212 protein-coding genes, 1 tRNA gene and 1 other RNA gene (1 of these 214 cut by a window edge) are annotated in these 224,996 nt (G+C 56.3%); 105 read left to right on the top strand and 109 right to left on the bottom strand.

Annotation, left to right across the window (positions count from 1 at the left end):
* The first annotated feature begins 275 nt into the window (after positions 1-275).
* Entirely contained in the window at positions 276-419 is a 144-nt protein-coding gene (locus tag DSD30_RS21515) for a hypothetical protein (RefSeq protein WP_157967636.1), read from the top strand.
* Between the two features lie 123 nt (positions 420-542).
* Here the strand turns inward: DSD30_RS21515 and DSD30_RS09790 are convergent, their stop codons facing one another.
* The 4 genes from DSD30_RS09790 to DSD30_RS09775 form a co-directional block, all read right to left on the bottom strand.
* A complete protein-coding gene (locus DSD30_RS09790) occupies positions 543-1,415 on the bottom strand; it encodes a 50S ribosomal protein L11 methyltransferase (protein WP_114009433.1) in 873 nt (290 codons plus the stop codon).
* Positions 1,416-1,583: 168 nt separating this feature from the next.
* Positions 1,584-3,941 (bottom strand): ATP-dependent helicase, encoded by a 2,358-nt coding sequence (locus tag DSD30_RS09785; RefSeq protein WP_245418442.1) that lies wholly within the window; start codon positions 3,939-3,941, stop codon positions 1,584-1,586.
* A 194-nt stretch (positions 3,942-4,135) separates the two neighbouring features.
* Positions 4,136-5,764 carry a chloride channel protein gene (locus tag DSD30_RS09780; protein WP_114009431.1) on the bottom strand — a complete coding sequence of 543 codons (1,629 nt, stop codon included), beginning with the start codon at positions 5,762-5,764 and terminating at the stop codon, positions 4,136-4,138.
* Positions 5,752-6,147 (bottom strand): hypothetical protein, encoded by a 396-nt coding sequence (locus DSD30_RS09775; protein WP_157967635.1) that lies wholly within the window; start codon positions 6,145-6,147, stop codon positions 5,752-5,754. The genes DSD30_RS09780 and DSD30_RS09775 overlap by 13 nt, the downstream gene beginning before the upstream one ends.
* Here DSD30_RS09775 and DSD30_RS09770 point away from each other — a divergent pair.
* Together DSD30_RS09770 and DSD30_RS09765 are read left to right on the top strand one after the other, a co-directional pair.
* Positions 6,140-7,555, top strand: coding sequence for an FAD-binding oxidoreductase (locus tag DSD30_RS09770; protein WP_114009429.1), 1,416 nt, complete (start codon positions 6,140-6,142; stop codon positions 7,553-7,555). The genes DSD30_RS09775 and DSD30_RS09770 overlap by 8 nt on opposite strands.
* A gap of 247 nt (positions 7,556-7,802) precedes the next feature.
* Positions 7,803-12,002 (top strand): AsmA family protein, encoded by a 4,200-nt coding sequence (locus DSD30_RS09765; protein ID WP_114009428.1) that lies wholly within the window; start codon positions 7,803-7,805, stop codon positions 12,000-12,002.
* Here the strand turns inward: DSD30_RS09765 and DSD30_RS09760 are convergent.
* The 4 genes from DSD30_RS09760 to ssrA all read right to left on the bottom strand — a co-directional run bounded on the left by DSD30_RS09760 (position 11,986) and on the right by ssrA (position 13,647).
* Complete coding sequence (locus DSD30_RS09760) at positions 11,986-12,246, bottom strand: ribbon-helix-helix domain-containing protein (RefSeq protein WP_114009427.1); 261 nt, start codon at positions 12,244-12,246, stop codon at positions 11,986-11,988. The two genes, DSD30_RS09765 and DSD30_RS09760, sit on opposite strands and share 17 nt — an antisense overlap.
* On the bottom strand, positions 12,243-12,467 hold the full coding sequence (locus DSD30_RS09755) for a DUF4169 family protein (RefSeq protein WP_114009426.1): 225 nt from the start codon (positions 12,465-12,467) through the stop codon (positions 12,243-12,245). The genes DSD30_RS09760 and DSD30_RS09755 overlap by 4 nt, the downstream gene beginning before the upstream one ends.
* Positions 12,468-12,515: 48 nt before the next feature.
* Entirely contained in the window at positions 12,516-13,103 is a 588-nt protein-coding gene (locus DSD30_RS09750; protein ID WP_114009425.1) for an SspB family protein, read from the bottom strand.
* Positions 13,104-13,278: 175 nt separating this feature from the next.
* Positions 13,279-13,647: a transfer-messenger RNA gene (gene ssrA / locus DSD30_RS09745) on the bottom strand.
* A 138-nt stretch (positions 13,648-13,785) separates the two neighbouring features.
* Between ssrA and DSD30_RS09740 the strand changes: the two genes are divergently transcribed.
* Together DSD30_RS09740 and DSD30_RS09735 are read left to right on the top strand one after the other, a co-directional pair.
* Positions 13,786-14,580 (top strand): thymidylate synthase, encoded by a 795-nt coding sequence (locus DSD30_RS09740; protein ID WP_114009424.1) that lies wholly within the window; start codon positions 13,786-13,788, stop codon positions 14,578-14,580.
* Between the two features lie 16 nt (positions 14,581-14,596).
* Positions 14,597-15,121 carry a dihydrofolate reductase gene (locus DSD30_RS09735; RefSeq protein WP_114009423.1) on the top strand — a complete coding sequence of 175 codons (525 nt, stop codon included), beginning with the start codon at positions 14,597-14,599 and terminating at the stop codon, positions 15,119-15,121.
* An 11-nt stretch (positions 15,122-15,132) separates the two neighbouring features.
* Here DSD30_RS09735 and DSD30_RS09730 read toward each other — a convergent pair whose 3' ends face one another.
* Positions 15,133-15,402, bottom strand: coding sequence for a TfoX/Sxy family protein (locus DSD30_RS09730; protein ID WP_114009422.1), 270 nt, complete (start codon positions 15,400-15,402; stop codon positions 15,133-15,135).
* A gap of 324 nt (positions 15,403-15,726) precedes the next feature.
* Between DSD30_RS09730 and hflK the strand changes: the two genes are divergently transcribed.
* From hflK to DSD30_RS09710, 4 genes are all read left to right on the top strand, one after another.
* Complete coding sequence (gene hflK / locus DSD30_RS09725) at positions 15,727-16,866, top strand: FtsH protease activity modulator HflK (protein WP_114009421.1); 1,140 nt, start codon at positions 15,727-15,729, stop codon at positions 16,864-16,866.
* Between the two features lie 2 nt (positions 16,867-16,868).
* Complete coding sequence (gene hflC / locus DSD30_RS09720) at positions 16,869-17,747, top strand: protease modulator HflC (protein ID WP_114009420.1); 879 nt, start codon at positions 16,869-16,871, stop codon at positions 17,745-17,747.
* A 92-nt stretch (positions 17,748-17,839) separates the two neighbouring features.
* Positions 17,840-18,025 (top strand): DUF2065 domain-containing protein, encoded by a 186-nt coding sequence (locus tag DSD30_RS09715; RefSeq protein WP_114009419.1) that lies wholly within the window; start codon positions 17,840-17,842, stop codon positions 18,023-18,025.
* A gap of 146 nt (positions 18,026-18,171) precedes the next feature.
* Positions 18,172-19,662 carry a Do family serine endopeptidase gene (locus DSD30_RS09710; protein ID WP_114009418.1) on the top strand — a complete coding sequence of 497 codons (1,491 nt, stop codon included), beginning with the start codon at positions 18,172-18,174 and terminating at the stop codon, positions 19,660-19,662.
* 12 nt (positions 19,663-19,674) lie between these two features.
* Here the strand turns inward: DSD30_RS09710 and DSD30_RS09705 are convergent, their stop codons facing one another.
* Positions 19,675-20,280 (bottom strand): LysE family translocator, encoded by a 606-nt coding sequence (locus tag DSD30_RS09705; protein ID WP_114009417.1) that lies wholly within the window; start codon positions 20,278-20,280, stop codon positions 19,675-19,677.
* A gap of 82 nt (positions 20,281-20,362) precedes the next feature.
* Between DSD30_RS09705 and DSD30_RS09700 the strand changes: the two genes are divergently transcribed.
* A complete protein-coding gene (locus DSD30_RS09700) occupies positions 20,363-20,806 on the top strand; it encodes an Lrp/AsnC family transcriptional regulator (RefSeq protein ID WP_114009416.1) in 444 nt (147 codons plus the stop codon).
* Between the two features lie 16 nt (positions 20,807-20,822).
* Here the strand turns inward: DSD30_RS09700 and serB are convergent, their stop codons facing one another.
* Positions 20,823-21,716, bottom strand: coding sequence for a phosphoserine phosphatase SerB (gene serB, locus DSD30_RS09695; RefSeq protein WP_114009415.1), 894 nt, complete (start codon positions 21,714-21,716; stop codon positions 20,823-20,825).
* 57 nt (positions 21,717-21,773) lie between these two features.
* On the opposite strand from serB, the gene miaA reads away from it, so the two are divergent.
* The 7 genes from miaA (at position 21,774) to DSD30_RS09660 (ending at position 29,218) form a co-directional block, all read left to right on the top strand.
* On the top strand, positions 21,774-22,742 hold the full coding sequence (gene miaA, locus DSD30_RS09690; protein ID WP_114009414.1) for a tRNA (adenosine(37)-N6)-dimethylallyltransferase MiaA: 969 nt from the start codon (positions 21,774-21,776) through the stop codon (positions 22,740-22,742).
* A 296-nt stretch (positions 22,743-23,038) separates the two neighbouring features.
* The gene (locus tag DSD30_RS09685) at positions 23,039-24,808 is read left to right on the top strand and encodes an acetolactate synthase 3 large subunit (RefSeq protein WP_245418414.1); all 1,770 of its coding nucleotides are present in this window, start codon (positions 23,039-23,041) and stop codon (positions 24,806-24,808) included.
* A 44-nt stretch (positions 24,809-24,852) separates the two neighbouring features.
* Positions 24,853-25,395 (top strand): acetolactate synthase small subunit, encoded by a 543-nt coding sequence (ilvN, locus tag DSD30_RS09680; protein WP_114009413.1) that lies wholly within the window; start codon positions 24,853-24,855, stop codon positions 25,393-25,395.
* Positions 25,396-25,436: 41 nt separating this feature from the next.
* Positions 25,437-26,180 (top strand): pyridoxine 5'-phosphate synthase, encoded by a 744-nt coding sequence (locus DSD30_RS09675; protein WP_198662889.1) that lies wholly within the window; start codon positions 25,437-25,439, stop codon positions 26,178-26,180.
* Between the two features lie 200 nt (positions 26,181-26,380).
* Positions 26,381-27,400 carry a ketol-acid reductoisomerase gene (gene ilvC, locus DSD30_RS09670; protein ID WP_114009411.1) on the top strand — a complete coding sequence of 340 codons (1,020 nt, stop codon included), beginning with the start codon at positions 26,381-26,383 and terminating at the stop codon, positions 27,398-27,400.
* A 198-nt stretch (positions 27,401-27,598) separates the two neighbouring features.
* Positions 27,599-28,522, top strand: coding sequence for a PhzF family phenazine biosynthesis protein (locus DSD30_RS09665; protein WP_114009410.1), 924 nt, complete (start codon positions 27,599-27,601; stop codon positions 28,520-28,522).
* An 18-nt stretch (positions 28,523-28,540) separates the two neighbouring features.
* Complete coding sequence (locus DSD30_RS09660) at positions 28,541-29,218, top strand: Asp/Glu racemase (protein WP_114009409.1); 678 nt, start codon at positions 28,541-28,543, stop codon at positions 29,216-29,218.
* 92 nt (positions 29,219-29,310) lie between these two features.
* Here DSD30_RS09660 and DSD30_RS09655 read toward each other — a convergent pair whose 3' ends face one another.
* Positions 29,311-31,023, bottom strand: a complete 1,713-nt coding sequence (locus DSD30_RS09655) for a methyl-accepting chemotaxis protein (protein ID WP_114009408.1) — start codon at positions 31,021-31,023, stop codon at positions 29,311-29,313.
* A 671-nt stretch (positions 31,024-31,694) separates the two neighbouring features.
* On the opposite strand from DSD30_RS09655, the gene DSD30_RS09650 reads away from it, so the two are divergent.
* Positions 31,695-33,239: a 2-isopropylmalate synthase gene (locus tag DSD30_RS09650; protein WP_114009407.1), complete on the top strand. Its 1,545-nt coding sequence runs from the start codon at positions 31,695-31,697 to the stop codon at positions 33,237-33,239.
* Between the two features lie 86 nt (positions 33,240-33,325).
* Positions 33,326-33,877, top strand: coding sequence for an MOSC domain-containing protein (locus tag DSD30_RS09645; protein WP_114009406.1), 552 nt, complete (start codon positions 33,326-33,328; stop codon positions 33,875-33,877).
* Between the two features lie 6 nt (positions 33,878-33,883).
* Here the strand turns inward: DSD30_RS09645 and DSD30_RS09640 are convergent, their stop codons facing one another.
* A complete protein-coding gene (locus DSD30_RS09640) occupies positions 33,884-34,306 on the bottom strand; it encodes a GIY-YIG nuclease family protein (RefSeq protein ID WP_198662888.1) in 423 nt (140 codons plus the stop codon).
* Positions 34,307-34,483: 177 nt separating this feature from the next.
* Here DSD30_RS09640 and DSD30_RS09635 point away from each other — a divergent pair, with 177 nt between their 5' ends.
* Entirely contained in the window at positions 34,484-34,720 is a 237-nt protein-coding gene (locus tag DSD30_RS09635) for an HP1242/YdcH family protein (RefSeq protein ID WP_114009405.1), read from the top strand.
* 240 nt (positions 34,721-34,960) lie between these two features.
* On the opposite strand, the gene DSD30_RS09630 is transcribed toward DSD30_RS09635, so the two are convergent.
* Positions 34,961-35,833 (bottom strand): DMT family transporter, encoded by an 873-nt coding sequence (locus tag DSD30_RS09630; RefSeq protein WP_171021910.1) that lies wholly within the window; start codon positions 35,831-35,833, stop codon positions 34,961-34,963.
* A 442-nt stretch (positions 35,834-36,275) separates the two neighbouring features.
* Here DSD30_RS09630 and DSD30_RS09620 point away from each other — a divergent pair, with 442 nt between their 5' ends.
* The 5 genes from DSD30_RS09620 (at position 36,276) to DSD30_RS09600 (ending at position 42,155) form a co-directional block, all read left to right on the top strand.
* Positions 36,276-37,181, top strand: a complete 906-nt coding sequence (locus tag DSD30_RS09620) for a DMT family transporter (RefSeq protein ID WP_114009402.1) — start codon at positions 36,276-36,278, stop codon at positions 37,179-37,181.
* A gap of 441 nt (positions 37,182-37,622) precedes the next feature.
* The gene (locus tag DSD30_RS09615) at positions 37,623-38,924 is read left to right on the top strand and encodes an OmpP1/FadL family transporter (RefSeq protein WP_157967634.1); all 1,302 of its coding nucleotides are present in this window, start codon (positions 37,623-37,625) and stop codon (positions 38,922-38,924) included.
* A gap of 169 nt (positions 38,925-39,093) precedes the next feature.
* Entirely contained in the window at positions 39,094-39,903 is an 810-nt protein-coding gene (locus DSD30_RS09610) for a UDP-2,3-diacylglucosamine diphosphatase (RefSeq protein WP_245418413.1), read from the top strand.
* A gap of 42 nt (positions 39,904-39,945) precedes the next feature.
* The gene (locus DSD30_RS09605) at positions 39,946-40,965 is read left to right on the top strand and encodes a glycosyltransferase family 4 protein (RefSeq protein WP_114009400.1); all 1,020 of its coding nucleotides are present in this window, start codon (positions 39,946-39,948) and stop codon (positions 40,963-40,965) included.
* Entirely contained in the window at positions 40,962-42,155 is a 1,194-nt protein-coding gene (locus DSD30_RS09600; protein ID WP_157967633.1) for a glycosyltransferase, read from the top strand. Before DSD30_RS09605 ends, DSD30_RS09600 begins: the two co-directional genes overlap by 4 nt.
* A gap of 62 nt (positions 42,156-42,217) precedes the next feature.
* On the opposite strand, the gene DSD30_RS09595 is transcribed toward DSD30_RS09600, so the two are convergent.
* The 5 genes from DSD30_RS09595 to DSD30_RS09575 all read right to left on the bottom strand — a co-directional run bounded on the left by DSD30_RS09595 (position 42,218) and on the right by DSD30_RS09575 (position 47,796).
* The gene (locus DSD30_RS09595; RefSeq protein WP_157967632.1) at positions 42,218-42,820 is read right to left on the bottom strand and encodes an ABC-type transport auxiliary lipoprotein family protein; all 603 of its coding nucleotides are present in this window, start codon (positions 42,818-42,820) and stop codon (positions 42,218-42,220) included.
* A gap of 221 nt (positions 42,821-43,041) precedes the next feature.
* Positions 43,042-44,439, bottom strand: a complete 1,398-nt coding sequence (locus tag DSD30_RS09590; protein WP_114009397.1) for an MlaD family protein — start codon at positions 44,437-44,439, stop codon at positions 43,042-43,044.
* A 3-nt stretch (positions 44,440-44,442) separates the two neighbouring features.
* A complete protein-coding gene (locus DSD30_RS09585; RefSeq protein ID WP_114009396.1) occupies positions 44,443-45,246 on the bottom strand; it encodes an ABC transporter ATP-binding protein in 804 nt (267 codons plus the stop codon).
* Between the two features lie 15 nt (positions 45,247-45,261).
* Complete coding sequence (locus DSD30_RS09580; RefSeq protein ID WP_245418412.1) at positions 45,262-46,410, bottom strand: MlaE family ABC transporter permease; 1,149 nt, start codon at positions 46,408-46,410, stop codon at positions 45,262-45,264.
* A 168-nt stretch (positions 46,411-46,578) separates the two neighbouring features.
* The gene (locus DSD30_RS09575; RefSeq protein ID WP_114009395.1) at positions 46,579-47,796 is read right to left on the bottom strand and encodes an MFS transporter; all 1,218 of its coding nucleotides are present in this window, start codon (positions 47,794-47,796) and stop codon (positions 46,579-46,581) included.
* A gap of 131 nt (positions 47,797-47,927) precedes the next feature.
* Here DSD30_RS09575 and DSD30_RS09570 point away from each other — a divergent pair, with 131 nt between their 5' ends.
* Positions 47,928-49,334 (top strand): protein phosphatase CheZ, encoded by a 1,407-nt coding sequence (locus tag DSD30_RS09570; protein WP_157967631.1) that lies wholly within the window; start codon positions 47,928-47,930, stop codon positions 49,332-49,334.
* Positions 49,335-49,461: 127 nt separating this feature from the next.
* Here the strand turns inward: DSD30_RS09570 and DSD30_RS09565 are convergent, their stop codons facing one another.
* Positions 49,462-54,687 carry an apolipoprotein A-IV repeat region-like domain-containing protein gene (locus DSD30_RS09565; protein ID WP_114009393.1) on the bottom strand — a complete coding sequence of 1,742 codons (5,226 nt, stop codon included), beginning with the start codon at positions 54,685-54,687 and terminating at the stop codon, positions 49,462-49,464.
* 575 nt (positions 54,688-55,262) lie between these two features.
* On the opposite strand from DSD30_RS09565, the gene DSD30_RS09560 reads away from it, so the two are divergent.
* From DSD30_RS09560 to DSD30_RS09545, 4 genes are all read left to right on the top strand, one after another.
* Positions 55,263-55,571: an Hpt domain-containing protein gene (locus tag DSD30_RS09560; protein WP_114009392.1), complete on the top strand. Its 309-nt coding sequence runs from the start codon at positions 55,263-55,265 to the stop codon at positions 55,569-55,571.
* A 178-nt stretch (positions 55,572-55,749) separates the two neighbouring features.
* Complete coding sequence (locus DSD30_RS09555) at positions 55,750-56,070, top strand: 2Fe-2S iron-sulfur cluster-binding protein (protein WP_114009391.1); 321 nt, start codon at positions 55,750-55,752, stop codon at positions 56,068-56,070.
* A 15-nt stretch (positions 56,071-56,085) separates the two neighbouring features.
* Positions 56,086-56,571, top strand: a complete 486-nt coding sequence (locus tag DSD30_RS09550) for an ASCH domain-containing protein (RefSeq protein WP_114009390.1) — start codon at positions 56,086-56,088, stop codon at positions 56,569-56,571.
* A 158-nt stretch (positions 56,572-56,729) separates the two neighbouring features.
* Complete coding sequence (locus DSD30_RS09545) at positions 56,730-57,326, top strand: class I SAM-dependent methyltransferase (protein ID WP_157967630.1); 597 nt, start codon at positions 56,730-56,732, stop codon at positions 57,324-57,326.
* Position 57,327: 1 nt separating this feature from the next.
* On the opposite strand, the gene DSD30_RS09540 is transcribed toward DSD30_RS09545, so the two are convergent.
* The 5 genes from DSD30_RS09540 to DSD30_RS09520 all read right to left on the bottom strand — a co-directional run bounded on the left by DSD30_RS09540 (position 57,328) and on the right by DSD30_RS09520 (position 63,347).
* Entirely contained in the window at positions 57,328-58,560 is a 1,233-nt protein-coding gene (locus tag DSD30_RS09540; RefSeq protein WP_198662887.1) for an MFS transporter, read from the bottom strand.
* Positions 58,561-58,681: 121 nt separating this feature from the next.
* Positions 58,682-59,860, bottom strand: a complete 1,179-nt coding sequence (locus DSD30_RS09535; RefSeq protein ID WP_114009388.1) for a vWA domain-containing protein — start codon at positions 59,858-59,860, stop codon at positions 58,682-58,684.
* A 124-nt stretch (positions 59,861-59,984) separates the two neighbouring features.
* Positions 59,985-61,118: a YcjF family protein gene (locus DSD30_RS09530; protein ID WP_114009387.1), complete on the bottom strand. Its 1,134-nt coding sequence runs from the start codon at positions 61,116-61,118 to the stop codon at positions 59,985-59,987.
* Positions 61,115-62,650, bottom strand: coding sequence for a YcjX family GTP-binding protein (locus DSD30_RS09525; protein WP_114009386.1), 1,536 nt, complete (start codon positions 62,648-62,650; stop codon positions 61,115-61,117). The genes DSD30_RS09530 and DSD30_RS09525 overlap by 4 nt, the downstream gene beginning before the upstream one ends.
* Positions 62,651-62,765: 115 nt before the next feature.
* Positions 62,766-63,347, bottom strand: coding sequence for a SixA phosphatase family protein (locus DSD30_RS09520; RefSeq protein ID WP_114009385.1), 582 nt, complete (start codon positions 63,345-63,347; stop codon positions 62,766-62,768).
* A gap of 256 nt (positions 63,348-63,603) precedes the next feature.
* On the opposite strand from DSD30_RS09520, the gene DSD30_RS09515 reads away from it, so the two are divergent.
* A complete protein-coding gene (locus DSD30_RS09515) occupies positions 63,604-64,896 on the top strand; it encodes an NAD(P)/FAD-dependent oxidoreductase (RefSeq protein ID WP_114009384.1) in 1,293 nt (430 codons plus the stop codon).
* A 45-nt stretch (positions 64,897-64,941) separates the two neighbouring features.
* On the opposite strand, the gene DSD30_RS09510 is transcribed toward DSD30_RS09515, so the two are convergent.
* Positions 64,942-65,784 carry an AAA family ATPase gene (locus tag DSD30_RS09510; RefSeq protein ID WP_114009383.1) on the bottom strand — a complete coding sequence of 281 codons (843 nt, stop codon included), beginning with the start codon at positions 65,782-65,784 and terminating at the stop codon, positions 64,942-64,944.
* 353 nt (positions 65,785-66,137) lie between these two features.
* On the opposite strand from DSD30_RS09510, the gene DSD30_RS09505 reads away from it, so the two are divergent.
* From DSD30_RS09505 to DSD30_RS09495, 3 genes are all read left to right on the top strand, one after another.
* Entirely contained in the window at positions 66,138-67,490 is a 1,353-nt protein-coding gene (locus DSD30_RS09505; protein WP_114009382.1) for a flagellar hook protein FlgE, read from the top strand.
* 72 nt (positions 67,491-67,562) lie between these two features.
* Entirely contained in the window at positions 67,563-69,419 is a 1,857-nt protein-coding gene (flgK, locus tag DSD30_RS09500) for a flagellar hook-associated protein FlgK (RefSeq protein ID WP_114009381.1), read from the top strand.
* Between the two features lie 16 nt (positions 69,420-69,435).
* Complete coding sequence (locus DSD30_RS09495) at positions 69,436-70,935, top strand: hypothetical protein (RefSeq protein ID WP_114009380.1); 1,500 nt, start codon at positions 69,436-69,438, stop codon at positions 70,933-70,935.
* A 228-nt stretch (positions 70,936-71,163) separates the two neighbouring features.
* On the opposite strand, the gene flaF is transcribed toward DSD30_RS09495, so the two are convergent.
* From flaF to DSD30_RS09385, 22 genes are all read right to left on the bottom strand, one after another.
* A complete protein-coding gene (flaF, locus tag DSD30_RS09490; protein WP_114009379.1) occupies positions 71,164-71,532 on the bottom strand; it encodes a flagellar biosynthesis regulator FlaF in 369 nt (122 codons plus the stop codon).
* Complete coding sequence (flbT, locus tag DSD30_RS09485) at positions 71,477-71,908, bottom strand: flagellar biosynthesis repressor FlbT (RefSeq protein ID WP_114009378.1); 432 nt, start codon at positions 71,906-71,908, stop codon at positions 71,477-71,479. Before flbT ends, flaF begins: the two co-directional genes overlap by 56 nt.
* A gap of 170 nt (positions 71,909-72,078) precedes the next feature.
* On the bottom strand, positions 72,079-73,500 hold the full coding sequence (locus DSD30_RS09480) for a flagellin N-terminal helical domain-containing protein (protein WP_114009377.1): 1,422 nt from the start codon (positions 73,498-73,500) through the stop codon (positions 72,079-72,081).
* A 198-nt stretch (positions 73,501-73,698) separates the two neighbouring features.
* The gene (locus DSD30_RS09475; protein ID WP_280955307.1) at positions 73,699-75,120 is read right to left on the bottom strand and encodes a flagellin N-terminal helical domain-containing protein; all 1,422 of its coding nucleotides are present in this window, start codon (positions 75,118-75,120) and stop codon (positions 73,699-73,701) included.
* 427 nt (positions 75,121-75,547) lie between these two features.
* Positions 75,548-75,943 carry a hypothetical protein gene (locus DSD30_RS09470; RefSeq protein WP_114009375.1) on the bottom strand — a complete coding sequence of 132 codons (396 nt, stop codon included), beginning with the start codon at positions 75,941-75,943 and terminating at the stop codon, positions 75,548-75,550.
* 200 nt (positions 75,944-76,143) lie between these two features.
* A complete protein-coding gene (locus DSD30_RS09465) occupies positions 76,144-78,060 on the bottom strand; it encodes a tetratricopeptide repeat protein (RefSeq protein WP_114009374.1) in 1,917 nt (638 codons plus the stop codon).
* Positions 78,061-78,196: 136 nt separating this feature from the next.
* On the bottom strand, positions 78,197-79,030 hold the full coding sequence (locus tag DSD30_RS09460) for an SDR family oxidoreductase (protein WP_114009373.1): 834 nt from the start codon (positions 79,028-79,030) through the stop codon (positions 78,197-78,199).
* A gap of 22 nt (positions 79,031-79,052) precedes the next feature.
* Complete coding sequence (locus DSD30_RS09455) at positions 79,053-79,811, bottom strand: SDR family NAD(P)-dependent oxidoreductase (protein WP_114009372.1); 759 nt, start codon at positions 79,809-79,811, stop codon at positions 79,053-79,055.
* A complete protein-coding gene (locus tag DSD30_RS09450; RefSeq protein ID WP_114009371.1) occupies positions 79,804-80,646 on the bottom strand; it encodes a sugar phosphate isomerase/epimerase family protein in 843 nt (280 codons plus the stop codon). The genes DSD30_RS09455 and DSD30_RS09450 overlap by 8 nt, the downstream gene beginning before the upstream one ends.
* On the bottom strand, positions 80,643-81,617 hold the full coding sequence (locus DSD30_RS09445; RefSeq protein ID WP_114009370.1) for a class I SAM-dependent methyltransferase: 975 nt from the start codon (positions 81,615-81,617) through the stop codon (positions 80,643-80,645). The genes DSD30_RS09450 and DSD30_RS09445 overlap by 4 nt, the downstream gene beginning before the upstream one ends.
* A complete protein-coding gene (locus DSD30_RS09440) occupies positions 81,617-82,279 on the bottom strand; it encodes a class I SAM-dependent methyltransferase (RefSeq protein ID WP_114009369.1) in 663 nt (220 codons plus the stop codon). Before DSD30_RS09440 ends, DSD30_RS09445 begins: the two co-directional genes overlap by 1 nt.
* The gene (locus DSD30_RS09435) at positions 82,276-82,713 is read right to left on the bottom strand and encodes a VOC family protein (protein WP_114009368.1); all 438 of its coding nucleotides are present in this window, start codon (positions 82,711-82,713) and stop codon (positions 82,276-82,278) included. The genes DSD30_RS09440 and DSD30_RS09435 overlap by 4 nt, the downstream gene beginning before the upstream one ends.
* Positions 82,710-84,089, bottom strand: a complete 1,380-nt coding sequence (locus DSD30_RS09430; RefSeq protein WP_114009367.1) for an aspartate aminotransferase family protein — start codon at positions 84,087-84,089, stop codon at positions 82,710-82,712. The genes DSD30_RS09435 and DSD30_RS09430 overlap by 4 nt, the downstream gene beginning before the upstream one ends.
* A complete protein-coding gene (locus DSD30_RS09425) occupies positions 84,089-84,823 on the bottom strand; it encodes an acylneuraminate cytidylyltransferase family protein (protein ID WP_114009366.1) in 735 nt (244 codons plus the stop codon). Before DSD30_RS09425 ends, DSD30_RS09430 begins: the two co-directional genes overlap by 1 nt.
* Positions 84,820-85,419, bottom strand: coding sequence for a D-sedoheptulose-7-phosphate isomerase (locus DSD30_RS09420; RefSeq protein ID WP_114009365.1), 600 nt, complete (start codon positions 85,417-85,419; stop codon positions 84,820-84,822). Before DSD30_RS09420 ends, DSD30_RS09425 begins: the two co-directional genes overlap by 4 nt.
* 125 nt (positions 85,420-85,544) lie before the next feature.
* Entirely contained in the window at positions 85,545-87,437 is a 1,893-nt protein-coding gene (locus DSD30_RS09415) for an N-acetylneuraminate synthase family protein (protein WP_114009364.1), read from the bottom strand.
* 14 nt (positions 87,438-87,451) lie between these two features.
* A complete protein-coding gene (locus tag DSD30_RS09410) occupies positions 87,452-88,831 on the bottom strand; it encodes a GHMP family kinase ATP-binding protein (protein WP_114009363.1) in 1,380 nt (459 codons plus the stop codon).
* Between the two features lie 2 nt (positions 88,832-88,833).
* Positions 88,834-89,541, bottom strand: coding sequence for a sugar phosphate nucleotidyltransferase (locus tag DSD30_RS09405; protein WP_114009362.1), 708 nt, complete (start codon positions 89,539-89,541; stop codon positions 88,834-88,836).
* Positions 89,538-90,125 carry a D-glycero-alpha-D-manno-heptose-1,7-bisphosphate 7-phosphatase gene (locus tag DSD30_RS09400; RefSeq protein WP_114009361.1) on the bottom strand — a complete coding sequence of 196 codons (588 nt, stop codon included), beginning with the start codon at positions 90,123-90,125 and terminating at the stop codon, positions 89,538-89,540. Before DSD30_RS09400 ends, DSD30_RS09405 begins: the two co-directional genes overlap by 4 nt.
* Positions 90,126-90,162: 37 nt before the next feature.
* Complete coding sequence (locus DSD30_RS09395; RefSeq protein ID WP_114009360.1) at positions 90,163-90,669, bottom strand: hypothetical protein; 507 nt, start codon at positions 90,667-90,669, stop codon at positions 90,163-90,165.
* Position 90,670: 1 nt separating this feature from the next.
* Positions 90,671-90,976, bottom strand: coding sequence for a rod-binding protein (locus DSD30_RS09390; protein ID WP_114009359.1), 306 nt, complete (start codon positions 90,974-90,976; stop codon positions 90,671-90,673).
* Complete coding sequence (locus tag DSD30_RS09385) at positions 90,976-92,085, bottom strand: flagellar basal body P-ring protein FlgI (RefSeq protein WP_114009358.1); 1,110 nt, start codon at positions 92,083-92,085, stop codon at positions 90,976-90,978. The genes DSD30_RS09390 and DSD30_RS09385 overlap by 1 nt, the downstream gene beginning before the upstream one ends.
* A gap of 309 nt (positions 92,086-92,394) precedes the next feature.
* Here DSD30_RS09385 and DSD30_RS09380 point away from each other — a divergent pair, with 309 nt between their 5' ends.
* The gene (locus DSD30_RS09380) at positions 92,395-92,823 is read left to right on the top strand and encodes a flagellar assembly protein FliX (RefSeq protein ID WP_114009357.1); all 429 of its coding nucleotides are present in this window, start codon (positions 92,395-92,397) and stop codon (positions 92,821-92,823) included.
* 162 nt (positions 92,824-92,985) lie between these two features.
* The gene (gene dksA / locus DSD30_RS09375) at positions 92,986-93,402 is read left to right on the top strand and encodes an RNA polymerase-binding protein DksA (protein ID WP_114009356.1); all 417 of its coding nucleotides are present in this window, start codon (positions 92,986-92,988) and stop codon (positions 93,400-93,402) included.
* Between the two features lie 292 nt (positions 93,403-93,694).
* Here dksA and flgH read toward each other — a convergent pair whose 3' ends face one another.
* From flgH to DSD30_RS09355, 4 genes are read right to left on the bottom strand one after another with little or no spacing between them, the layout of a single operon-like run.
* Positions 93,695-94,444, bottom strand: a complete 750-nt coding sequence (gene flgH, locus DSD30_RS09370) for a flagellar basal body L-ring protein FlgH (protein ID WP_114009355.1) — start codon at positions 94,442-94,444, stop codon at positions 93,695-93,697.
* On the bottom strand, positions 94,444-95,493 hold the full coding sequence (flgA, locus tag DSD30_RS09365) for a flagellar basal body P-ring formation chaperone FlgA (RefSeq protein WP_114009354.1): 1,050 nt from the start codon (positions 95,491-95,493) through the stop codon (positions 94,444-94,446). Before flgA ends, flgH begins: the two co-directional genes overlap by 1 nt.
* Positions 95,494-95,502: 9 nt before the next feature.
* The gene (gene flgG, locus DSD30_RS09360; protein ID WP_114009353.1) at positions 95,503-96,288 is read right to left on the bottom strand and encodes a flagellar basal-body rod protein FlgG; all 786 of its coding nucleotides are present in this window, start codon (positions 96,286-96,288) and stop codon (positions 95,503-95,505) included.
* A 26-nt stretch (positions 96,289-96,314) separates the two neighbouring features.
* The gene (locus tag DSD30_RS09355; protein WP_114009352.1) at positions 96,315-97,055 is read right to left on the bottom strand and encodes a flagellar hook-basal body complex protein; all 741 of its coding nucleotides are present in this window, start codon (positions 97,053-97,055) and stop codon (positions 96,315-96,317) included.
* Positions 97,056-97,335: 280 nt separating this feature from the next.
* On the opposite strand from DSD30_RS09355, the gene DSD30_RS09350 reads away from it, so the two are divergent.
* From DSD30_RS09350 to DSD30_RS09330, 5 genes are all read left to right on the top strand, one after another.
* The gene (locus DSD30_RS09350) at positions 97,336-97,836 is read left to right on the top strand and encodes a flagellar basal body-associated FliL family protein (protein WP_114009351.1); all 501 of its coding nucleotides are present in this window, start codon (positions 97,336-97,338) and stop codon (positions 97,834-97,836) included.
* An 8-nt stretch (positions 97,837-97,844) separates the two neighbouring features.
* Positions 97,845-99,011: a flagellar motor switch protein FliM gene (gene fliM, locus DSD30_RS09345; protein ID WP_114009350.1), complete on the top strand. Its 1,167-nt coding sequence runs from the start codon at positions 97,845-97,847 to the stop codon at positions 99,009-99,011.
* Positions 99,012-99,539 (top strand): DUF6468 domain-containing protein, encoded by a 528-nt coding sequence (locus tag DSD30_RS09340; RefSeq protein WP_114009349.1) that lies wholly within the window; start codon positions 99,012-99,014, stop codon positions 99,537-99,539.
* Positions 99,536-100,243, top strand: coding sequence for a MotE family protein (locus tag DSD30_RS09335; RefSeq protein WP_114009348.1), 708 nt, complete (start codon positions 99,536-99,538; stop codon positions 100,241-100,243). The genes DSD30_RS09340 and DSD30_RS09335 overlap by 4 nt, the downstream gene beginning before the upstream one ends.
* 284 nt (positions 100,244-100,527) lie before the next feature.
* Positions 100,528-104,496: a tetratricopeptide repeat protein gene (locus DSD30_RS09330; RefSeq protein WP_114009347.1), complete on the top strand. Its 3,969-nt coding sequence runs from the start codon at positions 100,528-100,530 to the stop codon at positions 104,494-104,496.
* Between the two features lie 100 nt (positions 104,497-104,596).
* Here DSD30_RS09330 and fliP read toward each other — a convergent pair whose 3' ends face one another.
* Together fliP and DSD30_RS21970 are read right to left on the bottom strand one after the other, a co-directional pair.
* Entirely contained in the window at positions 104,597-105,307 is a 711-nt protein-coding gene (fliP, locus tag DSD30_RS09325) for a flagellar type III secretion system pore protein FliP (RefSeq protein ID WP_171021968.1), read from the bottom strand.
* 119 nt (positions 105,308-105,426) lie between these two features.
* Positions 105,427-106,710 (bottom strand): flagellar biosynthetic protein FliO, encoded by a 1,284-nt coding sequence (locus DSD30_RS21970; RefSeq protein ID WP_198662885.1) that lies wholly within the window; start codon positions 106,708-106,710, stop codon positions 105,427-105,429.
* 412 nt (positions 106,711-107,122) lie between these two features.
* On the opposite strand from DSD30_RS21970, the gene flgB reads away from it, so the two are divergent.
* The 7 genes from flgB (at position 107,123) to cckA (ending at position 113,456) form a co-directional block, all read left to right on the top strand.
* Positions 107,123-107,530, top strand: a complete 408-nt coding sequence (flgB, locus tag DSD30_RS09315) for a flagellar basal body rod protein FlgB (protein WP_114009699.1) — start codon at positions 107,123-107,125, stop codon at positions 107,528-107,530.
* A gap of 51 nt (positions 107,531-107,581) precedes the next feature.
* Positions 107,582-107,992, top strand: coding sequence for a flagellar basal body rod protein FlgC (gene flgC / locus DSD30_RS09310; RefSeq protein ID WP_114009344.1), 411 nt, complete (start codon positions 107,582-107,584; stop codon positions 107,990-107,992).
* Between the two features lie 73 nt (positions 107,993-108,065).
* Entirely contained in the window at positions 108,066-108,386 is a 321-nt protein-coding gene (fliE, locus tag DSD30_RS09305; protein WP_114009343.1) for a flagellar hook-basal body complex protein FliE, read from the top strand.
* A 99-nt stretch (positions 108,387-108,485) separates the two neighbouring features.
* Positions 108,486-108,749: a flagellar biosynthesis protein FliQ gene (gene fliQ, locus DSD30_RS09300; RefSeq protein WP_114009342.1), complete on the top strand. Its 264-nt coding sequence runs from the start codon at positions 108,486-108,488 to the stop codon at positions 108,747-108,749.
* A 46-nt stretch (positions 108,750-108,795) separates the two neighbouring features.
* Positions 108,796-109,557 (top strand): flagellar biosynthetic protein FliR, encoded by a 762-nt coding sequence (gene fliR / locus DSD30_RS09295; protein ID WP_114009341.1) that lies wholly within the window; start codon positions 108,796-108,798, stop codon positions 109,555-109,557.
* 48 nt (positions 109,558-109,605) lie between these two features.
* Positions 109,606-110,691, top strand: coding sequence for a flagellar biosynthesis protein FlhB (gene flhB, locus DSD30_RS09290; RefSeq protein WP_114009340.1), 1,086 nt, complete (start codon positions 109,606-109,608; stop codon positions 110,689-110,691).
* A gap of 128 nt (positions 110,692-110,819) precedes the next feature.
* The gene (gene cckA, locus DSD30_RS09285) at positions 110,820-113,456 is read left to right on the top strand and encodes a cell cycle histidine kinase CckA (protein ID WP_245418411.1); all 2,637 of its coding nucleotides are present in this window, start codon (positions 110,820-110,822) and stop codon (positions 113,454-113,456) included.
* Between the two features lie 92 nt (positions 113,457-113,548).
* Here the strand turns inward: cckA and DSD30_RS09280 are convergent, their stop codons facing one another.
* The 3 genes from DSD30_RS09280 to DSD30_RS09270 form a co-directional block, all read right to left on the bottom strand.
* On the bottom strand, positions 113,549-114,460 hold the full coding sequence (locus DSD30_RS09280) for a pseudouridine-5'-phosphate glycosidase (protein ID WP_114009339.1): 912 nt from the start codon (positions 114,458-114,460) through the stop codon (positions 113,549-113,551).
* Between the two features lie 32 nt (positions 114,461-114,492).
* Positions 114,493-115,446 (bottom strand): carbohydrate kinase family protein, encoded by a 954-nt coding sequence (locus DSD30_RS09275; RefSeq protein ID WP_114009338.1) that lies wholly within the window; start codon positions 115,444-115,446, stop codon positions 114,493-114,495.
* 246 nt (positions 115,447-115,692) lie between these two features.
* Positions 115,693-117,195, bottom strand: a complete 1,503-nt coding sequence (locus tag DSD30_RS09270; RefSeq protein ID WP_114009337.1) for a CoA-acylating methylmalonate-semialdehyde dehydrogenase — start codon at positions 117,193-117,195, stop codon at positions 115,693-115,695.
* 191 nt (positions 117,196-117,386) lie between these two features.
* On the opposite strand from DSD30_RS09270, the gene DSD30_RS09265 reads away from it, so the two are divergent.
* The 4 genes from DSD30_RS09265 (at position 117,387) to DSD30_RS09250 (ending at position 120,370) form a co-directional block, all read left to right on the top strand.
* A complete protein-coding gene (locus DSD30_RS09265; protein WP_114009336.1) occupies positions 117,387-118,268 on the top strand; it encodes a LysR family transcriptional regulator in 882 nt (293 codons plus the stop codon).
* Positions 118,269-118,497: 229 nt separating this feature from the next.
* Positions 118,498-119,031, top strand: a complete 534-nt coding sequence (locus DSD30_RS09260) for a CBS domain-containing protein (RefSeq protein ID WP_171021917.1) — start codon at positions 118,498-118,500, stop codon at positions 119,029-119,031.
* A 119-nt stretch (positions 119,032-119,150) separates the two neighbouring features.
* On the top strand, positions 119,151-119,927 hold the full coding sequence (locus DSD30_RS09255) for an SDR family NAD(P)-dependent oxidoreductase (protein ID WP_114009334.1): 777 nt from the start codon (positions 119,151-119,153) through the stop codon (positions 119,925-119,927).
* A complete protein-coding gene (locus DSD30_RS09250; RefSeq protein WP_157967628.1) occupies positions 119,924-120,370 on the top strand; it encodes a nuclear transport factor 2 family protein in 447 nt (148 codons plus the stop codon). The genes DSD30_RS09255 and DSD30_RS09250 overlap by 4 nt, the downstream gene beginning before the upstream one ends.
* Before the next feature lie 58 nt (positions 120,371-120,428).
* Here DSD30_RS09250 and DSD30_RS09245 read toward each other — a convergent pair whose 3' ends face one another.
* Genes DSD30_RS09245 through DSD30_RS09235 form a run of 3 tightly spaced genes read right to left on the bottom strand, consistent with a single transcriptional unit; the run spans position 120,429 to position 123,909 of the window.
* The gene (locus tag DSD30_RS09245) at positions 120,429-121,685 is read right to left on the bottom strand and encodes an SAM-dependent methyltransferase (protein ID WP_114009332.1); all 1,257 of its coding nucleotides are present in this window, start codon (positions 121,683-121,685) and stop codon (positions 120,429-120,431) included.
* On the bottom strand, positions 121,682-122,533 hold the full coding sequence (locus DSD30_RS09240) for a DUF1365 domain-containing protein (RefSeq protein WP_114009331.1): 852 nt from the start codon (positions 122,531-122,533) through the stop codon (positions 121,682-121,684). The genes DSD30_RS09245 and DSD30_RS09240 overlap by 4 nt, the downstream gene beginning before the upstream one ends.
* Positions 122,530-123,909: an NAD(P)/FAD-dependent oxidoreductase gene (locus DSD30_RS09235; protein ID WP_114009697.1), complete on the bottom strand. Its 1,380-nt coding sequence runs from the start codon at positions 123,907-123,909 to the stop codon at positions 122,530-122,532. Before DSD30_RS09235 ends, DSD30_RS09240 begins: the two co-directional genes overlap by 4 nt.
* 227 nt (positions 123,910-124,136) lie before the next feature.
* Here DSD30_RS09235 and DSD30_RS09230 point away from each other — a divergent pair, with 227 nt between their 5' ends.
* From DSD30_RS09230 to DSD30_RS09210, 5 genes are all read left to right on the top strand, one after another.
* Complete coding sequence (locus tag DSD30_RS09230) at positions 124,137-124,691, top strand: sigma-70 family RNA polymerase sigma factor (RefSeq protein ID WP_114009330.1); 555 nt, start codon at positions 124,137-124,139, stop codon at positions 124,689-124,691.
* Entirely contained in the window at positions 124,688-125,395 is a 708-nt protein-coding gene (locus tag DSD30_RS09225; protein ID WP_114009329.1) for a ChrR family anti-sigma-E factor, read from the top strand. Before DSD30_RS09230 ends, DSD30_RS09225 begins: the two co-directional genes overlap by 4 nt.
* A 7-nt stretch (positions 125,396-125,402) precedes the next feature.
* Positions 125,403-126,137, top strand: coding sequence for an SDR family NAD(P)-dependent oxidoreductase (locus DSD30_RS09220; protein WP_114009328.1), 735 nt, complete (start codon positions 125,403-125,405; stop codon positions 126,135-126,137).
* Positions 126,134-127,594: a cryptochrome/photolyase family protein gene (locus DSD30_RS09215; RefSeq protein WP_114009327.1), complete on the top strand. Its 1,461-nt coding sequence runs from the start codon at positions 126,134-126,136 to the stop codon at positions 127,592-127,594. The genes DSD30_RS09220 and DSD30_RS09215 overlap by 4 nt, the downstream gene beginning before the upstream one ends.
* Before the next feature lie 69 nt (positions 127,595-127,663).
* Positions 127,664-129,352, top strand: a complete 1,689-nt coding sequence (locus DSD30_RS09210) for an AMP-binding protein (protein ID WP_114009326.1) — start codon at positions 127,664-127,666, stop codon at positions 129,350-129,352.
* Positions 129,353-129,413: 61 nt separating this feature from the next.
* On the opposite strand, the gene DSD30_RS09205 is transcribed toward DSD30_RS09210, so the two are convergent.
* A complete protein-coding gene (locus tag DSD30_RS09205) occupies positions 129,414-130,475 on the bottom strand; it encodes an ABC transporter ATP-binding protein (protein ID WP_114009325.1) in 1,062 nt (353 codons plus the stop codon).
* A gap of 79 nt (positions 130,476-130,554) precedes the next feature.
* Positions 130,555-131,364 (bottom strand): IclR family transcriptional regulator, encoded by an 810-nt coding sequence (locus DSD30_RS09200; RefSeq protein WP_198662884.1) that lies wholly within the window; start codon positions 131,362-131,364, stop codon positions 130,555-130,557.
* 216 nt (positions 131,365-131,580) lie between these two features.
* Between DSD30_RS09200 and DSD30_RS09195 the strand changes: the two genes are divergently transcribed.
* The 10 genes from DSD30_RS09195 (at position 131,581) to DSD30_RS09150 (ending at position 143,880) form a co-directional block, all read left to right on the top strand.
* On the top strand, positions 131,581-132,828 hold the full coding sequence (locus DSD30_RS09195) for an ABC transporter substrate-binding protein (protein WP_114009324.1): 1,248 nt from the start codon (positions 131,581-131,583) through the stop codon (positions 132,826-132,828).
* Between the two features lie 217 nt (positions 132,829-133,045).
* Positions 133,046-133,966 carry a carbohydrate ABC transporter permease gene (locus tag DSD30_RS09190; protein ID WP_114009323.1) on the top strand — a complete coding sequence of 307 codons (921 nt, stop codon included), beginning with the start codon at positions 133,046-133,048 and terminating at the stop codon, positions 133,964-133,966.
* On the top strand, positions 133,966-134,814 hold the full coding sequence (locus DSD30_RS09185; protein WP_114009322.1) for a carbohydrate ABC transporter permease: 849 nt from the start codon (positions 133,966-133,968) through the stop codon (positions 134,812-134,814). The genes DSD30_RS09190 and DSD30_RS09185 overlap by 1 nt, the downstream gene beginning before the upstream one ends.
* A 71-nt stretch (positions 134,815-134,885) precedes the next feature.
* Positions 134,886-136,973, top strand: coding sequence for an alpha-galactosidase (locus DSD30_RS09180; RefSeq protein WP_114009321.1), 2,088 nt, complete (start codon positions 134,886-134,888; stop codon positions 136,971-136,973).
* Positions 136,970-138,700: an IlvD/Edd family dehydratase gene (locus DSD30_RS09175; RefSeq protein WP_114009320.1), complete on the top strand. Its 1,731-nt coding sequence runs from the start codon at positions 136,970-136,972 to the stop codon at positions 138,698-138,700. Before DSD30_RS09180 ends, DSD30_RS09175 begins: the two co-directional genes overlap by 4 nt.
* Positions 138,701-138,785: 85 nt before the next feature.
* A complete protein-coding gene (locus tag DSD30_RS09170) occupies positions 138,786-139,550 on the top strand; it encodes an SDR family NAD(P)-dependent oxidoreductase (protein WP_114009319.1) in 765 nt (254 codons plus the stop codon).
* Complete coding sequence (locus DSD30_RS09165; RefSeq protein ID WP_114009318.1) at positions 139,547-140,458, top strand: 2-dehydro-3-deoxygalactonokinase; 912 nt, start codon at positions 139,547-139,549, stop codon at positions 140,456-140,458. The genes DSD30_RS09170 and DSD30_RS09165 overlap by 4 nt, the downstream gene beginning before the upstream one ends.
* Entirely contained in the window at positions 140,455-141,060 is a 606-nt protein-coding gene (locus tag DSD30_RS09160) for a 2-dehydro-3-deoxy-6-phosphogalactonate aldolase (protein ID WP_114009317.1), read from the top strand. The genes DSD30_RS09165 and DSD30_RS09160 overlap by 4 nt, the downstream gene beginning before the upstream one ends.
* A gap of 31 nt (positions 141,061-141,091) precedes the next feature.
* Complete coding sequence (locus tag DSD30_RS09155) at positions 141,092-141,952, top strand: SMP-30/gluconolactonase/LRE family protein (protein WP_114009316.1); 861 nt, start codon at positions 141,092-141,094, stop codon at positions 141,950-141,952.
* Positions 141,949-143,880: a beta-galactosidase gene (locus DSD30_RS09150; RefSeq protein WP_114009315.1), complete on the top strand. Its 1,932-nt coding sequence runs from the start codon at positions 141,949-141,951 to the stop codon at positions 143,878-143,880. Before DSD30_RS09155 ends, DSD30_RS09150 begins: the two co-directional genes overlap by 4 nt.
* 20 nt (positions 143,881-143,900) lie before the next feature.
* On the opposite strand, the gene DSD30_RS09145 is transcribed toward DSD30_RS09150, so the two are convergent.
* Positions 143,901-144,359, bottom strand: a complete 459-nt coding sequence (locus DSD30_RS09145; protein ID WP_114009314.1) for a DUF411 domain-containing protein — start codon at positions 144,357-144,359, stop codon at positions 143,901-143,903.
* Positions 144,360-144,460: 101 nt separating this feature from the next.
* Positions 144,461-144,829 carry a hypothetical protein gene (locus DSD30_RS09140; RefSeq protein WP_198662883.1) on the bottom strand — a complete coding sequence of 123 codons (369 nt, stop codon included), beginning with the start codon at positions 144,827-144,829 and terminating at the stop codon, positions 144,461-144,463.
* A 160-nt stretch (positions 144,830-144,989) separates the two neighbouring features.
* On the opposite strand from DSD30_RS09140, the gene DSD30_RS09135 reads away from it, so the two are divergent.
* The 5 genes from DSD30_RS09135 to xdhC all read left to right on the top strand — a co-directional run bounded on the left by DSD30_RS09135 (position 144,990) and on the right by xdhC (position 151,734).
* Complete coding sequence (locus DSD30_RS09135; protein ID WP_114009312.1) at positions 144,990-145,835, top strand: fumarylacetoacetate hydrolase family protein; 846 nt, start codon at positions 144,990-144,992, stop codon at positions 145,833-145,835.
* A 207-nt stretch (positions 145,836-146,042) separates the two neighbouring features.
* Positions 146,043-146,864, top strand: coding sequence for a bifunctional allantoicase/(S)-ureidoglycine aminohydrolase (locus DSD30_RS09130; protein WP_114009311.1), 822 nt, complete (start codon positions 146,043-146,045; stop codon positions 146,862-146,864).
* 229 nt (positions 146,865-147,093) lie between these two features.
* Positions 147,094-148,554 carry a xanthine dehydrogenase small subunit gene (gene xdhA / locus DSD30_RS09125; protein ID WP_114009310.1) on the top strand — a complete coding sequence of 487 codons (1,461 nt, stop codon included), beginning with the start codon at positions 147,094-147,096 and terminating at the stop codon, positions 148,552-148,554.
* Complete coding sequence (gene xdhB / locus DSD30_RS09120) at positions 148,551-150,908, top strand: xanthine dehydrogenase molybdopterin binding subunit (protein WP_114009309.1); 2,358 nt, start codon at positions 148,551-148,553, stop codon at positions 150,906-150,908. The genes xdhA and xdhB overlap by 4 nt, the downstream gene beginning before the upstream one ends.
* Positions 150,901-151,734 carry a xanthine dehydrogenase accessory protein XdhC gene (gene xdhC, locus DSD30_RS09115; RefSeq protein ID WP_114009308.1) on the top strand — a complete coding sequence of 278 codons (834 nt, stop codon included), beginning with the start codon at positions 150,901-150,903 and terminating at the stop codon, positions 151,732-151,734. The genes xdhB and xdhC overlap by 8 nt, the downstream gene beginning before the upstream one ends.
* Positions 151,735-151,798: 64 nt before the next feature.
* Here xdhC and DSD30_RS09110 read toward each other — a convergent pair whose 3' ends face one another.
* The 3 genes from DSD30_RS09110 to puuE all read right to left on the bottom strand — a co-directional run bounded on the left by DSD30_RS09110 (position 151,799) and on the right by puuE (position 155,249).
* Positions 151,799-153,226 carry a uracil-xanthine permease family protein gene (locus DSD30_RS09110; RefSeq protein ID WP_114009307.1) on the bottom strand — a complete coding sequence of 476 codons (1,428 nt, stop codon included), beginning with the start codon at positions 153,224-153,226 and terminating at the stop codon, positions 151,799-151,801.
* A gap of 101 nt (positions 153,227-153,327) precedes the next feature.
* Positions 153,328-153,834 carry an ureidoglycolate lyase gene (locus DSD30_RS09105; protein WP_114009306.1) on the bottom strand — a complete coding sequence of 169 codons (507 nt, stop codon included), beginning with the start codon at positions 153,832-153,834 and terminating at the stop codon, positions 153,328-153,330.
* Positions 153,831-155,249, bottom strand: a complete 1,419-nt coding sequence (puuE, locus tag DSD30_RS09100; protein ID WP_198662903.1) for an allantoinase PuuE — start codon at positions 155,247-155,249, stop codon at positions 153,831-153,833. Before puuE ends, DSD30_RS09105 begins: the two co-directional genes overlap by 4 nt.
* Before the next feature lie 200 nt (positions 155,250-155,449).
* Here puuE and uraH point away from each other — a divergent pair, with 200 nt between their 5' ends.
* The gene (gene uraH / locus DSD30_RS09095) at positions 155,450-155,803 is read left to right on the top strand and encodes a hydroxyisourate hydrolase (RefSeq protein WP_114009304.1); all 354 of its coding nucleotides are present in this window, start codon (positions 155,450-155,452) and stop codon (positions 155,801-155,803) included.
* Here uraH and DSD30_RS09090 read toward each other — a convergent pair.
* The gene (locus DSD30_RS09090; RefSeq protein WP_114009303.1) at positions 155,800-156,738 is read right to left on the bottom strand and encodes a LysR family transcriptional regulator; all 939 of its coding nucleotides are present in this window, start codon (positions 156,736-156,738) and stop codon (positions 155,800-155,802) included. The two genes, uraH and DSD30_RS09090, sit on opposite strands and share 4 nt — an antisense overlap.
* A 162-nt stretch (positions 156,739-156,900) precedes the next feature.
* On the opposite strand from DSD30_RS09090, the gene DSD30_RS09085 reads away from it, so the two are divergent.
* From DSD30_RS09085 to alaS, 3 genes are all read left to right on the top strand, one after another.
* Entirely contained in the window at positions 156,901-158,148 is a 1,248-nt protein-coding gene (locus DSD30_RS09085) for a urate hydroxylase PuuD (protein WP_280955309.1), read from the top strand.
* Positions 158,149-158,409: 261 nt separating this feature from the next.
* Entirely contained in the window at positions 158,410-159,474 is a 1,065-nt protein-coding gene (recA, locus tag DSD30_RS09080) for a recombinase RecA (RefSeq protein ID WP_114009302.1), read from the top strand.
* 465 nt (positions 159,475-159,939) lie between these two features.
* A complete protein-coding gene (gene alaS / locus DSD30_RS09075) occupies positions 159,940-162,600 on the top strand; it encodes an alanine--tRNA ligase (RefSeq protein ID WP_114009301.1) in 2,661 nt (886 codons plus the stop codon).
* A gap of 709 nt (positions 162,601-163,309) precedes the next feature.
* On the opposite strand, the gene DSD30_RS09070 is transcribed toward alaS, so the two are convergent.
* Complete coding sequence (locus DSD30_RS09070; RefSeq protein ID WP_114009300.1) at positions 163,310-164,521, bottom strand: NADP-dependent isocitrate dehydrogenase; 1,212 nt, start codon at positions 164,519-164,521, stop codon at positions 163,310-163,312.
* A 305-nt stretch (positions 164,522-164,826) separates the two neighbouring features.
* Between DSD30_RS09070 and DSD30_RS09065 the strand changes: the two genes are divergently transcribed.
* The 4 genes from DSD30_RS09065 (at position 164,827) to ttcA (ending at position 168,424) form a co-directional block, all read left to right on the top strand.
* Positions 164,827-165,564 (top strand): RNA methyltransferase, encoded by a 738-nt coding sequence (locus tag DSD30_RS09065; protein WP_114009299.1) that lies wholly within the window; start codon positions 164,827-164,829, stop codon positions 165,562-165,564.
* Between the two features lie 44 nt (positions 165,565-165,608).
* Positions 165,609-166,427: a glutamate racemase gene (murI, locus tag DSD30_RS09060; protein ID WP_114009298.1), complete on the top strand. Its 819-nt coding sequence runs from the start codon at positions 165,609-165,611 to the stop codon at positions 166,425-166,427.
* A gap of 270 nt (positions 166,428-166,697) precedes the next feature.
* Positions 166,698-167,315, top strand: a complete 618-nt coding sequence (rpsD, locus tag DSD30_RS09055) for a 30S ribosomal protein S4 (RefSeq protein ID WP_114009297.1) — start codon at positions 166,698-166,700, stop codon at positions 167,313-167,315.
* A 152-nt stretch (positions 167,316-167,467) separates the two neighbouring features.
* Positions 167,468-168,424, top strand: coding sequence for a tRNA 2-thiocytidine(32) synthetase TtcA (gene ttcA, locus DSD30_RS09050; protein WP_114009296.1), 957 nt, complete (start codon positions 167,468-167,470; stop codon positions 168,422-168,424).
* Between the two features lie 331 nt (positions 168,425-168,755).
* Here ttcA and grxD read toward each other — a convergent pair whose 3' ends face one another.
* The 7 genes from grxD to purC all read right to left on the bottom strand — a co-directional run bounded on the left by grxD (position 168,756) and on the right by purC (position 173,980).
* Positions 168,756-169,076, bottom strand: a complete 321-nt coding sequence (gene grxD / locus DSD30_RS09045; RefSeq protein WP_114009295.1) for a Grx4 family monothiol glutaredoxin — start codon at positions 169,074-169,076, stop codon at positions 168,756-168,758.
* A gap of 98 nt (positions 169,077-169,174) precedes the next feature.
* Positions 169,175-169,408, bottom strand: a complete 234-nt coding sequence (locus tag DSD30_RS09040; RefSeq protein WP_114009694.1) for a BolA family protein — start codon at positions 169,406-169,408, stop codon at positions 169,175-169,177.
* Positions 169,409-169,689: 281 nt separating this feature from the next.
* Complete coding sequence (gene purL / locus DSD30_RS09035; protein WP_114009294.1) at positions 169,690-171,894, bottom strand: phosphoribosylformylglycinamidine synthase subunit PurL; 2,205 nt, start codon at positions 171,892-171,894, stop codon at positions 169,690-169,692.
* A complete protein-coding gene (gene purQ, locus DSD30_RS09030; protein WP_114009293.1) occupies positions 171,891-172,580 on the bottom strand; it encodes a phosphoribosylformylglycinamidine synthase subunit PurQ in 690 nt (229 codons plus the stop codon). Before purQ ends, purL begins: the two co-directional genes overlap by 4 nt.
* 41 nt (positions 172,581-172,621) lie before the next feature.
* Positions 172,622-172,810: a phosphoribosylformylglycinamidine synthase-associated small membrane protein gene (locus tag DSD30_RS09025; protein WP_114009292.1), complete on the bottom strand. Its 189-nt coding sequence runs from the start codon at positions 172,808-172,810 to the stop codon at positions 172,622-172,624.
* A gap of 54 nt (positions 172,811-172,864) precedes the next feature.
* Complete coding sequence (purS, locus tag DSD30_RS09020; RefSeq protein WP_114009693.1) at positions 172,865-173,107, bottom strand: phosphoribosylformylglycinamidine synthase subunit PurS; 243 nt, start codon at positions 173,105-173,107, stop codon at positions 172,865-172,867.
* A 105-nt stretch (positions 173,108-173,212) separates the two neighbouring features.
* On the bottom strand, positions 173,213-173,980 hold the full coding sequence (purC, locus tag DSD30_RS09015) for a phosphoribosylaminoimidazolesuccinocarboxamide synthase (protein WP_114009291.1): 768 nt from the start codon (positions 173,978-173,980) through the stop codon (positions 173,213-173,215).
* Between the two features lie 608 nt (positions 173,981-174,588).
* On the opposite strand from purC, the gene DSD30_RS09010 reads away from it, so the two are divergent.
* The 3 genes from DSD30_RS09010 to DSD30_RS09000 all read left to right on the top strand — a co-directional run bounded on the left by DSD30_RS09010 (position 174,589) and on the right by DSD30_RS09000 (position 176,298).
* Positions 174,589-174,912 (top strand): DUF1476 domain-containing protein, encoded by a 324-nt coding sequence (locus DSD30_RS09010; protein ID WP_114009290.1) that lies wholly within the window; start codon positions 174,589-174,591, stop codon positions 174,910-174,912.
* Positions 174,913-175,119: 207 nt separating this feature from the next.
* On the top strand, positions 175,120-175,911 hold the full coding sequence (locus DSD30_RS09005; RefSeq protein ID WP_114009289.1) for an HpcH/HpaI aldolase family protein: 792 nt from the start codon (positions 175,120-175,122) through the stop codon (positions 175,909-175,911).
* A 165-nt stretch (positions 175,912-176,076) separates the two neighbouring features.
* On the top strand, positions 176,077-176,298 hold the full coding sequence (locus tag DSD30_RS09000; RefSeq protein ID WP_114009288.1) for a hypothetical protein: 222 nt from the start codon (positions 176,077-176,079) through the stop codon (positions 176,296-176,298).
* A 70-nt stretch (positions 176,299-176,368) separates the two neighbouring features.
* Here the strand turns inward: DSD30_RS09000 and DSD30_RS08995 are convergent, their stop codons facing one another.
* The 3 genes from DSD30_RS08995 to rpe all read right to left on the bottom strand — a co-directional run bounded on the left by DSD30_RS08995 (position 176,369) and on the right by rpe (position 179,134).
* Complete coding sequence (locus DSD30_RS08995; protein ID WP_114009287.1) at positions 176,369-176,926, bottom strand: RBBP9/YdeN family alpha/beta hydrolase; 558 nt, start codon at positions 176,924-176,926, stop codon at positions 176,369-176,371.
* A gap of 125 nt (positions 176,927-177,051) precedes the next feature.
* Positions 177,052-178,383, bottom strand: a complete 1,332-nt coding sequence (purB, locus tag DSD30_RS08990; RefSeq protein WP_114009286.1) for an adenylosuccinate lyase — start codon at positions 178,381-178,383, stop codon at positions 177,052-177,054.
* Positions 178,384-178,456: 73 nt separating this feature from the next.
* Positions 178,457-179,134 carry a ribulose-phosphate 3-epimerase gene (gene rpe, locus DSD30_RS08985; RefSeq protein ID WP_114009285.1) on the bottom strand — a complete coding sequence of 226 codons (678 nt, stop codon included), beginning with the start codon at positions 179,132-179,134 and terminating at the stop codon, positions 178,457-178,459.
* 371 nt (positions 179,135-179,505) lie between these two features.
* Between rpe and DSD30_RS08980 the strand changes: the two genes are divergently transcribed.
* The gene (locus DSD30_RS08980) at positions 179,506-180,759 is read left to right on the top strand and encodes an NAD(P)/FAD-dependent oxidoreductase (RefSeq protein WP_157967627.1); all 1,254 of its coding nucleotides are present in this window, start codon (positions 179,506-179,508) and stop codon (positions 180,757-180,759) included.
* 21 nt (positions 180,760-180,780) lie between these two features.
* On the opposite strand, the gene DSD30_RS08975 is transcribed toward DSD30_RS08980, so the two are convergent.
* The 12 genes from DSD30_RS08975 to sfsA all read right to left on the bottom strand — a co-directional run bounded on the left by DSD30_RS08975 (position 180,781) and on the right by sfsA (position 191,896).
* The gene (locus tag DSD30_RS08975; RefSeq protein WP_114009283.1) at positions 180,781-181,254 is read right to left on the bottom strand and encodes an Lrp/AsnC family transcriptional regulator; all 474 of its coding nucleotides are present in this window, start codon (positions 181,252-181,254) and stop codon (positions 180,781-180,783) included.
* 239 nt (positions 181,255-181,493) lie between these two features.
* Positions 181,494-182,534 (bottom strand): P1 family peptidase, encoded by a 1,041-nt coding sequence (locus tag DSD30_RS08970; RefSeq protein ID WP_114009282.1) that lies wholly within the window; start codon positions 182,532-182,534, stop codon positions 181,494-181,496.
* A gap of 4 nt (positions 182,535-182,538) precedes the next feature.
* Positions 182,539-183,462 (bottom strand): DMT family transporter, encoded by a 924-nt coding sequence (locus DSD30_RS08965; protein ID WP_114009281.1) that lies wholly within the window; start codon positions 183,460-183,462, stop codon positions 182,539-182,541.
* A gap of 136 nt (positions 183,463-183,598) precedes the next feature.
* A complete protein-coding gene (locus DSD30_RS08960) occupies positions 183,599-184,705 on the bottom strand; it encodes a branched-chain amino acid ABC transporter substrate-binding protein (protein WP_114009692.1) in 1,107 nt (368 codons plus the stop codon).
* A gap of 225 nt (positions 184,706-184,930) precedes the next feature.
* A complete protein-coding gene (locus DSD30_RS08955) occupies positions 184,931-185,275 on the bottom strand; it encodes a DUF6867 family protein (RefSeq protein WP_114009280.1) in 345 nt (114 codons plus the stop codon).
* A gap of 17 nt (positions 185,276-185,292) precedes the next feature.
* Positions 185,293-186,018: an ABC transporter ATP-binding protein gene (locus DSD30_RS08950; RefSeq protein WP_114009279.1), complete on the bottom strand. Its 726-nt coding sequence runs from the start codon at positions 186,016-186,018 to the stop codon at positions 185,293-185,295.
* On the bottom strand, positions 186,015-186,884 hold the full coding sequence (locus DSD30_RS08945; protein ID WP_114009278.1) for an ABC transporter ATP-binding protein: 870 nt from the start codon (positions 186,882-186,884) through the stop codon (positions 186,015-186,017). Before DSD30_RS08945 ends, DSD30_RS08950 begins: the two co-directional genes overlap by 4 nt.
* Complete coding sequence (gene livM, locus DSD30_RS08940) at positions 186,881-188,173, bottom strand: high-affinity branched-chain amino acid ABC transporter permease LivM (RefSeq protein WP_114009277.1); 1,293 nt, start codon at positions 188,171-188,173, stop codon at positions 186,881-186,883. Before livM ends, DSD30_RS08945 begins: the two co-directional genes overlap by 4 nt.
* Position 188,174: 1 nt before the next feature.
* Complete coding sequence (locus DSD30_RS08935) at positions 188,175-189,089, bottom strand: ABC transporter permease subunit (RefSeq protein WP_114009276.1); 915 nt, start codon at positions 189,087-189,089, stop codon at positions 188,175-188,177.
* A gap of 462 nt (positions 189,090-189,551) precedes the next feature.
* On the bottom strand, positions 189,552-190,250 hold the full coding sequence (gene radC, locus DSD30_RS08930) for a RadC family protein (protein ID WP_114009275.1): 699 nt from the start codon (positions 190,248-190,250) through the stop codon (positions 189,552-189,554).
* Between the two features lie 9 nt (positions 190,251-190,259).
* Positions 190,260-191,096, bottom strand: coding sequence for a type I methionyl aminopeptidase (gene map, locus DSD30_RS08925; protein ID WP_114009274.1), 837 nt, complete (start codon positions 191,094-191,096; stop codon positions 190,260-190,262).
* Positions 191,097-191,194: 98 nt separating this feature from the next.
* Complete coding sequence (sfsA, locus tag DSD30_RS08920) at positions 191,195-191,896, bottom strand: DNA/RNA nuclease SfsA (RefSeq protein WP_114009273.1); 702 nt, start codon at positions 191,894-191,896, stop codon at positions 191,195-191,197.
* A gap of 267 nt (positions 191,897-192,163) precedes the next feature.
* On the opposite strand from sfsA, the gene DSD30_RS08910 reads away from it, so the two are divergent.
* From DSD30_RS08910 to DSD30_RS08895, 4 genes are all read left to right on the top strand, one after another.
* A complete protein-coding gene (locus tag DSD30_RS08910; protein WP_198662882.1) occupies positions 192,164-192,928 on the top strand; it encodes a competence/damage-inducible protein A in 765 nt (254 codons plus the stop codon).
* A gap of 72 nt (positions 192,929-193,000) precedes the next feature.
* Positions 193,001-193,507, top strand: coding sequence for a xanthine phosphoribosyltransferase (gpt, locus tag DSD30_RS08905; RefSeq protein WP_114009271.1), 507 nt, complete (start codon positions 193,001-193,003; stop codon positions 193,505-193,507).
* Positions 193,508-193,712: 205 nt separating this feature from the next.
* Positions 193,713-193,798, top strand: a tRNA-Leu gene (locus tag DSD30_RS08900).
* 241 nt (positions 193,799-194,039) lie between these two features.
* Complete coding sequence (locus DSD30_RS08895; RefSeq protein WP_114009270.1) at positions 194,040-195,896, top strand: SLC13 family permease; 1,857 nt, start codon at positions 194,040-194,042, stop codon at positions 195,894-195,896.
* A 120-nt stretch (positions 195,897-196,016) separates the two neighbouring features.
* Here the strand turns inward: DSD30_RS08895 and DSD30_RS08890 are convergent, their stop codons facing one another.
* The 5 genes from DSD30_RS08890 to DSD30_RS08870 form a co-directional block, all read right to left on the bottom strand.
* Positions 196,017-196,295: a hypothetical protein gene (locus tag DSD30_RS08890; protein ID WP_157967626.1), complete on the bottom strand. Its 279-nt coding sequence runs from the start codon at positions 196,293-196,295 to the stop codon at positions 196,017-196,019.
* A gap of 214 nt (positions 196,296-196,509) precedes the next feature.
* Positions 196,510-196,917 (bottom strand): BA14K family protein, encoded by a 408-nt coding sequence (locus DSD30_RS08885; RefSeq protein ID WP_114009268.1) that lies wholly within the window; start codon positions 196,915-196,917, stop codon positions 196,510-196,512.
* A gap of 187 nt (positions 196,918-197,104) precedes the next feature.
* The gene (locus tag DSD30_RS08880) at positions 197,105-197,464 is read right to left on the bottom strand and encodes a BA14K family protein (protein WP_114009267.1); all 360 of its coding nucleotides are present in this window, start codon (positions 197,462-197,464) and stop codon (positions 197,105-197,107) included.
* 114 nt (positions 197,465-197,578) lie between these two features.
* Positions 197,579-197,803, bottom strand: a complete 225-nt coding sequence (locus tag DSD30_RS08875; RefSeq protein WP_114009266.1) for a hypothetical protein — start codon at positions 197,801-197,803, stop codon at positions 197,579-197,581.
* Positions 197,804-198,018: 215 nt separating this feature from the next.
* Positions 198,019-198,351 carry a BA14K family protein gene (locus DSD30_RS08870; RefSeq protein WP_114009265.1) on the bottom strand — a complete coding sequence of 111 codons (333 nt, stop codon included), beginning with the start codon at positions 198,349-198,351 and terminating at the stop codon, positions 198,019-198,021.
* A gap of 493 nt (positions 198,352-198,844) precedes the next feature.
* Here DSD30_RS08870 and DSD30_RS08865 point away from each other — a divergent pair, with 493 nt between their 5' ends.
* The 5 genes from DSD30_RS08865 to DSD30_RS08845 all read left to right on the top strand — a co-directional run bounded on the left by DSD30_RS08865 (position 198,845) and on the right by DSD30_RS08845 (position 203,222).
* Positions 198,845-199,414, top strand: coding sequence for a sigma-70 family RNA polymerase sigma factor (locus tag DSD30_RS08865; protein WP_114009264.1), 570 nt, complete (start codon positions 198,845-198,847; stop codon positions 199,412-199,414).
* Between the two features lie 17 nt (positions 199,415-199,431).
* Positions 199,432-200,151 (top strand): hypothetical protein, encoded by a 720-nt coding sequence (locus DSD30_RS08860; RefSeq protein ID WP_114009263.1) that lies wholly within the window; start codon positions 199,432-199,434, stop codon positions 200,149-200,151.
* Positions 200,152-200,315: 164 nt separating this feature from the next.
* Positions 200,316-201,875 carry a S8 family peptidase gene (locus DSD30_RS08855; RefSeq protein ID WP_114009262.1) on the top strand — a complete coding sequence of 520 codons (1,560 nt, stop codon included), beginning with the start codon at positions 200,316-200,318 and terminating at the stop codon, positions 201,873-201,875.
* A gap of 183 nt (positions 201,876-202,058) precedes the next feature.
* Positions 202,059-202,448 carry a VOC family protein gene (locus DSD30_RS08850; RefSeq protein ID WP_114009261.1) on the top strand — a complete coding sequence of 130 codons (390 nt, stop codon included), beginning with the start codon at positions 202,059-202,061 and terminating at the stop codon, positions 202,446-202,448.
* 57 nt (positions 202,449-202,505) lie between these two features.
* Positions 202,506-203,222, top strand: coding sequence for a helix-turn-helix transcriptional regulator (locus DSD30_RS08845; RefSeq protein WP_114009260.1), 717 nt, complete (start codon positions 202,506-202,508; stop codon positions 203,220-203,222).
* Positions 203,223-203,249: 27 nt separating this feature from the next.
* Here the strand turns inward: DSD30_RS08845 and DSD30_RS08840 are convergent, their stop codons facing one another.
* Positions 203,250-204,455, bottom strand: a complete 1,206-nt coding sequence (locus DSD30_RS08840) for an FAD-dependent monooxygenase (RefSeq protein WP_157967625.1) — start codon at positions 204,453-204,455, stop codon at positions 203,250-203,252.
* A gap of 126 nt (positions 204,456-204,581) precedes the next feature.
* Complete coding sequence (locus tag DSD30_RS08835; RefSeq protein WP_114009690.1) at positions 204,582-204,815, bottom strand: zinc-finger domain-containing protein; 234 nt, start codon at positions 204,813-204,815, stop codon at positions 204,582-204,584.
* Between the two features lie 243 nt (positions 204,816-205,058).
* Here DSD30_RS08835 and DSD30_RS08830 point away from each other — a divergent pair, with 243 nt between their 5' ends.
* Positions 205,059-205,808 carry an alpha/beta fold hydrolase gene (locus DSD30_RS08830; RefSeq protein WP_114009258.1) on the top strand — a complete coding sequence of 250 codons (750 nt, stop codon included), beginning with the start codon at positions 205,059-205,061 and terminating at the stop codon, positions 205,806-205,808.
* A gap of 45 nt (positions 205,809-205,853) precedes the next feature.
* On the opposite strand, the gene DSD30_RS08825 is transcribed toward DSD30_RS08830, so the two are convergent.
* The gene (locus tag DSD30_RS08825) at positions 205,854-206,654 is read right to left on the bottom strand and encodes an enoyl-CoA hydratase (RefSeq protein ID WP_114009257.1); all 801 of its coding nucleotides are present in this window, start codon (positions 206,652-206,654) and stop codon (positions 205,854-205,856) included.
* Between the two features lie 161 nt (positions 206,655-206,815).
* Here DSD30_RS08825 and cysE point away from each other — a divergent pair, with 161 nt between their 5' ends.
* Both cysE and DSD30_RS08815 read left to right on the top strand, forming a co-directional pair.
* Positions 206,816-207,640, top strand: a complete 825-nt coding sequence (gene cysE / locus DSD30_RS08820; RefSeq protein ID WP_114009256.1) for a serine O-acetyltransferase — start codon at positions 206,816-206,818, stop codon at positions 207,638-207,640.
* A gap of 212 nt (positions 207,641-207,852) precedes the next feature.
* On the top strand, positions 207,853-208,068 hold the full coding sequence (locus tag DSD30_RS08815) for a DUF3126 family protein (RefSeq protein WP_114009255.1): 216 nt from the start codon (positions 207,853-207,855) through the stop codon (positions 208,066-208,068).
* Positions 208,069-208,145: 77 nt separating this feature from the next.
* On the opposite strand, the gene DSD30_RS08810 is transcribed toward DSD30_RS08815, so the two are convergent.
* On the bottom strand, positions 208,146-208,847 hold the full coding sequence (locus DSD30_RS08810) for a hypothetical protein (protein ID WP_114009254.1): 702 nt from the start codon (positions 208,845-208,847) through the stop codon (positions 208,146-208,148).
* 313 nt (positions 208,848-209,160) lie between these two features.
* On the opposite strand from DSD30_RS08810, the gene DSD30_RS08805 reads away from it, so the two are divergent.
* Positions 209,161-209,502, top strand: a complete 342-nt coding sequence (locus DSD30_RS08805; RefSeq protein ID WP_114009253.1) for a DUF6949 family protein — start codon at positions 209,161-209,163, stop codon at positions 209,500-209,502.
* A gap of 131 nt (positions 209,503-209,633) precedes the next feature.
* Positions 209,634-210,161 carry a gamma carbonic anhydrase family protein gene (locus DSD30_RS08800; protein ID WP_114009252.1) on the top strand — a complete coding sequence of 176 codons (528 nt, stop codon included), beginning with the start codon at positions 209,634-209,636 and terminating at the stop codon, positions 210,159-210,161.
* Between the two features lie 185 nt (positions 210,162-210,346).
* Here the strand turns inward: DSD30_RS08800 and DSD30_RS08795 are convergent, their stop codons facing one another.
* The 3 genes from DSD30_RS08795 to DSD30_RS08785 all read right to left on the bottom strand — a co-directional run bounded on the left by DSD30_RS08795 (position 210,347) and on the right by DSD30_RS08785 (position 213,062).
* Positions 210,347-210,928 carry a transglutaminase-like cysteine peptidase gene (locus tag DSD30_RS08795; protein WP_245418410.1) on the bottom strand — a complete coding sequence of 194 codons (582 nt, stop codon included), beginning with the start codon at positions 210,926-210,928 and terminating at the stop codon, positions 210,347-210,349.
* A 630-nt stretch (positions 210,929-211,558) separates the two neighbouring features.
* The gene (locus tag DSD30_RS08790; protein ID WP_114009688.1) at positions 211,559-212,167 is read right to left on the bottom strand and encodes a PilZ domain-containing protein; all 609 of its coding nucleotides are present in this window, start codon (positions 212,165-212,167) and stop codon (positions 211,559-211,561) included.
* A 208-nt stretch (positions 212,168-212,375) separates the two neighbouring features.
* A complete protein-coding gene (locus DSD30_RS08785; protein ID WP_114009251.1) occupies positions 212,376-213,062 on the bottom strand; it encodes a PAS domain-containing protein in 687 nt (228 codons plus the stop codon).
* A 511-nt stretch (positions 213,063-213,573) separates the two neighbouring features.
* Between DSD30_RS08785 and DSD30_RS08775 the strand changes: the two genes are divergently transcribed.
* Together DSD30_RS08775 and DSD30_RS08770 are read left to right on the top strand one after the other, a co-directional pair.
* The gene (locus tag DSD30_RS08775; RefSeq protein ID WP_114009249.1) at positions 213,574-214,371 is read left to right on the top strand and encodes a rhomboid family intramembrane serine protease; all 798 of its coding nucleotides are present in this window, start codon (positions 213,574-213,576) and stop codon (positions 214,369-214,371) included.
* A gap of 214 nt (positions 214,372-214,585) precedes the next feature.
* Positions 214,586-215,014, top strand: a complete 429-nt coding sequence (locus tag DSD30_RS08770) for a CBS domain-containing protein (RefSeq protein WP_114009248.1) — start codon at positions 214,586-214,588, stop codon at positions 215,012-215,014.
* A 138-nt stretch (positions 215,015-215,152) separates the two neighbouring features.
* On the opposite strand, the gene DSD30_RS08765 is transcribed toward DSD30_RS08770, so the two are convergent.
* From DSD30_RS08765 to folE, 3 genes are all read right to left on the bottom strand, one after another.
* Positions 215,153-216,151, bottom strand: coding sequence for a patatin-like phospholipase family protein (locus tag DSD30_RS08765; RefSeq protein ID WP_114009247.1), 999 nt, complete (start codon positions 216,149-216,151; stop codon positions 215,153-215,155).
* Positions 216,152-216,278: 127 nt separating this feature from the next.
* On the bottom strand, positions 216,279-216,728 hold the full coding sequence (hisI, locus tag DSD30_RS08760) for a phosphoribosyl-AMP cyclohydrolase (protein WP_114009246.1): 450 nt from the start codon (positions 216,726-216,728) through the stop codon (positions 216,279-216,281).
* A 134-nt stretch (positions 216,729-216,862) separates the two neighbouring features.
* Positions 216,863-217,570, bottom strand: a complete 708-nt coding sequence (gene folE / locus DSD30_RS08755; protein WP_245418409.1) for a GTP cyclohydrolase I FolE — start codon at positions 217,568-217,570, stop codon at positions 216,863-216,865.
* 288 nt (positions 217,571-217,858) lie between these two features.
* On the opposite strand from folE, the gene DSD30_RS08750 reads away from it, so the two are divergent.
* From DSD30_RS08750 to thrS, 3 genes are all read left to right on the top strand, one after another.
* On the top strand, positions 217,859-218,299 hold the full coding sequence (locus tag DSD30_RS08750) for an iron-sulfur cluster assembly scaffold protein (RefSeq protein WP_114009245.1): 441 nt from the start codon (positions 217,859-217,861) through the stop codon (positions 218,297-218,299).
* 28 nt (positions 218,300-218,327) lie between these two features.
* Complete coding sequence (gene yidD, locus DSD30_RS08745) at positions 218,328-218,636, top strand: membrane protein insertion efficiency factor YidD (protein WP_114009244.1); 309 nt, start codon at positions 218,328-218,330, stop codon at positions 218,634-218,636.
* 113 nt (positions 218,637-218,749) lie between these two features.
* Positions 218,750-220,705, top strand: a complete 1,956-nt coding sequence (thrS, locus tag DSD30_RS08740) for a threonine--tRNA ligase (RefSeq protein ID WP_114009243.1) — start codon at positions 218,750-218,752, stop codon at positions 220,703-220,705.
* A 164-nt stretch (positions 220,706-220,869) separates the two neighbouring features.
* Here the strand turns inward: thrS and DSD30_RS21510 are convergent, their stop codons facing one another.
* Together DSD30_RS21510 and DSD30_RS08730 are read right to left on the bottom strand one after the other, a co-directional pair.
* Positions 220,870-221,355, bottom strand: a complete 486-nt coding sequence (locus DSD30_RS21510) for a hypothetical protein (RefSeq protein WP_157967624.1) — start codon at positions 221,353-221,355, stop codon at positions 220,870-220,872.
* Complete coding sequence (locus DSD30_RS08730) at positions 221,352-222,572, bottom strand: hypothetical protein (protein WP_114009241.1); 1,221 nt, start codon at positions 222,570-222,572, stop codon at positions 221,352-221,354. Before DSD30_RS08730 ends, DSD30_RS21510 begins: the two co-directional genes overlap by 4 nt.
* 330 nt (positions 222,573-222,902) lie before the next feature.
* On the opposite strand from DSD30_RS08730, the gene DSD30_RS08720 reads away from it, so the two are divergent.
* Positions 222,903-223,475 carry a nitroreductase family protein gene (locus DSD30_RS08720; protein ID WP_114009239.1) on the top strand — a complete coding sequence of 191 codons (573 nt, stop codon included), beginning with the start codon at positions 222,903-222,905 and terminating at the stop codon, positions 223,473-223,475.
* Entirely contained in the window at positions 223,475-224,077 is a 603-nt protein-coding gene (locus tag DSD30_RS08715) for a flavin reductase family protein (protein ID WP_114009238.1), read from the top strand. Before DSD30_RS08720 ends, DSD30_RS08715 begins: the two co-directional genes overlap by 1 nt.
* 170 nt (positions 224,078-224,247) lie before the next feature.
* Here DSD30_RS08715 and DSD30_RS08710 read toward each other — a convergent pair whose 3' ends face one another.
* Positions 224,248-224,996, bottom strand: partial view of an HpcH/HpaI aldolase/citrate lyase family protein gene (locus tag DSD30_RS08710; protein ID WP_114009237.1) — the 3' portion only. It continues 127 nt past the right edge of the window; the window shows 749 of its 876 coding nt (coding positions 128-876); its start codon lies off the right edge, out of view — the gene reads right to left on this strand; its stop codon occupies positions 224,248-224,250.

Below are 224,996 nucleotides of genomic sequence, written 5' to 3'. Positions count from 1 at the left end.
ATAAGTCCTGACCCATCTGTAATGCTCAGAGCCTCTCGTCCCCCGGTGAGAGGCTTTGTCATTTTTGTCAGAAAGGAAAGGCAACTGAGCACCGGTGAGCGGTGACAGGAATGTTGCGTAAAATGCAAGTCTCATTTATTTGATATGCGTTTATGGAATGACTGTGTTGCTCAACTGTCTATTTTCATTTCTATTGCGCCGCACCATATTACGGATGTCTACTTATTAGGCTCCGATTTGATCCGAGAGCCTCTGTGTTAAGGATAGGAACGAATATGTCTGCATTTAGCCGCATTTTTGATCGCATGGTTGCTGGTCGTCTGATGGAAGCGCGTCGTCACGTCGCTGAATATGATCATCTTATCGACGCTGATATGGCCGATTTCCGTATCGACCGGAACAAAGACCTGCCATTCTAAGATGTCAGGTCCCCCCATGGTGGACCGGATTGAACGAATGGAACAAAGCGCATCGGACTTTGCCCGATGACACAAAAAAAGCGGGCTACGGCCCGCTTCTTTTTTATCTGCCTTTGGGGGATATTATCCTTCGAAGACCAGCACCAGCCAGCCATCTTCCTCGATTGTTCTGAGCAGTTTTATGCCTTGCTGGCGATAGGCCGCGATGACGCGAGCGCGTTGGTGCGGCAACAGGCCAGACAAAATGATACGGCCACCAAGGCTGGTATGTAGCGCCAGTTCGGGCGCCATGCTGCAAAGCGGGCCCGCCAGAATATTGGCAACGATCAGGTCGAACGGACCTTTTTCCGCAAAAATCGGATGTTTGAAGCCGGGGGCAACCGCCAGTTTGACAAAGGGATGGACCTTGTTGATGCGGATATTGTCCTTTGCCGTTTCAATCGAGATTGGATCGATGTCGGTTGCAATGACTTCCTGTTTCAGCAATTTGGCAAGGCCGATGGCGAGAACCGCCGAGCCTGTGCCCAAGTCGAGCACGCGCATAGGCTTGAAGCTGCGCAACTCTTCGCTGATGACCTTCAGGCAGCCGGCGGTGGTGCCATGATGGCCGGTGCCAAAGGCCTGACCTGCATTGATCTGCACCGGGATATGACCGCGCATGTCAAGGTCTGCATCGTGCGAGCCATGGATGATGAAGCGACCCGCTTCCACCGTTGATAAGCCTTCGAGTGATTTGGTGACCCAGTCGACGTCATCCAGTTTTTGTTCGGTCAAATCCAGACTGACCGACAGGTTGGCAAGCTCTGATTTGGCGCGGGCATGGACGTCTGCCAGATCTTCCTCCTGCGGATAAAGCGAGAGGGCCCAGACGCCCTTGTCTTCGTCGATTTCGAAGTAGGAGATGGCAAAGCCGTCTTCGTCAAATACCAGTTCGAGATGTTGGGCAGCCTTCTTGATGTCGGCGACTGTGCCTTCGGCATAGAGATAATGGGACATGGTCGGTCTCTTTTGTGCCTGTCTGCAGGCAGACTGCTTCGGTCTGGATTGTATCTGCACGGCCAATGATAGTGTGAACTGTTCGATAGCGCGGCTGGTGTCAGAAGGCAAGAGCAGGGCGCATGCGCCCCGGTCTTTGATTGGTTGCCCGTCTTGCCAAGCTGCAGGTCAGTGCTTCTCGACAAAGGAATCCAGCACGCGTTTCTGGCCAGTCTGGAACAGGATGGTCAGCTTGTTGCCGTCAACAGACTTGATGTCGCCATAGCCAAACTTGATATGGAAGACCCGCTCGCCGACCTTGTATTTGGACGGGCTGTCAGATACCGACTTGGCGACCAGCTCGCCCTCGATTGTCGGCCCGAGGCGCTTGCCCTGATCGTAGCTTTTGGCTTTTCCGCCCTTGGTTCCGCCTTTCCCGCCTTGGGCGGTTTTCATGCGCTTCCAGCCGGGGGTCTCATAATTGCTCTCATAGGGGTCCGAGTTGTCAAAGCGGCTCTTGCCATAGACCGAGCCGCCAACACCGGATGCGCCATAGCCGCCATAGGTTGATTTGCTCACTTCTACAGTTACATGTTTAGTAGGTAGTTCATCAAGGAAACGAGATTGTGCAGATTGTTGCCATTGGCCATGAATGAGACGGTTTTGGGCTAAGTAAATTTTTGCGCGTTTCTTGGCGCGTGTGATGCCGACATAGGCAAGGCGGCGTTCTTCTTCCAACCCCTTTGTGCCCGATTCATCCAGCGCCCGCTGATTGGGGAAGACACCCTCTTCCCAGCCGGGCAGAAAGACCGTGTCAAATTCCAGCCCCTTGGCGGAGTGGAGTGTCATGATGGACACCGCTTCATTGCCCTCACTGGCGTCCCGATCCATGACCAGTGCAATATGCTCAAGGAAGCCCGCGAGCGAATCGAATTCTTCCATCGAGCGGATCAGTTCCTTGAGGTTGTCGAGGCGTCCGGCAGCGTCTGGGGACTTGTCCTTCTGCCACATTTCCGTATAGCCGGATTCATCCAAGATCATCTCGGCCAATTCGGTATGCTTCATATTGGGCAGCAGGGTGCGCCAGTGGTTGAACTGTCCCAGCAGGGTTTTCAGTGCATTGCGTGGGCGCAGCTTGAGGTCATCGGTGCCGACAATCTCCGTTGCCGCTTCCATCAGGGGGATTTCCTGATCGCGGGCAAGGTCGTGGACCTTCTTGATGGTGGCGTCGCCCAAGCCGCGCCGTGGGGTGTTGACGATGCGCTCAAAGGCAAGGTCGTCGGCTGGTTGCAGCATGGCGCGGAAATAGGCCAGTGCGTCGCGGATTTCGGCGCGCTCATAGAAGCGTGGACCACCAACGACCCGATAATTCAGTCCCATGGTGATGAAGCGATCCTCAAAGGACCGCATCTGGAAGGAGGCGCGCACGAGAATGGCGATTTCGTTGAGATTATGCCCCTGCCTTTGCAGGGTTTCGATCCGGTCACCGATGGTGCGGGCCTCTTCTTTTGAGTCCCAGACCTCTTCTACGCTGACCTTTTCGGCCTCCGGGTCATTGATTTGCGGATGCAGGGTCTTGCCCAGACGGTCCTGATTGTAGGCGATCAGGTGGGAGGCGGCGGCGAGAATGTGGGCCGTGGAGCGATAATTGCGCTCAAGGCGGATGACGGTCGCGCCGGGGAAATCTTCCTCAAAGCGCAGGATATTGTCGACCTCGGCCCCGCGCCAGCCATAAATCGACTGGTCATCATCGCCGACGCAGCAAACATTGTGGCTGGCCTGCGCCAACAGGCGCAGCCAGAGATATTGGGCAACGTTGGTATCCTGATACTCGTCGACGAGAATATAGCGGAAGCGGTCGTGATAGATTTTGAGGACATCAGGGTTCTCGCGGAACAGCCGCAAACATTCGAGCAGCAGATCGCCAAAGTCGCAGGCATTGAGGATCTTCATCCGCTTCTGATAGGCGGCATAGAGCCGTATGCCATGGCCTTGGGCGAAGAGATCGGCTTCACCAAGCGGCACCTGATCAGGGGACAGGCAACGATTTTTCCAGCTGTCGATCAGGTTGGCCAACTGGCGGGCGGGCCAGCGCTTGTCGTCCAGACCATCAGCCTGAATGAGCTGTTTCATCAGGCGGATCTGGTCGTCGGTGTCAAGGATGGTGAAGTTGGATTTGAGGCCAACCAGTTCGGCATGGCGGCGCAGGATCTTGACGCAGATGGAGTGGAAGGTGCCGAGCCACTGCATGCCCTCGACCGATCCACCAATCAAGCCGCCAATGCGTTCTTTCATTTCGCGGGCGGCCTTGTTGGTAAAGGTCACGGCCAGAATCTGCCAAGGCGCGGCCCTGCGGGTGGCCAGAATATGGCCGATGCGGGTGGTCAGCACGCGCGTCTTGCCGGTGCCAGCACCTGCCAGAACCAACAAAGGACCGTCGCAATTTTCGACCGCATGGCGTTGTTCTGGATTGAGGCCGTCAAGATAAGGCGTTGGCTTCATCCGGGCCAATTGGGCGCGAATGCTGTCTTCTTCTCCGTCATTCATCTCTTGGCGCGGCTGTGGGACGGGGGGCGTGGCAAAAAGATCAGACATGGAGGCAAACGGGTCCGGTTGTTCGTGTGGGGTAGATCGACAAGCTCACGGGGTGGTCGAATCCAATTGAAGAACATTATAGCAACAAATGTGGCTTGTCATGTGAATATCTGGAGCAAAAATGCCACATGGATGTCGAAAGTACCCTAGCGATGCTCTTCGGCGTGAGTGTCGATCAGCTGTTTGTTGAAATAGCGAAGGGCATTGACCTGTTTGGCATAGCCAACAATGCGCTTGGGGTCTGCCGGGTCGATGACGGCAAGGTCCGCCCCACCTGATGCATCGAAGGCTTTGAGTGCCTTTTCCAGTGTGTCCATCAACTGAATGGTTGGCGTGTTGTCTTTGAGAATCCGGTCTTCGTCGGGCACATCGGTGCGCAAGGGCGTGAAGAAGCTGCCGACCTTGACCGTCGTGACGAGGAATTTATGGGCACCCTTTTGCAGGAAAATGCCGCGCATTTCCAGCTGCCAGTGGAAATAGGAGCGGCCATGCAGGGCCAGCGTCAGGCCGGTGGCAATCGAGACGGTCAGCAACAGGGCAATGGAGAGGGCATAGCCGCCGGTCAACTCAAAGACAATCATGGTGGTGGAGACCGGCGCGCCGAGGACGGCTGCGGCTACGGCGCCCATGCCCAGAATGGCATAAAGGCCGTGGCTGGAGGCCAGCTCGGGGAAGATTTGCGCTGCGATCAGGCCGAAGGTGCCGCCGGTCATCGCTCCGATATAAAGTGAGGGGGAAAAGATACCGCCGCCAAAGCGTGAGGCCAATGTGATGGCGGTGGCGGCTGTCTTGGCGACAATCAGGCTGGCCATCAGGGCGATTGGCAATTGCTGATGCAGGGCCTTGTCGGTCGCTTCATAGCCGACGCCGAGAATTTCGGGGAAAACCAGAGCCATGCAGCCAATGATGAAGCCGCCAATGACCGGGCGGACGATGAGCGGCATTTTGATATGGCGGGCAATCCAGTCAGTGCTCATCAAGGAAAACTGGAAGCAGACCGCGACAATGGCACAGGTGATGCCAAGCAGCGCAAAGGCTGGCATTTCCCAATAGGAGGTGATCTGATAGGCCGGAATTTCGAAAGCAGCAATGTTGCCGAAATAAAGCCGCGATAAAAGCGTGCCCATGGCCGAGGCGAGCACGATGGGCACAAAGGCGGTCATCGCATAATGGCCGAGAATGACCTCGTGGGCAAACAGGACACCCGCTATGGGGGCGTTAAAGGAGGCCGATACGGCACTGGCAACGCCGCAGGCCAGAAGGGTTTTCTTGGAGGCCGGTGTCAGCGAGAAGATGGCGCAAACAATGTTGGCAAGACTGGCACCGAGATGGACAATTGGTCCCTCGCGGCCACCGCTGCCGCCTGATCCGAGCGAGACGATGGTGACCGCAGCGCTGTCTAGCCCTTGCCAGAATTTCAGTCCCTTGCCGGAATGGGCCCGGGCTTCGATGACGTCCGCCACTCCTTCGGCCCGCTTGATCGGATGGATTTTGTCAAGGAAGATGCCGACAAACAGGCCACCAATGGTCGGGGCCAACACAACAATCCAGAAGGGAGTCGCCGCGACCTTGTCGATGATGATTTCCCCCGATGTGCCAAGCCAGAGCCATTGCACAGCGCCGATGCCAAGCCGGAACAGAATGGCGGCCAATGACACCAGCAGGCCGATAATCATTGACAGGAACCAGATTTTCGGCTGTTGGGTGCCAAGATAGGTGCGCCAGTTGGGTTCGATCCAGCTTTTCGAGATCTGTATTGGATTTAACCAGCGCATGCCTTCTGACCGCTTTCGTTGAATGGGCTGTTCCTGACCGTGGCGATGTCAGCCCTCTTGAGGGGGCGCGACATTTTGGCCCTTTTCTCAGCCCACAGTAAATAAAGATTCGCCGCGATCCCACCCGCCTTTCCCTTGTCAGCGCCATGATACACAAAGATACACAAGGCTTTGTCGGTTTTTTTGCCCGGAAACAGGCTAAGGGACCGGGATTGGCTTAGGTATGTGGCGTTCGGGGTCTTGGCGCCGGTTCGCTTGTTGCCGCCTCCGGCAATACAAAGGAAGCACTTTTTGTTTGCTTCAGTCTGCGCATTCGGTTTATTTGGCACGCTGTCAGCAAGATCAAGGACAGCAGGTTCAAGGGAGACAAGATCAATGGCCATTCAACCGCAATTTGCACGCACCAAGGATGACGCAGCGGTGAAGCGCGTTTGTGATGCACTGGCCGACCGGTTTGGTGATCGGTTCACCACAGGGCAGGCTCTGCGCGAACAACATGGCCATACCACGACCTCGATGAAGAACCAGATCCCTGACGGGGTGGTTTTTGCTCAAAGCTCTGAAGATGTGTCCGAGGTGGTCAAACTGTGCCACAGCCATGATGTGCCGGTGATCCCGTTCGGCACCGGATCGTCGCTGGAAGGGCATCTGAATGCCCCCTATGGTGGCATCTCGATCGATCTGGCGCGGATGAATGCCATTGTCGATGTGCAGGCCGAGGATTTAACCTGTACGGTGCAAGCGGGGGTGACGAGGGAAATGCTCAATTCCTATTTGCGCGATACCGGCCTGTTCTTTCCGATTGACCCCGGTGCGGATGCCTCGATTGGCGGCATGGCGGCAACGCGGGCATCGGGCACCAATGCGGTGCGCTATGGCACAATGAAGGACAATGTGGTGTGTCTGAAGGCAGTTATGCCCGACGGGCAGATCATCACCACCGCCAGCCGGGCCAAGAAAAGCTCTGCCGGCTATGATCTGACGCGCCTGCTGGTTGGCTCGGAAGGCACGCTAGGCATCATCACCGAAGTGACGCTGAAATTGTCCGGTATTCCGCAGAGCGTGACGGGCGGGATTTGCAATTTTCCGGATCTGGAAAGCGCCTGCAATGCGGTGATCCTGACCATCCAGTGCGGCATTCCGGTTGCCCGGATCGAGCTGCTGGATGAGTTGCAGGTCAAGGCTTGCAATGGCTATTCCAAGCTCGATCTGGCCGAGCGCCCGACTTTGCTGGTTGAATTCCACGGCACCGAAGGCAGCGTTGCCGAACAGGTGGAGCTGTTTTCCGACATCGTGAATGATTGCGGTGGGTCTGATTTCCGTTGGGCCTCAAAGGCTGAAGAGCGCAACAAGCTTTGGACCGCGCGGCATAATGCCTATTGGGCTGCGCATGAATTGCGGCCGGGTGCCAAGGGGCTGTCGACGGATGCTTGCGTGCCGATTTCTCGGCTGGCGGAATGTGTGGCTGAAACCCAGAAGGATATTGAGGAAACCGGCTTTATCGCCCCGGTGGTTGGCCATGTGGGCGACGGCAATTTTCATGTCCTGTTGCTGCTTGACCCGGACAGCGCGGAAGAACAGGCAAAAGCCGAAACCTTCCTTGGGCGACTCGCCCATCGCGCCATCGCAATGGGCGGCACCTGTACCGGTGAACATGGCATCGGGCAGGGCAAAATGAAGTATATGGTTGAAGAATATGGTCCAGCCCTGACCTACATGGCCGCGATCAAACAGGCTATCGACCCGAAAAACATCATGAATCCGGGGAAAATCCTTCCAAGTGTTGACTAATCCTTAACGGGCATTTGCCGCTTAGGGCTGAAATTTGCTAGCTTCTTGGTCATAAAATAGCCGGTTCTTTCTGGAATGGTTTCAATAACCTGCGTCAGACAAGAGCCGGTTTGGGGCGTGGGTGTCTGTTTGCCATTGGGGTGAGCGTGGCAACCCGTCGATGTCTGCTGGCTTGGTTGGTAGTGCGTCAAGGCCATAGGGGGACTGGGTTCTGAATAGTCTGTATTTCACCGTCGGTGGCGCAATCTTGCTGGCGCTGATCGTGGCGCTGGTCGGACCTCTCTTTGTTGACTGGACTTCCTATCGCGCCGCCTTCGAGCGCGAAGCCACGTTGGCGTTGGGGCAACCGGTGCGGGTGCTCGGCGATGCGGACATGCAAATCCTGCCTTTGCCGCATTTGCATTTTGAAAGCATCCATGTCGGGCCGGACGATCAGGCGCCTATCCTCGTCGTTGATGAGTTCGACATGCGCATCGAGCTGATGCCACTGTTGCAAAAGAAGATTGAAGTGGTCGACATGACCCTCAGGTCACCGGTTCTCAAGATTCGGCTTGATCAGGAGGGGAAATTTGCCTGGCGTCGGGACACGGGCAAGCTTTGGGATCTGGATCTGGAGAAAATCCGCCTCAATGACGTGCGAATTGCCGATGGTCGGATCGAATTTGACGATGAAAGCACTGGCCGACACAAAGAGGTTTCCAATCTCAATGGCACCCTTGAAGCCCGCAGTCTGATTGGTCCCTACAAGATCGAAACCTCCTTTCTGATGGAAGGGGAGCCCTATTCGCTGATGCTGTCAACTGGTTCGGCGAGTGAAGCGGGCATGCGGCTGAAAAGCCTTTTGACGCCAGCCAACCATCCGGTGACCCTGTCGATTGACGGTGAAGTCAAGGAAGGATCCGATGAGCGCTTCCATTATATGGGTGTGCTGAAGCTGACCAATGCCATCGAGGGGTTGGAGCAGCAGGTGACACCTTGGGAATTGACCGGTGAGAGCAACCTGACAGCGACTTCTCTGGTCATGCCGAAATTTGACTTCTCCCATGGCGATGTTGAACAGGCCTATCGCTTGAGCGGCGCCGGGACGGTGAATTTCGGAGCCAAGCCGCAGTTTGACATCGTGGTCTCGTCGCGCCAGCTGGATCTCGATCGCGCGCTAGGCGAAGGGCCAAATGCGCCGATTGACCTCAAAGTTGGGGTTAGCAAGCTGGCCTCGGCCCTGACCAAAATGCCATTGCCGCCAATGCCCGGGCATGTGGGCTTTGATGTGCCGGGGATCATTCTGGGCGGCGGCATTGTGCGCAATGTCCAGCTGGATGCCATGCTGGTGGATCAGGGCTGGCAGATCGAGACGCTGGAAGCAGATCTGCCGGGGCAGACCCGCTTTGCCATGGCCGGGATGTTTGCCCGTCGTTTCGACGCCGGCAGTTTGGAACATGCCTTTGAGGGTGAAGCGCGGATGCGGTCCGAGCAACCTTCAGTCTTTGCCAAATGGTGGCTGAAGGATGCGCCTGCCAATGGGCAATTGCAGCCGTTTGACTTGAGTGGTCAGGTGCTGGCCAAGGCAGACCGGTTGCAGGTCTCCTCCCTTGATCTCGACATGAATGGAGATCGGGCAACGGGACGGATCGACTGGTATATCGGTGATGACGCCAAAAAGACGGATGGATCTTTGACCATCAAACTGGATGCTGACCGGATCGATCTCGACGCGGTGCGTGGCATTGGCTCGCTGCTGCTTGCCAACACCAATGGGGCGGCGTCGCCGCTGGGTAGCATTGATGTGGATGTTAAAACCGACCGGCTGTCGCTTGGCGAGTTCGAGGGCCAGAGCCTTGCTGCCAAGATCCGTCTGATGGATGGGGATCTGGCGATTGACAGCTTCAAGGTGGATGATTTTGCCGGAGCGTCGATTGAGGCGACCGGGTCCTTGCGTGATTTGGCCGGGCGACCGAGCGGAACCCTGTCCGGGCGGATCAAGGCGAAGCATCTGGATGGTTTGGCGTCGGCGGCGCAATGGTTGTTGCCCGATCAGCCGGTTGCTGACTGGTTCCAGAGCGCCAAAGGGGCGTTGGCTCCGGCAGATGTTGCCTTTTCGCTGGAGGGCAATCCCGATGGCAATGGTCTGTCGGCCAAGCTGAAGGGGCAGATGAGTGGTGGTGCTGTTGCCCTTGACGCGGCGATGGAAGGCTCACTGGTCACATGGCGCGAGAAGCCTCTGGCGCTTGATCTGGCGATTGACAATCCCGATGGCGCAAAACTGCTTGGTCTTGTGGGGCTAGGGGGCGACATGATCGGCCTGCCACCATTGGCGGCCAAAGTGAATTTGCAGGGAACGCCGCGTGAGACAGCGCAATTGTCCGTCTCGCTTGATGCCGACGATGGGGCGTTGAGCTATCAAGGCACACTGGCGCTCGATAACCGGGATCGTCTGGTTGCTGATGGCGCGTTGGCGCTCCGCTCGCAGGATCTGGCGCCTTATCTGATGGCATCTGGCATATCTTTATCCAATCCCGGCCTTGCTCTTCCGGTCGCTCTGACAGCGCATTTGGCCCATATGGATGAGGCGAGCAATCTGTCCGACCTCAAAGGCACATGGGATGACCAGCCGGTGGTTGGGACCTTGCGTCTTGAGCGGACGGTGACGGACCGTGTGGTGTCTGGTTCTCTGGAACTTGGCGATCTCGATGGTCTATGGTTGGGGGAGAGCATTGTCGGGCCGGGACGCCTGACGGCCACCAGTCGCGCCTGGCCGGATCTGCCGTTCCAGCAACCGCTCGAGAAAGGCGAAACCCTGCCGGTCAAACTGGCGCTTGATGTCAAGGCGCGCAGCCTTGAGCTGATAGCCCCTACCATTTTCCAGCAACCGCGTTTTTCGATGATCTGGCGCGACGACAGTCTGGTGATCAGTAACTTTAAGGCCTTGTTGCAAGGGGGTAAGGTTACGGGTGGTCTGCAGTTCGAGAATGTGGCTGGCGAAGGGGTTGTGAAATCTCACTTGCGGGCCGATGGCATGGCGCTTGAACCATTCATTTGGGAGCGGGATGGCCGCTCGGTTGCCACGGGGCTGATGGATCTCAATGTAACGCTTGAGAGCCAGGGGCGCTCCTATGCGGGGCTGGTGTCCGGGCTGACTGGTGATGGCACATTCGCGCTCAGGGATGCGGAGTTGAAATATGTCAATCCATTGGCTTTCGAGCAGGTCGTGCGCGCGGTTGATGCGGGGTTGGACCTGAAGGAAGCGGATATCAAAAGAACCTTCATTGCCCATATGGACGCTGGCTCAACGCGTGTCAAAAGCCTGTCGGGGGCCTTCCAGATTGCAGGTGGAGCGCTCAGGGCCAACAATATCAATGCGGAAGCCGACATTTTGCAGTCGCGCGGCTCTTTGATGCTGGATCTGTCCGCCCAGACCCTGAAAGGGGACTGGTCGATCAAGGTCGAGCCGAATGAGGAAGATGCGGTGACGGGTGCGCAGCCTGAGGTCGGGCTGGTCTTTTCCGGTGATCTGGAGGCACCAAAACGTGTTGTTGATGTGGCGCCTTTCACCGGTTATCTGAGTATTCGCGCCTTTGAACGCGAGGTGGATCGGGTCGAACGCTTGCAGGCCGATATTCTGGAAAAGGAACGGATGCGCCGACTGTTGCGGCTCTATCGTGAGCAGGCGCGGCATCGTGAGGCGGAGGCGCTGGCCGCTGAACAGGAAGCAGAGCGGTTAAAGCTGCAGGCCGTTGAAGATGCCAAAAAGGCAGCGAAGCGCAAGGCCGAGGAAGAAAAGGCTCGTCTGGAAGCTGAAGCGGCGCGCAAAGCGGCAGAGGCCGAAGCCAAGCGCAAGGCGGAAAAGGCCCGTAAGGCTGCTGAGAAGGCAAGGCCGGAGGCCGAGGCGGCCCGCAAGGCAGAAGAAAAGAGACTGGCTGAGCAAAAGCGTTTGGCCGAGGAAGCCCGCAAAGCCGCCGCCGAAAAGGCCCGTCTGGCAGCCGAAGCCCAAGCCCGTGCCGATGAAGAAGCCCGCAAGGTGGAAGCCGCCCGCAAGGAAGCCGAGCGTCTGGCAGCAGAGGCCCGTGCAGCCGAAGAAGCCGCTCGGCAGCTGGAACAAAGCCAGCAGCCTGCCAGCGTTATTGCGCCGTTGCCAAACCAGAGCAATGGACAGATCGAAGTGCGTCCGCTTGGCGATCTTGTGCCCAATGAGACGAATGCCACGGGCAATGGCAGCGAGGATCTGGCAACCGAATCCGGTTTGCTCAGTGGTGCAGCAGCAGGTCCCGAAAGCCTCGCATCGCAACCCTTGCCGGACAATCTGTCGGTGTTGCCACGCATTCGGGTCGCGCCTGCCATTGGCGAGAAACAGGCGCCAGCGTCTGAGCCAGCCAATGACAATCGGCCAACCTTCAATGAATTGATGGAAGAGTTCCGCAATTCTCCGGATCGGATCATTCAGCTCGAATAGAGCGGTGCAAGTCGATGTCCTTGCCTTGGTCTGTCGTGGGGATCCGGGATTTGTAGTGATCGAGCACAGCGATCCGAATGGCCGAGGAGAGATTGTGATTGCCGCGGTCTTTGTCGATCTGGCGGATGATATCGGCCAGTGCCTTGCTGCGGTGGTCAGCAATCTCTTTCAGGCCAGTCCAGAACTCATCTTCCAGCGAAATGGAGGTGCGGTGGCCGGAAATGGTGACAGAGTGTTTCTTCATGTCGCCGCTTCAGACCCATCTTCGGGGTCCTTATCGGGTCTGGTCAGCGTGGTCAGCTTGTGACCATCCAAATGACGATTGAGCTTGTCCGCTTCTGCCTTGTCTTTGGCTTTCTGACCCTTGGTGCGGCCAAACAGGGCGCGGTTGGCTTCGGCCTGCTTTTCCTTTTCCTGCCGATTGCGGGCTTTTCTCGCCTGACGCAGATTGATGATTTCGGTCATGTACGCCCCATTGCTGGCTGTGTCTGCCGCAGGCTGACTGCTCCCCGACTATTTCTTGCGGAAGGAATCAAGGGAGACGACTTCTGCTCCTTCGGGTTTGGCCGGCTTGCTGTCGTCTTCGCTCTCGTTGGCAGCTTTCTCGTCGATGTCTGTTCCATCTGACGTTTCAAGATCACCGGTTTCCTCGCTGGGTGCAATGACCGCAATGACGCCATCGTCATTCTCATCGATCGGTATCAGCATCTCGCCGTCAAAGTCCTCATCATCCTCATCCATCTCGCCGGTTACTTCGAACTGCAGCGAGAAATGCACCGACGGGTCGATGAAGGTGATGATCGCGGTGTAGGGAATGTAAAGCTTTTCCGGGATGCCATCAAAAGACAGGCCGATTTCGATTGCCTGCTCGTTGGCCTGCAGGTCCCAGAATTGATGCTGGAGGACAATGGTCATGTCATCTGGATATTTCTCCAGAAGCCGTGGGGAAATGCGAACGCCCTGTGCCTGGGTGTTGAAGGTGATGTAGAAATGATGCTCGCCGGGCAAGCCAGTGCGCGCTACCTCGGTGAGTACGGTTTTCACCACACCTCTGAGTGCATCCTGTGCGAGAATGTCGTACCGGATCAGGTCTTCGCTCATAGGGCCTCCGAGAATTGTCCTGTATTCTGCCACTGTGTCAGTGGCTTGGGCTTGGAGTCAAGCAAGCCAAATCGTGAATAGCTGAATGCGTTGGAGATATCAACCATTGCCGGGATTGGGAAGCCGTCATTGCCTTGGCCGACGATCCATTTTTATTGTGCCGGGAAGGCTGTAAGGCGAGGGCTTCTGTTGCCAGGTGCCCCCAGGACCCCGCCTAACCGAGCATACCGGCTAGGGCTTTAAGTGGCTTGTCGCACTGCTTAGGCAGCAGCGAGACGGGAGCCTGCATAGTTGTCGTTTGCAACTACTAAATTAGCCCGATAACGGTGGTACAATGCCGAGCAAAAACACAATCTTTACACCCTCGTCGATCCTGTTTCGCCCCCATCAAAAACACCGCTGTCAAATGAACTCAACGGTGCTTGTGGTGGAGGCGCCGGGTACCGCCCCCGGGTCCGATAGGCTTATTACAAAGGCCATTTATTGCCATAGTTGCCGAAGCAACAGCCTGAATATAAGGATCAAGTGCGTGAATTTAAAGAGGGAAGAGCGGTTTCGCACCATCCTGTGCATGGTTTGTTTTTAACGCAATGCAAAGGCGGCGAAAACAAGGGCTTCGCTCTATGTGTCAGAATCGGATAACACCCTTTTTTAAAGACACATCTCCCGGGAGCCCTTTGCCATGCAGTCCTATCTCGATCTCTTGCAGCATATTCTTGACACTGGCGTCGACAAGGGCGACCGGACCGGCACTGGTACGCGCTCGGTCTTTGGCTATCAAATGCGCTTTGATCTCTCGGAAGGCTTTCCGCTGCTGACCACCAAGAAGCTGCATCTGCGCTCGATCATCCATGAGTTGTTGTGGTTCCTGTCGGGGGATACCAATATCGGCTATTTGAAGGACAACAAGGTTCGAATCTGGGATGACTGGGCCGATGAGAATGGCGATCTGGGGCCGGTCTACGGCCATCAGTGGTGCTCCTGGCCGGCGCGGGACGGGGGCACGATCGATCAGATCAGCCAGTTGATTGACCAGATCAAGACCAACCCGGACAGCCGCCGCCTGATGGTCACCGCGTGGAACCCTGCCGATGTGGAGCGGATGGCGTTGCCTCCCTGCCACTGTCTGTTCCAGTTCTATGTGGCCAATGGCCGCCTGTCCTGCCAGCTCTATCAGCGTTCAGCGGATGTGTTTCTCGGCGTGCCGTTCAACATCGCCTCCTATGCGCTGTTGACCATGATGGTGGCGCAGGTCTGTGATCTGGAGCCGGGTGACTTTGTCCATTCCTTTGGCGATACTCATCTCTATTCGAACCATTTCGAGCAGGCCCGCGCGCAAATGACCCGTGCGCCACGGGCTTTGCCCAAGATGCGAATCAATCCGGATCGGAAAGACATTTTCAGCTTCACATTCGAAGATTTCGAACTGGTTGATTATGATCCCCATGCACATATTGCAGCGCCTGTGGCGGTGTAAACAGAAAGGTTGGGCTATGGTGGAGCCAAAGGCAGCGAAGCTGGTCTTTCATTATGCGGTTGCCAGCAATGGGGTGATTGGCAAAGACAATGACATGCCTTGGCATGTCTCAAGCGATTTGAAGCGCTTCAAGGCGATGACGATGGGCAAGCCATTGATCATGGGCCGCAAGACCTTTGCCTCGATCGGGCGACCTTTGCCTGGACGGACCAACATCGTGGTGACGCGAGATCCAACCTTTGCCGCCGAAGGCATCCGGGTCGCAAGGGATATCGAAGAAGCCCTTGCCATGGCCCAGACCATCGCGTCTGACGATCAGGTCGATGAAATTGCGGTGATTGGCGGTGGAACGATCTATAACGCGCTCTGGGGGCGGGCGGATCGCCTCTATGTGACCCATATCGAGGCCGAACCGGACGGGGATACCTTCCTGCCGTTGATTGATGCAGCGGTGTGGCGTCAGGTGAGCATCGAAGATCCGGTGCAGGGGGAGAAGGACAGTGCGCCGATGCGGTTTGCGATCTATGAGCGCCGGGCCTGATTTCTTGTCAGTCAGGTGTGGTTTATCAGATCCTGTTTCAGTGCTGCCTTGATCTCATCAGGCAAATGCAGGCAATTGATATCCATCAGTGCGCCTTGCAAGGCCCAGAGCATCATCAGGTTGACGATACGCGGATTGCGGGCCTTCACCTCGATATAGGCGTCGATGATGCCGCGTTGGCGCAAGTCCCGCTCCGTATGGATGCCGATTTCCGCCAGCCAGACGCTGGTTTTCGGCCCCATATTTTTCAGCTCGGCAATGGGGCGGTCCGTTTTGTTCATGGATGCAGCTTCCGAAGGTGGCGTGTGACAGGGGTGGTCTGACTGTCCTGACAGACCGTAACAAAGGGCAAAGAAGTGTGCGCTACTTTTGCCCGTTTTGGCGATGGTAAGGGAAATTAAACCGGCTTTCCTCACTTAATTCGGTCCAAGGGCTGAAAATCGCGAGTTAAGCCTTGATTTTACGGCAGTTGCTTCCCAATTTGTCACCAAAGTCGAGTTTGAAGAGTTGCGTAATTCTCCCCATATGTTGTCAAAGTCCGGGAGGGCTTGGATGATCAACTGGGCGAAGTTTCGCTCAATCGGTTCCTAGAATAAGGATAGACTATGCCTTGGAGCAATCAGAATGGTGGTGGCGGCAGCGGTGGCCCTTGGGGCAACGGCGGCGGCGGACGGAATGGCGGACCATGGGGGCAAGGCCCTCAGAAACCGGGATCCAATCCGCCTGATCTGGAAGACATGATCCGCAAAGGCCAGGAACGTCTCCGGCAAGCCTTCCCCGGTGGTGGCGGTTCGGGCGGCGGTTCTCTCGGCGCCAAAGGTATTGGCCTCCTCGGGCTTGGTGCCATTGCTGTGTGGATGCTGACCGGTTTCTACTCGGTCAAAGAGGGTGAGCTCGGTGTTGAACTGATGCTCGGTCAGACGTCGGCAGTGTCCGGCTCCGGTCTGAACTACAATTTCCCTTATCCCGTCGGTCGCACGGAAATCGTCAATGTGGAACAGATCCGCGAAATCAATGTCGGTGCTCGGCAGTTTTCGTCTTCGCGCGGTACCCGCGTGCAGGACGTGCCTGAAGAAAGCCTGATGCTGACCGGGGATGAGAATATCATCGACGTGGATTTCAAGGTTCAGTGGAATATCAGCGATCCTGCGCAATATCTGTTTAATGTGGCAGAGCCAGAAGTCGCGGTGAAGCAGGTCGTCGAAAGCGCGATGCGCGAAATCGTTGGCCGCAATACCATGGATGAGATCCAGACCGGTAACCGTACCGCGGTTGAGCTGGCCGTTCAGGAATTGTCCCAGAAGATGCTGAATGATTACAAGACCGGCGTGACCATCGTCGAGATTCAGCTTGAGGGTGTCGAGCCTCCGCAAGAGGTGGTGGCCGCGTTCCGTGACGTGCAGGCGGCGAAGGCCGATAATGTGCGTTTGCAGAACGAAGCACAGGCCTATGCCAACAAGGTCGTGCCACAGGCACAGGGTCAGGCTGCCCAGATTCTGGAAGCTGCCAATGCCTATCGTGAACAGACGGTGGCCGAAGCACGCGGTCAGGCCGATCGCTTCTCCAAAGTTCTTGGGGAATATGAAAAGGCGCCGGAAATCACCCGCAAGCGTCTTTATCTTGAAACCATGGAAAAGGTCATGGGCCAGTCCGAGAAGATCATTCTCGACAATGGCGGCAAGGATGGCTCCGGCGTCGTGCCGTACCTGCCCTTGAATGAATTGACCAAGAAAGCGGGGAACTAATCATGTCTGTAAAAGCAATTTTTTCCCTCATTCTGACCGCAATTGTGGCCGTTGTGCTGTTTCTGTCGGTCTATTTCGTCTATCCGCACGAGCAGGCTGTGGTGACGCAGTTTGGCCGGATCGTCAATGCCGAGCGTGAGCCTGGTGTCTATTTCAAGATCCCGTTCATCCAGAATGTGGAATATCTTGACAAGCGCGCCCGATATCTCGAGCTGTCCGAACGTGAGGTCATCGCGTCCGACAAGAAACGTCTGATCATCGATTCCTTCACCCGTTACCGGATCATCGAGCCGCTGCGCTTCAAACAGCGTGCGAAGGTGATGTCCAACTTCGAAAACCAGTTGCGCACCTTCATGGATTCGTCCCTGCGTGCAGCTGCTGCCAACTTCGATTTTCAGGACATTGTGCGTGACAAGCGTGAGGATCTGATCGAGGCAATCCGCAAGGATATCGACGGAAAGACCAAGAATTTCGGCGTCGAAGTGGTTGATTTCCGGGTTCGTCGTGCAGACCTTCCAAAGGAAAACTCTGAAGCGGTCTATCGTCAGATGCAGACCGAGCGTCAGCAGGAAGCCAATGGTATTCGTGCCGACGGTGATCGTGCCGCCTTGCAGATCCGCTCTATCGCTGACCGTAATGCCACCGTTATCATCGCCAATGCCCGGCGTGATTCCGAGGTCATTCGCGGTGAGGGCGATGCTCAGCGAAACAATATCTTTGCGGAAGCCTATGGCAAGAATGCCAGCTTCTTCGAATTCTATCGTACGATGCAGGCCTATGAGCGCAGCCTTGCAAAAGGCGACACCCGCCTGGTGCTGACCCCGGATGGGGAATTCTTCAGCTACTTTGGTGGTGCTGACGGTGCTGCCAAGCCTCAGTAATAATAATGATCAAGTCTGCGGCCCTCAAAAGGGGCCGCAGCTGCATTCAGGGTCTTTTCAGATCCGAAGAATAAAGACTATGAAGGACCTCCATGTCTGACTTTTTCGTCGCAATTGGCCTTGTTCTGGTTCTTGAGGGGCTGGTCTATGCGGCTTTCCCCGATCTGATGAAGCGCATGATCTTTGAGGTTCTGACCCTGCCCAGCAACAGTTTGCGCTCGGGCGGCCTGATGGCCATGCTGATTGGTGTGGTGATCATCTATCTTATCCGCGGCTAAGTCGCGACTTTTCTAACGCATTGAATCTGGTAAGCTTAGCTCTGACAAGGCTGGGGCTGGCTTTGGTTGAGGCTCTGTGGGATGCAGGCCGGGGCGTTTTTTGCTTTGGGTTGATGCGATCAACCGGTTTGGCGAGGGGGACTGGGATGATTTTTCGCGCGTTTGTCAGCGAGGGACTGAGGCCGGTTGCCCGCCAAATTCCTTCGCTATCGGTGGTTCTGCTGGCTGCTTTGGTCTCGCTTGCTTGTGCAGATCTGGCCAAGGCCGGGCACAAGACAGCGACCGGCCCGCGTTCCGTGGCCGATCTGGCAGACCGTTTGATGCCGGCGGTGGTCAATATATCGACCCGTTCGGTGGTGGATGCCAAATCGAGCATTCCCATTCCACGGGTCCCTGATGGCTCTCCCTTTCAGGAATTTTTCGAGGATTTCTTCGAACAGAATGGTGAGGGGGGCAGCCGCAAGCAAAGTGTGCAGTCGCTCGGATCTGGCTTTGTCATCGACGCTTCAGGGTTGATTGTCACCAACCATCATGTGATTTCCGAAGCCGATGAGATCACCATCAAGTTGGCCGACGGATCGCGGCACGAGGCGCGGCTTGTCGGACGCGATACCAAAACCGATCTGGCGCTTCTGAAGATCGAAGTGACCGAACCACTGGCAGTCGTTTCCTTTGCGACTGATGAAGATGTGCGGGTTGGTGACTGGGTGATGGCGATTGGCAATCCGTTCGGTCTTGGCAGCTCGGTGTCTGTCGGCATTGTCTCGGCCCGCAATCGGGACATCAATACCGGACCTTATGACAGCTTCATCCAGACCGACGCCGCAATCAACCGGGGCAATTCCGGCGGTCCCCTGTTCGACATGTATGGCAATGTGGTCGGGGTCAATACGGCGATCATCTCGCCGACCGGTTCCTCTATCGGCCTTGGTTTTGCCATTCCGGCAGACATTGCACGCCGGGTGGTGGATCAGCTCAAATCCTTCGGCGAAACACGCCGTGGCTGGCTCGGGATTCGCATTCAGCAGATTTCACAAGATCTGGCCGAGGGGCTTGGCCTGTCGCAGGATAGTGGCGTTCTGGTCTCCTGGGTCAATCAGGACGGCCCGGCACAAAAAGCCGGCCTGAAGCCCGGCGACGTCATTCTTTCCTATGATGGCAAGGCCATCCATGAAGTGCGCGATCTGACCCGGCTGGTGGCTGAAAGCGCTATTGGCGATCAGGTGAAGGTGCGTCTGGTGCGCAAAGGGCACACAATGGTGTTGCCGATTGTGGTGGGACATTTGGAAGCAAACCAGACGTCTCTGCCCAGACTGAAGCAAGCACCGGCAATGCAGGCCTCTCTGTTCGGTATGGCGCTGACGGACCTCACGGAAGCTGAACGCAAGAGGCACAATCTGGGGGATCAGGTGGAAGGCGTGGTTGTGCATCAGGTCGCGCCTGACAGCCTTGCAGCCCAGAAGGGCATTGTGCCGGGGATGGTGATTGTCGAGATCAATCAGGAAATTGTCTCGACGCCCGAAGGGGTGATCGAGCGGGTCGAGGCGCTGAAGGCCGAGGGCAAGACCACCATCGTGTTGCTGCTGGCGCGGCCCGATGGCGGTGAGTTGGTCTTTGTGCCGCTCAAGCTGGAGTAGGGCGAGAGCCTATCAGGTGCCCAGACTGAGCAGCAAAGGCACCATTGATAGCACCAGAAGGCTGGCCATTGCGGCATTGAACAATCGCAGGGTTGCGGGGCGCTGCAGAACTCTGCGCAGGCTTTGACCAAGCAGAATCCAAACGCTGCAAGAGGGCGCATTGATCAGCCCGAATATGCTTGCCGCCAACAAGATCGACCAGACGGACTGCTGCTGGGTATAGGCGGTGATGGTGGTCAGTGCCATGGCTATGGCCTTGGGATTGAGCCACTGGAAGGCAGCGGCCTCGTGAAAGGCCAGCGGTCGGGCGCGTTTGCTGTGCTCTGGATCTGGGGCGGAAGAGGTGAGAATGCGCCATGCCAGATAAAGCACAAAGCCAAAGCAGATCACTTTCAGCCATTGAAGAATGGCGGGATGGGCTGCCAGCACATCCATCAAGGCGACGCCGATTACCACCGTCATCAAGGTGAAGCCGAATGAAATTCCTGCCAGATGGGGCAGGGTTCGGGTCAGGCCAAAATTGGCCCCTGACGACATAAGCATCAGATTGTTGGGACCGGGGGTGATGGAGGTTGAGAAGGCGTAAAGCACCAGCGGAAAGAGCGTTTCATATGTCATGGCGCAAGATTAGCGGCGATTTGATGGAGAATTTCTGCAAAATTACGTGCAGCTGGATCGTAAATCGCATAGTTTGTGATCTATGGACCATTTTGACGAAAAAATCTTGCGTGCGTTAAGCCGCGATGGCCGGATGACGCATACCGAACTGGGCAAGCGGGTCGGGCTGTCAGCCTCGGCTGTTTTGCGCCGGGTGCAGGATCTGGAGCAGAAGGGGGTGATCACAGGCTATCGGGCGGTGATTGACCCGGCCAAGATTGGCAACAGCTTTGTGGCGCTGATCGGGGTGGGGCTGAAGGATCACACCAAGGCATCACAGCTGGCGTTTGAGCGGTCCATTCTGGCGGCGCGGGAGGTCAAGGAATGCCACAATGTCACCGGCACGATTGAATATATGCTGCGGGTCGAGGTTGCTGATCTGGCGGCCTACAAACGGTTTCACACAGATGTGCTGGGGGCGCTGCCTCAGGTGACGTCCATCACTAGCTATGCGGTGATGTCGTCTCCCAAGGATGAACGCGGATAGGCAGCGGCTTTGTCTCTCAGGTGGTGATGAAGTCCGAGGCCTTATAGCCTTGCAGGAAGAGAAGCGCGGTCAGGTCGCCATGGTCGATGACAAACTCGGCCTGCGCGGCGACATTCGGCTTGGCATGCAAAGCCACGCCCATGCCCGCATCCTGGATCATGGCCAGATCATTGGCACCATCGCCAACCGCGAGGCTGTCGGCTGCGGTGATGTTCAGCTCGGCGATCAATTCATGAAGGCGCTGCTTTTTGGCATCCTTGCCAAGGATCGGTATGCCGACCTCGCCGGTCAATTTGCCTCCTGCTTCGAGCAGGATGTTGGCGCGGTCTTCGTCAAAGCCGAGGCTTTCGCGGACCTTGGCGGTGAAATGGGTAAAACCACCAGAGACCAAAGCGCAATAGGCGCCATTGGCCTTCATGGTCTGGATCAGGCTTTTGCCGCCGGGGGTGAAGGTGATGCGCTTGGCAAATAGCTGATCGACGACAGCAAGGTCCAGCCCCTTGAGCAGGGCAACGCGTTCCTTCAGCGCGGGATCAAAGTCAATCTCGCCGCGCATGGCGCGTGCCGTAATGGCGGAGACCTTGTCTTTCAGGCCCACTTCGTCGGCCAGCTCGTCGATGCATTCCTGCTGGATCATGGTGGAATCCATGTCGGCCAGCAGCAGCTTTTTCTTGCGGCCTTCGCTGGGCTGCAGGGCCATGTCGACGCCCGCATTGCTGAGGGCAACACGCAGTTCGGCCCGCAAATTGGCATAATCAGGGTGGGCCGGGATGACAAAATCGCATGCAACCCCTTCCATAAGCCATGTAAAGTCTGTATCGACCCTGATGACAGAGCGGATCTTGGCCACGAGGTCGGTGGTGACGGCAGGCTTTGCCGGTGCGCTGATGACGGTCAGAGTGAAAGACATGGATCCCCCAGCAAGGATTGGTGCCTCCCTATTTGAGGAGGCGGCAATGATCGGACGATGACAGACGGAACAAAATTCTCTTCTGCGCCTTCTGCGGTGTTGATAGCTGGGCCAACGGCAAGCGGCAAGTCTTCTCTTGCGGTGCGTCTGGCGGAAATGGTGGACGGGGTGATTATCAACGCCGATTCCATGCAGATTTACGACGAAATGCTGATCCTGTCCGCCCGTCCGACAGCCGATGAAATGGGGGGCATCGAGCATCGGCTCTATGGCTATGTGCATCCATCCGAGCGTTATTCGGTGGGACGCTGGCTGGATGACGCGGTGGCGGCGATCAAGGATGTGCGCGCGAGCGGCCGCTGCCCGATCCTTGTTGGCGGCACGGGGCTCTATTACAAGGCGTTGCTTGAGGGATTGAATGCCATTCCCGAGGTGTCCGATGCAGTGCGGGCCCATTGGGCGGGAGAGCTTCACCGCCTCGGTAGCCCGGAGGCACTGCATGCCATTCTTGCCGACCGTGATCCAGCGATGGCAGCGACCCTGAAGGCGGCCGACGGGCAGCGAATCCTGCGGGCACTGGAAATTCTTGAGGAGACTGGCAAATCCCTGCTCGACTGGCAGGCGGAGGATGCCATGCGTCATGACACCTCCATCGTGGAGGATGCGATGCGGATGGTGCTGCTGCCACCGCGCGAACTGGTCTATGGCAAGATCGAGAAGCGCTTTGACCAAATGGTGGAGCTGGGCGGCATTGAGGAGGCGCGACATCTGGCCTCTTTGGGGATCGACCCGGACCTGCCCGCCATGAAGGCCATCGGGGTGGCGCATCTCAATGCCTTTGCAGACGGTCGCATCTCGTATGACGAAGCGATCGCCCTTTGCAAACGGGACACACGTCGCTATGCCAAACGGCAAATGACATGGATCCGCAATCAGATGGACAAATGGCCGCATTTTGAGACTGCCGAGGCTGCCATTGCGCATTTTTTGATAGAATTGAAAAGCAAAGGCGAGGAAAGAGTGTAGAAAATTACCCTAAGAATTAAGAATCCTGTTTAAAGCGGGTTGACCTAATGGAGGGGAGGGACTAACGTGCCACGCGAAACGAACGAAAAGACTGAGCTTATTATGCGAAATATTCTTGTGATTCTAGTGGGAAGGCGCGCCGCTGCGATGGTTGATTGACCGTTGCAAATGGTGGTGCGCATCTGGGGCCTTTGAGGGCCCTTTTTTATTGCCCGCAGGAAACACAAGACTGTTATGTGTGTTCAAGCAAAGTCGAAGTGTTCGGCAGGACCAAAGTCAGTTTAAGGAATGGATAAATGACACGTCAGATGACTGGTGCTGAAATGGTTATCCAAGCTCTGAGAGATCAGGGCGTTGACCATATCTTTGGCTATCCCGGGGGAGCGGTTCTCCCGATTTATGACGAGATTTTTCAGCAGGAAGACATTGAGCATATTCTGGTGCGCCATGAACAGGGTGCAGGCCATGCGGCCGAAGGCTATGCTCGCTCCACCGGCAAAGTTGGCGTGCTATTGGTAACCTCCGGTCCGGGTGCCACCAATGCCGTGACCCCGTTGGCCGATGCGCTGATGGACTCCATTCCACTGGTCTGCATCACCGGGCAGGTGCCCACTGCACTGATCGGCAGCGATGCCTTTCAGGAATGCGATACGTCCGGTGTCACTCGTCCCTGCACCAAGCACAATTATCTGGTCCGTCATATCGAGGATCTGCCGCGCATTCTGCATGAAGCCTTCTATGTTGCCCGTTCGGGGCGTCCGGGGCCGGTTGTTGTCGATATTCCAAAGGATGTTCAGTTCGCGACCGGCACCTATCATGGTCCGTCCAACATCAGCCACAAGACCTACCATCCGCAGGTCAAGGGGGACTTGGAAAGCGTTCGCAAAGCCGTTGATATGTTGCTGAGCGCCAAGAGACCCGTCATCTATTCCGGCGGCGGCGTCATCAATTCTGGTACTGAAGCCTGTCAGATGCTGCGGGAGCTGATTTCCCTGACCGGTTATCCGATCACCTCGACCCTGATGGGGCTGGGGGCTTATCCGGCCTCTGGTGACGAATGGCTCGGGATGTTGGGGATGCACGGCACGTATGAAGCCAATATGGCCATGCATGAATGTGACGTCATGCTGTGTATCGGGGCACGGTTCGATGACCGCATCACCGGGCGTCTTGATGCCTTCTCGCCCAATTCGAAAAAGATCCATATCGATATCGACCCCTCCTCGATCAACAAGATCGTCCGGGTGGATCTGGCGATTGTCGGCGATGTCGGTCATGTGCTCGAAGACATGGTCCGCATCTGGCGGGCCAGTGGCAAGAAACCGGCCAAGTCGGAAACCGCCGACTGGTGGGAGCAGATCAAGATCTGGCGCAAGCGCAACTGCCTTGCCTATCGCCCGAATGACGATGTGATCATGCCGCAATATGCGTTGCAGCGTCTGAATGAAAAGATCAAGGGCAAGGATACCTATATCACCACCGAGGTGGGCCAGCACCAGATGTGGGCAGCGCAGTTCCTCGGCTTTGAAGAGCCGCATCGCTGGATGACCTCCGGTGGGCTTGGCACCATGGGCTATGGCTTCCCGGCGGCAATGGGCGTGCAGACCGCACATCGCGACAGTCTGGTGATTGACATTGCCGGGGATGCGTCGATCCAGATGACCATTCAGGAACTGTCCTGCTGTGTGCAGTATAACCTGCCGGTCAAGGTGATGATCCTCAATAACGAATATATGGGCATGGTGCGCCAGTGGCAGCAGCTGCTGCATGGCAACCGGATGTCGAACTCCTATGTTGAGGCTATGCCGGATTTCGTCAAGCTGGCGGACGCCTATGGTGCCCATGGCATCATGTGTGATCATCCCGATGATCTGGATGCAGCCATCGATGAAATGATTGCCTATGATGGGCCGGTTCTGTTCGATTGCCGTGTGGCCAAGCTTGCCAACTGCTTCCCGATGATCCCGTCGGGTCGGGCGCATAATGACATGCTGCTGTCTGACGAAGCAGAGGATGCAGAGAAAATCGCAACCGCAATCGGAGACGCTGGCAAGAAGCTGGTCTGATCGCTGTATCACCGACATTTGAATTCAAGAGAAGGAACGGCAAGATGCAACAAGGATCTGCCTATTTCATCGAAGAAGTCTCGACTGTGGAAGAAACTCACACTTTGTCGGTGCTCGTTGATAACGAGCCCGGCGTGCTGGCGCGTGTTATTGGCCTTTTCTCCGGACGGGGCTATAACATTGACTCGTTGACTGTTTCGGAAACCTCACACGAGGAGCATATCTCCCGTATCACCATCGTGACCACCGCAACGCCTCAGGTCCTGCAACAGATCCGCTCCCAGCTGGGACGGCTCATTCCAGTTCACGAGGTGGCTGATCTGTCGTTGAGTGAAATCAAGCCGTTGGAGCGCGAACTGGCTCTGGTCAAGGTGACCGGCCTTGGCGAACAGCGGGTGGAAGCCCTGCGTCTGGCAGATGCCTTCCGCGCTTCGGTAATCGATGCGACACAGGAGCATTTCGTCTTCGAGCTGACCGGACGGACACAGAAGATTGAGCAATTCATCACCATCATGGAACCGCTCGGCCTTGTCGAGGTGTGCCGGACCGGGGTGATTGCTCTAAGGCGCGGACGGGACAAGACCTGATCCGGGTCGCCGATGAAGCTTTGATCATGGAATGAATGCCAATGAAAACGCGACTGAGTGTCAATGTGAATGCGGTTGCCATGCTGCGCAACCGACGCGACCTGCCATGGCCAAGTGTGACGGGGCTGTCCCGGCTGGCGCTGGAGGCGGGAGCCAAGGGCATCACGGTGCATCCTCGCCCCGATGAGCGCCATATTCGCCGACAGGATGTGCGGGATCTGGCAGAGATGATTAGAGGCGATTTTCCTGCCAAGGAACTGTGTCTTGAAGGCTATCCGGACGAGCGCTTTCTTGCCCTGTGCGAGGAAGCCAAGCCCGATCAGGTGTTGTTCGTGCCCGATGATCCGGTGCAGACGACCTCGGACCATGGCTGGGATTTCGAAGCCAATGACGCTTTGTTGCGTGCTTGTGTTATGCGGATGAAAAAGGCCGGGATGCGGGTGTCGCTGTTTGTTGACCCGGATCCGGCCCAGCCTGCCAAGGCGGCTGCTGTCGGGGCGGATCGGATCGAGATCTATACCGGTCCTTACGGGGCCTGCTATGACGATCAGGCGGCAGAAAAGGCCTGCCTTGATGTGTTGGTGGAAACCGCCGAGGCCGCGCGTGCGGCTGGACTGCTGGTTAATGCGGGGCATGACCTGACACCGGACAATCTGCCTGCTCTGATCGAACGGGTGCCCTATATCGAGGAAGTCTCGATCGGTCATGGTTTTGTGGCGGATGCGCTGATTTACGGCTTTGCCGAAAGCGTCAAACGCTTTCAGGTCTCTATGGGAGAGAGTTAGGCTCTCATTTCTGCGGCGAAGGCTGATGGCCGAGCCGCAAACACAAAATTCGCGACGCCTTTCGGTGTCGTCTCACATGGTTTGGACTTGACGTGGGCTAACACTTATTTTAGGCCGTGGTTCAAATCTTTCTGTTTCGACCAATTCAGAGGCTGTTCGGGAAACTTTCGAAGCCGACAGCGAGGGAAAAGGAAAATATAATGCGCGTATATTATGATCGCGATGCGGATATCAATCTGATCAAGGGCAAGAATGTTGCCATCGTTGGTTATGGCTCCCAGGGCCACGCCCACGCTCTGAACCTGCGTGACTCCGGCGTTGCCAATCTCGCTATCGCTCTGCGTGAAGGATCTTCCACGCGCAAGAAAGCTGAAGCCGAAGGTCTGAAATGCATGACCGTTGCTGAAGCATCCGCTTGGGCCGACGTTGTCATGATGCTGACCCCGGATGAGCTGCAGGCTGACATCTATTATGCAGACATGCACAACAACATGAAGGAAGGCGCTCTGCTGCTCTTCGCTCATGGTCTGAATGTTCACTTCAATCTGATCGAGCCACGCGCTGACATCGACGTTGCCATGGTGGCTCCAAAGGGCCCAGGTCATACGGTTCGTGGTGAATATCTGCGCGGCGCTGGTGTGCCGACCCTGATCGCCATTGCTCAGAACGCAACCGGCAATGCCCATGATCTGGCTCTGTCCTATGCATCCGCCAATGGCGGTGGCCGTGCAGGTGTTATCGAAACCACCTTTAAGGAAGAGTGCGAGACCGACCTCTTCGGTGAACAGGCTGTTCTGTGTGGCGGTGCTGTCGAGCTGATGCGTGCCGGTTTTGAAACGCTTGTCGAAGCTGGCTATGCTCCGGAAATGGCCTATTTCGAATGCGTGCACGAAATGAAGCTGATTGTTGACCTGATCTATGAAGGCGGCATCGCGAACATGAACTACTCCATCTCCAACACCGCTGAATATGGCGAATATGTCACCGGCCCACGGGTGATCACGTCGGACACCAAGGCAGAGATGAAGAAAGTTCTGACCGACATTCAGGATGGCACCTTCGTGCGCAACTGGATGCTGGAAAACAAGGTCAACCAGACCTCCTTCAAGGCTGTGCGTGCCCGCAATGATGCCCATCAGGTCGAGGAAGTCGGCGCCAAGTTGCGTGAGATGATGCCTTGGATCAAGGAAAAAGCCATGGTGGACAAGTCGAAAAACTAAGCTTTTTCTGCTGAGACACTTTTGGAAAATCCCGGTCCACGTGGCCGGGATTTTTGATTTGTGCCTTGTTAAGGATTGATTCAAACTAGCTTGATTTGATGGGCTGAAATAAGCCAAGCAAGGGGCTGAGCGCTGGTACAAGAGCGCCTTTGCGCCTAAGCTGTAAATTCCCCGTTTTCATGATTGCAGGATCTTGCCATGTCCAAATCTGCACGACGCTATTCTATCCTTGATGTCTTCACTGATGAGGCGTTGGCGGGCAATCCGCTGGCGGTGGTTCTGGACAGCGAAGGCCTGTCGGATGAGCAGATGCTGAAAATCGCCAAAGAGTTCAATCTCTCTGAAACAGTGTTTGTCTGCGCTCCCAGCAATCCGGCGCACAATGCGTCCTTGCGTATCTTCACGCCTCAGCTTGAGTTACCTTTTGCCGGGCATCCCACGGTGGGCACGGCAGTGCTTCTGGGGCTGGAAAAATGCGCCGAAGTGAAAAAGGAAATGGATTGCATGGTGGTGCTCGAGGAGAAAATCGGGCTGGTGCGCTGTGCTGTCAAAATCGATCCTGATGGCTGCGGGGAGGCGGTGTTTGAACTGCCCAAGGAGGCTGAACCGGTGGCCATGGCGCTTGGTTCGAAAGACGAGATTGCGGCCGCTCTGGGGCTGCATATCGAGGATATCGGCTTCGAAAATCACGTGCCGACGGTTTATTCCGCCGGTGTTCCTTTTGCCATGGTGCCGCTGAAAAACCTTGATGCGGTTCAGCGGGCCAAGCCGGTGATACCGAGTTGGAACACCGCCTTTGGGTCTCATGCCCATAATGATGCCTTTGTCTACAGCCGGGAGACCGTCAAACACACCTCGAATTTTCATACGCGGATGTTTGCGCCCGGTATGGGGATTGTCGAGGATCCTGCCACCGGGTCGGCTGTTGCGGCCTTCAGCGGCGTCATTCGGAAATTTGACAGACCGATGAAAGGGTCCAACGCCTACATCATCGAGCAGGGCTTCGAGATGGAGCGGCCATCGATCATCCATCTTGAACTGGATGTGGAAGGGGAAGCCATCAAGGCAGCGCGGATCGGCGGCAAGGCCGTGCGGGTTGCATCCGGCGCACTTTATATCTGACCTCAGGGGAGGGATTTGATGGTTGACCGTTTGGCTTTTCTGCATACGGTGGAGAGCAATGTTGCGCCTTTTGATGCGGCAGCTGTGGCTGCTGGCTTTGATGTTTCCTGTCATCAGGTGCGCCCGGATTTGTTGGCACGTGCAACGGACGAGGGTGGCGTCAGCCCTGCGCTTGAAGACGATGTTGCTGCTGCCTTGAATGAGGGGCTGGCTGAGGCGGATCTGGTGTTGCTGACCTGCTCGAGCATTGGTGCGGTGGCAGACAAGATGCATTCGTCCGGTCAGGCCGTGTTGCGTACCGATCAGATTCTGGCTGACGCGGTTCTGGCTGATGCGATTGCTTTGTCCAAAGCGACTTCAGTGGCGGTTTTGGTGGTTGCTCCGAGCAGTGTTGACCCGACAACGGCTTTGTTCAAGGCGCGTCAAGGCGCGATGAAGGCTGACAATGTGCCGCTTGACGTCATTCTGGTGCCTAAGGTTTGGGATCATTTTCTGGCGGGCGATATGGATCGATATCTGGCGCGTCTGAATGAGGCTATTGCCTCTTTCCGATCAGACAATCCTACCTATAGCCATATTGCACTGGCACAGGCCTCGATGGCCAAAGCTGCGGACGGTGTCGACTCCGGGCAGGCATCTCTATGGACCATTCCGTCCGCTACAGCGGCCTATCTCTCCAGTCTGACGCAAGATTGATCCGGCTCGGGATGAAGCCATGAAAAAGCCCCGCTCTTCAAGGGAAGCGGGGCCTTTGTTTGTCTGATTGCTTTCCGTTTCCAACTGTTGGATCAGGCTGCCTGAATGTCTTTCAGGAAGGCCTCTATGCGTTGATTGAGCAGGGCTGTCTGTTCTGCCGACGAGCGAGACGCGTTCAGAACGCTGGTGGCGGACTGGTGGGTCTCGGTGACTGACCCATTGACCGAGGCAATCCGTTCGGTCACCAATTGCGTGCCCTGTGAAGCCTGCTGAACATTGCTCGAAATCTCGGAGGTTGCCGAACTCTGTTGCTCGACGGCAACGGCGATGGAATTGGTATATTCATTGACCTGATCCATCGTCGTGGCAATCTTGGCAATCGCAGAGACGGCTTCCTTCGAGGAATTCTGAATGCCGCTGATCTGAGACGAGATTTCCTCGGTTGCCTTGGAGGTCTGGTTGGCCAACTCCTTGACTTCCGCTGCCACAACCGCAAAGCCCTTGCCCATCTCTCCGGCGCGGGCCGCTTCGATGGTGGCGTTGAGCGCCAGCAGGTTGGTCTGTTCGGCAATATCCTGAATGAGGCTGACCACGACGCCGATTTTCTGGGCTGCGGCATCAAGGCTTGAAACCTTGTCGTTGGTCATACGGGCTTCTTCGGTGGTCTGGTTGACCACGATCTGGGTCTGACCCAGCTGACGGGTGATTTCCTCGATCGATGCAGCCATCTCTTCAGCGGCAGATGCCACGGCCTGCACATTGCTGGCAGCCTCATGGGAAATGCTGGACGCTTCGTTGGTCTGACTGGACGTGCTTTCCGCGATGGATGACAACCGCTCTGCGGTGCCTTCCATGGTTTGGGTGTTTTCGCGGGTCACTTTCAGTGCTGACTGAATGTTGGCGTCGAAATCACCGATCATACGCAGGATGGACTGCTCGCGCTCTGCGCGCGCCTTCTCGTCCTTGCTCTTCTCGGCTTCGAGGGAATGGCGGTGGATGTTGTGCTGGTTGAGCACTTCGATGGCGGCGGCCATATCACCGATTTCGTCCTTGCGATCGCGGAACGGAATATGCGAGGCCTCTTCATCGCGCGCCAGACCAACCAGAATGCCAGTCAGCTTTGGCAATGGTTTCATCATGCGGCTGACGACGACGAAGGCGAAGGCAAGAATGACGGCAGCAACAATCAGGGAGCCAATCAGCAGAGCTGTGGTGATGTCATAGAGCACAGCGTCGACGTTGGCCCGTTCGATGCCGACATAAAGAATACCGATGGCTTTGCCACTGTTATCGAAAATGGGTTGATAGAGCGTGTAGTAGGCTTTGCCCAAAATGATGGCTTCGCCATTGAAGGCCTTGCCGGCCATGATCACCGGATAGACAGCACCCTTCTGACCCAGTGGTGTGCCCACGGCGCGCGCCCCTCCATCTTTCTTAATGTTGGTGGTCTTGCGCCAGAAATCGCGACTTTCTTCATCCCATGCAAAGACCGTCGCGGTTTCACCAGTGACCGAGCCAACCAAATCGATCATGTCATGATTTTCAAAGGTCGGAAGGGCGTCCATGGAAATTCGCGTGATGTCGCCTTTGCTATCACGAGAAATCGATGCGCCGGAAACGTTGGATTCGAAAATCTGGGCGGCAGCGCGAATGCTGGCAGCTTGCCGTTCCACAACATCGGATCGGACCTTTCCGTCGATGATAACCCAAGTGACAGTCGCGAGGGAGATCATGGAAACCAGAACGGCTGCCGTGATCATGAAGGTGACCTTTTGGGTCATCCTGAGATTTGCAAGGAGCTGCATGATTGGTGGTCCTTGTGGTCATTGGCTGGTTTGTATTGTCTTCTGGTCGTCAGTGCCCAATTTTTTTGAGCAAATTTGTTTTTATTTTCGAATTATCGTACTAACTAAGAGTTAAGGGAAACTTGCGGGAGAATATTGCCAAGCACTTATAATCAAACATTTTTGCAGAATGCTTGTTGAGAGGTTAATGCGGTTGTTGCACGCGTCCGGGAGGCCTACTTGTGGTTACGGAGGGATTGGATCGCAGTGCGCTTGATTGCCATAACCCTCGTTGCCTTTTTGTATTGATTGCAGCCCCATATCGCTTTTGGCAGCATTTTCTATTGGAATATTTCAAAATTCATGCTTGTGGTGTTGTTATTGTTCGGTTAGAACTTTGCCATCAGACTATGAATGACCACGATTGGTGGTCGACAGACCGTGAGAGACAATATGACCGCTCAGATGAGCAAAATTGGTCAGACTGCCTTGGTTGAGCTGCAGGCTCCCAGCGCTCTCGCACGTCTTCAGTCCGGTCTCCTCCTAATCTGCCCCTGAACATCGACAGGCGCCGAAACGATCGGCGGCGGATCTTCAGGGGATGACTTTTCAAGCAGCCAGATACTTTCTCGCCGCGTGACCAGTTTTCAGATCTGCATTTCCACTGGGGCGGCCAAATCAGGACGAATTCGATGACTGACAATATTATCATTTTTGACACCACCTTGCGCGATGGCGAACAATCTCCCGGCGCGTCCATGACGCTGGAAGAAAAGTTGCAGGTGGCGCGCATCCTCGACGAGATGGGTGTCGATGTGATCGAGGCGGGTTTTCCAATCGCTTCCAATGGTGATTTTGAAGCCGTATCCGAAATTGCCAAAGCGGTGAAAAATGCCGTGGTCTGCGGCTTGGCGCGTGCCGGGGCCAAGGATATTGATCGAGCAGGGGAGGCGATCAAGCATGCCAAGCGCGGTCGCATTCACACCTTCATTTCCACCAGCCCGCTGCATATGAAATACAAGCTGCAGATGGAGCCGGACCGGGTCTATGAAAAGGTGATCGAATCTGTCACCCGTGCCCGCAACTGGACTGATGACGTGGAATGGTCCTGTGAGGACGGTACCCGGACGGAATTCGATTTCATGTGCCGTTGTGTGGAAGCCGCGATCAATGCGGGCGCTACCACCATCAACATTCCCGACACTGTCGGTTACACCACGCCGGACGAGATCCGGTCGCTGTTCTCGCGGGTGATCGAGACGGTGCCAAATTCCGACAAGGCGGTCTTCTCGACCCATAACCACAATGATCTGGGCATGGCTGTGGCCAACTCTCTGGCTGCGGTCAAGGGTGGGGCGCGTCAGATCGAGTGCACCATCAACGGGTTGGGCGAGCGGGCCGGCAATGCGGCATTGGAAGAGATCGTGATGGCGATCCGTACCCGCAATGACGAATATCCATATGCCAACAATATCAAACCGAAATTCCTGACGCGTGCTTCAAAGCTGGTGTCGGCGGTCTCTGCCTTCCCGGTGCAGTATAACAAGGCGATTGTCGGCAAGAATGCCTTTGCCCATGAGTCCGGCATCCATCAGGACGGCATGCTGAAGAATGCCGAAACCTACGAGATCATGAAGCCGGAAGATGTGGGTGTTGTTGGCACTGATTTGGTGATGGGCAAACATTCCGGCCGCCATGCCTTCAAGAAGAAGCTGGAAGAATTGGGCTATGAGTTGGGCGAGAATGCCTTGCAGGATGCCTTCAATCGCTTCAAGGATCTGGCAGACAAGAAGAAGCATGTTTTCGACGAGGATATCGAGGCTCTGGTCGATACCGAAGTGGCCGGGGCATCCGAGAAGATCAAGGTGATCGCTTTGACCGTTATTGCTGGCACGGGTGGCGTGCAGAAGGCGATTGTGACGCTGGATATCGACGGCAGCCATGTAACCAAGGAAGCAACGGGCGATGGTCCGGTGGATGCCATCTTCAATGCCATCAAACAGATGATCGATCATGAAGGACGGCTGGAATTGTATCAGGTCAGTGCGGTGACTGAAGGAACCGATGCACAGGCTGAAGTGGCGTGCCGTCTGAATGAGAATGGCAATCGCGTGACTGGACGCTCGGCCGATACCGACACGATGGTGTCTTCTGCCAAGGCGTATGTGTCGGCCTTGAACAAGCTGATGACCCGCCGCGAAAAGCAGATTCAGAATGCACAAACAAGTTTGAATTGATCAACAGATCAATCCCATGCGAAAAAGGGCGGGAGACATCCCGCCCTTTTTCTTTCCCGTCAGTTTTTTCATTGGAGACGTGCCTCATGCCCCGCCCCAACGGAACCATTCTTGCCGTCGCTTCCAGTGATCATCATGGTTTTTCCAAAGCCCTCCAAACCGAGATCCGACTGCTTGAGGGATTGGGGGTGGAAGGAGATGCTCACATGGGGGAGACGGTGAAGCATCGCTCGCGGGTGCGGGTTGATCCCACGCAGCCTAACCTCAGGCAGGTGCACCTGATCCATAGCGAGCTGTTTGATGAGGCCGCAGGGAAGGGATTTAGCGTCGAGGCCGGGGATTTGGGGGAGAATATCACCACGTCCGGCATTGACCTTTTGTCTCTGCCGACAGGCACCTTGTTGCGGATTGGTGCGACGGCCGAGGTGACATTGACTGGCTTGCGCAATCCCTGCCAGCAGATCAATGACTGGCAGCCGGGACTGCTGTCGGTGATGCTGGTCAAGGGGGACGAGGGAGGCCTTATTCGCAAGGCCGGGGTGATGGGCATTGTCCGTGCGGGTGGTGTGGTCAAGCCCGGTGACAGGATCAGTTTTATCCTGCCGCCCGAACCGCACAAACCGCTTGAACGGGTCTGATGACGATCAGAGGATGATCCTGAGCAGGTGCGAGGGGCAGCTGCGGCAATCCGAGCTGCCAAAGACCGGCAATGGGTAGGTGATGTTGCCACCTGCCGCCAGAGCAGCCTGCAATTCGCACTCCTTACCATCCGTCCAGCCAATGGCATATTTTGTTTCAGCTCTGGTGGTGATCTGGTCAATGTGCCAGCGCAGGGGCTTGTTGGGTCGCAAATGACGGGCCAGACGGGATCGCAGGCCACCCGGCCCATAAGCGCTGCCGACATAGACATACAGTCCCGGCTCCAGCTCTGCCAAACGCGGCCGGGTGATCGTCAAAGGTTGCTCCAATCGTGCCAGCAGGACATAGATCCCGCCGTCTGTCGGGCAGTTTGCCATATCGCCCAAACCACCGGAAAAGGCTGGGGTTTGTTGTTTTTTGCAGGGCATTTTTCAAGCTATCAGGAATGTGCATGGCTAACTGGTCTTTTGGACAGATAGAACCCAAAAACAGACTGGGATATATACTTTAGTTTTTTTGAAATTTCCCCTCATATTGATCTGCTTCAAAGTCCGTCCGGTAGGGGGGGCGCACACTCAAAGGGCAGCAATAGGGAGAAGAAGACAATGTTTCACGAAACGCACAAGCTTCGGGAAGAGTTTCCCGAGGATGTTGAGAAATTGCAAGCCCTTCTGGTCGAGGACGACGATTTCTTGAGGCTTGCAGCTGAATATTCGAAAGTGAATGACGCGATTATTAGAATCGAGCATGAGGAAAAACATGCTTCTGACTTCCACTTGGAGGACTTGAAAAAAACACGCCTTACGCTTCTGGATCAGGTTTCTGCGCGATTGCAACAATAATAGAATGCGAAAAGGGAGGCCTCGCGTGGGAGGACGGTTTGTCGTTGAGCCGCTCGGACCGATTTACTGCAAAACAGGCGCGATGGCCCCCTGACTTTTCGATGTGAATGCCAACCCTGAGAGGAAGCTCGGGGCGGGGGAGTTTGACCTTGTTTTGCAGGTTGCCTCTTGTTCGGTTTGGATGGATCGTGCAAGCCGGACAATGTCCGGCATTTTTGTGTCAGCTGGGACTTTCATCTTTCATTTCAGGCTGACAGGTTCGGGGCGCTTTCGTTTCAGGCTGGCTTCCCGGCGCATGATGTAGAAGGTGGAGAGGAAGATGATGGCCGCACCCAGCCATGTGTAGGAATCTGGCCATTCATTGAAAACCAGCCAACCGATCAGGGCGGACAGGATCAGCCGGAAATAGTCAAAGGGGGCAAGGAACGTGGCCTCGGTCAGCTTGAACGCATTGACCATCGTCCATTGGGCAAAGCTGGTCAGGATTCCAACCATGATCAGGATGCCCCATTCTGCCCATGTCGGGGTCACCCAGTTCCAATAGGCGATCGGAGCCATGGCAAGACCGATCAGAATGGCCTGCCAGGTCACCATCAGAACCGGTGAGTCTGCGCGGGCCTGAATGCGGACAATGATCTGGCCAATGCCAATGCCTGCCGCCGAAATGACTGCCAGCAGGATATTGACGTCGATGCCTGAAAGGCCCTGGCTGACCAGATCCAGCGGGCGGGCAATGATCAGAATACCCAGAAAGCCGATCAGCAGAGCGCCGATCCGGCGCGGACCGACTGTTTCCTTGAGGATCAGAACGGCAAAGACGGTGATGAAGAAGGTACGGCTGAAGCTCAGGGTCGTTGCGGTGGCAAGCGGCAGGTTGATGATTGCTGTGAAGCCGCACAGGATCGAGAAAAAGGCAATCGAACTGCGCAGCATTAGCAAGCCCGGCCGATGGAGCATCCAGCTGTGAAGGCGGGCCTGTCGGACCGCAGGCACCAGCGCCAGCACCATGAAGATTTGTCTCAGGGCAATAATCTCAGCAACATGCATCCGCTGACCGAGTTGCTTGATCATCGCAACGCAGATGGCGAAGCATATCATGGAAACAAATAGCATCAGCAGAGCTCTGACCGGGTCCGAGCTGGCGTTGAAACGCCGGATCATATCTTGCGTATGGGGCATAGGGGGCCGAGTTTTTGCGTTGATGACGCGCGCCTGACTCACGACTTTGTCAGAAGTCTGAGAAGGATATCAAATGCGGGGGATCGTCGGTGTCGGTTGCGCGCCGAACTGGGAATGGCTTCAAACTATCAGGTCCGGAATGGAAAAGCAAAAGGCTATAGGGATTTGTCTTTACCGATACCGTGGGACAAGGCGTGGGTAAGGCCTGAATGGATGGCCGATTTTTTGCCTTGATTTCCGCATGCAAAAGCGAGAGGTTGTATGTCCCTTCATTGGCGATGGTGTTGATACGGCATTCCATTGCGTCTTGACCATTTCATAAACCGGCCTTTGTGAACCAACAGGATCGCTTTGCGCGTGTTGGTAGGATGTATTCATGACTTCGCTTGTTGGTATCGGATTAAAGCTCTTGGCGACAATGTTGTTCGCGGTGATGATCGCCATTGTCAAACATGCTGCGACGGTGGTTCCCACCGGAGAGATCGTCTTTGCCAGAAGCTTTTTTGCATTGATCCCTCTGGCGGTGATGGCGGTTATGCAGGGGGATTGGCGTGATTGTATTCGCACCGCCAATCCGTGGATGCATGTGCGCCGGTCGGTGATCGGTGCCTCGGCGATGTTCACCTGGTTCACAGCTATCAGCATGTTGCCACTGCCCGAAGCCACGGCGATATCCTTTCTGACGCCATTGATGATTGTGGCGCTGGCGGCGATTGTCCTGAAGGAAGATGTCGGGATCTATCGCTGGAGTGCGGTGGGTGTCGGGTTTGTCGGGGTGCTGGTTATTCTGTATCCGCGGCTGGGGCAACCGATTGGTGAGACCGGCATGCTGGGAGCAATGCTGGCGGCGATATCCACGGTCTTCATGGCCTTTGCCGCGATCCTCGTGCGCAAGATGACAAAGACCGAGAAGAATGCGGCGATCATGTTCTATTTCTTCGTCACCGCCTCGGCCTTTTCGCTGATCAGTCTCTATTGGGGATGGGTCTTGCCGGATTGGCAGACCATTCTCCTGCTCGTCTTTGCAGGGTTGCTGGGCGGTGTGGCGCAAATCCTGACCACGCAGGCGTTCCGTTTGACGGAAGCCTCGCTGTTGGCGTCGTTCGACTATATCAACATGGTCTGGGCGGTTCTGATGGGCATTTTGCTGTTTGATGAATATCCCTCAAACACCGTTCTGCTTGGCGGTACCATCGTGATTTTGGCCGGTTTGTTCGTGGTTGAACGCGAGAGGCGACTGGGCGTCGCCCGCAAGGCCGAAAATCGCAGCAAGGCGCTTTAGTAGACCGGGCGGATCGGTATCAGGCTATCGGGAAGAATCTAGACTTACGTAAAGGTAAGACTTTGTTTCTGGTGAAACAGATGTGACGATTTTGGTCGCTTGGTAAAGTTATCCCCGATTTTTCACAAAAAGTTAAGCTTTTCAGTGACGTAAGGGTATCTCCTTAGGGAAGGAGGTTCCGCACAGGGCATTGGATGCAACTTGGCGCTTTGTAAGTGCATGATAGTTTTCATGAAATTTCAGCTCATTTTTGGACAGTGCTGTCACTCAAAGAACGGGTGTTAGTTTTTTGCCGGATCGGAATGTCCATTTCCCTGACAATTTGCCGCATTCCGCCGCGCAGGGCCTTTCGAGGGGCTTGATTTGGGGAATTTGCCTGTGTGACATTTCACCAAAATGCCACAATTGGCACAAGAACACATATGGGTGATGGAGGAATTCGTGTCTCAGCAAAAGTATAAAAAGCTTCTCAGAAGCACTGTTGCGTCTGTTGCGCTGGTTGGCGCAGTTGCTTCTGTATCGACAACCAGCGCTGAAGCCGGCGGCTTCGCTCTGCGCGAGCAGAGTGCTATCGGGCAAGGGGCGTCCTTCGCCGGTATCGCGGCGGGTGGCGGCCTGTCTTCGATGTTCTGGAACCCGGCCACCCTGACGCAGGTTGGCGGCATAAGCACCGAAAGCGTTGCCAGCTTCGTCATCCCACGCACCGACGTGAATTTGACCTCCGGCTCTTTTGGTACTGCTGATCCCGGCGATGTCGGTCTGGATGCGCTTGTGCCTGCTTCCTATATGGGTGCGCAGTTGACCGATGATTTGTTTGTCGGTCTGAGTGTGAACGCGCCTTATGGCATGGCCACCAAAGCCCGGAACCCATCAGGATCTTCCTTCCATGCCGCGACGTCCAAGATCTTCACCATGGACGCCAAGGTGAATATTGCTTACCGCATCAACGATGCTTTCAGCGTCGGTGTTGGCGTCGGTGCCATGTATACTGATGTGCGTATGACTGCGGCTCAGCCTGGCGTTCTGGCACAAGAGCTTAAAGGGGATGACTGGGCTCCAACCCTCAGTGCCGGTATCACCATCACGCCACGCAAAGGCACCACCATCGGTATCGGCTATCGGCACGAAACCAAGTTCAATCTGGCGGGCACCCAATATCTGAACACCGCTGCTCCATTGCCAGCTGCTACCTTCACTGCACCAATTACTGCCAATCTGACGTTGCCGACATCGGTCACCGTTGGCTTGCGTCAGGAAATCTCGGATCGCTTTGCTTTCCTCGCTGGCTTTGAATATACCCGCTGGAGCGAGCTCAAGGACCCGATTCCGATCAACGGCAGCCCTGCAGGGACTTCACTGCATTTCGGCTATAAGGATGGCTGGTATGCGTCTGTTGGCGGCGAATATAAGCATAATGAAAATCTGACGCTGCGTGGTGGTCTTGGTTGGGAGAAATCTCCTATTCCAGACAATCACCGCAACCTGCGTCTGCCGGATGCGGATCGTCTGTGGGCCAGCCTTGGTGCGTCCTACAATGTCAGCGACAAATTCTCGGTTGATGTCGGCTATAGCCATCTCTTCATCAAGGATGACGTCAAAGTTTCCGGTGCGATCGGTGGTGGCGCAATCAGCTATGCCGGCACCGCGGATTCCGCTGCCGATATCGTCAGTGTCGCCATGCGGTACAAGTGGAAACCGGACCCACTGTTCGCCAATGACGATCCAATCGATCGTAAATACTGATCTTTGCTTTCATGCGATTTTGACTGTGTAGAGGAGGGCCATTCGGCCCTCCTTTTGTTTATGTCTGCAAGCGTATGGGTGGCTTTTTCCCTCATTGTCACAAAAGTGAGACAGGCTGTTCTTAAAAGGTGGCGCATCTCTTAACGCGACAGTGAATCAGAGCAGACCCATGACGCAGTCGAACGATGAAGGACAATACAAACACCGGACCATGTTCCTCTCCGATGTTCATTTGGGCTCCCGCGGCTGTCAGGCAGACATGTTGCTGGACTTCCTCAAATATCACGATGCGGACACGATCTATCTGGTCGGGGATATCGTGGATGGCTGGCGTCTGCAAAGCCGCTGGTATTGGCCGCAGGCGCACAATGATGTGGTGCAGAAGCTGTTGCGCAAGGCGCGCAAGGGTGCTCGGATCATTTATGTTCCCGGCAATCACGATGAGTTTCTGCGCAGCTATTACGGCGCCCATTTCGGTGGTGTCGAAGTGCTTGAACATGACATTCACGAGACCGCTGATGGCAAGCGCATGCTGGTGATCCACGGCGATCAATATGACATGGTGGTCCGTCATGCCAAATGGCTCGCCCATTTCGGTGACTGGGCCTATTCCTTCGCACTGGCGCTCAATACCGTCTTCAATTTTGTGCGTCGCAAGCTGGGCTTTCGCTATTGGTCCTTGTCGGCCTGGGCGAAGATGAAAGTGAAAAATGCGGTCAACTTCATTGGCACCTTTGAGGAGACCCTCTGTCAGGAAGCCAGAAAGTTCGACGTGGACGGCGTCATTTGCGGTCACATCCACCATGCGGAGATGCACGATAAGTTCGGCATCACCTACTACAATACCGGGGACTGGGTGGAGAGCTGCACGGCAATCGTCGAGCATGAGGATGGTCGGTTCGAGCTGATCCGCTGGAGTGAGGAAAGCGGCGTTGCGCCGGTTTCCGTGACGGTCCAACCATCGCAGGCGATGGCCTGACATTTCACCACGCATATCAGAACAACCGGGACAGGTGTTTCGATGAAGGTTCTTGTCGCAACCGATGCATGGCATCCGCAGGTCAACGGGGTCGTCCGCACCCTGAGCACAGTCGGTGCCTTGGCCGCCGAGCGTGGCATTGTGTTTGATTTTGTCAGCCCAAACGACTTTCGAACAATTCCGCTGCCGAGCTATCCCGAAATACCCCTTGCCCTACCGAGCAAACGGATCATCCGTGACAGGATCGCTGCCTTCAAGCCCGATGCGATCCATGTTGCGACGGAGGGCAGTATCGGCTTTTTCGCCCGCTCGGTCTGCATTGAGCAGGGGCTGCCCTTCACCACCAGCTATACCACCAAATTTCCCGAATATATCGCCAAGCGTTTCCGTGTTCCGGTCTCTTGGAGTTATTCTGTGCTGCGGCGCTTTCACAATCGCGGGGAACGGGTGATGGTGGCGACCAAGTCGCTGGAGTTGGAGTTGCAGACCCGAGGGTTCGAGAATCTGGTTCGTTGGGGGCGCGGTGTCGATACCGAGTTGTTCACGCCAGAGGATCCGGTGGCGCTCGATTTGCCAAGGCCGATTTTTATGAGCATGGGCCGGGTTGCGATCGAGAAGAATCTCGAGGCATTTCTGTCGCTCGATCTGCCCGGTAGCAAGGTCGTGATTGGCAAGGGGCCGGACAAGGCGTTTTTGGAAAAGAAGTATCCCGACGCGCATTTTCTGGGCGAGAAGGTTGGCAAGGAGTTGGCACGCCATCTGGCTGCTGCTGACGTGTTCGTCTTCCCAAGCAAGACCGACACATTCGGCAACACCCAGCAAGAGGCGCTTGCCTGCGGTGTTCCGGTTGCTGCCTTTCCCGTCACAGGACCGCTTGACCTGTTGGAGGATAGTGGCGTTGGGGCTCTTCATGAGGATTTGCAGCAGGCCTGTCTTGCGGCTCTGGAAATCGACAAGTCTGGCTGTCGCGCCTTTGCGCTTGAGCGGACATGGGACAAGAGCCTGAATCAGTTCCTCGACAATCTGGCACCGCTGGCCAAGTTTGTTGGCAGACCTTCATGACGCAATCGAGGATGACCATGCGTGCAAGTGTCGAGGCTGATCGTGCCTCCCTGTTCAAAAGCGAAAATGCCATCAAGGTTTGCCTGTTCGTGATCGACGCGGGCGCCGGGCATCGAGCGACGGCGAATGCCATACGGGAATATCTGCCGGAGGATCAAGATGTCGAGCTGGTCTTCGCCAATCCCTACAAGGATGTTCTGTCCCGTGGCAGCTGGTTTGAGCGCATTGTCGCGAACCATAGTGAAGCGCACTATAATTTTCTTTTGAAGCATTCGCGCCTGCCGCAATTTGCCTGGCGTGTCATGTCGTGGTTGCCTCTGGTTTTCCGCACCATTCGTGGCAAGGCAATCTCCCGACTGTTTCAGGCTTTTTATGCGGAAGCCAAACCGGATCTGGTGATCTGTGTGTTGCCTTTCATCGGCATCGATGTGATCGAGGAAGCAGAGCGGGCTGGATTGCCCAACATGATGGTGGTGACAGATCATTCCGAGACCTATCGCAACAGCTGGATTCCGGCCTCAGGTACGCATCTGGTGGCTTTTTCTGAGCGTGGCTATCATCAGGGCAGGGATAGGGCCATCACCCATGTGACGCGGATCAGTGGCCCGGTTTTGCGGCGCGCCTTTTTCCGTCGGTCGCCGGACCATGCCGCAGCCTTGAAGCGGCGGTTGGGCTTGTTCCCCGATGCCAAAACGGTTCTGGTTTTCTACGGTGGCAACGGGTCTCCGAAAATGATCAGGATTGCGCAGGCGCTGGAGCAGCTTTCAGAGCCGTTGAATGTCATTTTCGTCTGTGGTCACAACAAGGCTTTGAAGCAGGAGCTGGCTGCGGTTGAAATGGGCTATCAGAAGCGTGTCTTCGGCTTTGTGCGCAACATAGGTTTGCTGATGGAGCTGTCCGACGTGATGATCGGCAAGCCGGGGCCAGGATCGGCTTTTGAGGCTGTGGCAAAGGGTGTGCGCACGGTCTTGGAAGTCAATGCCGGAACCATGCCGCATGAGCTCGACAATGCCCGAATGATTGCCGAGGCATTTGATGGTGCGTCTTTTTGCAAGGAAGCGGATATGCTTTCGGCCATCGATGCTGCCCCGCGCCGCCAGCAACATGAAGCCGGGATCGAGCCTCCATTTCGCAGCGATCTGGAATTTTCCAAGGTCTTCAACAAATTTCTGGATGAGGCCAAGGGCTGACAGCAACGGTTAAGTTGGCCGGAACAGTTCTGGTTGGATGCCGGTTTCAGAGGTTCGTGGGGTCAGATGACACGGACGACCCAGGAGAGCACGTCTTTTAGCACGGCCTGAGAGGCAGCATCAATGCCCGCAACGCCCTTGGCGGAGCTTGACAGGTTGGCGGGTGCCGTGGCGCTGAACTGGCGGCTTGCACGGACGCGTCCGTTGCGATCATTGATGATCTTGACCGACAGGGCAACGCGTGCCTGAGCCCCATTGGCATCAATCAGCTCAAAGGCCCGAATGGTGGTGACGACCTTGTAGTCGACGACAACGCCGTCACCGGGTTTGGCAACCGATCGGATGCGTCCGGAATTCTCAAAGGTCTGGATCAGTTTTTCCTGCACAACGCGGCTCAGCCGGTCGCTCCATTGCGCATCACCAAAATAAGTGATTTCGGAAGCGTTGGGACGCACGACAATCATTTCACTGTCAAGAGACTTGAGCGCGGTCGGGGCTGCGACAAGGACCTGCGCATTGCTGCGTCCGGATATGTCATCAAAGTTGGTCGGAGCGCTGAGATCATAGGTGGTCAGCTGCTTGCCGCCCACCACTGAGCAAGCCGCGAGTGTCAGACACAAGCCAGCCAACGCAAAAACCCGCTTTACGGACGATGATCGCAACAAATTCGTACCCCAGTTCCCAAATCTACCGATTTGGCCATACTCTAATCGAGTGGCTGACCATGCCAACCAGTTTTTGGCACTTTGCGCAGTTTTTTGGCCTCTTTGTGCCAATTTGTCACAAATCATGGAGCTCCGAGGGACAAAATCGGCCTCGCTCTGAGAGATTACAAAGCTTGTGACTGGCGGGGCCATGACATCAGATCGATCAGAAAAGGGGCTGACTAGTAGCGGCGATTGTAGGTCTTCACCTTGTTGCCGCCAAAGATCAGGCTGGATGGGTTGTCCTCAAGCTTGCCCACGGCGCTTTCCAGACGGCGCAACGTGTTGCGGGCTTCCGAAACCATGCCTTCGACATCACGCAGGCCTTTGCCGGAGAAACGGGCAAGGCCGTTGGAAATCTCGTCTGCCCGGGCTTCAAACCGCTCGGAGACCTTGCGGATCGAGCGGGCCGCTGCCGTAGCTTCCTCGATCAGGCCCTTGCCGCCCTCTTCGTTGGAGAGGATGCCGTCCACCTTGCCCATGATCTTGTCGACACGTTTGGAGGCTTCATTCAGGCGTGAGGCAATATTCTTTGCGTCGGTGATGATCTGATTGAAGTCTTCGGTCCGCGTGGACATGGTCTGGGAGAATTTGTTGATGTTGCCTGCAGCGGCCTTGGCCTCATTGATAATGCCGGCAATGTCGTCCGAATTGTCATCGAGGGACTTGGCAAAGCTCGTCAGGGACGAGATTGCGCCGCGCACGGCGTCCGGATCCACACTGGCAATCAGCGTGTCAACCTTGGTCAAAGACGTGCTCAGGCTGGCTGAGAACTCGTTGATGCCCTTGGCTGCCTGCGATGCATCATCGACGACGACATCAAACTTGTCAGAGGCTTTGGCAAGGTCCTGGCTGAACTTCTCGACATTGGCGACGCTATTCTTGACGCTTTGCGGGTCAACTGCGCCAATCAGGCTTTCGGCTTTGGTGCTGAGTGTTTCGAGTTTGGCAGAGAGTGAGGTCAGACCCTTGGCCGCACTGGACGCATCGGCAAGAAAGGTGTCGATGTTGCCGGAATTGTTTTTGAGCGCATCGGTGAAGGTCTCGACATTGGCAACAGAGTTGGAAATGCTGGCTTCATTGGTGTCAACCAGCTTTTCCACCTTCAAAAGGACATTGTCAACGCGTGACATGATACGGCGGGCACCGGTCATCAGGTCCTGAAGGGCAGAATTGCTCGCGGTCAAGACCGGGACATCCTCTTGATCCAGCAAGTCGGGCAGCTTGGGATCTCCGCCCGTGATCTCGACATTGCCGACGCCGGTCAGACCCTTGTAGGCGAGCTCCACCCGGCTGTCCTTTTTCAGCGGAATGTCGGAAAAGACGGTCAAATGGGCTTTGACGTAGCGGGGATTTTTCGGATCGTAATTCAGGCGCGAAACCTCGCCGACCTTGATGCCGTTGAACTGAACCTGTCCGCCCTTGTAAAGTCCGGCCACGGAGCCTTCAAAGCGCACGATCATCTCACGGGTTGGTCGGACGTCATCATAGCGGGCAATCCAGTAGATGAAGCCGAAGCCGACAGCGGTGAGGATCAGCGTGAACAGGCCGATTGCAACAAAATTGGCTTTGGTTTCCATTTGTCAGTTCCTGTTCCCTTGGCGCATGGCGCGTTTGCCGGTGAAATATTGCTTCACCCAAGGATGGTCGTTTGATCGCATTTGCTCAATGGTACCAGATACGAGAACCCGCCGCTCTGCCAAAACGGCAATCCGGTCACAGGCGTCATTCAGGCTGTCCAAGTCATGGGTTACCATAAAAACGGTCAGTCCCAAAGTTGTTCTGAGCGTCGAAATCAAGTCGTCGAATTCTTCCGCACTGATCGGGTCGAGGCCGGACGTTGGCTCGTCCAGAAGGACGATCTCCGGATCGAGAGCCAGAGCGCGGGCCATGGCGGCGCGTTTGATCATGCCGCCGGACAATTCGGACGGATATTTGTGGGCTGCGTCGGGGGGCAGGCCGACCAGTTCGATCTTGGAAATGGCCAGCTCATCCATCAGCCGCTGGGGCAGGGAATAATATTCGCGCATCGGCACCTGAATATTCTGCATCACCGTGAGGGACGAGAAGAGCGCTCCATGCTGGAACAGCACGCCGACCTTGCGCTCGATGCGCTTCTGCTCGGCACGGGACATCTTTTCCATGTCATTGCCGAAAATGATGAAGGCACCTGCGCGTTTGGGAATGAGACCAAGGATGCTGCGCAGCAGGACGGACTTGCCGGTGCCGGATGCGCCAACAATGCCGAGAATTTCGCCGCGCATGACATCGAGATCGAGATTTTCGATGATGGTGCGCTCGCCAAAGCCGACGGTCAGGCCGCGCACAGACAAAAGGGGCGGTTCGTCAGAATGGATGATAGGCGACGTGATGGTGTGATCTGACATAACCAATCGTGCCCCCTAATATCCGATTGCAGCGAAGAAAATGGCGAAAATACCGTCAATCAGCACCATCAGGAAGATGGATTTGACGACCGCTGCCGTCGTGCGTTTGCCCAAAGATTCGGCGCTGCCCCCTACCTGCAACCCTTCGGCACAGGAAATGAGGGCGATGATCAGCGCCATGAAGGGGGCCTTGATGACGCCAACCATGAAGGTATTGACTGCCACAGCATCGCGCAGCCAGTTGATATAGGCCGCAGGCGTGATGTCGGAATAGACCCAGAGCAGCATGCCGCCGCCAATCAGGGCCGAGACGTTTGCCACCATGCCCAGCAGGGGCAGGGCAATGACCAAAGCAATGACACGAGGCGCAATCAGCACCTGAATGACATTGAGGCCCATCACCGTCATGGCGTCAACCTCTTCACGCATCTTCATCGAACCGATTTCAGCGGTGAAGGCGCTACCGGATCGACCCGCCACCAGAATGGCGGTTAGCAAAATACCCACTTCGCGCAGGACAAGAATGCCGACAAGGTCAATGACGAACGGTTCCGCCCCGAACTGGCGCAACTGGAATGCGCCCTGCTGGGCAACAATGGCCCCGACGAGGAAAGACATCAGGGCAACAATCGGCACGGCCTTGAGGCCCGTTTGCTCCAGATGATGGGCAATCGCCGTGAAGCGCAGTTTCTTTGGACTGAGAAGGCTCTCCAGCAGGCTCGAAATCACGCCCCCCATCAGATGAGCGAGGATCTTGGTGTCGTTATAGACTTCGACGACGTCGCGTCCCGTCTGTTCGGCTGCCTGCAGGAAAGTCCCGGGTTGCGGGGTAAGCTCAGGTTTGTGCAGATTGGTTTCGCAGACGGCTTCAAACAGGGTTTGATGGTCCGGATCGGTCATTTCAACCACGTTCTGGTCCAGTTGGAACCCGCGGATCAGGCGGATGATGGTCCAGGCTCCGGATGTATCAAACGAGCACACGCGGGTGAGGTCCAGGCCATCGGGGCGCTTGCCTGCTTCGATCAGGGCCGTCACCAGTCGGTCCGCATCACGGATGGTGTCGATGGTCCAATCGCCGTCCGCGACCAGTATGTTCCGGCTCTGATCCAGCGTCAGCGCCGGAGCCACCGTCATTTGGGTCAGTTGCGCGTGCGATTGGGTCATCGTCCAGTCATCTGCTTTGGTCCGCTGGTCGGTTGCGCTGCCGCGAGGGCAGGGATGCATTGCCGGCTTGCGTGACGTCAGTCTCCATCCGTTTGCCTAAATGGCCTTATTTGACCATTATGCACAAGGGTTAATCCCGGATTTCAAGGAGAAAAGCGCCTGCTTGTGTCATTTTGGTTGTTCGTTTTGTGCTTCGCTCGCTCTGTCACTGGCGATATAGCCAACAGGGAACAGGTGACTGGTGGCGAGCAGGAACAGAGCGGTGGTGGAAATGCCTGCCATAATGACAAAGCCATTGCCGCCCAGATCACCATAAAGAATGCCCGATGCGTAGGTGGCGATTGCCATCAACAGTCCGGTGAGCATTGTATAGAGGCCCTGTGCTGTGCCCGAGAGGTCATCGTCGACCATCGCTGCAATGAAGAACATGGTGCCCAGATGGGAGCAGGCAAAGCTGCCTGCATGGAGCAATTGAAGGAGCAGGTAGCCCGCTTCTGGCATGTCGAATGGCATCAAGGCCCAGCGCAAGGTGGCCAGCAGGCCGCTGATAAAGATCAGTGCCTTCCAGTCAGCGCGACCGGAAATGCGTTTTGAGAAACTGAAGACCAAGACTTCGGCAAAGACAGAGACGGACCAGAAAATGCCGGTCATGCTGGCGGCGACGCCGCGCTGTTCCCAATAGATGGTGCCGAAGGTGTAGAGCAGCGCGTGGGAGGCCTGAATGAGACTGATGCTGGCCAAGACGATCCAGAAGCCGGTCTGGCCGAACTGTTTGAGCTGGGTCCAGTCAAGTTTGTTGCCCTTGCTCATGCGCTGGTGGTCGATCAGGCGAGGGTCCTTGGGCAGAGTGAGGGAGAAGACGATCTGCAGCAGATTGCCTCCAATCATCAGCCAGATGATCTTGTTGGCGCCCAACAGATCAAGGCAAAATCCACCAGCCAAGTTGGCGACAACAAAGGCCAGCGAACCCCAGCGGCGCATCCGGCCATAGTCGAGATCATAGCGACGGGTGCCTGCCATGGCGAGAGAATCGGCAATCGGTACGATGGCCCCTTGGGTGATGTGGGAGATGGCCATCACCGCCAAAATCCAGCCCAGGCTATCATCAATGGTTATGAAGGCGAAGGTTAACGCGAAGAGGGTGCAATAGATCTGAAGGGTTAACCGCCGATCTCCGATCTTGTCGGCCATCGCTGCCATTACCGGGGTGAAAACGACGCGGGCAATCAGCGGCACCATCAGCACGATGCCGATGGATTCCGGGCTCAGACCCAAGCTTTTTAGCCATATCCCGGCAAAAGGGATGTAAATGCCATAGGGAAAGAAGAATGCCCCAAAGAAAAGGGATATGCGGGTTGCATAGTGTGGAGGAGGGGCAGAATACATAAGAAATGGCCTTGAATAGAGTAAACAACCGTTAAGATTTCGGCTGTAGCATAGGAAGGGAATATCTACGTATTTTGGCACTGATTCGCGCCATGCAGGATAGGGACCCGGTCTGACCGATGAGCAACGCTATGCCTCCGACGCCCCTGAGACAAGAAGACTATCTGGCCATCGAAGCCGCTGTTATGGAAACAGCCAGAGGACGGTGGTTTCTGTCTGAATATGCACGCAGAAACCGGAACTCCGATACAGATACTCTATTGGCGGCGATAGATAAACTGGAAAAAACCGTTGTCCGTGAGCGGGCACCGGCAACCGTTATGGACCGGGTCAAGGTGGATTTGGCCGACATGGCCGGCGCCATTGAACGGACCAAACGGGAAATCGCCCAAATCAAGCATGAAAATAATGATGGTTCAGAACGGTTTGAGCGGGCTTCGCTCGAGCTGGATGCCATTGTGTCCCAGACCGAATCTGCGACGGGCGAAATCCTTGGCGCAGCAGAGAAAATCCAGGAATATGCCTGGACCCTGCGGGAAATGGGCGCTGATGAAGACAAGTGCAATGAACTGGATATGGAAGCAACCAATATTTACATGTCTTGCTCCTTCCAGGATCTGACCGGTCAGCGGATCAAGAAAATTGTCGATGCGATGCGCTATGTAGAAAGCCGCATCAATTCGATGATCGATATCTGGGGATTTGAATCCCACACGGTCGAAGTGGATGCTAACCACCACCGGTCGCATGACGAGCGCCCGGATGCGCATTTGCTCAATGGTCCGCAATTTGCAGGCGAAGGCGTCGAACAGAGCGATGTCGATCTTCTGCTGAATAATGCCGATCATGGCCCTGCCGATCAGGGTGATATCGATGCGATGTTTGATGCAGCACCTGAAGAGGCCGATCAGGGTGACATCGACGCGATGTTTGATGCGGCACCTGAAGAGGCCGATCAGGATGACATCGATGCGATGTTTGATGCGGCACCTGAAGAATCCGATCAGGGTGATATCGATGCGATGTTTGATGCGGCACCTGAAGAGGCCGATCAGGATGACATCGACGCAATGTTTGATGCGGCGCCTGCCGAGGCAGTTGATGATGTTGCCGTCCCCGGTGCACCGGACCTGTCTGCCGAAGCCGGGCAGGACGACATCGATGCCATGATGGCAGACAGCGCAATTGCTCCGAACGATGACATTGTGGCAGCCAAAGGCAATATCGGTGCCGATGTTCTGGATATGGAAGATCTCGACTGGGCCGATGCCAAGGTCGATGCAGCTGGTGCGGATGATGCAACCGAGATGGTTGATGAAGGGGATGCTGACGTTTTCGCATCTGCAGATCTGGACAATGGGGATGACGACAGCGATGAAACGGTCTCGCCTGCTGCAAAGGCCGACGTCTTCGCCGGTGTGACCATCGACAATGTTGAAGCAGATATCTTTGCGGCGGCGCCTGAAGATGAAGAGGATCTGGAAGCATTGGAAGGCAGCATTGCCGATCTGAGAGACCGGGTTGCTGATTTCAGCTGATCCTGACGGTTGTTAGCTGGAAGGATCTCAAGATCAAGGTGTCTCACAGCGCATAACAGATACAACAAAAAAAAGGGTGCCCAGTCGGCACCCTTTTTTGTTTGCTTGTGATGGCTCGATGGGCCGTTTAGCCCAATCGACCACTGGCATGGGCCAGCATGGTATAGACCTTGCCGGTTTCCGAAGTGAGGTAGTTCATGGTGTTGGTGCCATCGCGATCCTTGCGGGAAATATCGTCAAGGATGCGCTCATAATCGGCGACATAGCGGTTGACCGTGGTGCGGAAATCATTGTCGCGCTGATAGCGCATCCGCACATCTTCAAAGATCTGCTGGCCTTTCAGGGTGTAGAGACGACGGGTGAAGCTGCCACCTTCGCCGCGGCGATAGCTTTCCCATGCCTGTTCCTGATTTTGCCCGTCGATGCCGCGGACGATTTCCTTGGACAGAGGCGCCAGCGCTGCGGCGTCGCCCGGTTGCGGGAAGCCGTCGTCAGACTGGGACGCACGGCGCAGCAGATCGGAGACCCAGCCGCCGGAGCGGCTATCGTCGTCATCACGCTGTGCTGGCGCATAGTCGTTTCTGGACTCTTGGCGCGGTTCCTGGCGTGGTTCTTGGCGTGGTTCCGGGGCCCGCGCCGGTGGCTGCTCTGGCTGACGCATGGTCTGCGGAGCCGGAGGGGTTGGACGCGGTGCCGGAGCGGATGGCTGGCTTGAACGGCCTGCGGGCAGGCTGTCAAAGCTGTTGCCATGGCGTTGGACAACACGGGACAGTTCCTTCAGAGCATCGATCTGCTCGGAGACAACGCGGCGCATGGCACCGGTGGCTTCGCGGGTTTCTTCAGGCAGTTCTGCCAGACCGTTGCGCAACTCGGCACGGGTGGTATCCAGATCACGGCGGATATCCTGTGTGATGGTGCGGATGTCCTGTGTGGCTTTCTCAAACCGGCTGTTGGCATCGGCCATGGATTGCAGCATTTCCTCGTTGAGGTCCTGCTGGGCAGCCCGAATGCTTTCCGCGGCGCGGCGACCTTCGGACGCGGTGTTGATGCGCAGCTGCTCGAGCTGATCCATGACTTCCTTGGATACGCCTTCCGTGCTCTGACTGAGCAGCATGCCGACATCGCGCGCCCGGGCCTCGGCTGTGTTGAGCGTGTTGGCAATGACATTGGTAAAGCTGTTCAGCACACCTTCTATGGCATCGGTGCGTTGGCTGAGATCATCTGTCATGGCAGCGAGGGCCGCACGACGTTCATCGACATTGCCTTCCAGACGCTGATTGGCCGATTCCATCATCTGGGTGGTGTTGATCAAGGCACCGGCCTGTTCCTCGAACTTGTTGGTCAGGGTGGCGACCTGTTCGAGAATGTTGCCCGATACGGAGCGCAGATCAGAGACCTGACCGGTCAGCTGCTGGGCAGAGGCACCAGCCTGATTGACAACCGTGTCGACCACATCGCGGAACTGGTTGGTCTGGGCCGAAAGGCTGGTCTCGATGGTGGACAGGCTGTGTCCAGCATTGAGCAACAGTTCGGACAGGGTGTCGTTGGCGTTTTTCAGGCGCTCAACGATTTCGGTTCCGTCATTGCGCAAGAGCTCGTTGGTGCTGTTGAGCGACGAGGTTGCTTCCTCTGTGGAGGCGCGAACCGCTTCCACCAGACGCTTGTTGGAATTGTCGAGATTGACAATCGCATCGTGGCTGCTCTGGGCGATCGAACGCACGAGGTTGCTGGATGAAGCTTCCAAAGCGGCACGAGCCTGTTCCGAGCTGACGGTGAGGGCTTCGACGGCGCGTTTGGAATTGTCTTCCATTGCTGCCAGAGTTTCGTTGGCACTGGAGGAGAGGGTTTCCGATGCTTTCTGCGCGCTTTCTGCCAGCACCTGTGCGGTCCGCTCGGTGTTGCTGTTCAGAGTGCCAACGGTGCGCTGGGTCGAGCCTTCCATGGCTTCGACGGCACGCTGAGCATTCTCGGACAGGGACTGGGCAGCCAGTTCGGTGCTGCTGCTGACTGCGTTGACCGTGCGATCCGAGCTTTCGTTGATTGCCTGAACCGCGCGATTGGCGCTCAGATCAAGACTTTCGGTCGCCCGGCTGCTATTCTCGGTGATGGCAGCCACCAGACCGTCGCCGGTTTCAGCCAAGGACTGGGATGCACGAGCGCTTTCCATTGCCACGGCCTTGGCGATTTCGCCGCCACGGCTCGACAGGCTCTGAATGATGCTCTCACCGGCCTTCTGGAAGGTGGAGGTGATGTTTTCAGACCGGCTGTCGAGAGCCTGAATGACCGCATTGCCTTTTTCATCGAGGATCGAGGACAGCTCTGCGGAGCGGGAGCCCAGAACCGCATTGAAATTCTCGGTCTTCTCGGTGATGGCCGAACTTGCTTCGGTCAGGGTCGATGCGAGGGAATCGCGTGCTTTGGCACTCTCGGTTGCGAAGTTGGTCGAGATCGCATTCATCCGGTCATTGAGGATGGCCTCGATCTGGGCCGAGCGGCTGTCGAGCGTTTCTGCCACTTCGAACACTTTGCTGCCAAGGGAGACATTGATCTCGGCAACGCGATCCGACAGGGTTTCGGTGAGGTCATGGGCCTGACGGGACAGGGTCTCGCCAACCATGGTGAGGCGGTTGTCCATGCTCTCGTTGATATCCTGCTGACCCTTGGAGTAGGCCGCTGCGATATCACGGGTGCGATCCAGCAGGGTGTCGTTGATCTGACGGGCACGGACATCGAGCGCGTCGTCGAGCTTGCTGGTGCGCTCGTCGAGGGTGGTGTTGAGCGTATCGGCCTTGCTGGCGAAATTCATCGTCAGGCTGGAGATATTCTGCTCGAACCCATCGAGGCGGGTGGAAATGTCCTTCTCGAAGTTGGACGTGCGTTCAACCAGCGTGTCGGTGACCTGCTGAGCCTTGGTGGCGACGCTGACGGAGAAGCCATCAAGGCGGGAATCGAGCACGGTTTCGATTTCACCAGCACGGGCAAACAGGGTCTGGTCGAGCGCATTGATCCGCTGATCCATCGACTGGGTGAGGCTGTCGAGGCGGTCGCCAAGATGGCTGACCAGATTGGTGCCCTGCACGCCGATGACTTCGTCGAACGCCTTGACGCGTTCTTCCATCGCCAGACGGATGCTTTCGCTCTGGCCTTCGAGGGCTGCGGTCAACTCGCCACCCGTTGTCTCGAACAGTTCCTTGACCTTGGAACCGCGCTGGGCAATGACCTTGGCGATTTCGGAGCCAACCATTGCGAGCCGTTCGGTGACTTCCATCGAGCGGCTGTTGAGGGCTTCGCTGGCTTTGCCTGCGGCCTGATCAAGCTGCTCGGTGATGGCAACGGACTGACCTTCGAGCAGGGTCCCCATATTCAGGGTGCGTTCGTCGAGCATGGACCCAAGAGACCGGGCATGTTCGTTGAGCTGCTTGTCGAGTTCTCCGCCTTTGACGGCAACGGTTTCGTGGATCCGCTCTGCGGTCTGATCCAGCTTGCTGGTCAGCTCGTCGCCGCGGCTGGTCAGGGTTTCGACAATCCGACCACCGGTCTCGTTCATGTTGGAGGTCAGGCCTGCGCCTGCCTGCGAGATGGAATGAGCAATGTTGGAGCCGGTTTCGTCGAGTTTTTCGTTGATTTCTGTGCCACGCAGCGACAGGTCAACCAGCAACGCGTCGCCAGTGCCTTTCAGCGCTTCGGAAACTTCAGAGGAGCGTTCGGTGATGGCGGTGACGATCTGGGTGCCCTGATCGCGAATATTTTCGGCCACCGTAGACCCGGTCTGTGACATGGTCTGGGTCATGTTGGCGCTGATTTCGGTCAGGCTGCCGGTGACATTCTGGCTGATGGCATTGAGCTCGGTGGTGAGTGCACCGCCGGTGGTTGCCAGATTTTCGGTGACTTCGGAGCCGATGGTGCGCAGTTCGTTGGTCAGCGTGCCGCCCGTATTGGCGAGATTTTCGGTGACCTCGGAGCCAATGGTGCGCAACTCGCCGGTCAGGCTCTGGCCGGTATTGGCCAGATTCGCGGTGACTTCCGTGCCGATCGATTTCAATTCGCCGGTCAGGTTGTTGCCGGTGACGCTGAGATTGTTGGTCACTTCAGAGCCGATGGCCTGCAAGTTGGCGTTCATGTTTTCGCCGACCTGCGAAATGTTGGTTGTCACGTCATTGCCGGTCTGCGACAGGGTAGAGGTGAGTTCCTGACCTGCATTGATGAAGCGATCGGTGACTTCATGGCCGATGCTGGCCAACTGACCGGTCAGATCGGAGCCGGTAACTTCCAGTTTTTGGGAAATCTCGGTGCCGGACATATTGAGCTGGTCCGTGATGGACTGACCTGCCGTGGACAGGGACGAGGTCACATCGGCACCCGTCGAGGACAGGCGGTCGACCAGATCGGAGCCGCGGTTGGAGAGGACATTGACCATGGTCTCGCCAGCATTGGCCAAAGCAATGGTGATCTGCTCGCCTTTTTCTGCCAGAGACAGGGTGACGCGGGAACCCGCGTCGGACACGCTCTTGGAAATGGACTCGCTCGTGGTCGTCAATTCATCAGAGAGGGACGTGTGAGCGCCGGAAATAGAGGCCCGTACACGCTCGGAGTTGGATACGATGGCTTCGCGCTGGGTGATCAGTTCCTCGATCAGTGAGCGGATGCGCAATTCATTCTCAGAGTAGGCGCGCTCCAGCGAGGAAACCTCGTTATGCACCATGACTTCCAGCTCGGACGCGCGGGCGAGAGCGCGTTCGATGCCATCGCTCATGGAAGCGACTTCGCGGCGGATGGCCTGTCCGACATTGACGACGGATTCCTTGGCGACGCTTTCCGGCTCGACCAGACGCATGGCCACTTCGGTCATGGTGTGGGAGACCTGGCGCATTTCGTGGGAGCGTACGATCATATAGGCCATCATGAAGAACAGCACGACCGGCAGCACGATGGCCGCCATGGCACCGAGCGCCATCGGGCTTTGCAGGATGGCAGGCGCTCCGCCAGCGGTGATCAGCTCTTGGCCAAAGGCAATATAGAAAGCGCTGCCAGCCATACCTGCCCAGATCACGGCAAGCAGGGTGGCAAACCAGTAGGGAGCAGAGCTTGCGGGTCTTTGCAGGCTGTGCAGCAAATGACCGACCGATTGCTGGTCGTCGTTGGCGGGGCGTGGTCGGCCAGAAGAGGGACGCATGTCCGACTTGCTCTCAACCTCGCTTGGGGCAAGATCACTGGCCGTTGCCTTGGCCATGTCCTGTTTGCCGCCGTCGCTCTTTGCCTCTTCCGTGCCGTCGAAATCGAGTTTCAACGCGTCTTCAACCGCCGACAGAGCCGCTTCTGTCGGATCCTGAATCTTTGGAGACTTATTGACCATGTCTATACCAGCCTTGTCTTACTCTATACTCGCCACTTCATTGGTCGCCCCGAACCGACTACAATGCCGGTCTTGCCTCGTGGGCACCAATGCCTCCCCTTTTGCGAAAGGGGTCTTGCAATATCTTGATCTCGCCGCATCCGCTTGACCCGAAATTACGGCTGTCTCATGGCCTTGTGGCAAGGCAATGGGAAGCGCTATTTGGGGTCAAAGTTAGTCTGTCGCTATCAATCGATATATCGGGATAGCATCGTACAGGCAGAGCAAAGGCAAAGGAACAAGAAATTTCCGACCCTTGGCTGCATTTGTTCAACAATCGATGCCACGGGAGAGGGGACGTCACACAGTAGGGATAGCCTGTTAAGGTTAAGAGATTGGAAAAATGGAATTTTTGTCGACAAACCAAGCGTTCAGCCAATGTCGCAATGGAGATGGGGACCACAGGAATTAAATTTTGTATTCCAGGGTCAAATTCGGCAATTATGGTTAACAGAAAATATCAAAAGTGACTGTCGGGCGAATCCTGATCCCGGTGGTTTCAAATGGTCGACAATGTATAAAAAGGGGGGCGTTCCATGGCGCGACTGGACCTCGAGCATCTTGCTCGCCAGACAATGAATGATGCGAATTTGCAGCGTGAGGTGTTGCGAATCTTCGAGCAACAGATGAACGACAAAATGGCTGATCTGGCGTGTGCTCAAGGATCGGTGAAAGAGCTGGCCCACAGCATCAAGGGCTCGGCCCGCGGGGTCGGGGCGGTTGATGTCGCGGCTCTTGCTGAAAAATTGGAACAGGCAGATTGTCCGGATCCGACGCTGATTGCCCAGTTGGGTAACGCGGTTGAGGAAGCGATGGAGGATATCCGCGCGATTCTCAACCTGTGACGCAATTGTCATTCTCTGTGCCGTTCGCAGCATCGCGATTGTGATCGCAGAGGGCTTGGGGATGAAAAGTGCGTGAGGGGCTGGCCGTTCTGTCGCTTTAGGGCAAAGGCAACTTTGACTCACCGGCAAATTGCGCTATAGCGGGGCATGTGACCAATTCAATCAGAGATGATATCCAATGCCGAAGATCAATTTTGTCGCTTTCGATGGTACCAAATATGAAGTGGAGGCCTCCAACGGGGCAACGGTGATGGAAAGCGCTGTAAAAAATGGCGTGCCCGGCATCGAGGCGGAATGTGGTGGTGCCTGCGCTTGCGCGACCTGCCATGTCTATGTGGACGAAAGTTGGGCGGAAAAAACCGGCGATCCGGATCCGATGGAAGAGGATATGCTCGACTTTGCGCAGGATGCGAATGAATCCAGTCGCCTGTCCTGCCAGATCCGTATGAGTGACGAGCTTGATGGCATCGTTATTCGCATCCCTGAATTTCAGGCTTGAGGACACGTTTGTCCGATGACCAAGCTGACTGCGGCGACTCAGGCCTTCTTTGATGCCTATCTGGACACCCTGTCGCTGCAGCAGCGTGAAGCGATGGCCTGTCGGCACGTGGCCGCAGATTATTTTTGCGCCGACGAAGTGAATGCCAATCTCTGTGCAGATCTTGTCCTGCGAGATGAAAAACGGGCCTCCTGCGGTCTGGCGCATTGGGTTGATAGTGGCCAAGAGCGGATGCCGCAGGTCGGTGATTTGCTGATTGTCCAGAATTGGAATCGCAATCCCGTGGCTTTGGTTGAGTTGATTGCCGTTGACCGCCTGCCTTTTCGTGCCATTGATGCTGACTTTGCTGCCGCCGAAGGGGAAGGCGACAAGAGTTATACTTGGTGGCGTGCGGTGCATTGGGACTTTTTCGCCAAGGAATTTGAAGAGATTGGTGGCGCGATGCGCGATGACGTGGAGATCATCACAGAGCGCTTTCGCCGTCTATGGCCTGCCGCCTGAAGGCTGAGCTTTGCTGCTCTGAGTTTCGTGCATTGACCTTGGCCGGTCAGGTCCTCTATTTTCACTTTGTTGAAAATAATGTCCGACGGTGTGCCATGTCCCCTTGCTGTTCTCCTTTGCCGACGTCTGGAAAAACCCGTTCGCTGTTTGGTGGCTTGATGCCAAACGGGGTGCACTGGGTCTGTGGCTTGCCGATGGTCACCCGGCAGCGTCAAAAGATCGTTCCCTTGGCGAGCGGGGATGTGGTGGAGATCGGGTTCGGATCGGGGCTCAATCTGCCCCATTATGACCGCTCCACGGTGACCAGTCTGATCGGTATCAATCCTGATGACGGCTTGCCCGCATTGGGACAGAAAGCCATCGCCGCGCACCACTTGCCTGCAACTTTGCTGGTGGAAAGTGCGGAAGCCATGTCTCTGCCATCAGCGTCAGCGGATTCGGTTGTGGTGACCTATAGTCTTTGTTCCATCCCAGATATCTCGTCAGCGTTGGCAGAAATTTACCGGATCCTCAGACCTCATGGCCGGCTTTTCTTTTGTGAGCATGGGCGATCGCCGAGCCTATTGGTGGCGCGGTTGCAGGATGGGCTGAATGCGCCATGGCGTTTCATGGCGGCGGGCTGTCATCTCAATCGCGATCCGGGTCGCTTGATTGCTGCGGCGGGCTTTGCGCTGGATCGCTATGATGTCTATGACCTGGGCGTGGGCACCGGTATCATCGGCACCCACCATTTGGGGATCGCCCGCAAGCTTTGAGCTATTCTGCGGGTTGTTTGGCAGCAGACTCTCCGGCCATCGGTGCCTTGGTGATCTTGCCGATCCATTCGCGCCCTTCTGCCGGGTCGCGCGGCACCAAACGGGCCAGTACCAGCGAAATGCCAGCCATGCCAGCGCCAAGGAAGAAGACGGCAGACGGGCTGACCAGCCAGATCAGGCCGAACAGAGCGGGAATGAAGACCGCTGCGATGTGGTTGATTGTGAAGGCAACCCCTGCGGTCGGGGCCATGTCACCGGGATCAGCGATTTTCTGGAAGTAGGTTTTCATGGCAATCGACATGGCAAAGAAACCGTGGTCGATGACATAAAGTGCCGCCGCCGCCCACGGATTGTTGACGAAGGCATAGGCGGTGAAAACGAGGATCAGGCCGACATATTCAACGGTCAGCATGCGGCGTTCGCCAAAGCGGCCGATGAATTTGCCGATTTGCGGCGCAAAGAACATGTTGAACAGGCAATTGATCAGGAACAGGGCCGAGACTTCGTGCACCTGATAGCCGAATTTCTCAACCATCATGAAGCCCGCAAAGACCGTGAAGATCTGCCGCCGGGCACCGCCCATGAAGGTCAGGGCATAATAAAGCGAGTAGCGTTTGCGGAGCACCAGTTGCTTTCGTTGCGGATGCGGGGCTTCAAAATGGGGAAAGGTCAGCCACAGGAAGCCGACCATGACAATGGTCAGAATGCCAGCAATGCCGAACACCATTTCAAAGGACAGATGGAAGGTCTTCCAAGTGATGAAGATGATGCCATAGGCGATCAGCTGGGCAAAAGCGGCAACCGACAGGATGCGGCCCATCATGGCGGGGGCCTTGTCCTTTGGCAGCCATTGCAGCGCCAGCGACTGGTTGGCGGTCTCGTAATAATGGAAGCCGATCGACATGATGATGGTGGTGAAATAAAGCCCCCAGACCGACGGCATGAAACCGGTAATGGCCACCCCGACTCCAAGGGTCAGCAGGGCCAGCAGAGCAAAGGTCTGCTCGCGCACCAACAGCAAAAGGAAAATGGCGGTGAAGGCCAGAAAGCCCGGAATTTCGCGGATTGATTGCTGAATGCCAATTTCGCGGCCGGTGAAGCCGACTTCATTGACCGCGAAGTTGTTGAGCAGGGTCCACCAGCTGGCAAAGGAAAGCTGCATTGCAGCGCTCATCAGCATCAGCATAACAAAAGGTGTGCGCCATGTGCTGTTGGTTGGATTGCTCACATTCATCGTTCGGGCCTTCATCGCAATTCACAAGAGGCCTGACGCTATCAGTAGAGTGACTGATTGGTCAAATGACAATGATTGATGCAGGCGATGGGAAGCATTGATGAATGCACGAGCCGTGCTGTTATCGCATCAGGGCGCGCATGGCTTCGTCGATGCCTTCTAGCGTCAAGGGGAACATCCGCTCCTGCATCAGCTCCTTTATGATGCCGATGGAATAGGTGTAGTCCCAGTGGCGCTCTGGCGTCGGGTTGAGCCAGACCACTTTGTCATAAACATCCTGAATGCGCGAGAGCCAGACAGAACCAGCTTCCTTGTTCCAATGTTCCACCGAGCCGCCGGGGTGGGAGACTTCATAGGGGGACATGGCGGCATCGCCGACGAAAATGATCTTATAGTCCGAGCCGAATTTATGCAGCAGGTCCCATGTGGGGATCTTTTCATTGTGGCGGCGGGCATTGTCCTTCCAGACATTTTCGTAAAGGCAATTGTGGAAGTAGAAATATTCCAGATGTTTAAATTCGGTATGGACGGCGGAAAAGAGCTCTTCGCAGATCTTGACGTGATCGTCCATCGAGCCGCCGACATCGAAGAAGAGCAGCACCTTCACCGCATTGTGGCGCTCGGGGCGCATCTTGATGTCGAGATAGCCTTTGTGGGCGGTGTTGCGGATGGTGCCGGACAGGTCCAGCTCGTCGGCGCTGCCGGTGCGGGCAAATTGGCGCAGACGGCGTAAGGCAACCTTGAGATTGCGGGTGCCAAGCTCGACGCTGCCATCGAGATCCTTGAACTCGCGCTTGTCCCAGACCTTGACCGCGCGGCGATGGCGGCTTTCATGCTGGCCGATGCGGACGCCTTCCGGGTTGTAGCCATAGGCCCCGAAGGGGGAGGTGCCAGCCGTGCCGATCCATTTGTTGCCGCCTTGGTGTCGGTCTTTTTGCTCAGTAAGGCGCTGTTGCAGGGTTTCCATCAGCTTGTCAAAACCGCCCAGTGCCTCAATCTCAGCCTTTTCCTCGTCGGTGAGGAATTTCTCGGCCAGCTTTTTCAGCCAGTCTTCCGGGATCTCGGCCTGCTCGACCGCATCAGAGAGGCTTTGCAGCCCCTTGAAGGTGGCGCTGAAGACCTGATCGAATTTGTCGAGATTGGTTTCGTCCTTCACCAAGGCAGCGCGGGAGAGATAATAGAAATCCTCGACCCGGCTTTCTGCAAGATCGGCTTCCATGGCCTCCATCAGCATCAGATATTCGCGCAAGGAGACGGGAACCTTGGCCGCTCGCAATTCTGCGAAAAAATGAATGAACATGGTGCCTCTTCTCTGCCGACCGCTGGAATGCGGATTTGCGGCTCGCCCCATGAGTTAGGCTGAGCGCAAGGGCAGGGTCAAGTCGTCTATGGATGGAGATGCCGTCCTGACAGGGGGCGCTGACTTACGCTCTGGTCTTCGACTTGGCCTGCTTTTTATCCTTCAATGGTTCGCCTTCCAGTTCTTCGGACTGGGCGCGCAGGGTCTTGATCACCGCGCCAAGCTTTGGCTGGGACTGGGTGACAAAGGGCATCGGTCGACACAGATCAATGCAGGCCAGCCCGATGCGGGCGGTGAGGATGCCATTCAGCAGACCTTCTCCCAATTTGGCCGACAGACGGGCGGCCAAGCCGTGGCCGACAATCTGCTGGATCAGGGTTTCACCTGCGGCCATGCCGCCTGTGACCGCCAGATGTCCTGCAATATGGCCTGACAGGCGCAGCATGGCGATGAAGCCGGGTCGTTTGCCATAGATTTCGGCAATGGCACGGACCATTCGAACGGTTTCGATCAGCACGACAAGGATGTCAAAGATGGGGCGGGGGCTGAGGGCGGTGACAAGAGCCACACGGCGAGCAGCCTGATGCACCCGATGGGTGGCAGCCTGATCCAAGGGCGGCATCAGGTGGTTTTCGGTCTGGGCGAGGATGTCTTCGGCATCAAACAGATGCGGCAAATCCTGTTTCAGGGCCTGACGGGCCTTGAAAAGTGAAGGCTGCTTGGCATAGAGCCCCAACAAGTCTTTCGCTATGGCCATGGTGCTTTTGCGGTCGCCATTGGCCTGCAACTCGACGATTTGCTCGCGCAGATTTCCCAAATGGGACAGCCGTCGCATAGCAAGATATTCGCGCAGTAAGAAGAAGAACAGCGACAAGGTGGCGATGGCAACCAAGGTTAGCCCCGCCCAGCCGAGATAGTCCCAACGGGCGAACAATTCACGCACCAAGCCATCAAGCCACAGGCCAAGGGCCATCATCACCACGCCGGACAGGGCACTCCAGAAGAAGGTGCTGAGCGACCAGCCTTTCTTGCGGGCGGGCTTGAAGCTTGGTTCTTCCAGCGTCTCGAACCGGTCGGCATAGTCCTCGCTGTCGGGGATATGGTCCGGTGTCATCGACAGGGTCGCGCCGGTGTTCGGGGTTGGCTGGGCCATGTCATCGCCATAGGCACCACGGTCGAGCTTGATGGCGCGCGGGGCGCGGCTGCCTGATTTGGAAGTCCCGTTCGAAGGTCCTTTCGAAGATTTGTCTTTGGTCATTTCAGAATGTCTCCGAGGAGGAAATCAAGGGCGCGATCAAGACGGATATGGGGCAGCGAGCGGGGCAGTCCCTCGGCGTCTTTTTCCAGATGAGGTGGCCGGAAGCGAACGAAACACAGGGGATCCTGAAACAGGTCATCTTCGTTTGGTTCGTCTTCCAATTGTGCAGCCTTGTCCGGATGTGGCCCCCAAGGTGCCGGTTGTCCGGCGGCGCGGAAAAACAGATCGGGATTGGCAGGCAAGTCGCCGGGGAAGAGGGCAAATTCGGTTTCGCCGTCAAAGGCATCCTCGCCCAGTATTTCGCCTTCAAGGGGAATGCCGACAAGGGACGGCAGCTCATCGCCTTCCACCGTCAGGGTGGCTTCGCGGGTGGCGCGGACCGCCGCAATGGCCATGGTCTGGCATTCGCCGCCGGAGGATTGTACCCGTTCGGTGGCCCGTTCAACCAGCCGGGCCAGAATGCGCTCGAGCCGGTCATGGGAGGTGTGGTGGAGATGGTCGGCCTTGGTGGCGGCAAACAGGATCTTGTCGATCCGGCGCGAGACCAGATTGCGCAGCCAGAAGCGCGAGCCGGGGCGGAAGGCCCGCAGGATCTCGGTGATGGTTTCTTCCAGCTCAGCCAAGGTTTCTGGCCCTTCATTCAAGGCGGCGAGCAGGTCGATCAGCACGATCTGGCGGTCGAGACGGGCAAAGTGATCGCGATAGAAGGGCACAACGATAGAGGCTTTATAGTCTTCAAAGCGCCGCTCCATCATCGCCCAGAGACTATGTTTGTCTTTGCTATAGAGGGCGTCGGGCAGGGGTGCAAAGGACAAAGTCGGGCTGTCCTGATATTCGCCGGGCATCAAAAAGCGCCCCGGCGTCAGCAAGGCATAGGCCCCGCGCGCCTGTTTGGCGGCGGTCAGATAGTCGGTGAAGTGCTTGGCGGTGCTGCGGGCAAGGGTTTCCAGATAAGGCTCGTCGCCCTGTTCTGGATTGGCGAGACTGGTGGCAATCCCGTCGCAATGGGCGAACCAGTCCCGTGCATGGGGGCTGTAAAGGGGCTTTGATGCCTGCTCGAAGGACCGGCTTGACCAGTCCCGATAGCTTAACTCCATCAAGGTCAAATCGAGCAGCCATTCGCCGGGATAGTCGACAATGTCGATGGCCATCCGATCGGAGCGAAAGGTGCGTTTGAGTGTTTCTTTCGATTGGTAGCGCAGGGACAGACGAACCTGGCTGGTGCGCGAAGTGGAAACAGGCCAGATGCGCCTGTCTGTCAGGTCGGCAATGTGGTCCTCATAGCGAAAGCGCGGTACAAGCTTGTCTGGCTGGGGGGCAATCTCGGCCGACGCGATCCGGCCGGTGGCATGGGCTTCGAAGCGCGGCAGGCGACCAGCATGGATGATGTTATGCAGAGCTGAGGAAATGAAAATGGTTTTGCCCGCCCGCGCCAGCCCGGTCACGCCGAGGCGGACGGATGGTTCGGCCATGTCACTGGCAAAGTCGGTGAGGTTGGATGCGGCGATGCGCATTTCATCGAAGAATTTCATATACCCTGCCTGATCTTGAGCGGCGTCTTGTCTTAAAAGCATGTAGGCACAGAAAGTGGCAAATGCAAATGCACATCACCGCGGCTATGGGATGGAAGTTTGATGTGCCAACGCTTTAGCGGCGAAAGAAGGTCGGAGCAGGGTTTTCAACCAGATGCGCCTCGTCGCTCCCTTCGACGTCATGGGTCAGATCGCGGGGCTTGATGAAATCGATCAGCTTGCCGCTGCCCGGCATGACCATGTTCCAATCATCGGTATTGAAATCAAGAACGGCGAGTGCGCCAGTTGGATATTTGTCTTGAAGAGCCAAAAGCAGGTCCACATCGCCACGCCCGGCCAGCCGGATCGCTGTGTCCTGAAGACCACTATTGTGGCCAACCAGCATGAGATTGCGGCTTTGTTTGGCGTGAAGGCGCAGCAGTGACAGATAGTCCGGTGCATTGCCCTCATAAAGCGCGTCAAGCAAGCTGAGACTGACATCGCCCGACAGTCCGGGAATGATGCCCGCCAGTGTTTCTTTGGTGCGCTGAGCGCTGGAGCAAAGAATCCGGTCGGGGTGATAGGCGCGCTCCTGCATGGCGCGGGCCAGCTTTGGCGCATCCTTGCGGCCTCTTTTGTTGAGGGGGCGGTCAAAGTCGTGCAGAGACGGATCTGACCAGGAGGATTTTGCATGGCGAAGCAAGTAAAGACGCAGCATTGTCAGTTCCTTTGGGTCAGTTCCTTTGGGTCAGATCCTTCAAGCCAGTCTCTGGAGTTCTGACTGTCAGAGGCTTCTTGGCACAAAAGCATAGACTTGTGCAAACCACTGGTGTGAGGGCAATCGGCACTGGCCTCGATTGAATGACGGCATTAACGTTGCCCCTTCACCACGGTTCTCGTTGGTGCGAACCCACCCATGACCATATTGGGGCTGCTCCGGCTGCGGCCATTCTATCGCAACAGGCTACATTTTCATGACAATGGACCATTATATCGACAGCTATTATCGTGACACCAAGGTCGATGCGGCCTTTCATGCGCCGATTGAGGGCGAGCAGGAGGCTGATGTCTGTGTCATCGGTGGTGGTCTGGCTGGTTTGACTGCAGCCCGCGAGTTGGCCAAGGCAGGCAAGTCTGTCATCTTGCTCGAAGGTCAGCGGATTGGTTGGGGGGCGTCGGGTCGCAATGGCGGTTTTGTCTCCAACGGCTATGCCGAGGGCATGCAGGCGCTTGAAGACAAATTGGGGCTGGATCATGCCAAGGCCCTGTTTGATCTGTCGGTGATGGGCACGGATTATGTGCGCAACACCATCGCAGCTTTGCAGCCTCCCGGCGTTGAGCCGAAAAAGGGCTGGCTGAGGGTGTTGCGCTACAGCAACGAAGATCAGTTGCGCCGCTCTGCGGACCATATGAAAGAGAAATATGGGCCCCGTTTCGGTGTCTGGACCACCGAGCAGGTGCGCGACAGTCTGGTCACCAAACGTTATTTTCAGGGGCTGAATGATCCAACTGCCTTTCATATCCAGCCGCTTAATTATGCCTTGGCGCTGGCAGCGGATCTGGTGGCTACAGGTGGGCGACTTTATGAGGCAAGTCCGGCACGCGCCCTGGATCGCTCGGGTGCTGGCTGGACGGTGACATGCGAGACCGGGGCGAGGGTCAAGGTGGGGGCTGTGCTGCTGTGTGGCAGCGCCTATATGCAGGATCTTTATCCCAAGCTTGAACGGGCCGTTCTGCCGGTGGCGACCTATGTGATCACCTCAGAGGCCATGCCAGAGCGTCTGGCTGAGGCGATCCGCTATGCAGGCTGCATTGGCGATACGCGCCGGGCGGGGGATTATTATCGGCTGGTTGAGGATGGCGCGCGGCTTTTGTGGGGCGGGCGTATCACCACGCGCCGCTCAGAGCCGAAGGCCTTGGCCGACATGCTGAAAAAGGACATTCTGGCGATCTATCCGCAATTGGGTGATTTCAAGATAGAGCACGCCTGGGCGGGGCTGATGGGCTATTGCGTTCACAAGATGCCGATCCTGCGGGAAATGGAACCCGGTTTATGGGCGGCAACCGGGACCGGTGGCCATGGCCTGAATGCCACAGCGACCATTGGTGTGGTGGCGGCAGAGGGGATTGCCGGCACGTCGGATCGCCATCGGCTGTTCAAGCCCTTTACCGCCCAGTGGGGTGGCGGGTCGATTGGCCGGATTGCGACGCAGATGGTCTATTGGGGTCTTCAATTGCAAGATATGTGGGAAGAGCGGCGCGGCTAGGGTCGCACCTGCCATTAGTCTTGAGCTGCGTCTTATCGCTGGCCGCTATCTCTGTCCTCTGGCCATGAAGGCGAGGCGCTGGAAGAGATGAACATCCTGCTCATTCTTCAGGAGGGCTCCATGCAACGGTGGAATGACCTTGGTGGCATCCGCCTCACGCAATGTTTCCAGATCGATATCCTCATTCAGCAGCAGCTTGATCCAGTCGAGTAGCTCCGAGGTGGAGGGTTTTTTCTTCAGACCCGGCACTTCGCGGACGGAGAAAAAGGTCGTGAGCGCCTGATTCAGCAAGCGGTTCTTGATGCCCGGATAATGCACCTCGACAATCTCGCGCATCGTCTCTTCATCGGGGAACTTGATATAGTGGAAGAAGCAGCGGCGCAGAAAGGCGTCGGGCAGTTCCTTCTCGTTGTTTGAAGTGATCAGGATGATTGGCCGCTGCTTGGCCTTGACCAATTCACCAGTCTCATAGACATGGAACTCCATCCGGTCGAGTTCCTGCAACAGATCGTTGGGGAACTCGATGTCGGCCTTGTCGATTTCGTCAATCAGCAGGACAGGGCGCTTGTCTGAGACAAAGGCCTCCCAGACCTTGCCGCGGCGGATGTAATTGGCAATGTCCTTGACGCGTTCATCGCCCAGCTGGCTGTCGCGCAGGCGCGAGACCGCATCATATTCATACAGACCCTGCTGCGCCTTGGTGGTCGACTTGATGTTCCATTCGATCATCGGGGCGTCGAGTGCCGTGGCGATTTCGCGGGCAAGTACGGTCTTGCCAGTGCCCGGTTCGCCCTTCACCAGAAGCGGGCGTTCCAGCGTGATGGCGGCATTGACCGCGATGCGCAGATCGTCGGTGGCGACATAATTGGACGTACCTTCAAATCGCATGCTTTCTCCCCTTGCTGAGCCCTGATGCGGTTGCAGCTCTTTGTGGTTCTGATGTTTTTTGTTGCCGTTTCCATCGTCTGACCTATCGCGGCAATCAGGACGGTGCAATGGGAAATTGGGCGATAATGGCCTGATATCTCGCAGACGGACAGTCTTTCATAGGGCAGAAATGGGCCATGCAGGCGGGCAAAAAATGCCGCTTGTGGTTCAGTAGGGGCGTTTATTACCTGCTTAACAAGAGGTTAAATTTTCTAGTTAATTGAAATTTAAAGGGAATTTTGATTCTTCCAGTTGGCCCGGTTTTTGCTCTTCAGATTGGCAACCTGATTTGTACCTGATCAAAGGGAAGTACCATGAGTCTTTATTCGGCGCTTACGACCTCCGTTGCGGGCATGGCTGCGCAATCCAAATCGATGCAGAATATTTCCGGCAATATCGCCAACACCTCGACGGTTGGCTACAAGCGAGTCGATACCGCTTTCGTGGATCTCGTCAGCAACTTCACCTCAAACAAGTCCGCACAGACTTCCGGCTCGGTCATGACCAACTCCCGTCAGACCAACACGGTGTCTGGTCCGATTGGGTCGTCTGATACTTCAACCCATATGTCGATCAGTGGGGATGGTTATTTCGTCGTTTACGAGAAAATCGGTGAAACCGATGGCACACCGATTTTTGACGGCACGCCGATGTATACCCGTCGCGGTGACTTCACCCTTGATGAGGACGGCTATTTCGTCAACGAAGCCGGGCATTATCTGGCAGTGATCGAGTTGGATGATGCAACCGGCAATCCGGTGAGCTCCGTGCCGCAGCCTGCGACCTTTGAGGAAGGCTTTATGGCTGCCGAGGCGACCACGACCGTCAAATATACCGGCAACCTGCCAGCGGTTCCGTCCACCACTGATACTGCAGGCAGCATGATCACGCCGGGTGCGGGTTACACTGTTGATCCGACCTCGGCCGGTGCCGGTGTCGTGCAGGCGCAGGACGAAACCCAGTTTCTGTCTCAGACCATCTCTGGCGGTGCTATCACCACCTATATCGCCAATGGTGAGAATGCGTCCCTACAGCTGCGTTGGGGTAAGATTTCCGACACCCCTGATACATGGAACCTTTACTACAAGTCGGATTCCACTGCCACCGGCACCGCAACCAAGTGGACCAATGTCGGTCAGAACTATACCTTTGACTCCACAGGTGCGATGACAGCACCTACCTCAAACGTTACTGTCGCAGGCATGACGGTTGATGGCATCAACCTTGGCAATATCGTCCTTGATCATGGCGGTAATGGCATCACGGCCTTCGCCACTCAGACCGGTGTTGCCAACATGAACCTGTCGCAGGATGGCGCGGCTGCTGGTGAGCTGACCAACATCAGCATCGACAGCTCAGGCCATGTTGTGGCCAACTATTCGAATGGCAAGTCGAGCAATCTGGCTGAGATCATTCTGGCTTCCTTTGACGGTGATAACTATCTGGCCCGTGAAAGCGGCGGCGCCTTCCGGGCAACGGAAGATTCCGGCGAGGCCATTCTGGGTGCCACCGGCTCCATTCGTGGCTCGTCGCTGGAATCTTCCAACGTCGATATTGCGGACGAATTCTCCAAAATGATCGTTTCCCAGCAGGCCTACACGGCCAATACCCGCGTGCTGTCGACTGCACGCGACATGCTGAGCGAAGTGATGCAGGTTATTCGGTAACAGATGATTGAGCCGGCCGCATCGATTGTTTGGGTGCGGCGGCTTTCCTATAGGTGATTTGGAGATTGGTTCATGGGTCTTGGTCTTGCACTTTCTGTCGCGTCCTCGGGGTTGCGCACGACCAACCGTGAGCTGGAGATCACTGCCTCCAACATCACCAATGCCAATACGCCGGGCTATACGCGCAAGGTCTCCAATCGTGAAGATGTGACCGTCGATGGCAAGGTGACAGCGGTCATCGGGACCACCGTTCAGCGGACCATCGATGAGGTGGCGCAGAAACAGCTATGGACCGAAACCGCCGCCAGCAATTATACCAACGTGATGGCCGATTATCTGGGTCAGGTGGATGCCACCATGGGACAGCCAGGTGGTGCCAATGCGCTGGACACCTTGCTGAACTCCTTCTCGAATGCATTGCAGACCTTGCAGACGTCACCAGATGATGCCGCAAGCCGTTTGGATGTGCTCAATGATGCGGCCATTCTGGCGCAGAAGATCAATCAATCCGCCGACAAGGTGCAGTCTTTGCGGCAGGACGCGGAATTTGCCATTGAGACGGCCGTTGAGGACATGAACCGCCTGCTCAAGGATATCGAAGATATCGATGGGCGGATTCAGGAAATGACGCTCAACCAGATTGAGCCAGTCGCCATGATGGATCAGCGCGATGCCCTGATCAGTCAGTTGTCGGAACTGGTGCCTCTGCGGGTCGATGATGCGCCGAACAATTCCGTTCAGATTTCGCTTGAGAATGGTGTCACCATCTATGATCAGGTGGCCTCGCAGTTCGAGTTTGATGCCTATGGCACCGTCAGCGCGGAAACCAAGCGAGACAGTGCCACGGGGCAGGGGCTGCTTGGTAGCCTCAATCTGGTTTCGCAGGGTGGCACGCGCCATGACATGACCGACACCGGTGGCTTTGAGGGTGGCAAGATCGGTGCCCTGTTTGAGCTGCGCGATGAGGTCCTTGTCGAGACCCAGAACCAGCTTGATAGCCTCGCTGATGGTCTGGCAGATGCCTTTGCCAAATATGACGTGGCCGGGACAGCGGCAACAGCAGGCGCGCAGGCTGGCTTCGATGTCGATCTGACGGGGCTGCAATCGGGCGACGAGTTCACTCTGACCTATCAGGATGTGGGGACGGGTGAGACCAACGTCGTAACGTTCGTGCGGGTGGATTCTGCCGCGTCGTTGCCGCTGGGCGATGATGTTACCGCGCGCAATGACGATACCGTTGTGGGGATTGACTTTTCCGGCGGTATGGCCAGCGTGGCAACTCAGATTCAGGCCGCTCTGGGCGGTGCCTTCAGCGTTAGCAATCCGTCCGGCAACTCCATCCGCATTCTGGATGATGGAGCCGCAAACACAGTGGATGTGACCGCGCTGGACGCTCGCATGACGGCGACGGGCCTTCAGGATCAGGCTGGTGCTTTGCCCTTCTTCGTGGATGGTGGCACAGGTCCGGGGCTTTATACCGGCAGTGTTGATGGCATGGTCCAGCAGACCGGCTTTGCTTCTCGCATCCAGGTTAATGCCGCTTTGGTGAATGACCCATCGTTGCTGGTCAAATATAGCGCCGGGATCGGGGCGTCTGATCAGACGCGTCCGGATGCGATGTTTGATGCGCTCAACAACACCTCGCTGCAGTTTAACCTGAAAGATGGTGGCGCTCCGGTGACCATGAGCGTGGATGAATATGCACGCGAAGTGATCGCCTATCAGTCCCAGCAGAGTGCAACCGCCAAGACCCGGAACGAGGGCCAGCAAATCGTCATGAACAATGTCATGGCGCGTTATGAGGAAGGCTCGAAGGTTGATATCGACTCCGAGCTGGCGCATCTGCTGGAGCTGCAAACCGCCTATACCGCCAATGCCCGTGTGATGACGGCCGTCAAGGAGATGATGGACTCCTTGATGCGCATTTAGGAAATGAGACACAAAGATGATCAGTGGACTTAACGGCTTTTCTTCTACGATGCTGATGACGTCGCTCAGTCGCAATTCCGCCCAAATGGAAGAACTGACGGTTCAGATCAGCACTGGCAAAAAGGCACAGACCTATGGTGGGTTGGGCGAGCAGTCTTCCAAGGCGCTGGATCTGCGGTCGGACATTTCAACCTTCAAAGGGTTTCAATCGACGATCGCGCAAGCCAAGCTGCAGATTTCGATGATGAACACCGCTCTTGAGCGGATCGTTGATATTGGATCTGAGGTCAGTGGGTCTGCAACGTCGACAGAATACAACATCACTGACACCAATCAGTCGGTCGGTCAGATGACGACGACGGCTTTTGTCAAGGAAATATTGGGGCTGCTTGACACTGAGGTGGATGGAGACTTCGTTTTCTCCGGTACCACGTCCGAGATTGAACCGACGCGCAACTACGACCAGATCATCAATGGCTTTGGTGGTGAGGAAGGGTTGATCACTGTCACCGACGAACGCATGCGGGCGGATGCCGGTGCGGATGGCCGAGGACGGCTAACGCTGTCGGCAGCTGCTGGGACGGTGACGCTGGCCGAACAGGCGACCGACTTTGGCTATAAGCTCGAAGCGGTCACCAGCACGTTGAGCAATGCCACGGTCACCGGGCCAACTGGCGCGCCTTTGTCGGTCGATGTCGCGTTTACCGGGCAACCCGATCCTAATGAGGTTCTGTCCTTCACCTTCACGCTGCCGGATGGATCAAATGAAGTCATTCAGCTCAAAGCGGGCTCGGGTGCTTCCGATCCGGGGGAAGGGATCTTTTCCATTGGCGCAACGCCTGCGGACACCGCGGCCTCGCTGGAAAGCGTGCTGGCTTTCCAGATCGAGAAGAATGTTCAGGATGAAGGGGAGGCTGCGTCGCGCATACAGGCGGCTATGGACTTCTATGATACATCCAACGGAGGTGAGCCCAAACGTGTTGTTGGGACGCCTGAGACGGCCACCACGCTCGATACGGCCACCAATGCCGGTAAGCCAACGGTCAATTGGTATCTTGGTGACAACAATCCTGGCAACGCGCGCGACACTGCCAAGGCACATGTCGACAGTCATCTGGATGTTTCTTATGGGGCGCGAGCCAATGAGAAAAGCATCGTGCGTCAGTTGGCCTATATGACTGCTTTCACATTGCCGTCCTATGATCAGGACAGCAGCGTTGATCAGGATCGTTACTCGGCGTTGGCCGATGCTGTGTCAGCGGGGCTGTCGAGTGCGAACCAGGGAGATGTGGTCAAAACGATCCAGACCCAGCTGGGGGTGGCAACGAAGATGTTGTCCGATGCCAATACGAGGCACACGACCAGCCTGAGCATGTTGCAATCTGCATCAGATGGCATCGAGGCAATTAACGATGAAGAGGTTGCCGCGAAAATCATGGTCATGCAGACACGTATTGAAGCCTCCTATCAGGCGACGTCCATGCTTTATAATCTGACGCTAACAAAGTTTATGTAAATCTGTTGCTTACGTGCAGGCGCCGGTTGCTTGATGTATTGGGCAGCGAGTTTAAAAGAAGGTGGCACGGGCCACCTTTTTCTTTGTCTATACTTCTGTTCATTCGCGTTCAAATGCTTCGAAGGGCGGCGTTTGTGATCGTCAAACGAAAAAATGCGCCAACCGGTGTGGTGGCGCATTTGGCATTCCTGCTCGCATCCTATCGAAGCTTCGCTTGCTTGCCGGCTTTTAGCCGTTGGCGCGCAGGCCTTCTGCGATGTTGCGATTGATGTTGATCAGGCTGTCGACAGTCTTGTTTTGCGGATCAGCCATCACATCCAAAGTGTGATTGAAGGTAAAAAGGCCAAGATTAACAAGGTTTTGGCGCAAATCCTTCGGCATTTCATGGTTTTCGTCAAGCAATTCGCCGACGAACAAGGTCCAAACATGACGGTTGAAGGTCAGTGCGTGATCAAGCTCTTCACGCGTGGCTTCTTCCGACTTGGTCCGCTGCAGGTTGGCTGCTGCCTTGATCAACAGGGCTGCTTCGCGCTCGCGCGGCTCACCCCCCTGATAGCCCGTCTCCTGATAGGCTCTCGCTGCGGATTGGTTGTACATCTCGGAGCAACTCCTCTTCGTACTTTATAAGCGCCTTGGTTTCCTTCAAAGCAGGATAGAGGGAATAGGTTAATATTTTCCTATTTATGGCGTCTATAATAGTTAATGCACTGGGAGCCGCCTGTAGAAATTCATTCACCAAAGTAAAATAGGTTTCTCTGTGCTTTTCCAGATCCTGACCCAGATACATCAACTGAACGCAAAGATAGATGCGTTTGGCGGGGCTGTTGGCGGTTTCGCTGGTCAGGATATCCTTCTCTCTGAGGATAGGCGCTTCACCATCCACGAACAATTTGGCGCGGTTCTCTCCATTGGTGATGACGCTATTGCCGATGATGATTTTTTCGCCGGGGCGCAACTCGATCTTGAGGGGCATGGGACCTCCTGTTTGTCGCAAGTCTTCGTGTTGAGGCTTGCTCTTTCTTCCTAGAGGAGTTGGGGGCTCTTGGAAAGAATAAAGACGCTGGAGCGCGGGATCGCTGCGTGGCAGAAACAAAAAAAGGCGAGGAAATCCCCGCCTTTCTAATCGCCTTACGAAGGAACCGATTAGGCCCGGAGGAACCGGGTAACGGCCTGGTCTGCCTGGGAAGCCAGAGACAGAGCAGTGGTGGACAGGGTCTGGCGGGTTTGCAACGCCAGCATGTTCGCACCTTCTTCGTTGGAATCTGCGAGAACCAGAGCATCCGCACCGGTCTGCAGGGTATTGATGCTTTCCTTGGTGTAGTCCTTACGGATCTGCACGGTGGAAAGGTTGGAACCGAAGGTCGAAGCCTGCTTACGAAGGGTCGTCAGGGCGTCGGCCAGAGAGTCCAGTTTCAGGTTTGCTTCGTCAGAGCTCAAGGACGTTGCTGCACTGATGCTCAGGCCATCAGAAGTCAGGTCAGCAGACTTGATTTCGAGTTCTGATTTCTTTTCATCACGATGTTCGTTGAACGATACGGTCAGGTCGTTGCCTGTACCGTTGATCAGGTTGATGCCGTTGAAGCTGGAGTCAGCTGCAAGCGAGTCGATCTGGTCAAGAATATCGTTGAACTGGGTGACGAGTTCAGAGTTGTCAGCATCCGAGGTGGAGGCCTGGTTGGTGATGGTGAAGGTATCAGCGTCACCAGAGGTCGCACCAGCGGTGAATTCAACATCAGTACCACCAGCGTCACCTACCGTACCGGTGGAGCCATCTGCCAGTTCACCAAGCCCGTCAGTGGAAGCACCAAAGCCGAGAGCTGCTGCCAGAGACGTACCGGTGGTGCCGGCCTGCGTGGTAGCGGTTTCGGTATCGGTGTTGACCAGCTGCAGTTCCAACTCTTCGTTGCCATTGGCTTTCAGGTCAAGACGGCCGTCATCGGTGATCGATGCGGTTGCAACGCCAGACGCGTTGATGTCGTCAACCAGATTGCTGATGGTGTAGTCGTCGGTGCTGGTGGAAGCGGAGCCGTCTCCGTCCAGATAGCTTTTGCCAGTCGCCGTGAAGTGGGCGTTCAAATCGAAGGTCGACGTGACACCATTTTCAGACGTGGAAGTGATCGTCAGGTTCGAGCTGGTGCCCGCGGTGAAGCCCAGAGTGGTAAGGGTCTGGTTTTCTGCACGTGCCTTGGTGGTCGAGCCTGAAGAACCCGCAGTGTTGATGCCGGCATCGGACTGGATGTGGGTGCCGCTGGAATTGCTGTTGGCAGACTGAGACTGACGAACAGTAGACTGTGCACTTTCAACCAGCTTGGTGATGGCTTTGATGCCGTTATCAGCTGATTCCAAGGTTTTGATCGAGTTGCCAATGCCATCGAGAAGGTTGCTCAAATCGGCCGCACGGCTGCTCAATCCCTGGGACGTAAAGTAGTTGGTTGGATTGTCCAACGCTGAGTTAACTTTTTTACCAGTTGCCAGACGGTTCTGCGTTGTGGACATCAAGTCCGCAGTATTCTGGAGTGACAACAAGTTCTGGCGCACGCCAGCAGAGAGAGTGATATCCGACATTGTGTTACCTTTCTGGGTACTCGAATACAATATTGACCTTTTTCTAAGGCTTAGTCGGATGATCGCTATGAAAGGCTAATTTAAGGTTAATAGAGTGTGCAGGAACGTCGTTAAAGACATTGGTGAACAGATTATTAACGACAAAAAAACGGCGGGAATGTCCCGCCGTTTTGGATTTTAGTGAAATTTTGGTTGCTGTTAAGCGCGCAAGAAGCGCAGCACAGCCTGGTCTGCCTGAGACGCCAGGGAAAGGGAGGTGGTGGACAGGGTCTGGCGGGTTTGCAGCGCCAGCATGTTTGCACCTTCTTCGTTGGAGTCTGCGAGGACCAGCGAGTCTGCACCGGTCTGCAGGGTGTTGATGCTGTCTTTCGTGAATTCCTCACGAATGGTCACCGTGTTCAGTTTCGAACCGAAGGTCGAAGACTGGGCACGCAAGGTGGAGAGGGCCTCGGAGAGGTTATCCAGCTTGGTGTTGGCTTCATCAGAACTCAGAGAGGTCGCACTACCGATGCTCAGGCCCGTGGCGGTGAGGTCGGCAGATTTGATCGTCAGTTCGGACTTCTTGCTGTCACGATGCTCGTTGAAAGCAACGGTCAAGTCACTGCCTTCGCCATTGATCAGGTTCACACCGTTATAGGTGGCATCTGATGCCAATTCGTCAATCTGATCGAGAATGTCGTTGAACTGGGAAACCAGTTCGGCATTGTCAGCGTCAGACGAGGAGGCCACGTTGGTAACCGTGAAGGTATCAGCATCACCAGACGTTGCGCCTGCGGTGAATGCAACGTCGGTACCACCAGCGTCACCAACCGTACCGGTGGAGCCATCAGCCAGTTCACCCAGTTCGTCAGCGGATGCACCAAAACCGAGAGCTGCTGCCAGTGAGGTACCGGTGGTGCCGGCCTGCGTGGTTGCGGTTTCGGTATCGGTGTTGACCAACTGCAGTTCCAGTTCGGCGTTGCCGTTGGCTTTCAGGTCCAGACGTCCGTCATCGGTGATCGAAGCCGTTGCAACGCCCGATGCGTTGATGTCATTAACCAGATCGCTGACGGAATAGTCGTCGGTGCTGGTGGATGCAGAGCCATCGCCATCAAGCAGGGTTTCGCCGGTTGCTGTAAAGTGAGCATTCAGGTCGAACGTCTTGGTCACGCCATTTTCAGAGGTAGACGTGATGGTGAGGTTGGAGCTGGTACCGGTGGTGAAGCCCAGATTGGTAAGGGTCTGGTTTTCAGCGCGAGCCTTGGTGGTGGATCCAGTGGAGCCCGACGTGTCGATGTTGGCGCCAGACTGAATGTGGGTGCCGCTTGAATCGCTGTTGGCCTGCTGAGCCTGACGAACGGTCGACTGCGCACTCTCTACCAGCTTGGTGATGGCTTTGATGCCATTGTCAGCTGCTTCGAGTGTTTTGGTTGCGTTGCCGATACCGTCAAGAAGGTTGCCCAGCTCGTTTGCCCGCGTGCTGAGACCTTGAGAGGTAAAGTAACTGTTTGGATTGTCCAACGCGGAGTTGACTTTCTTACCCGTTGAAAGCCGGTTTGCCGTATCAGACATCATGCTTGCAGTGTTCTGCAAAGAAAGCAAATTCGAGCGAACGCCTGCTGAGAGAGTAATTCCTGACATAATCCCCATAACCTTTCTGGTTTTTGTACTCGAGACCGTCCTTGGTCGTGGGGAAAGAATGTCGGAAAACCGAAAATCAATAGTAAAATTATATGGTTAACAGATGTCAGGGTTAATTATGAGTTCTCTTTCATGGTTAATATCAGTAAAACAGGATTCGAACGATTTTCTGCAAGTATCGTCAGGTCTTTTTACTGTTACCAACTAGCGTTTTGATTCTGTTTGCGTTTTGCTAAAACGGGTCAGTTTCTATGCCATCGAAACTGGTTAACAAGAGCGGATTTTCGGGATTTTGATGGTGAAATGTAACGGTTAAGATTTCAACTTTGCGATTGCTTTCGTTGCTTCAGTGCGAGCAAAAAGCTCACGCAGAGCAGGCATTATTGTCTAGAAGTAAATACAATGCGGCAGGCGAATGTTACTGTTTTTAGATATTGCGATCGAAGTTGGGCTCTTCGTCATCCTCTCGGGGGGCTGGAGCTGCCGTGTAGGCCCGCAGATTCATCAAACCATCAGCGGAATGCTGTGGTGTGTTCTCCATTTCCATCGATATGGTCAGTTGAGAGAGGTCTTCACCCGACAGCAGGTTGGCGCCTCGCCTTTTGCGGCGCGGCTTTCTGCCTTTGGGATCCTGATCCAGCTGGTCGTCCTGTTCGATGCCTTCATAGGCCGTATTGCCATGCATGAATCGAATTTCCGCGTCGCGTTCAGTGGATTCGACCGCTTCGTCTTCAGTCAGGGCGCCTGAGCGGGATGCCTTCCTTGCCGCCGATTTGCCTTGAACTGACGCTGGCGGCTGCATTTTCTGGACCGATAAATCCATGTGTAGCCTCAAGTGTACAAGGTAAACTTGGGAACTATACTAGCGGAAATTTTACGGTCTGTCATTTCTGACAATCAAAAAAGCAGCAAATTGGCTAACTGCACTTTAATAAATCTGGGCTGCCGAACGAAAGCTTTGCGCAAGGAAGGGAGTTTCCCTTCTGGTGACTGGCTTTCGTGGCATTTCCGTCGCAAATGTTGTCAGTGTTTTTTATTGTCCAGCAGCCACTGCTTGATCACGTCGATATAGTTGAGCGCGTCGTCTCCCCATGGAATGTCGATGGACTTCTGATCTGCGAACCATGGCACATAGGGTTGGCCCAGATTGTCCTGATAGTGGCATGGGGCGTAACGCAAGCACTTGATGCCAACAGCGCCGGCAATGTCCGAACTGGTCGAGCCCGGACCGACAAACAGATCCATGCAGCTGTTAAAGGCGGCGGTTTCCAGCATGTCATCCATCAGATCAAGACCCGGCGCATGATAGAGCGGCACATCGTGCTTTTCGCGGAAAGCCGTGATTTCGTGCTCCTTGGTCGTATACTGGAAGTTATAGAATTCGAAACCGGGCATCCGCAGGACATCCAACAGCTCTTCCAGTTCCAGATAGCCGTAGGCTTCCGGGTCACCGAAGGTCTTGCTCGACCAGGCCATGCCGACCTTGGTGGTGTTTGGATTGGACAGGATGTTGAGCGCGCGGAAGGGGGCGACATGCTCCTCCGGCAGGATCATTATTTTGTCTTTGCCTTCGAAATCGGAGACTTCGGGGCGCAGAACCTCGATCAGTGAGCCAAGCGGGATCTGACAGTCAAAATCCTCTTCAATCGATGGGAATTCATTCTTGCGGCTCTGTTTGGTGCCAAAGGCATTGCTGACGATGCTCAGGGCTGGCAGTTTGGTTGGCAGGGGCCGGACATCGATCCGGGGGAACAGGGCCTTGATGAACGGCATGCATTTGTCTTGCACAGCGACAATCACATTTTCATGCGGAGTGATTTCCCTCAGCATGCTGGTCGTTTTGAAAATGTCACCGATGCCCTGATCCGACCAGACATAAATTCGCTTGTCTTCAAGGCTTTCCCCACGCCAGAGGGGGCTTTTCAAATTGAACTTGGTGCAGACGTCAGCAACCTCGAAGCGATAGGGGTTGCATTTGTGGGCTTCGGGCAGATTGCCTAGTTTCCAGTTGGACAGACAGTTCAGCCAATGCGGATAGGTCGCTTCGGGGTTGAGCTGCAGCGCTTTGTTGCTGTAGGTGATCGATTTTTCAAACTGCCCCAGTCGATAATAGATATGCGCTTTGGCGGTGACGAATTTGTCGTTTTTCGGAGCAAGTTCGACCGAGCGGTTGATATGCTCCATCGCCTTGTCATAGCGGCCAAGCTGGGCATAGGCATAAGTGACGGTCCGATTGCAGATGGCATCGTTGGCAATGCGGTCGCCTTGCGCAATGGCGTAATCGACAATCTCCTGATTGGCGTTCTTGGAGCGTTTGTACTCAAGCCAGTGATAATGGGCAATGTGATCGAAGGGGTCCAGCGGCAGACAGCGCTCAAAGCACAGCATGGCCACATCCTCGATGCCAGCCTTGAGGAGGATCTCACCGGCCAGACGCAACAATGGGACATCTTCAGAGAAGAGTTCGATCGCCTTGTTGGAGATGGCAATCGCATCGTCGTAGAAGTCGACTCTAGGTTTGGTCTCGCCGCTTTGCGTGACTTCACCCCGATCCAGATAAGACTTGAAATTCTCTGTGGCAGCCTGAAACAGGGCATCACTCAGCCTGTACCAATAGTCGGGATTGGACGGCTCAAGGCTGACGGCCTTCTGGTAGTGATCGATGGCCTCTGCATATTTCTTGATCCGGAAGGCAAGGTCGCCGGTGGCCGATTGGAGGGCCAGTTTGTCGGGCTGATGGTTGGCGGCTTCCGAGAGATATTTCAGGGCCTGATCCGGCTTGTCCTGCGCCAGCAAGGCCTTGGACAGGGTGAGGCGAATATCGACATAGCCATCTTTTGACTTGAGCAGTTTGCGGCAGATTGTCTCCGCCCGATCGGCTTTTCCGGCTGCGAGATATTTCTGGGCCTTCTGGAGGCGGTCAGCGGTCTGAGCTTGCATGTTGGATCTGCCTTACGTTTCGGGTCGCTGGATGCCGCCGGATCGGTGAAGGATTGGCGGGCAAATCAGTCAAGTCGGGCCAGTTTAGGGCAAAAGGGGGCGCATTCACAATTCGTCCCCCGTGCAAAAAAAGGCCCTACCAGACGGTGCGGCCTCCATCGATGGAAAGGGTGGTGCCATTCATGTAGCTCGATGCGTCCGATATCATGAAGGCAACGGCGGCCTTATATTCGTCCTTGTCGGCCATCCGGCCCATGGGGATGAGATTGGTCAAGCGTTCAACGAAGGCGTCATCCTGGCCATTATAGACCCCGCCGGGGGCCAGCGCGTTGGCGCGCACACCCTTATCGGGCCAATAGGTGGCGAGATAGCGGGTGAGGCCGATGAGACCTGCTTTGACGACGGAATAGGTGACGGGCTTGACGCTTTGTGTCTCTGCGCTTTCGCCCTCGTTGCGATAGATCCGCTGGTCTGGGGCGATAACGCCGAGATCGGAGGCGATGTTGAGAATGACACCACCGTCCTTCTGCGCCATGTGCGTGCCGAAGATTTTCGCGCAGAGCATCGCTCCGGTCAGGCCGACGGAGATGTCGTCTTGCCAGATCTGAAGCGGGAAATCCTCAAAGCGCGACCAGTTGGCCCCATCGGTGGATTCCATCTTGGGATTGTTGGCGGCATTGTTGATCAGGATATCAATGCGGCCAAAGCGCGTCAGAATGGCGTCGCGCACTGCCGTGATGGCGTCGGGGTTGGTGATGTCGACGCCAATGGAGAAGGTCTGGCAGCCATGGGTGGCTTCCAGATCTTTGGCGGCATCCGCCGCTCGGATCGCATCAAGGTCAAGCAGGCAAGGGATGCCGCCAAGCTCAGCCACAGCCTCGGCATGTTTGCGGCCAAGCAAACCTGCGCCGCCGGTGATGATCGCCACTCGGTCGGTTAGATCAAAGCTGCTCAATACACTGTTGGTCATGGACGTCTATCCTTCAGTCATGTCAGCGGCGGGTCTGGCCGCCATCAAGGGTCCAGATTTGGCCCGTGGCATAGGTTGCCTGACCGGAGGCCAGCCAAAGGGTGAGATTGGCGATCTCTTCGGGGGTGCCCAGACGGGCAAGCGCCACATCCTTTTGCAGCATCTGATCAACGGCTTCTTCATTCTCATCCAGCTTGCGCTGCCAGACCGAGCCGTCAAACAGGATGTTGCCCGGCGCGATGGCGTTGATGCGAATGCCATCCTTGCCCAAGGGCCGGGCGATGCCTTTGACAAAAGCATTGAGCGCAGCCTTGGCGGTGGAATAGGTGACGGGTGCGCCGGGGATGGTTTCATTGCCGCAAATGGAGGAAATGCAGAGGATCGACCCGGTCTGTCTGGTGATCAGGTCGCGACAGCTTTCCACCATATTTGTCGTGCTCCACAGATTGGTGGCAAACACCCGTTGCCATTCGGCGGCTGTTTCCTGACCGGGTGGCACAGAGGCCCCGGAGCCGACATTGCAGACAAGGATATCGAGGCTACCAAACCGGGCGCGGGCTGCATCAGCGATTCTTTGCGCCTCTGCCGGATCAGAGACATCACCCACCACATAGGAACAGCGCTCAGCGCCGAGGCTGTCGCATGCCTGTTTCAGGGGCGCTTCGGTGCGGCCATTCAGCAGCACATGACAGCCGGCCTGATGCAGGGCGCGGGCGATGGCAAGGCCAATGCCTTTGGATGAACCGGTGATGAGGACGGACTTGCCTTTGAGATCAATCATAGGTGCCTCCCGCCTGCTTCAGCCCGTCCTTGACGAAGGCGCGGTAGGCGAGAATGGCTCTGAGATGATCGCCATCGGCAGCACGGGCGGTTTGCAGAATGATGTCGCCTGAATACTTGGCTTCCGCCATGCAGGCGAACAGTGAAGGGAAATCCGCCGCCCCCGAGCCGAGCGGCACGGTGGTGCCTTGATAGAGGCGGTCTTTGATATGAAGATTGACAATCCGCTCGCCATAGGCAGCCCATTCTTGTTTGACATCATAGCCAATGCCAGCGCTGTTGCCGCTGTCATAATTGATGCCAAAGGTCGGGGCGGGCAGCTTGGCAATGAATTCTGCCAATGGCTGGGGGGCAAAGTCACTTTCGAACAGGATGGCGATGCCAAGGCTGTCAAACAAAGCCTTGCGGGCGAGCAGCGCATCGATCAAGCATGCGGTTTCAGCTTCGGTCTGCAAGCTACCATTGTCGACCAGAGGCACGACGATGTTGCGGATGCCGACTGTGCTGGCAGCCCGGCAGATGGCTTCGAAATCGGCAAGCAGAGCGGTTTTTTCCGCCGCGCTTTCGGCCTTCCAAAAAGGCGCTTGCATGAAGCAATCGCCGGTGAGGTTCGGGATGGTGAGGTGATGCTTGTCACACAGAGCGCGGATTTCGGCCTGGCCTTGCTCGGTCATCAGCGGATTGTCATAGAGGCCCGCCTGATCGAGCGTCCATTCCATGCAATGGATGCCGATGCTGTCAGCGAGCGCGATTTCCTTTTGCCAGTCTTCCCATGGGAAGGCCTGAATCATGCCATTGACCTGTGGGACCAAGCGGCCCTGAATGAAGCCAATCATGTCTCTTTCACCAATTCGATCAGAAGATTTGAGGTTTGGCCGCTGGCCACCAGCTTGTCGATATAAGCTGCATTGAGCGCGGCCAACTGGTCGCTGAGCCAAGAGGTCAGCGCCGGATCATGACCCTCGAGCTTGACCTCGGACAGGCCGATCTCGCAGGTGCCTTGCGGGCCGTCATTCATGATCCAGTGGAGATGATTGAGCAGATTATAATCCTGCGCGAAGTGTAGACTCATCGCCTCATCCGCAAAGCCGGCGTCCTTGCAGGCCTTTTTCAAAGCGTCGCCCGAAAAATAGAAAAGATGCTCGGCGTGATAATAGAATTGGGTGTAGCTGGGGACCTTCCATGTGGTCAGCAAAGGGTCATAGAGGTTCGGCACCTCGATGAAGGCACGGCCGCCGGGCTTTAGGGCCTTGTGCACATCCTTGAGGAAGGCGACCGGGTCGGGCGTATGCTCCAACACCTGAAAGGAGCAGACGATATCAAATTGCTGATCGGCAAAGGGGCCGTCGGCGAAGAAGTCGGTGCTGATTTCAAAGGCGAAGCGTTCGGCCATGAAGGCGCAGCAATCTCTATCCAGCTCAATGGCTGCGAGCCGGTTGGTCTTGCCCTCCAGATGGGTGAGGAACTGCCCGGCGGACGCGCCGATTTCCAACAGGTCCGTCTGGGGTGTCACATGGGGCAGGATCAAATCGAGGCGCTGCTGCTGAAAGCGGCTATAGATGGTGAACATCTCTTGCGCATGGGTCGCGGTGCCTTCCGCCTTGTGGGAGACATTTTTGCGATATTCGGTCTCATAGAAGGCTTTGACGTCGAAGGGTTTGCCATCGAGGAAGCCGATGTCGCAGGAGGGGCAATGATAGACCACCCCTTCGCCCCGGCGCAATTTGGCGGTCAGGACATGATCGCAGACCGCGCCACAGCGTGGGCAGGGCTTGGTCAGGCCGTCAATGATCTGATGGGCAAGCATTACGCCCCCTTTGCGGTCAGCAGACAGACATATTGGGTGCGGGTGATGCCGCAGCCGAGATATTTGGCAATGGAATCCGTGGCCTTGTCGCGCATCATTTCCACCGAGAAGCCATGCTTTTCGGCTTCTTCATGCAGCTGCTGGAAGGTGAATTGATAGATCGGGTAGGAATGGTCCGCGCCGGGCTGGGAATAGTGGCCGACCTCAAAGCTGGTGCCAAGGAAGGTGCGCATTAGCACGAAACGTTTGGTGGTCTGGCAGATATGAGAAAGGGCGCTTTGCCACTCATCGACATGTTCCAGCGTGCCGGACATGACCGAAATGTCGGTCTCACGCGGCTTGCTTTGGCCAATATCGAGCAGCTCGAAGGGGCGCTTGGGGAAATGCAGGCGGGCAATGTCGAGATAGGTCTGGGAAATGTCATAGCCCTGATAATCAATCGGGCATTGGCCCAACTCACGCAGGCCGACATTGAAGGCCCCGGTGCAGCAGCCAATGTCATTGACCTTGCGCGGATTGTCCCCCCAGTCAGCGGTCTTTTCATTGATGAAGGTGACGAATTGCTCCACCCAGAAGAGCGGTGGCTGGGACAGGCGGTCAATGCAGAGCTGGAGATAATCCTCATCCTGCTTGGTATGCCAATCGATGGAGTGTCGGGTCATGAAGCGATCATCTCCACAAGTTCGAGGATCAGGCCTTCCGGGCCGCGGCAATAAACCAGCTTGGCCATGCCATCGGGGGAAACTTGGATGTCGGAATGCAGCCGGACTCCATGCTGGAGGAGCGTGGCGCAGGTGGCTTCCAGATCGCTCACCGTGAAGGCCATATGGGTGAGGCCGGTGCTGACGGGGCTGCCCTCCCAATCCGGCTTGTCCGGATGGGAAGTGAATTTCAGCAGTTCGAGCAGATTGCCATCGGGGGCGGCCAGCTTGACCGTGGTGACGGCCACATCATCAAGCTCCATGATCGCGTCGATATGGGGTCCTGCTTCGTCCATCCGTCGGGCCACTGTGAAGCCCATGACGTCGCACCAGAAATGGAGGCTCTTGTCGAGATCCTGAACCACGAGGCCGGTATGACGGATGTTGGTGATCATGCGTCGGCGTCCACTTCTGCGATGCACTCGCCCAAGACCGCCATGGCTTCAAGAATGGCGTCGTCGGGGATGGTCAACGGTGGGCCAAGCTTGATGGATTCGCGTCCGGTATGAACCATCAGCAGGCCCTTCTGCATGGCAAGTTCACAGACCTTGCTGCCAAAGGCCCCGTCGGCCTCGCGCGTGCCGGGCTTATAAAAGAAGATCGCAGCCAGCAGGCCATGGCCCAGAGACGGCCCCATCCGGTGCGGGAAGCGGGCTTCCAGCTTGCGCAGCTCGGCAAATAGAAGCTCGCCCTTGCGGCGGGATTCCTCAATCAGATTTTTGCTCTCGATTTCCTCCAGCACCGCAAGGCCAGCGGCGCAGCAGAGCGGGTTGGCGGAATGGGTGCTGCTCATATTGCCAATGTCGGGCAGGTCCATAATGTGCTTGCGACCGATGACGCCGGAAATCGGCACGCCGCCGCCCATGCCCTTACCAACGCAAATGAGATCGGGTTCGACCTCATAATGCTGATAGCCAAAGGCCTTGCCGCAGCGGGCGAACCCGGCCTGCATTTCGTCAAAGGCCAGCAGGATATTATGCTTGTCGCAGATCGCCTTGATGGCCTGCACATAGTCCTTGGGATAGAAGACCGCGCCCCAGCCTTGAAAGGTCTCCAACATGAAACCAGCAATGTCGGTGGCCAGATCAATGCCCTTGTCCGCCAGCTCGGCAAGGCCCTTGTCGAGGATGTCGAGGCCGGTCTTGTCGTTGGTCTCCCACGGATAGGGGAAGGGAATGTGATGAATGTCCGGGTCGAGGGTGCCGATCCAGCTTTTCTGGCCGACATTCGAGCTCAACATTTGAGCGCCGAGGGTGCGGCCATGCCAGTTATTCTGGATGGTGATGATGCCGCCACGCTTTTTGCCGACCGACTGGCCATGCATGCGCATCAGCTTCAAAGCCGCTTCGGTGGCCTCGGTGCCCGCAGACAAAAGAAATGCTTTCTCAAATGGCTTGCCAGCAAAGGCCAGCAATTTTTCGAGATAGCGGGCGCGGACCTCGTTGCCATAGGCGTAGCAGCTATAAAGCGGCTTATCCAATGTGGCGGCAATGGCGCTCGAAAGATGCGGGTTGGAATGGCCGACATTGGCGACAAAGATGCAGGAGGTGAAGTCGATCCATTTGTTGCCTGCCGCATCAAACACATTGTAATTGATCGCGCTATCCCAGACCAAAGGCAGCTGGCCATGCATGGAGCGGCTCTCGGTTTCATCGAGGCGGGCCAAAATCTCGGCGGTGCCGGGGCAGGGGATGGTCGTCTTGATCGTCCGGTGGGCCGTGTCGACCGGGGCGACCTGTTGCGGGTCGCGGGAGAAAAGCTGGTGCGCCATCAAGGGGCCTCATCAAACAGAAGGTCTAGGATTTCGGGTTCTTGGCTGACCCGATATTCGATATGGCGGAAATCGTCTTCGCTATCGACTTCAAGGGAGACCGGGGTGAGGAAGGGCAGAACATGGTCGCCATTCATCAATCCGGTGCGACGGATGAAGTCGGTCGAAAGCACATCGACATAGCCATTGGGGAAATAGGTGGTCGGGCAGGCCTGTCGCGCCCGGTTGGCAGCGTCGAGTGCCGTGCTGCCGGTGCCAACGCAGGCCAAAATGCCATCTTGATTGATCTCGAAGGTCTTGTAGGCCGATTCCGACATTTCATGAACCGAGCGCAGGGAGGTGGCTGTGCTGGAGGCCTCAAAGGCGGCAATCGCCGCATCAATCAGCGCCGGGTCGCGCATCGGTGTGGTCGGGCGGATCTGGACAATCAGGCGTGGCTCGCTGTCATGCTCTTTCAGCCAATCCAGCGCATGGAGGACAAATTCGATATCCTGCGAGCGATCTTGCGAGATTTCGGCTGGGCGCAGGAAGGGGGCTTCAGCTCCGAGGGACAAAGCCAATTGGCGATACTCCTCAGAATCCGTCGTCACGATGGTGCGGTCGATGCGCTTGGATTTGAGGCAAGCGGCGATGGACCATTCGAGCAGGCTGTGACCGGCCAGCGGGCGGATATTTTTGTTCGGCACCCCTTTGGAGCCGCCACGGGCCGGGATCAGCGCGATGATCTCACTCATGCATCGCCTCCCGGCTGGTGGCTCTCAGGGAAGAGGCTGTCTTCGACAATGCCGCAAATGATATGGCCAAACAGGATATGGCATTCCTGAATGCGAGCGGTGACGCTGGATGGCACCTTGATGCAGTCACAGAGCGCCGCCAACTGTCCGCCCGAGTCCCCAGTGAAGGCGACGGTATGGATGCTGAGTTTTTTGGCGGTCTTGACCGCTTCGATAATATTGCCGCTATTGCCACTGGTGGAAATGGCGATGAAGACATCTTGGCTGGTCGCCATCGCTTCCAATTCGCGGGCAAAGATATGGTCATAGCCATAATCATTGGAAATGGCGGTGGCGAGCGACGCATTGGCACCAAGCACAAGGCCGGGCAGGGGCGCGCGGTCGCGCCGGAAGCGACAGACAAATTCAGCCGCCAAATGCTGGGCATCGGCGAAGGAGCCGCCATTGCCCGCCAGAACCACTTTGCCGCCCGCTCTTAGGCTGTCGACGCATTTTTGAGAAAGCACAGCAAGTTGCTCGAGCAGGGCTTCATCGGCGAGGGCTGCCTTTTTGGCATCAATCGAGGCTTCGATTTCTTGTTTTATTATTGAAAGCACAGTGAACCCAAATCTTTCCCAGAATCAAAGATAGTGGGAGCAGTGTAAACCATGGTCCAGCTCTGTGGTATTGCCGGGCCATGGCTTGTTAACGGATTGTCACAAGCCTTGTTTGACAGCTTGTCCTAGAGCCTGCCTTCAAGGCGTTCAAAGGCGATCCAGAAGCCTTCGCCCTCGCCCTTGTGGCCCTGCCAGATTTCCGGGATGAAGGGGGTGTCGGGGCAGCCTTGCTTGAGGATCGCGCCGAGGCGATCAAAATCGAGCGTGCCTTCGCCGATTTGCAGGCCTTCCCCATTCAGCCCGCTGGCGTCACCCAAATGGAGATGAGCGGAGACGGGGGCAATTTTTGCCGCAAAGTCATAAAAATCGACACCCAGATGGTTGCAGGTCAGCGAGGAATGGGAAATGTCGAAACACATCCGCAGGTCAAGTTTCTGGCAATAATGCAGGATGTCTTCGATGGTGACGAAGAGATTCTGGTAGCGCTGGCCGCCAAAATGCCATGGGAAAGGCGCCATGGTTTGCGGGATCAGCTCAACACCATCGCGGTCCAGCGCCTCAAGGCTTTGGGCGAAGCGCTCGTAATAGCCTTCAATGGCGTCTTTGGGCAGCGGCGCATCCATGGTGAAGCCGCCAATATTGGCGACGATCATCGGGCGCTCGGTTTTGGGGAAATAGGCCTTCAGCGCACGGGTGATGTCGATGACCCGCTGGGTCTCGGCGATGGATTTCTGCCGCTCGGCCTCATCGGGCGTGGCGAGGTCCATCAGGCGGCTTTCGGCGAACAATTCCGGCGCATGGACGACAAAGTCGCAGTCATAAGGGCCCTCGAGATAGTCTTCGAGCTTTAGATCCATATCCGAATAGGAGAGATGGAATTCGTAGAAGTCCGGCGTGATGCGTTTGGCGAAGGCGGCATAATCATGATAGCGCACCGGCACGCCCCATGGGCGGTCAAAGGCATATTGGCGGGGTTCGGCGGCATGAAGCGCCAGATCGGCGGGATAGAAGAAATCCTCATAGCCCATGTCGCGCTTGGCCGTCTTGCCGATCAGCGCCTGATAATGATGCGGGGCGAGGCCCTGCCCGGGGCTGCGGATCTTGATCAGATCGGCGGTGATTTCTGTGCCTTTGGCAATGGGGGCGGCCGCAACAAGGCTTTTGGCGAGATTTTCCCGGTTGATCATTTCGCCTTGCGACAGATTGCGCTCGGTGCCGGAGCCCAAGGCTTCTTCAACCTGCCGGATGCCATCGACCAGCTGGCGGAATTCGGCTTTTTCCAAGGAGGCTGCATGGTCAGGGCCTTCCATTGACCTGTCGGCGGTGAAATGGCGCTCGATGATGGAAGCTCCCAAGGCAACGGCTGCGATGGAGACCGCCGTGCCGCGCTCATGGCCGGAATAGCCCACCACCGGATGACGCTGACGCAAGCCTTCCATCCAGCGCAGATTGATGTCGTGGAAGGGAGCGGGATAGGTGCTGTTGCAATGAAGAAGCGCGAAAGCGGCCTTGCGCGCCTGCAGGAAGGCGACTGTGGTTTCGACCTCTCCGGTGCGGCTCATGCCGGTGGACAGGATCAGCGGCTTGCCGGTTTTGGCCAAGGCATCGAGCAGAGGCAGGTTGGTGAGGTCCGCGGACGCCACCTTATAGGCTTCTACGCCCATTTCCTCCAGCACGGCGAGGCTTGTAACGTCCCAAGGGGTGCAGAGATAAAGCACGCCTTTTTCGTCACAATAGCTTTTCAGTTTGCGATGTTCATCCTTGCTCAGCTCGAAGCGTTGGAGCAGATCGACAATATATTCCGAGCCGAGATCCTCGCCTGCCTTTTTGAGGCTGCGTTCGCGATAGACCTGATCGAGATGACGCATCTGGAATTTGACGCAATCGGCTCCGGCATCGATCGCCTGATTGATCAGATCGATGGCCAGCTCGAAAGAGCCATTGTGGTTGTTGCCTATCTCGGCGATGACAAAGCATCGCCCTTCGCCGACAGTGAATGGGTCAATTTTCAGGGACATCTTGAACTTCCAGACTAATCTTCGAGGGATTGCTTGCCTTCGCGGATGGTCCAGGCATTCAGGCCATCAGCTTCAAAGCGGAAGGGCAGGGTCGTCAGGCCCATGGCCTGCAAACCGGTCATGACTTTATGCTTTTTGAAGGGCGGAACATAAAAGAGGAAAAAGCCGCCGCCGCCAGCACCCAAAATCTTGCCGCCAATGGCCCCCAATTCGAGGGCCGCATCATAAATGCGGTCAAGTTCGTCGGTGCTGATCTTGCCGCTCAATTGGCGCTTGATCTTCCATAATTCATGCAAGCTCTGGCCAAATTGCATCAGGCGGCCGCGCAGCAGATCGTTGCGCAGCTGATAGGTCAGCTCGACCGAGCGGCTGACCAGCGCGCGGATTTCGGCATTCAACATGGTCTTGCGCTGATCATCGTGGATTTCGCCGGATTCATGCACGGTGCCGGTGTTGCACAGAACAAGGCTCTCTTCTAGCTCGAACAGGATGTCGTCATTGATCCGCAAGGGATTGACCACCGTCTGCTCCATGCCGAATTCCATGAAGTTGAAGCCGCCGAAAACGGTCGCATATTGGTCCTGCCAACCGCCGGCAATGTCGAGATAGAGGCGTTCGGCCTGAAAGGCCAGTTCGGCCAGTTCATGGCGGTCCCAACGGTCCTGCCGGAACTGGTTGAAGCAGCCAAGGATGGCAGCCGACACCGCCGACGAGCCGCCAAGTCCGGATTTCAGCGGAAAATCGGAATTGACATAGAGTTCAAAGCCGAAGGCTGGCTGGATGGTGCGCAGCAGAGCCAAAATCAGATTGAAGGGCCCCGGTTTGGTGAAAGCCTCTTGCAGATTGTCAGCCTTGAGGGTCTCGCCCAGATCAAGGGACGAAATGATCACCTTCAAATCCTTGCGTTTGCGCAAGGTGGCGTGGGAATAGGAGGAAATGGTGGAATTGATCACCGCGCCCTGATGATCAGAGAAAAAGTGGGTCAGGTCCGACCCGCCGCCGCCAAAGCTGACCCGGACGGGCGCGCGGGCGCGGGCATAGACCGGTTCCTCAATCTGGATCGGGACGTGTTTTTTGGTGACGACCTGCACCAACTTGCCATCCTCATCGAGCACCGGGATCAGTCGAATTTTCTGATCAAGCTGTTTAAGCAGCAACTCGCGCGGGGTTTTCAAGTCAGCGGCCATGAAATCGGCATTGCCGCAATGGCTAATCGGGTCTTCGAGGGTCATGTCCGCGAGCAGTTTGCGCCGGATGTCGCCGTCGGTGGCAATAGCAATGACCCGATCCGCATCATCGGTCACCAGAATGCAGCCTTCGTGATTTTTCTCGATCTTGACCAGCGTTTCCCGAAGTGTGGCATTCTGATGGATCTGAAATTTATCGAGAGGCACTGCTAGATTCCCTGTTCTGCGATCATCGCTTGAAAATACTCATAATCAGCAGGAACGCCAATGTCGATGAAGGCACAATCGATCTTGATGGCGCGGATTGCGCCGGATTTCACCAGTTTCGGCAGAATCTCAGCCTCCAACGACAGAAATGATCCATCCCAATCGGTCAGACAGTGCGGATTGAGGCGATAAATGCCTGCATTGATCCAGCCCGACTCGCTTTGGTTCTGTTTTTCTTCAAAGGCAATGATCCGGTCTTTGTCGAATTGAACGCGGCCATAGCGGTTGGCATTCTCGACATGGGTAATGGCCATGGCTTGCCCGTCTGCCTTGACCATGGCTTCCATTCCGGCTGGCAGCCAGGTGTCGGCATTGGTGGCAAGGAATGTCTCCTCAATGGCAAGCTCTGCCAAGGCATTGGCTAAAGACCCTCCGGTGCCCAGAGGCTGAGCCTCGATGATGGAGCGACAGCTGCAACCTTCAAAGCTGGGCTGGGCGAACTGGTCTTCCAGAAAGGCTTCGATCTGCTCGGCCCGGTGATGCAACAGGAACACAAAATCGCGGATGCCTGCATCACGCCAATTGTCCAGCATATAGGCGAGGAACGGGCGGCCATGAACCGGGGCGAGCGGCTTGGGGACATCATGGACAACGGATTGCAGACGGGTGCCGAACCCCCCGGCCAAAACCAAAAGAGGCATGTTTGTCATGGAGTTTCCGTGTCCCTCTTTGTGCTGTCCAAGTCTGTCGCAAGGATATGGCTGACAGCGGCGCCAAAGCAATCAAAGACCGGGAAGACAGCCTCCAACCCTTGCGCCTTCAGCCTGTCGGGCAGCGGGCCGTCGCCGCTATTGACGCCAATGCCGAGACCTCCTGCGGCTTGTGCGGCCAGCAGATCGGACGGGGTGTCACCGATATAGACAATCTGGTCGGGCGTGGCGTCATGTCGCTTGGCCATTTCAAGGGCAAAGCGGGGGGAGGGTTTGCGGTGGACCGGTTCTGCGTCGGGATGCTCCGGTGCCACGCAGATGGCTTCGAAGGGAGAGGACGGGAAGGCAAGCAGCTCGATCATTCGCTCGTTGCAGGCGATGGCTTGCTCCAACGTGAAATAGCCCCGACCAACCCCGGACTGGTTGGTGTGAAGAAACAGCAAATGGCCTGCTTCCTTGAGGCGCACCAAACCATCGCGCACACCGGGCAGCAGCTCAACGGCATCGGGATCGCACAAATAGGGGATATGCCGGATCAGGGTGCCGTCCCGGTCGAGAAAAATCAGATAGGGAGCACCGGTCATGAGGGCTTCCACTTGCTCAGCGCAGGACCCAATGGCCTCAGGACGCGGTGTCGATTGACAGGCCGCGCTGCTGCTTCACTTGTTGTGGCACCTGGCCGGACTGACCGTAGGTCTGGGTCTGACCGTGCTTTTGAACTTTCTGGTTCAGCCCGTCCACCAGTTCGGCAGAGACTTCACGCGCGGTGCTGATCACTGCCAGATTGGCCTGAAGAGTGCTTTGGAACATATGGTGACGGCGGGTCAGCTGCTCGGCATCTTGCGGGGCAAGCTGCTTGACGAGGGAGGCATTGGTGGTGATTGCCTTTTGCAAAAGCATATACTGGATCGACAGTTGGTTTTTTGCTTCGACCAGCTCGAGAGCCTCTGCAAGCTTGCCTTCCCGCAGCAGGTCGGTTTCCTCGACCAGCACGTCATCAAGGCTATCCATGATCTGTTCGATGGCGCCGAGCAGGCGCTGGACATCGTCCGGGCTGCCGATCGGCGTTTTGGCAAGGGTTGCTGCCTGCGTTACAGGATTGGGGGCGGTCTGGTTCTCTTCGGACATCTTATTGCTCCATTTCCTGAAGGCTGATCAATTCGCGCATGATGGAGTCGGCAATGCCGATCCCGCCGGATTTGGTGATGGTGTCGGCATAGGTTTCGGTCAACAGGCCGCGATAGGTTTCCTCGGCGTAGGAACCGCCGAAGGCATCATCCTTGCCCACGCCTTCGAACATGGCAGACATCATCTGATTGAGAAAGACGCCTTCAAACTGTTCGGCTACGGCGCGCGCCTGTTCCTTGCTGTTGAGCTGGGAGTTCAAGCCCTGATTGGGCGTGATGGAAAAAGGTGTTGCATTCAGAGTGGTCATTACATCACCTCGATTTCTGCCTGAAGGGCGCCTGCGGCCTTGATGGCCTGAAGGATGGAGATCATGTCGCGGGGGCCGACGCCCAGCGCGTTGAGGCCGGAGACCAGATCGCGCAGGGGCACGCTGCCTTGCAACAGGGCCAGTTTCTTATCGGAGTCTGTCGAGACATCCACCTGAGAGCGAGGCACGACGGTGGTTTCGCCATTGGCCAAGGGGTTTGGCTGGGCGACCTGCGGGGCCTCGGAGACGGTAACCGTCAGGTTGCCTTGCGCAATGGCTACGGTGCTGACGCGCACTTCCTGACCCATGACGATGATGCCGGTGGTCTCGTCAATGACGATCTTGGCTGGCAGGTCCGGCTCGATCAGCAATTGTTCGATGTCGGTGACCAGATCCACCATGTTGCCGTTGAAATTGCGCGGCAGGGACAGGCGCACTTCGGTCGGGTTCAGCGGCTCGGCAACCGGCTGGCCAATCAGGTCATTGATCGATTGGGCGATGCGGCGGGCGGTGGTCAGGTCCGGATTGCGCAAAGACAGGCGCATGGTGGACATGCTGGCCAGCTTGAAGGGCAATTCGCGTTCCACAAGGCCACCATTGGCAATGCGACCTGCGGTAGGCACCCCTTGGGTGATGGTAGCTGCATCGCCTTTGGCCGAGAAGCCGCCGATTGCGATGGAGCCCTGCGCGATGGCATAGGCTTCGCCATCCGCACCCATCAAGGGGGTGACCATCAGGGTGCCGCCCTGCAGGCTCTTGGCGTCACCCAGAGCGCTGATGGTAACGTCAATGCGCGAACCCTGCACGCTGAAGGGTGGCAGGTTGGCGGTGACCATGACGGCTGCGACATTCTTGGTGTTCAGGTTGCTGTCGGAAATCTTGACGCCCATCCGTTCCAGCATGGCCTGCAGGCTCTGCTTGGTGAAGGGGGCGCTGCCCAGTGAGTCACCCGTGCCATTGAGGCCGACAACCAGACCATAACCGATCAGCTGGTTGTCTCGAATGCCTTCAAAATCGACGATGTCCTTGATCCGGGATGCACTCTGCGCTGGCAGAACAGCCAAGCACAATGCAGACAGTGCAATCAGAAGAGCAGAGCGAATTGACATTGCGGATTAACCTTTGTGAACCGGCTTGATTAAATGACGCGTCTTCCCTTGTCTTTTGCAAGCTCTATGCCAGCTTTTCCAAGAAGGAGGCATTTCTTTAAGGTGTTGACTTTATTTGCTTTAATTATGCGCCTGAGCATATTGTCATTGTTGCGCGCAGTGCCGGGCTGCAAGAATTGCCGGGTCAATTAACGGCTTGTTAACCGAATAAGTTAATCTTTTCCTTAACGAGGTCAAAAGCCGTCACAGCCCGTCGATCCAGGTTTGCTGATCGGTGCCACAAGCGAGTAGCCAAAAGGGTAAAGCAATATGCGCATTCAATCAAACAACCCAGCCACACAACTTGGCAAATCGGGTTCCGCAGGTCGTGCGCGCAGCAGCTCAAGCAGCTTTTCCGTGCCGCAGGAAAGTGGCCAGACGAGCCAGGCGCAGCAGACCTCTCACTCTGCTGGTTTGAGTGATGTCACCTCGCTTCTCGCATTGCAGGGGGTCGAGGATCCGTTGCATGGCAAGCGGCGCAAGGCGATCCGCAAAGGCAACCGGATGTTGGATCTGCTGGAAGATGTGCGTCTTGGGCTGTTGTCCGGCAATCTGTCCATGTCGATTTTGCATCAGCTGGAGCGCCTGACCGAGATGGCAGAATCAAGCGGAGACGCGCGAATCGATGCCCTTGTCGAGGAAATCGGTTTGAGAGCACAGGTAGAACTGGCAAAGTTGGAGGGGCATCGCGCAGGTTGAGGTCTCGTAAAACCTACGAAGGTCTTAAGGGGCGGGAAAAGAGTTGGATTACACCCGGCAAAATTAATATCAACTTCACTTTTTGCTACTTGGTAGTTGTCTAAAAGAGCATGTCAATCTATATAGACCTCGTCTTTTATATAGGGAACCAAGGGGTAGCCCATGTCGGTCGAGATAGAAGATGACTATCGTCCAACGGACAATGAGCCCTTCATGAATGAACGGCAGACGGAATATTTCCGCCGCAAACTTTTCAAGTGGCGGGACGATATTCTGCGCGAAAGCCGCGAGACTTTGCAACACCTTCAAGATGACAGTTCAAACCATCCGGATCTCGTGGATCGGGCGTCTTCCGAGACGGACCGCGCCATCGAGCTCAGGGCCCGGGATCGCCAGCGCAAGCTGATCTCGAAGATCGATGCCGCATTGAAGCGGATCGAGGATGGCTCCTATGGCTATTGTGAGGATACGGGCGAACCGATCTCTCTCAAGCGTCTGGATGCCCGACCAACGGCAACCTTGTCTATTGAGGCACAGGAACGCCATGAGCGTCGGGAAAAGGTCTATCGGGACGATTGATCGTTCGGGTCAGGCCAACTGCAAAACAAGCAATCAAGACATGAAAAGGACGCGGATCCGGGAGCTGGATCCGCGCCTTTTTTGTTTGCCACAGAGCCTGTTGGGGAGCGGTTCTGATGGCCGGGACAGCAAGGCAGGGTTGGGGAGCTTGCCTTGCCATGCGCGATCCGGTGGTTAGGGGATCACGCAGGGAGCCGGATCTCCAAAATTGGGGAGCTTGGAGCCGGTCCCGAGATCCGCTGCGTGGTCTGCAGCGGATCGGGAGCTTTCAATCTATTCTGGTTGGGTTGGATCAGAATGGCAGGATGATGTCCATGACTTGCTGGCCGTAGCGTGGCTGCTGGACATCGGTGAGTTGACCTCTGCCGCCGTAGGCGATGCGGGCTTCGGCAATTTTTTCCGAGGCGATCGTGTTGCCTGACGAAATGTCTTCCGGCCGGACAATGCCAGCGACCAACAGTTCGCGCACCTCGAAGTTGACGCGGATTTCCTGACGTCCTTCAATCACCAGATTGCCATTGGGCAGAACCTGCAGAACGACTGCGGCGACCGTCACGGTGATGGCTTCGGAGCGGTCGATCTCGCCGGACCCTTCAGAGGTTGAATCCGATGTGGCGGCCGCCAGCGAGGATGGATCGCCGTTGCCGATCAGGGCCTTGGGAATGACGCTGGCAAGCTGGTTGCCGATGCTGCCCGACAGGCCGACATTGTCGGAATTGGTGCGCGACCGTTTCGAGGTATTGTCGATCTTGGCGCTGTCGGTGATCGAAACCTCGACGGTCAGGATGTCGCCGACGCGGTTGGCGCGCTGATCCTTGAAGAAGGCGCGGGACCCGGTCTGCCACAGGGAGTTCGGGCTGTAATTGACCGGTTGCGCAGTTGGCATCGGCATCTGGACCGGTTTGTAGCCTTTTTGAGCCGTCGGGTTTTCGATGCCGGACAGGGCCGGGGCCTTGCCGATATTTTTCAGGCGATCACCAGCGCCGCAAGCGGCCAGCGAAATTGCCATCAGGCTGATTGAGAGCAAGTGAGAGAGTTTCATTATTCTGTGGCTCCCAGGGCCGCGATGCTGGTGGTGGGGGTATTGATTTGCAGAAGTCCCCGGTCAATCACTTGGGCGCGGACGATGCGGTTGGTCTGGACATTCTGGACCGAGATGATGTCCCCCTTGGCACCGCCGGTCAGGGCCTTGCCCATCATGCTCAATGTCAGGCTGCCCGCCTTGAACAGGATCGTCACGTTGGCTGAACGCTCAACGATGTCGGGGGCAACGAAGTAGCCTTCATTGGCGATGATCCCTGCCCGCAGGGGCTGACGGGTCGCCATGCCGATGATGTCCTTGATGCTGGCCGGTTTGGCGAGCATAGCCTGCTGGCGTGGCATCGGGGTCAGGGTCACATCGCTTTCGGCAACCACCTCACCGCGGCGCATGTTGCGGGTCAGGACCGGGGCCATAACAGTTTCAATGGCCCGTCCGGTCAGACGGATGGTGCCGATATCCTCGCGGCCGCCGATGAACAGGTCGGTCGAAAAGCGACCGCTGTTGCGATCAAAGCGCAGATTGCGCAGATCAAAGGGATGTGCAACGGCAGGGGAGGCGTGCTGGTCGATGAGGCGGCTGGACAGTTCCATGTCGACCCGGCCTGAGGCTGCGATATAGCCCATGGCCCGCAATTGTGCCTTGATGCCTTCGGTCACATCCTGCTCGGTGACCAGTTCGGAAGCGCGCTGCACATGTACGGTCTGAATGGCGCTTGGCGCGATATGGTGCAAACCGGCGCGACGGGCCGCGTCGATCACGCGCAGCGCGCTGATGGTGCCGCTTTGACCGATGGACGGGGCGCGGAAGACAGCCTTGTTGCTCAGGCTGCCTGCATTTCTGAACAGATCGCCGAGGCGAACGAGGGTCTCGGACACGGTGACATTGTCAATCAGTATGGCCGGTTCCCTGTTCTGTGCTGCCTGTGCTGCCTGTGCGGTTTGGGCGTGACTGGTGCCTGTGATGGACAGCAGGGCAATCGCGGAAAAGGCGAGGCTGACCCATCCTCTTCTCAGGCAGTGCTTTTTCACGATGTAAGAGAATCGTTTCATATCAATGACCTAGCGAAGGTTGGATGTTGCGGAGAGCATTTCGTCTGCTGCCTTGATGACGCGCGAGTTCATTTCATAGGCGCGCTGGGCGGCGATCAGATCAGAAATCTCGGCGACCGAGTTGACGTTTGCCATTTCCAGATGCTTTTGCAGCAAAGTGCCATAGCCTGCTGTGCCGGGGGTTGAGACCTGCGGCGCACCGCTGGCACCGGTTTCCAGATACAGATTGTCCCCCATTGCATCGAGGCCAGCCTTGTTGACGAAACGGGCAAGGGTCAGCTGACCCAGCGTCTGCACTGCGGTGCTGTTGCCGGTCGTGACCTGCACTTCCCCTTCATTGTTGATGGTGATGTCGCGGGTGTCATTGGGGAATGTGATGCCGGGCTGGACTTCATAGCCATCGACGGTGACCAGACGGCCATTGTTGTCGATCTCGAAGGAACCGTCCCGTGTGTAGCCAACCCGGCCATCAGGCATGGTGATCTGGAAGAAGCCTTGGCCCCGAATGGCAACGTCGAGCTCCTTGCCGGTATTTTCTACCGACCCCTGCGACATGATGCGCGAGGTGGCGGCGACCCGGACACCAGAACCAATCTGGATGCCAACCGGTACGGTGGTTCCTGTGGCTGAGGTCGAGGAGCCGGTCCGGCGCAAATCCTGATAGAGCAGATCCTGAAATTCGGCGCGGAATTTTTTGAAGCCAGTCGTCCGCATGTTGGCGATGTTGTTCGATGTTACTTCGACGTTGCGTTCCTGTGCCAGCATGCCGGTTGACGCAATATAGAGGGCTCTCATATCGGTTTTCCTTGTCTATTGCTGCGTCAAGCCTGAAGCTTGCCGAGTGTGTCAATCGCGTTGGAGCGCAGTTCCGAGACCTGGCTCAAGGCCTTGGCGAGGGACGTGTAGGAGCGGGTTACCTGAATCATGCGGGAAATTTCGACGACGCCTTGGACGTTGGAGCGTTCAACACGGCCGCCCAGAACGACAGGAGCATCGACAGGAACTGGGTTTTCACCGGCAAACAGTGAATATCCCTCTTTCTTGAGAGACTGCATGTCGTTGAAGGTGACAACCTGAAAGCGGCCAACCTCGCCACGATCTGATGTGATCAGGCCGTCACGGGAGATGGAGATGTTGGTGTCTTCGGTGGTGAAGAGGATCGGTCCGTCCTGACCGACGACAGGAAGCCCATCGGAGGTGACCAGCTGACCTTGCGAGTTTATGTCAAATTCACCGTTGCGGGTATACCGTTCGCCGCCCGGGCCCTGAACCACGAAAAAGGATTTTTCATCGTTGAGGGCAGCATTGACCGGATTGCCAGTGTCAACAACGGCACCGGGTGCAAACTTATGCGCGATGCGATCATCCTCGACATAGGACAGCTTACGATCGGACGATTGAAATTCATTCATCCGTGCCACTGGCATCAGATGTTCCTTGAACATCAGATTGTCGGCCTTGTAGCCGGCAGTGTTGATGTTGGCCAGATTGTTGGCGATGACATCCATCTTGCGTCGCAAGACCATCTGTCTCGACAGGCCGATGAGTTGTGAGTTCTCCATAACCGTTAACCACTTTGCTCCCAAATGATGCGCACGCTCGCTCCCCAGCACGGTGCGTTCGGCCTATGTCCTGCATAATGCGTGCCAACTTTAAAAATGGCAGAAATGCTCGGGATGTCTTGGGTTCGATGCGTGTGGCTGGGCAGGAATGAGGGGGTGAAAATGCCTAGTGGGAAAAAGTTGCCGACTGGCCGCTGGAAAGGTTTTGTTAACCATTTTAACGCTATTTAATAAGAGTCATTAACCATGATTTATGAATCGTTTCTAATTTGGAATCGCAATGGCTGACGAAGTCGAAATTGATGAAGAAGGTGCCGAGGGCGAAGGCTCTGGTGGCAAGAAAAAGCTGATCATCATCATCGCGCTTGCGCTCGTGCTGTTGTTGGGCGGCGGCGGTGCCGCTTACTATTTTCTGATGATGTCATCCGACGAGGTGGTTGAACCGGAGAATGATCCCAATGCAGAGCCGGAAGCAAAGGCCTATTTCTACGATCTTCCTGAGATGACTGTTAACCTGAACTCGAAGAGCCGTCGGGCGCAGTATTTGCGCATCAAGGTGTCCCTTGAGATGAACAGTCAGGAGCAGGCCCGTAGGATCGAGCCTTTTATGCCGCGGGTTCTGGATGCTTTCCAGGTCTATTTGCGGGAGCTTCGGACTTCGGATCTGGAAGGGTCTGCTGGTCTGTTCCGTTTGAAGCGGGAGCTTCTCAAGCGGATCAATGATGCGATTTATCCGGTCAAGGTGAATGATATCCTGTTCAAGGAAATCCTTATCCAGTAGGGGTTGAGATGGCTGACGACGATGATGACAGCGTAGACCTGATGGCGGACTGGGGCGCGGCTCTTGAGGAGCAGGGCGCCGGTAGTGCCGATGAAATGGCTGCGCAGTGGGCGGCCATGATCGACGAGCCGATCGATGGTGAAGAAGGGACGTCCCGTGGCGCGGACCGCGTGCTCAATCAGGAAGAGATCGACAATCTGCTCGGTTTCAGTCTTGATGATGGCTTCGCGGGCGAGCGCAGTGGTGTCCGTGCCCTGATCGATTCCGCGATCGTTTCGTATGAACGTCTTCCCATGCTGGAAATCGTCTTCGACCGTCTGGTCAGGATGACGACCACCAGTTTGCGCAATTTTACATCCGACAACGTTGAGGTTTCGCTGGATTCAATCACTTCCATCCGGTTTGGCGATTATCTCAACTCGATCCCGTTGCCTGCGATCTTGACGGTCTTCAAGGCCGAGGAATGGGACAATCTGGGTCTGATTACGGTCGATTCCAGCCTGATCTATTCGATCATTGATGTGTTGCTGGGCGGTGGACGCGGTACGTCGGCAATCCGTGTCGAAGGACGTCCCTATACGACCATCGAGCTCAATCTGGTGCGCCAGATGATCGAGATCGTGCTTGAGGATGCGGAAGCGGCCTTTGCTCCGCTCTCGCCGGTCAAGTTCTTGCTGGAACGACTTGAGACCAATCCGCGGTTTGCGGCCATTTCACGGCCTGCCAACGCAGCGATCCTTGTTGAACTCAGAATTGATATGGAAGACCGGGGCGGCAAGATCGAATTGCTGCTGCCTTATGCTACCATCGAGCCGATTCGAGACCTTCTCCTGCAGATGTTCATGGGGGAGAAGTTCGGGCGCGACCAAATCTGGGAAGGCCATCTGGCGACAGAGGTGTTTCTGTCGGAAATCGAGCTCGATGCGGTCCTGTTTGACAAGAAAATGTCGCTGAACGAAGTGATGAAACTGGATGTCGGGCAAACCCTGATGCTGGAGACCGGACCGACAGATCCTGTCAGTCTGAAGACCGGAGGGGTTCATCTGACGGATGGTGTCATGGGGCAACATAACGGCAATATTTCGGTGCAGCTGTCCAATAAGCTCGCCAAACCAAAAATGACTCTGGCTGCGTTTGAAAAAGCGGCACAGGGCGGATCCGGAAAGGGTGAATAGATGTCTGTTGGGATGATGATTGAGTTGCTGGTGGCGCTGTTGCTCGTTCTGACAATCAGCTATTGTGTGACGCTCAATCGGCGTTTGAAGCGGTTGCGCAACGACGAGGAAGCGTTGCGGGCGACCATCGCCGAGCTGATCACCGCGACTGAAATTGCCGAACGGGCGATCCTCGGTCTGAAGGCTACCGCCGGTGACTGTGATCGCAATCTGGCTCATCGCCTGCGTGAGGCCGAACGGCTTTCCGGTGAGTTGCAGCATTATGTCGATCAGGGCGAAGGGGTCGTGGGACGCCTCGTCAAGATTTCCGACGCTGTGCGTGGTGCCGCACCAAGTCAGCCGCTCGCAGCGCCGCGTGGCTATGAATTGCCAGAGCCTGGTTATGCCAACGCTTATGGTGAGGCGGACCATTACAGCAACGCTCCGGTGGTTGAGGCAGTGGAAAGCCCGCGCCGGTTGAAGGATGTTGCTGCGGCGACGTCCGAGCGCCTGATGGCCATTCGACAAAAGAGAGGGGTTGCGGCATGACCAATCTTCGTCTGTTGCCAACCCTGTTGGTGGCCGTGACTGGATTGCTGTTCATCAAGGTGACGCATCTGGTTTTCAATAGCGATATGCTTTTTGTTTCGACTGCGCCTGCCTTGGCACAGGAGACACAGCCGGGCCAACAGGCAGCGCCTGCTGAGACCCCCGCCGATGCGCCTGCCAACACCAATGGTGCCGCGAACACAGAGGAACCCACTTCGCTGATTGAAGGGATGAAGGTGGATCCGTCCGAAAGTTCGCGCTCCGAGCTGGCTATTCTGGAGCGTTTGTCGGAGCGGCGCGAAGAGCTGGATGAGCGTGCCAAGAGCATTGAAATGCGCGAAGCCCTGCTCAATGCTGCCGAGAAACGGTTGGAAAAACGGGTCGATGAGCTCAAGGCACTGGAAGCTTCCATCAAGCAGGCCACCAGCAAGCGCAATCAGGAACAGGAAGAGGATCTTGGCAAGTTGGTGGCGATGTATCAGTCGATGAAGCCGAAACAGGCCGCGCAGATTTTCGAAGTACTGGAACCCGGTGTCTTGCTTGAGATCGTCAAAATGATGAATCCACGCAAGGTTGCCGCCATCATGGGGCAGATGCGCGCCGATGCTGCAGGGGCTCTGAGCCTTGCGATTGCCAAGGGCAACACGCTGGAACAGGACGTCAAGAATCTCGAATCCAATACATTGCCTCAGATTGGCAACTAAGGGCGTCTGTCTTGAAGGCGTGAGCCGCTCGGACAGATCAGGCGGCTACGCTCAGATGTCCCGTTTCGGGGGCATCTGATGCATCTGTTGGAAAAGCGGATGCAAAGCGGACAATATGAGATTGTGGTAAGCGACGATAAAGCATTTTCCCATATATTCGTTTCATTGCAGCTCAGTGAACTGCAGAGTGTCACCCAGTTTGTGACAGCGCATCACCGGCAGGCATGAAGCGAAGAATGAGAAGGCGGAGACAGTCGATGTCCAGTTTGGATCAAGATGGTAGGATGAAGCATGCATGGTCCGAGAGGATCGGGCAGGCTTTTGGGTGCGTGATTTCGCGCAGCCAGCTGGCCTTCCTGCTCGTCTTGTCATGGTTCTTGATCCTTGCACCTTCCCTCACGGTTGCGCAGCAGCGCGCGCCTGATCCCTCGTTGGAAGGCAGCGACAAGGGCTCGCTCGAAATTACCACGACGAGGGAAGAAGGCTACGGTCGGATCGTCCTCAACTTTGCCGGGCGCAATCTGCTGCCGGGTTATTCGATCAAGCAGAATAACAGCGTATTTGTGGTCCGCTTTGATGAGCGGATGCAGTCCAATACAGTGGCGACCCTGGCACAAATCCTGCCCGACTATGTGACCGTTGCGCGCCTCGACCCAGATGGCAAGGGCTTGCGGATTGCCCTGAAAGAAGGGGTGCGGATCAACACGATGGAGGCTGGGGAGCGGCTGTTTGTCGACCTGCTGCCGCAAAGCTGGGCCGGGCTTCCTCCGTCTCTTCCGGCGGAGATCGTCACCGAGCTCGCACGGCGTGCGGAAGAAGCGTTGCGGTTGGCGCGCTCGCTACAGCAGCAGGAAAGCGCCACCCGGGTGAAACCGAAGCTGGATGTCCGCATTGGCGATCATCCAACCTTCTCTCGTTTTGCCTTCATCTGGAACATTCCGTTCGACTCGACCTTTGAACGTCGAGGGGAGGCGGTCAATCTGTTCTTCAATCACCAGACCGATGTGGATCTGTCCGAGTTGCGCACGTCCCTGCCGGGACTGGTGCGCGACATGCAGATGACCATGGAAGAGGGAAGAGCAAAATTTACGCTGATTGTTGCCAAGAATGCCGATGTACGGGCGTTTCGCGAGAACAACACCTATATTATTGATATCACGGGCGACAAGTCGCTGTTTGATGCAAAGGGCGCGGAAGAGCATGTGACGCGGGCTGTCTCCAAGCCCGGTGATACTGGTGTGCTGGTGGCCAAGGGCATCGACATGACACCACGCACGGTGACCATCGCTCCCGATGGCGCACAGATTCTCGGTGTTGCAGACGATCTGTCGGCTTCTTCGGGGCCGAGCAAACTGATCCTTGGGCCAACCGCCTCGGGCAATGTGTCCGAGCCTTTTGTTGAGCCGGTCGCCAACCAGACTGTGCCGCAACCGCAACAACAACCGGCGCAGGCTCCTGAGGCTGGTCAACCTTTGCCTCGCCCGGCGGAAGATCCAACATCGGCAGTGCCAGCGCCACAGCAGCCCGCAATGCCACCCATGCCTCAATCGCGTGCACCATTGCAGGCGGCTGAACAGGCGACTGAACAGGCGACTGAGGGAGATACGATCAAGCCTCAGATGTTTCAACCGGCACCCGTGCAGCAGGTAACCAATCCGGTTCAGTCTGCGACCCAGCCAGTGCCGCAACCCCCGCAGCCTGCTGCGCCTCAAAGCACGGATGCTGCCGGGGCGACTGACGAAACGCAACCGCAGACGGCGATGCCTGCCATGGTGCGCAGCAATGCTGAACGGATGCAAGGGCAGGGAGCTGACCTGACCTCACAGAGTCTGCGCGTCGAAGCCAAGACATTTGGCCGCAGTGTGCGCCTGTTCTTCCCGTTCAAGAATCCGACGTCATCGGCAGTGTTCCGACGTAACGGGGTTATCTGGGCAGTCTTCGATACGGTGCTGGACCTAGATGTGGCCGCAGCGCGCGAGCATTTGTCGGCTTTTTCCGATGATATCGAGGTCTGGCGTGCCGGTGCGACAGCCGTGTTGCGCATTCCGATGAAGAATCCACGCCTCGTGACCTTTTCTCCCGAAGGCTATGGCTGGCTGCTGACGATTGGTGACATGGTGGTTGAGCCGACCAAACCGCTGCATATGTCACGCACCAAGGTTAGCGACGGACGGTCGGCCATGCGGGTGAAGTTTGAACGCTCCGGCACGGTGCTGAAATTGCGCGATCCGGGTACGGGTGAGAATTTGCACGTGGTCACCGGTTTTGGTCCTGCTCGCGGCTTCGTCAAGGGGCAACGATTTGTCGATTTTACCGCCTTGATTTCCGCGCATGGCATTGCTCTGGCCGAACATGTCGATGATTTGCTGCTGGCGCGTGATGAAGGCTATGTCTATATCAGTTCGAACCGGGGCTTGACCATATCCAATGCCCAGCCTGGTGCGGCGGATGTCAGCGCCTTGACCAACAATGGCAGCCGGGTGCGGGAGACCTTTCTCAATCTCGACAAGCTAGCGGCGAAGACACCGGTACAGTTCTCGCGCAAGCGGCAGGATCTGGAACGAAAGCTTTCCAACTATACTGACTTGATGGCGATCCAGAGCCAATTGGCGCTGTCCAAGTTGCTGGTGGCCAATGGATATGCGTTCGAAGCGCTCGGGCATCTGCAAATGATTGAGGATGCCGCCCCGGAATTTGCCCGGGGCAAGGGGTTTCGAACGCTCTATTCCGCCGCGGAATTGTTTGCAGGTCGACCCGAGTCGGCCTTTCGTCGTTTGAATCATCCGGAATTCGAAAATGATCCGGATGCTTCGGTTTGGCGTGGTTTGGCGGCTGCCCGTTCGGGCCGCTGGCGCGAGGCTGACGATGCGCTCGATCTGGCGGCCACCGTGGCGCAAGATTACAGCATGAAAGTGCGGCAGATGATGCTGCTCGATGGGGTTGAGATCGCCTATCTTGATCAGCAGTTCGGCAGTGCCACGGCGGCATTGGCCGAAGTCAATCCTGCCTATCTAGATGCTCAAGGGGTGGCGCGTTACAATCTGCTGCGCGGCAAAATCGCTGTGGCCCGCAATGATGCCCAGGAAGCCTCTGAGGCGTTCAAGGCGGCGCGCGATACCAAGTATCTGCCGATTGCCAATGATGCGTGGCTGCAGGATGTCAAGCTGCGGCGTCAGGAAGACCAGATCAATGTCGATCAGGCAATTGAAGAACTGGAAGGCCTGACGACAATCTGGCGCGGTGATGAGGTGGAGTTGAATGCGCTTCGCACACTGGCGCACTATTATGTCGACAAGAAAGAATATCGCAACGCCTTTGAAACCCTGAAGGCGGCAGCCGATTCCGATCCTGCCTCCGAGATTTCGCGGGTGTTGCAGGAAGAGATGAATGCCGTCTTCTCATCGCTGTTTCTCGATGGCAAGGTCAATGAATTGTCGGCCATCAAGGCGCTGTCGCTTTATTACGATTTTCGTGAGCTGACACCTGTTGGTCGCCGTGGGGACGAAATGGTGCGGCGGCTGGCAGACAAGCTGGTCGAGGTTGATCTCCTGGATCGGGCGTCCGAGTTGTTGAAACATCAGGTGGACAACCGCCTGAAAGGCGCCGCGCGCTCTCAGATTGCAGCCGATCTGGCGTTGATCTACCTGCTTGATAGCAAGCCGAACATGGCCCTTGATACCTTGCGCCGGACACGGCAGTCCCAATTGCCTTTGTCAGTGGAACGGCAGCGGCGGCTGGTGGAAGCCAAGTCTTTGGCTCAGTTGAATAAAGTTAGTCTGGCGCTTGATTTGCTGAAACCTTTGCAAGGGGGCGATGTGGACCAGTTGCGGGCCGATATCATGTGGGATGCGAAGCGTTGGCAGGATGTGGCTGAACAGACCGAAATGATGCTGGGCGATCGCTGGAGCCTCGCTGCCGCGCTTGATGATCAGGAGCAAACCAACATTCTGCGCGCTGGCATCGCCTACAGTCTGGCAGATGACAAGCTGGGTCTTGATCGCCTGCGTCGCAAATATGCCGAGAAAATGTCAGCCACACCGGTTGCTGGTGCGTTCGATGTTGTGACGCTGCCAATTGAACGCAATGGTGAGGAGTTCCACGCTGTTGCGCAGCAAATTGCAGGCATCAATACGATGGAGCGGTTCCTCACCGAATATCGGTCCCGCTATCTGAAAGGCGATGACAGCAAATTGGCAGAGGAACAGGCTGCCCCTCCTGAAGACGTGCCTCCGGCAGACAATCCGCAAGTCTGAATGGTTCAGTCGAAACTGGCCCTTTCAGTCTGCACCGGCAAAGTGCGCATGCATGCGCGTGTCTGGCGCGTGTCTGGTACGTGTTTGGCACGTCTCTTTGCTAAGAGCCGACGAAACTCTTGACCAGAGAACCGGTGATCAGATTCCAGCCATCGACCAATACGAAAAAGATCAGCTTGAATGGTAGGGAAATCACCACAGGCGGCAGCATCATCATACCCATCGACATCAGAATAGAGGCGACCACCAGGTCGATGATGATAAAGGGTAGGAAGATCAGAAAACCGATTTCGAAGGCGCGTCGTAGCTCACTGATCATGAAGGCTGGCACCAGCACCCGAAGGCTGATTTCTTCTGGCGTGGCTGGCGGCTCCTGTTGGGCCATGTCGAGAAACAGGGCCAGATCGTTTTCCCGCACATGCTGACGCATGAAGGCATGAAACGGCACAGCAGCCCGGTCGAAGGCTTCTGGCAGTTCGATGCTTCCCTCGACCAAAGGCTGGATCCCGGTATTGTAAGCCTGCTCGAAGGTGGGGGCCATGATGAAGGCAGTCAGGAACAGGGCGAGGCTGACCATGACGGTGTTGGGGGGAGCCGTCTGTAGACCGATGGCCGAGCGCAACAGAGACAACACCACGACGATCCGGGTGAAACTGGTCACCATGATCAGGATTGACGGGGCCAGCGACAGGATGGTGATGAGGGCAACAAGCTGCATTGCCCGCTCGGTCAGGGTGAGATCATCGCCAAGGCCGATGCTGAGCTGCTGGGCCAGCACAGGATGGTTGAAGCCAATGGCCAGAAACAGCATGGCCAACAAAGCAACGCAGCCCCCTGTGAGGGCGCTGCGTTTCAGGCTTGTCAGCAGAGTGCGTGTGGCTTCATTGATATTCTGACCGGGTGTCTGCGTGGTCGCGTTCTTCAGATCACTCATTTCTTGAAGTCACCCGACAACTCATTGAGCAGACGATTGATTTCATCATCGTAAGCAGACGAAGCCGGGGGCTGCTTGGATTGTGTCGGCTTTGCTTCTTCCTGCGTTGGAGCTGCCTGCTGCGGTGCATCTGGTTTTGATGCTTCCTGAGCAGAGTCTTCGGGTGCTGCGGCGACTGGTGCCGTGGTTCCGGGATCTTCGTCTGCTTTCACAGCCAGCAGGTCAGCGTCTGGCTTGGATTGTTTAGGTGTGGTGGACTGCTCTTTCGGTGCTGTGGTGCTGTCCTGCACAGGGTCAACTGATGGCTGACCTTTTTCATTCTTGTCCGCTGGGTCAGGTTTTTCGCTGGAGGGGAGCTGGTCTTTTGCAGCGGATTGCCGTTGGTGGGTCTCTGGTTGGCTGGCCTCTGGTTGGCCGGGCTTTGGTTGGGTGAATATCGGTGCCGTGCCTTGTTCTGTTGCCTTGCCTATGGACGCCGCCTTGGGCTCTGTTGCCGCAGGGGCGGGCTGGTTTGACCGAACAGATTGCGCAGACTGTTCTGCGGGTTTTGACTCGGCCGGTTTCGTTTCCTCGCGGCTGGATGCCGCATCCTTGGGTTTGAGTGGATGCGGTGGCATGGTGGCGGTCAGATCATTTTGCCAGCGGGCCGGCTGTGGCTGAGATGGCGTCTGGATCGAGGCAGAGGGCTTGTTGTTCGCGGCATCCACAGTCGGTATGGTTGACCGTGTCTGGGCTCCATCGGACACTTTGATGGCAGGGGCCGTGCCTTTGGCCGCTTCAGTTGGTCGCGCCATAGGCTTGGGCTGAGCTGGCAAATGGGGAGCCTGTTGCGGTGTTGGACGCTGAGGCGGCACTGGCTGGGCAGTGGGCTGAGGGCGCTGCGGGGCAGGCTGGGGCGCTGCCGGACGCGGTGCCTGAGTCCCTGAGTGTGGGCCTGATTGCTGGGCTGATTGCGGTGTGGCTTGCATCGGCTGCTGCACTGGTGGTTGCGCGGATGGCTGCGCCGGCATTGGTGGCATGATGTGATGCTCAACGAGGAAGTCATTCTCACCGCCGATCATCACCAGATGCTCCACATGATCCCGTCGCACCAGAACCAGACGGCGGCGGTGATCGACCTGCACGGCTTCGCGCACTTCAAGGCGTGGTGCGTCTCCGACCTTGCCAATGCGCGCGCCCATCATGTTTATCTTCTTCAGAATCCAGGTGAGCAATACGATCAGAAAAATGATTCCACCCAACAGAATGAGCGCCTTGATCAATGTGCCGATGTCTTCCATGACGGGCCTTCCACTCTCGAACATGCCTTATCGCTATAAAAGACATGTTGCCAGTTGTGTTTACTCAACTGTCTGGCACCTCACCATCACAGGCATCAGACGCGTTACGCAGGACAGCTGCAAGGGCGGGGAAACGGGCATATCCATTGCGAATATGCGGCAGACGTCACCCCTGTTGCGAATCTGTCGATGCGCCCATTTTAACCTTTTCGAAAGATATGTCGCTTTTTTTTGCGGGCAATTTGCAAGATTTGCCGAGCTAATATCTGAGGTAAATGGCAGAAATCAGCCGCAATGGAGAAAAGTTTGGGTCACGTTAATGTCTCGTTAACCATATGGTAGGCAAAATTTGCCTGAACCAAAGTGACACCGGATGCGCAATTGGCATCCAAACCGGGATATGAAGGCAGACATGGCTGTAGGAGATCTCAAGCTGTTTTCTATGCTGCGCTCCAAGATGCACTGGCATCAGGCGCGCCAGAAAGTGCTGGCAGAGAATATCGCCAATGCCGATACGCCCGGTTACCATGCGCGTGATCTGAGCAGTTTCAAGTTTGATCGCATGCTTAAGCCCCAGCAGACGGGGGGGCTTGAAACCCGTCTGACCAATGCGCATCACCTCAAGGGGCGAGCAATCTTTCCCGATGGCACTCTGGCGGGCAAGAAAATGGATGGCTTCGAAATCACACCGGATGGCAATCAGGTGGTGCTTGAAGAGCAGATGATGAAAGTGACGGCCAACCAGATGGACTATCAGGCGGCGTCGACCCTGTACAAAAAGGGTCTTGGTATCATTCGCATGGCGTCTCGCCGCCGGTAAGGCGCGAGATAGGCTTATGGTTCGGCGTTGGCCGAAAAGGTGGAGAGTGAAATGGATTTTCTTAGATCGATCATGATCGCCGCGTCTGGGCTGAAGGCGCAAAGTGGTCGTATGCGGGTGATTTCGGAGAATATCGCCAATGCGGACTCCACGGCGCGGCAGGCGGGTGGAGATCCCTATCGTCGGCAGATCCCGACTTTCAAGTCGCATTATGACCGCGAGATCGAAGCCAAAACGGTCGATATGGGTCGGGTTGTGACCGACAAATCCGATTTTCGGACACGCTATGAACCGGGCCATCCGGCTGCGGATCCCAATGGCTATGTGAAGCTGCCCAATGTCAATTCGCTGGTTGAAGTGACCGACCTGCAGCAGGCGCAGCGCAGCTATCAGGCCAACCTGAATGTGGTCTCGGCCACGCGCAGCATGATCACCAAAACCATCGACATTCTTAAGGCCTGACACCCTCGGGTGCCGTATGGCATGGCTTCTCTTTTCGATTTAGCAGCCCCATGTTGGGCAAGCGAGACAGACAATGCTCAACACCTCTTTGACCGCAGCGAACGCTTATAGTCTAGCCCAGAAGCTGACGAATCAGACACAATCGGACCAGACGCTGCAGAAGGCGGCCGATGCCAAGCCGGATTTCGGTGCCATGGTCAAGGATGGTGTCACCGGGGTGCTGGACAAGGGGCAGGTCGCCGAGAAGACTGCAACCAACATGTTGCATGGCAAGGCGGATGTGGTTGACGTGGTCACAGCCGTTGCCGAAACCGAAGTTGCACTGGAAACCATGGTGTCGGTTCGGGACCGGGTGATCTCTGCCTATGAAGAAATCATGCGGATGCCGATCTAGGCAGGTTTGATATCGGGTCGGGTTTCGGCAGATCTTTTGGGCGGGCCATGGTGGCGCGCCCATGCTTGTTGGATCACGATAGGCTAGGAGAAACCGGCAGTGACCGGACCTGAGATGCTCGATATTGCCCGCGAGGGGCTTTGGGTGATGCTGAAGATTTCCGGCCCCATCATGGTGGTCGGGCTGATCGTCGGTGTGGTGATCGCTCTGTTCCAGGCTCTGACGCAAATTCAGGAAATGACCCTCGTTTTCGTTCCCAAGATCATCGCCATTTTCATAGCGTTGATGATTGCACTTCCCTTCATTGGGGCCACCCTTGGCACTTTCACGCAGTTTCTGATGGAGCGGGTCATTTCTGGCTAACCTCGGGGGACGTAGATCTGTCCTCAGGCCGGATCCTCATTTGCGCATGACACTCGATATCCTACCGCAAACCGCCTACATCTTCTTTCTGATCTTTGCGCGGGTCGGAACGCTTTTCATGATCTTGCCTGCCTTCTCCGAGCAGGCTGTGTCGGTCCGGATCCGTCTTATTCTGGCGCTGATGATGTGCCTGCTTTTCTATCCCCTTGTCTCAGGCAACTACGGCTCTGTGCCTGCCAATTTCTATGCCCTTGTCGCAGCAATGGGGATCGAGATCCTGATTGGGGTCTTTCTGGGGCTGTCGGTGCGTCTGGTGATGGCTGCCTTGCAGATTGCGGCGACAACAATCGCCTTTCAGCTGGGTTTGAGTTTTGCCATGGGGCCGGATCCGAGCACGGGTCAGCAGACGGTGCAATTGGGCCGCTTCATGGGCACGTTGGCGGTGGCGCTGATTTTCACGACCAACCTGCATTATTTGATGATCGGGGCAATGCTCGACAGTTACACGCTGTTTCCGGTCAATCAGATGCTGCCACTTGGGGACATTGCCGAATATGCGATTGAAGTGGTTGCCACCTCCTTCGTCGTGGCGCTGAAGATGTCGGCACCCTTCATTGTCTATGGTATGATCTTCCAGTTCGGGCTTGGTCTGCTGTCACGCCTGATGCCACAGTTGCAGGTCTACTTTATTGCTATGCCTGCCAACATTTTGGTTGGTACAATGCTCTTCATGATTCTGTTGGTGAGCCTGATGAACTGGTATATGGGGCACATCGAAGCCGTGCTCGGCAATTTTGTGGCGCGCTGACTGTACATGCGGCGCGCTTGAGCCGTGCAGACAGGCTAGGAGGCTGCTATGGCCGAAGAAAATGATGATGCTGAAAAGTCGGAAGAGCCGACACAGAAGCGTCTGGACGACGCGCACAAGAAAGGCGATGTCGCCAAAAGTCAGGAAGTCTCTGCCTGGTTCTCTATGATGGGCACCGGGCTCGTCGTGGCTGTGCTGGGCACCTATATCGCCGGTGGTGTGGCGAGCAATCTGAAGGGCTTTTTCGAGCATTCCCACGAATTGTCGATCGAAGGTGGCGTACTGGCGCGGCTATGGAATGATGTCGGCTATACCTTGCTCGGTTTTCTGATTCTGCCCATGATTGCGCTGCTGGTCATGGCCATTTTTGGCAATCTGGTGCAGCACAAATTTGTATTTTCAACCGAACCCATGAAGCCGAAGCTGTCGAAAGTGTCGCCTGCCAGCGGCGCAAAACGGCTTTTTTCCGGCGAAAGCCTGATCAATTTTGTCAAAGGATTGTTGAAGCTGGGTATCGTGACGACCCTGCTTGTGCTGATTCTCTATCCGCAGCGTGACAAGCTTGATGTAATCATCGGGCTCGATCCGACCCAATTGCTGCCGATGGTGCGCGACCTTGCCTTGCAGCTGATCATCGGTGTGATCGTGGTCATGACGGTGTTGGCGATTGCCGATTACATGTACCAACGCAACAAATGGTTCGAAAAACAGAAAATGTCGGTCCGCGAGATCAAGGAAGAGTTCAAGCAGCAGGAAGGTGACCCGGCGGTCAAGGCCAAGCTGCGGCAGCTGCGTATGGAACGCAGTCGCAAGCGGATGATGGCTGCGGTGCCCGAAGCTTCTGTGGTGCTCACCAACCCGACCCACTATTCGGTTGCCCTGAAATATGAAGATGGCATGGGCGCACCGGTCTGTGTTGCCAAGGGGGTTGACGAGACGGCGTTGCGCATTCGCGAGGTCGCCAAGGAACATGACATTCCGATTGTCCAGAATCCACCTTTGACGCGCGCGCTCTATGCAACAGTGGACATCGAAGAAGAAGTGCCTGAAGAGCACTACAAAGCGGTTGCAGAAGTGATCGGCTATATTATGAAATTGAAGAATCGGCAAAGCTGGTCTAATCGCAGACCATAACCGAGACGGGCATTCCCGACACGCTCAGTCGCTAGGCACAGCGTGCGTGTGAGGGAGAAAGAAACATGGGATCGAGCCACAGGCCCGATCGTCAAGATGAGCCGGATGCAGGGCAGGGGTAGATCCAAATGGGCAAACACGTGAGCCAGAGCGGGCCATCCGCAGCCATGATCGATCACGAAGAACGGTCAGGCAGCGTCAAGGGGTTGCTGCTATTGGCGTTGTTCCTCGTTGGGGTGGCTGCGTCTCTCGTCTTTTTCAAGGGCCAGTTCGGTGGCCAGTTACAGCTTATTTTCCTCAGTTTGCTGGCCGGGATCGGTATTTTGGCACTGTTGGGTCTGGCTGTCGGTCTGTTGCGGTTTGGTAGCGCTCAGCCCGCACCTCATTTGACGCGGCAGTTCGTTGACGCCATGACCGATGGGGTTGTGGTCTGTGACGCCAAGGACCGGATCGTCTATGCGAATGCCGAATATGCACGGCTGACAGGAGCGGAAAATGCTGATGCTATCCGCTCGATCGAGCGCAGTTTTGCCGGGGAACCGGATGCCGCCGAGGCCATTTATCGCCTGTCCGAAGCCGTGCGCGATGGCCGTCCAGCGATGGAAGAGTTCCGTCTTTTCAAAAATCCCGCCGGGGCTGATGCTGCGGATGTCAGCCCGCAGGCCCGCTGGTACCGGATCAAGGTGCGGGCTCTGAATGACTTGGAGAGCGGCGGTGCCAAGCAGGCCCTGTCGGTCTGGGAGGTCTATGATATCACACGGGATCGGGAGCGGCAGGAGAATATCTTTCAGGAATTGCAGCTGGCGATCAACTATCTCGATCACGCACCAGCCGGTTTCTTCTCCTCTGAGCCAGATGGCCGGATCGTCTATATGAATGCCACCCTGGCAGACTGGCTGGGCTATGATCTCACGCAGTTCGAGCCACGCCACCTCAATCTCAACGAACTGGTATCCGGCGATGGGACTGCTTTGCTGGATGCGGCAAGCAATGCGCCAGGCATGCCGAAAACCGAGATGCTCGATATCGATCTGGTCAAGCGCAATGGTCACAGTCTGCCAGTGCGGTTGATGCATCGGGTGCCTATGGCCTCTGATGGGACGCCCGGAGCGTCTCGGACCTTGGTGCTCAATCGCAGTCCGGGTGAGGATATTTCCGAGGAGTTGCGGGTTGCCGAGGTGCGCTTTGCCCGTTTCTTCAACAATACCCCGATTGCCATTGCGGCGATGACCAGCGAAGGGCAGGTGGTGCGCACCAACGCGCCGTTTGCCCGGTTATTCTCTTCGGTCGTGCCTGGTGAGCGCGGGGATGTCGATGAGCAGACCCCGACCATTCACAGTCTGGTGGTTGAGAAGAACCGGGCCGAGCTGTCTGCCCGGATGGATGAGGCTTTGAGCGGCAAGAGCCATATTCTGCCGGTGGAATGCGATCTCGCAGAAGATGAAAGCCGGACGGTCCGTTTCTTCCTCTCCGGGGTCGAGGATAGTGAAGCGGATGACGAGAAGGTCATTGTCTATGCGCTGGAAACCACCGAGCAGCGGGCGTTGGAAGTCCAGTTCACCCAGAGCCAGAAAATGCAGGCCGTTGGTCAGCTGGCCGGTGGGGTGGCACACGACTTCAACAACGTTCTGACCGCAATCATCGGTTTTTCCGATCTGCTGCTGGCCAGCCATCGGCCAAGCGATCCGTCCTTCCAGGACATCATGAATATCAAGCAGAATGCCAACCGCGCGGCGTCACTGGTGCGGCAGTTGTTGGCCTTCTCGCGCCGCCAGACCTTGCGGCCTCAGGTGCTGGAGCTTGGTGATGTGCTGGCCGATCTGTCGATCCTGCTGGATCGTCTGTTGGGTGAGAAGGTTGATCTCGACATGGTGCATGGCCGTGATCTGTGGCCGGTCAAGGCCGACCTCAACCAACTCGAACAGGTGATTGTCAATCTGGCGGTCAATGCGCGCGATGCAATGCCCGATGGGGGGCAGTTGACCATCCAGACCCGCAATCTCAACGAGGCCGAAGCTGCCGAGATGCCCTATACGCAGCTTGAGCCATCCGACTATGTTCTGCTCGAAGTGCTTGATAGCGGTACGGGCATCCCACAGGATATCAGGGACAAGATTTTCGAGCCATTCTTCTCTACCAAGGATGTGGGCAAGGGAACCGGGCTTGGCCTGTCCACCGTTTATGGCATCGTCAAGCAGACGGGCGGCTTCATCTTCCTTGAAAGCGAGATGGGGCAGGGCACGACCTTCCGCATCTTCCTGCCGCGCCATGTGGAAGAGGCAAAGGCGCTGACCGGGTTGTCGGACACCGACGCTTTGGAAGGCGTTGCTGTGGAAGAGGATCTGGGCTTGGCCGAAGCGCCACCGGCAGAGACCGATGCTGTGACCGATCTGACCGGCAGCGCCACCATTCTGTTGGTCGAGGACGAAGAAGCGGTGCGGGCCTTTGCTGCGCGCGCCTTGGCCTCGCGCGGTTACAGTGTCCATGAAGCGGGATCCGGTGCCGAGGCTCTGGAACTGATTGAGGAAATCGAAGAGAAGGTCGATCTGGTGGTGTCCGACGTGGTGATGCCGGAAATGGACGGACCGACCATGCTCGGTGAGCTGCGCAAGAAACGCCCGGATCTCAAGGTGATCTTTATGTCCGGCTATGCGGAGGAGGCCTTCCGCAAGAATTTGCCGGACAATGTGGAATTTGGCTTCCTGCCAAAACCATTCTCGCTGAAGCAATTGGCGACCAAGATCCGCGAAGTGCTCGATGCCTGATCGGGTTGCCTTCAGGCACATCCGTTATGAAAAAGCCCGCCAGCATTTGATTGCTGGCGGGCTTTTGTCTTTTTGTTGCGTGGCGCGATGGATCAGGCTTTCAGACCATTGGCAATCCGTGCGGCCAGTTTGGCGTTGTTCTTGACCAGAGCAATGTTGGTCACAAGGCTCTCACCGTTGGTCAATTCCTTGATGCGGGACAGCACGAAGGGGGTGACGTCCTTGCCCGAGACATTGCGGCGGTTGGCTTCATCAATGGCTTCGATGATGTCGCTTTCCATTTCGTTGCGTGGAATTTCGCTTTCGGCTGGCACCGGATTGGCGACCATCATGCCACCTTCAAGGCCCAGAGTGGCGCGCATTTTATATAGGGCTGCGATCTGCTCGGGCTCATCAAGGCGCATCGGACAGGCCTCACCACTCTCGCGGGACCAGAAGGCAGGGAACTCGTCAGTGCCGAAGCCGACAACGGGCACACCGAGGGTTTCGAGCAATTCGAGGGTTTTGGGGATGTCGAGCAAAGCCTTGACGCCAGCGGAGACAACCATCACCGGGGTCTTGGCCAATTCTTGCAGGTCGGCGGAAATGTCGAAGCTCTCTTCGGCCCCGCGATGGACACCGCCAACGCCACCGGTGGCGAAGGTTTCGATGCCCGCCTGTGCCGCGCAGATCATGGTGGCGGCAACCGTGGTCGAGCCACTTTTGCCAGCAACCAGCGCATAGGCAAGATCGGCGCGGGACAGTTTCAGGATATCATCGCGCTGGGCCAGATGTTCGATCTGTTCGCGGGTCAGGCCGACTTCAATCACCCCGTCGAGAATGGCGATGGTGGCAGGGCAGGCCCCTTCGGTCCGGATGATGTCTTCGACTTCCAAGGCCGTGCTGACATTTTCCGGGTAAGGCATGCCATGGGTGATGATGGTCGATTCAAGGGCGACAATCGGCTGGCTTGCGTCACGGGCGGCCTGCACTTCGGCGCTGAATTTGATTGGGAGACTTGCCATTTTGTTGCTCTTTCTTGGTTGGCTTGATTGACTCAGGATTGGGGTTGGCTGGCGGGAATGTCTGCGAGACAGGCCTCCAGCATGGTGCGGGACAGAAGATCCGGGACCGATTGTTCGCTCATCAAGGCAAGGCTTGCGCCCGCCATGCCATAAGCAAGAGCCTGTTGCAGATCCCGTCCCAGCAATAGCGCATGGAGTGTGCAAGCGGTCAGGCAATCGCCAGCACCGTTCGATGAGGTGACCTTGACCGGTGGAGCTGGCAGGCTCCAGACTTTGTCGCCTTGCCAGGCGGTGACGCCCGCATTGCCCTTGGTGATGACGCCAGAAGTGACGCCGATGTCGCGCAGGATGTCAGGCAAGGCAGCAAGGTCGGCAAATTCATCGGCAAGGATTGCGGCTTCGGCTTCATTGCAGAAGAGAAGGTCGACTCCATGCAGCGCTTCGGCCACCCGGTTGGCTTTTGGGCCGGAGACGGCACAGACGGCAAAGAGATGATCGCCCTTTGCCTCGGCGATGCGCAGCAGGGCGTCTGTTGGCAGGTTGGTGTCGGCGAGAATGCGGGTTGGCTTGGTCAGACGCGACAGGGCGTGGGTAATCTGATCGGCTGGATAGCTGTCATAGATGCCCATATCGGCAATGCCAGCAATCAGCGAGCCATCGCGATCCTCGATTGCGGTATAGGTCGCGCTGGGTAGATCCGGATTGCGGGTGGCCAGTGACATGTCGATGCCCTGCTGCTGCAATTGTTCCAGCAACAGGGTGGCGTCGATGTCCTCGCCGCTGATGGTCGAAAGCGCGACCTTCCAGTCAAGGCGGGCCAGAGAGCGGGTGATGTTGCCCGCGACACCGCCGACGGTGCGCTTTAGCGAGCCGGGATTGGATTGGCCCAGCTCAAGGCGTGCGCGTGAGCGGCCAATGCGGTCCATATGGGCACCGCCAACCACGAGAATGTCAGGATGGTTGTCGGGCGAAAAAGTGACTTGCATGAGAGTGGCTCATTGGGAATGCGGGATGGACTGCGGTCTGGCTTTGGCAGGGTGCCGAGGGCCGATGCTCTGTCCTTGCGATCAAACAGAGTGCACCATACTGACTGATGGCAACAAAGGCCAGCCCAAAGCAAGGACTCCACAAACATGAAAAAGCCGTCGCCCGAGATGAGGATGGCGACGGCTTGGTCAGGCTTCTATCAAGAGGCCCTTGCGGGAAGGGAGACATCCCCGCAGCATTAAGGCTTATTCCATCACAGGAATGGAGAATTCGCCACCTTCCTTGATGCCCGATGGCCACCGGGCCGTCACGGTCTTGGTGCGGGTATAGAAGCGGAAGGCATCTGGACCATGCTGGTTCAAGTCACCGAAACCGGATTTCTTCCAGCCGCCAAAGGTGTGGTAGGCAAGAGGCACGGGGATTGGCACATTGATGCCGACCATGCCGATATTGATGCGGTTGGCAAAGTCACGGGCCGTGTCGCCATCACGGGTGAAAATGGCGGTGCCGTTGCCATATTCATGATCCATGGCGTAACCGATGGCTTCTTCATAGGTCTTGGCACGGACGCAGGACAGAACCGGGCCGAAGATTTCTTTCTTGTAGATATCCATGTCGGTGGTCACCTTGTCGAACAGGTGCGGGCCAACGAAGAAGCCATTTTCATAGCCTTGTAGCTGGAAGTCGCGGCTGTCGACGACCAGTTCGGCCCCTTGCTCGACACCGGTTTCGATCAGACGAAGGATATTTTCCTTGGCGGCTGCGGTGACGACCGGACCGTAATCGACATCATCGCCTGCCGTGTATGGGCCAACCTTGAGCTTCTCGATGCGTGGCACCAGTTTTTCGATCAGTTTGTCGGCGGTCTCTTCACCCACTGGCACGGCAACCGAGATGGCCATGCAGCGTTCGCCTGCGGCACCAAAGCCAGCGCCAACCAAGGCGTCAGCAGCCTGATCCATGTCCGCATCGGGCATGATGATCATGTGGTTTTTCGCGCCGCCGAAGCACTGGGCGCGTTTGCCGGTTTCCGCTGCGCGGGTGTAAATGTAGTGAGCGATCGGCGTGGAGCCGACAAAGCCGACCGCTTCAATGGTCTCATTGTCGAGGATCGCGTCAACGCTTTCCTTGTCGCCATTGACCACCTGCAGAACCCCATCGGGCAGACCGGCTTCTTTGAGCAATTCTGCCAACATCAGCGGCACGGACGGGTCGCGCTCGGATGGTTTGAGGATCATGGCATTGCCGGCAACCAGCGCCGGGCCCATTTTCCAAAGCGGAATCATGGCCGGGAAGTTGAACGGTGTGATGCCTGCGACGACGCCCAATGGCTGGCGCATGGAATACATGTCAATGCCCGGACCGGCGCTGTCGGTGAACTCGCCTTTGAGCAGGTGGGGCGCACCAATGCAGACTTCGATCACTTCGAGACCGCGCTGCACGTCGCCTTTGGCATCAACAAAGGTCTTGCCATGCTCGGAAGACAGCTTCTCGGCCAGCTTGTCCATGTCGCGGTTGATGAGAGAGACGAATTTCATCATCACGCGGGCGCGCTTTTGCGGGTTCTGGGCAGCCCATGCTGGCTGTGCCTTGGCGGCGGCGTCGACTGCTGCGTCAAGCTCCGCCTTGGTGGCCAGTGCGACTTTGGCCTGCACTTCACCGGTCGCAGGGTTGTAAATATCGGCGAAGCGTCCGGACGTGCCGGAGACAAGCGCACCATTGATGAAATGACCGATTTCACGTGTCATTGGGGGGATCCTCCCTTGAATGTCGATTTGCGTCTTCATGTCGCTGCCTGATGCAGCTTTTTGTTGTTGATTACGCTTGGCTGTATTTTGCCTCGACAAAAATAAATATCAATAGTCGCAAAGTCTCATCGGATGTGCAAAAATTAAAGTAATGAAGGTAAGGCACTCTATTGCAAGGGAAAGCTGATGCGATGAACTGGGATGATGTGAGGATTTTTTTGGCGGTTGCGCGGGCAGGGCAGATCCTGCAGGCCGCGCGCAGTCTGGGCGTCAATCATGCCACGGTGGCGCGACGCATCACGGCGCTGGAAGAATCACTCCATGCCAAACTGCTCGATCGGCGCACAACCGGGTGTGTCCTGACCCCGGAAGGGGAGGACTTCCAGCTCGCAGCCGAGCGGATGGAAGCGGAAATGGATGCGGCGCGAGCGAGCATTGGAGAGACCAATATCGATGTCTCGGGCGTGGTGCGGATCGGGGCACCGGATGGTTTCGGGGTGGCCTATCTGGCCCCAAGGCTGGCGCCGTTGCTGGATCGCTATCCGCATTTGACCATCCAGCTGGTGCCGGTGCCGCGGACCTTTTCGATCAATCGGCGCGAAGCGGATATTGTCATCACGGTGGATCGTCCGTCGGTGGGGCGGCTGGTGGCGCGCAAGCTGGTGGATTATAGCCTTGGGCTTTATGCCTCGCGGGATTATGTCGCCCGGCATGGCATCCCGGTGAGCCGCGAGGCGCTGGCGTCCCACAGGCTGGTGGGTTTTGTCGAGGATCTGATCTATAGCCCGTCGCTCAATTATGCCGGTGAGATGATGAAAGGCCAGAGTGCCCAGTTTGAATGCGCCAGTGCTTTGGGGCAGACGGAGGCCGTGCGGGCCGGGCTGGGGATCGGCATTCTGCATGGTTTCATGGCGCGGGAGGATGACAATCTGGTTGAAATCCTGCCCCAGCATGCGATTCAGCGGGCCTATTGGGCGGTTTATCACGAAAGCACGCGGCGGTTGGCGCGGATTCAGGCGGTGTCTGATTATATCTATCGGTTGGTGGAAGAGGAGCGGGCGATCTTTCGTTGAGGGGAAGCAAAGGCGGGAAAAATTGGGTTTTGCGAGCGATCCCGGTCTCCCTGTCGCTTTTTAAAATGGCCGTGATCACGAAAATGCGATTAGGCCATTGGTAACAATTCGAGCTGTGGTGGATTGCCATATCTGCCAATCGTTTGATAGGCTTTCAGAAAACAACGAGCCTCTGGTCGGCAGCGAGTGGTGATCAAGAGGTCGGAGGGGACACTCGCGGAGAGAGATGATGGCACCTAGCACCTATCAAGGACCACGCGCCGATATTGAGGAACCAAGCCAACTCAGCATGTCTCAAGACGCAAGATTGGCATTTGAAAAGGCCTATTCCCAAACCGTGATTCAGGATGTCCTCGAGCAAAAGAGCGCCGAGATCTTCACCATCACTGCCAGCATGACGCTGGCCGCGGCGGTGGCGGAATTGTCTGCACGCAAAATTGGCAACATGCCAGTGATCAATCACAATGGTGGCCTTGTCGGAGTCTTGTCCGAGCGCGACGTGATTGCTGCGACCGCAGAATTGGGCGACATGGTGATGCATGATCCGGTGTCGGCCCATATGACGGCCAATCCAGAAACCTGCTCTAGTGAGGATCGGGTTCTGGATGTGATGGATCGGATGACCAAGGGGCGGTTTCGTCATATGCCCGTCATGGATGGTGACGAACTGGTCGGGATGATTTCGATCCGCGACATGGTTATCCATCGGGTGCAGGAAGTGGAGTATGAGAATCTGCGCCTCAAGCAATTGATGGTTGGCTAAAGCCCCCAATAGGATCGAAATTGGGCCGCGGGGCAGACTTGCTCCGCACCCTTGACGCGGATCGGGGTGATCTGCCTCTCAGGTTGTGGCGTATGGAGTGCGAAAGGATTTTCGCGCTCATGGCTGACAATTCCAAAGACCTCAAAGACAATGATACCTGCAAGCGGATCTGGATCATCGGCGCCAGTTCTGGCATTGGACGGGCCTTGGCGCTTGGCTATGCCAGAGCGGGGCACCGGGTCGTGGCCAGTGCGCGGCGGGCTGAACAACTCGAGGCTTTGAGCGATCAGTCCGATCGCATTGAGGCGCTGCCGCTGGACGCAACCAGAATTGAGGATCTGCGCGCGGCGGTGGACGATCTGTCTGTGCGCGATTGTCTGCCGGACCAGACGATCTATTGCGCGGCAATCTATCAACCCGGCGGCATTAGCGCCCTGAGCCATGCCGCAGCCTCGGACCATATGGCGGTGAACTATCTTGGCGCAGTTGCGCTGATCGAGGCCCTTCTGCCTGCCTTGAAAGAGCGCGGAGCGGGCAGCATTGCCATCACTGCGTCTCTTACTTCCTATTGTGGCTTACCCAATGCGGCGCTTTATGGACCGACCAAGGCGGCATTGCTCAGTCTGTGCGAAACCTTGCGGCCGGAAGTGGAACAGATGGGGCTGGGGTTGCAGGTTATCAATCCGGGCTTTGTGACGACAAGGCTGACCGAAATGAATGACTTCGAAATGCCTTTTCTGATGGACGAAGAGGAAGCCGCTGAGCGGATCATGAAGGGGCTGGACGGGAAGCGGTTCGAGATTGCCTTTCCCTCGCGGATGGCATGGCTGCTGCGCCTGCTCAGCTGGCTTCCCTATGGTCTTTATTTCACCCTGATGCGGAGGATGGTCAAATGAGCGACAGAAAAGATCGTCGACGTCAGATTGCCGGGCAATATGCCCACTATTTTGAAACGCTCACGTTGGACCGGGCCGGGGATATTGCAGCATTGCTCAGCGAGGATGTGCATTTCATAGACCCGTTCAACGATGTGCGGGGCAGAGATCAGGTCGTCCGGCTGGTTGAGAAAATGTTCGAGGATGTTGAGGATCCTCGCTTCGATATTCTCGATCTCGCCTGGACAGATGAGCTTTGTCTGATGCGCTGGGACTTTTATTGCAATGTCAAGGTGATCGGGGCCTGGCATGTGCGCGGCATGACCGAATTGCAGTTCAACGAGGAGGGGCTGATTTGCGCCCATTATGACTATTGGGACAGTGGTCGGCATTTCTATGGTCGGCTGCCGGTGATTGGCCCTCTTCTGCGTTTCCTCACTCGCAAGGCGCGGCTGGACTCTTGAGCCATTTTCAAGGACGAAAAAAAAGGGGAGGCATTTGCCTCCCCTTTTTGGTGTGCACTCAAGCGGGCTTTCTGAAGCTGTAGAGGCCGACATCGATGGTGCCATTTTCAAAGCCGGCCTCGCAATAAGACAGATAATAGAGCCACATCCGACGGAAGCGCTCATCATAGCCAAGGGCGGCAATCTTTGGCCATGCGGCAAGGAAGTTTTGTCGCCAGCGGGCCAGTGTTTTGGCATAGTCGGCACCGAATATATGCTGCTCCACCAGTTCAAGCCCGGCCTGTTCGGCATGGTCTTTCATCAGGCTCTTGGTGGGCAACATCCCACCGGGGAAAATAAAGGTCTGAATGAAGTCGGCACTGCGGCGATAGCGTTCATATTGGTCATCATGGATGGTGATGGCCTGAATGGCCGCCTGTCCGCCGGGTTTGAGACGGTCACGCAGACATTGGAAATAGACCGGCCAATTTTCCTCACCAACCGCTTCGATCATTTCGATTGACACAATGGCATCATAGGTGCCCGTCTCGTGGCGATAGTCACGCAAATGGAATCGGGCGCGGTCGCTGAACTCTTTGGTCTCGGCCCGCACGGTGGAATAGGCAAGCTGTTCGCGCGACAGCGTCAGGCCATCCACTTGGCATCCGGCGTCGGTTGCACGTTCGGCAAAGGCGCCCCAGCCGCAGCCGATTTCGAGGATATGGTCGCCCTCCTTGGCGTTGCACATGGCAAGGGCCTTGTCGAACTTGCGCCATTGGCTGATGGCCAGATCCTCGCCCGCCTTGACCCCGAGCGCTGAGGAATAAGTCATGGTGCGGTCGAGCCACAGGTCGTAGAAGTCGTTGCCCAAATCATAGTGATAGGCAATGTTGCGGCGACTGCCCTTCAGGCTGTTGGCGCGACTGAGATGCTTCAGGCGGGCAAACAGATGGGCGACCGAGCCTCGCGCCCGGATGGCTTCGAAGATCGCCCGGTTTTTCAGGCAGATGTCAAACAGGGTTGTCAGATCATCGCAGGACCATTGGGCATCCATGTAGCTTTCGGCAAGGCCAAGCGGGCCGCGCGACAGGATACGCCATAGGGTGGCATGCTGATGCACGGTCACATGGGCCGTCGGGCCGTCCGGGCTGCCTGCTCCATAGACCAGATGGCCGCCAGACGGCAGCGTGATTTCGATGCGGCCATGCTCAAAGTGCTTAAAAAGCGGGGTGAGCATTTTGTGCCAGAGGCGACACAGCCATGTGGGCAGCTTGGGCAGTGCGAGATGAGGAGCCTGCGGGAGTGGGGGATTGAGCAAGTCGTTTTCCATGGTCATGAAAGGGGTCCTTTCCCGGCAGGGGTCGGTGTAAGATTGGTTACGGGCTGGCTGGGCAGTGGTGGGCGTTTGTGAAAACGTGCCCCCTTCAGCCACAATTTCAGCGCTTCGAAATGGATCGCGGCAAGGATCTTCCAACCACCCTGCCAGAGCATGCCAGCCAGACGCAGCAAGGTGCCGGTGGTCAGCGGTTGGCGCTTGGCGGCAAAGGAGGCGGTCAGCGAGGCTGGTTGGTTGCCGGTCATGGTGATCTGATAGTTTGCCTTCTCGTCGGGCAGGCGCATGACAAATTCATAATGGCCGTCCATCGCAAGAAACGGGGAAACATAGAATTTTTTGTCTCCGCCATGGCGCAGACGGGAATCGGGACCTGTCTCGATCGATGACTGATCCACGCGATAAAGATAGTGATGACGCTGACCAAAGGTGTTGCGAACCTGATAGAGAATGGCCTGCAAGTGGTCGTTTTCATCGCAGCAAAAGAAGATCGACAAGGGGTTGAAGGCGTGGCCGAGAAAGCGCGGGAAGGCCAGCAGTGAGATGCGCGTGGGCAGTACCTCTTGCAGCTTGTACTGACCGGATGTCCGCAGGCAATGCAGCACGAATCCTTCCAGCGACGGAAAGCCTTCATCCATGTGATCTGTCTCATGAAAAGAGAAGAGATTGAAGCGATTGATCGAGAAGAAAGGCGAAGCCTTGGCCGCGTCATCCATCCGGTGGAGCGGCAGCAGCAGGCAGGCCACTCTATAGACCAACCGATGATCGGCCTGACCCTGCCGCACATGGCTGACACGACCGCGATAAAGGCAAGGCTCAGGGCTGAACTGCAAGGGGTGCGTGTTGCTCATTCTGCCGCCGCCTTTCGTGCTTGCGGCGTGAAGGGGGCAAGGCGATCCAAGCCGGACTCACTGAGGTGAATGCGGCCCGATGGATTGTCCACTTGCCATGGTCGCGCCATGCCGCCCAATTGCTCGGCGACCGCAAGGCCGGATTGCAGGCCATCTTCGTGGAAGCCATAGCCGAAATAAGCGCCGCAAAACCAGGTGCGCTTTTTGCCCTGAAGGGTCCAGAGATGCTTCTGGGCCTCCATCGCTTCCAGCGAATAGACCGGGTGATGATAAATGCTTGAGCGCAGGATCGAGCCCTCTGCGGGCGGGGTGATCGGGTTGAGGGTGACGAACAGATCTTCTTCTGTGTCGAGGGGCTGAAGATTGTTCATCCAGTAGGTGACGGACAATTGAGCCTCTTCGCCCTGACCGCTCTTGTCGCTTTGCTGCAAATAGTTCCAACTGGCCCAGGCAGCCTTGCGTCGGGGCATCAGGCGGGAATCTGTATGAAGAATGGCAAGATTGCGCTGATAAGGAATTGCGGAGAGCAAAGCCTGTTCCTCGGCGCTAGCCTCGCCGTTGCCCGATGACAGAATGCGCAGCGCCTGATCGGAATGGCAGGCCAGCACCACATGGTCATAGCGCTTCTCGGTCCCGTGGCGGGTATAGAGCGTCACCGAGCCGGGGCGGCGGTCGATTTCCGCAATGGCGGCATTGAGGTGGATCTCACCTGAAATGCCAGCGGCCAGCCGGTCGACATAGGCGCGAGATCCGCTGGGGACTGTGCGCCATTGCGGTCGGTCCCGAAACTGGACGAGGCCGTGATTGACACAGAACCGCATGAAGGCGGAGAAAGGGAATTTCAGCATTTGTTCGGATGGCACCGACCAGATGGCAGCCCCCATGGGCATCAGATGCTCACGAATGAAGACCTCGGAATAGCCTTTCTCCGAGAGATAAGCGCCAAGGGTGACGTCAAGGTCCGGGTTGGCGGCAAACTCTTCGGTGGCTTCGGCATAGAAGCGGCGGATGTCAGCAAGCATTTTCAGAAAACGCGGATTGAGCATGTTGCTCGGCTTGGCAAACAGGCCGCGCAGACCGGTGCCGGAATATTCCTGCTTGCCATTCGCCAGCGAGACCGAGAAGGACATATCGGAATCTGCTGTCTCAACGCCGATATGATCAAACAGGGCGGTTAGGTTGGGGTAGGTGTGCTCATTATAGACGATGAAGCCGGTATCCACGGCGACGGGGGCACCATTGAGCTCGATCTGTTGTGTATTGGCGTGTCCGCCAAGGCGATCGTCTTTTTCAAACAGGTCGACTTTGTGATTGTGCGATAGTAGCCAGGCTGCGGACAACCCCGCTACCCCTGATCCGATGACTGCGATATCCATCTGTTTCTCCGAGCGTTTTACCCTTATTCGAAGACCCGCCTTCATCAGATCACCGAAATCGAATGCAATCATTAGGCGATAAGTCGTAGACGACCTGTTCTGCAGTGGATGATTATTGTGATCCAATTATCTATCTGCGGAGTATCAGTCTTCGAACGGCTTTTTAGGTGGATTTGGCAATGTCATTGAGGCAACCTTTGCGAAAAGGATCAAGTGGAGGCGAGGTTATGACCTCTGGCCAGTTCAATGCCATGCTCGTATCAGTCGGGAACGACAAGGACAGACCCGCTTTTCGGGCGCTGTTCGATCATTTCGCCCCCAGACTGAAGAGTTTTTATCTCAAGGCGGGCACCAACCCGCAAATGGCAGAGGAACTGGTTCAGGAAACCTTCGCCCAGATTTGGCGAAAAGCCCATTTGTATGACCCCGGCAAGGCTGCGGCATCGACGTGGATTTTCACCATCGCACGAAACCAGCGCATCGACCGTTTGCGATCGGAAAAAAGCTTCGTCTACAAGGACCAGGACTATTTCGCTTCGCAGCTGGTGTTCGATGAGGAACAGACTCAAGACGTGCATAGAAGTGAGCTGGCGGATCGGGTATCCAAGGCGCTCGCGCTGCTTCCTGCCAATCAGGCGGAGATTGTCAGTATGGCTTTTTATGAAGAAGCCACGCATGCCGACATTGCCAAGAAGCTGTCCTTGCCCCTTGGGACCGTGAAGTCCCGCATGCGGTTGGCCTTTGGACGGCTGAGGAAGATTTTGTCAGAGGTAGAAGCATGATTCACCATCATTTGAGTGATGAAATGATTTTGGCCTATGCTGCCGGTTCGCTGCCTGTCGGGCATGCGTTGCTGGTGGCGTGTCATTTGGAAGTGTGCCCGCATTGCGCTGCCCGCGTTGCCGAGGCCGAGGCGATTGGTGGCGCGATGCTCAATCAATGCGAGGATATGGTCGTCTCGGACGATCTGTTCGACCGCATGATGGCGTCGATTGATGAGGACGAGAGCTTGCAACAGGGATCGACCTTCCCTGAAGCCCCATTCAACCGTCCCGGTATGGATCTGGCCCAATCGGCAGCCCCGCCCGCTCTGGGGTCATCGCTGATGCCGACCAAACTGGCGGCTGTGATCGGTGATGATATTGAAGCCATTCGCTGGCGGGCTGTTGGTCCGGGGATCAAGCAATTTGTCCTGCCGATGCAAGGGTCGGAAGGGGAAACGGTGCGATTGCTGAAATTGTCGCCCGGCTTCATCACCCCTGAACACAGCCACAATGGCAGCGAATTGACGATGGTGCTGAAGGGCTCTTTCAGCGATGAGTCCGGTCGCTATCGGGTTGGCGATATTCAGGATGCGGACGATTCGGTGCACCATCAGCCGATGGCCGATACGGAAGAGGAGTGCATTTGCCTCACGGTGACCGATGCGCCGCTGGAATTCAAAGGGATGATCACCCGTTTGCTTCAGCCGATCATCGGGATTTGATGGCGCCATGCCACGCAATATCACAGTCATTGGTGCATCAGGTGCCATTGGGCGAGCGTTTGCCGAGCAAGCGCTCGATCGCTTCCCTGACGCTATTTTGCATGTGGTCAGCCGCTCCGAGATGGGCGGCTTCACCACAAAGCATAGTCAGCGGCTTTATCAGCATTGCGGTTTTGATCTGGAGAATGAAGCCTTGGTAGAGGCTGCCTGCAAGGCTTGTCTGGCCGATGGGCAGCCGGATCTGGTGCTGATTGCCACCGGGGTTCTGCATGGGGATGGCTTTGCGCCCGAACGCCGTCTGCAAGATCTCGATCCGTCGGCTTTCGCCAAGGTGTTGGCGCTCAATCTAATTGGGCCGAGCCTGATCCTCAAACATCTGCTGCCGCGGCTGGACCGCTCCGGTCCTGTGCGGATCGGGGTGATCAGTGCGCGGGTCGGCTCGATTTCCGACAATCATCTTGGCGGCTGGTATAGCTACCGCGCCTCGAAGGCTGCGCTCAATATGATGGTCAAGTCTGCCTCGATTGAGTTATTCCGGCGCAACAAAGAGGCTGTGCTGGTCGGGCTGCATCCCGGAACGGTGGATAGTGCTCTCTCGCAGCCATTTCAGAAATCTGTTCCAGAGGGAAAGCTCTTTACGCCCGCGCATTCGGCGGCTTGCCTGATGGATGTGTTGCTGAGCCGGAATGTACGCCATACCGGGCGCTGCTATGATTGGGCGGGGAAGGAAATAGAGCCATGACAGAGATCGCCATTCACTGGTTCCGGCAGGATTTGCGCCTTGGTGACAATCCTGCTTTGACCAAGGCCGTCGAAGCGGGGGCTTTGCTGCCAATCTTTATTCTCGATGATGAGGCGGCGGGTGACCACAGCGTGGGCGGCGCGCGGCGCTGGTGGCTGCACAAATCGCTGGAAGACCTCAATCGCCAGCTTCATGGCCATTTACGGCTCTATCGCGGCAAGGCGGAGGAGATCGTGCCGCGTCTGGCCGCGCTTTATGGGGCCAAATGCGTCAGCTGGACCCGCTGTTATGAACCTTGGCGGATCAAGCGCGATAAGGCGATTGCCGAGCAACTCAAATCCATGGGTTGCGAGAATCTGCGGCTGAATGGGTCGCTTCTTTGGGAGCCATGGACCATCAGCAAAGCAGACAAGACGCCATACCGGGTCTTTACGCCCTTCTTCCGCAAGGGCTGCCTGCAAGCACCACCACCGCCAGAGCCGATTGCTGCACCCGAAGGGATCGACTATTGCGCGGCAAAGGCTGACGACGGGGCTGTGGCTCTTGACACGCTTGGGCTGATGCCGTCCATCCCTTGGCACAAAGAGATGGATAGCCTTTGGGATGTGAGCGAGGCGGGCGCTCTGGATGTGTTGGAGACCTTTCTCTCCGGCGGCCTCAAAGGCTATAAGGAAGGGCGGAATTTCCCGGCCAAACGCCATGTTTCCCGGCTTTCACCCTATCTGGCGAATGGCCAGATTTCACCAAACCAGATTTGGCATGCGGCCAGTGATGTGGGCGATGATGCGCCGTCAAATGACCTTGATCATTTCCGTAGCGAGCTGGCTTGGCGGGAATTTTCCTATCATCTGCTGTTTCACAATCCAGATCTGCCCCATCAGCCTTTGCAAGAAAAATACAAGGCCTTTGACTGGGTCGATGCGCCGGGCTGGCTGACTGCCTGGCAACAGGGGCAGACGGGCATTCCGATTGTCGATGCGGGCATGCGCGAGCTGTGGCGCACAGGCTATATGCACAATCGGGTGCGGATGATTGTTGGCTCGTTTCTGGTCAAGAATCTGCGGCTTGACTGGCGGTTGGGGGAAGCATGGTTCTGGGATTGTCTGCTGGACGCGGATCTGGCCAACAACAGCGCCAGTTGGCAGTGGATTTCCGGCTGCGGGGCAGACGCCGCGCCCTATTTCCGGGTGTTCAATCCGGTCCTGCAAGGGGAGAAGTTTGACAAGGCGGGGGACTATACCCGCCACTATGTGCCTGAACTGGCCGATCTGCCCGACAAATTCCTGTTCAAACCTTGGGACGCACCTTTGCTGGTTTTGAAGGAGGCAGGCGTTTCGCTTGGCAAGACTTATCCGATGCCCATCGTCGATTTGAAACAGAGCCGCGAGGCGGCCCTCTTGGCCTTTCAAGCACTCGGCGAGACTAGTCCTGAAGAAGTGCTTTCTTCTCAGAGGTGAAGCGGGTTAGGGTGATCTTCCAAAGCTGGCCATAGCGGCAATCAGACCAGTGCCAGCGGGGAGGACACTATGCTGGAAAAGAAAGACAGCTACCGGGATACCTATCAGGCATTCCGGTGGGACATTCCTGACATCTATAATATGGGGGTCGATGTTTGCGACAAGTGGGCGCAATCAGACCCTGACCGTTTGGCCATCCACGAAGTCTCTGAAAAGAAACTGAGCCGGGATCTCAGTTTTGGGGCGATGCGGGATATGTCAAACCGTCTTGCCAATCGCCTGAAGCATCATGGTATTCGCGGTATGGAGCGCCCCGGCGATGTGGGCGACCGGATTGGTGTTCTGCTGCCTCAATGCCTTGAGACTGCCGTTGCGCATATCGCGGCGTGGAAAATGGGCTGCGTGTCGCTGCCTCTTTTCTCGTTGTTTGGCGAAGAAGCGCTGGTGCATCGGCTAAAGGATTCCGGCGCGCGCGCTGTGATCACCAACCGGGAAGGGGCGCGCAAGATCGCTTCGCTGCGCAATGATTTGCCCGAGTTGGCGCTGGTGCTCTCGATTGACGGGATCGATATTGGTGCCTTTGGGTTCCATGTTGAAATCCAGCAGGAAAGCCCGGTCTTTGAACCGGTCGTTACCCGTGCCGATGATCCGGCTTTGTTGATTTATACGTCCGGGACAACCGGGCTGCCCAAAGGAGCCTTGCATGGGCATCGTGTGCTGCTTGGCCATTTGCCGGGGGTGGAAATGCATCATGATTTTCTTCCCCTTCCGGGAGACAAGGTCTGGACACCGGCGGACTGGGCGTGGATTGGCGGCTTGATGGATGTCTTGATGCCGGCTTTGCATCTGGGTTTGCCTGTGGTCGCGGGGCGGGTGGAGAAATTCACTGGCGAGTGGGCTTTTGATTTCATCCATAAGCAAGGCATCCGCAATGCCTTCCTGCCGCCGACGGCGCTCAAGCTGATGCGGCAGGTGCCCGAGGCCAAACGACCGACTGTACGGATGCGCTCGGTGGGCAGTGGTGGCGAAGCGCTGGGGCATGAATTGCTCGATTGGGGCCGTGAGGTTCTGGGCGTCACGATCAACGAATTTTATGGCCAGACCGAATGCAACGTGGTGCTGTCTTCTTGCTCGTCTTTGGGGGTGAACAAGACCGGCTTCATTGGCAAGGCGGTGCCGGGGCATGTGGTCGAGGTGATTGATGACCAGACCGGCGACGTGATGCCAGCCGGTGAGCAGGGGGCGATTGCCGTTTTGTCGCCGGATCCGGTGATGTTCTTGCGCTATTGGAACCGTCCGGATGCCACGGCCGAGAAATATCTCGATGGCCCAAGGGGCAAGCGCTGGCTGTTGACCGGGGATCAGGGCCTCAAGGATGACGAGGGTTATATCCAGTTTGTTGGCCGGGATGACGATGTCATCGGCTCGGCTGGCTATCGGATCGGTCCTGTCGAGGTGGAAGACTGTCTGTTGCAGCATCCTGCGGTGCAGATGGCAGGTGTCGTCGCCAAGCCCGACCCGATGCGCAACAGCGTTGTTGCCGCCTATATCCTGCTGTCAGACAACTATGAGCCGAGCGATGATTTGGCCGACGAGATCGCCCAATTTGTCAAACATCGGTTGGCAGCGCATGAATATCCGCGTGTGGTGCGCTTCATCGAAGAAATGCCGATGACCACCAGCGGCAAGATCATCCGTGCAAGCCTGAGGGCAATGGCAGAAGCCGAAGCCAAGGCGGAGCAAGAAGCTAAGGTCTGAGAAAGACGCAATGAAAAAGGCTGGCGGGTGCCAGCCTTTTTGGGTTGGATCTGTGAGGTTGCTAGCGTATGCGGGCCTCGGTGGCGGCATCAAACACCATGGCACGATCGATTTCGATGGCGAGGCCGACACGGTCGCCATTCTTGGCTGGTGCTTCTTCTCCGGCTTCGACGGTGATCCGCTCGCCATTGTCGGCGCGCAAATAGACATAGGACACGCCACCAAGAGATTCGGAATGTTCGACCATATGGGTGCTGCCTGATGGATCGATCTTGATATGCTGGGGGCGAACGCCAACGATTACGTCTTTCTGGGCATCGGTCAGGCTGGATGGTGGCGCCAGATGGTCGATGCCGAAGCCTTCCACCCGGATGCCGCCAGCCGCAAAGGTGCCCGCGCAGAAATTCATCGAAGGTGAGCCAATGAAGCCCGCAACAAAGCGATTGTCAGGATCGCGGTAAAGATCCATCGGCGCACCGACCTGTTCGATTTTGCCAGCGCGCAGCACGACGATCTTGTCGGCCAGGGTCATGGCTTCGACCTGATCATGGGTCACATAGATCATGGTCGCGCCGATTTCCTTGTGCAGGCGGGCGATCTCGACACGCATTTCGACGCGCAATTCGGCGTCGAGGTTGGACAGGGGTTCGTCAAACAGGAAGACTTCTGGCCCGCGGACGATGGCCCGGCCAATGGCGACACGCTGGCGCTGGCCGCCGGACAGGGCCTTGGGTTTGCGCTTGAGATAGTCATCCAACCGGAGAATGCGCGAGGCTTCGGTCACCTTGGCGTTGATCTCCTCCTTCGGAAAGCCATTCATTTTGAGACCAAAACCCATATTTTCCGCAACCGTCATATGCGGGTAAAGGGCATAGGTCTGAAACACCATGGCGACACCACGCTCGGCAGGGTCCATTTTGGTGACGTCGCGTTCGCCGATATGGATGGTGCCTTCTGTGGTCTCCTCCAGACCGGCAATCATCCGCAGAAGTGTCGACTTGCCGCAACCCGATGGCCCGACAAAGACACAGAATTCCCCGTCAGCAATGTCGAGGTCGACGCCATGGATGACTTGAACCTGCGTGAATTTCTTGACGGTGTTGCGGAGCTTCAGTCCTGACATGGTGTTGTTTCCTCCTGATCAGCCCGGATGAGAGCTGCGATTGTTTTAGTGCCTTCCTGCCTTGGAGCCGTGTCGGGCGTCAAGCGTCGGGAAAATGCCAGTTGGTGGCTTCTTCGGCGATGGTCTTGGCTGTTCGTTTCAAGCGCGGTGCCAGCAACTCGAGCGCCTCCAGGCTCGAACGCTGGGTGGAGCTTGTTACCGACAGAGCGCCCAGCACATTGTCTTGATTGGTGATGATCGGCACGGCGACGCAAATGATGGTTGGCTCATGCTCTTCGCGGTCAAAGGCATGGCCCGCTGTGCGGATTTCGACCAGTTCAGCCTTCAGGCTGTCAATATCGCGCAAGGTGTGCGGTGTGAAGACATGGAAACTCTGCTGCGAGAGGACTGTCGACAATTGCGGTTCGTGCAGATAGGCCAACATCGCTTTACCGACACCGGTGCAGTAGGCCGGGCCGATTTTGCCCGCTTGACTATACATGGCGATGGGCTGTCGGGCGTTGCGCTTGTCGACATAGAGCACATGACCGGAATCCAGCTGTGCCAGATGCACGGTTTCGCCGATGTCGAGGCTGAGCTGGTCGAGATAGGGGCGGGCGATCGGTGCCAGCGATGTCTGGCGCCACGCGGCATGAGCCAAACGCACCAGCCGAAAGCCGGGGCTATATGTCTGGCGCTCCGGGTCATAGCTCAGCATGTTCTGATTGGTCAGGGTTTGCACAAAGCGATAAAGGGTGGCTTTGGGATAGCGACTGCCTTCGAGCAGTTCGGCAAAGCGAACCGGACGGCCAAAGCCTGCCACCTGATCGAGCACATCAAGGGCTTTGCCGACTGTGCCATCAGCGGTCTTGACCGGGGTGGCGGACCTTTTTTCATCCATCACAGCCATCTCATGTCTCCCAGCTTTCACCGGCCAGCTTGCCTTGATATCTGCCCGCAAACACAGCCTGTCGTGCCTGCTTGTAGCTGGCGCTAGCGGACAGGTAGAGCGGCCCGAAACCGGTGTCTTTTTAATTGTTGCTGTTGACAAGGTGTAGCCGTTTGGCGTTATGATTGCAATATGTAAAACCAAGTTTCAATAGTTGGAACCCATAGGGAGGACAAAATGCGTTCCATGCTCAAGACAACTTTGGCAGCTCTTGCCACAACTGCGATGATTGCGGTGCCAGCGATGGCGGAAGGTCTTACGGGGGATTTGAAGATCTTTCTCGATACGTCAAACCCGGCGCCGCGGGCGACCATGGAAGACATGATTGCGCGCTTCCAGGCCAAGAATCCGGATTTGCAGATCGAAACCACGATCATTGATCGCGAAGCCTACAAAACCCAGATCCGCAACTTCCTGACCGCCAATGCGCCGGACGTTGCCACATGGTATGCCGCCAACCGGATGAAGCCTTATGTGGATGCGGGGCTGTTTGATGATGTGTCCGATCTTTGGAAAGAAGATCTGTTTGCCACCAAACTGGCCCCTTCCAAAGCCGCTCTGACCCTTGATGGCAAGCAGTGGGGCGTGCCTTATTCCTTCTATCAGTGGGGCATCTATTATCGTCAGGACATCTACAAGGAACTGGGTCTGAGCGAGCCAAAAACCTTTGCCGACATGAAGTCCAACTGCCAGAAAATTCTCGATAGTGGCCGTAAATGCTTCACGATCGGTACCAAGTTCCTTTGGACTGCTGCGGGCTGGTTCGACTATCTCAACATGCGCACCAACGGCTTCGAATTCCATATCGACCTGCTGCAGGGCAATGTGCCGTGGACCGATGATCGGGTGAAAGCGACATTCGCCAATTGGCGCGAGCTGATCGACATGGGCGCCTATGTCGACAATCACACCTCTTACAGCTGGCAGGAGGCATTGCCCTTCATGGTCAAAGGGGAAGCGGCGGCCTATCTGATGGGCAACTTCGCCGTGGCACCTTTGCGTGAAGCTGGTCTTGATGACAGCAAGCTCGATTTCTACAAGTTCCCGGTGATCACCGAAGGCGTCAGCGACGGTGAAGATGCGCCAATGGATACCTTCCATATTCCGGCGCAGGCCAAGAATAAGGACAATGCCCGGGCTTTCCTGCGCTATGTGGCCGATGCTGAAAACCAGACCATCATCAACAAGCAGCTGGGCCAGTTGCCGGTCAATGCCGACAGCTCGGTGGCCGACGACAAGTTCCTTCAGGAAGGCTCACCGATGCTGAATGCGGCTGATGGTGTGGCGCAGTTCTTCGACCGTGATGCTCCGGCTGAAATGGCCAAGGTTGCGATGGATGGTTTCCAGAAATTCATGGTCAAGCCAGACCAGCTGGATCGTATCCTCAATCAGCTCGAACGCGCTCGCAAGCGTATCTACAAGTAAATTGTAGCCATGCAAAACCACTGAGATGACAACCCTGTCACCCGGTCCGACCTTTGGGTCGTGGCCGGGTGGTGTGGTCGGATTGCGTATACCCGGCGCACCGATGCTGTCATTCCAGTCCGGTTTGCTGTCCGTCTCATTGTTCCCGACGTCTGAATGCCCCGTCAGACTGCTCATCTGACGGCCTCGTCTGGCCGCATCATGGAAAGGATCGCTGATGACTTCCGTGCCTGCAGACTATGCAACCGCCAAATCCGGCTGGTGGCATCGCAATCAACAAAGCATGACCCCGCTGTTGCTGTTGTTGCCCGGTGTGCTGTTTTTCCTTTTTTATGTGATCTTTCCGATTTTTCAGTCCTTCAACCTGTCCTTCTATGAATGGGATGGACTGGGAGAGCGGACCTTTGTCGGTTTCTACAATTACGAAGAGCTTTACTGGGATGATGCCTTCTATGTCTCCTTACGCAACAACCTGATTTGGTTGCTGCTCTATTTGCTGGCCATCCCTGCCGGTCTGTTCATTGCCTTGTTTCTCAATCAGACGGTCGTTGGTATCCGGCTGTACAAGTCGCTGTTTTTCTTCCCCTTCGTGATCTCGCAGGTGGTGGTCGGGCTGGTTTTCAGCTGGTTTTATGACCCGACCTTCGGTCTGTTGAATGAAATGCTTGGTTTCTTCGGGTTTGACCCCATCAACGTGCTGGGGGATGAGCGCTATGTAACCTATGGCATCATTGCTGCGGGGCTATGGCCGCAGACGGCCTATTGCATGATCCTTTATCTCACAGGCCTGAATGCCGTGGATCCAGAGCAGATCGAAGCAGGACGGCTCGACGGGGCCAAGGGCGGGAAAATGCTCTGGTATATCATCCTGCCGCAATTGCGTCCCGCAACCTTCATTGCCTTCGTGGTGACGATAATCGGGGCCTTGCGCAGCTTTGACCTGATTTCGGTGATGACCAATGGCGGCCCGTTTGGCGAAAGCCGGGTGCTGGCCTTCTATATGTTTGAAGTGGCCTTGTCGGAATATGGCTTCCGGATGGGATATGGCGCGGCGATTGCCGTGGTGCTGTTCCTGATCATGCTGGTTTATATTTCCTTCTTCCTTTGGAAAATGGCACGTGACGAGAGGGGGGCGTAATGTTTCCGACACCGGTAGAAAAGAAGTCCCGCGCCTATGCCCTGTCCTATCAGGGTTTGTTGCCGATTGCCCTGTTGATGTGGCTTGCTCCCTTGCTGGCGGTTGCGCTGTTCTCGATCAAACCTGACGTGGATTTTGCGCAAGCTAACTATTGGGGCTTGCCATCGAGCACGGACGGATTGGGCAATTATTGGAAGGTCTTCACCGCCTCCGACATGCCACGCTACCTGTTTAACTCGGTCTTCATCACGGTGCCGACGGTGATCGGGGCGGTGGCTTTGTCCTGTATGACGGGTTTTGCGCTGGGCATCTATCGCTTCAAGGGCAATATGTGGGTCTTCTTCATGTTTGTGGCTGGCAATTTCGTGCCATTCCAGATCCTGATGGTGCCGGTGCGCGAATTGACGCTCGATATGGGGCTCTATGACACCAAGACCGGGCTTGTCTTGTTCCACATTGCCTTCCAGACCGGCTTTTGCACCCTCTTCATGCGCAATTTCATTCGCGCCTTGCCCAAGGAGCTGATTGAGGCCGCAAGGGTGGAAGGGGTGACCGAGTTGCAGATTTTCTGGCATGTGGTGCTGCCTTTGATGAAACCGGCCATTGCCGCCCTGTCCGTGCTGATCTTCACCTTCATCTGGAATGATTATTTCTGGGCGGTGGTGCTGACCCAAGGGCCGGATAGCCAGCCGGTAACCGCAGGGATTACCAGCTTCAATGCCCAATATCGGGCGGCCTACAATATGATGAGTGCCGGCTCGCTTGTCGCGGCTCTGCCGCCGGTGGCGATGTTCTTTGCCATGCAGCGCCACTTCATTGCAGGGCTGACCTTGGGCGCAGTCAAATAAGCTCTCAGCCAGCTGCCATTCTGGCAGCTGGCTTTCTCCTTTCCTTTTCCATTTTTTGGCAGGATTTTCTCATGAAACGCTGTTGGCGGCTTGACGATGATCGTCAAAGCCTTGTTTTGGTGTCACGCAATGATCAGTTGGCGGAGGTCGCCTATTGGGGCCGCCGCTTGCCCGATGACGAGGATCTGGAAGGGCTGTATCAGGCGCAAGGCATGGATGTGACCGGTGGCATGCTCGATGAAGTGCCTGCCTTGTCGATCTGCCCGGAAACCAGCCAGACCTTTCCCGGCCAACCGGGGATGATGGTGCGCGCGGCGGATGGGCATCTGCTTGCACCGCGGTTGCGGTTTGTTGCAGCGGATGACAGCGAAGAGGGGGCGCTGAGCCTGACCTTTGCCGACGAGGCGTTGGGTCTCACCTATATCGCCAGCTTTGCTATTGATGCGGGCACCAAGATGATTGTGGCGCGGGCGTCGCTGTCCTCAGGCGCGCCGATCCTTGTTGATTGGTTGGCGGCACCGGTTTTGCCCGGCCCGCAATTGTCCGACGAGATGATCGATTTTTCCGGCCGTTGGTGTGGGGAATTCATGACCAACAGGGTGGCTTGGACCCAAGGTGCCCATCTGCGTGACAATCGCACGGGGCGGTCAGGTCATGAGCATTTTCCCGGCCTGATCGTGCCGCTGACCGGTGCAATCAACACCAGCGGCGAGGCCTATGGCTTTCACTATGGCTGGTCTGGCGGTCATCGTTTGGTGGCGGAAGAAATGCCTGACGGGCGGCGGCAAATCCAGTTTGGCCATGCGGGGGGAAGCTTGCGTGCGCCTGTTACCAGTGCCGAGACCGCGCCCCTCTATTTCACCTATTCTGATGTGGGGTTGAATGGGCTGGCGGTGTCCTTTCAGCGCCATCTTCGCGACAGGGTTTTGACCATGCCGCATCCGGAACGGCCCCGTCCGGTGCATTACAATTGCTGGGAAGCGATCTATTTTGACCATGATGTCGAGGCACTGAAGCAGATTGCCGACCGGGCAGCCGCTCTTGGGGCTGAGCGCTTTGTGCTTGATGACGGCTGGTTTGGGCGGCGTGATGATGACACCAGCTCGCTTGGGGATTGGGTGATTGATCGGCGCAAATATCCCGATGGTTTGACGCCGCTGATCGATCATGTGCAGGGCTTGGGCATGTGCTTTGGCATTTGGTTCGAGCCGGAAATGGTCAATAAGGACTCTGATCTTTATCGCGCCCATCCCGATTGGATGCTGGGGGATGCGGACCAGTTGGCCGGGCGGCAGCAATTTGTGCTCGACATGGCCAAGGATGCGGTGCGCGCCTATTTGTATGACAAGATCGCCGCCATCCTGTCGGACAATGACATCGATTATATCAAGTGGGACCATAATCGGGTGCTGCCTTATCCCGATGCGGACCAGACAGCGGGGATTTATGACCTGCTTGGCCGTCTGAGGGCGGATTTCCCCAGTGTTGAAATTGAAAGCTGTTCGTCGGGTGGCGGGCGGATTGATTTTGGTATTTTGGAACACACCCAGCGGGTCTGGCTGTCGGACAGCAATGACGCGCTGGAGCGGATGCGGATCCAGCATGAAGCGGCTCTGTTCCTGCCGCTGGTGGTGACAGGCTCTCATGTGGGGCCGCGCCATTGCCATACATCCGGGCGGGATCTGGATATCCATTTGCGGGCCTGGGTGGCCGCTCAGCGGCATATGGGCTTTGAGATGGATCCGCGCGAACTGAGCGCGGATGAGGCCGCTTTGCTGACCCGGGTGACCAGCTGGTGGAAGGCCAATCGCGGCTGGCTGGAAAAAGCCGACATTTTGCGGCTCGATCATGGGGATAAAGCGATCTTTGCCGAACAGCAATTGGCCGCCGATGGGGGCCGATTTGTGGTCTTTGCGGGCAAAGCGGGGACTTCAAGGCAGATTTTGCCGCGGCCTCTGCGCTTGACCGGGCTGGAGCCAGAGGCGCACTATCGGCTGACCCTGTTGGATGCAGACCGGGGCGTGCGCCTGTCGCGTGGGACGCCCGCCTTGAAACAAGGACCGATTGAAGTCAGCGGGGCATTTCTGATGCAGCATGGGGTGACGCTGCCTTGGAGCTTCCCCGATGTGATGTGGGTTTTAGAAGGGCAAAGACTATGAGCGATAACAGCGACGACAAAAAGCAGAATCGGCGCAACCGGGCTTGGTATGGCAAACTCGACAAGGATGGTTTCATTCATCGCAGTTGGATGAAAAATCAGGGTTTTCCAGATCATGTGTTTGATGGGCGGCCGGTGATTGGCATTTGCAACACATGGTCGGAGCTAACGCCGTGCAATTCGGGTTTGCGGGATCTGGCTGAAGGGGTGAAACGGGGCGTCTGGGAGGCCGGTGGGTTCCCGGTCGAGTTTCCGGTGATGTCCTTGGGCGAAACCCAGATGAAGCCGACCGCGATGCTGTTTCGCAATCTGTTGTCGATGGATGTGGAGGAAAGCATCCGCGCCTATGGCATGGACGGGGTGGTTCTGCTCGGCGGCTGCGACAAGACCACGCCGGGGCAGCTGATGGGGGCGGCATCGGTGGATTTGCCGACCATTGTCGTCTCGTCCGGCCCGATGCTGAATGGCAAATGGAAGGGCAAGGATATTGGCTCTGGCACCGATGTCTGGAAATTTTCCGAAGCGGTGCGGGCCGGGGAAATGACGCTGAAGGATTTCATGGCGGCGGAATCCGGCATGAGCCGCTCAAAGGGCGTCTGTATGACCATGGGCACCGCCTCGACCATGGCCTCCTTGGTGGAAGCAATGGGTCTGAGCTTGCCGACCAATGCGGCCTTGCCAGCGGTCGATGCCCGCCGGATGGCCTTGGCGCATTTGACCGGCAAGCGGATTGTCGAAATGGTCGAAGAGGGGTTGGTACTCTCCAAGGTGGTCAGTCGGGAAAGCTTTGAGAATGCCATTCTGGCCAATGCAGCGGTCGGTGGTTCGACCAATGCGGTGGTCCATTTGCTGGCGCTGGCAGGCCGGGTCGGGATCGATCTGCGGCTGGAGGATGTGGAGATTGGCAAGGATATTCCGCTGCTGGTCAATTGCATGCCGTCGGGCCAATATCTGATGGAAGATTTCTGCTATGCGGGCGGCATGCCGGTGGTGCTGGACCGTCTGAAAGGCCATTTGCGTCCTGCCATGACGGTGATGGGCAAGGATATCAGCGCCTATGCGGAGGGCGCCGAATGCTACAATGATGATGTGATCCACCCCTATGATGCGCCGGTCAAAGCGGCGGCTGGCTTGCGGATGCTGAAAGGCAATCTGGCGCCGGACGGGGCCATCGTCAAACCGTCAGCCGCAACGGATGCTTTGCTCGAACATGAGGCGGAAGCCTATGTGTTTGAAAGCATCGAAGATATGAAAGCCAATATTGACCGCGAAGATCTGCCCGTCAGCAAGGATACGATCCTTGTGCTAAAGGGCTGTGGGCCGAAGGGTTATCCGGGGATGCCGGAAGTGGGCAATATGCCGATCCCGGCCAAGCTGGTCAAACAAGGGGTACGGGACATGGTGCGGATCAGTGACGCGCGAATGTCTGGCACGGCCTTTGGCACGGTGGTTCTGCATGTGGCCCCAGAGGCGCAGGCTGGGGGGCCGCTGGCTTTGGTCAAGACCGGCGACCAAATCCGGGTCAGTGCCTCGGCAGGGGCCTTGGAGCTGTTGGTCGATGAGGCTGAATTGGCGAAGCGCCGCGCTGCTTGGCAGCCCGATGCACCTCATTATAGCCGCGGCTATGCGCGGCTTTATATCGACCATGTTTTGCAGGCCAATCAGGGGGCCGATCTGGACTTTCTGGTGGGCAAGGATACCCGTCTCGTGACCCGAGAAAGCCACTGAAACACCAACAGGATCAGAAAAATCAGAAGGGTTGGCGGATCTCCCTTGGCAGAGGGGGCCGCCCAACCGGGAAAGAGAGTGACCAATGCATGCAACCTATTCGGATCTTGCGAACCAGTCTGTATTCATCACCGGTGGTGGGTCGGGGATTGGCGCTTATCTGACAGAGGGCTTCTTGCGGCAGGGCTGTAAGGTGGCCTTTGTTCAGCGCTCTGATGCAACCGACTTTTGCGATCGGATGGAACGGGAAACCGGCAACCGGCCTTTGTTCCTGCCATGCGACATTACCGATGTGGGCAAGCTGGAAGGGGCCATTGCGGAGGCCGCCGAAGTCCATGGCGCCATTTCGATCCTTGTCAACAATGCGGCCAATGATGAGCGGCACAGGGCAGAGGATGTGACACAGGACTACTGGGACTGGAATATGTCGCTCAATCTGCGGTCCTACTTCTTTTCCTGCAAGGCGGTGTTTGAGGGCATGCGCCAGCGGGGCGGTGGTTCGATCATCAATTTCTCCTCCATTGCCTATATGATGGGGCATGAGAATCTGACCTGCTACACCACGGCCAATTCGGGCATCAATGGCATGACCCGATCTTTGGCGCGCGAATGGGGCCCTGATGGCGTTCGGGTCAATGCACTGGCTCCGGGCTGGGTGCTGACCCAAAAGCAGAAGGACATGTGGGTGACGCCTGAAGCGCTCGAAAACCATCTGGCGATGCAGTGCCTGAAAGAACCGATCCAGCCTGAAGACATCATCGATGGGGTTCTGTTTCTGGCCTCCAAGACCAGTCGGATGATGACCGGTCAGACTTTGGTGATCGATGGTGGCGTGGTGGTAACAGGATGAGTTTGTCATGGATTGCCGTTGACTGGGGGACAACCCATTTGCGTGCCTGGGGTTTGGATGAGGCAGACAAGGTGCTGTTTCATCGCTCTTCGGAGAGCGGTATGGGTTCACTCACCATGGACGGTTTCGAACCGGCCCTTGCTGATCTGATCGCAGATCAGCTGGCCGGTCACCCCCAACCCGTTGACGTGATTGCCTGCGGCATGGTCGGCTCACGGCAGGGTTGGGTTGAGGCGCCCTATCGTGCCGTGCCTTGCGAACCGCTGGGGGATCTCTATGGGTCGGTCTCCTGTCCAGCATTCCGGGTGCATGTGGTGCCGGGTCTCAAACAGGATCGGTCCGCGGATGTGATGCGCGGCGAAGAGGTGCAGATTGCTGGCTATCTGGCCAAGGACAAGGAGTTCGACGGCGTTTTGTGCCTGCCGGGGACGCACAGCAAATGGGTGCGGATCAGTGCGGGCGAAGTGGTGTCGTTCCAGACGGCGATGACTGGTGAAATGTTCGCGGTGATCGCCAACCATACCGTGCTGAAGCATTCCCTTGGCGAAGAAGGGTTGAATGAGGAGCTGTTTCTGGAGGCTGTATCGGAAGGGATGGCCCATCCGGCACGGCTAACCAGTCGGTTGTTCAGTCTGAGGGCCGAGAGCCTGCTGACTGGCCTGAAAGCTGCAGATGTGCGGGCCCGCCTGTCCGGGCTGTTGATTGGTATGGAACTGGCTGCCACCAAGCCCTATTGGCTGGGACAGCGGATCAGCCTGATCGGGGAGGCCAGCCTTTGCCATCTCTATGACATGGCGCTGAGCGAAGAATGTGTTAAGCCCGAGGTGGAAAATGGCCTCGACATGACTTTGGCAGGCCTGATGGCCGTATACCGACAAAGAGCGCAGAAAAAGGATGAGACAGCATGAGCCGCAATATCATTGCCATTTTGCGCGGGATCGAGCCGTCTGAGGTCGAGACGGCGGGGCAGGGGCTGATCGAAGCCGGGATCACCATGATCGAGGTGCCGCTCAATTCTCCTGACGCTCTGACAAGTGTGAGGCTACTGGCAGGGGCCTATGCGGATCGGGCGCTGATCGGGGCTGGCACCGTGTTGAGTGTTGAAGATGTGGCCGCTGTCGCCAAAGCGGGGGGCAAGCTGGTGGTCTCGCCAGATTGCAATCCGGATGTCATCGCGGTGACCAAGGAATGGGGGCTTCAAAGCTGGCCCGGTGTGATGACGCCGACCGAGGCCTTCACCGCCATTCGGGCGGGGGCGGACGGGTTGAAGCTGTTTCCCGGCTCGCTTGTTGGTTCTGAGGGGCTTAAAGCCATGCGGGCTGTATTGCCGCGCGATGTGCCGGTCTATGCGGTTGGCGGGGCCGGGCCGGAAAATTTTGGAGACTGGGTGGTTGCCGGGGCAGATGGCTTTGGTATTGGAACGGCGCTTTATGTTCCGGGGCGCTCGCCGCAAGATCTGGCCGAAAGAGCCAGACAAGTGGTTGCGGCCTATGATGCGGCGATGGGGTAAGGCACCATAATGGGCAAGGGGAGAAGGCGGATTGAACGCGGATCTATTTGACGATCGCCGATGCAGCCTCGGGGAAGGGCCGCTTTGGCACCCGGAGCGGGGACAGCTCTTCTGGTTTGACATTTTGGCAGGACGATTGCTCACCCGGACCGGGGACGGTCCTGCGGCATGGGACTTTGACCAGATGGTCAGTGCCTGCGGCTGGGTCGATCACGACCATTTGCTGGTGGCCAGCGAAACGAGGCTGTTTTTGTTCAATCTCGTGTCCGGAGCTGAGGAACGGGTCTGCGATCTGGAAGGGGATAATGCTCTGACCCGGTCCAATGACGGTCGCGCCGACCCCTATGGCGGCTTCTGGATTGGCACCATGGGCAAAAAGGGCGAAGATCATGCCGGGGCGATCTATCGCTTTTATCGCGGTGAGCTGCGGCGGCTCTATGACCGGATTTCCATCTCCAATGCCATTTGCTTTGCGCCCGATGGCCGACATGCCTATTTCACCGATACGCGCACCCAGCGTTTGATGCGGGTGGCGCTGGATGGGGAAGGTTGGCCAGCGGCTGAGGCGGACTGTTTCATTGACTTTCGCGCTGATGATCTCGACCCGGACGGGGCGGTTGTGGACGCGGTGGGCAATTTGTGGGTGGCTCAATGGGGGGCGTCACGCGTGGCAGTCTATGGCCCGGACGGAGACTTTCTGTTTGCTGAAGCCTTTGGCGCACCCCATCTTACTTGTCCGGCCTTTGGCGGGCGCGAAGGGCAGACACTTTATGTGACCTCGGCCCGCTGCGAGCTGGATGAGGCGGGCATCGCTCAGCATCCACTGGCTGGATCGGTCTTCCAGCGCGATGTCACGTTAAAGGGGCAGAGAGAACACAAGGTGCAGCTATGACAAAATCGATTGAAGGTTTGAAGGCGTTCCAGCGGTCTCTGGGCGTTTGCTATTATCCCGAACAGTGGGACCGTTCCGTGTGGCAGGAAGATGCCCGTCGGATGGTGGAGGCGGGCATCAAATGGGTGCGGATCGGCGAATTCGCCTGGTCCCGGCTGGAGCCTCAACCGGACAAGATGGTCTGGGACTGGCTGGATGACGCAATCGAGATATTGGGGGCGGCGGGACTGAAGGTAGTGCTGGGCACGCCGAGCGCCACGCCGCCGCGCTGGATGATCGATTGTTATCCCGACATGTTGGCGGTGGATGAAAAGGGCCAGCCGCGCAAGTTCGGATCGCGGCGCCATTATTGCTTTTCCCATGCAGGCTATCGACGCGAGGCGGTGCGGATGGCGCGCCTGATGGGCGAACGCTATGGTCGCAACCCGCATGTGGCGGCGTGGCAGATCGACAATGAATATGGTTGCCATGATACGATTCTGTCCTATTCCAACGCTGCCCAAGTGGGGTTCCGCGATTGGTTGAGCCAGCTTTATGGCAGCATTGCTGTGCTCAATGAGGCGTGGGGCAATGTTTTCTGGTCGATGGACTATGACAGCTTCAAGCAGATCGAACTGCCCAACATGACTGTCACCGAGCCCAATCCGTCCCACGTGATGGCCTTTCGGCGGTTCTCGTCCGATCAGGTTGTTCGGTTCAACAAGGAGCAGGCCGACGCTTTGCGTGAGCTGACCGACGCGCCGCTGATCCATAATTATATGGGCCGGGTGACCGAGTTTGATCATTATGATGTTGGTTTGGATCTCGATATTGCCAGTTGGGACAGCTATCCGATTGGTTTCCTGTCAGATCGTCTGGAGGAAAGTGAAGACCACAAGCTGCGGTTCCTGAGGCAAGGCGACCCTGACTTTCAGGCCTTCCATCACGATCTTTACCGTGCCGTTGGCAAGGGGCGCTGGTGGGTGATGGAACAGCAGCCCGGCCCGGTTAATTGGGCCCCGTTCAATCCTGCACCGCTGGATGGCATGGTGCGGCTTTGGAGTTGGGAAGCCTTTGCCCATGGGGCCGAAGTGGTGAGTTATTTCCGCTGGCGGCAAGCGCCCTTTGCTCAGGAGCAGATGCACACCGCCTTGCTGCGCCCGGATCATGTGGAAGCCCGTGGCCTTTTAGAAGCACGGCAGGTCGCCGCAGAGATTGCGGCCGATGAGGCCTTGCAGGCACCGGCCATCGTGCAGGCCCCGGTGGCGCTGATTTTTGACTATCCGTCGCAATGGGCGTGGGATACCCAGCCACAGGGTGCGGATTTCGACTATTTCCGACTGGTGTTCGAGACCTATCGTGCCTTGCGGGCCTTGGGATTGTCGGTTGATATTCTGCCCAAGCGCGGCAATCTGACGGGTTACAAGCTCATTCTGGCGCCGGGCCTGATGACCCTTGAAGGGTTGGCTTTGTCGTCGACAGATGCGACGGTTATTCTCGGGCCGCGCAGCGGGGTTAAAACCGAAGAATTGACGTTCCCGATGCCATTGGGCCCCAATCTGGTGGGGCTTGATTGCACCGTCAGCCTGACCCAGAGCCTGCCCCCATCAGTGGCAGTTCCGCTGGATATCTGCGGCCATGGGGGGCGGTGGCTAGAAAGCCTTGAAGGCGATTTCGAGGTGGTGGCCAAAACGCAATCCGGTGAAGCGGTTTTGGTGAAGAATGATGGCAAATGGCACTATCTGTCGATCTGGCCGGATGCGGATGCCTGGCGGGCAATCCTGACACCGCTTTGCGCCGCTGAAGGTATCGAGACTGTCGCCCTGCCAGACGGCGTGCGACTGCGTGATACGGCGAACCACCGCTTTGTCTTCAACTATAATCCCGAGCCGGTGAAATGGGGCGGCGAGACAATCCCCGCCGCCGGTGTGAGCTGGAAAAAGCGCTGAAGGATCAACGCAAAGAAGGCTTATTGCCCCGCCTCATAGAATGGGCGCGGGGCTTGATTGCCGGGTAACCCGAAAGCATAGACCGTGTAGCGGGCTTTCGGGTCATAGCCCATGCCAAGGGAGCCCATCGGCATGCCCGGAGTGGCGATGCCACGGACCTTCGGTCTCTCCTTTAGCAGTTTGGCCAGAGCCTCAAGGGGCACATGGCCTTCCACCACATAGCCATCGATGATGGCCGTGTGACAGGCCTCCATCTCTTCGGGTACGCTGAATTGCTGCTTGGCCCAGTCGAGATCATCAATATTGTTGGTCTCGATTTGGTATCCGGCTTTTTCAAGAGCCGCAGCCCAGTCGCCGCAGCAGCCGCATGAAGCGGATTTATAGACGGTGACTTTGGGGCCTTCTGCTGCGTGAGAAGATAGCGGCAAAAGCAGGCTCGATGCCAGAAAGACCGCTTGGGTGATGGGTTTGAGGAACATGACTAACTCCATATTGTTCAACTTATGAGAATGGCAACAGGCTGCCGCGATGTCATCTTTCAACAGACAAGGAGGAGCCGGTCACTGTTGGGGGAGTGTTGTCACGAAATGGGTGGGTCGTCCGGTGGCTGCAGGAAAATGGCCAACAGGTGATGGTCGCTGAAGGTCGCCATAGGTGTGTGACGCAGATCTCTGAAGACTTGCATTGCGGGATGAAGGAAGCAGCAGGCATGAAAGCTGCAATCCCCGGCAGGATCCGGGTCACAGTCTGACATGGGACAATCCGGGCAAGGCATTGGCTGTTGGCTGGCTGTCTGGTCATCTGAAACAGCATGGTGCTCGATGATGCTTTTCACCATGGAGGTGATGCTTTCATGCGGAAGACTCTGAAAGGGCGCAGCCAAAAGGGTGGCGGCGCTCATCGGCACCACAAGCAGAAACAGCATCAATACTATCACGGTCTTGCGCAAGAAGGGCTTCCCTTGGTCTGTTCTTGATACCCACTGTCGGTGCTCCGACGGGTCGATGTCAAGGCGCAACAGGTCGCTTCGTTTATCCGTTGTAAATAGGGCAAGATGGTGGTTCTGTGTTTTGAAAGACCAATCAATAATCAAGGTGAGGAGGCGTGCGATGAAGTTGTTCCGATTTGGGCCAAGAGGGGCTGCGAAACCGGGGATGCTGGATGCCGAGGGGCGGGGCAGGGACCTGTCTTCGGTGATTCCGGATCTGGGGCCGGATCAGCTGTCCGACGAGGCTTTGGCGCGGTTGGCGGCTTTGGATCCAACCATGTTCCCAATGCTGCCGGATGACGTGCGGTATGATGCCTGCATTGCAGATAGCCAACGCTTTTTCTGCATTGGGCTGAATTACTCCGATCACGCAGCAGAAGCCGGCATGGCGATTCCTGACTTTCCGATCCTGTTTACCAAGGTGTGCGAAGCGACCGGGGCAAATGATCCGGTAACGATCCCCAAAGGCTCGACCAAGACCGATTGGGAGGTGGAACTGGGGGTGATCATCGGGACGGGCGGCGCGCATATTGCACTGGAAGACGCCTTGTCTCACGTGGCAGGCTATTGCGTGGTCAATGATCTCTCTGAACGCGCTTTCCAGATTGAACATGGCGGACAATGGGTGAAGGGCAAGTCCTGCGAAGGCTTTGGTCCGATCGGCCCCTATATGGTGACCCGTGATGAAATCCCGGATCCTCAAAAGCTTGACCTTTGGCTTGATGTCAATGGCGAGCGGATGCAGACCGGCAATACGGAAAAGATGATTTTCCCGGTGGCCGAGATCATTGCCCATCTGTCGACCTTCTTTCCCTTGCGGGCGGGGGATGTGATCACCACCGGTACCCCTCCGGGCGTTGGTATGGGCATGTCTCCACCGTGTTATCTCAAAGCCGGTGATGAAGTGCGGCTTGGGGTCGAAGGACTTGGCGAGCAGGTGCAACAGTTTGTGGCGTTTGACGGATAGAGGCCCTTTAAGGGGAGATTTTCAAAAAAAGCGAAACAATGCTTCAGGGCTGAAAGGCCATGAAGCTGGTTGGAAAATGCGGCAAGACAGGGTTTTATCATGGAAAGCCCTGTCTTTGCATTTGGTTGGCAAGATAGGGCGTCAAGATGAGCGCGTCACTTCTGTTGCAGACTGGAGCGCTCGAAATGCCTTTCGGGAGGTCCCCCCATGTCCGTCAAACCCTATTATTCACCGCAGGGTGGTCTGCCTGCACAAACCGATCTGCTGACGGATCGGGCGGTCTTTACCGACGCCTATGCGGTCATTCCCAAAGGCACCATGCGGGATATTGTCTGTAGCAAGCTGCCCTTCTGGACCGGCATGCGGATGTGGGTGCTGGCGCGGCCGCTGACCGGCTTTGCCGAAACCTTTTCCCACTATATCGTTGAGCTGGAACCGCAAGGAGGCAGTGATCAGCCCGAGACCAACAAAGCCGCTCAGGCTGGAATATTTTGCACCAGCGGGGCGCTTTCCCTGACCATTGATGGCGTGAAGCACAGTGTGAAGGAAGGGGACTTTGCCTATATTCCGTGTGAATCAGACTGGTCGATTGTCAACGAGGCAGCGGACGTGGCGGTGTTCCACTGGATTCGCAAGGCCTATCAGGCCGTCGCCGGGGTGGACAAGCCCGAGGCCTTTGTCGCCAGCGAGCGGGATATCGCACCAACGCCGATGCCGGATACGGACGGCAAATGGGCAACAACGCGTTTTGTCGATCCCGATGACATGCGCCACGACATGCATATCACCATTGTCACGTTCGAGCCGGGGGGCGTTATTCCTTTTGCTGAGACCCATGTGATGGAGCATGGCCTTTATGTGCTTGAAGGAAAAGCGGTTTATCGGCTCAATCAGGACTGGGTCGAGGTCGAGGCTGGCGACTATATGTGGCTGCGTGCCTTTTGTCCTCAGGCCTGTTATGCCGGTGGCCCGGGCAAATTCCGCTATTTGCTCTACAAGGATGTGAACCGGCACATGACCTTTCTTTGATGCCTAATCGGCATCGTTTAAGGGCTTTTTGTTCGCTATTATTTGCATTATCCTAAAGCTGTCATTACTTTTTCAGCATATCCGGACAAGTGCGCATAGAATAGGGTTGAAGATGCCCAAGGAATGGTCAGAGCCGATGACTGCTGAATTGTTGGGCTGAGCGTGTCGTGGATGCATGATCTCTGTTGGTCGCGACACACTTGAAGTGGGTCAGCAAAAGGAACCGACGATGCCTACCATCCGCAGGACATTACGATTTTGGCTCAATGATCAACTCGAAGAGCTTGATGCGGTCGCACCGGACACCACTTTGCTTGATCACTTGCGCTTGACGCGTCGGCTGATCGGCTCGAAGGAAGGCTGTGCCGAGGGGGATTGTGGCGCCTGCACGGTTTTGGTCGGGCGGCTTCATCAGGGCCAGTTGATCTATGAGACGGTCAATGCCTGCATCCGTTTCCTGCCCTCGCTCGATGGCTGCCATGTGGTAACGATTGAAGCTTTGCGTGGGGTTGATGGTGGTCTGCATCCGGTGCAGCAGGCGATGGTCGATCATCACGGTTCCCAATGCGGTTTTTGCACGCCCGGCTTTGTCATGGCGCTCTATGCTCTCTGGATGGAAAATCCAAGGCCTGACCGTCGGGCGGTGGACGTGGCCTTGCAGGGCAATCTATGTCGCTGCACTGGCTATCAACCGATCCTCAAGGCTGCGGCGGCCATATCTGACTATGGCAATCCGGGCAGCGACTGGTTGCTGGCAGAGCGTGAGCGCAATGTGGTGCGGCTGGGGGCGTTGCGGGATGAGGCACGGGTTGAGCTGACTGTTGGGGGACAACGCGCAATCCTGCCCGCTTCGCTTGATGATCTGGCGGCCGTGCGCCTCGAAGAGCCTGAGGCGACGATTGTCGCGGGTGGCACCGATGTCGGTCTGTGGGTCACCAAGCATCTGAAACGGTTGGATACGGTTCTTTTTCTCACCCGGCTTGACGGTCTTAAAAGCATTGCTGAACAGGATGGCCAATTGGTGATCGGCGCCGGGGTCAGTTACAGCGAAGCCATGGAGGCGGTGGCTGCCCATTTTCCACATCTTGAGGATTTCTGGAGCCGAATTGCCGGGCCTCAGATCCGCAATATGGGCACGATTGGCGGCAACATTGCCAATGGCTCGCCAATTGGCGACCTGCCGCCTGTCTTCATCGCGCTGGGAGCGGAGCTGGTGTTGCGGCGTGGTTCTGATCAAAGGGTGCTGCCACTTGAGGATTTCTTTATTGATTATGGCAAGCAGGATCGTCAGGCGGGCGATTTTGTCGAGGCGGTGCGCCTGCCTTTGCCCAAGGCCAGCAGCCTCAATGCCGCCTACAAGATTTCCAAACGCCGGGATGAGGATATTTCCACCGTCTGCATGGGCGTGCATGTGCGCGTTGGCAATGGTGTGATTGAAGAAGCCCGGATTGCGCTTGGAGGCATGGCGGCGACGCCGAAGCGGGCGATAACAGCCGAAGGCTTGCTGGTTGGGCAGCCTTTCTGCGAGATGAGCCTGATGGCTGCGTCGAAAACACTGCCGGTGGATTTTTCGCCCATTTCCGATTGGCGGGCCAGTGCTGACTATCGGATGAAAGTGGCGCAAAATCTGTTCCGCCGCTTCTGGATGGAGCATGGTGTGAATGATGCAAGTGGGGTGGCAGCAGAATGAAACAGGATGTCTCGAAAGCCACGGCCATCAAGGGTGGCGTGCATCAGAATATCAAGCATGATTCCGCTGACAAGCATGTCCGCGGGCGGGCGGATTATACCGATGATCTGGCAGAGCCGATCGGCACCTTGCATGGCTATTTCGGTGTCAGCGAGCGGGCCCATGCCCGGCTCCTGTCGCTGGATCTTGCCCCCTGCCTTGCGGTTAAAGGCGTGGTCGGGGTGATCACCGCTGAGGACATTCCCGGTATCAATGATATCAGTCCCAATCATCTCGATGATGAGCCGGTCTTCCCGACCGATGTCTGCTCCTATTGGGGGCAGCCCTTGTTTGCCGTGATTGCCGAGAGCCGCGACATTGCCCGCCGCGCGGCGATGCTGGCAGAGGTGCAATATGAAGATTTGCCCCATGTGACCGACGCCTTGGCAGCCAAGGAAGCGTGCGGGACCTATGTGGCCAAGCCGATGACGCTGAAGCGTGGTGATGCGGACCGGGCGCTTGAGGCTGCGCCAAGGCGGCTCAAGGGCCAAATGCGGATGGGCGGGCAGGATCATATGTATCTGGAAGGCCAGATTGCCTTTGCCCTGCCGGGCGAAGATGAAGATGTTCTGGTTCATGCCTCGACCCAGCATCCGAGCGAAGCCCAGCATATGGTGGCCCGCGTGCTCGGTGTGCCATCTCACTCGGTGACCATTCAGGTCAGGCGGATGGGTGGTGGCTTTGGCGGCAAGGAAACGCAGATGAATATCTTCTGCGCGATTGCTGCGCTGGCTGCGAAAAAATGGAACCGTCCGGTCAAACTGCGTCCGGATCGGGACCTCGATATGACCGCGACCGGCAAACGCCATGATTTCATTGTCGATTATGAGGTGGGCTTTGACGAAGACGGGCGGATTGAGGCGGTGCGGGGGGACTATATTGCTCGCTGCGGCTATTCTTCCGACCTGTCCGGGCCGGTCACCGACCGGGCTCTGTTCCATGCAGACAATGCCTATTTCTACCCCCATGTGCGGCTGGATTCTCATCCGATGAAGACCAACACCGTCTCCAACACGGCCTTTCGCGGCTTTGGTGGGCCGCAAGGGGTGATTGCCGCCGAGCGGATCATCGAAGAGGTGGCTTATGCCGTCGGTAAGGACCCGCTAGAGGTGCGCAAGGCCAATTTTTACGGCGGGCCGGGGCGCGATGTGACGCCTTATCATCAGGTGGTGGAAGACAATATCCTTGAGCGGCTGGTGGGCGAGCTCGAAGGCCGGGCCGACTATCAGGCGCGGCGCGCGGCCGTGATTGCCTTTAACCACGAGGCCGTCGCCAAAGGACAGATCGAGCGCAAGGGGATTGCCTTAACACCGGTCAAGTTCGGGGTGTCCTTCACCGCCACCTGGTATAATCAGGCGGGCAGTTTGCTGCATATCTATACCGATGGCTCAATCCAGCTCAATCACGGTGGCACCGAGATGGGGCAGGGGCTGAATGTCAAGGTGGCACAGGTGGTGGCCGATGCCTTTCAGGTGGACCTTGAGCGGATCAAGATCACCCGCACGGCAACCGACAAGGTGCCCAACACATCGGCGACGGCGGCGTCTTCCGGCACCGATTTGAATGGCATGGCGGCGCTCGATGCCGCCGAGCAGATCAAGGCGCGGCTGATCGCCTTTGCGGCGGAGAAATGGTCTGTCAGCGAAAAAGACATCCAGTTTTTGCCGAACCGGGTGCGGATTGGCGATGAGGAACTGGCCTTCGATGCTCTGATCAAGGAAGCCTATTTGGCGCGGGTGCAATTGTCCGCTGCCGGATTCTATAAGACGCCGAAAATCCACTGGGATCGCGAAAAGGGGGAAGGGCGGCCCTTCCTCTATTTTGCCTATGGGGCGGCAGTCTCGGAAGTGACAATAGATACACTGACTGGTGAATATCGGGTCGAGCGTGCTGACATTCTTCATGATGTCGGCAAGTCGCTCAATCCGGTGCTTGATATCGGTCAGGTCGAAGGGGCCTTCGTGCAGGGGATGGGCTGGCTAACCACGGAAGAGCTGTGGTGGGATGATGCCGGGAGGCTTCGCACCCATGCGCCATCGACCTATAAAATCCCGCTGGCGAGCGATATCCCAGCCATTTTCAATGTCTCGCTGGCCGACTGGTCAGAGAATCAAGAACGCACCATCAAGCGCTCCAAGGCGGTTGGTGAGCCACCTTTTATGCTGGCGGCATCCGTGTTGGAGGCCTTGTCGATGGCGGTGGCCAGTGTGGCAGACTATGGCCAATGCCCAAGGCTTGATGCACCTGCGACGCCGGAACGGATTCTGATGGCCGTAGACAGGTTGCAAGATTATGCAGGAGACGAAGATGGCTAAGACGCTGCATGACTTCCTCGATCAGCACCGAGATGTGGTGCGTGTGGTGCTTGATGATCTGGTCGGGTCATCGCCGCGTGAGGTGGGGGCGGACATCTTTGTCTCACCCACAGGGCAGTGGGGGACGATTGGCGGCGGACAGCTGGAATATCTGGCGATTGACGAAGCACGAAGGATGTTGCGGCAGGGGCAGGGGACGGTTCAGCTTGACATCCCCTTGGGGCCTGATATCGGCCAGTGCTGCGGTGGTCGGGTGCGCTTGGTCTTTCAAAGGGTTGATGAAGCGGCCCGTTCTGCTGCCTTGCAAGAGCAGGCGCAGCGGGCGCAAGCTGAACCCCAGATTTATATTTTTGGTGCTGGCCATGTGGGCCGGGCTTTGGCCTCTGCCTTGGCTTTGCTGCCCTACCATCCAATCGTCATTGACAGCCGGGCCGAGGAACTGGCCTTGCTGGAGGCTGATGTCGAGCAAAGGCTCTCCGCCTTGCCGGAAGGGGGCGTGCGCACCGCGCGGCCAGGCAGCATTTTCCTCATTCTCACCCATGATCATGCCCTTGACTTCCTGTTGGCGCGCGAAGCCCTGTTGCGCGGCGACGCGCTTTATGTCGGGATGATCGGTTCGAAGACCAAGCGGGGGACCTTCTCCAACTGGCTAAGGCGGGAATTTGGATCTGATGCGGATTGGATGCTGGAAGATTTTGTCTGCCCGATTGGGGCGGGTGGCTCGCACGACAAACGGCCTGCCGTCATTGCGGCGATGGTGGCGGCGGAATTGCTGATCTTGCAGGATATGCGGGCCAGCATCGCGGTGGCGGATCATCCAGTTTAAACAATCTCACTCAAAGAAAAGGCCCGCCTGACATTCATCAGGCGGGCCTTTTTGTTTGCTTGGCTTATTCGCCCGGCAGGGAGCCGGTTGCGTGGCCTGCCATGCCGCCGGAGACTTCCTCAGTCGCTTCGGCTGGCAGTTCCTCAGGCAGAATGAGGTTCAGTACGATGGCGAGGAAGGCTGCAGGCAACAGGCCCGAGGTCAGCAGCACTTTGGCCGTGCCCGGCAGATGCTGGACCGCTTCAGGCACCAGCTGCAGGCCCAGACCGACCGACAGGGAAATGGCGAAGATCACCATGTTGCGGCGGTTCCAGTTGACATCAGACAACATGGAAATACCAGCTGCGACAACCATGCCGAACATCACGATCACGCCACCACCAAGCACTTCGATCGGGATGGTGCGGATCAGGCCGCCGACTTTTGGCACCAAGCCGCAGATGATCAGGAAGATTGCCCCAATGGTCACCACATGGCGGCTCATGATGCCAGTCATGGCAATCAGGCCGACATTTTGCGAGAAGGACGTGTTTGGCAGGCCGCCAAAGATGCCGGCAATCGCGGTGCCCAGACCATCGGCATAGGTTGCCCCGGCAATTTCCTTGTCTGTGGCTTCACGGCCTGCACCGCCCTTGGTGATGCCCGAGACGTCACCAACGGTTTCAATGGCCGAGATGACGGCCATCAGACAGAAGCCGATGATGGCGGCAAAGGACAGCTCGAAGCCATATTTGAACGGCATTGGCAGGGAGAAGAGCGATGCACGCTCAAAGCTGGTGGCAATGGATGAGACCGTCAGCATGCCGGTCGCAAGGGCAAACAGATAGCCTGCGCCAAGGCCGATCAGCACGGCTGAAACCGAGAACATGCCACGGGTGAAGAATTTGAAGCCCAACGTGACGACAATCACCACCAAGGCAGCACCCCAATTGAGCAGGGAGCCGAATTCCGGCTTGCCCATGGCTGGCACACCGCCTGCGGCATATTGAATGCCGACCTTGACCAAAGCCAGACCGATCATGGTGACCACCAGACCGGTGACCAATGGCGGCAGAGCAAAGCGGATTTTGCCGATGAAGCGGCCAAGCACGGCATGGAACATGCCGCCGATGAAAATGCCGGTATAAAGGGCGGCAAGCGCATCCACGCCTTTGCCTGCGACCAGCGGAATCATGATTGGCAGAAAGGCAAAGCTGGTGCCCTGCACCACTGGCAGACCAGCGCCAACAGGGCCAAAGGTGATGGTTTGGAACAGGGTTGCGATGCCAGCAAACAACATCGACATCTGAATCATATAGAGCAGTTCGGGGAAGTCGGGGGAATTGGACCCGAAGCCGAAGCCTGCTGCGCCTGCGACAATGATGGCAGGCGTCACGTTGGCGATGAACATCGCCAAAACATGCTGAATGCCTAGTGGAATGGCCTTGTAAAGGGCCGGTGTGTAGTTGGGATCGCGGAGTTGTTCCGGCGTTCCGATGCTGCTTCTATCCATGTTGCTACCCCTCTATGGATCATATTTCTTTCCTCCAAATGTCTTGATGCATTTGTTGTTTTTCTTGTTTTGGTTGGTGATTGCCTGCTTGTGCAGGTCAATTATGGGGCCGGGCAAACCATGTAGGGTTGCTCGAACCAGATTTCTTCAAGATTGTCGGCTGTGCCGATCCGGTCGACGACGGCGAAAAGTCCCGGCGCATAAAGCGGTGTCAGGACGCCGTGCCAGACATTGCGTTTGAAATTGATGGCTTGTCCGGCTTTGGTGATGAAAGCGCGGGGGCGAGCGGGCTTGCCGTCCTCATCCTCTGCCACAATGACCAGAAAGCCATTCATGCTCATGGGGATGAAGGCCTGCGAGCCAAGCGGGTGGCGCTCCATCATGTCGAGCTGATAGGGCAGGTCGCGCGGCTTGGCATCAAACAGGCTGATGCCGGTGCGGCCCTGATCCTCATCTGGCAGAATGTCGAGGGCCGCCAGATCGTGATAGCGGCCACAAAAGCCCTGATTGATGATTTTGGTCGGGCCGCCGGTGGCTTCCATCAGGTCGCCGAACGGGGCGAAGGCTTCTGCCGAGATGGGTTCGATGAGGATGGTGCGGTCGCTCATCGTCCGACTGCCTCATCAGATACAGGCAGCATATCCTTGAGGCGATGCAGCGCGATGCGTTCAACCTGACGGCAGGCTTCCTTGAATTCCATGTTGCCATTGTTGCCCAGTCGCCGCTCGAAGGCCTCAAGAATGCTGGCCTTTGTATGGTCACGGACCGTGATGATGAAGGGGAAACCGAATTTTGCGGTATAGGCTTCGTTCAGCTCGGTGAACCGTGCGCGCTCAGCATCGGTTAAGGCATCAAGGCCAGCGCTTGCCTGCTCGGCGGTGGATTCGGCGGTTAGGCGTTTGGCGGCTGCCAGTTTGCCTGCCAGATCCGGGTGGGCCTTGAGAACACTGAGGCGGTCTTCCTTGCTAGCCGAGCGGAACGCGCGGCAGAGGGCATTATGCAGGCCAAGAGCCGAGTCGTGCGCAGCCCCCAGTTCCAGCGCAAAGGCTTGCTCGGCCACCCAAGGGCTATGCTCGAAAATGCCGCCAAACTGGCTGACAAAACGGGCGAAATCCATCTGGCTCGGACGGTCTGGGCGCTGTGGCGGATGCTCGCGCTGCCAGTGGCGGGCAATGTCGATGCGGCGGGCAAACCAGACATCGGCCTTGCTCTGGGCATAGTCGATGAAGCGCTTCAGAGCCATGATCCGGCCCGGACGACCAATCAGGCGGCAATGGAGGCCGATATTCATCATTTTCGGCGTGCCATCCATGCCCTCTTCATAAAGACAGTCAAAGCTGTCCTTCAAATAGGCAAAGAATTGATCGCCGCTGTTGAAGCCCTGCGGGGTGGCAAACCGCATGTCGTTGCAGTCAAGGGTGTAAGGGATGATCAACTGGTCCTTGTGGCCGGACTGGTACCAGTAGGGCAGATCGTCGTCATAGGTGTCGGAGATATAATCGAACCCGCCGACTTCGGTGGCCAGATCGACCGTATTGACCGAACAACGCCCCGTATACCAGCCGAGCGGGCGGCTGCCGGTGACTTCTTCATGCAGACGGATGGCTTCGAGCATGTCGGCCTTTTCGTCTTCGCGGTTATAATCCTTATATTCGATCCATTTGAGGCCGTGGCTGGCAATTTCCCAGTCGGCTTCCTTCATCGCGGCGACCTGCTCAGGGCTGCGGGCCAGCGCGGTGGCAACGCCATAGATGGTCAGCGGGATGCCTGCTGCGGTGAAGAGACGATGGAGCCGCCAGAAACCGGATCGCGCCCCATATTCATAGATCGATTCCATATTCCAGTGGCGCTGGCCAACCCAAGGGGCCGCGCCAACAATCTCGGACAGGAAGGCTTCGGACGCGGCATCACCATGCAACAGGCAGTTTTCGCCGCCTTCTTCATAATTCAAAACGAACTGAACAGCGATTTTCGCCCCATTTGGCCAATTGGCCTTGGGCGGGTTGGCACCATAGCCAATCATGTTGCGCGGATAGCGTGTCACTTTCTTGTCCCTTCTTGTTATTCTTCTCTATAGCAAATAAATGGGCGAGCATTATCTTGAAATTCCGATAGCTATTTTTGCAAATGAAGCAATGTTCTGGAATTGTCAGTCTTTATGATGGCAAGACCAACTGAAAGAAGGCCCATAGGAAAGGGCAGTAGGCAAGAGAGGAGCGAGCCATGGCAGGATATTTGACAACGCATGTTTTGGATACAGCGCGGGGCTGTCCGGCGGCGGGCTTGCCGATTGCGCTTTACCGGATCGAAGGCGAAAGCCGCAGCTTGATCACTGAAATGGTGACCAACGACGATGGGCGCACAGATCAGCAGATCTTGCCAGCGGAGCAATTCGCCATTGGCACTTATGAGTTGGTCTTTTATGCCGGGCGCTATCTTGAAGCGCAGGGCGATGAGGTCGAGGGACCGCGATTCCTCGATGAAATCCCGATCCGTTTTGGCATGGGCGAAGAGAGCCATTTTCATGTGCCCTTGCTGCTCTCACCTTATGGCTATTCCACCTATCGCGGCAGCTAGGCCTTTTTATCGGCTGCAATGATGCGGGCCTGATCTGCCAATATGGTGCGTATATGGCCTGACATATAATCAATGAAGAGGCGGATCTTCGGATCCTGCCTGCGGCGGTGGGAAAAGAGGCAGGCCATCTGGATGGCAATCGGTGGATTGTCCGGCAGGATCGGCAGTAAAGCGCCTGAGCGAATGTGATCGAGCACTTCGAATTCGGGCTTGAGCACAATGCCATGGCCGTTTAGCGCCCAATCGGTCAGCACATCCCCATCGTCGGATTCAAACGGTCCGGACACAGCAAAGCGTTTGACACCCTCTTCTGTTTCCAACGGCCATTGGAATTCTGGCGCGCCAGGATAGCGCAGATTGAGACAGTCATGATTTTCCCCGCACAAATCCTGTGGGTCAGAGGGCACCCCGTGGCTTTCAAGATAGGAAGGGGCGGCGCAGAGAAGGCGCTTGCAATCGGCGATCTTGCGCATCCGCAGGTCTGAATCTTCGGGTACACCCAGGAAAAAGGCCACATCCAACCCTTCCGCCGCAATGTCGAGCTTGCGGTCCGATAGACGCAGGCGGACATCAATCAGCGGGAATTCCTTTTTAAAGCCGGGCACCGCCGGGGCGATCAACCGGCGGCCAATGCCCAAAGGGGCAGCAACATGGATGGTGCCGCGCGGCTTTAATGTCACGCTGGAGACCAGAGCTTCGGCATCTTCAATCGATTCAAGAATGCGGCAGGCGCCGGGATAGAAGAGACGGCCTTGCTCCGTGGGGTTCAGCATGCGGGTGGTGCGCTGGAACAGGCGGACATTCAAATGCTCTTCCAATTGGGAAATGCGTGCCGAGGCCACCGCGGGAGAAATGCGCTGGTCGCGAGCGGCCGCCGACATACTGCCCAATTCATAGACGCGGACAAAGGTGCGGATATTGTCGAAATAGGACATCGTGCTGGCTCGTCTTTTTCTTGGTTTTTTTGAATCTGTTCCGAGATTTTCTTCATACCACAGAAAAAGAGGGTGCAATATTGTTCAAATAGGCGCAAGTGCGCGATAAGGCTTGTGCCCTTGCTATTGATGGTTCGACACGGATTTTGGAGCGTGAGCGTGATGGATTTTGAAATGATGCAGCCTTTGATCTGGGCCTGGCTGGAATTTGCCGTTCGCTGGATCCATGTGATCACCGCCATTGCCTGGATCGGGTCGAGCTTTTATTTCATCGCGCTGGATTTGGGTTTGCGCAAGGCACCCAACCTGCCCGTCGGGGCCCATGGCGAGGAATGGCAGGTGCATGGGGGCGGTTTTTATCACGTCCGCAAGTATCTCGTCGCACCTGAACATATGCCTGAACATCTGACATGGTTTAAATGGGAGAGCTATTCCACCTGGTTGAGCGGCGCAGCCCTTTTGATGGTGACCTATTGGGTTGGGGCGGAATTGACGCTGATCGATGCCAACAAGGTGGATCTGGCGATTTGGCAGGCAGCGTTGATTTCCGCTGGCTCCCTGACAATCGGTTGGCTGGTCTATGACTTCCTTTGCAAATCGCGGCTGGATCAAAACCCGACCCTGTTGATGCTGCTTTTGTTCGTGCTGCTGGTGATCATGGGGTGGGGCTACAATCAGATCTTCACCGGTCGGGCCGTGATGCTGCATCTGGGGGCCTTCACCGCAACCATCATGACGGCCAACGTCTTCTTTATCATCATCCCCAATCAACGCATTGTCGTGGCGGACCTGAAGGCGGGCAAGGTGCCTGATGCGAAATATGGCAAGATCGCCAAGCTGCGCTCGACCCATAATAACTATCTCACCTTGCCCGTGGTCTTTCTGATGCTGTCAAACCACTATCCTCTGGCCTTTGCCTCGCCTTACAACTGGGTCATTGCGGGCTTGGTTTTCCTGATGGGCGTGACGATCCGCCACTATTTCAACACCAAACATGCCCGCGCAGGCAATCCGGTCTGGACCATTCCGGCAACCATTGCCCTGTTCTTTGCGGCCATGTGGATCTCCTTCCTGCCAGCCGAGCATCTGGATGGCGAGTTGAGTGAAGTGGAACGGCCAATGACCCGCCATGAGCAACGGTTTGCCGCGGCGAGCGGTTTTGAAGATGTTGCGGGCATCGTGCAGGGGCGCTGTTCCATGTGCCATGCGCGCAGCACCGCTTGGGACGGGGTGGGCACCGCGCCGCGCGGGCTCTATCTCGAAGGTGAGGCAGATATTGCGCGGGCCGCTCACCAGATTTACCTGCATGCAGGGGTGACCAATGCCATGCCTCCCGCCAATGTCACCTATATGGAAGCAGCGGAAAGACGGGCGATCGTTCAATGGTATCTGGCGGCAACACGCGGGTAGAGAAACTCGCCCCTTCCTTGGGATGTTATTAAAGGCATCAGGCGAAAGGGCGAGCGTGGCTCGAATCATGCCGACCTGTCGCCCGAAAAGCTCAGGTCCTCAGGATGGGCAGTGTAAGTTTTCCCGCCAGAACATGTTGAGAACAAATCTTATTTCATATGTTTAATCAAAATTTTATCTTATCCCTTGAGTAATGGAACAAAGGGTGTACATTAATCATGGTTGCGCAAGCGTGCATGCTATGAACAATGGAGCCCAAATATGGCACAGAATAGTCTCCGACTGGTCGAAGGAAGCAGCATGGACAAGACAAAGGCTTTGGAAGCCGCCCTTTCACAAATCGATCGTGCATTTGGTAAGGGGTCAGTAATGAAACTCGGCCAGCGGGAAGTGGTCGAGATTAGCTCCATTCCGACCGGCTCCCTCGGACTTGATATTGCCTTGGGCATTGGCGGCTTGCCGAAGGGCCGCATCATTGAAGTCTACGGGCCGGAATCTTCAGGTAAAACGACATTGGCGCTGCATGTGGTGGCCGAATCACAAAAGCGTGGCGGCATTTGTGCCTTCGTCGATGCCGAACATGCGCTTGATCCGATCTATGCGAGGAAGTTGGGCGTCGATATCGACAATCTGCTGATTTCCCAGCCCGATGCCGGTGAACAGGCTCTGGAAATCGCCGACACGCTGGTCCGTTCCGGCGCGGTCGATGTCTTGGTGGTCGACTCGGTGGCTGCATTGACACCGCGCGCCGAGCTTGAAGGGGAAATGGGGGATTCGCTTCCCGGACTTCAGGCCCGTCTTATGAGTCAGGCCATGCGCAAGCTCGCAGGGTCCATCTCTCGTACCAATTGTATGGTGATCTTCATCAACCAGATTCGTATGAAGATCGGTGTGATGTTTGGTAGCCCGGAAACCACCACTGGCGGTAACGCTCTGAAATTCTATGCTTCGGTTCGTCTGGACATTCGCCGGACGGGCGCCATCAAGGATCGCGACGAGGTGGTTGGCAACCAGACCCGTGTGAAAGTGGTCAAGAACAAGGTGGCAGCACCCTTCAAACAGGTTGAATTCGACATCATGTATGGCGAAGGCATTTCCAAGCTGGGTGAATTGCTCGATCTGGGTGTGAAGTCCGGTATTGTCGACAAGTCCGGAGCGTGGTTCTCCTATGATAGCCAGCGTCTGGGGCAGGGGCGTGAAAATGCCAAGAATTTCCTGCGCGAAAATCCGGAACTGGCGGACGAGATCGAGATGGGCATTCGCCAAAGTGCTGGCCTGAATACCGGCCTGATTGAAGAAGCGTCTCCGGATGACGATGACGAATAGGGTTTCATCCCCTTGTCGGGCCATATGCGCTTCAAAGGCCTGAATGGTGGTAGATGATCTATGAGAGCGGTTGATCCTTGTGATCAGCCGCTTTTTCATTTGGCAGGTCTTAAGAGCCGAGAGTAAGCCCGAATGGGTCTCGGAAGGGGTGCCCCTTCGCCTATTGATCAGTTTTTCGGGAAAATTCCCCCAACAAGCTGCAGAAACCGCCATAACTTGACGCCAAAGGAATAGACTCCGGGGAAGAGGCTCGCTAAAACCGCTCGGTGATAGTCTTCAATGTCGCACCTGTCTGAGCCGATCATGGTCGGATGGAACATGCCCAAGAGGCATGGCGAGGTTGATGAGACAAGGCAAAAGGGCAAGATGCAAGGACAAGGCGTGAAGGCCATATCTTGGATGATATGGAGCAAGGCGCCGGGGGGCTGATGCTCTTCCTTGAAGAGAAACAATGATTGGTGCGTCATGAGCGGTGTAAATGAAATTCGGTCGACATTCCTGAACTATTTCGGTGACCATGGTCACGAAATCGTGGATTCCAGCCCGTTGGTTCCACGCAATGATCCGACATTGATGTTCACCAATGCGGGCATGGTTCAATTCAAGAATGTGTTTACGGGTCTGGAGCATCGCGACTACAGCCGTGCCGTAACCTCTCAGAAATGTATCCGTGCTGGTGGCAAGCATAACGATCTGGACAATGTCGGCTATACGGCACGTCACCACACCTTCTTTGAGATGCTAGGCAACTTTTCCTTTGGTGATTATTTCAAGGAAGATGCCATCGAGCTGTCCTGGAACCTGATCACCAAGGAATTCGGTCTGCCCAAGGACAAGCTGCTGGTCACTGTCTATCACGAGGATGATGAAGCCTTAGATCTGTGGAAGAAGATTGCTGGTCTGCCGGATGAGAAGATCATTCGCATTCCGACGAGCGATAACTTCTGGTCAATGGGCGAAACGGGGCCGTGTGGTCCCTGTTCCGAAATTTTCTTTGATCATGGCGATCATATCTGGGGTGGACCTCCGGGCAGCCCTGAAGAAGATGGCGACCGCTTCATTGAGATCTGGAATCTGGTCTTCATGCAATATGAGCAGGTGACACCGGATGAGCGCATCGATTTGCCGAAACCCTCGATTGATACCGGCATGGGCCTCGAGCGTGTTGCTGCGGTTCTGCAAGGCACGCACGACAATTACCAGACCGATTTGTTCCGTGCCCTGATCCAGAATAGCGTGGATTTGACCGGTGTTGAGGAGCAAGGCGATGCGGCTGCCAGCCACCGGGTGATTGCTGACCATTTGCGCTCGACGGCCTTCCTGATTTCCGATGGCATTCTGCCTGCGTCCGATGGCCGTGGCTATGTTCTGCGCCGTATCATGCGCCGCGCGATGCGTCATGCCCGCCTTCTCGGCTCACTGGATCCGATCATCTATAAAATGGTGCCCACCCTGATCCGTGAAATGGGGCAGGCCTATCCGGAACTGGTCCGTGCCGAGCCATTGATCACCGAAACCCTGAAGCTTGAAGAAAGCCGGTTCGGCAAGACCCTGTCGCGCGGCCTGCAGTTGCTGGATGATGCGACCGACGGCATGGGCCAGGGGGATCGTCTGGATGGTGAGACTGCGTTCAAGCTCTATGACACCTATGGCTTCCCGCTCGATCTGACGCAGGATGCTCTGCGTGCCCGTTCCATTGAAGTGGATACGGATGGGTTTGACACCGCTATGGGTCGACAGAAAGCTGAAGCCCGCGCCAACTGGGCCGGATCTGGTGAAGCGGCAACCGAAGCGGTGTGGTTTGATGTCAGTGAAAAGGTCGGGGCGACTGACTTCCTTGGCTATGAAACCGAAAGTGCCGAAGGGGCTGTTGTGGCTCTGGTGAAAGATGGCGCTGAAGTGGATGCCATCGAGGCGGGCGACGAAGCGGCCCTCATACTCAATCAGACCCCATTCTATGGCGAATCCGGTGGTCAGGTTGGCGACAAAGGCGTGTTGTTGGGTGAAGGTGTGCGCTTTGAGGTCTCCGATACCGTCAAAAAAGCGGGCGGCATGTTCGTTCATCTGGGTAGACTAGTTGAAGGCACGATCAAGCGCGAAACCCCGCTTGAGCTGAAAGTGGCTGTTGAGCGCCGTGCGGCTATTCGTGCCAACCACTCCGCGACCCACCTGTTGCATGAAGCCCTGCGCGAAACGCTCGGTGAGCATGTCAATCAGAAAGGTTCGATGGTCAGCCCGGAGCGCCTGCGGTTCGACTTCTCGCACCAGAAGCCGGTGGACGAGGATGAGATGCGCACGATCGAAGCACAGGTCAATGAGATCGTGCTGCAGAATGGAGCGGTGGAGACCCGCATCATGGCAGTCGATGATGCCATTGAAGCCGGTGCCATGGCTTTGTTCGGCGAGAAATATGGTGATGAAGTCCGTGTTGTATCGATGGGACAGGCAGTGCATGGCGAGAAAGCTGGCAAGACCTATTCGGTCGAGCTGTGTGGCGGTACCCATGTCAAGCGCACCGGTGATATCGGCTTGATGACTATCGTGTCCGAAGGGGCTGTTGCAGGTGGAGTGCGCCGTATCGAGGCGCTGACCGGCAATGCGGCCCGGACTTATCTGCAAGAGCAGGACGCGCGGGTGAAAGACGCAGCCGCTGTGCTGAAGGTGTCGCCAACCGACTTGCTCGAACGCCTTGAAGCATTGGTGGCAGATCGCAAGAAAATGGAGAAAGAGCTGGCCGATGCCCGCCGCAAATTGGCCATGGGCGGAGGTGCCGCTGGCGGAGATGCGGTTGAAGAGGTGGCTGGTGTCAAATTCATGGCCCGCGTCGCCGAAGGCGTCTCACCGAAGGATCTCAAAGGGTTGGTCGATCAGGGCAAGGAGAGCCTTGGTTCTGGCGTGGTGGTGATGATTGCCGTGTCCGAGGATGGCAAGGTCGGTGTCGTGGTTGGGGTGACTGACGATCTGACGGGCAAGCTGAGCGCCGTTGACCTCGTCAAGAAAGCGGCTGAAGTGCTTGGCGGCCGCGGTGGCGGTGGCCGCCCAGATATGGCTCAGGCTGGTGGCAAGGATGCTGATCAGGCAGAGGCCGCGATCGCAGCAATCAAGGACATCATTGCTTCGGCTTAAGAGGCAGTGTCTGCTTGAACAATAACGGATCCCGGGTGGTTTTTCGGGATTCTGTCAGCCCATATGGGTGGCCAAGCGATTGCGCTGAGAAGCAAGAAAAAGTGACACGGCAAAAAGGCTGGCTTCGTGCTGGCCTTTTCTTGTTTCTGGCTTTCATGCTGTTGGGGAGAGACGCTGAGCTATGCTCGGCGAGTCAAATGTGGCTACCTGACCAATCGAGTTGGTGGGCAAGCGGGTGATCAGGTAGCCACTGGCTACTAGGAGCCGCTTTTCTCGTATCTCAAAATGACAGGGCGGTAAATAGTAAATCTCTGTATCGAGCTGAATCGAGCAGCGTAATTTATGAAAAATATTTGTTTTTAAACATAGTCTTGGGTGAAATTTTCGCTTCTAGATAAATATCCTATATGGTTGCAGCTTTTATTAGTTAAAAATGACAAGTATATAGCAGAGATTATATTAATTCTGATTCTGGAAAATGGGGATTTTATGCTGAAACCAGACATTTATAGTTGTGAATTTTAATTTCACGTCTTTGCCCTGTGGGGGGATTTGATTTCACTGAATGGCCAAATCAGGAATTTGGAAGGCCTGCCGGGTCGAATTGGCATGCTTTACAGTGGGGCGTTTGGTCCGCTGATGGATGCATCACCAGCATGAGAGGATGCCGATGATGCACTTTGTTCAGATCTGAGATTTGTCGCTTGGTTTAACCCATCGCTTTTTGGAGATTCTGGTCCACGGCATCAAGGAAGCCGGTGGTCGACAGCCAATGCTGATCCGGTCCAACCAGTAGAGCGAGGTCCTTGGTCATCTGGCCGCTTTCGACGGTTTCCACGATGACTTTTTCGAGCGTCGAAGCAAAGGCGGCCAAACCCATATTCTCGTCAAGTTTGGCGCGATGCTTCAGGCCACCGGTCCATGCAAAGATCGAGGCGATGGAGTTGGTGGAGGTCTCTTCGCCGCGTTGATGTTGGCGGTAGTGACGGGTGACCGTACCGTGGGCCGCTTCGGCTTCAACGATTCTGCCGTCCGGAGTCATCAGTTGCGAGGTCATCAGGCCGAGCGATCCGAAGCCCTGCGCCACCGTGTCTGACTGGACGTCGCCGTCATAATTCTTGGTGGCCCAGACAAAACCGCCATTCCATTTCATGCAGCAGGCGACCATGTCGTCGATCAGGCGATGCTCGTAATGGATGCCCTTTTTCTTGAAGTCTGCTTCAAATTCTTGCTCATAGACTTCCTGGAACAGATCCTTGAAGCGGCCGTCATAGGCTTTAAGGATGGTGTTCTTTGTCGACAGGAAAACCGGCCAGCCAATATTGAGACCATAATTGAAGGAGGCTCTGGCGAAATCGCGGATGGATTCGTCCAGATTGTACATGCCCATCGCCACGCCGGCGGCAGGCGCGTCATAGACTTCCTTTTCGATGATTGTGCCGTCTTCACCGACAAACTTCATGGTCAGTTTGCCCTTGCCCGGGAACAGGAAGTCGGTCGCGCGATACTGATCGCCGAATGCATGGCGACCAATGACGATCGGCTTGGTCCAGCCCGGCACGAGGCGCGGCACATTGCGGCAGATGATCGGCTGGCGGAAGACGACACCGCCAAGAATGTTGCGGATGGTGCCGTTTGGCGACCGATACATGCGTTTGAGGTTGAATTCCTCGACGCGTTGTTCGTCCGGGGTGATGGTGGCACATTTGATCCCGACGCCATGTTCCTTGATGGCTTCCGCCGCGTCGACTGTGATCTTGTCGTCGGTTCTGTCGCGTTCCTCAATGCCCAAATCGTAATATTTCAGATCAATGTCCAGATAGGGAAGGATCAGCTTTGTCTTGATCAGATCCCAGATAATCCGGGTCATTTCATCGCCGTCCAGTTCCACGACAGGGTTGTCTACCTTGATTTTCGACATGTCTCAGACCTCGTCTTTGAGAAGCCGGGTCACATGAGCGGCAGTTTTCCAGATGGGGCCAAGTTGCTGCCACCCCTGACCAAGCGGTAAGTGAGTGTGAGGCTGCTATAGCATTGGTCGAAGGCGTGGCATAGGGCAGATGGGGCCATACTTAGTCGACAATCAGCGCAAAATCGCAGTTTCCCGCACAGAATTTTTCCCCTGATCTCGTCAATCGGGGCAGGGGTCTTGCAATGCGGGGCGGATTCGGTCACTACACGGGCCAACACATTAAAGCAGACTCTTAAGAGAAAGACGGAAATCGAATGGACCCGGTGATCATTCTGGTCGAGCCCCAATTGGGTGAGAATATCGGAACGGCGGCGCGCGCCATGGCCAATTTTGGTGTAACCGACTTGCGGCTGGTGCGGCCGCGTGACGGCTGGCCGAGCGAGAAGGCCCGCAACGCTGCGAGCCGCGCCGATCATGTGATCGAGAAGACCGAGATTTTTGACACCCTCGAAGAAGCACTGGCCGATCTCGATTTTGTCTATGCCACGACTGCCCGCCAGCGGGATATGCTCAAGACCGTGCGCCACCCGGTGGAAGCCGCCCAGATCATGCGGCAGGAAGTGGCAAAAGGCGGTAAGGTCGGCATATTGTTTGGGCGTGAGCGTTGGGGCCTCAACAATGACGAAGTGGTGCTGGCCAACGAAATTCTGACGTTGCCGGTGGATCCGGATTTTGCGTCGCTGAATATTGCGCAGGCCGTTCTGATCATCTGTTATGAATGGCGCATGTCGGGCGGTGAGCGGGCTGGTTCCTTGCCGTTCGAGACGCCGGACGTCCCGCGTGCCAGCAAGGACGACATGGTGTATTTGTTCAACCATCTGGAAGAGGCGCTTGATGAGGTCAATTTCTTCCGCCCCCCAGAAAAGCGCGAGCATATGGTGCGCAACCTGCGAACCATTATGCAGAAGGGCGACTGGGCGGAACAGGAAGTCCGCACGTTGCGTGGCGTGATTGCGGCTTTGCAACGGCGTCATGAGCGCAATCATCGCTAGAGGCCATTCCGGTCGAACGGTCTCAGGATGGATCGGAGAATCCCATGCGTCGCGCAAAAGATCCACGCATATTGGTGTTTGATTCCGGCTTTGGTGGCTTGTCAGTGCTTTCGGCGCTGGTCGCCACCCTACCTTATGCGGATTATGTCTATCTGGCCGATGATGCCCGCTTCCCCTATGGGGATTTGCGTGACGAAGCGCTGATCGACGGGCTGGAGGTCTTGCTGGCGGCGGCTTGCGCGGATATTGCCCCCGATCTGATTGTCATTGCTTGCAACACCGCCTCGACCGTTGCGCTCGAGCGGCTGCGGGCCGCATTCCCAATCCCGATTGTCGGAATTGTGCCGGGCATCAAACCCGCGGCGCGGGCGAGCCATAGCGGGCATTTCGCGGTCTTGGCGACACCGGGCACTATCCGTCGGTCGTTGACGCGGGACTTGGTGCGCGATCATGCGCAGGGCTGTGAGGTTGATCTGATTGCCTGTCATCGGCTGGCCGGGCTTGCGGAACGTTTTGTGCTGGAAGGCTTCTGTGATCTCGATGTCCTTCGGGCTGACATAGTGGCTTTGTTTGAGGGGCCAAATTCGGCAACGATTGATGTCGTGGTGTTGGGCTGCACTCATTATCCGTTGATCCTGCCCATGCTGCAGAAGGTGGTGGAGCACCCCGTTCTGTGGCTTGATCCGGCACCGGCGGTGGCACGACGGGTGATGCATTTGCTGCAACAGGAATGGCAGGATTGCCTGGCGGGCGAACGGCTCGGTGCCGCACAAATCACCGAGCGGATCCGTTTTCTGGCGACAGGGGATGGGCAAGCGCGTCTGGAACGCGCCTGGGCGGCTTTGGTTGAACGGGCTGCATAAAGAGCAAAAGGGCTCTCCAGGGGCTTTGAAAAATGCGAAAAAGCCCCAAAAAGTGCAGATTTTGCCTTCAAGGTGTTTGACTCCCGCCGGTAAACCCACTAAACACCTGTCAATCGCTGCGGGGCTCCTGATGGGCCCCCTTTGATTTTAACGCACCCGTGAGACGAGAGGGGCGCATCTTCTTGTCTCTGTCGAAGCTGACCTTTTTCGGGTCTTGTTTCTAGGAGGGGCGCGTTTTCTTACAAAAAGAAGCCAAAAGGAAAACACGCGATGTCTAAGCGCCATTCGCAGAAATACAAAATTGACCGCCGTATGGGCGAAAATATCTGGGGCCGTCCTAAGTCTCCAGTTAATCGTCGTGAATATGGCCCAGGCCAGCATGGTCAGCGCCGTAAAGGCAAACTGTCTGACTTTGGTCTGCAGCTCCGCGCAAAGCAGAAGCTGAAAGGCTACTACGGCAACATCTCCGAGAAGCACTTCCTGCGCATCTACAAAGAAGCAAGCCGCATCAAGGGCGATACCTCCGAGAACCTGATTGGTCTGCTCGAGTCCCGTCTGGACGCGATCGTATACCGCGCAAAATTCGTTCCTACCGTGTTCGCTGCTCGTCAGTTCGTCAACCACGGCCATGTCAAAGTGAACGGCAAGCGCGTCAACATTCCTTCCTACCGCCTGAAAGTTGGCGATGTCGTGGAAGTGCGTGATCGTTCCAAGCAGCTCGCTATCGTTCTGGAAGCCACCCAGCTGGCCGAGCGCGATGTGCCTGACTATATCGAAGCGGATCACAACAAAATGGTCGCTACCTACAAAGCGATGCCACAGCTGGCTGACGTTCCATACCCTGTTGTCATGGAACCAAACCTCGTGGTCGAATTCTACTCCCGTTAATGGGACTGGAAACACGCTTACCGAATTCGAAAAGGTCGCCTGCGGGCGGCCTTTTTGCTGTTCTGGTCCTTTCCTCGCCCCCTCCTGCGCCTTGTGTTTCGCTCCGGCTTTTGCTAAAGCGAGCGCGACTTCACTGACCGGGAATCCGCTTCATGACCGAGCTTTCACCATCCGCCATTCTAGATCCTGACAGCCGTGAGGAAGAGGATGATCTGTGCCATCCGATGTTTCGCAAGGTGCCGAGTTCGGTTGCCTTCAAGAAGCTGAGGAAGCGGCTTCTGCGTAATGTGCGCGCGGCAATGGATGATTACAATATGTCGACCGCCAAGCAGAAATGGCTGGTCTGTCTGTCGGGCGGCAAGGATTCCTATGCGCTTCTGGCGATCTTGCTCGATCTGAAATGGCGTGGTCTGCTCGATGCGGATCTGTTGGCCTGTAATCTGGATCAGGCGCAGCCGGGCTTCCCATCTGACGTGCTTCCGCGCTTTTTTGAAGAGCACGAGATCCCTTATCATATCGAGCGGCAGGACACTTATTCGATCGTCAAGGAGAAGATCCCGGAAGGCAATACCTATTGCTCTCTCTGCTCGCGGCTCAGACGCGGCAATCTCTATCGTGTGGCGCGGGAACATGGCTGTGACGCGGTGCTGCTCGGTCATCATCGGGACGATATTTTGGAGACATTCTTCCTCAATCTGCTGCATGGGGGGCGTTTGGCGACGATGCCGCCGAAGCTGAAGAATGAAGAAGGGGATCTGATGCTGTTCCGGCCGCTGGCCTATTGCGAGGAAGCGGATCTGGCCAAGTTTGCCGATCTGATGCAATTCCCGATCATTCCATGCGACCTGTGTGGCTCACAGGATGGTTTGCAGCGCCAGCAAGTCAAATCGATGTTGCAGGGCTTTGAGGCGCAGCATAAGGGGCGGACGCAGGTGATGTTCCGCGCTCTGTCAAACATTCGGCCCTCTCATATGCTCGATACGAAACTGTTCGACTTTGCTGGCCTGTCTGTTGAGGATGACTGCGCCGGGGACGATAGCGATGACAATGACGGCTGTGGTGCCATGGCGGCGCTGACAAGCGATTTTCTCACCATGCATGAGCGATGAGCAAGGTGGTTTTGCAGAAGGCTTGTGTGCGGTTTAACCGAAAACCGGATTCGCGACTGGATTTCTAGCCATACTTGCTCTTGGTAAGTTATAGTTGAATCACTTTGTCAGTAATCTATTGCAAGGGATTCAAATGACTCATCTTTGTGATTTTGATGCCCGGTTTCCAAAAAAGGTGATCTTAACGGGGTAACCGTTAAGCATGGTCATGGGCCTTGTGTCGTGCTTTTTGGCGGCTGGCAGCATTGTGAACCGATACAGGTAACAAAAAAGCCCGGCCATGTGGACCGGGCTTTTGCGTGCCGTTTTGGAAACCGTATCAGGTGGCCATTCAGGCGGTTACTTTGGAATTGATCAGCTGCTGCAATTCCTGAGTCTGGAACATTTCGCGGACGATGTCGCACCCGCCAACAAACTCACCCTTCACATAGAGCTGGGGGATGGTTGGCCAGTTGGAATAGTCCTTGATGCCCTGACGTACTTCGTCATTTTCCAGCACGTTGACGCCTTTATAGGGCACGTCGAGATAGTCCATGATCTGGGCTACCTGACCGGAAAAGCCGCACTGCGGGAAAGAAGGGGTGCCTTTCATGAAAAGCACGATGTCGTTGCTTTTGACTTCATTGTCGATCCATGCCTGGATATCGCTCATATGTCCGTCCTTTGGGTATCTTCGGGGGCTCAGTGTCCGATCACGTACCGCCGGGGGGGAAGGTGTGATCGTCCAGAGGCAGAATGCCGGTTGAAGGATCAATCCGGGACTGATGTCTGAAGCGCGAGCGCATGCAGCGCACCGCCCATATTGCCCTTCAGGGCGTCATAGATCATCTGGTGTTGCTGAACACGAGACTTGTCGCGGAAGCTTTCCGAAACCACTTCGGCGGCAAAATGGTCGCCATCTCCTGCGAGATCACGGATCACCACTTTGGCGTCGGGCAAGGCTTCCTTGATAAGGCTTTCAATTTCACTTGCGTCCATAGGCATGCTGCTCTCCTCGTCTTCAATTTTGGCAGAGAAGATTTGATTACGCAATTGCGCGTATTCACTATCTTGTCTGAATTTGGTCTGTCCGGTCCGTCTTTCAAGGCTTGACAGGAAGAATGTTCGCCAATTCAAGGGTCTTACGACTGAGCGGTTCCGGTCAAGATGAAATATCAGACAATACCCAATGAAGCGCGGGGCGACGATCATTCCTTCGTCGCCCCGCGCTTCATTGGGATAGGACCTTACGGGTCAGGCGGGCTTTGTTATCGCCATTTGAGCGATCAGAGCTCACCTGCCATGAAGGTTGGGAACCAGCTCTCGTGGGCGACCTTCAGGCTGTCCACGGTGATCTGTCCATGACCGATCAGGGCAAAGGCATCGCCGCCAACCTGACCAAGCTGGTCGATCTGGATACCAGCTTCTTTCGCCTTGGCCATCACGCTTTCTGCCTTGTCTGCCGCACAGGTGACCACATAGCGGGCCTGATCTTCGGCATAGAAGGCAATATGTGTCGCTTCTGTGGGCAGTTCCACGGCACAGCCAAGAGCAGAGCGCATGGCCATTTCCGCCAGAGCGACGCCAAGGCCGCCATCGGAAATGTCGTGGGCTGCATTGATGTCGCCTGCACGGATGGCGGTGCGGACAAAATCGCCGGTCTGTTTTTCAAGCGCCAGATCCACCGGTGGTGGTGCGCCTTCTTCCCGGCCCAGCATATCGCGCAGATAGAGGCTCTGGCCCATTTCCGCACCATGACCGCCGATCAACAGGATGGCGTCGCCCTCCGCGACAAAGGCATTGCCGACCGAGACGGAAACGTCCGGCAAAAGGCCCACAGCACCAATGGCCGGGGTCGGCAGAATGGCGTCGCCGGTGGTCTCGTTATAGAGCGACACATTGCCAGAGACGATTGGCATGGCGAGCGCTTCGCAGGCAGCGCCAAGGCCTTTGATGCAGCCAACAAACTGGCCCATAATTTCGGGCTTTTCGGGATTGCCGAAATTGAGGTTGTCGGTGGTTGCCAGTGGTTCTGCGCCAACGGCATTGAGGTTGCGCCAGCTTTCGGCAACGGCCTGTTTGCCGCCTTCGAACGGATCGGCCTTGCAATAGCGCGGGGTCACGTCAACGGTGAAGGCGAGGCCCTTGTTGGTGCCAGACACACGGATCACACCAGCATCGCCACCAGGACGTTGTTTGGTGTTGCCCTGAATCATCGTGTCATATTGTTCCCAAACCCAGCGGCGGGAGGAGAGGTCAGGGCTGCCAACCATCTTAACGAGGCTTTCGAGCAGGTCGGCTGGGGCGGTGACGCTGGCATTATCGATTTTGGCCAGTTTCGGGCTTTCGACCCATGGGCGATCATATTCCGGGGCTTCGTCTCCCAGTTCCTTGATCGGCAGGTCGGCGACCATTTCGCCATTGTGATAGATGCGGAAGCGCAGAGTGTCGGTGGTGACGCCCACTTCGGCAAAGTCCAGCTCCCATTTGCGGAAGACCGCTTCGGCGGCTTCGCGCTTCTCTGGGTGCAGAACCATCAGCATGCGTTCCTGCGATTCAGACAGCATCATTTCATAGGCGGACATATTCTCTTCGCGCACTGGCACCTTGTTGAGGTCCAGATCGACGCCGAGATTGCCTTTCGCGCCCATTTCAACGGCCGAACAGGTGAGGCCAGCGGCCCCCATATCCTGAATGGCGATAACGGCACCGGTCTGCATCAACTCGAGGGTGGCTTCCATCAGGCGCTTTTCGCTGAAGGGGTCGCCAACCTGAACGGTAGGACGCTTCTCTTCGCTGTCCTCGTCAAACTCTGCTGAGGCCATGGTCGCCCCGCCAACGCCGTCACGGCCGGTTTTGGCGCCAAGATAGACAACCGGCATGCCGACGCCCTTGGCTTCGGACAGGAAGATCTTGTCAGCATCCGCAAGACCTGCGGCAAAGGCATTCACCAGACAGTTGCCATTGTAAGAGGCGTCAAAATTGACTTCGCCGCCAACGGTCGGCACGCCGAAGCTGTTGCCATAGCCGCCGACACCGGCAACGACGCCGGACACCACATGTCGGGTGCGCTCATGATCGGGCATGCCGAAGCGCAGGGCATTCATCGCAGCAATCGGGCGCGCGCCCATGGTGAAGACATCGCGCAGGATGCCACCAACACCGGTGGCTGCACCCTGATAAGGCTCGATATAGGAGGGGTGGTTGTGGCTTTCCATTTTGAAGACCACGGTCTGCCCGTCATCAATGTCGACCACACCGGCATTCTCGCCGGGGCCTTGCAACACGCGCGGGCCTTTGGTCGGCAGGGTGCGGAGCCATTTTTTCGAGCTTTTGTAAGAGCAATGCTCGTTCCACATGGCCGAGAAAATGCCAAGCTCAGTGAAGGTCGGGATGCGACCGATCAACTCGAGAATATGCTCATATTCACTCGGTTTGAGGCCATGGGCGGCAATCAGTTCGTCGGTGATCTGGATTTCGTTCTGGATCATGCCACCTTCTCCAACAGGCTTTCAAACAGGCCACGGCCATCAAGGCCGCCATGCAGGTCTTCAATCAGATTTTCCGGATGTGGCATCATGCCAAGGATGGTGCCACGGGCATTCATGATGCCGGCAATGTTGTTGAGCGAGCCATTGATGTTGGCGTCCGGGGTGGTTGCCCCTTCTGCATCGCAATAGCGGAACAGCACGCGGCCATCGCCTTCGAGCGTCTTGAGGGTTTCGTCATCGGCAAAGAAGTTGCCATCATGATGGGCGACCGGGCATCGAACCACCTGATTTGGCTGATAGGCCTTGGTAAAGATCGTGTCGGCGCGCTCGACGCGCAGCAGAGTTTCCTTGCAGATGAAATGCAGGCCCGCATTGCGCATCAGGGCACCGGGCAGGATGCCGGTTTCGGTCAGGATCTGGAAGCCGTTGCAGACGCCCAGAATGCGGACGCCTTTTTTGGCTTTTTCCAAAAGGTCGGCAACGATCGGCGAGCGGGCGGCAATGGCCCCGGAGCGCAGATAGTCACCATAGGAAAAGCCGCCGGGCAGAATGATCAGATCGGCTTCGGGGATTTCGGTTTCAGCATGCCAGACCATCATCGGGTCTGTGCCGGACACGGAGCGCGCGGCGGCTGCCATGTCATGCTCACGGTTGGTTCCGGGAAAAACGAGGATCGCAGTTTTCATGGGTCCTGCTCCTGAAGGAATGGGCTGACCGGATGGGTCAGCTACAAAAGGAAAAAGACGGCGAGCGCGGAGGCTATGACGGGGATGAGAATGAAAATCGCTGCCTTGACCGCCATGAAACGGATGGCTTTTGCCGCTTCCGCCCGCTGGTCGAGGATCTGCGTCTCTTCGGCTTTGACCGGGGAGGGGCTGTCGGAGGTCAGATCTTGGTCATTGGCATTGAGGGTCATGCTGTTTCCGTCTCTGTCGTCTCGTCGAAAGACCGAAATGACAGTCCTGAAGGATTACAGGATGTCGATCTGGTAATTTTCGATCACCGTGTTGGCGAGCAGCTTTTCGCACATATCGGCCAGTTTGGCCTCGGCTGCGGCCTTGTTGGTGCTGTCGGCAAGCTCGATGTCGATCACCTTGCCCTGACGAACCTGGTCAACACCATCAAAACCCAGCGCACCCAGAGCGCCTTCGATCGCTTTGCCCTGAGGGTCGAGAACGCCGTTTTTCAGGGTAACGGTGATACGTGCTTTCATTTTGGAGAGTTCCTTTTTGTCCTGACCGTCCATAGCGCGGCGGAAAAGAAGAGGCGGAGTATGATGGAAGAAGGCAGGGGTGGCCCTGCCTTCTGATAGGTCGCTTTACTTGACGAGAACCGGGCCGGTGCCCTTGTGCTCAGGATTGCTGTTGATCATGATGCCGAGGCGCTTGGCCACTTCCTGATAGGCTTCCAGCATGCCGCCCATATCGCGGCGGAAGCGGTCCTTATCCAGCTTGTCGTTGGATTCGATGTCCCACAGGCGGCAGGAATCGGGCGAAATCTCATCGGCGAGAATGACACGCATGGTGTCGCCTTCGAAGTAGCGGCCACATTCGATTTTGAAATCGACAAGGCGGATGCCGACAGCGCGGAACATGCCACACAGATAGTCGTTGATGCGGATGGCCAGCGCCATGATGTCATCAATTTCCTGCGGGCTGGCCCAACCAAAGGCGGTGATGTGTTCCTCAGACACCATCGGGTCATCGAGGCTGTCATTCTTGTAACAGAATTCAATGACCGAGCGAGGCAGCTGGGTGCCTTCTTCAATGCCGAGACGTTTGGCTATGGAGCCTGCAGCCACGTTGCGGACAATGACCTCAAGAGGAATGATTTCGCATTCCTTGATCAGCTGCTCGCGCATATTGAGGCGGCGGATGAAGTGGGTCTGGATGCCGATCTCGTTGAGGTTGGAAAAAATATATTCCGAGATGCGGTTGTTCAGAACGCCCTTGCCGTCGATGACTTCGTGCTTCTTGTTGTTGAAAGCGGTGGCATCGTCCTTGAAGTGGGCGACCAGGGTGCCCGGTTCTGGACCTTCATAAAGAATTTTGGCTTTGCCTTCGTAGATCCTGCGACGACGATTCATGAGCGTTCTACCATGTTGTTTAGCCCGTAGGTGGGCGGATTTGCTGGTATGGAGCCGGGCCTGTTGTCAAGTGGGCCGATCCCATTGAAACTGTGACTGCCAACCGACGTCGGGCGTCTTCAGGCTGGCAGGAGCGCTTTGGACACTCTCCGGTTCCGGAGAATCAGGCTTTGCGCTACGGAACTATAGCCTATTTGAGGGCGCATATGGGGGTGTTGATCATGGATCTTCAACCCTGCCGTTCTGATAGGCCCCATGGCTCGCTGCTTAGCGAATTCCGCATGAAATCACAATCGTTGAATCACTTGTTGCGGCGAGTTTTTGGCCTGAAAGCATGGGTTGCTCTCCGCTTAGCAGCGGATGATCGCCCGATGATTGGAAAATGCGTTCATTGCCTGTTGAGAAGGCGGATAAGTCACCCTACATTGGAACTGTAATAATCGAGTTTCACCGAAAAGGGGAGGAAACCCCGTCCGTTGGGCCAGCTGGGCCCAATCTCAGACCAAAGTCGGTGGGAAACAGAGGACGCACCTGTTGTCTTTTGTCCTATGCTCAGTATAGGTGGGGGCAACAGAGCGACGAAAACGGTCGGATCGGGGAGTAGCCATATGACGACTTTTGACAAGCGAGAAGATGCATTTGAAGCCAGATTTGCGCATGACGAAGAACTGCGCTTCAAAGCGACAGCTCGCCGGAACAAATTGCTCGGTCTTTGGGCGGCTGGAAAGATGGGTCTCGATGAAGTGGCCGCTGTGGAATATGCCAAGGAAGTGGTGCGTTCCGACTTTGAAGAGCCAGGCGAGGAAGATGTCTATCGCAAGATCGTTGCCGACTTTTCCGAGTATAAAGTTGATCAGTCAGAGCATCAGATCCGCCGCACCATGTCCGAGTTGATGGCCGTGGCCATCGAGCAGTTGAAGGGCGAAGCCTGATTGCTGTTCGTGCCCCCTGCGACACAGGGGGTGACTGGACAATGGTCCGTAAATTTGATTTTGTGAAAAGGCTGATGAGCAACTCATCAGCCTTTTTTCTTGCTCTGGTTCACTGCTTTTGTTGTCGCGCAGCCGCGCCAGTTGGATGGCATTGCTCTGCTGTCTCACAAAGCCCTGTGAACCGGATATCCTACGGGGAGGCTCATCATGACGGACAATCACACCTTAATGCGTCGCGCAGTCGATGCGGCGGTTAACAAGGACGAGCCACTCTATTTTGGCTGGTGTGTGCTGGCCAGCCGGCAGGCTGCCGAGATTCTTGCTCAAGGGGGCTTTCCTGCCGTGCTGGTTGACATGCAGCATGGGGCTATCGGCTTTTCCGATGCGCAGGAAATGACCGGGGCGATTGCCCATTGTGGCACAGCGCCGATTGTTCGCATTCCGGTCGGGGATTTTGCCACCGCGTCGCGGGCGCTCGATTTTGGTGCACAAGCCATCGTCGCGCCAATGATCAACACCAAGGAACAGGCCGAAGCTTTGGTCAAGGCGGTGAAATATACCCCGCTGGGCGAGCGCTCTTATGGACCATTTCAGGCCTGCCGGACCTATGGCTTTAGCAATCTCTTTGATTATGTGGTCGACGGCAATGACAGCTGTTTTGCCTTGGCGATGATCGAAACCCGTGAGGCGCTCGATAATCTGGAGGATATTCTGGCGACTGACGGGATTGACGGAGTGTTTGTCGGACCGGCGGATCTGTCGCTGACATTGCTGGAGGGCAAGGCAGTGGATTTCGACCATGAGGTAACGGTCACTGCGCTCAAAAGAGTGATTGCGGCCGCCAAGGCGCATGGCAAGTTGTGTGGGATTTATGCAACCAACGCCCATTATGCCAAGCTGTTTGCCAGCTATGGCTTCCAGTTGATTGCTGTCGGGTCGGAAGCGGGGTTCCTTGCACAGGGTATTGAGCAGACCATGGCAGATCTGGCCTCAGACTGAGCCGGATCCGGACGCAGAAGCGACCAAAAGGTCGCAGGTTGCTTTGATATAGATCAGCGCGTGCACGTTATTATGCACCCATCGTGCATATATGAATTTGGCGTGTGCAACTGCCATTCGGGGAGAGTAGGACCGGTTGCACCCAGTTCCTTGGGAGAGACTATCATGCTGAAACTGACTGTGCTGTTTTACATCATCATTGCCCCGACACTGGCGGGAATTTTCGCGCTTGTGCCGCTGACCATGTCCGGGACGCTGGACTTCGATCCGATGTTCTTTATCGGTTTTGTGGCTGCTGGCGCCATTCTGGCCATGCCGGTGTCGTGGTTTGTGGCCAAGCGTATTGATGCCGCGATTGGCAAGAAGGGACCTGCTGCGACGGCATGACCGGCCACGGTTCGCTTACAAAAAAGCCTGCTCCATGGGATTGGGGCAGGCTTTTTTTGTTGTAAAGGCGCTAGCCGTCCAGCTTGCTGAGAAAGCCGGCAAAGGACATCATGCCTTCGGGCCACGGGCCATGGCCGCTTTCCAGCGTGATATGGCCTGCGTCGCCTGCATCCTGAAAATGCGCCCCCCAATCTTTGGCCATTTCCTGCGAGCGTTGATGATCGCAATAGGGATCGTTGCGGCTGCCAACAACATGGGCCGGGAAGGGCAGGGTATTCTTCGGGATTGGCACGAAGTCGCCACCGTCAAAGCCATCGATCAGACCTTCTCGGTCCCAGTCGCTCGGGGCGACCAGATAGGCACCGGCGATCTTGCCTTTCAGGCTTTCAGCGCCATGGGCCACCAGAATGCAGCCGAGCGAATGGGCCACCAGAACCACAGGGCGGGTGGAGGCCTCGATTTCGGCCAGCAGATTGGTCATCCACGCATCCTTGGATGGATTATGGACGTCGTCCTGCTTGACTTCACGGGCGGTCGGCATCTTGTCGCGCCAGCGCATGAGCCAATGGCCTGGCAAAGTGTCGCCATAGCCGGGGATCAGCAGAATGTCAGTTTGGGAAATTTTCATGATCGGGTCCTGCCGGTTTGATTTGGTCCTGCGTCATCACCAGATGTGGCGCGCACTGTCAAGCAACAAGCTGGAAGGGAGGACAGGCCGGAAAAAATCCCGGCCTGTCTTCACGCAAGAATTGCTTATTCGCTGGCACCAAAGACGCGCTTGAAGATCACGTCGACATTTTTGGTGTGATAGCCAAGGTCGAAGCGATCCTTGATTTGCTCTTCCGAGAGATATTTGCGGACATCTTCGTCCGCAAGCAGTTCGGTAAGAAAATCAACGGTGGCGTTGCCAGCCATGTGATAGCTTTCCCAGACCTTCATGGCGTTGCGCTGGACAAGGCGATAGGCGTCTTCGCGAGACGAGCCTGCCTGTGTCAGCGCCAGCAGGATGCGCTGGGAGTGGACCAGACCACCAAGGCTGTTCATGTTGCCCAGCATGCGCTCGGGATAGACCAGCAGTTTGTCGATGACACCGGTCAGGCGCACCAAGGCGAAATCAAGCGTCACGGTCGCATCAGGGCCAATCATCCGCTCGACAGAGGAGTGGGAAATATCACGCTCATGCCACAGGGCGACATTTTCCAGAGCAGGGGTGACGGCAGAGCGCACAATGCGTGCAAGGCCGGTGAGATTTTCCGTCAGAATCGGATTGCGCTTATGCGGCATGGCCGAAGAGCCCTTCTGGCCCTTGGAGAAGAATTCCTCTGCTTCGAGCACTTCAGTGCGCTGCAGGTGACGGATCTCGGTCGAGACGCGCTCGATGGAGGAAGCAATGACACCCAAAGTGGCGAAGAATTGCGCATGGCGGTCGCGTGGGATGACCTGCGTGGACACAGGCTCAGGCTGAAGGCCCATGGCGTCGGCCACATGTTCTTCAACCGCCGGGTCGATGTTGGCGAAGGTGCCGACCGCGCCGGAAATGGCGCAGGTGGCGATTTCTTCGCGGGCTGCCAGCAGGCGGGTCTTGCAACGGTCAAACTCGGCATAGGCTTCAGCCATCTTGAGGCCAAAGGTCACAGGTTCGGCATGAATGCCATGGGAGCGGCCGATGCAGACGGTGTCTTTATGTTCCATGGCACGGCGCTTGAGCGCGGCCAGCAAGGCGTCGATGTCAGCCAGCAGCAGGTCTGCGGCGCGGGTCAGCTGGACGTTGAAGCAGGTATCGAGCACGTCAGACGAGGTCATGCCCTGATGGACGAAACGGGCGTCGTCGCCAACGATTTCAGCCAGATGGGTGAGAAAAGCAATGACGTCATGCTTGGTTTCGCGCTCGATTTCGTCGATCCGGTCGATATCGAAGGTGGCCGCGCCGCCTTTTTCCCAGATGGTCTTGGCGGCAGACTCGGGAATGACACCGAGTTTGGCCAAAGCGTCACAGGCATGAGCTTCGATTTCGAACCAGATGCGGAACTTGGTTTCAGGCGACCAGATGTCGACCATTGCGGGGCGGGAATAACGAGGGATCATGAGCGAGCCTGTCTATAGCAAGTGAGAGGGAAGGGACGGGCCGAACCAATGATCGGCCATACTGAAACAAAAATCAGTTCTGGGCCTTTTCAGCCGCTTCGCGGATGCGGGCGATATTTTCACGATATCCTTCAACGCCTTGGCCTTTGAAGACGGCAGAGCCAGCGACAAGGATGTTCGCCCCGGCAGCTGCAACCAGTGGCGCGGTCTCGGTGGTGATGCCACCATCAATCTGGATGTCGATGTCACGATCGCCGATCATGGCCTTGACGCGGGCGGTTTTCTCCACGGTAGATGGGATGAAAGACTGGCCGCCAAAGCCGGGATTAACGCTCATCAAGAGCACCATGTCGACCTTGTCGAGCACATATTCGATGACATTTTCAGGGGTGGCCGGGTTGAGCGAAACACCCGCTTTTTTGCCAAGCGCCTTGATGGCCTGCAGTGAGCGGTCCAGATGCGGTCCAGCTTCAGCATGCACGGTGATCAGGTCAGAGCCAGCGGCGGCGAAATCTTCCAGATACGGGTCGCACGGGGCGATCATCAGATGGGTGTCAATGACCTTATCGGTATAAGGGCGGATCGCCTTGACCACGTGCGGGCCGAAGGTGATGTTTGGCACGAAATGACCATCCATGACGTCCACATGGACCCAGTCGCAGCCTGCTTCGTCGATGGCTTTGACCTCTTCGCCAAAGCGGGCGAAATCGGAGGCGAGAATGGATGGGGCGATCTGAATGGGGCGTGCCATGGCCTGCGGTCCTGTCTGTCTGACATCAAAGAGAAGTGTTGGTCATGCGCCTAGCATATGGGGCAAGGTTGAGCAAGAAGAGAAGGCCTTGTCCTTGTTGCTTATGTTGCCTAAATGATGTCTATGTGATGATATAATGAGATCGGTTATGGAAGGCAAGCTTTGTCGTATGTATAGCTTGTTTCTCATTTTGGATATTGGATACATTTTTGTCTGGACCTGCTTCTTTCTCCGTGACACACTCAGCTGAATTTCATCCGTTTGTCGTCTGATGAACAGGATTGGCACTTGTGAGGTCGGACTGGAAGAGGTGGATGCTCCGGTGGAGCACAGACCACCAGCCGCGCAGTCGCAGCTTTAGGAGAAAAGCCATGAGCCACATAAACCATGACGTGATCATTTTGGGTGCCGGAATGGTCGGCATCAGCACCGCGCTGCATCTGCAGGAGAGCGGGTTGAATGTGGCGCTGGTGGATCGGCGCGGGCCGGGGGAAGAAACCTCGCACGGCAATGCCGGGATCATCGAACAGGACGGAATGGTGCCTCTGACCATTCCCAGCAATCCGCTTGAAGTGCTGAAATTCGCCTCCAATCGCAAGATCCACATGCATTACCATCCGACCTTCATGCCGCGGCTGACGAGCTGGCTCTTTCGGATGTGGCTGCTGTCAAACCCGGCGGGCATCGATCGCTATGCGCGCGGGGTTCAGCCCCTGCGGCAATGCTCGGCTGATGAACATGCCTATTTTGCCAAGGAAGCCGACATCGCCAGCGAATTTCGCCATACAGGCTGGATCCATCTGTATCACAGCGCCAAGACCTTTGCCGGTACGGCGACTGCGCGCGGCTATGCAGACGAGTTTGGCGTCGATTATGAGGTGGTGGACAGAAGCGGTCTTGAGGCGCTGGAACCTTATATCGATTTTGGCGATAACGATCACGGCATCTTCTGGAAGGGCTGTGTCAATGTCGGCTCACCCAAGCGCGTGACCAAGGCTTATGCGGAGCTGTTCATCAAGCGTGGTGGGGACTTCTACACCGGAGACGCCCAGACACTACGGCAGGCCGGTGATGTCTGGCGGGTGACGGGCGAGACCGGTGATCTGACTGCGCCGAAGGTGGTGGTGGCTTTGGGGCCATGGAGCCTCGATCTGGTCAAGCCGATGGGCTATCACTTTCCGCTGGCGGCCAAACGCGGCTATCACCAGCATTTTGAAAGTCGCGACGGGGCGGTGCTCAACCGGCCCATCGTGGATGAGGATGTCGGATTTTTGATGACCCCGACCGAGCGCGGCATCCGGTTGACCTCGGGCATTGAATTTGCGCATCGGGACAGCCGCAAGACACCGTCGCAAATCTATCGTGCAACAGATCATGCGCGGCATTTGTATCCGCTTGGCAAACCGGTGGATGAAGAACCCTGGATGGGATCACGGCCCTGTTTTCCCGATTCCCTGCCGCTGGTTGAAAAGGCGGACAAGCATGACGGTCTCTACTTCAATTTCGGACACGGCCATATGGGCTTTGCAACCGGCCCGGCGACCGGTCGCATGATGGCTGACCTCATGCTTGGAAGGGAAGGTGGACTGGACCGCAGCGCCTTTTCCAGCAAACGCTTCAAGTGAGTGGGGTCACTCGCTTTCCCTTCACTCACTGAGCGGCAGCGATGCCGTTTCCTTGACGGTCGCAACCACGATGCGTGACTGCACATCCGAGACGAGTTCTGAATTCAGCAGCTTGTAGCAGAGAAAGTTGTCATAGGCCTTGATGTCTTCGGTGATCACCTTGACCAGATAGTCCACCGCGCCGGTGATGCGCTCGCAGGTTACGACTTCGGGCCACACGGCGACGAGCTTGTCGAACTCTTCCATATTCTTGCGGCTTGGCACGGTCAGTTTGACAAAGGCGTAGGACACGAATCCCAACCCGACGGACTCGCGATCAATGATTGCGGTGACTTGCTTGAGGACGCCTGTTTCTTTCAGCTTCTTGATTCTGCGCCAGCATGGGGTCTGGGACATTCCGGCAAGCTTGGCAATTTCGGCGATCGACAAGGATGCATCATTTTGCAAAACCTTGAGTATCCGAATATCGCCAGAATCGAGTGTCAATTTTTCCATATTTCGCTCTCTTGGGAAGATTTCATTCGAACGCTACAAAGAATCTAGGGGTTTGTATATATTTAAATATGCAAACCTTGTCCCTTGAGCGGAATTTTATGATTCCAATTGCCCGTGATTGTGAAAAAAATCAGGGAAAAGGCGTCTCAAACGGCGTTTTCTTTCTTTTTCGTTGGCCCTTTGTCTAGGTCATGTCTGCGCGTTGCTTGTGGCTGTCCCGTATGCCTGTCCGGGCTGAATCATCCATGCTTGTCTTGCCAGCTGGGAAAGAGATCCCCTTGTGCACTTTTGGCGGCATAGACGCCGCGGGCGATTGCGCGGGCCATGACAGCTGCTGCCCGGGCGCCCAAGTTGATGAAGGCGTCGTCTGCGGCGGGAAGCGGTTTTTGCCCGTTGGAAAGGGCAAAGATCATGTCGCCATCAAGTGGGGTGTGGGAGGGCCAGAGCGCGCGGGCAAAGCCATCGTGGGCCATGATGGCCAGACGCTTGGCCTGGGCCTTGGTCAGGGCTGCATCGGTGGCGATGATGCCGATGGTGGTGTTGCCGCCGGGTTTGCTCAGATCGTCTGTCTCAAGGCCTTCCAGAGAGAGTCCGGTCTGCATGGCGTCCATTTTGGTGAAGGGGGCCTGCATGTCCGGTGTCAGGTGTGGGGGCAGGCCCAACCCACCAAATTCATTGCCCTGTTCGAAGGGCGCTGCCCAGAAATGGCGACTGTCCCCCATGGTGGCCCGGCCAAGGGCGTTGACGGCCACCAGAGCGGCGATCCGGATGCCATGCTGGTCTTCATCGGAGGCCGAGCCCAAGCCACCCTTAAGGCCCGCTGTCAGCGCGCCGGTGCCAGCGCCTGCTGTTCCGATGTCGAATGACCGGTCACTGGCGGTTTCTGCCGCTTGCCAGCCCATGTCCCAATAGGGGCTCTGACGCCCCCATTCCTTGTTGCCGCCATTGATCAGGTCAAACAGGATGGCGGCTGGCACGATGGGCACATTGACCGGTCCGATGGCAAAGCCGCGCCCCTGTTGCCTGAGCCATCCCTGTACGCCGCCAGCGGCATCAAGACCAAAGGCAGACCCGCCGGACAGAACAAGGCCGTCGACGGCTTCAACCGTCTGATCGGGGCTCAGCAGATCGGTGTCGCGGGTGCCCGGTGCACCGCCCATGACTGCACAGGAGGCCACCATAGGCCAGTCGCAGAGAAGGGCAGTCGTGCCGGATTTGAGCGTCTTGTCGCTGGCATGACCGATCCGGATGCCTTCAATGTCGGTGATCAGATTGAGCATGTCGTCAGTCCCGGAGTGAGGTTGGGGCGGGTTTGAGTCCGATGGCGAGGGACGTCAAGATGGCCAGCAGACCCATGATTTGCACAATAGAGAGGTGTTCGCCAAGAACCAAGACGGCGATTAGCATGGCCGTGACCGGCACCAGTGCCGTGAATAGGGCGCTGGTGGATGCAGGAATGGTCTTGATGCCAATGCACCAGAGATAGAAGGACAAGACGCTTGCCGTCAGGATGTAATAGAGGCTGAGCAACCAGAAGTGCCAATCAGTATCGGGCAAATGCCAGCCGCCGTCTTGCATGAATAGGATGGGAATGGTGATCGGGATCGCCAACAGATGGACGATCATCGTCAGGGTCCATGGCGGAATGCGGGCAGCGTAGCGGCGGGTGAGGATGGCAAAGACCGCCTCGGAGGTGACGCCCGCCAAAATAAAGGCGTTGCCGATCAGGGTGAATAACCAGTTAGAGGCGTTGTTCAGACCGGCTGGAGGCGCGCCGTGGGGGCTGGCCAGATTGAGGCAGGCGATCCCCAGGACCGCGAGGGACACCGACAGGGCCTTTTGGCGTGAAATCACTTCCTTGAGGATCAGCCAACTGAGAAGGGCGATAATGGCAGGCAAGGCCGAGGCGATGATGCCAGCATTGATGGCCGAGGTATATTGGATGCCGATCAGCATCAGGGTGGTGAAGCCGACGACACCGAACAATGACAACAGGCCGATTTCACCCCAGGCTCTTGGCGACAGGCTTCTGAGACTTTGCCAGCCTTCGCGTTCGCGCATGGCCAGAGGCACAAGACACAGGCTTGCCACCACAAAGCGGAGCATTGCGAAGGAAGCGGGAGACATTTCCACGATGATGAGTTTGCCCAGAGCCACATTGATGCCGGTCAGCATCATGGCGGATGCGAGCGCGAGATAGGCGAGCATGGTGCCTCTCTGACGTGTCGGAAGTGGCCCTCAGAGCGATGGGGTCGGGACGGAAAAGGCCCCCGAAACACACTGTTCGGGAGCCTTCGTGGCGATCAACTAGAAAGTCGGGATATCAGCAAGGCTGATCAACCGATTATTTATAGTCGTATTTGCCTTTGCTCCACTTGTACCAGACATAGCCTGGCAGGGTCACGTCGCCTTTTTCATCGAAGGACAGATTGCCCAGAACGGTGGAGAAATCGCCTTTGTTCAATTCGGCATTCACGGCGTCATAATCCGTGGAGCCTGCTGCGGTGACGGCATCAGCCCAAGCCTGGATTGCTGCGTAGGTGTAAAGAACATAGCCTTCGGTGGTTTTGCCAGCGGCTTTGAATTTCTCTACAACAGGAGCGGCTTCCGGGTTGTCAGATGGGTTCGGCGAGAAGGTCATCAGGGTGCCTTCGCCAGCGTCACCGGTGATGGACCAATATTCGTCGGTCACCAGAGCGTCACCGGAGATCAGCACGGTGTCCATGCCCTGCTCACGCATCTGACGCACGATCAGGCCGGCTTCGGTGTGATAGCCGCCGACATAAAGCGCGTCGATTTTGGCCTGCTTCAGTTTGGAAACCAGTGCGGTATAGTCTTTCTCGCCTGCAGTGTAGGCTTCATACATCATAGACTTGCCGCCGAGCTTCTCAAGGTTGGCGAGGGTCTGGTCAGCCAGGCCTTTGCCGTAAGCGGTTTTGTCGTGGATGACAGCAATGTTCTTGTCGCCAAACTCTTCAAACAGCAGTTTGCCTGCCACTTCGCCCTGCTGGTCATCACGACCGCAAACACGATAGGTGCCGCCATCCGGATTTGGACGCTCGTCGGTGAATTTCGGGTTGGTGGAAGCAGGCGAAATCTGGACGATGCCTTCTTCAGCATAAACAGCGGAAGCCGGGATAGAAGAACCGGAGCAGAAGTGGCCAGCCATGAAGACCACGCCTTTGCCTGCCATCTGGTTGGCAACAGCAACAGCCTGTTTCGGGTCGCAGGCGTCATCGCCAACTTCCAGAACGAGCTTTTCGCCATTGATGCCACCGGCAGCGTTGATGTCGGCAACAGCCTGCTCAGCGCCGATTTTCATCTGCTGACCGAAGGATGCATACTGACCGGTCATTGGGCCAGCGGTAGCAATAATGATGTCGGCATAAGCTGCGCTGGACAAAGCCAGAGAGCCTGCAAGTGCGACGCCTGCCAAAAGTGCTTTTTTCATGAAAATCTCCCGTGAGATGTTTGTGCGTTCCATTGCGATCGCGTCGACCACAATATTCTGGTGTGATTTTTTTATTGAACCTTACGGTCTGTCGAATTAGGGCTGAATTTTTTTGAATATTCAATCCCTTTTTTGTCGTCTTTAGAGCTAAACCATTGGAATATGGTCTTGTTCCGAGACGGAGAAGCGGCGGGTAGCCGTCGCTTCCAACCTCGTTACAGGGGATTAGCCCTGCTTGTCCCGCCAGCTGAGCGGGCTCACCTTCTCATACAGCCAGTTATACTGGTTGACCATCTGATTGGTCCGCGTGTAGCGGTAACCAAGCCAGCAGGCGGCCAGCAGGACTGCAAAGTCGATAATGTAGAAATGCAGCGAGAGTAGGGTGCCTTCGAACAGCGAGAAATGCAGAAAGCGAACGACAAGCGCCAGCAGCAGCATATAAATCGCGATTTGAAAGGGCGGACGCCAGGACAGGGCAATCCCCCGACCGGACATCCAGGCTGCACCACCGCCGATTAGGACGGTGAGAAAGAAAAAGGCCAAGAAGGAATTTTCCCAGAGCAAAGACATGGTGTTTCTCCTTGGTCTCAGTGTCTGCCGCCTTCGAGGTAGGCTGCCTGAACTTCTGGATTTTCCAGCAATTCATGGCCGCCACCCGAAAGGGTGATTTGCCCGTTGATCATGACATAGCCACGATGGGCAAGGCGAAGGGCGTGAAAGGCATTCTGCTCAACGAGGAAAACGGTCAGGCCCTGTTTTTCATTCAGTTCCTTGATGACCTCGAAGATCTGCTTGACGACCAGCGGTGCAAGACCAAGGGATGGTTCGTCGAGCATCAGCAGTTTTGGGCGGGACATCAGGGCGCGGGCAATCGCCAGCATCTGCTGTTCGCCACCGGACAGGGTGCCGCCGCGCTGGTTTTGCCGCTTCTCGAGGATCGGGAAGAGGTCGTACACCATACGCAGATCTTCGTCCATATGCGCATAATTGATGACCGAAGCCCCCATCAGCAGATTTTCCATCACCGTCATGCGGCCAAAAATGCGGCGGCCTTCCGGGGACTGGGCAATCGAGCGATGAGCGATTTCGTGGGTCGGCAGACGGGTGATGTCTTCGCCATTATAGGTGATGGTGCCTTCACGAGCCTTGGCGATGCCGCAGACGGTCATCATGGTGGTGGACTTGCCGGCACCGTTGGCTCCGATGATGGTCACGATCTCCCCTTCATTGACATCGATATCGATGCCGCGAAGGGCGATGATCTTGCCATAGTAGGTTTTGATCCCTCTGAGGCTGAGGAGTGGCTCGCTCATGAGATTGTCTCCTCTTGGTGGGCAATATGGGCTTCCGCTTCGGCAATCTCGACCTCATCGTCATCCACACCGAGATAGGCGGCGATGACATGCGGGTCATTCTGCACGAACTGTGCGTCCCCATCAGAGATCTTGACGCCATAATCAAGCACGACCACGTGATCGGAAATCTGCATCACCATCGACATGTCATGCTCGATCAGCAGAACTGCGGTGTCGTCAAGTTCGCGGATAGACAGAAGCAGCTGATTGAGTTCCAGCGTTTCCTTTGGGTTAAGACCAGCTGCGGGCTCGTCGAGGCAGAGCAGCTCGGGATTGGTGCACATGGCACGGGCAATCTCGAGGCGACGCTGGTCGCCGTAAGGCAGGTCCGCTGCCGGATCGTCGGCCCGGTCAATCAGATCGATGCGTTCGAGCCAAGTTTTGGCCTTCTCGATCGAGTCCTGTTCCGAGCGGCGGAAGGAGCCCAGTCCCAGTACGCCACCAATGGTGAAGAGGGAATCGACCATCAGTTTGTTATGCTGGGCAATCATCAGATTTTCCAGAACGGTCATGCCGCCAAACAGGCGGATATTCTGGAAGGTCCTTGCCACGCGGGCATGGTGGGAAATCTGGAAGTCGGGCATCCGCTCCAGCAGGAATTGCTCGCCATTGGCCCTGTTCATGGTGATGCAGCCTTCGGTCGGCTTGTAGAAGCCGGTGACGCAGTTGAAGACCGTGGTCTTGCCAGCGCCGTTGGGGCCGATCAGGGCGGTGATGTCCTTGCGACCGACCTCGAAGGACAGGTCGTTGATCGCCACCAGACCACCGAAGCGCATCGTGAGATGCTCAACGGTGAGGATTGGGTTGTCTTGCCAGCTTCTCATCCTTCACCCTCCGCAACGAGATCGCCGGATACGGCTTTCTTTTCTTTCAAATAGACGGATGGCTGTCGACTGGAAACCAGACCACGCGGTTTCCAAACCATGATGACAACCATCAGAAGGCCGAAGACCAGCATGCGCAGCTCTTCCAGTTCTCGGAAGACCTCAAAGCCGCCGATCATGAAGATCGAGGCAATGACGACACCCAACTGGCTGCCCAGACCACCCAGAACCACAATGGCGAGGATGATTGCCGACTCGATGAAGGTGAAGCTTTCCGGTGAGATGAAACCCTGACGGGTTGCAAAGAAGGCACCGGCAAAGCCGCCAAACATGGCGCCCAGCGAGAAGGCAGTCAGTTTGGTGTTGGTGGTGTTGATGCCAAGCGAGCGACAGGCAATCTCGTCTTCGCGCAAAGCTTCCCATGCACGGCCAATCGGCAGGCGACGCAGGCGCATGGTGATGAAGTTGGTCAACAAGGCCAGCGCAAGGATGAGATAGAACAGGAAGATCACCCGGTGCAGCGAGGAATAATCCAGCCCGAAGAAATCGGCAAAGCCATTCTTGCGAGTGAATTCCAGACCAAAGAAGCTGGGACGCGGAATACGCGAAATGCCGTCCGGACCTCCGGTAAACTCATACCAGTTGAGCAGCACGACACGAATGATCTCACCAAATGCCAAGGTTACGATGGCGAGGTAGTCGCCGCGCAAACGCAGCACCGGGAAACCGAGGATGATGCCCCAAAATGCGGCAAGAATCCCGGCCAGTGGCAGACAAATCCAGAAGGAGAGGTCAAAATACTGGGCCAGCAGGGCGTAGGAATAGGCCCCCACGGCATAGAAGGCGACATAGCCCAGATCGAGCAGGCCAGCCAGGCCGACCACGATGTTCAGACCCCAACCAAGCATGATGTAGGTCAGGACCAGAATGCCAAGGTCAATCGCATAGCGGTTGCCATAGAAGGGCAGGGTGACGGCGAAGACCAGCAATGCCGGACCAATGAAGGTTCCGATCTTGGTCAGGGTGTCGGTTTTCGGCATCAGGGATTTGGTGGCATCGGCGATGGCATTGTTGCCCTGCCAGATGAACAGGCCCATCAGCAGGCGACCAGCAAACACCACCGCAACCATGGTGGCAACCAGGGGCCACTCGGTTTTGAGGGCGAGGCCACCGGGGACAGTCTCGGTTTTCATGCCGACCATGATACAGGCCAGCGCAAGGGTGACGAGCGCCGCCAGACCTGCATCTTTCAATGCGGACTGGATGCGGCTTTGAGGTGCTGCAGACATATCAGACCTTCTCCACTTCTGGCTTGCCGAGCAAGCCGGATGGCAGGAAGATCAGGACGATTGCCAGGATCGAGAAGGCTGCCACATCCTTGTATTCAACGGAGAAGTAACCGGACCAGAAGGTCTCGATCAGGCCGATCAACAGGCCGCCAAGCATTGCGCCCGGCAAAGAGCCAATGCCGCCCAGAACCGCTGCGGTGAAGGCCTTCACCCCGGCCAGGAAGCCGATGAAGAAGTCGATCACGCCATAGTAAAGCAGGAACATGATGCCCGCGACCGATGCCAGAGCCGCCCCCATAACGAAGGTCAGCGAGATGGTGCGGTCGACATTGACGCCAAGCAGTGCTGCCATCTTCTGATCCTGCTCACAGGCGCGCTGGGCGCGGCCAAGAGAGGTCTTGTTGATCAGCAATGTGAAGCCGGCCATCAAGCAGACCGTGGTGACGATGATCAGGATCTGCATGTAGGACAGCTGAACAACGAACCCGTCTTTTTCCATCAACTGGAACCCGCCGGTGATCTGGGGCGGCAGCGGCTTGACGCGCGCGCCCTGAACGATCTGAACGAAGTTCTGAAGCACAATGGACATGCCGATCGCGGTGATGAGTGGAGCCAGTCGGAACGAACCGCGCAACGGGCGGTAAGCAAGGCGTTCGACGCTCCAGCCCCAAACCGAGGTCATCAGCATCGAAACAATCAGCACGATCAGCAGCGCGATCGGCAGAAAGGTGACGCCCATGGCGGTGATGGCCAGAAGGGTAATCAGTGCAATAAAGGCACCGACCATGAAGATGTCACCATGGGCAAAGTTGATCATGCCGATGATGCCATAAACCATGGTGTAACCAATGGCGATCAGGCCGTAGATCGACCCCAATGTGATGCCATTGATCAGCTGTTGTATAAAATATTCCATTTGACTCGCTGTTCCTGAGGTCTCGGTGGCTTGGTCACCACTTATTTTGTTTGGAATGTGATGCTTATTTTTGTGTTGAGATCTGTGTCCCGGACAACTTTTTAGCAAGAAGCGGGGACGGACACAAATGTTTCGAGCTTAAATTTGATCATTATTGCTGTTTTTCGGGATAAGTGCCCAAAATATGGTCAAATGATATGGGGCTTTCGGTACAAATGGCGTCGAAATAGCAGCCTTTTGGAAGGTTGATTGCGAAATAGTCGGTTTTTGTGGAATATATCCGCGCGGCTGGCTGTAAATTGTGCAAAGGTCACTGTGTTTTGTGACGAAAGTCTTAGATAATCTTGGCAATTGGGTGATGGTCACGTGCAAATACTGCATTGCAAATAAAAAATGGGTGCGGCGCAGGATATTTGGTCGCAGCAATAGTGCGTATCTGTGTTTCGGGCAGAATTTGAAAGGTCAGATCAGGCCGAGACCGCGGAAACTCGTGTGACCATTGCGGGCGACGATGATGTGGTCATGGAGGGAAATGCCCAAGGGGTCAGCAGCGTCTGCTACCTGTTTGGTCATCTCGATGTCAGCCCGTGACGGGGTGGGGTCGCCGCTGGGGTGATTGTGGACCATAATGATCGCAGTGGCTGACAGTTCCAGCGCCCGTTTGACCACTTCGCGGATATAGACGGGGGTATGATCGACCGTGCCGGTCTGCTGCACCTCGTCGGCGATCAGGGCGTTCTTCTTGTCAAGAAAGAGAATGCGGAATTGTTCGATGTCATTAAAGGCCATTGCTGTGCGGCAATGATCGAGCACGGCCTGCCATGAGGACAAGACGGGGCGGTCCTTGACCTGATCAGAGGCAAAGCGGGCGGCGGCGGCCTGCACGAGCTTTAGATCGGTGACAACGGACTGGCCAATGCCATCCATTTCCAGCAACAACTTTTCAGGGGCTGAGAGGACTTCAGCGAAGGAGCCGAAACGGTTGATCAGGGCTTTTGCCAGTGGTTTGGTGTCCCGGCGTGGAATGCTGCGAAACAGAAGCAACTCGAGCAACTCGTAATCATGCAGCGCTTCGGCACCGGCTTCGCGAAATTTGCCGCGAAGCCTGTCCCTGTGTCCCACATAATGGGGTGTGCCTGCTGAATCCTTCAAACCGCGCATCGGCTCTCCCTAGCTGTTGGGCGTCAGATAGGGGGGCTTGTCGTAGCCTGCCGGCGACAAGGTGAAGATTTCACAGCCATCGTCGGTGATGCCCACGGAATGCTCGAACTGCGCCGACAGGGACCGGTCGCGGGTGACCGCTGTCCAGCCGTCGTTGAGCACCTTCACATGAGGTTTTCCCAGATTGATCATCGGCTCAATGGTAAAGATCATGCCGGGCTTCAGCTCCACTCCTTCACCCTTGCGACCATAATGAAGGATGTTGGGCGCGTCGTGAAACAGGCGTCCAAGGCCATGGCCGCAGAAATCGCGCACGACGCCGCAGCGTTCCCGCTCAGCAAATTCCTGAATGGCGGCGCCAATGTCACCGGTCGTGTTGCCGGGCTTGGCAGTCGCGATGCCGATTTGCAGTGCTTCATAGGTGACGTCGATCAGCCGCTCAGCCGCCCGCTTGATCTGGCCGACCGGATACATGCGTGAGCTGTCTCCATGCCAGCCATCCAGAATATAGGTGACATCGACATTGACAATGTCGCCTTCCTTCAGGGGTTTGTCATTGGGGATACCATGGCAGACCACATGGTTGATGGAAGTGCAGCTGCATTTGGTATAACCACGATAGTTAAGGGTTGCGGGCAGGGCATTGTTTTCTTCGCAAAAGGTGCGGATGTAATCATCAATGGCTTGGGTGGTGACGCCGGGGGCAATCATTTCTGCTACGCCATCAAGGGCGCGGGCTGCCAATTGCCCGGCGCGACGCATGCCTTCGAAAGCCTCTTCACCAAAGAGTCTGATGTCACCAGTGTTGCGCATTGGGCCATCGGTGGCCGCAATATAATTTACCATTGGGTCGGTTCCGTTTGTCGTCTTCTTTGTTTGGCTGAGACATGTTGATCGCCGTTCAGCCCTGATTGGGGACTATGTTCCGCTTTTTGTATTCTCTGTCAATCGGCAAAGGACAGGGCATGGGAGAGATGAATACCCTGCTCCGTAATATCACAGGCATAAACCAGTGCTTCCACACCTCGGGCGCGGGCCTGAGTGAAGGCTGTGGCATAAGCAGGATCAATGTCATCAGCAAGAGCAAAGCGATCACAGTCCGTACGATTGACCAGATAGAGCATCACAGCTCGCTTGCCTTCTTCGACCATGTCCCCCAATTCAACCAGATGCTTGGCACCTCGCTTGGTGACCGAATCCGGAAATTCTGCCAGCCCCGCTTGCCGCAGGAGGTGGACATTCTTCACCTCCACATAGCAGTCGGCCTTGTCCGGATCTTCGAGCAGCAGATCGATGCGGCTGTTTTTGCCGTATTTCACTTCCCGCCTGAGGGTCTGATAGCCGCTCACCTCGGGGATCTTGTCGGCCAGAATGGCTTCTTCGACGATGCGATTGGGAAGGGCGGTGTTGATGCCGATCATTGCATCGTCCAACTGCAGCAGCTCCCAGCTATAGGCAAGCTTGCGCTTGGGGTTGTTCGATTTTGACAGCCAGACGCGCGTGCCGGGATCCTTGAGGCCGAGCATCGAGCCGGGATTGGCGCAATGGGCGGTGATGATCGAGCCATCTTCGAGTTCGATATCGGCAAGGAAACGCTTGTAACGCTGGATAAGACGACCGGAGATGAGGGGGCTTTCGAATAACATGATCTTTTTTCTAGTGCGCTATGATCTGAGTTTGCGTGCGATTGGCGGTGCGGTAGGGTCATGCCGGATCATTGTGGCGAATCTAACCTATCTATTTGTTGAGAGTTGGGGCGAGAGAATCAACCGCATCTTGTGGCAAAGGCGCGCATGGGTTAAAGCGAAGTGCATTCAACGCGCCCTGTGACTGGCTCTGTGCCGTACGAAACGCACCGTACTGGCGAGCTGTGCTGCCACAGTGCAAGCAGATCATGCTCCAATAGAGGATCTATGGCAATGGATGCAAAAATCAAGACAGCCGCCATATTGGTGATCGGGGACGAGATCCTGTCCGGTCGCACCAAAGACCGGAATGTCGGCTTCATTGCGGATTATCTCACCCAGCTTGGCATCGATTTAAAAGAGGTCCGGATCGTCTCTGACGATATGGAAGCGATCATTGATGCGGTCAACGCGCTGCGGGCGCAGTATGATTATGTCTTTACAACTGGCGGCATCGGGCCAACCCATGATGACATCACTGCGGATGCGGTGGCCGCAGCCTTTGGTGTGGGAATCGATCACGACCCGCGCGCGATGGCGATTCTTGAGGCTCACTATGCCAAAATGCCAGGGGCCGATTTCAATGACGCCCGCAAGCGCATGGCGCGAATCCCATTTGGGGCTGATCTGATCGAGAACAAGGTTTCCAGTGCGCCGGGCTTCCGGTTGGGCAATGTGCATGTGATGGCCGGCGTCCCTTCGGTCATGCAGGCCATGATGGATGCCATTGCGCCCACTCTGGAAGCCGGCAGCCAGATCGAAAGTGTTACAATCGATACCGGATTGGGCGAGGGGATCGTGGCCGGACGTCTGGGCGAGGTGCAAAAGGCCCATCCCGGCGTGGTTATCGGCTCCTATCCCTATATCCGTGATGATCTGTTCGCGACCAATATCGTCCTGCGCAGTCGGGACCAGAAAACGCTGATGGCTGCAAAACTGGCCGTCGAAGCGCTGATTGAAGAACTCAAAGACCAGCAACAAAAGCAATTTTAGGTCGTCCGGCGGGGCCTTGCCGGGCCTGTCGATGGCTGCAACCCTCTTGTCTCTTGGAAGGATTGAAATCCGATGTCTGAAGCGTCCAACAATGCATTCCCCGTCTATTGGGAACAGTTTCACCGCGATTGCCGCGCCCTTGCCTGGCGTTTGAAGGGCGTCGCTGAATGGAAGGCGATTGTCTGCATCACCCGTGGCGGTTTGGTGCCTGCCGCGATCATTGCCCGTGAACTCGGAGTGCGGATGATCGATACGGTCTGTGTGGCTTCCTATCATGACTATGAGAGTCAGGGCGAGATGGATGTGATCAAGCCCATCGACCCGTCTGTGGTCGATGTTCATGGGGGGGAAGGCGAAGGCGTGCTGATCATCGACGATCTGGTCGATACGGGCAAAACTGCCAAAGTGGTGCGCGCAATGCTGCCCAAAGCGCACTTCGCAACTGTCTATGCCAAGCCGATGGGACGACCGCTGGTCGACACCTTCGTGACTGAAGTTTCGCAGGACACATGGATCTATTTCCCATGGGATATGGGGCTGCAATTTCAGGCTCCAATCGCCAAGGGACATGAAGGTTAGGCTGAGTCGTTTGGCGAATTTGGAACGTTAAAATAGTGTTTCACAATTGTTTCATGGGCATTCGAGGCTTCTTCGGGTGCCCATTTTCTTGTGTATTTGTAACGTTAGACCCCTTCTGAGCTTGTGGATCGCGGTAATCCACTTGCTTGCAATTGCCCAAACTACGCATTAGCAATGATCCGACTCGTATCAACGAGCTTTATTTGCGGGCATGGCGGAATTGGTAGACGCAAGGGACTTAAAATCCCTCGATCCTAGATCGTCCGGGTTCGAGTCCCGGTGCCCGCACCAAGCGGATTTCCTGATCTTTTCGCTATCCGCTCCCTTCTTTCTCCTTGCAACAGTTGCACCCGTTTCCGACTGCACCCCGTTTGGGTGCAAAAGGGGCGAATGTCGGCCTTTTTACGGAGGTTGCAACGCTTAAACCGGGTGCAACAGGGCCTTTAAGCTAGTGGCAGCTGGGTTGCAGCTGGACTATTCTGTGGCTGTCTAAATTCCGCCTAATTTCTACTCACATGCAAATGGGCCTGCCATGGAACCGAACACAATCTACGTATTTGCTGTGTTGGCTATCGCCATCATTATGTTCGTCAGCGATAAAGTCCGTCTCGACCTTGTCGCTATTCTCGTAATCTTCGCACTGGTACTTGGTCACAAGATCACCGGTGGCGATCCAATCATCTCCGCCAAACAGGGCGTGGCCGGCTTCGGGGCAACCGTTGTTCTCCTTATCGGTGGCTTGTTCCTGGTTGGTGAAGGTCTTGCTCAGACCGGCGTGTCCTACGCCATGGGCGATAAGATCGTTGAATGGGCCGGTACAGGACGCGTCAAGCTGATCGCGCTTCTGATGACCGCTGTTGCGATCATCTCCGCATTCATGAGCTCCACGGGCGCCGTGGCCATCTTCATTCCTGTTGCTATCCGTCTTGCACAGCGTGCAAACATGAAGCGCCAGGAAGTGCTGATGCCTCTGTCCTTCGGTGCTTTGATCGGTGGTATGTTGACCCTGATCGGTACCCCTCCAAACATCGTTGCAGCTGACCAGCTGAAACGTGCTGGTCTGGAGCCTTTCGAATTCTTCACCTTCACCCCAATCGGCTTGGTCATTCTGGCACTGGGTGTTGGTTACTTCGCACTGTTCGGCGGCGCGCTGCTGAAAAAAGTTGGTCGTAAAGACGTTGTCGAAGGCGAAGAAGAAGTCAAAGCTGGCTCGATCCTTTCCTTCCTGCAGCGTTATGAAATCGAAGGTCGCGCTGTTCGTCTGAAAATCAACGACAATTCCGGTCTTGTTGGTAAAACCGCTGTAGACGCTCTGCTGCGTACCCAGCTTGGTGTTTCCGTCTTTGGTCTGCAACAGGCTAAAAATGGCAACAAACTGGTTTCTGCACATTCCGCTATCCCATTCGCTGCTGGCGATGTGGTCTATGGTGTGAAGGCTGCTGATCTGGACGAAGGCAAGCTGAAAGAACTCGGCCTGACCCTGATGCCTAAGAGCGAAGATGACTTCCATCTGTCCGCTCGTGAACTCGGCCTGGCTGACCTCATCGTCACCCAGAATTCCGAGCTGGTTGGTCAGAACCTGAAAGAAAGCAACTTCCGTAAGCGTCACAACCTTGGTGCCGTTGGCGTCATGCGTCGTGGTCAGCCGCTGGAAGGCAACTTTGCTGAAACCAAACTCGAGTTTGGCGATCAGCTGCTGGTTGCTGGTGACTGGAACAACATCAAAACCCTCAACAAACGCTCCAAAGACTTCCTGGTTGCTTCGCTGCCAGAAGAAATCGAAGACGTTGTTGCCAAGCCACATCTGGCATGGGTTTCCGTTGCCGTTGTTGCCTTCATGCTGGCCCTGCTGGTCTTCAAGCTGGTGCCATCCGTGATCGCCATTCTGATCGCTTCCGTGCTGATGGTTCTGACCAAGTGCGTGGACGGCAAAGATACCTACAAGGTTATCAACTGGCAGTCGCTGGTTCTCATTGCCGGTATGTTGCCAATGGCAACGGCTCTGAAGTCTTCCGGTGGTCTGGAATTCGTTGTGAATACGCTGCTGGCAGCGGTTGGTGATAGTGGTCCATATGTCCTTCTGGCAGCGATCTTCGTCATCACCTCCCTGTTCTCTCAGGTTATTTCCAACACCGCGACCTCTGTTCTGCTCGCTCCAATCGCGATTGGTGCTGCACAGGCCATGGGCGTGTCTCCATACCCAATCATGATGGGTGTTGCGATTGCTGCTTCTACCGCATTCGCTACGCCGGTTGCTTCCCCAGTGAACATGCTGGTTCTGGAACCAGGCAACTATCGCTTCGTTGACTTTGCGATTGTTGGTCTGCCACTGCAGATCCTGGCGTTCCTTGTATCGCTGGTCGCAATCCCAATGTTCCTGCCATTCTAATCGATTGGCCGACAAGGGGCCGGTGCAATGCATCGGTCCTGAACGGGAAAGAAATCAAAAACCAGGACACCTCGTGGTGCCCTGGTTTTTTCTATTGTGCGGCTCGCTTGAAAAAGCGGGCTATTTTTTTGCCCGAAGGATTTTCTCACCAATGGTGAAGGCCAGATGCGAGGTGATCATCATGGCGACCACCGCAAGAATGGCCATCAGGCTGTAATGGCTGACCGCCTGTTTGGCAAACCAGGCCTGATTGAGAAACATGAAGCCACTGGCAGCCACCACCGCTGCAATGCTTGCATGGAGGCGGTTGCGCAATATCGTGCAGATCACGAAATTGGCGATGCCCGGCGGGCTGAACATGACGGTGAGGATGAAACTGAAATAGGCGGCTGCGTCCATGGGTCTTTCCTTGCAGATCTGATCGGCGCAGGCGCGGTTGGCGTCACGGGAAGCACTTCGCCTGCTGTGCGACCGATGATGCATGGTCCTTGGCAGAAAGAAAAGCCGCTTGTCGGCAAAATGTCCGACCCTGTCCATCAATCATGCAATGAAAAACCCCCAAGCATAAGCTGCAAGGGGGTCTGTCATGTTTCAGGATATATGCTGCTGGAGCTTACCGGCAAAAGCGCTTGCGGCCGCTATAGGTGGTGAAATAGCCAGTCCGTGGATTGAAAGACCGGTATTTGTTGGAGCAATAGCGATACCATGCCCGAGTCCATGGTCTGGGGCGCCCGGAATAAACCGGTGAGGCCCGATAGGAGCGGGCGCGGTGGCAATGGCGCACGCCATTATGGGTGTGGCACCCTCTGCGAAAGGTGCGGTGATAGTGGTTGCGGGCACGATTCCAACGCTTGTTGCTGTGGTGATAAAGCGCGGCAGCGCCAGCGGCGCCGATCACAATGCCGGCAACGAAAGCCCCTGTGCGGCTTCTGGCCTGCGCGTCCGAGGTTGGAACGGTGATCATCAGCGCAGGGAGAATCGCAGCAACTAGCAGATAAATTGATAGATTTCGTCTGATCATTGGTGCTCCTTGGAGGTTTGGATGTCAACCAGTGCGATAGCCCATGCAGACAGGATACGGATTTAAGTGGCGGAAATGGGGTGCGGTGCTCACATAATTTTGATGTTTGCCTCAAGCGGCTGTGCCGCCATGCACAACAGCGCATGGCGGCACAATGCCTTTGAGATGTCTTGGGAAGGTTCGGCGTTTAGCGGCAGAACCGTTTGCGACCGCCATAGGAGGTGAAGTAACCGGTGCGCGGATTGAACGACCGATACTTGCTGGAGCAGTAGCGGTACCAGGCACGGGTCCAAGGGGCCGGACGACCATAATAGCGAGCGCGATGCGGGCGATAGCGCGGGCCATAATAACGATGGCCGTAATAGCGGTGGCCATGGTGACGGTGGCGGGCGTGGGCGATGGTGCCAACGGCAAGTCCGGTAATGGCGCCTGCCACGAAGGCTCCGCCACGCCCGCGGGCTTCGGCTTCGGTGGTTGGGGCGGCAAAGGTAGCGGCGGTTGCGAGTGTGGCAACCAGAGCAAAAGTGGTGATGGCTTTCTTAAACATGGTCTCTCTCCGTTTAGGTTAAACAATTGCTTTTGGCTTAATTCCGTGATCGGCGCTCTTTGTTGCGTCGTTGCGTCCCTCACATTGATACGACGCGGTGGTGGCCGGAATGGTTCAAACTTTTTTCGCGGCCTTTTCGAGAAAGATGATGTGCAACTGGGGCTGAGTCTGAGCAGAGGCGCGTTGGGTGACTTTGGTGCTGCTGCGCTCGACAATGACGCCTGCCGCTTCTGCGAGTTTGCGGCCGCCTGACAATTTGCAGGCTTGATCCGGCAAAGAGAAAATCAGGGCTCCAACGATAGCCACCAAGAAGGCAATGAATTTGGTTTGACGGGGCATGGTGGATCCTGACTTGTCTGGTTCGGGGTGGATGGAATGGTCTTTTCTTGGGATATGGCCTTTCTCGTAGGTCGCTCTGAAAGGCCAATTGGTTCAATTGTTTGCAGCGGCCTATTTGGGGGGAGGAGCGCCGGGAAGGGGCACAAAAAAAGGGCTGCCGGAAAGGCAGCCCAAGGGGAAGGTCAAAAGGGAGGATGTCGCGTGGTCCTACACTTTTAGCGGCAGAAGCGTTGACGGCCACCGTAAGAGATGAAGTAGCCGGTATGCGGGTTGAAGGACCGGTAGCGGGCAGAGCAGTAATCATACCAGGCCGGGGTCCAGGGTGCCGGGCGACCGTAATAGACTGGTGCCGGAGCATGGTGGCGATAATAGTGGTTATGGCGGTTGGCTGCGATGGCTCCGACGGTCAAGCCAGCGACGGCACCGAAGGCAAAGGCTGCTGCGCGGCGGCCACCGGCGGCTTCGGCTTCTGAGGTTGGCAAGGCGAAGGTTGCGCCAGCGGTTACGGTTGCGATGGTGGCGATGGTCATAATGGTTTTCTTGAACATGGTTTCTCTCCGAAAGGGTGTGTGTCTGATCTGAAGGTCTTGTGTGTCGCTTTTTTGAAACTGTGTGGCGGTGTTTTCTGCCGCCTATACTCATCAGTCGCAGCGGGCGGCAAAAGGGTTCAAAAATGTTCGGAGTTTTTTCGGTGTTTTTAAAAAGGCATTGAATTTGCTGAATAAATTTTTTCCATCCTATCTTGAGATGTGGCTTTTCTAATGGTTTGGACCGGGAGGAAAGGGGGAGTGAGAGGGGCATCGAGGGAGAAGCAGCCATAAATGGGCGGTGTCAGATGTTCATCCACTATTGATGATCGGCCGGGATGCTCTTTGCAGCTCGCCGTCACATGGACGCAACGCTGCAAACATGCAGCCGTTGGGTTTTCGCCAAAGCTGTGCCATTAATAGGGGAGGTGCAGGGAGACAAAGAATTTTTCATTTCTTTGAACCAAACTGCGCTGTGAGACGACACAGGTATGACAGTGAAATCGAGGATCGCATGTCTGGATCGGAAAATGCCCGTGACCTGGAGCTTCTGGCTGGGGTTGCGCGCAATGATCGCAAAGCCATAGCGCTTCTGTATCAGAGGCATCATCTTCGGCTTTATCGTTATTTGCTGCGTTTCGTGAAAAGCGAGGCGGTGGCAGAGGAACTTGTGAACGAGACCTTCATCGATGTCTGGCGAGCTGCCGACAGGTTTGAAGGACGCAGTCAGGTTTCGTCCTGGATCATTTCCATCGGACGCAACAAGGCCATCTCGCTCCTGCGCAAGCGCTCGGACGCCGAGCTGGATGACGATTATGCATCCGGACTGGAAGATGACAGCGACACGCCGGAGGTCACGACCCTGAAGCAGGATAAGGCCGCAGCCTTGCGGGTCTGCATCAACAAGCTCAGCGATGAGCATCGGGAAGTGATTGATCTCGTTTATTATCAGGAAAAGGCGATCAAGGAGATTGCCGTGATTCTGGGGGTTCCGGACAATACGGTGAAGACACGGGTGTTTCATGCTCGAAAGAAACTGTCCGAACTCATGCGCAAAGCCGGTCTTGACCGGGGCTGGCCATGAGGGACAAGGCGTGACCTATGGATACCAGTGTTGAGGACAAAGACATGACTTATGATCCGGAAATTGAAAAGCTCCTGCCTTGGTATGCCAAAGGCCTGTTGGAGTCGCATGAATCAGAGCAGGTGGAAGCCTATCTGGCGGCCAACCCCGAGATGCGGATGCAGTTGGATTTGATCGCCGAGGAAGACACGGCAATTGCCGAACAGCATGCGGCCCTTGGTGCGCCGATGCCCGGCGGGCTCGACCGTCTGATGGCCGGAATTGATGCGCTCGAAGCAAAGGAAGCGCCGGTTCAGGCCGCAGCCAAAGGCGTGTGGCAGCGTATTCAGGACGTTCTGGGTAATTTCGCAAGCCCCGGCATGCAACTGGCCGCCGCTGCCGCTGCCGTGGTGATCGTCGCCCAAGGGGTGATTATCGGTGCTCTTGTGCAGACTGGCCCCGGAGCACCCGCTGCTCCTTCTGCGTCCGGTCAGTTCAAAACCGCCTCTGGACCAGAGCAAGCCGCGCAGCAATCCGGCGCCCGGTTCCTCATCGCCTTCAAGAGTGAGGCAAGCATGGCCGATGTTGCCAAGCTTCTGAAATCTCAACATGCCGTGATCGTTGCCGGGCCGAAGGCTGGCGGTTTTTTCGAGCTGATGGTGCCCAACACCAAGCTGCCAGAAGGCGGTGCTGAGGTGGTACTCAAGGCCCTGAAAGACAGCACGGATCTGGTTAAATTTGCCTCGGTTAGCCAGTGACCGGATCACGTTTGCTTGATGGTGCGCAGTCTTGCGCATCATTTTGTGCTATTATCCATCGCAATTTCTGACAATGAGACAGGGCGGCGACCCGTTACCAGAGACCGGGTGCAGCGCTGATCTTGATAATTGGTGGTTTATTGTCGAACGATCGGGGAGAGACAATGAAACGAGCAGCTTTTCAAACATTGACCTGTATGGGGCTAGGGTGCCTGTTGTTGCTGAGCCCAGACTTTGTCGCGCCATCTCACGCCAATGACTATTACAGTGAGAGCGTTCGCAAACCCAAACACCGGGACCGGGGCGGCAGCAATCTGATCGGTCCGGCTATCGGGCTTGGTATCACCATCATTCAAGGGGTGCGGGAGCGGGAACGCCAGCGTCAGCGCGAGGCTCCGGTCTATGACGCGCCGCCACCACAGACCAAGAAACCTGTGCGCACCAAGCGGCCCAAGGTGACGAAACGGCCCAATCGGACCAAACGACCGGCACAGCAAGCGCGCAATCCCAAGCCACCGCGTTACAATCCACGCATTGTGCTGCCTGAGGTGCTGCGCGTGGCGCGGGCCAAGCCGCGCATCTATTCCATTGGCGATAAACCCTGGTCGAGTGACAAGGATTTTGTCGTGACCCTGCGACCCGGTCTGACTCAGGCCACCGTTGAAGCCTTTCTTGAGCAATATGGATTGACGCGACTTGAGCAGACGCGGGTCGCGCTGCTGGATCAGGTGGTTTTGAAAGTAGCCTATCCGGAGAGCATGTCGCCGCAGGAAGCGTTGCGCATGGCGACTGATGAGCGGGTTTTCCGCGCTCAACCCAACTATTACTACTATCCATCCGCGGACAATCAGGTCGAAAGCGCTGATCCTTTTGCCGAGCTGCAATATGCCTTCGCCAAGATGGGACTGACCCGCTTGACCGATGGTGAAAGCGGTGAAGGGGTTAAGCTGGCGGTGATCGATAGCGGCATCAGAGCTGATCATCCGGCGATTGGTGGGCAGGTGACCGAAAGTTTCTCGGCCTTCCCTGAGGCTGATGGCGCGACACTCAATGCCGACCACGGCACGGCTGTGGCCTCGATCATTGCTGCGCAATCGGGTATGAAAGGCGTTGCGCGGGACGTGGCTTTGATGTCGGCGCAGGTTTTCCGGTTCAACGAGGCAGGTCACATGGTGGGCGACAGCTACGACATCGTGCGTGGCATCGACTGGGCGGTGGCCAATGGCGCCAAGATTCTCAATCTCAGCTTTGCAGGGCGGCAGGATTCTCTTCTGGCAGCTGCAGTCGACGCAGCAGATGCCAAAGGTGTCATCATGGTGGCTGCTGCTGGCAATGAGGGGGCGGATGCGCCTGCAGCTTATCCGGCGGCTTATGACAATGTGATTGCGGTGACCGCCACCGATGAGGATGATGGCCTTTATGATTTTGCCAATCGCGGAACGCATGTGGAACTGGCTGCGCCTGGCGTCGATGTGCTGGTGGCTGCCGGACTGGACGGGTATGGACTGCAAACCGGTACATCGATGGCAACAGCCTATATTTCCGGGTCGGTTGCCTTGATGCTGGGGCGTGAACCTGACCTTGCTGTGCGAGCCATCAAGGAGCGTCTGGCGCGCTCGGCGCTGGATCTGGGCGAGACGGGGCGCGACCGGGACTTCGGCTTTGGGCGGCTTGACGCCTTCAAGGCCGTAACCAACGTTACCCAGTCGGCCCAAGCGAACTGAGAATGCGAACTGAGAATGCGAACTGAGAATGGCTAACTGAGAATGGCCAACTGAGAATGGCTAACTAAAGAAGCCTTGGAAAAGTGCAAAGACATGAAAGGCTGCTGACACCATGCTGTCAGCAGCCTTTCATTATGGTGGGTCTCAAGCGGCGATGAGGCCGCGATCAAACTGGAGAGAGAGATGACAAATCTTCCTATCAATGCCGCCACCTGGTTTTCCATTCCTGCCATCGATTTCGAGAAATCCGTCAAGTTTTTCGAGGACTTGCTGCAGATCACCCTTATCCGTGACACCATGGGCGATGGGGATCAGGCCAAGCCGTTTGCGATGTTCCCAAAAGAGGGCGACGCAGGAGTAACCGGTGCGATTACGCCTGCTGTCAACATCCTGCCAGCCAATGGCGGTGTTCTGGTTTATCTCTACACCTCTGACATTGATGGTGCCTTGTCACGTGTCGAGGGTTTGGGAGGCAAGATTCTGTTGCCCAAATCGTCTTTGCCCGGTGACATGGGGGATATTACAACCATCGCCGATTGTGAAGGCACGCCGATTGGTTTGCATCAGCCATGATCTTGTCTGGCGGTCTGCTTGGCTTTAGGCTCGTCCTGAATTTAAGGGGAGACTGTCATGCGACGGGCGGATCGTTTGTTTGAAATTGTGCAAGCCTTGCGCGGTGGGCGATTGCTGACCGCGCAGGCCATTGCCGATCAGCTGGAAGTCTCCAAGCGGACCATCTATCGCGATCTGGCGCATTTGCAGGGCTGCGGGGTGCCGATCGAGGGGGAGGCCCGGGTCGGTTATCTGCTGTCGAGCGACTATCACATGCCGCCTCTGACCTTCACGGCCGATGAAGTCACCGCTCTGGTGTTGGGGGCGCGGATGGTTCAGACATGGGCCAGTGAGGATCTGGCCAAGGGTGCAGCGGAAGCTCTGGTCAAGATTGATGCGGTCATTCCTGCAGGCATGCGCAGCCTGATCAATGAAACGCAGCTCTATGCCTTGTCGTTTCGAACCGGTGAGCGGGAGCGGGGCTTGCTTGATGAGTTGCGGCGGGCGAGCCGGGACCGTCACTATCTCGATCTGGATTACATCAGTCTTGAGGGCAAAAGCTCAGCCCGTCGGGTGCGGCCTTTGGGGCTCTATTTCTGGGGGCAGGTCTGGACCTTGCTGGCTTGGTGTGAACTGCGCGAGGGCTTCCGGTCCTTTCGGGTCGATCATATCGAAGCCTTGCGTATGTGCGAGGCGCACTTCCCGCATGAACCCGGCAAGGAACTGAAGGATTTTGTCGCTCTTCGCAAGCAGCAGCAGCCTCAGGCGGATGAAAAGCTGCGCGGCGGACATTGATATTGATAAAGCTGCCGGGACAATGGGTCAGGTGTCGAATGTGACACTTTCCGGTGTCCAGCGATAGATCCAGTCAAACTGGCTCAGAAGCCGCTGTTTTGGCATCAGGCGCATGGTCATGTTGCGTGCCGTCGCCATCAGGCCATCGAGATGATAGATGTCACCATTGCGGCGAGCCTTGGCCACGACCTTACAAACCCGTGCCTTGCGCGCCATTTCATAGGCTTTGAGGCGGACATCCATCGGGCCGTCGAGCTCGTTCAAGGCGCGGGCCAGAATGGCTGCATCTTCAAGCGCCATAGCCGCGCCTTGCGCCATGAAAGGCAGCATGGCGTGGGCGGCATCCCCGATCAGCGCCACCTTGCCTTTGGTCCATGGCCGGTTTGGATTTTGGCCACAGAGCGCCCATTTGAGCCAGTCTTCCCGCTCGGCCAGAAGCTCGCGGATTTCGCGGGGCCATCGGGCAAAGCGCTGGTTGAGCCAGCGCGGATCGCCAGGTACATTCCAACCCTCTTCTTTCCAGTCATCCTTGACGATGGCGACGATGTTCATCATGTGGCCGCCAACAATCGGATAATGGACCAGATGGGCATTGGGGGCGAGCCAGAGGCCGACATTGGCGCAATCGATGCTGGGCGGGGCCATCTGGATGGGCAGGGTGGTGCGCCATGCGGTCTTGCCGCTATAGGCTGCCTCGCCGGATCCAACATAATCACTGCGGATGCGCGACCAGACGCCGTCTGCGCCAATCAGGGCAGATCCGCGAAAGAGGCGTTGTTCGCCACTGGCAAGTTCGCAGCGCAGTTCGACATATTCTTCGGTTTCGCTGACTTCGCGCATGTCGCAGCCATCGACGATTTCGATCAGGTCCATCTGGCTGGCGCGTTGATAGAGAGCGGTTTGCAGATCGGCCCGGTGCACAACCATGTATGGAGCGCCATAGCGATTGGAAATCTCGCGGGTGGAAATCTCGGTCAACTGATTGCCAGACACACCCGACTGAATACGGATTCGGTTTGGAGTGACTGCCTGCATGTCCAGCATCTGCCAGACGCCCCAATTTTGCAAAAGACCAGAGGCATTTGGGGACATTTGCAGACCAGCACCGACCTCGTTGGGCAAGGTGCTGCGCTCCAGCAACAGGGTCGGGATATTTTTGTGTGCCAAGGCTATCGCCGTGGCGAGACCTCCGGGGCCGGCTCCAACAACGATGATTGGCAAATGCTCGCTCATGATGTTCTTTCCCTCGCTGCCGGTTCCCGACATGCAAGCGACCTCCGATGGACTTGATCCAAGGGGAACTGGCTCCGCTGAAACGGCGCGGTTGCTCATGACCACTGGCTAGGGGGGCAGGATTGGCTATTTGTGCAGACAGCCGTCCGGTACGGTTTTGCCCGGCGCCAGCTTGTCATTGAATTTATAGAGGGTTGAGCAATAGGGGCAGACAATTTCGTCCGCCTTGCCCATATCGAGATAGACATGGGGATGGTCCTGTGGCGGCGTTGCTCCCATGCATTGGAACTCACGCACCCCGATTTCGATGGTGGACACGCCATCGTCATTCTTGAAATGGGGAATGGTCTGACCGGCCATTGACTTGCCTTTCTTCTCTCCTCGCAGTGGCAGGACCATAGCGCTCCTTGACGACAAATCCTAGTCTTGCCTCGTTTATCCTTCGGACTATCCCTGATTCCCTGTGCCATGGTAAGGGGAAGGAGGAGGAAGGGGGCTTCACTTCCTTTGGATGGTTGCTCTTTCGCGTCAACCTGCTAAGAACGGGTCTTGCGCTCTGTGCGCTTCACCTTTTGATACAAACAGAATGAATGCCAGCCTACCATGCCAGAATTCACGTCAGACGGATATACGCTTTCCTATCTTGATGAAGGGGTCGGTGAACCGGTTCTGCTCATCCACGGCTTCGGGTCGAACAAGATGGTCAACTGGGTCAATCCCGGTTGGGTCAAGACCCTGACCGATGCGGGATATCGGGTGATTGCCATTGATAATCGTGGCCATGGGGAGAGCGAAAAGCTGTATGATCCAGAGCTGTATACCTCGCCGATCATGGCAGAGGATGCGAAGGCTCTTCTTGATCATATGGGGCTGGAGAGCGCCTTTGTGATTGGCTATTCGATGGGGGCGCGGATCTCGGCCTTCTTGAGCCTTAAATATCCCGAGCGGGTGCGCAAGGTGGTGTTTGGTGGTCTTGGCGGTAGCATGATCCATGGCACCGGTGATCCGGCGCCAATCATCAAGGCCTTGCGCGAGGAACCCGGTGTGCCAATCAAGCATGTGGCTGGCAAGGCATTTCGTGATTTTGCCGATCAGACCGGGAGTGACCGGCTGGCTCTGGCAGCCTGCATGGCGTCAGCACGGCAGAAAATCGCTGTCGAGGAACTGTCTACCTTGTCTGTGCCTGCCTTGGTGGCGGTTGGTACACGCGACGTGATTGCCGGATCTGCGCAGGAACTGGCTGACGTCTTGCCCGATGCGCGGGCGGTCGACATTCCCGGTCGTGACCATATGGTGGCTGTCGGGGACAAGGTGTTCAAACAGGCCGCGCTGGCTTTCTTTGCTGAGGATTGATCCTCGGCGCGATGTCAGGTGACGGCCTGCTTGAAGGGTGTTTGGTTACTTGCCAACAAAGACGGGCTTGCGCTTTTCCGCAAAGGCTCGCAGGCCTTCGGCATAATCGTCACTGTCGAGGCAGGTGGTTGCCATGGAGCGCAACTCGTCCATCGACAGATGATCAACCTGTCCGAAGGCCGCATTGATGGCCGCCTTGTGATACTGGGCGCTCAACGGGGCGAGACGGGCGACATTGAGGCAGTATTTCTCGACCTTTTCGGAAAATTCCTCATCCGCATAGATTTCATTCAGCAACCCCATGGCGTCGGCCTCGGTGGCATCCAGCACCTTGGCGGTGAGATAAAGCTCCTTGGCCTTGGCCGGGCCAACGATATTGACGATGTCGGCAATGGCTTTGGTGGGATAGCCAACGCCAAGGCGCCCGGCGGGAATGCCGAACTTGCCGCTCTCATTGGACAGGCGCAAATCACAGGCCGCCGCGAGGCCAAGGCCGGCGCCCATGCAGAAACCCTTGACCAGCGCGATGGTCGGCTTTTTGGCATTGCGCACCGAGCGATAACACTCGGCGGTGATGTCGTCGTAGCGGGTGGCCGATGCCGTATCCTTGCGCACCACATCAAACTCAGTGACATCCGCTCCGGAAATGAAGGCCACATCGCCAGCCCCGATGATCACAATCACGTGTATCTCGGCCTCATCATCGAGGGCTTTGACCGCACCGGGAATGGCCTGCCACATATCGAGTGACATGGCGTTGCGCTTGGCTTCGTTGTTGATGACGATGCGTCCGATGGGGCCGGAGCGCTCAAGAAGGATCTTGTCGTGAATTGTGATGTCGCTCATGAATATGGTATCTTTGCTGAAAAGGAGTTGGTAGGTATCCCGCAAGAGCGCAGTCCAAACTGGGGTCGCAGACCTTGCAGGGCATCTCTTTGTTCATTATGTCTAGCGACAATGAAATGGGTTTGAAAGTCTTCCATAGGCTTAGAAGAGGCAGATGAAGCATGGCTGAAGCAAGTGTGAAGCGAAGCGAAGACCAATTGGATCTGGTCGATCCTGTCTGGCACCGGGTGCGGGCAGAGGCCGAAGATGTGGTGCGCGCCGAGCCGGTGCTGAGCAGCTTCATCTATTCGACCATCCTCAGCCACCGGAAACTGGAAAATGCGGTCATTCACCGGCTGGTGGATCGTCTGCACAATCCGGCCATGGATTCCGAAGTCATTCGTCAGGCCTATCGTGAGGCCTATGCCTCCGATCCTTCGATCAGCGAAGCGATGCGGGCTGACATTGTCGCTGTGGTTGATCGCGATCCCGCCTGTGACCGCTTCATCGATCCCTTGCTCTATTTCAAGGGCTTTCAGGCCATCCAAACCCACCGGCTGGCCCATTGGCTTTGGTCTCAGGGGCGGCAGGATTTTGCCCTCTATTTGCAGAGCGTCGCATCGGCGGTGTTTCAGGTGGATATTCACCCCAAGGTGCCGTTCGGCAAGGGTATCTTTTTCGATCATGCTACCGGCGTGGTGGTTGGCGGTACGGCGGTCATCGAGGATGATGTCTCCATTCTGCAGGGTGTCACGCTGGGCGGGACGGGCAAGGAAGATGGCGATCGTCATCCAAAGATCCGTCATGGCGTGTTGATCGGGGCTGGCGCGAAGGTGCTTGGCAACATAGAGGTTGGCCATTGCTCACGGGTTGCTGCCGGGTCGGTGGTCCTCAAGGATGTTCCACCCAACAGCACCGTTGCGGGCGTTCCGGCCCGCGTTGTTGGTCAGGCTGGATGCGCAGAACCATCACGCAGCATGAACCAGTTGCTCAAAGAGGCGCCGTAATCCATAGTTGACATCGTCTCCGCTGCGGCCATTCGGTGCAATGGGGGCGAAAAGACAAGATTGGTGTGGAAAGCGGCTTTACTCTGCCCGGACGCTGTGCGAGATCAGCGGTCAACCAAAATCAATGTTCGGGTCTTCCCTTCCTCCGGTAGGGTCCCCTTGACTATGGACATGGCCCTGCCCGGCGGGGTCATCAATTGCAGGAGGCGAATTTGGAAAAGACCGAATTGGCGAAAGTTCAGAAATTCATGCGTGCGACCTTGCAGTCTCCGAGCCTTGAGGTTCGGGTGCGGCCGCGCAAGGATGATTCTGCCGAAGTGTATGTAGAAGACGAGTTTGTCGGTGTTCTCTTCCGTGATGAAGAAGATGGTGACCTGTCCTACAATTTCTCGATGGCCATTCTGGAATTCGATCTCGAAGAAGACTAGAATCGAACGCATTCGAGTAGTTATCAAGCCGCATGGGAGCTTCTCATGCGGCTTTTCTTTTGTGTCGTCCTTTCATCTCACTTGCGGATGAAGGCGCTGACCCGCTGTTTGATCTTTGCATCCAATGCACGCCACTCGGCCAGTAGAGGGCGTCGGAACCGATAGGTCAGCTGGGTCGTGTCGTTGAGTTTGAGATCGCGCAGACAGAAGGTGGGACTCTTCTCCACCGGCGTGATGCAGCGGGCGGCAAAGGGATTGTGATCATCGGGTTTGAAATAGATCCTTTCCCCGGCAAAGCTGGAATCCGGGGCCATGGCAAAGCCGATCAACCCACCCTCCGCCTTGATTGGCTCGCCAACAAAATACTGGCTGTAGACCGCATACAGACGGTCCGAGCTCGACAGCACCTCGTCCTGATGGCTGAGTGAAACGAAGATCAGCTTTGACTTTTCCGACACATCGTAAAAGGCGACCTGATTGTCGAGGTCGAAGCCATCGAGGCCCGGCCACAGCATGATCAGGTCGAGCTTGTTGACCCGCTGACCATTGCGTTGCTCAGGGTGACGGATTGTGTTTTCCGGGATGTAAAAGCGGGTATCTCCGAGTTCGAAAGCCAGCAGACGCTTGTCCGTGCTGTAGGGAGAATTGACCAAGGCCGGACCGGAATACTGAAACACCCGGCTAATGATGAACAGGATTGTTATGCCAATCAGCCCGAATACCAGAAAGAAGAAAATCCAGCGTTGAGGGGAGCCATGCTCTTCCAGGGGCTGTGCCATTTGTTACCTTTTTGCCATTGATCTGCTGAGAGGCGGTGCAGGCGTGGGTGAATCACGCATGCCCTGTCCGCGAGCATACCTTTACCCAATCGCCCCATCAATCTGCCATGTGTACAGCTATCGTCTGAGCTGCGGCACGTCCTTTGCACCGCCTTGCTCAATAACAGATCGGCTGTCCCAGCATGACACGGGATGGTTCGATTTGAAGGGCGAGGGGCTGTTTTCCGCCATTTGTCGCCTGAAACTGTTTCAAAAAGGGTCGGGAGCATGCAGCTGTTTGGGATGCCGCCAAGACCCAGTGAGGATTTGGGTCATGAGTACTGTCGGTGGACTGGAAGTGTTTGCGTTGGTCTATGTGACATGTGTCGGATTCGTTTGTGCTGGCATTCTCTCCACGCTCTATCAAATGATTGCCCAGCGCCCGGCTGGTTTCCGGGTGTCCGCGCGCAGTTTTCCCGGTGTGTTGTCGTCGGTCGTTATGTGTACCTTTGCCGGACCGTTCATCATCATGCGCAATGCCTTGCGAGGACGACGGCTGGAAAACCGGCCGATTGGCTGGTTGTTCGGCTCTTCGGCCATTGCCGGTATCTGGAGCGCCTGTTCGGGTGTGTTGCTGATGAACACCTTTCTTGGGGCCGCCTGGGTCATAAGCTGACGGGGGATGGTGCGGCCATCGTCTTGTGCGCATGTGCCGGCTTGCCCAAAGAGCGTGGTTTCGATGATGCGGAGAAGTCTGTATCCTGATTGGTAATGACTTCAAAGCTCTAGAAATGAAAGGCGACTATCGTGGCCCTGTATCAGTTGGGAGAATTTCAGCCAGACCTGCCAGAAGAGGGAGCCTATTGGGTGGCGCCTTCTGCAGATCTGATTGGCAAAGTGATCATGAAGCGCGATGCCAGCGTCTGGTTTGGCGCAATGTTGCGTGGGGACAATGAACCACTGACCATTGGCGAGCGCAGCAATGTGCAGGAAAATTGCACCCTTCACACCGATCCCGGCTGCCCTGTCGAAATTGGTGCCGACTGCACGATTGGTCACAATGTGATTCTGCATGGCTGTACCATCGGCGATAACACGCTGATCGGCATGGGCTCGACCATCCTCAATCGCGTCAAGATTGGCAAGAATTGCCTGATCGGTGCCAATTGCCTGATCACCGAGGACAAGGTCATTCCGGACAATTCCCTTGTGATGGGTGCGCCGGGCAAGGTGGTGCGGGTGCTAGATGAAGAAGCGATCAGCAAGCTGACCGAGTCGGCTGCCCGTTATGTGGCAAACTGGAAAGCCTTCGCCAAGAATCTGAAGCCTCTCTGAGGCAAGTCTGAGCCGGTTTCGCTTCTCGCGAGAAGGCCTGCCTTGACCCGAAACAAAAAAAGGGGCCAGCCGTGGGGGCGGCTGGCCCAAAAAACCTGATCGTTTGGACGGGTATGGGGATTGTGATCAGGTTCCTTTGAGGTGTCCTTCCTTGCTTGAGGCGATTGTCTTGTCGCAAGGAAAGGTTATCTTGGATCGTCAATCGCGATCCACGCAGAAGGCTGAAGAGCTGCCTGACGTTTGATATAGCGGTATGGGGTTTTGTCCCATGGCAGGATGCGCGGATCCTGATTGTCTAGAATAAGATCGCCGCGGTCGGTGCGTACGGTCAGCACGGCATGACCATTGCCATTGACTTCTTTCACCACGGTGATGAGAAGAGCGGTTTCTGGCCAGCCTGCATTGATCAGCATGCGGCGTTTCAACAGCGCATAATCTTCACAATCGCCGGCACCGGCTGGATAGGTCCATAGTTCTTCTTCGCGATATTGTTCACTATCGGTTACCGGACGCACTGTTTGATTGACATGGCCGTTGATGCTGATGAGCTGCGCCCAGTTGGATTGCGACAGCTTGACAGCGCGGTCCACCCGGAACTTTTTGTTGCATTCCACCGGATTCGATCGGCAGAAATTGACATGGCCAATTGGCGCAGAGGTTTTGCCCTTGATGGACATGAATGGTGAGTAGCGAGCCGCCTGAACAGGCATGGTAAGAGTGATGATGGCTACGCTAAGAAATGCAAATCCCCAGATGCTTTTCTTCATGGTAATCTCCCGTCGTTGTAGGGAGATTTATAGATTATCCATTTTTATATACTTGAAACTTCAGTTGTTATATTTGAATAAAATAAATATAAAAATTGAGTAGCAATGGATTTTATTTTGATTTTACTTTAAATAATTTTTTAATTTACTTCGAATAAAATTCAATCTTGTTTTTCACCTATTTAGGCGAAAAATTGAAGCAGCTTTTTCTAAAATTGTAGAGATCGGAGAAAAGCAAAGTATTTCATTATGTTATGGTGAGATTAGGATGTTGGCGGCGGGAGGGCGTTGGCGGTGTCGAAGGGAAACGAACACAGGCCGACCGTAGCGCTGCTCCGAAAATGGGGCGGCCTTTTTAGCGCTTCAGGCTCTCGATGATGCGAAGATTGGGCAATGGTCGCCGAATTTCAGCTCTGAAAAGCGCAAAATTTTTTTTGATTTTTTCGAAAAAAGAATGGGGAATGTCACTGCTGGTGTTCAGCGGCCTGTGAAGGGCAGTTTCTGGTTGGCCATTGGGTAAGCAGAATATGTCTGGCTGATCCCGTGTCGCATGCTTTCAAGTCTTGGCCATAAGGATGCCGTCACCGGTCAGTGGACCGATGGCCAGTCTTTGATCGGAGTTGGGGACATTCAACGCAGATTGTCGTCGATATTCTTGCTGTCCTGAACAGCGGCAAATTCAACCGCCAGCCCGTCGTCAAGGTGGCGCACCACGCGGGCACGGATCTTGCCGATCTTGACTGGCTTGCCAAGAGGGGGGCGGACCTTGGTCTTGATGGCCGCACCAGACAGAGACAGGTCGAGAACGCGACAGATATGCTCTTCGCCGTCCTCGGTGATCAGTTTCGTAATGGGTGTCTTTGGTGTGCGACGTTCGTGACGGCGGTCTTCTGGTAGATCAAGAATGTGTCGATTGGCCAGCCAGGTCAATTGTGAGGCGAGTTTGTCGCGTTTGCGCGACGTGGCGTCGATGGTGATTGCGAAACCACCTTCGATCTTGCGTACAATTTTCCCCTCGATCCGACCAATATGGTCGATATAAGCAATCACCCGTTCACCGATTTCCCCACGGATCGGGGTGATCAGCGCAACGCCACCAGGGGACATATTGATCACCTGGCAGGGATATTCCGTCTTGTTCTCCAGCATAAAGCGGCCAAGCAGGTTCACCTTAACACGCTGGTGGCGACGGCGCTCGATCACTCGAGGCAAGGTAGATTTTTGGAGAATTGCCGACATCAAGACTGCTTTCTCGCCATAAACAAACAACATGGACGTACTAGAGCCATCCTAGTCCGGTTATAGTTAACAAAGCCCTAGTCTTCCCGTACCGATTGGTAATCCGTTGCAATTTGTGCAGGCAAAGAAAAAAGGGACCAACAATCCGTGTGTTGAGCCCCTTTCTGTGCTGTGAAATTCCGTGGTTTGCGGCGTTAACTTTCAAAAATTATTCGCTGCGTCCCCCTTCAATGACCCGAAGATGACCAAAGCGCTGTTCGGACTGTACTGCTGACCGGGTATTGGGTCGGGACATCGGGCGGCCAGCCACCGGGTTCGGAATGGCAAGGGTGGAAGGGGCAATGCCGTGACGCCCTTTGGGAGCGGAGTCCTTTTGTGAGTGGCGCATGAAAGCAGGGCGTTCATCGGGCCAGATCAGGCGCATGGACGAAATGCTCAGCTCGGTCAATGGCCAGATTCCAACCCAGTATGGCATCTCGACCGGGCTTGCTGCGCCCAGAATGCGACTCTTTGTCTGGCCAAAATGACGCAATGGCAGCAGGATTGTTTCAAAGTTGAGGGTCTGGTCGCGCTCTGTCTTGCCCTCAAAGCCGATCACAGCAGCGGCCTCGTCTTCCGCCACGGCGGTCAGTAGCAATCTGACGCTGGCAATGTCTTCCTGGCTCCAGATGTCGAGAAAACTCCGCCCCTTGAGCTCTCGACAGAAGGAACCGCATAGCCGGGTACCGGCCAGACGGAAGGTTAGCTGGTCCTCATTCTCATATTCCAGAATGAATGTGTCACCAAGAATCTGATGGATTTCGGCCGGGTCGATGTCGCTACGCTCCGGTGCTGGCCTGCCGCCTCGCAGGCTGTCCCAATAGGTGAAGAGATCACGCGTTACCTGATGTTTCATCTTGTTTCTCTTTTTGGGGCGGGTCGGGATCAGGTTTGTCTCAAGCTGATACAGACTCTGCTTCGTTGTTTGTCATTAACGCTTACCAAGCAGAGGGCGTGCCAAGTGGCGCGGCGCAGCGTCCAAGACTTTGCCTTGGCAATTAAGGTTAATAAAGACTTGCGCTTGCGCGCCCTTGGCAGGGAGTGTAAACAAGATCTTAACAGCTTCCACGATGCGTATGACGGACTCCTATCAGTCTTCGCATCGCGGCTCTTCAAACTTTCCTGACGGAGTTCAGGAGGCGTCAAGCCATCCGGATTGGTCCAGAGAGACCGGCGGGTGGCTTTCTTTTTGCCTTTGCCACGCTGTTAACGCTTTTCTGTCTAATCTTGGTCCCTGAAACCTGAACAGGGCAGGGTTGGTCCAGTTCCTGCTTGATAAGTTGGAACGGCACCCCAAATGCCAAAAAGCATGATGTGAGACGGACCCGGCGCGATCAGATCCGGGCTGCTGAAGACAAGGAAAGACCATGGCACTCAATCCAAGAGGCAATTGGCATATGCCCAATGGCATGCCGCCACCGCGCGAACCGATGTTCAACCTGCCAATGCCGATCATGGTGTTGGGCGCGATCATGATTGTGCTGCATGGCCTGCAGGATTTCGTACTCTCCCCGGCGTTGCGACAGGACTTGTTGCTGGGCTTTTCATTTTTGCCGATCCGCTACAGCGAGGCAGGACAGGCCTTCGATTTTCCCGGCGGGTTCCCGGGGGACATCTGGACCTTCGTGACCTATGCCTTTCTGCATGGCAGCTGGATGCACTTGATTCTCAATCTGGTCTGGATGGCGGCTTTTGCAACGGTGGTGTTGCGGCGCATCGGCACGGTCAATTTTGCGCTCTTCTTTATCATTACTGCGGCTGCGGGCGCTTTGGTGCATCTGGTGCTGCATATAGGTAGTTCGTCGCCGCTGGTCGGCGTGTCGGCCGTCCTGTCTGGTGCGATGGCAGCGTCCGCGCGGTTTGCCTTTAATCGTGGTTATGGTGGTTTTGCTGCCTTGCAATCCCGGCACACTTCGCCGTGTCTGACGCTGAAACAGCTGCGCCACAATCAGCAGGCCATGATGTTCCTTGGTATCTGGCTGGTGCTCAATCTGGTCTTTGGCCTGATGGGTGGGGGCGGACAGGTTGCCTGGGAGGCCCATCTTGGGGGCTTTGTGTCCGGTTTGCTGGTATTCCCGTATCTCGATCCCTTTTCACGCCCACCCAAAAGACCGAAAAAAGATCCGCCCAAGAAACAACCTGATCATCTCAAGGTGATCAAGTAGGTTTGGCGGCAATCTGACGGATTGGAACATAGCGGCGAGGATCGAGTTCGATCCTCGCTTTTCTTTTGCTCACGCGCTTGTAATAACTCAATTTCATCCAGACGCTTGCCTTCTGGCGCATTTCGTCGCAGACTTTCAAAAACACACAACCAGATCCCGCATAGAAGCCTCAGGCTCGCAGCGGGGCAGATGCCATATCATGAGGGGAAAGAGCATGACAATTTCACAGATTCTTGACCAGAAAGGGCGCGACATTTTTTCAAAGTCGCCTTCTTGTCCCTTGTCTGACATCGTCAAACTGTTGCGTGACGAAAAGATCGGCGTCGTCCTGATTTCGGAAGGGGAAAGCCTGCAGGGGATCCTGTCCGAGCGCGATATCGTGCGGGCGTTGAGCGACCATGGGGCCAGCATATTGGCTGATCCGGCAAGCGCCCACATGACCAACAAAGTCATGACCTGTCGTGAAGGCGACACCATTGCCACAGTCATGGCCCACATGACGTCGGGACGCTTTCGTCACATGCCGGTGATGGAGGGAGGCAAGGTTGTCGGGCTTGTGTCGATCGGCGATGTGGTCAAGCAGCGTATTCTGGAAGCGGAAAAAGAGGCCGATGAAATGCGGGCCTATATTGCCAGCGCCTGATCAAGGCGCTCAAGGCCCCAAGCCAAGCCCCCTGATCCGGGACACAAACCTAGAGTCGGGACTGCAATATTCTGACAGAAGAGAAGGCAGGAGAGATCCTGCCTTTTTGTTGTCTTACCTATCGTTGTTCCCAGGCTCCTAAGCCTTGAGGTCATCGGAGAGATCGGACAGTTCGCGAATGGCGCGCTGGGCGGCGTCATAGCCGGCCTGAATGGACTCGTCCGCGCGCTGAAAATCGAACATTCCGATCTCATGCAGGCGCGGATTGATCGTCAGGTCTGGTGGGTCTCCAGCCAGACGGGACCGGCTGATCCGATCCTGAATGATCGTGTAGGCGTCGAACATGATGGAGGAAATGCTCTGGCTGTCTGCCTCACGGCCATAGATCAGGTTGCGAATGCTGCCCAAGGGACCGCTTGCCGGGGTGATGGGGTCGTTGTCGGGATGGGGTTGAATGCGGTCATCTTCATCATGGGCATGCGGGATGATGGTGCCGCGCCCGAATGTGTCCGAGCTGAGGTTGACCGCGATGACAACGCGGGCTCCCATGGCACGGGCCAGCGAAACCGGCACTGGATTGACCAATGCGCCATCGACCAGATGACGGCCGTTGACATTGACCGGATTGAATATGCCGGGAAGCGCATAGGAGGCCTGCATCGCAGTGACCAGATGGCCTTTGCGCAACCAGATTTCGTGGCCGGTCGACAATTCGGTGGCAACCGCCATAAAGGGGCGATCGAGATCCTCGATCTGGATGTCCTCAAGATATCGGCGAAGCAGTTTGGTCAGGCGAGCGCCACTGATGAGGCTTTTGCCCGAGAAGGATACATCGAGCAGGCCGAGCAGGCGGCGCTTGGTTAGGCTGCGGGCAAATTCTTCCAGTCGATCCAGCTCGCCTGCCAGATAACAGCCGCCAACCACTGCGCCAATCGAGGTGCCTGCGATGATGTCAGGCCGGATACCGGCTTCTTCCAAAGCACGCAGGACGCCAATATGCGACCAGCCTTTGGCTGCGCCGCCGCCCAGTGCCAAGCCAAGCGGTGCTGCAAATAGTCTTGGGGACGCAGGATCGACGTCCTGTTCCTGCAAGTCAGAGCCGTTGCGGCCAAATATGTCCAGCACTTGTGCCAGCATGGGCGTGCCCTCCTGAGAGGTATTTTAAGAAGGAGGGGTTCAAGAAACCACTAACAATAAGGAGGTTAACAGGCAATTTGCGGTGATTTTGGCGTGAATTCGGTGTGAAAATCAGGAATCCCCTGCGTCATTTATAGACTTTTTCAGGGTCGAAAAGCGGCTTTTCTTCACGGAATGTGAGGCTGGATTTGCCATTTTCGAGGCTGGCTGCGCGATAGAAGCAGGATTTGTATCCTTGATGGCAATTGGCAGTGGCGCCGCGGGTGCGGACCTTGATCCAGATGGCATCCTGATCACAGTCGGTTCTGAGTTCGATCACGTCCTGCACGTTGCCGCTGGTCGCGCCCTTGTGCCAAAGCTCCTGACGAGATCGGCTCCAGTAATGGGCCTCGGCTGTTTCCAGAGTCAGGTGCAGGCTTTGGGCGTTCATGTAGGCGAACATTACCACGTCGCCGCTGTCGGCATCGGTCACAATGCAGGCAATCAGGCCGTCCTTGTCAAACTTTGGCAGAAAGTCATGGCCCAGTTCGATCTGTTGCTTGTCTTTGCCTTGTTGGGATGAAAATGGCTGGCACATGGAAACGCTTCCTGTTTGATGGTTCGGTCCGGTCCGGTCTGGTCTTGTCTGATCTGGCCTACGCAAAATTCGGGCAAAAGAAAAGGGGCGATGCGGCCCCTTTTGGTCGTGGAACGATACTGGCAGAGGGGTCTCTAACGATCGGTCACCAGTTTCATAAACCGGTTCTGTTTTGCAATGTCTTCCTCGAACACGCCGGTAAAGCGGGTGGTGACTGTAGAGACGCCTTTCTTCTGGACGCCACGCATCGACATGCACATATGCTCCGCCTCGATCATCAAGGCGATGCCCAGCGGATTGAGCGTTGTCTGGATCGTATCGAAGATCTGAGCGGTCAAGTTTTCCTGCGTTTGGAGACGGCGGGCAAAGCTGTCAATCACACGGGCCAGCTTGGACAGGCCAACGACGCCATTGCGCGGATAATAGGCGACATGCGCCTTGCCGACGAAAGGCACCATGTGATGTTCGCACGCGGAAGAGAATTCCACATCGCGCAGCAGCACCATGTCTTGATAACCATTGACCTCTTCAAAAACCCGCGCCAAAGGGGCAGCAGGATCGAGGCGATAGCCGCTATACAGGTCCTCATAGGCCTTGACCACCCGGGCCGGGGTATCTGTCAACCCTTCACGATCCGGATTGTCACCAATCCAGCGGATCAGGGTGCGCACAGCGGCTTCTGCTTCTTCCCGGCTGGGTCGTTCGCACAAGGCCCAATCTTCTCTGCGCTCAGCACCGGGGAAGGTATGCAGATTTTCCTGGTTGATATTCTTTTTCAAGATCGTTCCGTGCCCCGAATTCGAGATCTGCTCTTTATCCTTGGTATCGACAATCATATCCATATCAGACCTGCATGCCTTTTCTGTCCGGCATGATGTTTGTCTACCAACTATCATACCACCTCAATATCCCTTAAGGTGTCTGAAGATAGCTGCGCCATCATGCACTTTTTTCCACTTTTGTCAGCAGCAATTTAGCAATGCGCACATGATATGTTATAACATAACACACTTCTGGCGGCCACGATGTGCAAAGTTGCGTGACTTTCTTGTCTTGCTTCCCATATAGGCGTTATAGGATGGAAGACCAGTTCTGGATCCATAGACCCCTCAAAAACGTGAAATTTTGCTATGCTGGATGCGATTTACAACAAGAAAATTCTGGAATTTGCCGGGAATATTCCAAGATTGGAGCGGTTGCCAGAGCCGCAGGCATCTGCCAAGGCACACAGCAAATTGTGTGGATCGACCGTCGAGGTCGATCTGGTGATGGAGAATGGCAAGATCGTTGATTATGGCCAGATGGTCAATGCGTGTGCATTGGGACAGGCTGCGGCCTCGGTGGTCGGACGGTTGATCATTGGGGCTGATGGCGCGGAAATGCGCGCTTTGCGGCGGACCATGCAAGCGATGCTGAAGGAAAAGGGTTCCCCTCCTGAGGGCAAATGGGACGATCTGAAATATCTCGAACCGGTGCGCGATTATCCAGCGCGTCATGCTTCAATGCTGTTGGTTTTTGATGCGGTGGAAGAAGCGGTCGACAAGATCGAAGCTGTGGGTGAGGCATCTTGACCCACCGACGCGCGGCACGGGATGACGCATGAAGTATCTCGCCATTGGGCTGATCAAGCTCTATCAGATTTTTCTCTCGCCCTTCATGGGCCGGCAATGTCGGTATGGGCCGACTTGCAGTCACTATACCGAAGAGGCAATCCGGCGGTTTGGCTTTTGGGCTGGTGGCTGGATGGGACTGGCGCGGATCCTGAGATGTCATCCATGGGGACATAGCGGCTTTGATCCGGTGCCTGAGCTGTTGCCTGATGGCGCATGCTGGTATAAACCATGGCGTTACGGCCTTTGGGGTGGTGACCATATCGATCCGGCAACCAAGCTGGGTGACTCAGAGTGATTGTCTGGGAGTGATATCCGGTTTCCCGTCCTGACCAGGGCCTCAAACTGATCGATTTCGATTAATAGCAACGCTTACCTGCATTGTAGGCAGGAGTTGAGCAGGAGACACTTATGGTCAATCTGACTTTCCCCGATGGATCTGTACGCGAAGTTGAAGCTGGTATTACTGGCGCCGATGTCGCTGCGGGTATTTCCAAATCTCTGGCCAAAAAGGCCGTCGCCATGAAACTGAATGGCGACTTGACGGATCTTGCCGATCCGATCACCGCTGATGCGGCCATTGAGATTGTGACCCGTACGGATGACGCCGCGCTTGAGCTGATCCGTCACGATGCCGCCCATGTGATGGCCGAAGCCGTGCAGGAATTGTTCCCCGGCACGCAAGTCACCATTGGTCCGGTTATCGACAATGGTTTTTATTACGACTTTGCCCGCGAAGAGCCTTTCACGCCGGAAGATCTGGTCGCCATTGAATTGAAAATGGCCGAGATCATCAAGCGCAATGCGCCTTTCACCAAAGAAGTCTGGAGCCGTGATGTAGCCAAGAAGCATTTCTCCGATTTGGGAGAAAGCTACAAGGTTGAGCTTGTCGACGCGATTCCCGAAGGCGAAGATCTGAAAATCTATCGTCAGGGCGACTGGCTTGATCTGTGCCGTGGGCCGCACATGACCTCCACGGGCCAGATTGGCACCGCCTTCAAACTGATGAAGGTGGCGGGTGCCTATTGGCGCGGTGATTCCAACAATGCGATGCTGAGCCGCATCTATGGCACCGCTTGGGCCAATGAGAAGGATCTGAAAGCCTATCTCACCCGTCTGGAAGAAGCTGAAAAGCGTGACCACCGCAAGTTGGGTCGTGAAATGGACTTGTTCCATTTTCAGGAAGAGGCACCGGGGTCGGTCTTCTGGCACGAAAAGGGCTGGACCCTGTTCCAGAATCTGATCGCCTATATGCGTCGCCGTCAGAAAGACTGGGGCTATAAGGAAGTCAACAGCCCTGACATGATGGAAAAGACCCTGTGGGAGCAGTCCGGTCACTGGGAGAAGTTCGGTGAAAACATGTTCACCACCCAGACGCCGGACGAGCGGACCTATTGCTGCAAGCCGATGAACTGCCCGGGCCACGTGCAGATTTTCAAGAATGGTCTCAAATCCTATCGTGACCTGCCCTTGAAGATTGCCGAGTTTGGCAAGGTGCATCGCTATGAGCCATCAGGTGCCTTGCATGGTATGATGCGCGTGCGTCACTTCACGCAGGATGACGCCCATATCTTCTCCGCCGAAGATCAGATCACCGAAGTCTGCGTCGATATGAACGAGCAGATCATGTCGATCTACAAGGACTTCGGCTTTGAGGATATCCGGGTGAAATTCTCCGACCGTCCTGAAAAGCGCGTTGGCTCTGATGCGGTCTGGGATGCGGCGGAAGAGGCGCTGAAGACGGCCGTCAATGCAGCCGGTCAGGACTGGACGCTCAATCCGGGTGAGGGGGCTTTCTATGGTCCCAAGCTCGAATATGTGCTGCGTGATGCCATCGGTCGTGATTGGCAGTGCGGTACGGTTCAGGTTGACCTCAATCTGCCGGGTCGTCTGGGTGCCTTCTATATCGATACCGATGGCAACAAAGTCGCTCCGGTGATGATCCACCGTGCCCTGTTCGGCTCGCTCGAACGCTTCTGCGGTATTCTGATCGAGCATTATGCCGGTCACTTCCCGCTTTGGCTGGCGCCGCTGCAGGTGGTGGTCGCGACCATCACGTCAGATGCGGATGACTATGCCCGTGAGGTGAAGGAAAAGCTCACCGCCGCTGGTCTGAATGTCGAGTTGGATCTGCGCAACGAGAAGATCAACTACAAGGTCCGCGAGCATTCGCTGGCGAAGGTTCCGGCCCTTTTGGTTTGCGGTAAGAAAGAAGCCGAAGAGAAAAGTGTGTCGATCCGTCGGCTTGGCTCCAAATACCAGACGTCTATGTCGCTGGATGAGGCGATTGCGTCGCTGGTCGATGAAGCCATCGCGCCGGATTTGCGTCGCGCCCGCGATGCTGCGGCAAATGAAGCAGCTGAATAAGCTGTTTGTCTATCAGAAACTGATTCAAGTCCTTGCGACTTTGATTCAACAAGGGCGGCATCTTGGGGTGCCGCCCTTTTTTATGTGCTTTCAAGAGGTTGAGCTGGCTGTTTGAAAGAATGAATCGGTTTGTTGAGATGTTGATTCAATTGGCGCCTGTCGCTTTAAGGCAGTGTGCAGGGGTGGTGTTCGCCTGCGCCGGGGATTCGGACGCAGTCGCAATCGCGGGTGCTTGACTGCCATTGGGCGCGAGGGTGGAGGCCGGCCACTGGAACAGTTATGTCGGCCTGCTGGCAGGCATTGAAGAGCGCTTGGAAGGCGTGTTTGAGGCTGTAGGCCCGGCGCTCAAACCAGAAGAGATGATAGCCTTCTTCGGTGTCCATCAACAAAGACAGCGTGCAGGCCGGGTCGAAGTGATAGGCAAAATGGCAGGTGACTTTGAGATCGTCAAAGGATGCGTCAAAGGCGATGGACGTGGTGTGGGTTTCTGGTCCTGAAGCAGGTCCGGGCTCCGGTCCTTCGGGGAATCTGGTCGGCCTTTGCGCCCAAAGCAAAGCCTTTAGCCGACCGGCCCATGTTTGGGGCGGCGCGCCTTCGGACTTGCCCATGCCGATGACGGGTAAGTCTTGAGCCGTTGGTTCGGAGTTCATTGGGCTTCAGCCAAGACCTCGATGTCACGATCAAGGCCGGGGTCGACGGAGAAGTCGCGGTTGTATATCGCGTCATTCTGTTTGGCGATGGCCGTATAGTCGCCCGCTGACAATGCAAGGGTCGGGAAGGCACCAATGGCCTGTTTGACCACATCGCCTCCCGGTGTCAAAACCGTCCAGATGGTGTTGGCCAAAGCCTCGCCGCCGGGTTCGGATACCAGCCGCAGGGTGACTTTGGCTGCATTGTGGATCATCGTTACGTTGATCAGCTTTCCAGACTCGATCTGGACGTCGCCGCGGACAATGGCGTTGGATGAGCCATAGCTGGAGACAACGTGATAGGTGCCTTCACTCATCTTGACGACATGGCCGGGTTTAACATTCTTGGCGACCAGTTGCTGGCCGCCGCCATTGCTGTCGTTGCGGGTGTAGATATCGAAGGTCAGGATGCTGCTATCGAGGGGGATGTCACCTGAGGCGACTGCATTCAGGCGCACCGCGCCAGCATTCAGGATGAAACTGTCGGAGTAGGATCCCGGGCGCTCCAGGGTGATCCGTTTGGTCAGATTGGCATAGCCATAGCCGGCATAGACAATGTAGCTGCCGGTTTTGAGTTCGACCGTGACCGTGCCGCCATCCAGTGTCTGAACGGTTTGCAGCGTGCCGTTGGCGTTACGCTTTTCAGCAAAGATCCGCCAGTTGACACCCCGTTGCAGCACTTCGCCCTGTTCGGACAGCAGAGCAGTGAGTTGCAGAGTTGCGACACCGGTCTCATCAATCACCGGGGCCACTGGTTCAGCCGGGCTGTTCTGTTGCGGCATTGGCTGTAGCACAGTCGGATCGGTTGCCGACTGGTTTTGTTGTTCGGGCGTTTCTTCTGCTTGTTGTGGTGTCTGGTCGGGTGCCTGTGCGGTGTTTTGATCCGTCGATTGGCCATTGAGCGTGCCGGGGGCAATCTGGCCGGGTGCCGCTTCCTGCTGGTTCATCGCGGGTTTGGCTGCTGGCACGGGAACCGTTTCCGGCAGTTTCAGATAGGAACGCGGGGCGCTGTTGCCTGCGGTGCTCTTCTGAATGATATCACCAAGATTAAGTGGTTTGGCCGCGGATTGCGCCTGTGCTGGTGAGTATGGTGCTACGGTCAAAAGGGTGGCGACGAGGAACCATTGCAGCAGGGCGGCAATCTTTCCGGTCCAAGAAAATAGGTCCCGATTGTTCACTGGTATGTCCTTGCCTTCCAAATCCTGTTTCGTCGAGACGCTGCGGCTGTTCTGGTGGTGCCAGTGCGCTTTGCGTCCGACTCATCGCATTGGTTGGTTTTCTTTAGCATTGGCAAGATGGTCAGAGCAATTGCTGCCTCGGTAGAATCATGCTTCTGTTTCACAGAGATTGTCTTGATCGGCTCGTGCAGTCCTGCTTGCCAATCTACCCTAGTCTTCCCGCTGCGATAGATGGCAAAGGTGGTCATTTCTGGGCAAAAAAGCAAATGCTACTGGTTTCAGCAGCGTGGGCTACTTAGGTATGGGTTAGTTCTTAAAGGAGAATTACGTATGACCAATCCTTTGCTTGATCATCTGCTGACGCGTCGCAGTGTCCTTGCGGCCTTCCTTGAAGCGCCCGCACCGCGTGAAGAGCAAGTGCAGCAGATGTTGACTGCTGCCGCGCGTGTGCCCGATCACAAGAAGCTGGTTCCGTGGCGCTTCATCCGATTTGATCAGGAAGCTTGTGAAACAATCGGAGTTTTTCTGGAGAAGCGGTGGTTGGAGATTGACCCAGATGCAGACGAAGGTCGGCTGGCTGTGGAGCGCGAACGGTTCCTGCGTGCGCCGATGGTGATTGCTGTTGTCTCCAATGCGCGCTCCGACGCACCGGTGCCGCCGATCGAGCAGCTTTTGTCTGCCGGGGCGGTTTGCATGAATCTTGTACATGCGGCTCATGCTCTTGGATTTTCCGCCCAGTGGTTGACTGAATGGTATGCCTTCGATGACAAAATGCGCGACAAGCTCGGTTTGGCAGGTGAGGAGCAGATTGTCGGTTTCATTCACATTGGGACCTATCATGGTGAGCAGGCCGACCGGGCGCGCCCGGATCTGGATGCCATCGTTACGCATTGGAGGCCGTAATGTTCTACGATTCTCGCACCAATGATCATGGCTTGCCGCATGATCCCTTCAAGGCTCTGGTCGGGCCGCGACCGATCGGCTGGATCAGCACCAGAAGCAAGGCAGGAATTTCCAACCTTGCGCCTTACAGCTTCTTCAATGCCATTGCCGCTCAGCCCAATCTTGTGATGTTTTCCTCGCAAGGGCATAAGGACTCGGTGACCAATATCGAGGAGACAGGGGTCTTTGCTTGCTCGATGGTCAGCCATGAGCTGCGCGATTTGATGAATAAGAGTTCCGCCCCTGTTGACCCGGACGTGAGCGAATTCGAGCTGGCGGGCCTCACAGAGGCACCCTGCCAACTGATCGATGCACCTTATGTGGCGGAAGCTCCCGCCGCGCTCGAATGCCGTTTGCTGGAGGTGGTGCGGCTCAATAAATATGAGGGCATCGATAGCAGCTATGAGATGGTGATCGGCGAGGTGATCGGGATTCATATCAAGGATGAGATGCTGGTTGATGGCAAGGTTGATGCCCCGTCCATGCAGCTTTTGAGTCGTCTTGGTTACATGGATTATGCCACGGTCAATGAGGTCTTTTCCCTCTCGCGACCCAAAGACTAAAGACCTCACACGGCCATCCTGAAAGGAAGGTGCCAGATCTCGTTTCTTCAGAAACAAAGTCCGGCGCCTTTTGTTTTTGATTCAAGTTTCTGTCAGTCTGATTCAACTGGTTCGGAAGCTGATTCAACAGGCTGTCGACCTGATTCCGAAAGTACCAGTAAATATTTGACTTATTTCATTAATCCGGCGCGTCTTAAAGTGGTTTCGGCGCGTCTCAAATGCGGCCTGTCGATCATCTCGCCGTCAATGCCAACGACGCCTACATCGCCTGCCTGAGAAAATGATTCAACGATCCGGCGGGCCTTTTCAATTGCCGTATCGTCGGGGGTGAAGACCTCGTTGATGATTGGCACCTGTGCCGGATGGATGGCCATCTTGCCGACAAAACCATCGCGTCTTGCCTCGATGCATTCCTGCCGCAAACCATCGCTGTCGCGGAAGTTGATATAGACCCCGTCCACGGGGTCGACCTGAGCAGCGGCCGCGCCTATCAGGCACAGGTCTCGGACCAGTCTGAAGGGAGAGGTGAAGGCTCCTGCTTCATCGCGGTTGCTTTCCGCCCCAATGTCTGCGGAGAGGTCTTCCGCGCCCCAGGTCATGGCTGAGAGGCGAGGGCTCGAGCCGCCATAGGTGCCGAGATTGAAAATTGCAGTCGCCGTCTCGGTGGCGACCGGTATAATCTTGATCCGGTCTAGCGGGACGCCGGCCACCGCCTCGGCGGCCTTTAGTTTGACATCCAGTGCGGTGATTGATTTTCCCGACTGACTTTTGGGAAGCATGATGCCATCCGGCTGACAAGGCACGATCATGGCAAGGTCGTCGTCGGTCAGGTCGGTGTCGAGGGCATTGACGCGAACATAGAGGCTGGGGCGGTCCGTGGTTGGGATATGCTGCTTCAGGAAGGTGGCGGTGATCTTTC

Source organism: Cohaesibacter intestini (genome assembly GCF_003324485.1).
Classification (GTDB): Bacteria; Pseudomonadota; Alphaproteobacteria; order Rhizobiales; family Cohaesibacteraceae; genus Cohaesibacter; species Cohaesibacter intestini.
The sequence above is the reverse complement of the archived record's forward strand: the minus strand, read 5'-3'. Positions and strand labels throughout refer to the sequence as shown.

What these genes read in the sequence shown, in the direction of transcription:
- DSD30_RS09685 (WP_245418414.1), top strand. Translation starts at nt 23,039, where the DNA reads ATGACACGTCAGATGACTGGTGCTGAAATGGTTATCCAAGCTCTGAGA.
- DSD30_RS09495 (WP_114009380.1), top strand. Translation starts at nt 69,436, where the DNA reads ATGATCAGTGGACTTAACGGCTTTTCTTCTACGATGCTGATGACGTCG.
- DSD30_RS09330 (WP_114009347.1), top strand. Translation starts at nt 100,528, where the DNA reads ATGAAGCATGCATGGTCCGAGAGGATCGGGCAGGCTTTTGGGTGCGTG.
- DSD30_RS08995 (WP_114009287.1), bottom strand. Translation starts at nt 176,926, where the DNA reads ATGAAAATTTCCCAAACTGACATTCTGCTGATCCCCGGCTATGGCGAC.
- DSD30_RS08770 (WP_114009248.1), top strand. Translation starts at nt 214,586, where the DNA reads ATGACAATTTCACAGATTCTTGACCAGAAAGGGCGCGACATTTTTTCA.
- DSD30_RS09460 (WP_114009373.1), bottom strand. Translation starts at nt 79,030, where the DNA reads ATGACCAACAGTGTATTGAGCAGCTTTGATCTAACCGACCGAGTGGCG.
- DSD30_RS09530 (WP_114009387.1), bottom strand. Translation starts at nt 61,118, where the DNA reads ATGACCAAAGACAAATCTTCGAAAGGACCTTCGAACGGGACTTCCAAA.
- DSD30_RS09430 (WP_114009367.1), bottom strand. Translation starts at nt 84,089, where the DNA reads ATGGCGCACCAGCTTTTCTCCCGCGACCCGCAACAGGTCGCCCCGGTC.
- DSD30_RS09540 (WP_198662887.1), bottom strand. Translation starts at nt 58,560, where the DNA reads ATGAATGTGAGCAATCCAACCAACAGCACATGGCGCACACCTTTTGTT.
- DSD30_RS09210 (WP_114009326.1), top strand. Translation starts at nt 127,664, where the DNA reads ATGCTGGAAAAGAAAGACAGCTACCGGGATACCTATCAGGCATTCCGG.
- DSD30_RS08865 (WP_114009264.1), top strand. Translation starts at nt 198,845, where the DNA reads ATGTCTGGATCGGAAAATGCCCGTGACCTGGAGCTTCTGGCTGGGGTT.
- DSD30_RS09260 (WP_171021917.1), top strand. Translation starts at nt 118,498, where the DNA reads ATGGCACCTAGCACCTATCAAGGACCACGCGCCGATATTGAGGAACCA.
- DSD30_RS09545 (WP_157967630.1), top strand. Translation starts at nt 56,730, where the DNA reads ATGCCAAACGGGGTGCACTGGGTCTGTGGCTTGCCGATGGTCACCCGG.
- uraH (WP_114009304.1), top strand. Translation starts at nt 155,450, where the DNA reads ATGGCAGGATATTTGACAACGCATGTTTTGGATACAGCGCGGGGCTGT.
- DSD30_RS09520 (WP_114009385.1), bottom strand. Translation starts at nt 63,347, where the DNA reads ATGCTGCGTCTTTACTTGCTTCGCCATGCAAAATCCTCCTGGTCAGAT.
- DSD30_RS09515 (WP_114009384.1), top strand. Translation starts at nt 63,604, where the DNA reads ATGACAATGGACCATTATATCGACAGCTATTATCGTGACACCAAGGTC.
- DSD30_RS08715 (WP_114009238.1), top strand. Translation starts at nt 223,475, where the DNA reads ATGTTCTACGATTCTCGCACCAATGATCATGGCTTGCCGCATGATCCC.
- DSD30_RS08965 (WP_114009281.1), bottom strand. Translation starts at nt 183,462, where the DNA reads ATGCTCGCCTATCTCGCGCTCGCATCCGCCATGATGCTGACCGGCATC.
- DSD30_RS21970 (WP_198662885.1), bottom strand. Translation starts at nt 106,710, where the DNA reads ATGGAAGACATCGGCACATTGATCAAGGCGCTCATTCTGTTGGGTGGA.
- DSD30_RS09110 (WP_114009307.1), bottom strand. Translation starts at nt 153,226, where the DNA reads ATGGATAGAAGCAGCATCGGAACGCCGGAACAACTCCGCGATCCCAAC.
- flgA (WP_114009354.1), bottom strand. Translation starts at nt 95,493, where the DNA reads ATGAAACGATTCTCTTACATCGTGAAAAAGCACTGCCTGAGAAGAGGA.
- DSD30_RS09070 (WP_114009300.1), bottom strand. Translation starts at nt 164,521, where the DNA reads ATGTCGAAAATCAAGGTAGACAACCCTGTCGTGGAACTGGACGGCGAT.
- recA (WP_114009302.1), top strand. Translation starts at nt 158,410, where the DNA reads ATGGCACAGAATAGTCTCCGACTGGTCGAAGGAAGCAGCATGGACAAG.
- DSD30_RS09705 (WP_114009417.1), bottom strand. Translation starts at nt 20,280, where the DNA reads ATGACATATGAAACGCTCTTTCCGCTGGTGCTTTACGCCTTCTCAACC.
- DSD30_RS09355 (WP_114009352.1), bottom strand. Translation starts at nt 97,055, where the DNA reads ATGGAGAACTCACAACTCATCGGCCTGTCGAGACAGATGGTCTTGCGA.
- DSD30_RS09340 (WP_114009349.1), top strand. Translation starts at nt 99,012, where the DNA reads ATGTCTGTTGGGATGATGATTGAGTTGCTGGTGGCGCTGTTGCTCGTT.
- hflK (WP_114009421.1), top strand. Translation starts at nt 15,727, where the DNA reads ATGCCTTGGAGCAATCAGAATGGTGGTGGCGGCAGCGGTGGCCCTTGG.
- flgB (WP_114009699.1), top strand. Translation starts at nt 107,123, where the DNA reads ATGGCTGTAGGAGATCTCAAGCTGTTTTCTATGCTGCGCTCCAAGATG.
- DSD30_RS09575 (WP_114009395.1), bottom strand. Translation starts at nt 47,796, where the DNA reads ATGTATTCTGCCCCTCCTCCACACTATGCAACCCGCATATCCCTTTTC.
- DSD30_RS09590 (WP_114009397.1), bottom strand. Translation starts at nt 44,439, where the DNA reads ATGGAAACCAAAGCCAATTTTGTTGCAATCGGCCTGTTCACGCTGATC.
- DSD30_RS09565 (WP_114009393.1), bottom strand. Translation starts at nt 54,687, where the DNA reads ATGGTCAATAAGTCTCCAAAGATTCAGGATCCGACAGAAGCGGCTCTG.
- DSD30_RS08750 (WP_114009245.1), top strand. Translation starts at nt 217,859, where the DNA reads ATGCTGGATGCGATTTACAACAAGAAAATTCTGGAATTTGCCGGGAAT.
- DSD30_RS08775 (WP_114009249.1), top strand. Translation starts at nt 213,574, where the DNA reads ATGGCACTCAATCCAAGAGGCAATTGGCATATGCCCAATGGCATGCCG.
- DSD30_RS09620 (WP_114009402.1), top strand. Translation starts at nt 36,276, where the DNA reads ATGACTTCGCTTGTTGGTATCGGATTAAAGCTCTTGGCGACAATGTTG.
- DSD30_RS09415 (WP_114009364.1), bottom strand. Translation starts at nt 87,437, where the DNA reads ATGTCCCTGAAAATTGACCCATTCACTGTCGGCGAAGGGCGATGCTTT.
- DSD30_RS08945 (WP_114009278.1), bottom strand. Translation starts at nt 186,884, where the DNA reads ATGAGAAGCTGGCAAGACAACCCAATCCTCACCGTTGAGCATCTCACG.
- DSD30_RS09455 (WP_114009372.1), bottom strand. Translation starts at nt 79,811, where the DNA reads ATGATTGATCTCAAAGGCAAGTCCGTCCTCATCACCGGTTCATCCAAA.
- murI (WP_114009298.1), top strand. Translation starts at nt 165,609, where the DNA reads ATGCGTCGCGCAAAAGATCCACGCATATTGGTGTTTGATTCCGGCTTT.
- flgC (WP_114009344.1), top strand. Translation starts at nt 107,582, where the DNA reads ATGGATTTTCTTAGATCGATCATGATCGCCGCGTCTGGGCTGAAGGCG.
- DSD30_RS08805 (WP_114009253.1), top strand. Translation starts at nt 209,161, where the DNA reads ATGAGTACTGTCGGTGGACTGGAAGTGTTTGCGTTGGTCTATGTGACA.
- DSD30_RS08955 (WP_114009280.1), bottom strand. Translation starts at nt 185,275, where the DNA reads ATGTCTTTGCTCTGGGAAAATTCCTTCTTGGCCTTTTTCTTTCTCACC.
- DSD30_RS08980 (WP_157967627.1), top strand. Translation starts at nt 179,506, where the DNA reads ATGAGCCACATAAACCATGACGTGATCATTTTGGGTGCCGGAATGGTC.
- DSD30_RS09710 (WP_114009418.1), top strand. Translation starts at nt 18,172, where the DNA reads ATGATTTTTCGCGCGTTTGTCAGCGAGGGACTGAGGCCGGTTGCCCGC.
- DSD30_RS09640 (WP_198662888.1), bottom strand. Translation starts at nt 34,306, where the DNA reads ATGCCCTGCAAAAAACAACAAACCCCAGCCTTTTCCGGTGGTTTGGGC.
- DSD30_RS09205 (WP_114009325.1), bottom strand. Translation starts at nt 130,475, where the DNA reads ATGTCAGGACTGAAGCTCCGCAACACCGTCAAGAAATTCACGCAGGTT.
- map (WP_114009274.1), bottom strand. Translation starts at nt 191,096, where the DNA reads ATGGTAAATTATATTGCGGCCACCGATGGCCCAATGCGCAACACTGGT.
- DSD30_RS09665 (WP_114009410.1), top strand. Translation starts at nt 27,599, where the DNA reads ATGTCCAAATCTGCACGACGCTATTCTATCCTTGATGTCTTCACTGAT.
- flbT (WP_114009378.1), bottom strand. Translation starts at nt 71,908, where the DNA reads ATGCCCCTCAAGATCGAGTTGCGCCCCGGCGAAAAAATCATCATCGGC.
- DSD30_RS09235 (WP_114009697.1), bottom strand. Translation starts at nt 123,909, where the DNA reads ATGGATATCGCAGTCATCGGATCAGGGGTAGCGGGGTTGTCCGCAGCC.
- DSD30_RS09065 (WP_114009299.1), top strand. Translation starts at nt 164,827, where the DNA reads ATGGACCCGGTGATCATTCTGGTCGAGCCCCAATTGGGTGAGAATATC.
- DSD30_RS09085 (WP_280955309.1), top strand. Translation starts at nt 156,901, where the DNA reads ATGGATTTTGAAATGATGCAGCCTTTGATCTGGGCCTGGCTGGAATTT.
- rpe (WP_114009285.1), bottom strand. Translation starts at nt 179,134, where the DNA reads ATGGCACGCCCCATTCAGATCGCCCCATCCATTCTCGCCTCCGATTTC.
- DSD30_RS09265 (WP_114009336.1), top strand. Translation starts at nt 117,387, where the DNA reads ATGAACTGGGATGATGTGAGGATTTTTTTGGCGGTTGCGCGGGCAGGG.
- DSD30_RS09585 (WP_114009396.1), bottom strand. Translation starts at nt 45,246, where the DNA reads ATGTCAGATCACACCATCACGTCGCCTATCATCCATTCTGACGAACCG.
- DSD30_RS08840 (WP_157967625.1), bottom strand. Translation starts at nt 204,455, where the DNA reads ATGAGCGAGCATTTGCCAATCATCGTTGTTGGAGCCGGCCCCGGAGGT.
- fliE (WP_114009343.1), top strand. Translation starts at nt 108,066, where the DNA reads ATGCTCAACACCTCTTTGACCGCAGCGAACGCTTATAGTCTAGCCCAG.
- alaS (WP_114009301.1), top strand. Translation starts at nt 159,940, where the DNA reads ATGAGCGGTGTAAATGAAATTCGGTCGACATTCCTGAACTATTTCGGT.
- DSD30_RS08850 (WP_114009261.1), top strand. Translation starts at nt 202,059, where the DNA reads ATGACAAATCTTCCTATCAATGCCGCCACCTGGTTTTCCATTCCTGCC.
- radC (WP_114009275.1), bottom strand. Translation starts at nt 190,250, where the DNA reads ATGCGCGGTTTGAAGGATTCAGCAGGCACACCCCATTATGTGGGACAC.
- DSD30_RS08910 (WP_198662882.1), top strand. Translation starts at nt 192,164, where the DNA reads ATGGCAATGGATGCAAAAATCAAGACAGCCGCCATATTGGTGATCGGG.
- gpt (WP_114009271.1), top strand. Translation starts at nt 193,001, where the DNA reads ATGTCTGAAGCGTCCAACAATGCATTCCCCGTCTATTGGGAACAGTTT.
- DSD30_RS09600 (WP_157967633.1), top strand. Translation starts at nt 40,962, where the DNA reads ATGACGCAATCGAGGATGACCATGCGTGCAAGTGTCGAGGCTGATCGT.
- DSD30_RS09630 (WP_171021910.1), bottom strand. Translation starts at nt 35,833, where the DNA reads ATGCTATTTGTTTCCATGATATGCTTCGCCATCTGCGTTGCGATGATC.
- DSD30_RS08860 (WP_114009263.1), top strand. Translation starts at nt 199,432, where the DNA reads ATGGATACCAGTGTTGAGGACAAAGACATGACTTATGATCCGGAAATT.
- DSD30_RS09385 (WP_114009358.1), bottom strand. Translation starts at nt 92,085, where the DNA reads ATGTCAATTCGCTCTGCTCTTCTGATTGCACTGTCTGCATTGTGCTTG.
- DSD30_RS08825 (WP_114009257.1), bottom strand. Translation starts at nt 206,654, where the DNA reads ATGAGCGACATCACAATTCACGACAAGATCCTTCTTGAGCGCTCCGGC.
- DSD30_RS21515 (WP_157967636.1), top strand. Translation starts at nt 276, where the DNA reads ATGTCTGCATTTAGCCGCATTTTTGATCGCATGGTTGCTGGTCGTCTG.
- DSD30_RS09350 (WP_114009351.1), top strand. Translation starts at nt 97,336, where the DNA reads ATGGCTGACGAAGTCGAAATTGATGAAGAAGGTGCCGAGGGCGAAGGC.
- livM (WP_114009277.1), bottom strand. Translation starts at nt 188,173, where the DNA reads ATGTCTGCAGCACCTCAAAGCCGCATCCAGTCCGCATTGAAAGATGCA.
- DSD30_RS09645 (WP_114009406.1), top strand. Translation starts at nt 33,326, where the DNA reads ATGCCCCGCCCCAACGGAACCATTCTTGCCGTCGCTTCCAGTGATCAT.
- DSD30_RS09770 (WP_114009429.1), top strand. Translation starts at nt 6,140, where the DNA reads ATGGCCATTCAACCGCAATTTGCACGCACCAAGGATGACGCAGCGGTG.
- DSD30_RS09225 (WP_114009329.1), top strand. Translation starts at nt 124,688, where the DNA reads ATGATTCACCATCATTTGAGTGATGAAATGATTTTGGCCTATGCTGCC.
- thrS (WP_114009243.1), top strand. Translation starts at nt 218,750, where the DNA reads ATGGTCAATCTGACTTTCCCCGATGGATCTGTACGCGAAGTTGAAGCT.
- DSD30_RS08895 (WP_114009270.1), top strand. Translation starts at nt 194,040, where the DNA reads ATGGAACCGAACACAATCTACGTATTTGCTGTGTTGGCTATCGCCATC.
- DSD30_RS09780 (WP_114009431.1), bottom strand. Translation starts at nt 5,764, where the DNA reads ATGCGCTGGTTAAATCCAATACAGATCTCGAAAAGCTGGATCGAACCC.
- DSD30_RS08970 (WP_114009282.1), bottom strand. Translation starts at nt 182,534, where the DNA reads ATGCTCAATCTGATCACCGACATTGAAGGCATCCGGATCGGTCATGCC.
- DSD30_RS09145 (WP_114009314.1), bottom strand. Translation starts at nt 144,359, where the DNA reads ATGTTCCTCAAACCCATCACCCAAGCGGTCTTTCTGGCATCGAGCCTG.
- DSD30_RS09480 (WP_114009377.1), bottom strand. Translation starts at nt 73,500, where the DNA reads ATGTCGGATATCACTCTCTCTGCTGGCGTGCGCCAGAACTTGTTGTCA.
- DSD30_RS09450 (WP_114009371.1), bottom strand. Translation starts at nt 80,646, where the DNA reads ATGATTGGCTTCATTCAGGGCCGCTTGGTCCCACAGGTCAATGGCATG.
- DSD30_RS08885 (WP_114009268.1), bottom strand. Translation starts at nt 196,917, where the DNA reads ATGATCAGACGAAATCTATCAATTTATCTGCTAGTTGCTGCGATTCTC.
- sfsA (WP_114009273.1), bottom strand. Translation starts at nt 191,896, where the DNA reads ATGTTATTCGAAAGCCCCCTCATCTCCGGTCGTCTTATCCAGCGTTAC.
- DSD30_RS09010 (WP_114009290.1), top strand. Translation starts at nt 174,589, where the DNA reads ATGACGACTTTTGACAAGCGAGAAGATGCATTTGAAGCCAGATTTGCG.
- miaA (WP_114009414.1), top strand. Translation starts at nt 21,774, where the DNA reads ATGACAGACGGAACAAAATTCTCTTCTGCGCCTTCTGCGGTGTTGATA.
- ilvC (WP_114009411.1), top strand. Translation starts at nt 26,381, where the DNA reads ATGCGCGTATATTATGATCGCGATGCGGATATCAATCTGATCAAGGGC.
- DSD30_RS09040 (WP_114009694.1), bottom strand. Translation starts at nt 169,408, where the DNA reads ATGCCTATGGACGCAAGTGAAATTGAAAGCCTTATCAAGGAAGCCTTG.
- DSD30_RS09740 (WP_114009424.1), top strand. Translation starts at nt 13,786, where the DNA reads ATGCAGTCCTATCTCGATCTCTTGCAGCATATTCTTGACACTGGCGTC.
- DSD30_RS09380 (WP_114009357.1), top strand. Translation starts at nt 92,395, where the DNA reads ATGCGCATTCAATCAAACAACCCAGCCACACAACTTGGCAAATCGGGT.
- DSD30_RS09005 (WP_114009289.1), top strand. Translation starts at nt 175,120, where the DNA reads ATGACGGACAATCACACCTTAATGCGTCGCGCAGTCGATGCGGCGGTT.
- DSD30_RS08785 (WP_114009251.1), bottom strand. Translation starts at nt 213,062, where the DNA reads ATGAAACATCAGGTAACGCGTGATCTCTTCACCTATTGGGACAGCCTG.
- DSD30_RS08880 (WP_114009267.1), bottom strand. Translation starts at nt 197,464, where the DNA reads ATGTTTAAGAAAGCCATCACCACTTTTGCTCTGGTTGCCACACTCGCA.
- DSD30_RS09505 (WP_114009382.1), top strand. Translation starts at nt 66,138, where the DNA reads ATGAGTCTTTATTCGGCGCTTACGACCTCCGTTGCGGGCATGGCTGCG.
- flaF (WP_114009379.1), bottom strand. Translation starts at nt 71,532, where the DNA reads ATGTACAACCAATCCGCAGCGAGAGCCTATCAGGAGACGGGCTATCAG.
- DSD30_RS09715 (WP_114009419.1), top strand. Translation starts at nt 17,840, where the DNA reads ATGTCTGACTTTTTCGTCGCAATTGGCCTTGTTCTGGTTCTTGAGGGG.
- DSD30_RS09195 (WP_114009324.1), top strand. Translation starts at nt 131,581, where the DNA reads ATGCGTTCCATGCTCAAGACAACTTTGGCAGCTCTTGCCACAACTGCG.
- hflC (WP_114009420.1), top strand. Translation starts at nt 16,869, where the DNA reads ATGTCTGTAAAAGCAATTTTTTCCCTCATTCTGACCGCAATTGTGGCC.
- DSD30_RS09130 (WP_114009311.1), top strand. Translation starts at nt 146,043, where the DNA reads ATGTCCGTCAAACCCTATTATTCACCGCAGGGTGGTCTGCCTGCACAA.
- DSD30_RS09175 (WP_114009320.1), top strand. Translation starts at nt 136,970, where the DNA reads ATGAGCGATAACAGCGACGACAAAAAGCAGAATCGGCGCAACCGGGCT.
- fliR (WP_114009341.1), top strand. Translation starts at nt 108,796, where the DNA reads ATGACACTCGATATCCTACCGCAAACCGCCTACATCTTCTTTCTGATC.
- ilvN (WP_114009413.1), top strand. Translation starts at nt 24,853, where the DNA reads ATGCAACAAGGATCTGCCTATTTCATCGAAGAAGTCTCGACTGTGGAA.
- DSD30_RS09635 (WP_114009405.1), top strand. Translation starts at nt 34,484, where the DNA reads ATGTTTCACGAAACGCACAAGCTTCGGGAAGAGTTTCCCGAGGATGTT.
- DSD30_RS08790 (WP_114009688.1), bottom strand. Translation starts at nt 212,167, where the DNA reads ATGTCGGCAATTCTCCAAAAATCTACCTTGCCTCGAGTGATCGAGCGC.
- DSD30_RS09280 (WP_114009339.1), bottom strand. Translation starts at nt 114,460, where the DNA reads ATGGCAAGTCTCCCAATCAAATTCAGCGCCGAAGTGCAGGCCGCCCGT.
- cckA (WP_245418411.1), top strand. Translation starts at nt 110,820, where the DNA reads ATGGGCAAACACGTGAGCCAGAGCGGGCCATCCGCAGCCATGATCGAT.
- DSD30_RS09025 (WP_114009292.1), bottom strand. Translation starts at nt 172,810, where the DNA reads ATGACCCTCAATGCCAATGACCAAGATCTGACCTCCGACAGCCCCTCC.
- dksA (WP_114009356.1), top strand. Translation starts at nt 92,986, where the DNA reads ATGTCGGTCGAGATAGAAGATGACTATCGTCCAACGGACAATGAGCCC.
- purB (WP_114009286.1), bottom strand. Translation starts at nt 178,383, where the DNA reads ATGATCCCTCGTTATTCCCGCCCCGCAATGGTCGACATCTGGTCGCCT.
- DSD30_RS09535 (WP_114009388.1), bottom strand. Translation starts at nt 59,860, where the DNA reads ATGTTCATTCATTTTTTCGCAGAATTGCGAGCGGCCAAGGTTCCCGTC.
- DSD30_RS09390 (WP_114009359.1), bottom strand. Translation starts at nt 90,976, where the DNA reads ATGACCACTCTGAATGCAACACCTTTTTCCATCACGCCCAATCAGGGC.
- puuE (WP_198662903.1), bottom strand. Translation starts at nt 155,249, where the DNA reads ATGATTGGCTATGGTGCCAACCCGCCCAAGGCCAATTGGCCAAATGGG.
- yidD (WP_114009244.1), top strand. Translation starts at nt 218,328, where the DNA reads ATGAAGTATCTCGCCATTGGGCTGATCAAGCTCTATCAGATTTTTCTC.
- xdhB (WP_114009309.1), top strand. Translation starts at nt 148,551, where the DNA reads ATGAAACAGGATGTCTCGAAAGCCACGGCCATCAAGGGTGGCGTGCAT.
- DSD30_RS09550 (WP_114009390.1), top strand. Translation starts at nt 56,086, where the DNA reads ATGACCAAGCTGACTGCGGCGACTCAGGCCTTCTTTGATGCCTATCTG.
- DSD30_RS09230 (WP_114009330.1), top strand. Translation starts at nt 124,137, where the DNA reads ATGACCTCTGGCCAGTTCAATGCCATGCTCGTATCAGTCGGGAACGAC.
- DSD30_RS08855 (WP_114009262.1), top strand. Translation starts at nt 200,316, where the DNA reads ATGAAACGAGCAGCTTTTCAAACATTGACCTGTATGGGGCTAGGGTGC.
- DSD30_RS09570 (WP_157967631.1), top strand. Translation starts at nt 47,928, where the DNA reads ATGCCTCCGACGCCCCTGAGACAAGAAGACTATCTGGCCATCGAAGCC.
- DSD30_RS09660 (WP_114009409.1), top strand. Translation starts at nt 28,541, where the DNA reads ATGGTTGACCGTTTGGCTTTTCTGCATACGGTGGAGAGCAATGTTGCG.
- flgG (WP_114009353.1), bottom strand. Translation starts at nt 96,288, where the DNA reads ATGAGAGCCCTCTATATTGCGTCAACCGGCATGCTGGCACAGGAACGC.
- DSD30_RS09185 (WP_114009322.1), top strand. Translation starts at nt 133,966, where the DNA reads ATGTTTCCGACACCGGTAGAAAAGAAGTCCCGCGCCTATGCCCTGTCC.
- fliM (WP_114009350.1), top strand. Translation starts at nt 97,845, where the DNA reads ATGGCTGACGACGATGATGACAGCGTAGACCTGATGGCGGACTGGGGC.
- DSD30_RS09560 (WP_114009392.1), top strand. Translation starts at nt 55,263, where the DNA reads ATGGCGCGACTGGACCTCGAGCATCTTGCTCGCCAGACAATGAATGAT.
- DSD30_RS09790 (WP_114009433.1), bottom strand. Translation starts at nt 1,415, where the DNA reads ATGTCCCATTATCTCTATGCCGAAGGCACAGTCGCCGACATCAAGAAG.
- DSD30_RS09240 (WP_114009331.1), bottom strand. Translation starts at nt 122,533, where the DNA reads ATGAGCAACACGCACCCCTTGCAGTTCAGCCCTGAGCCTTGCCTTTAT.
- DSD30_RS09250 (WP_157967628.1), top strand. Translation starts at nt 119,924, where the DNA reads ATGAGCGACAGAAAAGATCGTCGACGTCAGATTGCCGGGCAATATGCC.
- DSD30_RS09170 (WP_114009319.1), top strand. Translation starts at nt 138,786, where the DNA reads ATGCATGCAACCTATTCGGATCTTGCGAACCAGTCTGTATTCATCACC.
- flgH (WP_114009355.1), bottom strand. Translation starts at nt 94,444, where the DNA reads ATGAAACTCTCTCACTTGCTCTCAATCAGCCTGATGGCAATTTCGCTG.
- DSD30_RS08870 (WP_114009265.1), bottom strand. Translation starts at nt 198,351, where the DNA reads ATGTTCAAGAAAACCATTATGACCATCGCCACCATCGCAACCGTAACC.
- DSD30_RS09400 (WP_114009361.1), bottom strand. Translation starts at nt 90,125, where the DNA reads ATGACCGGTGCTCCCTATCTGATTTTTCTCGACCGGGACGGCACCCTG.
- DSD30_RS09700 (WP_114009416.1), top strand. Translation starts at nt 20,363, where the DNA reads ATGGACCATTTTGACGAAAAAATCTTGCGTGCGTTAAGCCGCGATGGC.
- DSD30_RS09275 (WP_114009338.1), bottom strand. Translation starts at nt 115,446, where the DNA reads ATGCAAGTCACTTTTTCGCCCGACAACCATCCTGACATTCTCGTGGTT.
- DSD30_RS08765 (WP_114009247.1), bottom strand. Translation starts at nt 216,151, where the DNA reads ATGCTGGCACAAGTGCTGGACATATTTGGCCGCAACGGCTCTGACTTG.
- DSD30_RS09335 (WP_114009348.1), top strand. Translation starts at nt 99,536, where the DNA reads ATGACCAATCTTCGTCTGTTGCCAACCCTGTTGGTGGCCGTGACTGGA.
- flgK (WP_114009381.1), top strand. Translation starts at nt 67,563, where the DNA reads ATGGGTCTTGGTCTTGCACTTTCTGTCGCGTCCTCGGGGTTGCGCACG.
- rpsD (WP_114009297.1), top strand. Translation starts at nt 166,698, where the DNA reads ATGTCTAAGCGCCATTCGCAGAAATACAAAATTGACCGCCGTATGGGC.
- DSD30_RS21510 (WP_157967624.1), bottom strand. Translation starts at nt 221,355, where the DNA reads ATGAACTCCGAACCAACGGCTCAAGACTTACCCGTCATCGGCATGGGC.
- DSD30_RS09245 (WP_114009332.1), bottom strand. Translation starts at nt 121,685, where the DNA reads ATGACCATGGAAAACGACTTGCTCAATCCCCCACTCCCGCAGGCTCCT.
- serB (WP_114009415.1), bottom strand. Translation starts at nt 21,716, where the DNA reads ATGTCTTTCACTCTGACCGTCATCAGCGCACCGGCAAAGCCTGCCGTC.
- DSD30_RS09190 (WP_114009323.1), top strand. Translation starts at nt 133,046, where the DNA reads ATGACTTCCGTGCCTGCAGACTATGCAACCGCCAAATCCGGCTGGTGG.
- DSD30_RS08810 (WP_114009254.1), bottom strand. Translation starts at nt 208,847, where the DNA reads ATGGCACAGCCCCTGGAAGAGCATGGCTCCCCTCAACGCTGGATTTTC.
- DSD30_RS08835 (WP_114009690.1), bottom strand. Translation starts at nt 204,815, where the DNA reads ATGGCCGGTCAGACCATTCCCCATTTCAAGAATGACGATGGCGTGTCC.
- DSD30_RS09655 (WP_114009408.1), bottom strand. Translation starts at nt 31,023, where the DNA reads ATGCAGCTCCTTGCAAATCTCAGGATGACCCAAAAGGTCACCTTCATG.
- DSD30_RS08795 (WP_245418410.1), bottom strand. Translation starts at nt 210,928, where the DNA reads ATGAAGAAAAGCATCTGGGGATTTGCATTTCTTAGCGTAGCCATCATC.
- DSD30_RS09180 (WP_114009321.1), top strand. Translation starts at nt 134,886, where the DNA reads ATGAAACGCTGTTGGCGGCTTGACGATGATCGTCAAAGCCTTGTTTTG.
- cysE (WP_114009256.1), top strand. Translation starts at nt 206,816, where the DNA reads ATGGCTGAAGCAAGTGTGAAGCGAAGCGAAGACCAATTGGATCTGGTC.
- DSD30_RS09580 (WP_245418412.1), bottom strand. Translation starts at nt 46,410, where the DNA reads ATGACCCAATCGCACGCGCAACTGACCCAAATGACGGTGGCTCCGGCG.
- DSD30_RS09475 (WP_280955307.1), bottom strand. Translation starts at nt 75,120, where the DNA reads ATGTCAGGAATTACTCTCTCAGCAGGCGTTCGCTCGAATTTGCTTTCT.
- DSD30_RS08890 (WP_157967626.1), bottom strand. Translation starts at nt 196,295, where the DNA reads ATGGACGCAGCCGCCTATTTCAGTTTCATCCTCACCGTCATGTTCAGC.
- DSD30_RS09160 (WP_114009317.1), top strand. Translation starts at nt 140,455, where the DNA reads ATGAGCCGCAATATCATTGCCATTTTGCGCGGGATCGAGCCGTCTGAG.
- purS (WP_114009693.1), bottom strand. Translation starts at nt 173,107, where the DNA reads ATGAAAGCACGTATCACCGTTACCCTGAAAAACGGCGTTCTCGACCCT.
- DSD30_RS09090 (WP_114009303.1), bottom strand. Translation starts at nt 156,738, where the DNA reads ATGTCCTATTTCGACAATATCCGCACCTTTGTCCGCGTCTATGAATTG.
- DSD30_RS09270 (WP_114009337.1), bottom strand. Translation starts at nt 117,195, where the DNA reads ATGACACGTGAAATCGGTCATTTCATCAATGGTGCGCTTGTCTCCGGC.
- DSD30_RS09675 (WP_198662889.1), top strand. Translation starts at nt 25,437, where the DNA reads ATGAAAACGCGACTGAGTGTCAATGTGAATGCGGTTGCCATGCTGCGC.
- DSD30_RS09435 (WP_114009368.1), bottom strand. Translation starts at nt 82,713, where the DNA reads ATGATCACCAACATCCGTCATACCGGCCTCGTGGTTCAGGATCTCGAC.
- flhB (WP_114009340.1), top strand. Translation starts at nt 109,606, where the DNA reads ATGGCCGAAGAAAATGATGATGCTGAAAAGTCGGAAGAGCCGACACAG.
- DSD30_RS09760 (WP_114009427.1), bottom strand. Translation starts at nt 12,246, where the DNA reads ATGAAGAAACACTCTGTCACCATTTCCGGCCACCGCACCTCCATTTCG.
- DSD30_RS09200 (WP_198662884.1), bottom strand. Translation starts at nt 131,364, where the DNA reads ATGGCTGTGATGGATGAAAAAAGGTCCGCCACCCCGGTCAAGACCGCT.
- DSD30_RS09750 (WP_114009425.1), bottom strand. Translation starts at nt 13,103, where the DNA reads ATGAGCGAAGACCTGATCCGGTACGACATTCTCGCACAGGATGCACTC.
- DSD30_RS09465 (WP_114009374.1), bottom strand. Translation starts at nt 78,060, where the DNA reads ATGCAAGCTCAGACCGCTGACCGCCTCCAGAAGGCCCAGAAATATCTC.
- DSD30_RS09610 (WP_245418413.1), top strand. Translation starts at nt 39,094, where the DNA reads ATGACGCAGTCGAACGATGAAGGACAATACAAACACCGGACCATGTTC.
- ttcA (WP_114009296.1), top strand. Translation starts at nt 167,468, where the DNA reads ATGACCGAGCTTTCACCATCCGCCATTCTAGATCCTGACAGCCGTGAG.
- DSD30_RS09220 (WP_114009328.1), top strand. Translation starts at nt 125,403, where the DNA reads ATGCCACGCAATATCACAGTCATTGGTGCATCAGGTGCCATTGGGCGA.
- DSD30_RS09510 (WP_114009383.1), bottom strand. Translation starts at nt 65,784, where the DNA reads ATGCGATTTGAAGGTACGTCCAATTATGTCGCCACCGACGATCTGCGC.
- DSD30_RS09755 (WP_114009426.1), bottom strand. Translation starts at nt 12,467, where the DNA reads ATGACCGAAATCATCAATCTGCGTCAGGCGAGAAAAGCCCGCAATCGG.
- DSD30_RS09165 (WP_114009318.1), top strand. Translation starts at nt 139,547, where the DNA reads ATGAGTTTGTCATGGATTGCCGTTGACTGGGGGACAACCCATTTGCGT.
- DSD30_RS08845 (WP_114009260.1), top strand. Translation starts at nt 202,506, where the DNA reads ATGCGACGGGCGGATCGTTTGTTTGAAATTGTGCAAGCCTTGCGCGGT.
- purQ (WP_114009293.1), bottom strand. Translation starts at nt 172,580, where the DNA reads ATGAAAACTGCGATCCTCGTTTTTCCCGGAACCAACCGTGAGCATGAC.
- DSD30_RS08975 (WP_114009283.1), bottom strand. Translation starts at nt 181,254, where the DNA reads ATGGAAAAATTGACACTCGATTCTGGCGATATTCGGATACTCAAGGTT.
- DSD30_RS08950 (WP_114009279.1), bottom strand. Translation starts at nt 186,018, where the DNA reads ATGAGCGAGCCACTCCTCAGCCTCAGAGGGATCAAAACCTACTATGGC.
- DSD30_RS09000 (WP_114009288.1), top strand. Translation starts at nt 176,077, where the DNA reads ATGCTGAAACTGACTGTGCTGTTTTACATCATCATTGCCCCGACACTG.
- DSD30_RS09215 (WP_114009327.1), top strand. Translation starts at nt 126,134, where the DNA reads ATGACAGAGATCGCCATTCACTGGTTCCGGCAGGATTTGCGCCTTGGT.
- DSD30_RS09735 (WP_114009423.1), top strand. Translation starts at nt 14,597, where the DNA reads ATGGTGGAGCCAAAGGCAGCGAAGCTGGTCTTTCATTATGCGGTTGCC.
- fliP (WP_171021968.1), bottom strand. Translation starts at nt 105,307, where the DNA reads ATGCTGTTTCTGGCCATTGGCTTCAACCATCCTGTGCTGGCCCAGCAG.
- DSD30_RS09445 (WP_114009370.1), bottom strand. Translation starts at nt 81,617, where the DNA reads ATGCTTGCCCATCAGATCATTGACGGCCTGACCAAGCCCTGCCCACGC.
- DSD30_RS09785 (WP_245418442.1), bottom strand. Translation starts at nt 3,941, where the DNA reads ATGAATGACGGAGAAGAAGACAGCATTCGCGCCCAATTGGCCCGGATG.
- DSD30_RS09405 (WP_114009362.1), bottom strand. Translation starts at nt 89,541, where the DNA reads ATGACAAACATGCCTCTTTTGGTTTTGGCCGGGGGGTTCGGCACCCGT.
- DSD30_RS09150 (WP_114009315.1), top strand. Translation starts at nt 141,949, where the DNA reads ATGACAAAATCGATTGAAGGTTTGAAGGCGTTCCAGCGGTCTCTGGGC.
- DSD30_RS09135 (WP_114009312.1), top strand. Translation starts at nt 144,990, where the DNA reads ATGAAGTTGTTCCGATTTGGGCCAAGAGGGGCTGCGAAACCGGGGATG.
- DSD30_RS08935 (WP_114009276.1), bottom strand. Translation starts at nt 189,089, where the DNA reads ATGGAATATTTTATACAACAGCTGATCAATGGCATCACATTGGGGTCG.
- grxD (WP_114009295.1), bottom strand. Translation starts at nt 169,076, where the DNA reads ATGAGCGATATCCAGGCATGGATCGACAATGAAGTCAAAAGCAACGAC.
- DSD30_RS08960 (WP_114009692.1), bottom strand. Translation starts at nt 184,705, where the DNA reads ATGAAAAAAGCACTTTTGGCAGGCGTCGCACTTGCAGGCTCTCTGGCT.
- hisI (WP_114009246.1), bottom strand. Translation starts at nt 216,728, where the DNA reads ATGTGCCAGCCATTTTCATCCCAACAAGGCAAAGACAAGCAACAGATC.
- DSD30_RS09105 (WP_114009306.1), bottom strand. Translation starts at nt 153,834, where the DNA reads ATGAGCGACCGCACCATCCTCATCGAACCCATCTCGGCAGAAGCCTTC.
- DSD30_RS08720 (WP_114009239.1), top strand. Translation starts at nt 222,903, where the DNA reads ATGACCAATCCTTTGCTTGATCATCTGCTGACGCGTCGCAGTGTCCTT.
- DSD30_RS09395 (WP_114009360.1), bottom strand. Translation starts at nt 90,669, where the DNA reads ATGTCCGAAGAGAACCAGACCGCCCCCAATCCTGTAACGCAGGCAGCA.
- DSD30_RS09730 (WP_114009422.1), bottom strand. Translation starts at nt 15,402, where the DNA reads ATGAACAAAACGGACCGCCCCATTGCCGAGCTGAAAAATATGGGGCCG.
- DSD30_RS09440 (WP_114009369.1), bottom strand. Translation starts at nt 82,279, where the DNA reads ATGACCCGACACTCCATCGATTGGCATACCAAGCAGGATGAGGATTAT.
- DSD30_RS08875 (WP_114009266.1), bottom strand. Translation starts at nt 197,803, where the DNA reads ATGCCCCGTCAAACCAAATTCATTGCCTTCTTGGTGGCTATCGTTGGA.
- DSD30_RS08830 (WP_114009258.1), top strand. Translation starts at nt 205,059, where the DNA reads ATGCCAGAATTCACGTCAGACGGATATACGCTTTCCTATCTTGATGAA.
- DSD30_RS09775 (WP_157967635.1), bottom strand. Translation starts at nt 6,147, where the DNA reads ATGGCCATTGATCTTGTCTCCCTTGAACCTGCTGTCCTTGATCTTGCT.
- DSD30_RS09605 (WP_114009400.1), top strand. Translation starts at nt 39,946, where the DNA reads ATGAAGGTTCTTGTCGCAACCGATGCATGGCATCCGCAGGTCAACGGG.
- purC (WP_114009291.1), bottom strand. Translation starts at nt 173,980, where the DNA reads ATGAATCGTCGTCGCAGGATCTACGAAGGCAAAGCCAAAATTCTTTAT.
- DSD30_RS09555 (WP_114009391.1), top strand. Translation starts at nt 55,750, where the DNA reads ATGCCGAAGATCAATTTTGTCGCTTTCGATGGTACCAAATATGAAGTG.
- xdhC (WP_114009308.1), top strand. Translation starts at nt 150,901, where the DNA reads ATGGCTAAGACGCTGCATGACTTCCTCGATCAGCACCGAGATGTGGTG.
- DSD30_RS09470 (WP_114009375.1), bottom strand. Translation starts at nt 75,943, where the DNA reads ATGGATTTATCGGTCCAGAAAATGCAGCCGCCAGCGTCAGTTCAAGGC.
- DSD30_RS09650 (WP_114009407.1), top strand. Translation starts at nt 31,695, where the DNA reads ATGACTGACAATATTATCATTTTTGACACCACCTTGCGCGATGGCGAA.
- folE (WP_245418409.1), bottom strand. Translation starts at nt 217,570, where the DNA reads ATGGATATGATTGTCGATACCAAGGATAAAGAGCAGATCTCGAATTCG.
- DSD30_RS09525 (WP_114009386.1), bottom strand. Translation starts at nt 62,650, where the DNA reads ATGAAATTCTTCGATGAAATGCGCATCGCCGCATCCAACCTCACCGAC.
- DSD30_RS09425 (WP_114009366.1), bottom strand. Translation starts at nt 84,823, where the DNA reads ATGAGTGAGATCATCGCGCTGATCCCGGCCCGTGGCGGCTCCAAAGGG.
- xdhA (WP_114009310.1), top strand. Translation starts at nt 147,094, where the DNA reads ATGCCTACCATCCGCAGGACATTACGATTTTGGCTCAATGATCAACTC.
- DSD30_RS09255 (WP_114009334.1), top strand. Translation starts at nt 119,151, where the DNA reads ATGGCTGACAATTCCAAAGACCTCAAAGACAATGATACCTGCAAGCGG.
- purL (WP_114009294.1), bottom strand. Translation starts at nt 171,894, where the DNA reads ATGATCCAGAACGAAATCCAGATCACCGACGAACTGATTGCCGCCCAT.